Source organism: Marinobacter nauticus ATCC 49840 (assembly GCF_000284615.1).
GTDB lineage: Bacteria > Pseudomonadota > Gammaproteobacteria > Pseudomonadales > Oleiphilaceae > Marinobacter > Marinobacter nauticus.
On sequence record NC_017067.1, the window covers coordinates 461,372 to 688,954 of the forward strand.

The 227,583-nt window shown below is 56.9% G+C and carries 222 protein-coding genes, 8 tRNA genes and 3 rRNA genes (2 of these 233 only partly in view); 158 read left to right on the plus strand and 75 right to left on the minus strand.

All coding sequences use genetic code 11. The features are described 5' to 3' along the window. Together cls and MARHY_RS02035 are read right to left on the minus strand one after the other, a co-directional pair. A protein-coding gene (gene cls, locus MARHY_RS02030; RefSeq protein WP_014420370.1) for a cardiolipin synthase crosses the window boundary here: on the minus strand, positions 1–97 show its beginning. It extends 1,340 nt beyond the left edge of the window; 97 of the gene's 1,437 nt are visible here — the first part of the coding sequence; the start codon lies at positions 95–97; its stop codon lies off the left edge, out of view. Then, positions 94–1,134 carry an AraC family transcriptional regulator gene (locus MARHY_RS02035; RefSeq protein ID WP_041654510.1) on the minus strand — a complete coding sequence of 347 codons (1,041 nt, stop codon included), beginning with the start codon at positions 1,132–1,134 and terminating at the stop codon, positions 94–96. The genes cls and MARHY_RS02035 overlap by 4 nt, the downstream gene beginning before the upstream one ends. A gap of 384 nt (positions 1,135–1,518) precedes the next feature. Here MARHY_RS02035 and MARHY_RS02040 point away from each other — a divergent pair, with 384 nt between their 5' ends. From MARHY_RS02040 to MARHY_RS02055, 4 genes are all read left to right on the plus strand, one after another. Continuing rightward, complete coding sequence (locus MARHY_RS02040; protein ID WP_014420373.1) at positions 1,519–2,313, plus strand: alpha/beta fold hydrolase; 795 nt, start codon at positions 1,519–1,521, stop codon at positions 2,311–2,313. A gap of 101 nt (positions 2,314–2,414) precedes the next feature. Next, on the plus strand, positions 2,415–3,503 hold the full coding sequence (locus MARHY_RS02045) for an SMP-30/gluconolactonase/LRE family protein (RefSeq protein WP_041655364.1): 1,089 nt from the start codon (positions 2,415–2,417) through the stop codon (positions 3,501–3,503). Continuing rightward, entirely contained in the window at positions 3,500–3,970 is a 471-nt protein-coding gene (locus MARHY_RS02050) for an acyl-CoA thioesterase (RefSeq protein ID WP_041654511.1), read from the plus strand. The genes MARHY_RS02045 and MARHY_RS02050 overlap by 4 nt, the downstream gene beginning before the upstream one ends. A gap of 81 nt (positions 3,971–4,051) precedes the next feature. Beyond that, positions 4,052–5,032, plus strand: coding sequence for an NADP-dependent oxidoreductase (locus MARHY_RS02055; protein ID WP_041654512.1), 981 nt, complete (start codon positions 4,052–4,054; stop codon positions 5,030–5,032). Between the two features lie 15 nt (positions 5,033–5,047). On the opposite strand, the gene MARHY_RS02060 is transcribed toward MARHY_RS02055, so the two are convergent. The 3 genes from MARHY_RS02060 to MARHY_RS02070 form a co-directional block, all read right to left on the minus strand. Beyond that, on the minus strand, positions 5,048–6,916 hold the full coding sequence (locus MARHY_RS02060) for a cation:proton antiporter (protein WP_011784056.1): 1,869 nt from the start codon (positions 6,914–6,916) through the stop codon (positions 5,048–5,050). A 21-nt stretch (positions 6,917–6,937) separates the two neighbouring features. Then, on the minus strand, positions 6,938–7,744 hold the full coding sequence (gene tcdA, locus MARHY_RS02065; protein WP_014420377.1) for a tRNA cyclic N6-threonylcarbamoyladenosine(37) synthase TcdA: 807 nt from the start codon (positions 7,742–7,744) through the stop codon (positions 6,938–6,940). Positions 7,745–7,892: 148 nt separating this feature from the next. Beyond that, entirely contained in the window at positions 7,893–9,914 is a 2,022-nt protein-coding gene (locus MARHY_RS02070) for a hypothetical protein (RefSeq protein WP_014420378.1), read from the minus strand. A gap of 233 nt (positions 9,915–10,147) precedes the next feature. On the opposite strand from MARHY_RS02070, the gene MARHY_RS02075 reads away from it, so the two are divergent. After that, positions 10,148–11,305 carry a helix-turn-helix transcriptional regulator gene (locus MARHY_RS02075; RefSeq protein WP_014420379.1) on the plus strand — a complete coding sequence of 386 codons (1,158 nt, stop codon included), beginning with the start codon at positions 10,148–10,150 and terminating at the stop codon, positions 11,303–11,305. 185 nt (positions 11,306–11,490) lie between these two features. Here MARHY_RS02075 and MARHY_RS02080 read toward each other — a convergent pair whose 3' ends face one another. Continuing rightward, positions 11,491–13,266 (minus strand): acyl-CoA dehydrogenase C-terminal domain-containing protein, encoded by a 1,776-nt coding sequence (locus MARHY_RS02080; protein ID WP_011784060.1) that lies wholly within the window; start codon positions 13,264–13,266, stop codon positions 11,491–11,493. Positions 13,267–13,442: 176 nt separating this feature from the next. On the opposite strand from MARHY_RS02080, the gene MARHY_RS02085 reads away from it, so the two are divergent. Continuing rightward, positions 13,443–14,177: an SDR family NAD(P)-dependent oxidoreductase gene (locus MARHY_RS02085; protein WP_041654514.1), complete on the plus strand. Its 735-nt coding sequence runs from the start codon at positions 13,443–13,445 to the stop codon at positions 14,175–14,177. Positions 14,178–14,211: 34 nt separating this feature from the next. On the opposite strand, the gene MARHY_RS02090 is transcribed toward MARHY_RS02085, so the two are convergent. Together MARHY_RS02090 and MARHY_RS02095 are read right to left on the minus strand one after the other, a co-directional pair. Next, positions 14,212–14,850 carry a ChrR family anti-sigma-E factor gene (locus MARHY_RS02090; RefSeq protein WP_011784062.1) on the minus strand — a complete coding sequence of 213 codons (639 nt, stop codon included), beginning with the start codon at positions 14,848–14,850 and terminating at the stop codon, positions 14,212–14,214. Continuing rightward, positions 14,847–15,446 carry a sigma-70 family RNA polymerase sigma factor gene (locus tag MARHY_RS02095; RefSeq protein ID WP_014420382.1) on the minus strand — a complete coding sequence of 200 codons (600 nt, stop codon included), beginning with the start codon at positions 15,444–15,446 and terminating at the stop codon, positions 14,847–14,849. Before MARHY_RS02095 ends, MARHY_RS02090 begins: the two co-directional genes overlap by 4 nt. A 235-nt stretch (positions 15,447–15,681) precedes the next feature. Between MARHY_RS02095 and MARHY_RS02100 the strand changes: the two genes are divergently transcribed. Next, the gene (locus MARHY_RS02100) at positions 15,682–16,719 is read left to right on the plus strand and encodes an AraC family transcriptional regulator (protein ID WP_011784064.1); all 1,038 of its coding nucleotides are present in this window, start codon (positions 15,682–15,684) and stop codon (positions 16,717–16,719) included. Between the two features lie 27 nt (positions 16,720–16,746). Here MARHY_RS02100 and speA read toward each other — a convergent pair whose 3' ends face one another. Beyond that, complete coding sequence (speA, locus tag MARHY_RS02105; RefSeq protein WP_041654515.1) at positions 16,747–18,660, minus strand: biosynthetic arginine decarboxylase; 1,914 nt, start codon at positions 18,658–18,660, stop codon at positions 16,747–16,749. A gap of 138 nt (positions 18,661–18,798) precedes the next feature. Here speA and speE point away from each other — a divergent pair, with 138 nt between their 5' ends. Further along, the gene (gene speE, locus MARHY_RS02110; RefSeq protein ID WP_011784066.1) at positions 18,799–19,680 is read left to right on the plus strand and encodes a polyamine aminopropyltransferase; all 882 of its coding nucleotides are present in this window, start codon (positions 18,799–18,801) and stop codon (positions 19,678–19,680) included. 63 nt (positions 19,681–19,743) lie between these two features. Here speE and MARHY_RS02115 read toward each other — a convergent pair whose 3' ends face one another. Both MARHY_RS02115 and glnK read right to left on the minus strand, forming a co-directional pair. Continuing rightward, positions 19,744–21,015 (minus strand): ammonium transporter AmtB, encoded by a 1,272-nt coding sequence (locus MARHY_RS02115; RefSeq protein WP_011784067.1) that lies wholly within the window; start codon positions 21,013–21,015, stop codon positions 19,744–19,746. Between the two features lie 67 nt (positions 21,016–21,082). After that, positions 21,083–21,421: a P-II family nitrogen regulator gene (glnK, locus tag MARHY_RS02120; RefSeq protein ID WP_011784068.1), complete on the minus strand. Its 339-nt coding sequence runs from the start codon at positions 21,419–21,421 to the stop codon at positions 21,083–21,085. A 378-nt stretch (positions 21,422–21,799) separates the two neighbouring features. Here glnK and MARHY_RS02125 point away from each other — a divergent pair, with 378 nt between their 5' ends. The 3 genes from MARHY_RS02125 (at position 21,800) to trmB (ending at position 24,438) form a co-directional block, all read left to right on the plus strand. Next, positions 21,800–22,051: an accessory factor UbiK family protein gene (locus MARHY_RS02125; protein WP_011784069.1), complete on the plus strand. Its 252-nt coding sequence runs from the start codon at positions 21,800–21,802 to the stop codon at positions 22,049–22,051. A gap of 66 nt (positions 22,052–22,117) precedes the next feature. Beyond that, positions 22,118–23,650, plus strand: coding sequence for a YifB family Mg chelatase-like AAA ATPase (locus MARHY_RS02130; protein ID WP_041654516.1), 1,533 nt, complete (start codon positions 22,118–22,120; stop codon positions 23,648–23,650). Positions 23,651–23,721: 71 nt separating this feature from the next. Further along, the gene (gene trmB / locus MARHY_RS02135) at positions 23,722–24,438 is read left to right on the plus strand and encodes a tRNA (guanosine(46)-N7)-methyltransferase TrmB (protein WP_014420388.1); all 717 of its coding nucleotides are present in this window, start codon (positions 23,722–23,724) and stop codon (positions 24,436–24,438) included. Positions 24,439–24,440: 2 nt separating this feature from the next. Here trmB and MARHY_RS02140 read toward each other — a convergent pair whose 3' ends face one another. The 10 genes from MARHY_RS02140 to MARHY_RS02185 all read right to left on the minus strand — a co-directional run bounded on the left by MARHY_RS02140 (position 24,441) and on the right by MARHY_RS02185 (position 33,563). After that, positions 24,441–24,992 carry a hypothetical protein gene (locus MARHY_RS02140; RefSeq protein ID WP_014420389.1) on the minus strand — a complete coding sequence of 184 codons (552 nt, stop codon included), beginning with the start codon at positions 24,990–24,992 and terminating at the stop codon, positions 24,441–24,443. Continuing rightward, positions 24,992–26,140: a radical SAM family heme chaperone HemW gene (hemW, locus tag MARHY_RS02145; RefSeq protein WP_014420390.1), complete on the minus strand. Its 1,149-nt coding sequence runs from the start codon at positions 26,138–26,140 to the stop codon at positions 24,992–24,994. Before hemW ends, MARHY_RS02140 begins: the two co-directional genes overlap by 1 nt. A gap of 4 nt (positions 26,141–26,144) precedes the next feature. Continuing rightward, complete coding sequence (rdgB, locus tag MARHY_RS02150) at positions 26,145–26,744, minus strand: RdgB/HAM1 family non-canonical purine NTP pyrophosphatase (protein WP_014420391.1); 600 nt, start codon at positions 26,742–26,744, stop codon at positions 26,145–26,147. Between the two features lie 4 nt (positions 26,745–26,748). Further along, entirely contained in the window at positions 26,749–27,201 is a 453-nt protein-coding gene (locus MARHY_RS02155; protein WP_011784075.1) for a DUF4426 domain-containing protein, read from the minus strand. Next, positions 27,198–27,800 (minus strand): methionine biosynthesis protein MetW, encoded by a 603-nt coding sequence (gene metW / locus MARHY_RS02160; protein WP_011784076.1) that lies wholly within the window; start codon positions 27,798–27,800, stop codon positions 27,198–27,200. Before metW ends, MARHY_RS02155 begins: the two co-directional genes overlap by 4 nt. Further along, positions 27,797–28,945: a homoserine O-succinyltransferase MetX gene (metX, locus tag MARHY_RS02165; protein ID WP_011784077.1), complete on the minus strand. Its 1,149-nt coding sequence runs from the start codon at positions 28,943–28,945 to the stop codon at positions 27,797–27,799. Before metX ends, metW begins: the two co-directional genes overlap by 4 nt. Before the next feature lie 171 nt (positions 28,946–29,116). Continuing rightward, complete coding sequence (locus tag MARHY_RS02170) at positions 29,117–31,081, minus strand: dynamin family protein (RefSeq protein WP_014420393.1); 1,965 nt, start codon at positions 31,079–31,081, stop codon at positions 29,117–29,119. A gap of 265 nt (positions 31,082–31,346) precedes the next feature. After that, the gene (locus tag MARHY_RS02175) at positions 31,347–31,931 is read right to left on the minus strand and encodes a YggT family protein (RefSeq protein WP_011784079.1); all 585 of its coding nucleotides are present in this window, start codon (positions 31,929–31,931) and stop codon (positions 31,347–31,349) included. Positions 31,932–31,953: 22 nt separating this feature from the next. After that, positions 31,954–32,787 carry a pyrroline-5-carboxylate reductase gene (gene proC / locus MARHY_RS02180; protein WP_041654517.1) on the minus strand — a complete coding sequence of 278 codons (834 nt, stop codon included), beginning with the start codon at positions 32,785–32,787 and terminating at the stop codon, positions 31,954–31,956. A 62-nt stretch (positions 32,788–32,849) separates the two neighbouring features. Then, positions 32,850–33,563, minus strand: a complete 714-nt coding sequence (locus MARHY_RS02185; RefSeq protein WP_014420395.1) for a YggS family pyridoxal phosphate-dependent enzyme — start codon at positions 33,561–33,563, stop codon at positions 32,850–32,852. A 52-nt stretch (positions 33,564–33,615) separates the two neighbouring features. Here MARHY_RS02185 and MARHY_RS02190 point away from each other — a divergent pair, with 52 nt between their 5' ends. The 3 genes from MARHY_RS02190 (at position 33,616) to MARHY_RS02200 (ending at position 37,406) form a co-directional block, all read left to right on the plus strand. After that, positions 33,616–34,650, plus strand: a complete 1,035-nt coding sequence (locus tag MARHY_RS02190) for a type IV pilus twitching motility protein PilT (RefSeq protein ID WP_011784082.1) — start codon at positions 33,616–33,618, stop codon at positions 34,648–34,650. 21 nt (positions 34,651–34,671) lie between these two features. Further along, complete coding sequence (locus MARHY_RS02195) at positions 34,672–35,793, plus strand: PilT/PilU family type 4a pilus ATPase (protein WP_011784083.1); 1,122 nt, start codon at positions 34,672–34,674, stop codon at positions 35,791–35,793. A gap of 146 nt (positions 35,794–35,939) precedes the next feature. Beyond that, positions 35,940–37,406 (plus strand): OmpP1/FadL family transporter, encoded by a 1,467-nt coding sequence (locus tag MARHY_RS02200; RefSeq protein WP_181861288.1) that lies wholly within the window; start codon positions 35,940–35,942, stop codon positions 37,404–37,406. Positions 37,407–37,443: 37 nt separating this feature from the next. Here the strand turns inward: MARHY_RS02200 and MARHY_RS02205 are convergent, their stop codons facing one another. Together MARHY_RS02205 and polA are read right to left on the minus strand one after the other, a co-directional pair. Then, positions 37,444–37,812: a hypothetical protein gene (locus MARHY_RS02205; RefSeq protein WP_014420398.1), complete on the minus strand. Its 369-nt coding sequence runs from the start codon at positions 37,810–37,812 to the stop codon at positions 37,444–37,446. 198 nt (positions 37,813–38,010) lie between these two features. Next, the gene (gene polA / locus MARHY_RS02210; protein WP_041654518.1) at positions 38,011–40,737 is read right to left on the minus strand and encodes a DNA polymerase I; all 2,727 of its coding nucleotides are present in this window, start codon (positions 40,735–40,737) and stop codon (positions 38,011–38,013) included. A gap of 85 nt (positions 40,738–40,822) precedes the next feature. Between polA and MARHY_RS02215 the strand changes: the two genes are divergently transcribed. Beyond that, the gene (locus tag MARHY_RS02215; protein ID WP_041654519.1) at positions 40,823–41,161 is read left to right on the plus strand and encodes a DUF2782 domain-containing protein; all 339 of its coding nucleotides are present in this window, start codon (positions 40,823–40,825) and stop codon (positions 41,159–41,161) included. Positions 41,162–41,174: 13 nt separating this feature from the next. On the opposite strand, the gene MARHY_RS02220 is transcribed toward MARHY_RS02215, so the two are convergent. Then, entirely contained in the window at positions 41,175–41,672 is a 498-nt protein-coding gene (locus MARHY_RS02220) for a fibronectin type III domain-containing protein (RefSeq protein WP_226374384.1), read from the minus strand. A gap of 263 nt (positions 41,673–41,935) precedes the next feature. On the opposite strand from MARHY_RS02220, the gene MARHY_RS02225 reads away from it, so the two are divergent. Beyond that, positions 41,936–42,355 carry a hypothetical protein gene (locus MARHY_RS02225; protein ID WP_011784089.1) on the plus strand — a complete coding sequence of 140 codons (420 nt, stop codon included), beginning with the start codon at positions 41,936–41,938 and terminating at the stop codon, positions 42,353–42,355. A gap of 65 nt (positions 42,356–42,420) precedes the next feature. On the opposite strand, the gene MARHY_RS02230 is transcribed toward MARHY_RS02225, so the two are convergent. Together MARHY_RS02230 and pyrE are read right to left on the minus strand one after the other, a co-directional pair. After that, positions 42,421–43,068, minus strand: a complete 648-nt coding sequence (locus tag MARHY_RS02230) for a DUF4124 domain-containing protein (RefSeq protein ID WP_011784090.1) — start codon at positions 43,066–43,068, stop codon at positions 42,421–42,423. Between the two features lie 3 nt (positions 43,069–43,071). Beyond that, positions 43,072–43,710 carry an orotate phosphoribosyltransferase gene (gene pyrE / locus MARHY_RS02235; RefSeq protein ID WP_011784091.1) on the minus strand — a complete coding sequence of 213 codons (639 nt, stop codon included), beginning with the start codon at positions 43,708–43,710 and terminating at the stop codon, positions 43,072–43,074. Positions 43,711–43,791: 81 nt separating this feature from the next. Here pyrE and MARHY_RS02240 point away from each other — a divergent pair, with 81 nt between their 5' ends. Next, the gene (locus MARHY_RS02240) at positions 43,792–44,598 is read left to right on the plus strand and encodes an exodeoxyribonuclease III (RefSeq protein ID WP_011784092.1); all 807 of its coding nucleotides are present in this window, start codon (positions 43,792–43,794) and stop codon (positions 44,596–44,598) included. A gap of 157 nt (positions 44,599–44,755) precedes the next feature. Here MARHY_RS02240 and rph read toward each other — a convergent pair whose 3' ends face one another. After that, positions 44,756–45,472, minus strand: a complete 717-nt coding sequence (rph, locus tag MARHY_RS02245; RefSeq protein WP_011784093.1) for a ribonuclease PH — start codon at positions 45,470–45,472, stop codon at positions 44,756–44,758. A 182-nt stretch (positions 45,473–45,654) separates the two neighbouring features. Between rph and MARHY_RS02250 the strand changes: the two genes are divergently transcribed. Continuing rightward, on the plus strand, positions 45,655–46,524 hold the full coding sequence (locus MARHY_RS02250) for a YicC/YloC family endoribonuclease (protein ID WP_014420402.1): 870 nt from the start codon (positions 45,655–45,657) through the stop codon (positions 46,522–46,524). Positions 46,525–46,568: 44 nt separating this feature from the next. Here MARHY_RS02250 and MARHY_RS02255 read toward each other — a convergent pair whose 3' ends face one another. After that, positions 46,569–47,447: a universal stress protein gene (locus tag MARHY_RS02255; RefSeq protein ID WP_014420403.1), complete on the minus strand. Its 879-nt coding sequence runs from the start codon at positions 47,445–47,447 to the stop codon at positions 46,569–46,571. Positions 47,448–47,593: 146 nt separating this feature from the next. Between MARHY_RS02255 and gmk the strand changes: the two genes are divergently transcribed. The 4 genes from gmk (at position 47,594) to ridA (ending at position 51,308) form a co-directional block, all read left to right on the plus strand. Beyond that, entirely contained in the window at positions 47,594–48,226 is a 633-nt protein-coding gene (gene gmk, locus MARHY_RS02260) for a guanylate kinase (RefSeq protein ID WP_041654520.1), read from the plus strand. Between the two features lie 88 nt (positions 48,227–48,314). Then, positions 48,315–48,527 carry a DNA-directed RNA polymerase subunit omega gene (gene rpoZ / locus MARHY_RS02265; RefSeq protein ID WP_011784168.1) on the plus strand — a complete coding sequence of 71 codons (213 nt, stop codon included), beginning with the start codon at positions 48,315–48,317 and terminating at the stop codon, positions 48,525–48,527. Positions 48,528–48,648: 121 nt separating this feature from the next. After that, positions 48,649–50,847 carry a RelA/SpoT family protein gene (locus MARHY_RS02270; RefSeq protein WP_014420405.1) on the plus strand — a complete coding sequence of 733 codons (2,199 nt, stop codon included), beginning with the start codon at positions 48,649–48,651 and terminating at the stop codon, positions 50,845–50,847. Positions 50,848–50,921: 74 nt separating this feature from the next. After that, the gene (gene ridA / locus MARHY_RS02275) at positions 50,922–51,308 is read left to right on the plus strand and encodes a deaminase RidA (protein WP_011784170.1); all 387 of its coding nucleotides are present in this window, start codon (positions 50,922–50,924) and stop codon (positions 51,306–51,308) included. Positions 51,309–51,311: 3 nt separating this feature from the next. Here ridA and MARHY_RS02280 read toward each other — a convergent pair whose 3' ends face one another. Continuing rightward, positions 51,312–52,178, minus strand: a complete 867-nt coding sequence (locus tag MARHY_RS02280) for an NAD-dependent epimerase/dehydratase family protein (RefSeq protein ID WP_023008015.1) — start codon at positions 52,176–52,178, stop codon at positions 51,312–51,314. 76 nt (positions 52,179–52,254) lie between these two features. Between MARHY_RS02280 and MARHY_RS02285 the strand changes: the two genes are divergently transcribed. The 3 genes from MARHY_RS02285 to MARHY_RS02295 all read left to right on the plus strand — a co-directional run bounded on the left by MARHY_RS02285 (position 52,255) and on the right by MARHY_RS02295 (position 56,784). After that, entirely contained in the window at positions 52,255–53,214 is a 960-nt protein-coding gene (locus MARHY_RS02285) for a hydrogen peroxide-inducible genes activator (protein ID WP_011784172.1), read from the plus strand. Positions 53,215–53,221: 7 nt separating this feature from the next. Further along, positions 53,222–55,297: an ATP-dependent DNA helicase RecG gene (gene recG / locus MARHY_RS02290; RefSeq protein WP_041654521.1), complete on the plus strand. Its 2,076-nt coding sequence runs from the start codon at positions 53,222–53,224 to the stop codon at positions 55,295–55,297. 116 nt (positions 55,298–55,413) lie between these two features. Then, a complete protein-coding gene (locus tag MARHY_RS02295) occupies positions 55,414–56,784 on the plus strand; it encodes an aminoacyl-tRNA deacylase and HDOD domain-containing protein (protein WP_014420408.1) in 1,371 nt (456 codons plus the stop codon). 277 nt (positions 56,785–57,061) lie between these two features. Here MARHY_RS02295 and MARHY_RS02300 read toward each other — a convergent pair whose 3' ends face one another. The 5 genes from MARHY_RS02300 to MARHY_RS02320 form a co-directional block, all read right to left on the minus strand. Beyond that, positions 57,062–57,520: a DUF2489 domain-containing protein gene (locus MARHY_RS02300; RefSeq protein ID WP_014420409.1), complete on the minus strand. Its 459-nt coding sequence runs from the start codon at positions 57,518–57,520 to the stop codon at positions 57,062–57,064. Positions 57,521–57,554: 34 nt separating this feature from the next. Further along, positions 57,555–59,849, minus strand: a complete 2,295-nt coding sequence (locus MARHY_RS02305; RefSeq protein ID WP_041654522.1) for a molybdopterin-dependent oxidoreductase — start codon at positions 59,847–59,849, stop codon at positions 57,555–57,557. Positions 59,850–60,013: 164 nt separating this feature from the next. Continuing rightward, on the minus strand, positions 60,014–63,205 hold the full coding sequence (aupB, locus tag MARHY_RS02310) for an alkane uptake protein AupB (RefSeq protein WP_014420411.1): 3,192 nt from the start codon (positions 63,203–63,205) through the stop codon (positions 60,014–60,016). An 11-nt stretch (positions 63,206–63,216) separates the two neighbouring features. Continuing rightward, positions 63,217–64,554: an alkane uptake protein AupA gene (aupA, locus tag MARHY_RS02315; RefSeq protein WP_041654523.1), complete on the minus strand. Its 1,338-nt coding sequence runs from the start codon at positions 64,552–64,554 to the stop codon at positions 63,217–63,219. A gap of 299 nt (positions 64,555–64,853) precedes the next feature. Further along, the gene (locus MARHY_RS02320) at positions 64,854–65,408 is read right to left on the minus strand and encodes a PEP-CTERM sorting domain-containing protein (protein ID WP_014420413.1); all 555 of its coding nucleotides are present in this window, start codon (positions 65,406–65,408) and stop codon (positions 64,854–64,856) included. 436 nt (positions 65,409–65,844) lie between these two features. Between MARHY_RS02320 and MARHY_RS02325 the strand changes: the two genes are divergently transcribed. Further along, positions 65,845–66,783 (plus strand): hypothetical protein, encoded by a 939-nt coding sequence (locus tag MARHY_RS02325; protein ID WP_158011862.1) that lies wholly within the window; start codon positions 65,845–65,847, stop codon positions 66,781–66,783. Positions 66,784–66,907: 124 nt separating this feature from the next. On the opposite strand, the gene MARHY_RS02330 is transcribed toward MARHY_RS02325, so the two are convergent. Further along, positions 66,908–67,669, minus strand: a complete 762-nt coding sequence (locus MARHY_RS02330) for a PmeII family type II restriction endonuclease (protein ID WP_014420416.1) — start codon at positions 67,667–67,669, stop codon at positions 66,908–66,910. Further along, positions 67,666–68,832: a DNA cytosine methyltransferase gene (locus MARHY_RS02335; RefSeq protein WP_041654525.1), complete on the minus strand. Its 1,167-nt coding sequence runs from the start codon at positions 68,830–68,832 to the stop codon at positions 67,666–67,668. The genes MARHY_RS02330 and MARHY_RS02335 overlap by 4 nt, the downstream gene beginning before the upstream one ends. A gap of 852 nt (positions 68,833–69,684) precedes the next feature. Here MARHY_RS02335 and MARHY_RS02345 point away from each other — a divergent pair. The 3 genes from MARHY_RS02345 to MARHY_RS18350 all read left to right on the plus strand — a co-directional run bounded on the left by MARHY_RS02345 (position 69,685) and on the right by MARHY_RS18350 (position 73,296). Then, the gene (locus MARHY_RS02345; protein ID WP_014420421.1) at positions 69,685–70,359 is read left to right on the plus strand and encodes an SOS response-associated peptidase; all 675 of its coding nucleotides are present in this window, start codon (positions 69,685–69,687) and stop codon (positions 70,357–70,359) included. A 412-nt stretch (positions 70,360–70,771) separates the two neighbouring features. Beyond that, positions 70,772–71,887, plus strand: a complete 1,116-nt coding sequence (locus MARHY_RS18345) for a DUF262 domain-containing protein (RefSeq protein WP_050998994.1) — start codon at positions 70,772–70,774, stop codon at positions 71,885–71,887. Then, positions 71,884–73,296, plus strand: coding sequence for an ATP-dependent nuclease (locus tag MARHY_RS18350; RefSeq protein ID WP_050998995.1), 1,413 nt, complete (start codon positions 71,884–71,886; stop codon positions 73,294–73,296). The genes MARHY_RS18345 and MARHY_RS18350 overlap by 4 nt, the downstream gene beginning before the upstream one ends. An 11-nt stretch (positions 73,297–73,307) precedes the next feature. On the opposite strand, the gene MARHY_RS02360 is transcribed toward MARHY_RS18350, so the two are convergent. Then, on the minus strand, positions 73,308–74,003 hold the full coding sequence (locus MARHY_RS02360) for an XRE family transcriptional regulator (RefSeq protein WP_014420424.1): 696 nt from the start codon (positions 74,001–74,003) through the stop codon (positions 73,308–73,310). 130 nt (positions 74,004–74,133) lie between these two features. On the opposite strand from MARHY_RS02360, the gene MARHY_RS02365 reads away from it, so the two are divergent. The 16 genes from MARHY_RS02365 to MARHY_RS02435 all read left to right on the plus strand — a co-directional run bounded on the left by MARHY_RS02365 (position 74,134) and on the right by MARHY_RS02435 (position 83,221). After that, entirely contained in the window at positions 74,134–74,337 is a 204-nt protein-coding gene (locus MARHY_RS02365; protein WP_014420425.1) for a hypothetical protein, read from the plus strand. Beyond that, positions 74,334–74,612 (plus strand): hypothetical protein, encoded by a 279-nt coding sequence (locus MARHY_RS02370; protein ID WP_014420426.1) that lies wholly within the window; start codon positions 74,334–74,336, stop codon positions 74,610–74,612. Before MARHY_RS02365 ends, MARHY_RS02370 begins: the two co-directional genes overlap by 4 nt. Then, positions 74,609–74,941 (plus strand): hypothetical protein, encoded by a 333-nt coding sequence (locus MARHY_RS02375; protein ID WP_041654527.1) that lies wholly within the window; start codon positions 74,609–74,611, stop codon positions 74,939–74,941. The genes MARHY_RS02370 and MARHY_RS02375 overlap by 4 nt, the downstream gene beginning before the upstream one ends. Next, positions 74,938–75,201, plus strand: a complete 264-nt coding sequence (locus MARHY_RS02380; RefSeq protein WP_014420429.1) for a hypothetical protein — start codon at positions 74,938–74,940, stop codon at positions 75,199–75,201. The genes MARHY_RS02375 and MARHY_RS02380 overlap by 4 nt, the downstream gene beginning before the upstream one ends. Next, positions 75,198–75,752: a hypothetical protein gene (locus MARHY_RS02385; RefSeq protein ID WP_041654529.1), complete on the plus strand. Its 555-nt coding sequence runs from the start codon at positions 75,198–75,200 to the stop codon at positions 75,750–75,752. The genes MARHY_RS02380 and MARHY_RS02385 overlap by 4 nt, the downstream gene beginning before the upstream one ends. After that, positions 75,749–76,015: a hypothetical protein gene (locus MARHY_RS02390; protein WP_014420431.1), complete on the plus strand. Its 267-nt coding sequence runs from the start codon at positions 75,749–75,751 to the stop codon at positions 76,013–76,015. Before MARHY_RS02385 ends, MARHY_RS02390 begins: the two co-directional genes overlap by 4 nt. Positions 76,016–76,379: 364 nt before the next feature. Continuing rightward, entirely contained in the window at positions 76,380–76,679 is a 300-nt protein-coding gene (locus MARHY_RS02395) for a hypothetical protein (RefSeq protein ID WP_014420433.1), read from the plus strand. Positions 76,680–76,690: 11 nt separating this feature from the next. Beyond that, a complete protein-coding gene (locus MARHY_RS18685) occupies positions 76,691–76,864 on the plus strand; it encodes a hypothetical protein (RefSeq protein ID WP_158011863.1) in 174 nt (57 codons plus the stop codon). Further along, entirely contained in the window at positions 76,861–77,082 is a 222-nt protein-coding gene (locus tag MARHY_RS02400; protein ID WP_014420435.1) for a hypothetical protein, read from the plus strand. Before MARHY_RS18685 ends, MARHY_RS02400 begins: the two co-directional genes overlap by 4 nt. 9 nt (positions 77,083–77,091) lie before the next feature. Next, positions 77,092–77,361, plus strand: coding sequence for a hypothetical protein (locus MARHY_RS02405; protein WP_014420436.1), 270 nt, complete (start codon positions 77,092–77,094; stop codon positions 77,359–77,361). Between the two features lie 104 nt (positions 77,362–77,465). After that, entirely contained in the window at positions 77,466–78,938 is a 1,473-nt protein-coding gene (locus MARHY_RS02410) for a hypothetical protein (protein ID WP_041654530.1), read from the plus strand. Further along, the gene (locus MARHY_RS02415) at positions 78,938–79,258 is read left to right on the plus strand and encodes a DUF2523 family protein (protein ID WP_014420438.1); all 321 of its coding nucleotides are present in this window, start codon (positions 78,938–78,940) and stop codon (positions 79,256–79,258) included. The genes MARHY_RS02410 and MARHY_RS02415 overlap by 1 nt, the downstream gene beginning before the upstream one ends. After that, positions 79,255–80,550, plus strand: coding sequence for a zonular occludens toxin domain-containing protein (locus tag MARHY_RS18355; protein WP_014420439.1), 1,296 nt, complete (start codon positions 79,255–79,257; stop codon positions 80,548–80,550). The genes MARHY_RS02415 and MARHY_RS18355 overlap by 4 nt, the downstream gene beginning before the upstream one ends. 127 nt (positions 80,551–80,677) lie before the next feature. Next, positions 80,678–81,943 (plus strand): phage replication initiation factor, encoded by a 1,266-nt coding sequence (locus MARHY_RS02425; protein WP_014420441.1) that lies wholly within the window; start codon positions 80,678–80,680, stop codon positions 81,941–81,943. Next, entirely contained in the window at positions 81,940–82,914 is a 975-nt protein-coding gene (locus tag MARHY_RS02430) for a phage integrase (RefSeq protein ID WP_014420442.1), read from the plus strand. Before MARHY_RS02425 ends, MARHY_RS02430 begins: the two co-directional genes overlap by 4 nt. A 13-nt stretch (positions 82,915–82,927) precedes the next feature. Beyond that, a complete protein-coding gene (locus MARHY_RS02435) occupies positions 82,928–83,221 on the plus strand; it encodes a hypothetical protein (RefSeq protein WP_158011864.1) in 294 nt (97 codons plus the stop codon). Positions 83,222–83,280: 59 nt separating this feature from the next. On the opposite strand, the gene MARHY_RS02440 is transcribed toward MARHY_RS02435, so the two are convergent. The 4 genes from MARHY_RS02440 to rpsU all read right to left on the minus strand — a co-directional run bounded on the left by MARHY_RS02440 (position 83,281) and on the right by rpsU (position 87,514). Beyond that, positions 83,281–83,357 (minus strand) — tRNA-Ile (locus MARHY_RS02440). 60 nt (positions 83,358–83,417) lie between these two features. Next, on the minus strand, positions 83,418–85,274 hold the full coding sequence (gene rpoD / locus MARHY_RS02445; protein WP_041654532.1) for an RNA polymerase sigma factor RpoD: 1,857 nt from the start codon (positions 85,272–85,274) through the stop codon (positions 83,418–83,420). A 118-nt stretch (positions 85,275–85,392) separates the two neighbouring features. Further along, positions 85,393–87,144 carry a DNA primase gene (dnaG, locus tag MARHY_RS02450; RefSeq protein ID WP_014420445.1) on the minus strand — a complete coding sequence of 584 codons (1,752 nt, stop codon included), beginning with the start codon at positions 87,142–87,144 and terminating at the stop codon, positions 85,393–85,395. A gap of 154 nt (positions 87,145–87,298) precedes the next feature. Continuing rightward, positions 87,299–87,514, minus strand: a complete 216-nt coding sequence (gene rpsU, locus MARHY_RS02455; protein WP_007153483.1) for a 30S ribosomal protein S21 — start codon at positions 87,512–87,514, stop codon at positions 87,299–87,301. A gap of 233 nt (positions 87,515–87,747) precedes the next feature. Here rpsU and tsaD point away from each other — a divergent pair, with 233 nt between their 5' ends. Further along, complete coding sequence (gene tsaD / locus MARHY_RS02460; protein ID WP_041654533.1) at positions 87,748–88,803, plus strand: tRNA (adenosine(37)-N6)-threonylcarbamoyltransferase complex transferase subunit TsaD; 1,056 nt, start codon at positions 87,748–87,750, stop codon at positions 88,801–88,803. 12 nt (positions 88,804–88,815) lie between these two features. Here tsaD and plsY read toward each other — a convergent pair whose 3' ends face one another. Beyond that, complete coding sequence (gene plsY / locus MARHY_RS02465; RefSeq protein WP_014420447.1) at positions 88,816–89,409, minus strand: glycerol-3-phosphate 1-O-acyltransferase PlsY; 594 nt, start codon at positions 89,407–89,409, stop codon at positions 88,816–88,818. A gap of 141 nt (positions 89,410–89,550) precedes the next feature. Here plsY and folB point away from each other — a divergent pair, with 141 nt between their 5' ends. Both folB and folK (MARHY_RS02475) read left to right on the plus strand, forming a co-directional pair. Further along, positions 89,551–89,922, plus strand: a complete 372-nt coding sequence (gene folB, locus MARHY_RS02470; RefSeq protein ID WP_014420448.1) for a dihydroneopterin aldolase — start codon at positions 89,551–89,553, stop codon at positions 89,920–89,922. Then, positions 89,919–90,443 carry a 2-amino-4-hydroxy-6-hydroxymethyldihydropteridine diphosphokinase gene (gene folK / locus MARHY_RS02475; protein ID WP_011784194.1) on the plus strand — a complete coding sequence of 175 codons (525 nt, stop codon included), beginning with the start codon at positions 89,919–89,921 and terminating at the stop codon, positions 90,441–90,443. The genes folB and folK (MARHY_RS02475) overlap by 4 nt, the downstream gene beginning before the upstream one ends. On the opposite strand, the gene pgi is transcribed toward folK (MARHY_RS02475), so the two are convergent. From pgi to dksA, 11 genes are all read right to left on the minus strand, one after another. Continuing rightward, positions 90,417–92,078 carry a glucose-6-phosphate isomerase gene (pgi, locus tag MARHY_RS02480; RefSeq protein ID WP_014420449.1) on the minus strand — a complete coding sequence of 554 codons (1,662 nt, stop codon included), beginning with the start codon at positions 92,076–92,078 and terminating at the stop codon, positions 90,417–90,419. The genes folK (MARHY_RS02475) and pgi overlap by 27 nt on opposite strands. A gap of 47 nt (positions 92,079–92,125) precedes the next feature. Then, entirely contained in the window at positions 92,126–92,974 is an 849-nt protein-coding gene (gene panC, locus MARHY_RS02485; RefSeq protein WP_014420450.1) for a pantoate--beta-alanine ligase, read from the minus strand. Further along, a complete protein-coding gene (gene panB / locus MARHY_RS02490; protein ID WP_011784197.1) occupies positions 92,971–93,765 on the minus strand; it encodes a 3-methyl-2-oxobutanoate hydroxymethyltransferase in 795 nt (264 codons plus the stop codon). Before panB ends, panC begins: the two co-directional genes overlap by 4 nt. A 137-nt stretch (positions 93,766–93,902) precedes the next feature. Continuing rightward, positions 93,903–94,400 (minus strand): 2-amino-4-hydroxy-6-hydroxymethyldihydropteridine diphosphokinase, encoded by a 498-nt coding sequence (folK, locus tag MARHY_RS02495; RefSeq protein WP_011784198.1) that lies wholly within the window; start codon positions 94,398–94,400, stop codon positions 93,903–93,905. After that, positions 94,397–95,764, minus strand: coding sequence for a polynucleotide adenylyltransferase PcnB (pcnB, locus tag MARHY_RS02500; protein WP_014420451.1), 1,368 nt, complete (start codon positions 95,762–95,764; stop codon positions 94,397–94,399). Before pcnB ends, folK (MARHY_RS02495) begins: the two co-directional genes overlap by 4 nt. 93 nt (positions 95,765–95,857) lie before the next feature. Next, on the minus strand, positions 95,858–96,145 hold the full coding sequence (locus MARHY_RS18445) for a hypothetical protein (RefSeq protein WP_141068050.1): 288 nt from the start codon (positions 96,143–96,145) through the stop codon (positions 95,858–95,860). Positions 96,146–96,472: 327 nt separating this feature from the next. Further along, on the minus strand, positions 96,473–97,867 hold the full coding sequence (locus tag MARHY_RS02505; RefSeq protein WP_014420452.1) for a sigma-54-dependent transcriptional regulator: 1,395 nt from the start codon (positions 97,865–97,867) through the stop codon (positions 96,473–96,475). Between the two features lie 7 nt (positions 97,868–97,874). Beyond that, complete coding sequence (locus tag MARHY_RS02510) at positions 97,875–100,838, minus strand: ATP-binding protein (RefSeq protein WP_041654534.1); 2,964 nt, start codon at positions 100,836–100,838, stop codon at positions 97,875–97,877. Continuing rightward, a complete protein-coding gene (locus tag MARHY_RS18820) occupies positions 100,828–101,004 on the minus strand; it encodes a hypothetical protein (protein WP_011784202.1) in 177 nt (58 codons plus the stop codon). The genes MARHY_RS02510 and MARHY_RS18820 overlap by 11 nt, the downstream gene beginning before the upstream one ends. A gap of 4 nt (positions 101,005–101,008) precedes the next feature. Beyond that, positions 101,009–101,926 (minus strand): tRNA glutamyl-Q(34) synthetase GluQRS, encoded by a 918-nt coding sequence (gene gluQRS, locus MARHY_RS02520; protein WP_041654535.1) that lies wholly within the window; start codon positions 101,924–101,926, stop codon positions 101,009–101,011. Between the two features lie 47 nt (positions 101,927–101,973). Next, positions 101,974–102,414, minus strand: coding sequence for an RNA polymerase-binding protein DksA (dksA, locus tag MARHY_RS02525; RefSeq protein ID WP_008940629.1), 441 nt, complete (start codon positions 102,412–102,414; stop codon positions 101,974–101,976). A 172-nt stretch (positions 102,415–102,586) separates the two neighbouring features. Here dksA and sfsA point away from each other — a divergent pair, with 172 nt between their 5' ends. Beyond that, complete coding sequence (gene sfsA, locus MARHY_RS02530; protein ID WP_041654536.1) at positions 102,587–103,318, plus strand: DNA/RNA nuclease SfsA; 732 nt, start codon at positions 102,587–102,589, stop codon at positions 103,316–103,318. Here the strand turns inward: sfsA and MARHY_RS02535 are convergent. The 3 genes from MARHY_RS02535 to MARHY_RS02545 form a co-directional block, all read right to left on the minus strand. After that, on the minus strand, positions 103,302–103,673 hold the full coding sequence (locus tag MARHY_RS02535) for a Rieske (2Fe-2S) protein (protein ID WP_014420456.1): 372 nt from the start codon (positions 103,671–103,673) through the stop codon (positions 103,302–103,304). The two genes, sfsA and MARHY_RS02535, sit on opposite strands and share 17 nt — an antisense overlap. Next, complete coding sequence (locus MARHY_RS02540) at positions 103,670–104,038, minus strand: pentapeptide repeat-containing protein (protein WP_011784207.1); 369 nt, start codon at positions 104,036–104,038, stop codon at positions 103,670–103,672. Before MARHY_RS02540 ends, MARHY_RS02535 begins: the two co-directional genes overlap by 4 nt. Positions 104,039–104,117: 79 nt before the next feature. After that, a complete protein-coding gene (locus MARHY_RS02545) occupies positions 104,118–105,698 on the minus strand; it encodes a bifunctional aminoglycoside phosphotransferase/ATP-binding protein (protein WP_014420457.1) in 1,581 nt (526 codons plus the stop codon). A gap of 130 nt (positions 105,699–105,828) precedes the next feature. On the opposite strand from MARHY_RS02545, the gene mrcB reads away from it, so the two are divergent. Then, positions 105,829–108,147, plus strand: a complete 2,319-nt coding sequence (gene mrcB / locus MARHY_RS02550) for a penicillin-binding protein 1B (RefSeq protein WP_014420458.1) — start codon at positions 105,829–105,831, stop codon at positions 108,145–108,147. Further along, a complete protein-coding gene (locus MARHY_RS02555) occupies positions 108,144–108,725 on the plus strand; it encodes a tetratricopeptide repeat protein (protein WP_014420459.1) in 582 nt (193 codons plus the stop codon). The genes mrcB and MARHY_RS02555 overlap by 4 nt, the downstream gene beginning before the upstream one ends. A gap of 60 nt (positions 108,726–108,785) precedes the next feature. Here the strand turns inward: MARHY_RS02555 and MARHY_RS02560 are convergent, their stop codons facing one another. Beyond that, positions 108,786–109,724, minus strand: a complete 939-nt coding sequence (locus MARHY_RS02560) for a DUF4382 domain-containing protein (RefSeq protein WP_014420460.1) — start codon at positions 109,722–109,724, stop codon at positions 108,786–108,788. Between the two features lie 197 nt (positions 109,725–109,921). Here MARHY_RS02560 and MARHY_RS02565 point away from each other — a divergent pair, with 197 nt between their 5' ends. The 4 genes from MARHY_RS02565 (at position 109,922) to MARHY_RS02580 (ending at position 112,984) form a co-directional block, all read left to right on the plus strand. Continuing rightward, entirely contained in the window at positions 109,922–110,509 is a 588-nt protein-coding gene (locus MARHY_RS02565) for an RNA polymerase sigma factor (protein ID WP_081432057.1), read from the plus strand. A 4-nt stretch (positions 110,510–110,513) separates the two neighbouring features. Continuing rightward, the gene (locus MARHY_RS02570) at positions 110,514–111,206 is read left to right on the plus strand and encodes an anti-sigma factor family protein (RefSeq protein ID WP_193364631.1); all 693 of its coding nucleotides are present in this window, start codon (positions 110,514–110,516) and stop codon (positions 111,204–111,206) included. After that, positions 111,203–111,598 carry a hypothetical protein gene (locus MARHY_RS02575; protein ID WP_014420462.1) on the plus strand — a complete coding sequence of 132 codons (396 nt, stop codon included), beginning with the start codon at positions 111,203–111,205 and terminating at the stop codon, positions 111,596–111,598. The genes MARHY_RS02570 and MARHY_RS02575 overlap by 4 nt, the downstream gene beginning before the upstream one ends. Positions 111,599–111,712: 114 nt before the next feature. Further along, on the plus strand, positions 111,713–112,984 hold the full coding sequence (locus MARHY_RS02580) for a tetratricopeptide repeat protein (protein ID WP_226374385.1): 1,272 nt from the start codon (positions 111,713–111,715) through the stop codon (positions 112,982–112,984). A gap of 46 nt (positions 112,985–113,030) precedes the next feature. On the opposite strand, the gene hemL is transcribed toward MARHY_RS02580, so the two are convergent. The 5 genes from hemL to MARHY_RS02605 are packed head-to-tail and all read right to left on the minus strand — an operon-like array spanning position 113,031 to position 117,984. After that, the gene (hemL, locus tag MARHY_RS02585) at positions 113,031–114,311 is read right to left on the minus strand and encodes a glutamate-1-semialdehyde 2,1-aminomutase (RefSeq protein ID WP_014420464.1); all 1,281 of its coding nucleotides are present in this window, start codon (positions 114,309–114,311) and stop codon (positions 113,031–113,033) included. 12 nt (positions 114,312–114,323) lie between these two features. Continuing rightward, positions 114,324–114,992 (minus strand): thiamine phosphate synthase, encoded by a 669-nt coding sequence (gene thiE, locus MARHY_RS02590; RefSeq protein WP_014420465.1) that lies wholly within the window; start codon positions 114,990–114,992, stop codon positions 114,324–114,326. Further along, the gene (gene thiD, locus MARHY_RS02595; protein ID WP_041654539.1) at positions 114,980–115,744 is read right to left on the minus strand and encodes a bifunctional hydroxymethylpyrimidine kinase/phosphomethylpyrimidine kinase; all 765 of its coding nucleotides are present in this window, start codon (positions 115,742–115,744) and stop codon (positions 114,980–114,982) included. Before thiD ends, thiE begins: the two co-directional genes overlap by 13 nt. A 38-nt stretch (positions 115,745–115,782) precedes the next feature. Continuing rightward, a complete protein-coding gene (gene hemJ / locus MARHY_RS02600; protein ID WP_014420467.1) occupies positions 115,783–116,205 on the minus strand; it encodes a protoporphyrinogen oxidase HemJ in 423 nt (140 codons plus the stop codon). 3 nt (positions 116,206–116,208) lie between these two features. Then, positions 116,209–117,984: a chloride channel protein gene (locus MARHY_RS02605; protein ID WP_014420468.1), complete on the minus strand. Its 1,776-nt coding sequence runs from the start codon at positions 117,982–117,984 to the stop codon at positions 116,209–116,211. Between the two features lie 154 nt (positions 117,985–118,138). On the opposite strand from MARHY_RS02605, the gene argC reads away from it, so the two are divergent. From argC to erpA, 4 genes are all read left to right on the plus strand, one after another. After that, on the plus strand, positions 118,139–119,176 hold the full coding sequence (argC, locus tag MARHY_RS02610) for an N-acetyl-gamma-glutamyl-phosphate reductase (protein WP_041654540.1): 1,038 nt from the start codon (positions 118,139–118,141) through the stop codon (positions 119,174–119,176). 10 nt (positions 119,177–119,186) lie between these two features. Further along, positions 119,187–119,927 (plus strand): DUF6776 family protein, encoded by a 741-nt coding sequence (locus tag MARHY_RS02615; RefSeq protein ID WP_022991911.1) that lies wholly within the window; start codon positions 119,187–119,189, stop codon positions 119,925–119,927. Position 119,928: 1 nt separating this feature from the next. After that, on the plus strand, positions 119,929–120,375 hold the full coding sequence (locus MARHY_RS02620) for a bactofilin family protein (RefSeq protein WP_014420471.1): 447 nt from the start codon (positions 119,929–119,931) through the stop codon (positions 120,373–120,375). 83 nt (positions 120,376–120,458) lie between these two features. Continuing rightward, a complete protein-coding gene (erpA, locus tag MARHY_RS02625; protein WP_011784224.1) occupies positions 120,459–120,791 on the plus strand; it encodes an iron-sulfur cluster insertion protein ErpA in 333 nt (110 codons plus the stop codon). Position 120,792: 1 nt separating this feature from the next. Here the strand turns inward: erpA and MARHY_RS02630 are convergent, their stop codons facing one another. Next, positions 120,793–121,893, minus strand: a complete 1,101-nt coding sequence (locus MARHY_RS02630; protein WP_011784225.1) for an anhydro-N-acetylmuramic acid kinase — start codon at positions 121,891–121,893, stop codon at positions 120,793–120,795. Between the two features lie 2 nt (positions 121,894–121,895). Continuing rightward, complete coding sequence (locus MARHY_RS02635) at positions 121,896–123,275, minus strand: OapA family protein (protein ID WP_041654541.1); 1,380 nt, start codon at positions 123,273–123,275, stop codon at positions 121,896–121,898. 304 nt (positions 123,276–123,579) lie between these two features. On the opposite strand from MARHY_RS02635, the gene tyrS reads away from it, so the two are divergent. The 59 genes from tyrS (at position 123,580) to rplQ (ending at position 170,460) form a co-directional block, all read left to right on the plus strand. After that, positions 123,580–124,782 (plus strand): tyrosine--tRNA ligase, encoded by a 1,203-nt coding sequence (gene tyrS, locus MARHY_RS02640; protein ID WP_011784227.1) that lies wholly within the window; start codon positions 123,580–123,582, stop codon positions 124,780–124,782. Between the two features lie 477 nt (positions 124,783–125,259). Then, positions 125,260–126,800 (plus strand): 16S ribosomal RNA (locus MARHY_RS02645). A gap of 89 nt (positions 126,801–126,889) precedes the next feature. After that, a tRNA-Ile gene (locus MARHY_RS02650) sits at positions 126,890–126,966 on the plus strand. 96 nt (positions 126,967–127,062) lie between these two features. Beyond that, positions 127,063–127,138, plus strand: a tRNA-Ala gene (locus MARHY_RS02655). 303 nt (positions 127,139–127,441) lie between these two features. Beyond that, positions 127,442–130,333 (plus strand): 23S ribosomal RNA (locus MARHY_RS02660). An 83-nt stretch (positions 130,334–130,416) separates the two neighbouring features. After that, positions 130,417–130,531 (plus strand): 5S ribosomal RNA (rrf, locus tag MARHY_RS02665). The 16S, 23S and 5S rRNA genes sit together here with 2 tRNA genes alongside, the layout of an rRNA operon. 227 nt (positions 130,532–130,758) lie before the next feature. Beyond that, positions 130,759–131,961, plus strand: coding sequence for a DUF6160 family protein (locus tag MARHY_RS02670; RefSeq protein ID WP_158011865.1), 1,203 nt, complete (start codon positions 130,759–130,761; stop codon positions 131,959–131,961). 107 nt (positions 131,962–132,068) lie between these two features. After that, a complete protein-coding gene (locus MARHY_RS02675) occupies positions 132,069–133,028 on the plus strand; it encodes a hypothetical protein (protein ID WP_014420475.1) in 960 nt (319 codons plus the stop codon). Continuing rightward, the gene (locus tag MARHY_RS02680; protein ID WP_023009396.1) at positions 133,025–133,582 is read left to right on the plus strand and encodes a hypothetical protein; all 558 of its coding nucleotides are present in this window, start codon (positions 133,025–133,027) and stop codon (positions 133,580–133,582) included. Before MARHY_RS02675 ends, MARHY_RS02680 begins: the two co-directional genes overlap by 4 nt. Positions 133,583–133,594: 12 nt before the next feature. After that, the gene (locus MARHY_RS02685; RefSeq protein WP_014420477.1) at positions 133,595–135,988 is read left to right on the plus strand and encodes a DUF6160 family protein; all 2,394 of its coding nucleotides are present in this window, start codon (positions 133,595–133,597) and stop codon (positions 135,986–135,988) included. A gap of 104 nt (positions 135,989–136,092) precedes the next feature. Beyond that, positions 136,093–137,052, plus strand: a complete 960-nt coding sequence (locus MARHY_RS02690; RefSeq protein WP_041654544.1) for a biotin--[acetyl-CoA-carboxylase] ligase — start codon at positions 136,093–136,095, stop codon at positions 137,050–137,052. Next, entirely contained in the window at positions 137,049–137,777 is a 729-nt protein-coding gene (locus tag MARHY_RS02695) for a type III pantothenate kinase (protein WP_014420479.1), read from the plus strand. Before MARHY_RS02690 ends, MARHY_RS02695 begins: the two co-directional genes overlap by 4 nt. Then, the gene (locus tag MARHY_RS02700; protein ID WP_041654546.1) at positions 137,777–138,421 is read left to right on the plus strand and encodes a hypothetical protein; all 645 of its coding nucleotides are present in this window, start codon (positions 137,777–137,779) and stop codon (positions 138,419–138,421) included. Before MARHY_RS02695 ends, MARHY_RS02700 begins: the two co-directional genes overlap by 1 nt. Before the next feature lie 31 nt (positions 138,422–138,452). Continuing rightward, positions 138,453–138,528 (plus strand) — tRNA-Thr (locus MARHY_RS02705). Between the two features lie 40 nt (positions 138,529–138,568). After that, positions 138,569–138,652 (plus strand) — tRNA-Tyr (locus MARHY_RS02710). Positions 138,653–138,662: 10 nt separating this feature from the next. Next, positions 138,663–138,737 (plus strand) — tRNA-Gly (locus tag MARHY_RS02715). 13 nt (positions 138,738–138,750) lie between these two features. Beyond that, positions 138,751–138,826 (plus strand) — tRNA-Thr (locus tag MARHY_RS02720). Between the two features lie 52 nt (positions 138,827–138,878). Then, positions 138,879–140,075, plus strand: a complete 1,197-nt coding sequence (tuf, locus tag MARHY_RS02725) for an elongation factor Tu (protein ID WP_011784245.1) — start codon at positions 138,879–138,881, stop codon at positions 140,073–140,075. A 44-nt stretch (positions 140,076–140,119) separates the two neighbouring features. Further along, positions 140,120–140,195: transfer RNA gene (locus MARHY_RS02730), tRNA-Trp, on the plus strand. 33 nt (positions 140,196–140,228) lie between these two features. Then, positions 140,229–140,597: a preprotein translocase subunit SecE gene (gene secE / locus MARHY_RS02735; RefSeq protein WP_011784235.1), complete on the plus strand. Its 369-nt coding sequence runs from the start codon at positions 140,229–140,231 to the stop codon at positions 140,595–140,597. A 12-nt stretch (positions 140,598–140,609) separates the two neighbouring features. Further along, positions 140,610–141,143, plus strand: coding sequence for a transcription termination/antitermination protein NusG (gene nusG / locus MARHY_RS02740; RefSeq protein WP_011784236.1), 534 nt, complete (start codon positions 140,610–140,612; stop codon positions 141,141–141,143). Between the two features lie 117 nt (positions 141,144–141,260). Then, positions 141,261–141,692, plus strand: coding sequence for a 50S ribosomal protein L11 (gene rplK, locus MARHY_RS02745; protein WP_014420481.1), 432 nt, complete (start codon positions 141,261–141,263; stop codon positions 141,690–141,692). A 1-nt stretch (position 141,693) separates the two neighbouring features. Further along, on the plus strand, positions 141,694–142,392 hold the full coding sequence (gene rplA / locus MARHY_RS02750; RefSeq protein WP_014420482.1) for a 50S ribosomal protein L1: 699 nt from the start codon (positions 141,694–141,696) through the stop codon (positions 142,390–142,392). A gap of 219 nt (positions 142,393–142,611) precedes the next feature. Beyond that, on the plus strand, positions 142,612–143,142 hold the full coding sequence (rplJ, locus tag MARHY_RS02755) for a 50S ribosomal protein L10 (RefSeq protein ID WP_014420483.1): 531 nt from the start codon (positions 142,612–142,614) through the stop codon (positions 143,140–143,142). 40 nt (positions 143,143–143,182) lie between these two features. Further along, the gene (gene rplL / locus MARHY_RS02760; RefSeq protein ID WP_011784240.1) at positions 143,183–143,557 is read left to right on the plus strand and encodes a 50S ribosomal protein L7/L12; all 375 of its coding nucleotides are present in this window, start codon (positions 143,183–143,185) and stop codon (positions 143,555–143,557) included. A gap of 242 nt (positions 143,558–143,799) precedes the next feature. Then, positions 143,800–147,876, plus strand: coding sequence for a DNA-directed RNA polymerase subunit beta (gene rpoB / locus MARHY_RS02765; protein WP_011784241.1), 4,077 nt, complete (start codon positions 143,800–143,802; stop codon positions 147,874–147,876). A 76-nt stretch (positions 147,877–147,952) separates the two neighbouring features. Continuing rightward, positions 147,953–152,167, plus strand: a complete 4,215-nt coding sequence (rpoC, locus tag MARHY_RS02770; RefSeq protein ID WP_011784242.1) for a DNA-directed RNA polymerase subunit beta' — start codon at positions 147,953–147,955, stop codon at positions 152,165–152,167. 166 nt (positions 152,168–152,333) lie between these two features. Further along, entirely contained in the window at positions 152,334–152,708 is a 375-nt protein-coding gene (gene rpsL, locus MARHY_RS02775; RefSeq protein ID WP_008174844.1) for a 30S ribosomal protein S12, read from the plus strand. A gap of 115 nt (positions 152,709–152,823) precedes the next feature. Continuing rightward, positions 152,824–153,294, plus strand: a complete 471-nt coding sequence (gene rpsG / locus MARHY_RS02780; protein WP_011784243.1) for a 30S ribosomal protein S7 — start codon at positions 152,824–152,826, stop codon at positions 153,292–153,294. A gap of 18 nt (positions 153,295–153,312) precedes the next feature. Then, positions 153,313–155,418 carry an elongation factor G gene (gene fusA / locus MARHY_RS02785; RefSeq protein ID WP_014420485.1) on the plus strand — a complete coding sequence of 702 codons (2,106 nt, stop codon included), beginning with the start codon at positions 153,313–153,315 and terminating at the stop codon, positions 155,416–155,418. Between the two features lie 34 nt (positions 155,419–155,452). Continuing rightward, positions 155,453–156,649 carry an elongation factor Tu gene (gene tuf, locus MARHY_RS02790; RefSeq protein WP_011784245.1) on the plus strand — a complete coding sequence of 399 codons (1,197 nt, stop codon included), beginning with the start codon at positions 155,453–155,455 and terminating at the stop codon, positions 156,647–156,649. Positions 156,650–156,833: 184 nt separating this feature from the next. Continuing rightward, the gene (rpsJ, locus tag MARHY_RS02795; RefSeq protein ID WP_004580743.1) at positions 156,834–157,145 is read left to right on the plus strand and encodes a 30S ribosomal protein S10; all 312 of its coding nucleotides are present in this window, start codon (positions 156,834–156,836) and stop codon (positions 157,143–157,145) included. A gap of 75 nt (positions 157,146–157,220) precedes the next feature. Next, positions 157,221–157,859: a 50S ribosomal protein L3 gene (gene rplC, locus MARHY_RS02800; protein WP_011784246.1), complete on the plus strand. Its 639-nt coding sequence runs from the start codon at positions 157,221–157,223 to the stop codon at positions 157,857–157,859. Positions 157,860–157,870: 11 nt separating this feature from the next. After that, complete coding sequence (gene rplD, locus MARHY_RS02805) at positions 157,871–158,476, plus strand: 50S ribosomal protein L4 (RefSeq protein WP_011784247.1); 606 nt, start codon at positions 157,871–157,873, stop codon at positions 158,474–158,476. After that, entirely contained in the window at positions 158,473–158,766 is a 294-nt protein-coding gene (gene rplW, locus MARHY_RS02810; protein ID WP_008174862.1) for a 50S ribosomal protein L23, read from the plus strand. The genes rplD and rplW overlap by 4 nt, the downstream gene beginning before the upstream one ends. Positions 158,767–158,783: 17 nt before the next feature. Then, positions 158,784–159,611, plus strand: coding sequence for a 50S ribosomal protein L2 (gene rplB, locus MARHY_RS02815; protein ID WP_011784248.1), 828 nt, complete (start codon positions 158,784–158,786; stop codon positions 159,609–159,611). Positions 159,612–159,634: 23 nt separating this feature from the next. Beyond that, positions 159,635–159,910, plus strand: coding sequence for a 30S ribosomal protein S19 (rpsS, locus tag MARHY_RS02820; protein WP_007154011.1), 276 nt, complete (start codon positions 159,635–159,637; stop codon positions 159,908–159,910). 16 nt (positions 159,911–159,926) lie between these two features. Continuing rightward, positions 159,927–160,259, plus strand: coding sequence for a 50S ribosomal protein L22 (gene rplV, locus MARHY_RS02825; RefSeq protein ID WP_008940674.1), 333 nt, complete (start codon positions 159,927–159,929; stop codon positions 160,257–160,259). Between the two features lie 11 nt (positions 160,260–160,270). Then, the gene (rpsC, locus tag MARHY_RS02830) at positions 160,271–160,954 is read left to right on the plus strand and encodes a 30S ribosomal protein S3 (protein WP_011784249.1); all 684 of its coding nucleotides are present in this window, start codon (positions 160,271–160,273) and stop codon (positions 160,952–160,954) included. A 12-nt stretch (positions 160,955–160,966) separates the two neighbouring features. Beyond that, a complete protein-coding gene (rplP, locus tag MARHY_RS02835; RefSeq protein ID WP_011784250.1) occupies positions 160,967–161,380 on the plus strand; it encodes a 50S ribosomal protein L16 in 414 nt (137 codons plus the stop codon). After that, positions 161,380–161,571, plus strand: a complete 192-nt coding sequence (rpmC, locus tag MARHY_RS02840; RefSeq protein ID WP_008174877.1) for a 50S ribosomal protein L29 — start codon at positions 161,380–161,382, stop codon at positions 161,569–161,571. Before rplP ends, rpmC begins: the two co-directional genes overlap by 1 nt. A gap of 1 nt (position 161,572) precedes the next feature. Next, complete coding sequence (gene rpsQ / locus MARHY_RS02845; protein ID WP_014420489.1) at positions 161,573–161,839, plus strand: 30S ribosomal protein S17; 267 nt, start codon at positions 161,573–161,575, stop codon at positions 161,837–161,839. Between the two features lie 18 nt (positions 161,840–161,857). Continuing rightward, positions 161,858–162,226, plus strand: a complete 369-nt coding sequence (gene rplN, locus MARHY_RS02850; protein ID WP_011784252.1) for a 50S ribosomal protein L14 — start codon at positions 161,858–161,860, stop codon at positions 162,224–162,226. Positions 162,227–162,243: 17 nt separating this feature from the next. Further along, positions 162,244–162,564, plus strand: a complete 321-nt coding sequence (rplX, locus tag MARHY_RS02855) for a 50S ribosomal protein L24 (RefSeq protein WP_011784253.1) — start codon at positions 162,244–162,246, stop codon at positions 162,562–162,564. A 15-nt stretch (positions 162,565–162,579) separates the two neighbouring features. Next, on the plus strand, positions 162,580–163,119 hold the full coding sequence (rplE, locus tag MARHY_RS02860; RefSeq protein WP_011784254.1) for a 50S ribosomal protein L5: 540 nt from the start codon (positions 162,580–162,582) through the stop codon (positions 163,117–163,119). Between the two features lie 12 nt (positions 163,120–163,131). Further along, the gene (rpsN, locus tag MARHY_RS02865; RefSeq protein ID WP_011784255.1) at positions 163,132–163,437 is read left to right on the plus strand and encodes a 30S ribosomal protein S14; all 306 of its coding nucleotides are present in this window, start codon (positions 163,132–163,134) and stop codon (positions 163,435–163,437) included. 88 nt (positions 163,438–163,525) lie between these two features. Continuing rightward, on the plus strand, positions 163,526–163,918 hold the full coding sequence (rpsH, locus tag MARHY_RS02870) for a 30S ribosomal protein S8 (protein ID WP_011784256.1): 393 nt from the start codon (positions 163,526–163,528) through the stop codon (positions 163,916–163,918). A 9-nt stretch (positions 163,919–163,927) separates the two neighbouring features. Continuing rightward, entirely contained in the window at positions 163,928–164,461 is a 534-nt protein-coding gene (rplF, locus tag MARHY_RS02875) for a 50S ribosomal protein L6 (protein ID WP_011784257.1), read from the plus strand. Positions 164,462–164,470: 9 nt separating this feature from the next. Further along, positions 164,471–164,818 carry a 50S ribosomal protein L18 gene (gene rplR / locus MARHY_RS02880; protein ID WP_011784258.1) on the plus strand — a complete coding sequence of 116 codons (348 nt, stop codon included), beginning with the start codon at positions 164,471–164,473 and terminating at the stop codon, positions 164,816–164,818. A 12-nt stretch (positions 164,819–164,830) separates the two neighbouring features. Next, positions 164,831–165,331: a 30S ribosomal protein S5 gene (gene rpsE, locus MARHY_RS02885; RefSeq protein WP_011784259.1), complete on the plus strand. Its 501-nt coding sequence runs from the start codon at positions 164,831–164,833 to the stop codon at positions 165,329–165,331. A gap of 4 nt (positions 165,332–165,335) precedes the next feature. Then, positions 165,336–165,524 carry a 50S ribosomal protein L30 gene (gene rpmD / locus MARHY_RS02890; protein WP_008174894.1) on the plus strand — a complete coding sequence of 63 codons (189 nt, stop codon included), beginning with the start codon at positions 165,336–165,338 and terminating at the stop codon, positions 165,522–165,524. A 1-nt stretch (position 165,525) separates the two neighbouring features. Next, positions 165,526–165,960 carry a 50S ribosomal protein L15 gene (rplO, locus tag MARHY_RS02895; RefSeq protein ID WP_011784260.1) on the plus strand — a complete coding sequence of 145 codons (435 nt, stop codon included), beginning with the start codon at positions 165,526–165,528 and terminating at the stop codon, positions 165,958–165,960. Between the two features lie 17 nt (positions 165,961–165,977). Next, positions 165,978–167,300 carry a preprotein translocase subunit SecY gene (secY, locus tag MARHY_RS02900; protein WP_011784261.1) on the plus strand — a complete coding sequence of 441 codons (1,323 nt, stop codon included), beginning with the start codon at positions 165,978–165,980 and terminating at the stop codon, positions 167,298–167,300. 33 nt (positions 167,301–167,333) lie between these two features. Beyond that, the gene (gene rpmJ / locus MARHY_RS18455) at positions 167,334–167,447 is read left to right on the plus strand and encodes a 50S ribosomal protein L36 (RefSeq protein WP_008174902.1); all 114 of its coding nucleotides are present in this window, start codon (positions 167,334–167,336) and stop codon (positions 167,445–167,447) included. Between the two features lie 142 nt (positions 167,448–167,589). Then, positions 167,590–167,946 carry a 30S ribosomal protein S13 gene (gene rpsM, locus MARHY_RS02905; protein ID WP_011784262.1) on the plus strand — a complete coding sequence of 119 codons (357 nt, stop codon included), beginning with the start codon at positions 167,590–167,592 and terminating at the stop codon, positions 167,944–167,946. Between the two features lie 13 nt (positions 167,947–167,959). Continuing rightward, positions 167,960–168,349, plus strand: a complete 390-nt coding sequence (rpsK, locus tag MARHY_RS02910) for a 30S ribosomal protein S11 (RefSeq protein WP_007153992.1) — start codon at positions 167,960–167,962, stop codon at positions 168,347–168,349. An 18-nt stretch (positions 168,350–168,367) separates the two neighbouring features. Further along, positions 168,368–168,988, plus strand: coding sequence for a 30S ribosomal protein S4 (rpsD, locus tag MARHY_RS02915; protein ID WP_014420494.1), 621 nt, complete (start codon positions 168,368–168,370; stop codon positions 168,986–168,988). 35 nt (positions 168,989–169,023) lie between these two features. Further along, complete coding sequence (locus tag MARHY_RS02920) at positions 169,024–170,028, plus strand: DNA-directed RNA polymerase subunit alpha (protein ID WP_008174911.1); 1,005 nt, start codon at positions 169,024–169,026, stop codon at positions 170,026–170,028. A gap of 33 nt (positions 170,029–170,061) precedes the next feature. Continuing rightward, a complete protein-coding gene (gene rplQ, locus MARHY_RS02925) occupies positions 170,062–170,460 on the plus strand; it encodes a 50S ribosomal protein L17 (protein ID WP_041654547.1) in 399 nt (132 codons plus the stop codon). A gap of 72 nt (positions 170,461–170,532) precedes the next feature. On the opposite strand, the gene uvrA is transcribed toward rplQ, so the two are convergent. Beyond that, positions 170,533–173,355 (minus strand): excinuclease ABC subunit UvrA, encoded by a 2,823-nt coding sequence (gene uvrA, locus MARHY_RS02930; protein WP_014420496.1) that lies wholly within the window; start codon positions 173,353–173,355, stop codon positions 170,533–170,535. Between the two features lie 164 nt (positions 173,356–173,519). On the opposite strand from uvrA, the gene MARHY_RS02935 reads away from it, so the two are divergent. The 19 genes from MARHY_RS02935 to MARHY_RS03025 all read left to right on the plus strand — a co-directional run bounded on the left by MARHY_RS02935 (position 173,520) and on the right by MARHY_RS03025 (position 192,057). Beyond that, on the plus strand, positions 173,520–174,890 hold the full coding sequence (locus tag MARHY_RS02935; RefSeq protein ID WP_014420497.1) for an MFS transporter: 1,371 nt from the start codon (positions 173,520–173,522) through the stop codon (positions 174,888–174,890). Between the two features lie 57 nt (positions 174,891–174,947). Next, positions 174,948–175,472 (plus strand): single-stranded DNA-binding protein, encoded by a 525-nt coding sequence (ssb, locus tag MARHY_RS02940; RefSeq protein WP_014420498.1) that lies wholly within the window; start codon positions 174,948–174,950, stop codon positions 175,470–175,472. A gap of 209 nt (positions 175,473–175,681) precedes the next feature. After that, positions 175,682–176,608, plus strand: coding sequence for a type IV pilus biogenesis protein PilM (locus MARHY_RS02945; RefSeq protein WP_158011866.1), 927 nt, complete (start codon positions 175,682–175,684; stop codon positions 176,606–176,608). Then, positions 176,608–177,225 (plus strand): PilN domain-containing protein, encoded by a 618-nt coding sequence (locus MARHY_RS02950; protein WP_011784269.1) that lies wholly within the window; start codon positions 176,608–176,610, stop codon positions 177,223–177,225. The genes MARHY_RS02945 and MARHY_RS02950 overlap by 1 nt, the downstream gene beginning before the upstream one ends. Next, positions 177,222–177,911: a type II secretion system protein GspM gene (locus MARHY_RS02955; protein WP_011784270.1), complete on the plus strand. Its 690-nt coding sequence runs from the start codon at positions 177,222–177,224 to the stop codon at positions 177,909–177,911. The genes MARHY_RS02950 and MARHY_RS02955 overlap by 4 nt, the downstream gene beginning before the upstream one ends. A 1-nt stretch (position 177,912) precedes the next feature. Next, positions 177,913–178,242: a hypothetical protein gene (locus MARHY_RS02960; RefSeq protein WP_011784271.1), complete on the plus strand. Its 330-nt coding sequence runs from the start codon at positions 177,913–177,915 to the stop codon at positions 178,240–178,242. Further along, complete coding sequence (mshL, locus tag MARHY_RS02965) at positions 178,239–179,957, plus strand: pilus (MSHA type) biogenesis protein MshL (protein ID WP_011784272.1); 1,719 nt, start codon at positions 178,239–178,241, stop codon at positions 179,955–179,957. The genes MARHY_RS02960 and mshL overlap by 4 nt, the downstream gene beginning before the upstream one ends. Beyond that, positions 179,957–180,796 (plus strand): ExeA family protein, encoded by an 840-nt coding sequence (locus MARHY_RS02970; protein ID WP_014420504.1) that lies wholly within the window; start codon positions 179,957–179,959, stop codon positions 180,794–180,796. The genes mshL and MARHY_RS02970 overlap by 1 nt, the downstream gene beginning before the upstream one ends. Then, positions 180,793–181,944 (plus strand): tetratricopeptide repeat protein, encoded by a 1,152-nt coding sequence (locus tag MARHY_RS02975; protein WP_041654548.1) that lies wholly within the window; start codon positions 180,793–180,795, stop codon positions 181,942–181,944. Before MARHY_RS02970 ends, MARHY_RS02975 begins: the two co-directional genes overlap by 4 nt. After that, positions 181,941–183,710: a GspE/PulE family protein gene (locus MARHY_RS02980; protein WP_014420506.1), complete on the plus strand. Its 1,770-nt coding sequence runs from the start codon at positions 181,941–181,943 to the stop codon at positions 183,708–183,710. The genes MARHY_RS02975 and MARHY_RS02980 overlap by 4 nt, the downstream gene beginning before the upstream one ends. After that, positions 183,710–184,939 (plus strand): type II secretion system F family protein, encoded by a 1,230-nt coding sequence (locus tag MARHY_RS02985; RefSeq protein ID WP_014420507.1) that lies wholly within the window; start codon positions 183,710–183,712, stop codon positions 184,937–184,939. The genes MARHY_RS02980 and MARHY_RS02985 overlap by 1 nt, the downstream gene beginning before the upstream one ends. Continuing rightward, positions 184,940–185,521 (plus strand): hypothetical protein, encoded by a 582-nt coding sequence (locus tag MARHY_RS02990; protein WP_041654549.1) that lies wholly within the window; start codon positions 184,940–184,942, stop codon positions 185,519–185,521. A 36-nt stretch (positions 185,522–185,557) separates the two neighbouring features. Next, positions 185,558–186,055, plus strand: coding sequence for a prepilin-type N-terminal cleavage/methylation domain-containing protein (locus MARHY_RS02995; RefSeq protein ID WP_011784278.1), 498 nt, complete (start codon positions 185,558–185,560; stop codon positions 186,053–186,055). Positions 186,056–186,091: 36 nt separating this feature from the next. Beyond that, the gene (locus tag MARHY_RS03000; protein WP_011784279.1) at positions 186,092–186,562 is read left to right on the plus strand and encodes a type II secretion system protein; all 471 of its coding nucleotides are present in this window, start codon (positions 186,092–186,094) and stop codon (positions 186,560–186,562) included. A gap of 70 nt (positions 186,563–186,632) precedes the next feature. Beyond that, complete coding sequence (locus tag MARHY_RS03005) at positions 186,633–187,112, plus strand: GspH/FimT family pseudopilin (RefSeq protein WP_226374387.1); 480 nt, start codon at positions 186,633–186,635, stop codon at positions 187,110–187,112. Then, positions 187,109–187,615, plus strand: a complete 507-nt coding sequence (locus MARHY_RS03010; RefSeq protein ID WP_041654550.1) for a type II secretion system protein — start codon at positions 187,109–187,111, stop codon at positions 187,613–187,615. The genes MARHY_RS03005 and MARHY_RS03010 overlap by 4 nt, the downstream gene beginning before the upstream one ends. After that, positions 187,615–188,400, plus strand: a complete 786-nt coding sequence (locus tag MARHY_RS03015) for a PulJ/GspJ family protein (protein WP_011784282.1) — start codon at positions 187,615–187,617, stop codon at positions 188,398–188,400. Before MARHY_RS03010 ends, MARHY_RS03015 begins: the two co-directional genes overlap by 1 nt. Then, a complete protein-coding gene (locus tag MARHY_RS03020; protein ID WP_011784283.1) occupies positions 188,390–188,803 on the plus strand; it encodes a hypothetical protein in 414 nt (137 codons plus the stop codon). Before MARHY_RS03015 ends, MARHY_RS03020 begins: the two co-directional genes overlap by 11 nt. Next, positions 188,800–192,057, plus strand: coding sequence for a DUF6701 domain-containing protein (locus MARHY_RS03025; RefSeq protein ID WP_014420512.1), 3,258 nt, complete (start codon positions 188,800–188,802; stop codon positions 192,055–192,057). The genes MARHY_RS03020 and MARHY_RS03025 overlap by 4 nt, the downstream gene beginning before the upstream one ends. Positions 192,058–192,076: 19 nt before the next feature. On the opposite strand, the gene ntrC is transcribed toward MARHY_RS03025, so the two are convergent. From ntrC to glnA, 4 genes are all read right to left on the minus strand, one after another. Beyond that, complete coding sequence (ntrC, locus tag MARHY_RS03030) at positions 192,077–193,510, minus strand: nitrogen regulation protein NR(I) (RefSeq protein WP_011784285.1); 1,434 nt, start codon at positions 193,508–193,510, stop codon at positions 192,077–192,079. Beyond that, complete coding sequence (glnL, locus tag MARHY_RS03035; RefSeq protein WP_011784286.1) at positions 193,507–194,631, minus strand: nitrogen regulation protein NR(II); 1,125 nt, start codon at positions 194,629–194,631, stop codon at positions 193,507–193,509. The genes ntrC and glnL overlap by 4 nt, the downstream gene beginning before the upstream one ends. A gap of 219 nt (positions 194,632–194,850) precedes the next feature. Next, positions 194,851–195,375: a DUF4124 domain-containing protein gene (locus MARHY_RS03040; protein WP_011784287.1), complete on the minus strand. Its 525-nt coding sequence runs from the start codon at positions 195,373–195,375 to the stop codon at positions 194,851–194,853. Positions 195,376–195,572: 197 nt separating this feature from the next. Beyond that, positions 195,573–196,976, minus strand: a complete 1,404-nt coding sequence (gene glnA / locus MARHY_RS03045; protein WP_011784288.1) for a glutamate--ammonia ligase — start codon at positions 196,974–196,976, stop codon at positions 195,573–195,575. Positions 196,977–197,369: 393 nt separating this feature from the next. On the opposite strand from glnA, the gene typA reads away from it, so the two are divergent. The 5 genes from typA to MARHY_RS03070 all read left to right on the plus strand — a co-directional run bounded on the left by typA (position 197,370) and on the right by MARHY_RS03070 (position 203,271). Continuing rightward, positions 197,370–199,181, plus strand: coding sequence for a translational GTPase TypA (typA, locus tag MARHY_RS03050; RefSeq protein WP_011784289.1), 1,812 nt, complete (start codon positions 197,370–197,372; stop codon positions 199,179–199,181). Positions 199,182–199,300: 119 nt separating this feature from the next. Next, positions 199,301–200,263: a prolyl aminopeptidase gene (pip, locus tag MARHY_RS03055; protein WP_014420515.1), complete on the plus strand. Its 963-nt coding sequence runs from the start codon at positions 199,301–199,303 to the stop codon at positions 200,261–200,263. A 107-nt stretch (positions 200,264–200,370) separates the two neighbouring features. Beyond that, positions 200,371–200,841, plus strand: coding sequence for a D-aminoacyl-tRNA deacylase (gene dtd, locus MARHY_RS03060; protein WP_014420516.1), 471 nt, complete (start codon positions 200,371–200,373; stop codon positions 200,839–200,841). Between the two features lie 463 nt (positions 200,842–201,304). Further along, on the plus strand, positions 201,305–202,315 hold the full coding sequence (locus MARHY_RS03065) for a porin (protein ID WP_014420518.1): 1,011 nt from the start codon (positions 201,305–201,307) through the stop codon (positions 202,313–202,315). 95 nt (positions 202,316–202,410) lie between these two features. Further along, complete coding sequence (locus MARHY_RS03070; protein WP_041654551.1) at positions 202,411–203,271, plus strand: CYTH domain-containing protein; 861 nt, start codon at positions 202,411–202,413, stop codon at positions 203,269–203,271. Here MARHY_RS03070 and MARHY_RS03075 read toward each other — a convergent pair. Then, positions 203,248–204,441 (minus strand): potassium channel family protein, encoded by a 1,194-nt coding sequence (locus MARHY_RS03075; RefSeq protein ID WP_014420520.1) that lies wholly within the window; start codon positions 204,439–204,441, stop codon positions 203,248–203,250. The genes MARHY_RS03070 and MARHY_RS03075 overlap by 24 nt on opposite strands. A gap of 80 nt (positions 204,442–204,521) precedes the next feature. On the opposite strand from MARHY_RS03075, the gene glnE reads away from it, so the two are divergent. From glnE to MARHY_RS03090, 3 genes are all read left to right on the plus strand, one after another. Next, complete coding sequence (glnE, locus tag MARHY_RS03080; RefSeq protein ID WP_014420521.1) at positions 204,522–207,422, plus strand: bifunctional [glutamate--ammonia ligase]-adenylyl-L-tyrosine phosphorylase/[glutamate--ammonia-ligase] adenylyltransferase; 2,901 nt, start codon at positions 204,522–204,524, stop codon at positions 207,420–207,422. Between the two features lie 79 nt (positions 207,423–207,501). Next, complete coding sequence (locus tag MARHY_RS03085; RefSeq protein ID WP_041654552.1) at positions 207,502–208,428, plus strand: branched-chain amino acid transaminase; 927 nt, start codon at positions 207,502–207,504, stop codon at positions 208,426–208,428. Positions 208,429–208,519: 91 nt separating this feature from the next. Beyond that, positions 208,520–208,927, plus strand: coding sequence for a DUF6165 family protein (locus MARHY_RS03090; protein ID WP_014420523.1), 408 nt, complete (start codon positions 208,520–208,522; stop codon positions 208,925–208,927). A 41-nt stretch (positions 208,928–208,968) separates the two neighbouring features. On the opposite strand, the gene MARHY_RS03095 is transcribed toward MARHY_RS03090, so the two are convergent. Next, positions 208,969–210,030 carry a glycosyltransferase family 9 protein gene (locus tag MARHY_RS03095; protein ID WP_014420524.1) on the minus strand — a complete coding sequence of 354 codons (1,062 nt, stop codon included), beginning with the start codon at positions 210,028–210,030 and terminating at the stop codon, positions 208,969–208,971. Positions 210,031–210,169: 139 nt separating this feature from the next. On the opposite strand from MARHY_RS03095, the gene MARHY_RS03100 reads away from it, so the two are divergent. From MARHY_RS03100 to MARHY_RS03160, 13 genes are all read left to right on the plus strand, one after another. Beyond that, positions 210,170–210,892, plus strand: a complete 723-nt coding sequence (locus tag MARHY_RS03100) for a 3-deoxy-D-manno-octulosonic acid kinase (protein WP_014420525.1) — start codon at positions 210,170–210,172, stop codon at positions 210,890–210,892. A 61-nt stretch (positions 210,893–210,953) separates the two neighbouring features. Continuing rightward, positions 210,954–212,240, plus strand: coding sequence for an O-antigen ligase family protein (locus tag MARHY_RS03105; RefSeq protein WP_014420526.1), 1,287 nt, complete (start codon positions 210,954–210,956; stop codon positions 212,238–212,240). Beyond that, complete coding sequence (locus tag MARHY_RS03110; RefSeq protein WP_014420527.1) at positions 212,237–213,850, plus strand: aldolase catalytic domain-containing protein; 1,614 nt, start codon at positions 212,237–212,239, stop codon at positions 213,848–213,850. The genes MARHY_RS03105 and MARHY_RS03110 overlap by 4 nt, the downstream gene beginning before the upstream one ends. A 21-nt stretch (positions 213,851–213,871) precedes the next feature. Further along, on the plus strand, positions 213,872–214,624 hold the full coding sequence (locus tag MARHY_RS03115) for an HpcH/HpaI aldolase family protein (protein ID WP_014420528.1): 753 nt from the start codon (positions 213,872–213,874) through the stop codon (positions 214,622–214,624). Continuing rightward, entirely contained in the window at positions 214,617–215,306 is a 690-nt protein-coding gene (locus MARHY_RS03120) for an acylneuraminate cytidylyltransferase family protein (RefSeq protein WP_014420529.1), read from the plus strand. The genes MARHY_RS03115 and MARHY_RS03120 overlap by 8 nt, the downstream gene beginning before the upstream one ends. 56 nt (positions 215,307–215,362) lie before the next feature. After that, positions 215,363–216,625: a hypothetical protein gene (locus tag MARHY_RS03125; RefSeq protein ID WP_158011867.1), complete on the plus strand. Its 1,263-nt coding sequence runs from the start codon at positions 215,363–215,365 to the stop codon at positions 216,623–216,625. After that, entirely contained in the window at positions 216,625–217,392 is a 768-nt protein-coding gene (locus MARHY_RS03130) for a lipopolysaccharide core heptose(II) kinase RfaY (RefSeq protein WP_014420531.1), read from the plus strand. Before MARHY_RS03125 ends, MARHY_RS03130 begins: the two co-directional genes overlap by 1 nt. A gap of 48 nt (positions 217,393–217,440) precedes the next feature. Further along, positions 217,441–218,514 (plus strand): glycosyltransferase, encoded by a 1,074-nt coding sequence (locus MARHY_RS03135; RefSeq protein ID WP_014420532.1) that lies wholly within the window; start codon positions 217,441–217,443, stop codon positions 218,512–218,514. Positions 218,515–218,545: 31 nt separating this feature from the next. Then, on the plus strand, positions 218,546–219,142 hold the full coding sequence (locus MARHY_RS03140) for a hypothetical protein (RefSeq protein ID WP_226374389.1): 597 nt from the start codon (positions 218,546–218,548) through the stop codon (positions 219,140–219,142). Positions 219,143–219,183: 41 nt separating this feature from the next. Next, complete coding sequence (locus tag MARHY_RS03145) at positions 219,184–219,834, plus strand: HAD family hydrolase (protein WP_041654555.1); 651 nt, start codon at positions 219,184–219,186, stop codon at positions 219,832–219,834. Positions 219,835–219,874: 40 nt separating this feature from the next. After that, positions 219,875–222,955: a PEP/pyruvate-binding domain-containing protein gene (locus MARHY_RS03150; protein WP_041654556.1), complete on the plus strand. Its 3,081-nt coding sequence runs from the start codon at positions 219,875–219,877 to the stop codon at positions 222,953–222,955. A gap of 1 nt (position 222,956) precedes the next feature. After that, positions 222,957–223,604, plus strand: coding sequence for a gamma-glutamyl-gamma-aminobutyrate hydrolase family protein (locus tag MARHY_RS03155; RefSeq protein ID WP_014420536.1), 648 nt, complete (start codon positions 222,957–222,959; stop codon positions 223,602–223,604). Beyond that, positions 223,592–224,374 (plus strand): phosphocholine cytidylyltransferase family protein, encoded by a 783-nt coding sequence (locus MARHY_RS03160; RefSeq protein ID WP_041654557.1) that lies wholly within the window; start codon positions 223,592–223,594, stop codon positions 224,372–224,374. Before MARHY_RS03155 ends, MARHY_RS03160 begins: the two co-directional genes overlap by 13 nt. On the opposite strand, the gene MARHY_RS03165 is transcribed toward MARHY_RS03160, so the two are convergent. The 4 genes from MARHY_RS03165 to MARHY_RS03180 form a co-directional block, all read right to left on the minus strand. Continuing rightward, on the minus strand, positions 224,353–225,285 hold the full coding sequence (locus MARHY_RS03165) for a sulfotransferase (protein WP_014420538.1): 933 nt from the start codon (positions 225,283–225,285) through the stop codon (positions 224,353–224,355). The two genes, MARHY_RS03160 and MARHY_RS03165, sit on opposite strands and share 22 nt — an antisense overlap. Positions 225,286–225,294: 9 nt before the next feature. Next, positions 225,295–226,449, minus strand: a complete 1,155-nt coding sequence (locus tag MARHY_RS03170; RefSeq protein WP_014420539.1) for a glycosyltransferase — start codon at positions 226,447–226,449, stop codon at positions 225,295–225,297. Next, positions 226,446–227,276 (minus strand): glycosyltransferase family 2 protein, encoded by an 831-nt coding sequence (locus MARHY_RS03175; RefSeq protein ID WP_014420540.1) that lies wholly within the window; start codon positions 227,274–227,276, stop codon positions 226,446–226,448. Before MARHY_RS03175 ends, MARHY_RS03170 begins: the two co-directional genes overlap by 4 nt. Before the next feature lie 81 nt (positions 227,277–227,357). Beyond that, a protein-coding gene (locus MARHY_RS03180) for a glycosyl transferase family 90 (protein WP_014420541.1) crosses the window boundary here: on the minus strand, positions 227,358–227,583 show its 3' portion. 749 nt of this gene lie beyond the right edge of the window; 226 of the gene's 975 nt are visible here — the last part of the coding sequence; its start codon lies beyond the right edge, outside the window — the gene reads right to left on this strand; it ends in the stop codon at positions 227,358–227,360.

The following is a 227,583-nucleotide window of genomic DNA, read 5'->3' on the forward strand; positions in this document are numbered from 1 at the left end:
TTCGATAGGTGAGCAGGATGCGGTAAATACAGGCCAGCGCCGCCAGGTACAGCGCAGCCAGCGGAATGGCCAGTAGCGAAAGGTTCTCTGTGATCATGACTCGTGTCCCTGATGACTGGCCCGGAACTGGGCCGGGGCGACACCGGTCCAGCGCTTGAACGCACGGCTGAAGGCACTCAGCTCGGAGAACCCCAGGAGAAAGGCGATTTCGCCAAGTGCGTACTGGTCGTCGGCGACATAGCGCAGGGCTTTGTCCTTGCGGACCTGCTCCACCAGGTCGTGGAAACTCATGCCTTCTTTCTTGAGTTTTCGGTACAGGGTCTGGCGGCTCATATGACACTGCCGGGCCAGGGTGTCGGCGTCAATCCGGTCGGTGGCCATCTGCCGGGAAATCAGGCGACGCACCTTTCGGCTGAACGAGCGGCGGGTCTGTAGCCGGGCCATGACCGCATTTACCTGTTTCAGCACCGCTGAGTAAACATAGGGATTCCGGTGCGGGATGGGGTGGCCCAGGTGCTTGCTGTTAAACGCCATGCGGGTAACGCCACAGCCGAAATGGACAGTGCCACCGAACAGTTTGCGGTATTCACCGGCATATACGGGCTCCGGATGGGCAATTTCCAGCCAGTCAGCCTCGATACTGCGATGGATAAAGTGCCGGGTCCGGCACAGGGCGGCGGCCAGGGTGCGGTCCATGTCCTGGCGACAGTAATGATCCGGACGATCCGGCTGCCAGGTCAGGATGGCCTGGTCCGGGGTTTGCTCAAAACTCAGGGTGACTGATTCGTTGATCAGTCGGTGCAGCCGGACATACTGCACCACGGCTTCGCCCAGAGTGTCGCAGTTGAAGAACACATGGCCGACCAGCCCCATGCGCTCGGGGTCGATGACCTGGCCGGCATGCAGGCCGACGCCCGGATCGGCGGTCAACTGCTCGGCCAGTTCCCACAAACGGTAATGGGCAGAAGCGGGTACCCGTAGGTCCGGATCTTTCAGAGTCGCCAGTGTCAGCCCGGTAGCCTGTTCCACCCGGACACGATCCAGAAGACCCCGTGTTTCCAGATAATGCACCAGCGCCAGTGTGCTGGATGCCGCCACCTGGGGCGATTCCGGATATTCGGTCTGGGGCTGCATGCCTGGGTTCTGCTCCCGTTTGTTATCTGGTGGACTGATACAAAATGTCAAATGATTGGGACAGCAAGTCAACGGGTTGCCACTGCTTCAACGATAGCATGTTGGCTATCAGGTTGAAGTAATGCGTTGCAAAGTGGAGGTGTTGTATGGAACAGGAAATCTTTGTACCCCATAGCGAAATGGAGCGCAAAAACGTTCTGGCACTCGCTGAATACCTGGACAGCATTTTCTATTGCTGATCTTTCAGGCGTATGTCTGTGACCTTCCAGCCGGGCCATGCCCGGCTTTTTTCTGCCCGTGGGGTTGTCACCAATTTCCCCTTGCCCCGTAAACTGGCAGTGGTAGTGTATCCGGTTTGATCCGACAACCGGAGGCTGCCAGACCATGAGTGTTGCACTGAACCACCGAATTTCCGGTCAGGGAGATCCCTTGATCCTGCTGCACGGACTATTTGGTTCCCTGGAAAACCTGGGTGGTATTGCCCGCCGGCTTGAGGACGGCTGGCAGATCCATGCTCTGGATGAACGCAATCACGGCAGCTCTCCCCATACTGACGACATGGACTATCCGGCTATGGCCGAGGATGTCATTGCCTATCTGGATGCCCAGGGTATTGAAAAAGCCAGTCTGCTGGGCCACTCCATGGGCGGCAAAGTCGCCATGCAGGTTGCCCTGAAGCATCCTGAGCGGGTGCGGTCATTGATTGTGGCGGATATCTCGCCGGTTACCTACAAGGCCCACCACGACGCCATTCTTGAAGGCATGCAGCAGATGGATCTTCGTGGCGTGAAATCCCGCAGCGAGGCGGATGCCCGCCTGGCCAAGTTTGTCGAAGTGGCGGGTGTGCGCCAGTTCCTGCTGAAAAACCTGGAGCGTATTCCGGCCCAGGAACAGGCCGACGACGAGGTGGCCTTCCGCTGGCGGCTGAACCTGTCTGTCATTGATGCATGTTATGACAAGCTGGCGGCAGCGCCGGAAGGGCAGGGACCTTTTGAGGGACAGGTGCTTTTTATCAAGGGTGCGGATTCCGCCTACATCCAGGAGAAACACCGGGACACCATTCGTACCCTGTTTCCGGGCGCCGAGTTGAAAATCATTGAAGGCACCGGGCACTGGTTGCACGCGGAAAAGCCGGACGCTTTTGCCATGCTGTGCCGGCGTTTTCTGGAACAGGCCTGATCTTGTCAGAAACCCTGTGATGTCTGCTAAGGTTAGGCACACGGAGTTATCCGCCGGGTCGCCTGCGGACAAAGAATCATAAAAGGGAACGGGCGCGCATGATGAAATGGTTGCTGGTTGGCTTGCTGGTTGTCTTTTTGTTGCTTGGCAGCTTTCTGCTGACCCCGTCTCCGATTGACAGTAAAGCCTGGGATGCGCCCTCTCCACCGGCCATGACCGGTGTGCTGGCGCCCAATGAACGGTTGCGGCTGGCGGATCTGCTTGCTCGTGGTGAGGTGTACGGCCCGGAAGACACCACCATCGGCCCTGATGGTGTGCTCTACACCGGTACCCAGGATGGGTGGATTGTTCGTGTTCACCCTGATGGTACGGTGGAACACTGGCTGGAAACCGGTGGCAGGCCGCTTGGACTTGTGTTTGACAGCAACGGCAATCTGATTGTCGCCGACGCCTGGAAAGGCCTGTTATCCATTACCCCTCAGGGTGACATCACGGTGCTTACCCGAGAGGCCGAGGGCACCCCCTTCCGGTTCACGGATGATGTGGTGATCGCCCCCGATGGCCGGATCTATTTCACCGACGCCAGTTCCCGCTTCCAGCAGCCTGATTACGTACTCGACTTGCTGGAGATGCGTCCTCACGGCCGGCTGCTGAGATACAATCCGAAGACCCGGAAAACCGAGGTGCTGCTGGGCAACCTGCACTTTGCCAACGGTGTGGCGGTAGCCCCTCAGGGCGATTATGTGCTGGTGAACGAGACCTGGAAATACCGCATTCTCCGGTACTGGATCAGTGGCCCCAAGGCTGGCAGGGCTGAGGTATTTGCCGACAACCTGCCGGGTTTTCCGGATAACCTGGCGGTGGATGGTGAGGGCCGTTACTGGGTCGCCTTCCCGACCCTGCGTAATCCCCGGGTCGATGCCATGCACAAGTCCCCCTGGCTGAAGGATCTGGTTGCCAAGTTGCCGGAGAGCCTGAAGCCCAAGCCCCAGAACTACGGTCTGGTAGTCGCCTTCGATAGCAAGGGCCAGATGCTGACCAGCCTGCACGACACTCGCGGTACTCATCTGCAGGAGATTACCTCAGTTAACCCCCACGACGGTGTTCTATACTTTGGTTCACTTCACAACGACCGTATTGGCCGGCTACCGTTGCAGGCCATCCCCGGCCTTGGAGAAGCCACCCCATGACTGATGCCCCCGCCCTGAACTGGGATTTGCCCGGCCCGTTCACTCTGGAAATCTCGGTTCAGGCCGAAGATACCGATCGACTTGGCCATGCCAATAACGTGGTGTACATCCGTTGGCTGGAGGAAGTGAGCTGGGCCCACATCGAGAGCCTGGGCATGACCTGGGCCCTGCACGAGGAAACCGGCAAGGCCATGGCCATTACCCACACCGACGTTGACTACCTGATGTCGGCTAATGCCGGCGACCAGCTGGTGCTGGGCACCTGGCTGACGGACTGGGATGGTCGTTTTCGCTCGGCCCGACAATTCCAGTTGATTCGCAGGGCCGATGGCAAAACCCTGTTGCGGGGCCTGTCTACTCACGCCTGCGTTGATATGAAATCTCAGCGCCCGGCTCGGGCGCCGAAAGCATTTGTCGATATTCTGTCCGGCGCTCTGGTGCCCGGCGGCCGGGGCCTGCCGCGCTAGGGCCGTCGACGGAAATATCTGCTAGTCTCATCCTTGATGCCCTTCGAGGGACATCTGACCCCATGCACTCCGGAGGCAACCATGGAACCTACCGACGTTAGTGAATCAATCCTCATGCAGCACGTCATCTACGGCGAGTTTGGTGAGCGGGAGGTGCTTCAGGTGGCGCAGGCTCCGGTGCCTGAGCCCCGGGAAGGTGAAGTGGTCGTCCGAGTGCATGGCGCCGGTTTAAACCCGATTGACTGGAAGACCCGGAAGGGGCTGGGGTTCGCCGCCCGACAGATCGAAAACCGGCTGCCCTGGACGCCGGGGTACGACGTTGCCGGTGAGGTCGTCGCCGTTGCTGAGGGCGTAACCACCCTGGCCCCGGGGGACCGGGTAATGGGTATGGTGGGCTTTCCGGCCGGCGGTGGTGCTTATGCGGAGTACACACTGGCTCGTGCTGACGAGTTGGCCATCGTCCCTGATGAGCTTGATCTGGTGACTGCCGGCGCGGTGCCCCTGGCGGCATTAACGGCCTGGCAGGCTCTGTTTGAGGTGGCCAGGCTGGAATCCGGTCAGAAGATACTGATTCACGCCGGGGCTGGCGGTGTCGGCCATTTTGCGGTTCAGTTTGCGCTGGAGCGTGGCGCCCATGTGGTGGCGACAGCCTCACCGGCCAATCGGGATTTTCTGGCAGAGCTCGGCGTGCACGAAGTGATTGATTACCACACTACCGACGTGGGTGAGGAGTGCTATGGCCTGGATGTGGTGCTGGACTTGGTGGGAGGGGAAGCCGGCAAACGCTCCCTGCATACCCTGTCAGAAACCGGCGTGCTGGTGACCGTTCCCACCGTGACCGCCGATGACATTGTCAGCGCCGCCGAGGCCATGGGGCTTCGGGCCCATGGTATGACCGTGAGGCCGGATGTGTTTCACCTGGACGAGATCGCCGAGCTGATTGAGGACGGCGATGTGCGGGTTCACATTGAACAGGCTTTCCCGCTGGATCAGGTGCAGGCCGCCCACGCATTGCTGGAGGGCGGCCACGTCCGTGGCAAGCTGGTGCTTGACTGCCGCTGACGGAGGCGAATAGCGTCAGGCTGGAGCGGCACCGCTTGCCGTTTTGTCGCCCTTCTCACCGGCAGGTTCTTCCCGGTCCCGACGTTCCTTCTGGGGTTGTGGGGGAACCAGGCTGATCAGTACCCAGTCGTCACCGGGCTCGAGGGTTTCCATGTCCTTGACCGGGTGAATATGGTCCCGACTGTCGCGTACGAACAACACCAGGGCCTGGTTCTGATACTGGTTCAGAAACTGCTGGTAGCTGAACTCTTCGCTTAGCTGCGTGGTTTTCACGGTGTAGCCCTGGCTGACCAGGCTCGCCAGCTTGGCATAGCTGACACCATCGAACAGACCCCGGGTTCGCTGCACCTTGCCTGCGGTCTGAAGCCGCGCCCGCTGATCCTGGTCGCCTTCCACCAGACCAAATACCGAATCATCTCCGAACCAGTCCAGAAAATGGTAGGTGGCCAGACTGTTCATCTGCTTGTATGGCGACAGTATCAGGAGGTTGCCGATTCCGGTCAGGTCCATATGTGTGGCGGCATGTTCCGACACCGGATTGCCGAAATACACCGGCAGGTTTTCCATGCGCGCCTGGCGCACATTCTCCCAGTTGGTGTCGGTCAGCATGGTGGGAATGTCATGCTTTTTCAGGGCCTGGGCCACCAGCCGGGCCACCGGGTTGGCGCCCAGAATCAGGAAGCCGTGCGCGGGCGGTTCCTGAACCCCCAGCAGTTTTGCCACGGGTCGGGCAGTGAGGCTTTGCAGGGTAACGGTGGTGATGATGAGCATAAACACCAGTGGTACCAGTACGCCGGCACTCTCATAGCCGATTCGCTCAAGCTGGAATGCGAACAGCGCTGAGACCGCCGCAGCGACAATGCCACGTGGAGCAATCCAGCTCAGGTACAGCTTTTCGCGCCAGTTCAGTGTGGTGCCAATGGCCGAGAGGAAAATGCTCGCGGGGCGTGCAATCAGCATGAGGATGGCCAGCACAGCAACCAGGCCCCAGCCCAGTTCGGCGATGGCTGCAAACTCTACACGGGCGGCCAGAATGATAAACAGGGCCGAAATGAGCAACACACTGAGGGATTCCTTGAATTCCAGAATGCTGTCGACCGGAACCTGCTTCATGTTGGCCATCCAGATGCCCATCACGGTCACGGTGAGCAGCCCCGATTCGTGGGCCAGTTCATTGGAAATGGCAAAGACACCGAGCATGAAGGTGAGTGTGCCGGCGTTATGCAGGTACTGGGGAATCCAGTGCTTTCTGAGGACCAGGCCGTTCAGGTAGCCGGCGGCGGCACCGATGGCAAAGCCAACCAGCAGAGTCTTGCCGAAAATGTAGAGGGAGTGGCTGAAAACATTGCCCTGGCCCCAGGAAACGATGCCCTCGAACACCAGAACGGCCAGCAGCGCGCCTACCGGGTCAATGATGATGCCTTCCCAGGTGAGGATGTTCGCCAGCTTGGAGGTGGGGCGCACTGCCCGGAGCAGGGGCGCAATCACGGTAGGCCCGGTGACGACGGAGATAGCACCGAACAACAGGGCGACTTCCCAGGATACCTGGAGAATCCAGCGGGCGGCCAGGGTGCCGATAATGCAGGTGACGATGGTGCCCACAGGAATAAGATTGCGCACCATCTTGCCGTGGCCTTTGATTTCCTCGTAGCGCAGGGTAAGGCTGCCCTCGAACAGGATGATGGCCACTGCCAGGGAGATAACAGGAAACAGCAGGTCGTCAAAAATGGCTTCCGGTTGCAGGAACCCGGTCACCGGGCCTGCGAGGATGCCACCGGCGAGCAGGAACAGAATAGCCGGCATGCGTACCCGCCATGCCAGCCACTGGCAAACCAGGGAAGAAACGCCGATGCCGGCCAGAATTAACGTGGTGCTTACGGCCATAAAAGGGCCCCGATGGTTGAATTAGGCGTTGGCCTTGCGGGCGATGCGATTCAGCAGCCGGGACGCTGCGAAAAAGCCGAAACTCGCGGTCACCGGACTGGCAGCACCAAAACCGGTGGCGCAGTCGAGCCGCACCGGGCCGTCGCTTGTCGGTTTCTGTTGACATACCTCGCCGTCCGGGGCGGGATAGGTCAGTTGTTCCAGAGAGTATACAGCTTCTACGCCGAAGCGCCGTTTCGGGTTTCGGGAAAAACCGTATTCCCGGCGCAACATATTACGGACCTTGGCCAATAATGGATCCTGTGTGGTTTTCGCCAGGTCTGCAATCTGGATCTGGGCCGGATCCATCTGGCCCCCGGCACCACCGGCACAGATGATCGGAATCTTGCGTCGCTGACAATGCGCAATCAACGCGGCTTTTGCCTTCACGCTGTCGATGGCATCCACCACGCCGGTCATGTCTTCTGTGATCAGCTCCCCGACGTTCTTCACCGTGAGAAAGCCGAAGTGCACCCGAATATCCGCCTGGGGATTGATGGCCCGCAACCGCTCCGCCATGGCATCGGTTTTGGTTCGACCATACTGGCCCTGCAGAGCGTGTAGCTGCCGGTTGGTGTTGGAGACACAGATGTCGTCCATATCAATCAGTGTGATGGCGCCGATACCGCTGCGCGCCAGAGCTTCTGCCGCCCAGGAACCGACGCCGCCGAGACCGACAATGGCGATGTGAGCATGGCGGAAAGCATGCAGGGCCTTGCGGCCGTACAGACGCTCTATGCCGCCGAAGCGGAGGGAGTAATCGGTGTTCCTGAGGTGTTCGCTACTCATAGTTGCCCGTGCGATCGGTGTCGACTGGAAATCCAGGGCAGATAGTAACTGACAGACCGTAGAGGCGCGAAGGAGTGAGGCAAAAAAAGTGGGCCCGGAGGGCCCACGGATTGATTGCACAAGGAGTGTTGGGTAGGACGCTGAGCCTTTATTGGCTTACATCAATCAGTACGGCCAGTCCCAGTTCGTCGCGATCACCTCCAGCCTCGACATAGCCTGTGGTGAAGACCCCCAACGAGCCGTCTGAATTGAAGAAACCCTCCAGTACGGTATGGTCAGAGTTGGGATCACCAACGGTGATCGTTGTCGCCCCATTGGCTGCCAGTGACATGGTAAAAGCTTCTGCGTTTACGACATCCGCCATTGAAGTGAGGTCCGATCCTAAGCCCGCCGGCATTTCCAGCTCAGAGAAGGTGCCGGTAACGGTGCCTGCCGTATTACTGCTGGCAGTCAGGTAGGTATTGAACTGCGACGCTGACAGGTTGATGGTGTTGCTACCCCCCCCTTGCAGGTGCATGGCCATGAACATCAGGCGATACTTTTTGCCGGACAGATCCAGGGTCTGGGTGGGAAGTTTGACCAGCATTGTCTTTTCAAACGACGCAAACTCCCCCTGTAGGCATTGCTGGGCCTGACTGTTGCAACCATCGGTCTCGGTGAAGTCGATATAGTCACCGGTTTCGTTGACCTGGCCAACAGCCCCCCCTCCAAAGTCGATGCTGCCATTGGCAGAAATGGGCAGGGTTACAGCTGCCTCCGCAGCAAAGTTGTTACTGCCATAGATGGCTGCACCGTTGGCGTTAACCACCAGTTCGTGAGAGGTGCCGGCCTGGGCCGTAGCCTCAAAATCACCAGAAAACGCAACAACATTGTTTTCGGTGACCAGTTCCAGATAGCCGTTTTCAAGGTAGGCGCTCAGATAGATGCGTCCGTAATCACCCTGGACCTCGGCACTGGTCAGGTTGTCGGGTTGACGAATGAAGACTTCCAGTGTTCGCGCTACTTCGTCCCCGGAGCGGGCATTCGGGTCGAGAGCATCGTACTGGCCGTCGTTGTCGGTGTCGGTCAGCTCGTAGCGAACCCCGGCCTCGTGGTTCAGGCCGATAAACATACCTTGTCCGGAGACCTGCTGAAAAATGTAGCTCTGACCGGGCCAGCGCCAGCCAAAACCGGAATCGGTGTCGAGATCCTCTTCAAACTCCCCTTCAACGGAGAGCACTCCTGCGGTGGTGTAGCTGCCTTCGAAGCTTTCTGAAAGCTGCTCGCTGTCTACTTCGTAGTAGACCATGGCCTGATCCAGCGCGGTACCGTGAAGGTTGGCGTAGGCGGAATCGCTGGCGGTGAAGTCTACATTTACCGTTCCGGTGTCACCGGCTGTGAAGGTGAAGCGGTCAATCCAGGTGTCATGGGCATAGGTGCCGTAGCCATTGCCATCGGTATCGTGAAGGGCGAAGGCGAAGGCGGTGTTGATGTAGCTACCGGCAATCGAAGCCGTCGCTGCGCCTTGTGCGCTGATCGCCACGACATCGTTTTCAATGAAGGTCCCAACCTCGTTCTCAAGCGATGTAAACATGGCATCGAGATTTTGGCCGCTTATCTTGGTCAGGTCGTATTCTTCGACCTTGCCGCTGAGTTTGACCACATCGGTAACGACCAACTGGTCAAGATTGGCGCCGGTCTCAATAAATTTTCGCAGCACGAATTCAGACACCGGGCTGATGTCGACGTCTTTTTCAACAACCTGAGCCCGTAACTGCTGGTTGTTCTGCCCGGTGATACGAACGACAAGGTTGCCTGCCAGGTTTACGCCCTCGGGCAGGGTAAGGGTGTAATCACCCGAAATAGAGGTGCTGGTGGTGGCAAGTACATTGCCGATCTGATTGCCGTCGTCGTCCACACGAATGAGCTCGACGTTTGCTCCCTGAACCGGTTGAAGGCCCGTTATGGCCGCTGCGGCCGGGGAGACCAGGAAGTTCACTGCAACTTCCATGAGACCGGGCTCCTGCCAATGTGCCACGGTTCCGGCGGGGGCGGTCGCTGTGCCGGAAATGGTCTCTCCGGAGGCTGTGTTGCTATCGCTGCTGCTGCCACCACTGCTTCCCCCGCACCCTGCGATGCCCACAACAGAAGAAACGGCGGTCGCCAGTGCGAGTTTCTTGAAACAATTCATATAAAGCTCCTTGATTCAGTTAAATCACCGGATTCGGCGGGTGAATCCGGCTCGGCCCTGAGGCTCCCTGTGAGAGGGTTATTCAGATATAGCAAGGAGGATCTGGCAGCGCCCCACCCATTTGGGGAGTGGGCGAGAATCTTTTGTAGGCAATGTGTAACGGTCTGCGGGTGGAATATTTCAGCAGTTTGCACTAATTTACGTCGTAAACAGCGATACAAGAGCTCTCTGCCGTGACCTCCCCGCACCGTGAAGGTTTTTTTCAGCACGACTATCACGAATTGATTGGACTCATCTACGACGCCGTGACGGCAGAGCAGGGATTCTTTCCGTTTCTAAGGCGATTCATCGACATTTTTCATGGGCACAGCGCTTCGTTTGCCATATACAACACCGCAGAAAATGCCTTGCTGGGCGCCTGGACCGTTAATATCCCTGAGCAAGCGTTGGAGTTTTATTCGGAGCACGTCTCCCACCGGGATGTTCTGGTCGAGCGGGCGATGTCGTTCTATCAACAGGGAAAATGCCGGTTTGTCGCCAGCAACCTTGACCTCGGGCCAGATGTTCAGCGGTTACGCGATGAGACCCGGGCAGAGGAATGGCTGGAGAGTTACGGGGCCAGCGAGGCGGCTGGTGCAGTGGCCTACATGGAGGGGCATTACCTGAACTTCTTCGGAATACAACGGTCCGCAGATCAGCCTGCATTCAGTTATGAAGAACTTCGGGTATTTGATGGTTTTCTGCCTCACCTGCATCGTGCGGTAGATCTCTACACCCGGCTGATGCAGAAGCGCTGTGAGCCAGCGGTTGAACGCCTGGTGCTGGAACGTGTTAATCGAGGCATCATCATTTGTGACGCATCCTTCCGTGTCGTCTTCCAGAATGCCAAGGCGGACGAGATCCTGGGCAGGAATGTCGGCTTGTGGATTAATGACGAGGGTATGCTGGCAGCAAACGGTAGCGAAAGTGCACGCCGTTTTGCCATTCTCCTGTCATTGGCCGTTGAGGCCTCTATCGCACGCCAGGATCTGGATGACCAGGTGCTCAGCCTGGCTCACGGCCGCCAAAGGATTACACTGGTAGTTTCTCCCTTGCTATCCGGCGCTGGTTCCGGGAGCTCTGCCCAGGGGGCGCTGGTTACCTTACATGATTTAAGCTGGAGCCCTGAAATCAAGGAGGACCTGCTGCAGAATCTATTCGAGTTGACCGATGCCGAGGTTGCCGTGGCCAGTGATCTTCTTCACGGCCAGAGTCTGTCAGATATTGCCCATACGTCTGGACGATCCAGAGAGACCGTTAAATACCACCTCAACAGCATCTTCCGGAAAACCCGGACCCGTCGCCAGGGTGAACTCGTGTCGCTGCTGTCGCGGGCCTGCCTGTCGCCATAAAAAAAGCCGCGCATAGCGCGGCTTCAAGAAGGTACCAGCCTCGCAAGGAGGCGGGTTGGACTAGTTCAGAGACACTAATCAACGTGACCATTATCAATTTCTGATCTGTCTTGATGAAGGTCACAAATTGCCATTTGTCGGTCATTTCCGGCCAGGATTTTTGGCCTGACCGGAAGCTCTGCCGCTTAGGCCATCCACTGCTCATCTTCCAGGGCCATCAGGCTGTCTTTGCCGGACTGGATATCCCGTAGCAGCCAGTCCGCCTCAGGCATCAGTTTCTCGAAATAGAAACGGGCGGATACCTGCTTGCTTTCCAGTAGTGGCTTGTTACCTGCGCCGGCTTCGAGCTGCTGGCCAGCCACGGCAGCCATGCGGGACCACAGATAGCCGATGACGGTCAGGGCTGTCAGACGCAGATATGGTGTTGCCGCAGCGCCAGCCTGCTCCGGATCTTTCGGGGCATTCTGGGCCAGCCACAGAGTGGCCTGCTCAAGACCCTTGACGGCGCCTTTCAGTTCTTCCCGGTAGGGCGCATCAGGATTGTCTTTCAGGTAACCCGTCAGCTCGGCAAACAGGGCGCGTACCAGTTGCCCGCCCTTCAGCGACAGTTTGCGGCCCACCAGATCCATCGCCTGGATGCCGTTGGTGCCCTCGTAGATACGGGCGATACGGCCGTCGCGTACCAGTTGTTCCAGCGGCCAGTCCTGGGTGAAGCCGGAGCCACCCAGCACCTGCTGGCCCCAGTTGGCGTTGTTGTAGCCCTCATCGGTAAGGAAGGCTTTGACCACCGGCGTCAGCAGCTGTACCAGGTCGTCGGCGTTTTCACGAACCTCTTCGTCCGGGTGTGCCACCGAGAGATCCAGTTGGTGGCCGGTAAACAGTGCCAGGGCACGCATGCCCTCGTTCAGCACTTTCTGGCGCATCAGCATGCGGCGTACATCCGGGTGCACAATGATCGGGTCGGCCGGGCCGTCAGGGTTTTTCGGGCCACTCAGGGAGCGGCTTTGCAGACGCTCTCTGGCGAAGGCCAGGCTCTCCTGGTAGGCCATTTCCGCCAGGCCCAGGCCCTGCATGCCCACCATCAGACGGGCTTCGTTCATCATGGTGAACATGGCGCTCATGCCTTTGTTGGGCTCGCCCACCAGCCAGCCCTTGGCGCCTTCAAAGTTCATGACGCAGGTGGCGGAACCCTTGATACCCATCTTGTGTTCCAGGCCACCACAGAAGGCCGGGTTGCGCTCACCGGAGTCTGGCAGGAACTTGGGTACCACAAACAGGGAAATCCCTTTGGTGGTGTCTGGCGCGCCCGGCAACTTGGCCAGCACCAGATGGACAATGTTGTCCACCAGATCGTGCTCACCGCCGGTGATCCAGATTTTGGTGCCCTCAATCGCGTAGCTGCCATCATCATTCGGCGTGGCTTTGGTACGAATCAGGCCCAGATCGGTGCCACAATGGGGCTCGGTCAGGCACATGGTGCCGGTCCATTCGCCGGAAATCAGTTTTTCCAGATACGTCTGCTTAAGCTCTTCCGAGCCGTGGGCATAGAGAGCGCTGATGGCACCATGCGTCAGGCCGGGGTACATGCCCAGCGACAGGTTGGTGGAGCACACCATCTCGTCCACCACGAATTTCAGCGTGTGAGGCAGGCCCTGGCCGCCAAACTCCAGTGGCGCGTCCAGCGCGGTCCAGCCACCTTCGACAAACTTCTGATAGGCCTCTTTGAAGCCGTCTGGAGTCTTGACCAGTTTGGTTTCGGGGTCGTAGCTGCAGCCCTGACGGTCGCCAACCTGGTTGGTGGGCTGAATGACCTCTGCCGCCAGCTTGCCGGCCTCATCAATGACTGCGGAGATCAGGTCGGGTGTGGCATCGGCATACTTTTCCAGCTCGTGCAGCTTGTCTGCACCCAACACATCAAACAACAGAAAGCGAAGATCGTTCGCTGGTGCCTGGTATTGCATGGATACTCTCCTGTTTTGATTTGACGGTCTCAACGACCGCCGGATGTCGTCGTTCTGATCTGGAAGCCTTACTTCATACGGGCGTTTGAATTATTTGGTTTGCTTCAGGATGGCCCGAACGCATTGATTTTTCGTATCAACGGCATGGTGTTGATTGATAATCGGGAGATCGGTGAATGACGACCGTTATTGCGGGGGTGTCCGGTGCCATCGGCGCGGCATTGGCCCGACGTTATCTGAGCAGTTATCCGGACCGGAGCCTGGTTGGGCTGTGCCGGAGGCCGGAGACGGCGCCGGATGATCTGAAAAATCACTCTGGCGTGAGATTGATGGCCTGGGATGCAGAAGACGAGCAGCGGCTTGATGTCGCCGAGTTCAAGGCTGCGCTGGAAGCTTCTGGTCCGGTTCACACCGTTATTTATGCCGCAGGCCTGCTGCACGATGACCAGTTGTTTCCGGAGAAACGGTTGGAGGATATTGATGGCCGAAGCATGATGCGAAGCTACCAGGTGAACTGCGTCGGGTTTGCCCTGCTGATTCAGAGGCTCGCTCCGGCGCTTAGGGGAATGCACTTCAAGCGTATTGCCGCGGTGTCTGCGAAGGTGGGGTCTATTTCGGACAACCAGTTAGGGGGCTGGTACGCCTATCGCGCCTCCAAGGCGGCCATGAATATGGTGGTAAAGAACCTTTCTGTTGAATTGTCGAGGCGTTACGCGCCACTGGCCTGCGTTTCCCTGCACCCGGGCACCACCTTGTCGCCGCTGAGCCAACCGTTTCAGCAGTCGCTGGAGCGGTTAACGGTACACGAGCCAGAGCAGACGGCAAGCAATCTGTTTTCGGTTCTGGAAAGCCTAGATGCCAGGGATAATGGACGTTTTATCAGTTGGGATGGCAGTGATCTGCCATGGTAGCGCAGTCATGCTGCGGCGGCGCCGCAGCATACTGTTAACGCAGGAACGGGTTGAGCAGGCGGGTGAAGGTCCCGGTCAGCTTCAGGGGGGCGCTCAGCACTGACAGCGTAATGCAGTCTTCGCAACCGACGGCCACCGGACGATGTTCGTCCTGTTCGTTCAGAACCACAAAGTCCCACTGATTGAATACGCCCTTCTGGTCGGCAAATGCCCCTTGCAGCACAATCGTGGTTTCATCGCCACGGTGGGTGTGGGCCGGCGCCTTGCCGCCCGCTACCAGTTTTTGCAAGACGACCCTCTCGTTCTGGCCGGGAAACTTGTCGGTAATGTCGAGCACACTCACGTCCGCAAGCTGACGTTTCCAGGGCAGCGCATTGATGTCATCCCCGAGCAGTTTCTGCAGAGGGCTCACCTTTGGCTGGGGGACCACCGGAGATGATGCTTGCGGGGAGCTATCGATACGCGCCATCAGTTGCTCAAAGCTCGAATCAGCCACCGTCACCTTTGGCTGGTGATCCATCATGACAGCGCCCAGGCTGTTCAGAGTATCTACCCGGCTACGGCAGTGGGGGCACTGCTCCAGATGCAGGCGGATGCACAGTGCATGGGGCTCGCTCAGGTTGCCCGCACTGTACTCCATCAGACTCAGGCTGTCGGGATGGTGCCGTGTCATACGTTTTGATCCTGCAAAATCACTTTCAGTTTGTTCAGTGCCAGGCGAACCCGGCTTTTCACGGTGCCGAGAGGAATGTTGAGCTCATCTGCCACCATCTGGTGGGATTTGTGCTCCATATATACCTTCGCGATTACGGTAATCTGCTCTTCCGGGAGCTGGCTCAGCGACTCCCGGATGCGCCGCTCGGACATCAGGCGGTGCAGGGAGGTGACTGGTTCGTCTTCGTTATCACCCGGAATCTGCCAGAGATCCTCGGTTTCCACCGCCATTTCAGCACTGGTCCGCTGCATTTTACGCAGCATATCAATGCGCTGATTCCGGGCAATGGTGAAAATCCAGGTGGAAGCGGCCGCTTTGCGCCAGTCGTAAAGACAGGATCGGCGCCAGATAGAGACGAAGACTTCCTGCACCAGCTCTTCCGCGTGGCTGGCCAGCCCGTTCGAGATTGCGTAGTACTTGATCTGCGGGGCAAAGTGCTCGAACAAAGCATGATAAGCCGCCCGATCCTGATGCTTGCCGACTTTTTCCAACAAAACACCCCAGGGGTCTTTGCGCCCTTCGGTTTTCGTTGGTTGCTGCTCCAGTGTTGTCACCGGGCGCTCCTTGACAGTTATCGTATTTGAGCTGGCTATGGTCATCATTCTATGCACTCGTCACAGATTTGTCAGTGAGAGTGTTTACGCAATGGATTCCCGGGCGGATTCATGGATTCCGAAAAAATTGTCGGGATGGCCAGAAGGCCGGAAGAACTGCGTCACCGGGGTAATTGCCGGTTGCCCCGGCAGGGGCTAGTCTGATCGTTAAAACAACGATCAAAAATTCCAGACCATGAACGCAACGCTCTCCAGTGGCTCTTTGCCCGTTATGCGGGTGCATTACGCTGAAATTCTCTGCCAGTTGGCAGAGGAGCGTGGGGTGCGTCGTTCGGATCTCGTGTCAGTGGCTGGTATTCGAAACAGCCAGCTCAGTCATCCCGACAATTTCATTACGCTCGATCAGTTCACGGCGTTATGCCAGCAGGCACTGACCCGCTGTGGTGATGAATGCCTGGGGCTGGAATACGGCAAACGTCTGAAATTCACCGCGCACGGAGCCCTGTCCCAGGCTGCCATCAGTTGCGACACCCTGGAGCAGGCGCTGGCGGTGTTGATCAAATACTTCCGGATCCGGTTTGCCTACATGTCGCTGGCGTTCTTTGTCGAGGATGAGGATGCAGTGATTCAACTGGAGATTCACCACGACACCGAGAAACTTCATCGGTTTAATATTGAAGTGGTGATGGCCACCCTGATGGACGTGAATTACCTGTTATTCGGCACTCAGTTACTGGATGGCGGGCGGTGCCTGGTGGATTACCCTCGCCCCGAGGATGTTGAGCGCTACCAGTATCTGTTTGGCGGCAAGGTCACGTTCTCGGCGGGAGTAAACCAGTTGCGCTTTCGCAAGTCGTTTCTGGGGTTACCGATGTCACTGTCCAATCCGGTTGCCCGCCGGGTGGCAGAAGCCCAGTGCGAGGAAGAAATGCGCCAGATGGAAGCATCTGCCTCGGTGAGCGATCGGGTCTTGCGTTTGCTGGAGTCTGCCCGGGATGGGCGTTTGCCCGGCCTCGAGGATGTGGCGCAGCAAATGGGGGTGTCGCCACGAACGCTTCGGCGGCAGCTCTCCGCCGAGGGTGGCGGGTTTCATGGTCTTCAGGAGAGTGTGCGACATCAGCGGGCCCGGGAGCTGCTGTTGCGCCATTCGGCGATGAGCATTGACGAGATCGCCGAGCATCTGGGTTACAGCGACCCGTCCAATTTTGGCCGGGCCTTTCGCAAGTGGGAAGGAATGTCGCCCTCGGCCTGGCGCCGGGACAATCAGACCTGATCACGCCTTTTCGTCCGTCCTGACGATTTATCCTTCCTCCAGGTAGGTATAGCCCTCAAGCCCGGAGGACAGCTCGGCCAGCAGCGTTTGCTGCAGCTCTGCAGCCAGGCCGCTGTGCCGGAACTTCTGCCGGTAGGCCTCAAGCAGGTTGGCGGGCTCGAAATTCACATAACGCAGTACTTTCGCCACGGTGTCCCCGGTAATGGGTTCCCCCACCTGATATTGCCCCTGTTGGTCCAGTTTCACGTCCACCGAGTGGGTATCCCCGAACAGGTTGTGCATATCGCCAAGGATTTCCTGATAGGCGCCGGTCATGAAGAAGCCCATCAGCAAAGGGGACTCCGGGTCGTGTTCGGGCAGTGGCAAGGTGGTTTCGATGCCCTGGCCGTCCACGTACTGATCAATCCGGCCGTCCGAATCGCAGGTGATATCCTGAATCACGGCCCGCCGGTTCAGTGACCGGTTAAGCCCGTTGATCGGCATCACCGGAAAGATCTGATCGATGCCCCAGACATCGGGCAGGGACTGGAACAGGGAAAAGTTCACGAACAGTTTCTCAGCAAGCTTCTCGTTCAGCTCGTCGATGATTTCCCGGTGCGCCCGGTTGGCGCTGTCCAGCTCGGCCCGGAGCATCCGGCAGCAGCGCACGTACAGGGTTTCGGCCTGGGCCCGCTCCTGCAGGGACAGCAAACCGTGGGCAAACTGGGCGTGGACATCGGCCATGGCGTGCAGGATGTCGTGATAGATTTCCGCCAGTGAGCGGGGCGAGTCCTCATCCTGAAGACTTTCCAGGTCTCGCCAGAGATCCTGCAGCGGCGCGGGGGCCTCAGCAGCGGGTTCCGTAGGCTCGCGGTTGTCCGGGTATTCGCGGTCAATCACATTGGTGACCAGTACCGAATGATGGGCGGTGAGCGCCCGGCCGGATTCACTGATCAGGTCCGGGTGCGGGATACCCTGGCGGTCACACTCGGACTGCAGCACGTGCACCACGTTGTAGGCGTATTCGAATACGCTGTAGTTCATGGAGCAGCTACTGCGGGAACGGGTTCCTTCGTAGTCGACACCCAGGCCGCCGCCGATATCGACGGTACCGATGGGGGCGCCCATAGCGTGCAGTTCCGTGTAGAAGCGAGCGCACTCACGCAAGCCGGTCTGGATGTCCCGGATATTGGCAATCTGTGAGCCGAGATGGAAATGCAGCAGTTGCAGGGTGCCCAGGGCTCCGGCCTTTTTCAGGGTATCCACCACATCCAGTACCTGGCTGGCAGACAGACCGAACTTGGATTTCTCGCCCCCGGTATTTTGCCAGTTGCCTTTGCCAATAGTCGCCAGCCGGGCTCGCACGCCAATCAGCGGGGAAATGCCCAGCTTTTTTGCTTCTTCCAGAATCAGTGGCAGTTCCGACTGCTTTTCCACCACGATAAACACCCGGTGACCCAGTTTCTGGCCGATCAGTGCCAGGCGGATGTACTCCCGGTCCTTGTAGCCGTTGCAGACAATCACCGAACCGGCCTGCTTTGCCAGCGCCAGTACGGCCATCAACTCCGGTTTGCTGCCGGCTTCAAGGCCCACCTGGTTGGCCGAGGCGGCCGGTTCGGCTGACAGCAGTTCTTCCACCACCCGGCGCTGCTGGTTTACCTTGATGGGGTAAACCGCGGTATAGCGGCCCCGGTAGCCCTGCTCCTGAGTGACTTTGTTGAAGGCATTGCAGAGCTTGTTGACCCGATCGTGCAGGATATTGGTAAAGCGAATCAGAACCGGCAGGGGCACACCGGCTTCGGCCAGCGAGCGAGTCAGCGCCGGCAGGTTGATGCGGGCGTCGCTTCTGCCCCGGTCCGGGCAGATTTCAACCTCGCCCTGACCGTTGACTGAAATGTATCCGTCACTCCAGTGAGCGATGTTGTAGACCTTGTGGGCTGGTGATGCAGCGGTTTCAGCCATTGTTGCTATCCTGTCAGGAAACCCGGGGCGGCCGGCGGGCCGGTAACAGGCTGCATTGTAGGAGCTGACCACTGCACCTACAATACGCCCCTTTCAGATGCCCCGGCACATTGCAGCGGCACACAGTGGGAGACAGACATGACCGCATTGAACGAAGGCTGGTTCACCGAGGTATTTCAGGACCAGGGCACCGCTTTTTCCCTGCAGGTAAAGCGCAAGCTCCATGAAGAGCAGACGCCATTTCAGAAACTCGAAATCTATGAAACCGAAACCTTCGGCAACCTGATGGTACTGGACGGCTGTGTGATGCTGACCACCAGGGACAATTTCCTGTACCACGAAATGATGACCCATCCTGCGCTGTTCACCCACAAGGACCCGAAAAAAGTGGTCATCGTCGGTGGTGGCGACTGCGGCACTCTGAAAGAAGTGCTGAAGCACCCTGGAGTGCAGGAAGCCTGGCAGGTGGAGATCGATGAGCGGGTAACCCGCATGTCTGAGAAGTATTTTCCAGAACTGTGCGAAGCTAATGGCGACCCCCGTGCCAACTTCTTTTTCGGTGATGGCATCCAGTGGATGCGTGATATCGAGCCGAACAGCATTGATGTGCTGATTATCGACAGTACCGACCCGGTGGGTCCTGCGGAAGGCCTGTTCGCGCTGGATTTCTATCGCGATGCCATGTTGGCCCTGAGGGAGGGCGGTATCATCGTTCAGCAGAGCGAATCCCCCCTGCTGCACACCAATACCATCATCAAGGACATTCACGATGATATGCATAAAGCCGGTTTTGGCCATGTGCAGACATTGCCATTCCCCCAGCCGGTATATCCCACGGGCTGGTGGAGCTGCACCATGGGCAGTAAGGAAAACCCGCTGAAGTATTTCCGCGAGGAAGATGCCAACAACCGCCCCTTTGTCACCCGTTACTACAATGCCGGGGTGCACCACGGTGCCTTGGCCATGCCGCAGTTTATGGTGGATGCGCTGGAAGATGAGGTTCGCCCGGAAGAGGGTTGAATCAGAGCTTAAAGAAAAAGGGCGCCACAAGGGCGCCCTTTTTTATTCCGGTAGGTAGCGGTGTTACTGCTTGCCGCTGACAAACTCCGGATAGGCTTCCATACCGCATTCGGAGAGGTCGACACCTTCGTACTCTTCCTCTTCGGTCACACGGATGCCCATGACAGCCTTCAGGATACCCCAGACGACCAGGCTGGCTACGAATACCCAGATGAAGATGGTCAGGGCGCCGATGATCTGGCCGCTGAAGCTGACATCGCCGTTGGTAACCGGTACCAGCAGCAGGCCCAGCAGACCACAGACACCGTGGGCAGAGATGGCGCCGACCGGGTCGTCGATGCGCAGCTTGTCCAGAGTGACGATGCTCAGTACCACCAGGATGCCGCCCAGGGCGCCCCAGATAGTGGCTGTCAGCGCGCTCGGGGTGGATGGCTCGGCGGTGATTACCACCAGACCGGCGATCGCACCGTTCAGCAGCATGGTCAGGTCAGCCTTGCCAAACATCAGGCGAGCGGTGATCAGGGCGGCAATAGCGCCACCGGCAGCGGCTGCGTTGGTGTTCAGGAACACCATGGCCACGGAGTTGGCACTGGCTACGTCGCCGAGTTTCAGTACAGAACCACCGTTGAAACCGAACCAGCCCATCCACAGGATGAAGGTACCCAGAGCGGCCAGCGGCATGTTGGCGCCCGGGAAGGCACGGATTTCACCGTTGGGGCCGTATTTGCCTTTACGCGGGCCAAGCAGCAGTACACCAGCCAGGGCCGCAGCGGCACCTGCCATGTGTACGATGCCGGAGCCGGCGAAGTCACTGAAGCCAAGATCACCGAGGTTGTACATACCGAACACATCGGCGCCACCCCAGGTCCACGCGCCTTCCAGCGGGTAGATAAAGCCAGTCATGAAGACCGCGAATACCAGGAACGCCCACAGCTTCATGCGCTCGGCAACCGCACCGGACACGATGGACATGGCGGTGGCCACGAACACGACCTGGAAGAAGAAGTCAGAGGCCGCCGAGTAGATGGAGCCGCCGGTGAAGCCGTCTTCACGGGTGGCGAAGTCACCCAGTACGCCGTCCACGTCCACATCGGCGATGCCGGAGAGGAAGACGTTACCGCCGTACATGATGGCGTAACCGCACACCAGGTACATGGTGCAGGCCACGGCAAAGAGCGCGACGTTCTTGGTCAGGATTTCGGTGGTGTTTTTAGCACGCACCAGGCCGGACTCGAGCATGGCAAAGCCTGCGGCCATCCACATGACTAATGCGCCACACACGAGAAAATAAAAGGTATCTATTGCATACTGCAGGTGAAAGAGATTGCTTTCCATAGGAAGCCCTCCGCACAAGGCTCTTCAGGTTATAAGTTTTTTGCGTTGGCTGGGTGTCAGTTCTGGATCAGACCGCTTCTTCGCCGGTTTCGCCTGTCCGGATCCGGATAGCCTGTTCCAGTTCAGTCACGAATATTTTGCCGTCGCCGATCTTGCCGGTGTTGGCTGCCTTGGTGATGGCTTCGATGACCTGGTCCAGCAGGTTGTCGCCAATGGCGATCTCCACTTTGACCTTGGGCAGGAAATCCACCACGTATTCCGCGCCACGATAGAGCTCTGTGTGGCCTTTCTGCCGACCGAAGCCTTTGACTTCAGTGACGGTTACGCCTTGTACGCCAATCTCGGATAGTGCCTCACGGACATCATCCAATTTGAAAGGCTTGATGATCGCTGTCACAAGTTTCATTGCTTTCTCCTTGGTAAAGCCGTCCCAACAGTGAGGGCCCGTCGGCCGGTTGTTGAGTTCGGGATGCTGCCACCTCGCACATCAATTGTGCGGATTGCGTACGAGGGCTTTAGCATCGGGTATGCCAACGCAAAAAATATGTTTTAAAACAAACTCTTAATTATTGTCTGTGCCGAAATGGCGCAGCTTGATGCACCGTTGTGGTGCATTGTGCCTGAGATTGTCTCAAAACAGCGCAGTCGGGCCATCGGCCGCGGCCATTATAATGCCGACCGGGTACAGTATGGCAGGGGGTAGGGTGTGATACACTCCCGCAAACACCCCGGCGACACGGAAAATAGTCTGATATCGCCGAAAAACCGATTCGAGAGGTGATTGATGAAAGGGCCCCAGGAAATTTTTTCTCAGTTGCAGGGTCAGTTTGGCCAGTTTGTTCCCGATATGGCGCGGGCAGCACGGGAAGATTTTGAAACCCAGGCCCGGGCCACGGTGATGTCGGTTCTGTCCCGGCTGGAGCTGGTGACCCGGGAAGAATTTGATGCCCAGCAGGCGGTCCTGATGAAAACCCGTGAAAAGGTTGAGGCCCTGGAAAAACGTGTTGCCGAACTGGAGCAACGCCAGAGTTCCTGATGGTTTGCCCGGGCGGCAGGGTCGCTGCCCGCAACGACTGATTGTTCTGTGCCATGGAAGGTTGTCATGCTCGCTATTGTCCATTCGCGCGCCAGCATTGGCGTGTCTGCTCCCCCGGTTACCGTTGAGGTGCACCTGTCTGGTGGCCTGCCGGCATTATCCATCGTCGGGCTGCCGGAAACCGGAGTGAGGGAAAGCAAGGATCGGGTTCGCAGTGCACTGCTGAATGCCGGTTTCGAATTCCCCGCCCGTAGAATCACCATCAACCTCGCGCCTGCTGACCTGCCCAAAGAAGGTGGCCGTTTTGATTTGCCCATTGCCCTGGGCATCCTGGCCGCCTCCGGCCAGATTCCCCCCGAAAGCCTCGAAAGCCACGAGTTTCTCGGAGAACTGTCCCTGGATGGTGCGCTTCGGCCCCTCAAGGGGATATTGCCCGCGCTACTGGCGGCTCGCGAAGCAGGCCGTTCGCTATTGCTACCTCAGGACAACGCCGAGGAAGCTGCCCTTGCCAGCCGTGATGATGTGCTTGCCGCCAGTCACCTGCTGACAGTATGTGAGCATCTGACGGGTCGTGCCCGGCTGGCTCCTGTCCCTCGATCTGAAACGCCGGGAGACAGTGCCGCCGCGGTGTCTGTCGCCGACCTCTCAGAGGTGCGAGGCCAGCAGGTGCCCCGCCGGGCGCTGGAGGTGGCCGCAGCTGGCGGTCACAATCTGTTGTTCTTTGGCCCACCGGGAACCGGTAAAAGTATGCTGGCGAGTCGGTTACCGGGCATTCTGCCAGGTTTGCCAGATGAGGCAGCCATGGAGGTGGCCAGCGTGCATTCCGTTGCTGGCCAGCCGCTAAAGCCAGGTGGCTGGCGTCAGCCACCATTCAGGGCGCCTCATCACACGGCGTCTGCAGTGGCGCTGGTGGGCGGTGGCAGCAGTCCTCGCCCAGGTGAGATCTCTCTGGCGCACCGGGGGGTGTTGTTTCTGGATGAACTGCCGGAGTTTGAACGGCGGGTCCTGGAAGTGCTGCGGGAACCTATGGAAACTGGCGAAATCTCCATCAGCCGGGCGGCGCGGCAGGTCACTTTCCCAGCGCGATTTCAGGTCGTGGCCGCCATGAACCCATGCCCATGTGGTTACAGTGGTCACCCCAATATCGAGTGCCAGTGCACGCCGGCACAGGTGATGCGTTATCGGGCAAAGATCTCGGGGCCGTTGCTGGATCGGTTCGATCTGCATGTGGAGGTTCCAGTGCAGTCCGGAGAGGTCTTGCTCGGTTCCGGGGCGTCCGGTGAGAGTAGCGCCAGTGTCAGGGCCAGGGTTCTGGCTGCCAGGGCCCGGCAGGAGGCTCGTGGGATGCTCAACTCGGCCCTCTCGGGAGCGTTGCTGGATCAGGCTTGCCGGCTGGATGCCGCCAGTGAGCGGTTGTTGACCCGGGCCATGGAGCGGCTGGGGTTGTCGGCCCGGGCGCTCCATCGAATATTACGACTGGCCCGCACCCTGGCGGATCTGGAGGGTGCTGAACACCTGAGCCAGTCGCACCTGATGGAGGCGCTGGGTTACCGCCAACTCGACCGTCAGACTGGCCAGGGGTCGGTTGTCTCCGCCTGAAGCTACTGACTCTGGTAAACTGTGTGTCAGATTTATTCCACGAGATCCGCTTTGAAGCTTGAGGACACAGAATGACTGACCAGAACGAGACTCAGGATACGAATCCGGTCACCACACGCCGCGGTGTTCGCAGCTTTGTACTGCGCCAGGGGCGGATGACCGAAGGTCAGAAGAAGGCCTTCGATCGCAACTGGGCCAAGTACGGACTGAGCCGTGACAATGGCATGATCGACCCCCGTGAGGTGTTTGGCCGCGATAACATGCTCAACCTGGAGATCGGTTTCGGGATGGGCAAATCCCTTGCCGATATGGCCGAAGCGGCACCCGAGCAGGATTTTATCGGGGTGGAAGTACACCTGCCGGGCGTCGGCGCTTTGTTGAAAGAAGTGGAATCGCGTGGTCTCGAGAACGTGCGGGTTTACAGCATTGATGCCAATGATGTGATTGACCTGTGTCTGCCAGATGCCTGCCTGGATCGGGTGATGGTGTTCTTCCCGGACCCGTGGCACAAGAAAAAGCATCACAAGCGCCGCTTGATCCAGCCGGAATTTGTACAGCGCATCCGCCATAAGCTGCGGGTGGGCGGTATTCTGCACCTGGCCACAGACTGGGAGAACTACGCTGAGCACATGCTGGAAGTGATGAGTGCGTCAGAGGGCTTTGCCAATACCCAGGAGCAGGGTGGTTATTCGCCCAAGCCTGATGACCGCCCGATCACCAAGTTCGAGAAGCGTGGCGAAAATCTTGGCCACGGAGTATGGGATTTGTTGTTTTATCGCACCAACTGAGTTCAGTGGGAGTGAGTCAGGGGCCTGCGGCGGGAAGCACGGATGACCACCAGGCCCGCCATGCCAAGTATCAGGCCGGTGAATTTCACCAGCGCCAGAATGGTGGCGGTCAGGCTCAGGGAGTCTGAAGGCGGATTGAAGTTATTGAGCAGAACAATGTTTTCCGCTACATCGCTGATGCCTGCGATGACAAACAGGGCGCGCACCCAGCGGGCGACCATCCGTTCCCGGATACCCGGTCTGTCCCGCGTGAAGTGGCGGGTTAATTGAAGCAGCGCGGCCAGATAGACCACGATGAACACAAAGTCGAGCCACAGTGATAGCCGTGCCATGGCGAGATTGCCGTCCCGCCAGCTGCGCAGAATGGCGTGAGTCTGCTCGGCGGTACCGGCCAGTTGTAAACTGACGATACCCTGAGGTGCGGCGGCCGTATGCAGTGGCTGGTTCAGCGCCACCAGAACCAGCCACAGTGCCAGTGCAGCCACCAGGGAAACTTTCATGGGCAGCTTCATCGGTCGCATGGGAATAAGCGGTGGGCGCTGGGCTGAGTCCATCAGAGAAAGTGCTCCAGCAGGCTGTTCAGGTATCTTTGCCCCTTTGCCGTCGCCTGCAGACGGTCGGGGACGATCAGGTTTTCATTTCGTAACTGTTCAAGTTTTACCGCAATGGACGACAGCGGTAAACCTGTACGCTCACCGTACAGTCTTTCGTCGGTGCCGCTTTTTAGTCTCAACGCATTCATCATGAATTCCAGGGGCCGGTCTTCCGGCTCTATGGCTTCACTGCCAGCGGTGCGGGAGCCGATCCGGTTGAGATACGCGTCGGGTTGCCGGGTCTTCCAGTAGCGCAGGATGCGCCCGTCGGCAAGGCTCACCTTGCCATGGCCGCCTGCCCCAAGGGCCAGATAATCCCCGAAGGTCCAGTAATTCAGGTTATGCCGGCTCTGGGCGTCCGGCAGGCTCCAGGCGGAGACTTCATAATCGTCCATCCCCGCCTGGCGCAGCAGATCTCCCCCGCGCTGGTAAATCTCCCAGAGCCGGTCATCGTCCGGCAGGGCGGGTGGTCGGGAGAAAAACTCGGTGTTGGGCTCGATGGTGAGCTGATACCAGGACAGGTGCCGGGGCTGGTAGCTCAACGCTGCCTGTAAATCATCCAGAGCCTGACTCGGTGTCTGGCCGGGCAGGCCATGCATCAAGTCGACATTGAAGTTATCAAAACCGGCCTTGCGGGCGGCTTCAATGGCGCTGTGGGCCGACGCGCTGTCGTGAATCCGGCCCAGGGTTTTCAGTTGCGCCGGATCAAAGCTTTGAACACCGATGGACAGCCGTTTGATGCCAGCCTCCCGGAAGCTCTCGAATCGACCAGTCTCCAGCGTGCCGGGATTGGCCTCCAGGGTGATTTCGGCCTCGGGGCTGAATGTTAGCCGTTCCCGGAGCCGCTCGAACAGGCGGTGGTAGAACGCGCCGCTCATCAGGGACGGGGTTCCGCCACCGATGAACACGGTTTCAATGGGGCGTTCCCGTACCAGGCTCAGATCCTGATCGAGGTCTTCCAGAAGGGCGTTCAGGTAGGCGTGTTCGGGAATCTCTCCCTTGACAGCGTGGGAGTTGAAGTCGCAGTACGGGCATTTGCGCACGCACCAGGGCACGTGAATGTACAGACTCAAGGGCGGGCAGACCGCCACGGGCAGGGTGGCGGTCACAGTATTAAAGCTCCGCCCTGAGGTGATCCAGAAGGCTGGCCAGAGCCCGTCCCCGATGGCTGATCCTGCCTTTCTGCTCCCGTGTCAGCTCGGCAGCGCTGCATCCATGCTTCGGTACCAGAAAGACCGGGTCGTAACCGAAGCCGCCTTGCCCGCGCGGCTCGGCAAGAATGCGGCCTGGCCAGCGACCATGGCAGATGATCGGCGTGGGATCGTCAGCATGGCGGAGATAAACCAGAACGCAGTGAAACTGAGCGCTGCGCTCTGCTTCCGGCGTGTCTTTCAACGCTGCCAGCAACGCCTCGACATTATCATTGTCGGTTGCCTCTTCGCCGGCAAAGCGGGCGGAGCGAACGCCCGGGCGGCCGTCCAGGGCATCCACGGCCAGGCCACTGTCGTCGGCCAGCGCAGGCAGGCCAGTGACTCTCGCTGCATGGCGGGCTTTGATAATGGCATTCTCAACGAAGGTAACGGCCGGTTCTTCGGCCTCTGATACCCCAAGCTCACCCTGGGCGACCGGCTGCAAGCCAAGTGGCGCGAGCAGATCAGTCAGTTCGGCGATCTTGCCTTTGTTGTTGCTGGCGATGACGAGTTTGCGGGCCATGGTGTCAGTCGTTGAACAGGGTATGGGAAAAACGGATCGGAAGGTCTTCCTGGTGGCCGCTGGGGCGCGCCGTGACGTTGAACGTCATCAGATCTCCGGATTGATACTGGTACTGGGCAATGAAGTACACGGCATCACCTTCCTGAATGCGGCGGAACGCCAGAAAGTTCACCTGCTGGATATCGTTGGAGACCTGGCCTTCCACCTGCCCACTGACGGGCTGGATCTGGCCGTGCTCGTCTTCGGTCATGATCGAGATGTTAACGATGCCGATGCCCCGGCTGCGTTGCAGATTGTTGGCCTGTGCCACTTCCGGCGCCAGGAAGGTGCTGGGGAGCACGCTCCAGTGCACCTGATATTCTCCGAAATCCTTTTGCCCGGCCTGGCTGGTGATCGATACCAACATGAGCCCGAACGCCAGAAACAGTGTCTTGCTTGCAGTCAGAAGGTTCATCATGTGCTCTCCCGTGTGATGCGGTATATGGCGATTTCCCCCAACAGATTGGGCCAGAGCCGCGCCAGCCAGCTGTTCTGATGCTGCCCGTCCACTACCCGGCGGCTTTTGATCTTGATGCCTTTCTGCCGGCACAGCGCTTCAAAATCCTTGAAAGTGCAAAGGCGGATATTGGGGGTGTTATACCATTTATACGGCAGTGCATCGGATTCGGGCATTCGGCCGCTCAGCGCCAGGCCCCAGCGCAGTCGCCAGTGGGCAAAGTTGGGGAAGGTGACGATTCCTTCGCGACCCACCCTCAGCATTTCATCAATGACCTTGTCCGGGCGGCGTACCGCCTGCAGGGCCTGGGTCATCAGGACAATATCGAACATGCCATCATCGAAGTTGTCGAGGCCCTGGGTATCCAGGTTCTGCTCGATCACCCGTACGCCGCGGCCCATACAGGTGGTGATGTGGTCCGGGTTGATCTCAAGGCCAAATCCGGTGGCATTGCGCTCCCGTTGCAGGAAATCCAGCAGGGTGCCGTCGCCGCAACCCAGGTCCAGAATGTGGTGGCCCGGGCGCACCCACTGTTGAATAATCTCAAGATCTGCTCTCATGCGCCGACCTCCCGTGCTACCCGGTCCATATACGCAGTAAAGATATCGGTGTATCTGGGGGTCGGGATCAGGAAGGCATCATGGCCCCAGGGTGCATCAATTTCGGCATAGCTTACGCGCTTTCTGGCGGAAATCATGGCATTGACCATTTCCTCGGAGCGCGCTGGCGAGAATCGCCAGTCGGTGCTGAAGGACAGTACCAGGTATTCACATTGTGCCGGTGCCAGGGCCTTGGACAGATCGCCGCCGAAGTCGTAGGCGGGGTCAAAGTAGTCCAGTGCCCGGGTCATCAACAGATAGGTGTTGGCGTCGAAGGTTTCGGAAAAGCGCTCGCCCTGGTAACGCAGGTAGCTTTCCACCTGGAACTCGGCGTCGAAACCGAACTTGTAGGCTTCCTCACGCAGTTCACGGCCGAATTTTTCGCCCATGGAGGCGTCTGAAAGATAGGTGATGTGGCCAACCATCCGGGCCAGCATCAGGCCGCGCTTCGGCACCAGATTCTCGTCGTAATAGCGGCCTTCGAAAAATTCCCGGTCCGAAGTGATGGCTTGCCGTGCGACTTCGTTGAAGGCGATGTTCTGTGCGGTCAGGCGTGGAGTCGAGGCGATGACCACGGAATGCCTTAGCCGGTCCGGGTAGTCCAGGCTCCACTGCAGGGCCTGCATGCCTCCGAGGGAGCCGCCAACCACAGCGGCCCATTGCTGAATGCCCAGATGATCCGCCAGTCGGGCCTGGCTGGCGACCCAGTCAGCCACGGTAACGACCGGGAAGTCCGGCCCATAGGGTTTCCCGGTTTCCGGGTTGTTGGAGTTGGGGCCGGTGCTGCCGTGGCAGCCACCGAGATTGTTCAGGCTGACCACGAAAAACCGGTTGGTATCAATGGGCTTGCCGGGGCCGATACAGCTGTCCCACCAGCCCGGCTTGCGGTCATCCAGCGAGTGGTAGCCAGCGGCATGGTGATGGCCGCTGAGTGCGTGGCAGATCAGTACCGCATTGCTGGCATCGGCGTTGAGTTTGCCATAGGTTTCCACCACCAGATCGTAGCTTTCCAGCGACTGGCCGCAGGCCAGCTCCAACGGCTTGTCGAAGTGGATGGTCTTCGGGCTTACAAGGCCCACGGAATCCGAGGGCAGGGAATCAGGCATGGGTGTGATGAGTTCCTGGTTCGGTCCACTGGTGTCTGGCCACAGGCCTTGGTTGGCACCGGAACTGGCGCCAGCACTGCAGTTTAAAGGCGGGGGGAGGTTGCTGCAACCGGCGTTTAGGGTGCCTGTCTGGCGAGTCGCACCAAAGTAGTGCGGCTCGCCAGTGCCTGGTTACATGGCGCCGGAAATATTGACGACTTTTTGCTGGATCATCGTGGGCGCCGGCTTGCGAATCTGGCGCATCATGGCGTCGGCCAGTTCCAGCTGCTTGCGAAGGTCTGCCGTGGCATGATCCAGACGCTGGCGTTCGGCCCGGCTGTCCCGATCGGTGCGAACCATGTCGCGCAGGCGGCGGATCTGGTGCTCAAGCAGCTGTTTCTGTTCCATGGAGAACTGCATGATTGGCAGCAGGGCTTCGTGTGGCCAGCGCTCTACATCTTTGCGCACCCGGCCATGCAGCGTACGGGCCTCGCTCACCATCACATTGAAGAAGCGGCGGACCACCGTTGACTGTTCCGACAGCAGATTCTTCGGGTTATTGCGGAACCGTCGGGCTTTCTTGCGCAATTCACGAATGGCAATCACATGCCGGCCGGCCCGTAGCGGAATGGGCTCCAGGTGCCGGGCGCGGGTGTCTTCGTTGTATCTGCGATAGATGGCGCCTACCATTTTCTCCGCGAGCCGCCCTTCGCTCAGCAGGTTAGTGAGGTCGCTCTCCAGGAGTTCGAAAAAGTGTTCCATGGCCCGGTTCATGCCGGCCGTGGTCCAGCTTTTCGACATCATTTTCCGTACCTGGCTGGCGTGCTGCTCAAAGCGATCTTCGCTGACCAGCTTGGTGAGCATGTCACCCTGGGATTCCATCAGCCGACGCGATGAACGCAGAGTGATCAGCTTCTTGTAGTAGAAGTCATAATCCTTCTGGGCCCGTTCCGCGAGCCGGGACAGCGCGGCCTTGTCGAGGGTGGCGCCGGCGCAGGCCTGGCGTTCTTCTTCCAGGGCATCCAGGCGGTACTGCATGGCCGCCTGGCTGTTCTGTAGCATTCCCAGCAAGTCGTTGATCAGGTTCTGGGTAATCAGCTGCTCCTTATGCATCAGGATGCGCTGAATGATCAGCTGCTCCAGCTTACCGATGTTGGAGCGGTCGAACAGGTTGTTGTCTTTGCGAACCCGTGCCAGCAATCCCTGTTTTGCAGAGAGAGGAATAACGTCCTGCTGGCGGATGCCCAGATGGTCCGCGGTGTAGTTGCGAACACGGTCAATGGATTCCTGGGTGTGCTTCTCGCCCTGAAGGTCGTCCCATAGAACGTCGATCTTGTTGAGAACTGCAAACCGGCCGGCCCGGTGGTCGGCGTGCTCGGTATCGATATGCTCTTTCCAGATAGTCATGTCACTGGCTGTGACGCCAGTATCCGCGCTGAGCACAAAGATAACGGCATGGGCCCGGGGCAGCATGCTGATGGTCAGTTCGGGTTCCGAGCCAAGGGCGTTCAGGCCCGGAGTATCAAGAATGCGCAGGCCGCGCTCGAACAGGGGGTGGCGAATGCTGATCTGGGCATTACGCCAGGCCGGTACCAGCACATTGCCGGGATTATTGCGATCGTGTTCCAGCATGGCCTCGTCGAAGCCCAGCTGCCGGGCCTCTTCCGGGCTCACGCTCTTGATCCGGGCAACTTCTGCCAGCACTTCGCGCATGACGTCCGGATTGCGCTCGTCGAGCTCATGCCGAATCCACTGTTCCGGCTTCTTGCGCAGCTGCTGCAGAGACAGATCACCCGTGCGGGTTTCGATCGGGAGCAGAAGCAGATAGTTCTGGTTGGCGCTGCGATCAAAAAACAGCTCGGTCGGACACATGGTGGTGCGTCCGGCCTGGGATGGCAGCATGCGCTGGCCGTATTCCGAGAAAAACAGGGCGTTGATCAGCTCCGTCTTGCCACGGGAGTATTCACCAACAAAAGCGATGGTCAGCTCATCCTCAATGAGCAGCTCAAGTCCGTGACGAATACGGGTGCTGACGTCTTCTGAAAACAGGTTGTTATCCTGCAGCCACAGCCGATAGCGGCCAATCTGCCGGATCAGTTCCTTTTTCCAGTTGTGATACGCCTCAACCTGCTGCGACAGAGTTCCCTGCGGGTTCATCGGATAATCCTTCTGCGCGACTTCCGGGTATGTCCTGGGTGAGAAGGTCAGTGATGGTGAACACGTGTCGCCAATCGCTCGCCCAGATTAAATGCGTTTAATAATAACCTGTTTTGTTAATATTTGAGGGTGCGCGAGTCGGCATTTCCGGGAAAGGATCTGAGTTTGCTATCAAAAAGGCCAGCAATTCAGTGGGTTGAATTGCTGGCCATCGATAGTAACAAATCAGTGTATTGTGTAACGAAATGTATATTCGAGACGCGTGTTACATTCCGAGCCCGATTGAGCCCAGCCCGGCCGCCACTTTCATGTGATCAATGACCACGGTAATCACGTTCAGAATCAGGAACACGATGATTGGCGAAAGATCCAGACCGCCCATGGAGGGCATGATATTGCGCACGGGGCGCATCACCGGTTCGGTGATCTGAGCCACCAGTTGAATGGCCGGGTGGCCACTCTGGGGGGCAATCCAGCTGACCACCACCACGGCAATGACCGACCAGAAGTAGATCTTCACGATCAGACTGAGCACGTTCAGTACGGCCCAAACCAGCAGAGTAACCGGATTGATGGCGGGAATGCCGCCGTTCAGTGCGACCAGAATGAGGAAGAAGGTAATGGCCTGGATTAAAACCGCCAATACCAGGGATGCGCCGTCAATGCCGCCCCAGCCCGGAATGAAACGCCGCAGGGGACGCAGCGGCGGGTTGGTGGCCTTGACTACAAATTGTGAAATGGGATTGTAGAAATCCGCCCGCGCCAGCTGCAACAGAAACCGCAGCAAAACGATGGTCATATAGAAAGTGGACGCAATCAGCAGGATCGTAATAACAATATCTGCCAGCATGAAGCTGAGTCTCCGTTATCGGTTACTGTTTATCGGCCAGTTCTCTGGACATCTCGCGTGAGCGCTCGAAGGCAGCGCTGTAGGCTTTTTTTACCAGATCGCGCAGGCCGCCTTCCTCGAAGGTGTTGATGGCGCGTTCAGTTGTGCCGCCAGGGGACATCACGTTGCGTTTGAGCTGGCCGGGGTCATCCTCGCTGCGCGCGGCCATCTCGGCGGCCCCGGCCATGGTCTGAATGGCGAGGGCGCGAGCCGTTTCGGACTCAATGCCGGCTTCGGTTGCGGCGGACTCAAGTGCTTCCAGCATCAGGAAGAAATAAGCGGGGCCGCTGCCGGAAAGGGCGGTGACACTGTGCAGAAGGTTTTCGTCGTCAACCCACAGTGCCGAGCCGATGCTCTCGAACACTTTCTGTACCGCCTTTCTCTGATCGTCTTTCACCTGGCTGTTGGCGAACAGACCGGCGGCCCCTTTGCCCACCAGAGACGGAGTGTTGGGCATCACCCGAACCAGCGGCAGCCCGCCACCAAGCCAGGTATCCAGTGTGTCGGCCGTCAGCCCGGCCGCAATGGAAACCATCAGCGGGCGGGTGTTCTGAACTACCGGGGCAATGTCCCGGCAGACGTCGCCCATCACCTGGGGTTTGACCGCGAGCACCACAATGTCCGCCTGTTGGGCGCAATAGCGGTTGTCGGTTGTGACGCTGACGCCGAAACGTTTGCGAATTGACTGAAGATGGCCGTCATCCGGGGCGCTCACCCAGATGTCGCCGGCCTGAAATCCGCTATCCAGCATACCGCCGATGATGGCGCTGGCCATGTTGCCGGCGCCGATGAAAGAGATGGTGGGTGATCTGCTCAAGGTTCACTCCCGGTCTTGATCGTTTGAATCGTTGGTTCGGATGATAGCAGGAACCGCAGCGTTCAGCTCTGGCTGTGTTTGGCCGGGCGGGCGCCGAACAGGGCCGTACCGACACGAACCCAGGTGGCACCTTCGGCAATAGCCATTTCCAGATCATCTGACATGCCCATGGAGAGGGTGTCCAGTGGGCCGGCTTCAGGATGGTCCTGCCGCAGTTTTGTCAGGGTGGAGGCCAGCTTCCGGAAGCTCAGCCGCAGCTCGGCCTCGGGTTGGTCCGGGTCCGGAATCGCCATTAATCCCCTCAGGCGCAGATTGGGCAGTTCGCCAATGGCCTCGAGCAGTTCATCAAGCTCGTCCAGCGAGCAGCCGGACTTGCTCTCCTCATCGTTGATGTTCACCTGCAGACAGATGTTGAGCGGCGGCAGGGTCTCTGGTCGTTGTTCGCTGAGCCTGCGGGCGATCTTCAATCGGTCCACACTGTGAACCCAGGCAAAGGCTTCGGCAATCTGACGGGTTTTGTTGGACTGGATCGGCCCAATGAAATGCCACTCTATACCCTCTATGTCGGAGAGCGCCTGCATTTTGTCCAGGGCTTCCTGCAGGTAGTTCTCGCCAAAGGCGATCTGGCCGGCCTCAAAAGCGGCCTTCAGATCCTCCGCCGGTCGGGTCTTGCTCACCGCGAGAAGGCGCACGCTGCCGGGCTCCCGTCCTGCCTGCAATGTTGCTTTTTGTATGCGTCGGGTTACGCTCCCGATGTTGTCTGCTATGCTGCTCATAATGTGAGTTTGCCGCTTCTGGACTAAAAGAAAAAGCCCTCCGAGGAATCCTATGGATATTACTGAACTGCTTGCCTTTTCGGCCAAACAGGGTGCGTCGGATTTGCACCTGTCTGCCGGTTTGCCCCCAATGATTCGTGTCGACGGCGATGTGCGCCGGATCAACCTGCCCCCCATGGAGCACAAAGAAGTGCACGGGTTGATCTACGACATCATGAACGACAAGCAGCGTAAGGACTACGAAGAGTTCCTGGAAACCGACTTCTCGTTCGAAGTCCCCGGCGTGGCCCGCTTCCGGGTTAACGCCTTTAACCAGAACCGCGGTGCTGGCGCGGTATTCCGTACGATCCCCTCGAAGGTTCTGACCATGGAAGATCTGGGCATGGGCCAGGTTTTCAAGGATATTTCTTCCGTGCCTCGTGGTCTGGTACTGGTAACCGGGCCTACCGGTTCCGGTAAGTCCACCACCCTGGCGGCGATGATGGATTACATCAACGATACTCGCTACGAGCACATCCTCACCATTGAGGATCCGATCGAATTCGTGCACGAATCCAAAAAGTGTCTGGTGAACCAGCGGGAAGTGCATCGGGATACCCTGGGTTTTAACGAAGCCTTGCGTTCGGCCCTGCGGGAAGACCCGGACATCATTCTGGTAGGTGAGCTCCGGGACCTGGAAACCATTCGTCTGGCACTGACCGCTGCTGAAACCGGCCACCTGGTATTCGGCACCCTGCACACCACCTCCGCCGCGAAAACCATCGACCGGGTAGTGGATGTATTTCCTGCGGAAGAAAAGTCCATGGTTCGCTCCATGCTGTCGGAATCACTGCAAGCGGTTATCTCCCAGACTCTGATGAAGAAAATGGGCGGTGGCCGTATTGCCGCCCATGAAATCATGATCGGCACCGCCGCCATCCGGAACCTGATCCGGGAAGACAAGATCGCCCAGATGTACTCGGCCATTCAGACCGGTGGTTCCCTGGGTATGCAGACGCTGGACCAGTGCCTGGAGCGCCTGTTGCAGAAAGGTCTGATCTCCCGCGAGGCTGCGCGGGCCAAGGCGAAGATGCCGGATAACTTCTGATACTGAAAACTGGGTAGAAAAATGGAATTCGAGAAACTGTTACGGCTCATGGTAGAAAAGGGTGGTTCAGACCTGTTTATTACAGCAGGGGTGCCTCCCAGCATGAAGGTGAACGGTAAGGTGTTGCCCGTTACCAAGAATGCCCTGACGCCAGAACAGACGCGGGAGTTTGTCTACGGCGCCATGAATGACAAACAGCGCGCCGAGTTTGAAGAAACCCACGAATGCAACTTTGCCATCAGTGCCCGGGGCATTGGCCGCTTCCGGGTGTCGGCCTTCTTCCAGCGCAACCTGTGCGGCATGGTGCTTCGCCGGATTGAGGTGAAAATCCCCCAGATTGACGATCTGTCGCTGCCGGAGATCATCAAGGATCTGGCCATGACCAAGCGTGGCCTGATCATGTTTGTGGGTGCAACCGGTACCGGTAAGTCCACCTCGCTGGCGGCCATGCTTGGCCATCGCAACCGTAACAGTCGCGGCCATATCATCTCCATCGAAGACCCGATCGAATTCGTGCATCAACACCAGGGCTGTATCGTGACCCAGCGGGAAGTGGGTATTGATACCGAAAGCTTTGAGGTGGCTCTGAAGAACACTCTGCGGCAGGCGCCGGATGTCATTCTGATTGGTGAGGTGCGGACACGCCAGACCATGGAATACTCGGTTCAGTTCGCCGAAACCGGCCACCTGTGTCTGGCCACCCTGCACGCCAACAACGCCAACCAGGCGCTGGACCGGATTATCCAGTTCTTTCCGCCGGAGCAGCACAACCAGATCTGGATGGATCTGTCTCTGAACCTGAAGGCCATCGTCGCCCAGCAACTGGTCCCGACGCCGGACGGCAAGGGGCGTAAGGCGGTTATCGAGGTATTGATCAATACCCCGCTGGTGGCAGACCTGATCCGCAAGGGCGAAGTGCACAAACTCAAAGAGCTGATGGCAAAATCGAACGAGTCTGGCATGCAGACCTTCGATCAGGCTCTGTACAAGCTGTATGCCGAGGGCTCCATCACCTACGAAGATGCCCTCGCGCACGCAGATTCCGCCAACGATCTGCGCCTGATGATCAAGCTGGGTGCTGACGCCCAGGGTGCAGACAAGCTGTCTTCCTCCGTCGACAAACTCACCATTCAGGACGACTGACGTCCTCGTCTTCCGCCCCCGTTCACCGGGGGCGGCATCTAATACCAAAGTTGTAATTGGTTAGCGGCGCGAACCAGTAGCTTTGGCATTTGAGGCAGTTGCCATGTGCTGCGTATACTCCGCGCGATTCTAAAAAAGGAGACACCATGCACAAAAATACCAACGCACTCGTAAAAGCGATCCGTTTGGCGACGCTGGCAGCCGTAGCAGCACCAGCCAGCGTTCTGGCCGGCGGTTTTTCCCTGAACGAGCAGAGCGCCAGCCAGATGGGCGTGGCCAATGCCGGCGCTGCCGCCAACCCCGAGAACGCCACCACGGTTCTGTTCAACCCGGCCGGTATGAGCCAGCTTTCCGGCACCAATATTTCGTTTGGTGCGGCGGTGTTGGATATTGATGCTGAGGCAAAGCGCGCTGAAGCGCGTCGCAATGTCCCCGGTGTTGAGGTTATGGCCGACGGCGAGCTCGGCGGCGATATTGCGGATCCTGCTGTTCTTCCAAACTTTTACATGACCCATGAGGTTAACGACAGCATCGACGTGGGCTTTGGTATTCATGCTCCTTATGGCCTGGCGGCAGACTATGAGGATGATTTCGTCGGACGGTTTTTTGCTGACAAGACCGAGCTGACCGCGATTGCTTTCACTCCGTCGCTCTCGGTGAACAACGGCAAAGGCCTTTCAATGGGCATTGGCCTCAACGTTATTTATGCCGAAGGACGTCTGACCCGTTCTCAGGACCTCGCCGGGCAAGTGTATCCACAAGCTCTGCAAGCCGCGCTGGGTCAGGGCCTACCGATGGCTCAGGCTGACCAGTTCGCCCGCCAGACCGTGGCAGGGATGGACGATCCATACGCGGACATTGAAGGGGACGATATTGGTGTTACCTTCCGTGTGGGTTTTCTCTACGAACTCGATGACAGAACACAGTTTGGTCTGAGTGCCCAGACAGGCACAGAGCTCGAACTCAAAGGCGACGCGGAAATCAGCGGTGTGCCGGTCCCCGGGCAGCCCGGTGTGACGACAACGCTGAGCGAAAAGGTAGAGGTACCGCTGGCGATTCCGGAGGCCATTACGGTTGGTGCTCGCCATCGTCTGACCGATGACATTACGTTGCTGGCTGGTGCCACTTATGCACGTTGGAGTCGCTTCGAGGAGCTTGACATCGTCAGCCGTGAATCCGGTGGTGCGGTAACCAATGCACCCCAGGAAGGAGCTATCCTCAGCCACATCACCGAAGAGTGGAAGAACACCTGGCAGTTCAATGTGGGTGGCATCTGGCAGGCAACCCCGGAATGGGCGCTGAAAGCTGGCTATGCCTGGGATGAGTCTCCGGTGGATGATTACCTGACTGCCAGGATTCCATCCAGTGATCGTCACTGGTTGACCCTGGGTGCGCAGTGGAAGGATGTCCAGAGCGGGTGGACTGTGGATGTTGCAGTAGGTACCTTGCTGTTCACGGACGATCCTTCGTTCACCGAGCGCAACTACCAGCACGCAAACCCGGATCAGGTCGCGAATCTGCCGGGAACCAATATCGAAGACCCGAGCTATTACAAGGCCAAGTATGAACTCAGTGCCTGGAGCGCCGCATTCGAAGTCAGCAAAGCCTTCTGATTCTCGAATAGCCCTCTGAGGCTGATTCCTTCCGGAATCAGCCCACCACCTGGCCCCGGTAGATCACCTTTTTCTGCCGGGGGCAGTCAGTTCCCGACATTTCCTCCGTAGCTTTTTTGGCACCTTCTTCCGCTATGGGTTGTCCGCGGTACATCCGTGGCGCAATTTCCTCTTCGATATTGGCGGTATTCAGCTCCGGTACTCTCTGTTTAAGCGCTTCCCAGGTATGAACCAGATGCTTTGAACGGGTTTTACGGGCGTACTCGGCCAGGTGTTGCTCCAGGCCATCTTCGTTAAGGTGCAGTTTTACGCCGAATTCAGACTGGATAAGCCGGCGGCACTGATGCACGAGTTTCAGAAGACTGGGGTCGAACAGCCAGTTGCGTTCGCTGGTTGCGGAATTCATCGCTTGGACCTCGCATTGGTGTCACTGCATGGGGCGAAGGGCCCCGAGACAGCGAAGGACAATGCAGAATTCGTGCCTCTGTGCCGATAGCCGTCTTTGCTGGTGTCTGCGAGAGTGTGAGCGGAGAGTCTGCCCTGTTTCTGTGCCCGAAAGCGGGATGTTGTTCAGAAACAGGGCGTTATCCGAAGTTGCGGGTTTTTAGTGAGCCTGGTCCCAGTTGTCACCCACACCGGCTTCCACCAGCAGTGGCACATCCAGGCTGGCGGCGGCGGACATGCGCTTGACCAGGCCTTCTTTGACTTTGTCTACGGCTTCTTCGCGAACTTCGATGATCAGTTCGTCGTGGACCTGCATGGTCATGCAGGCATCGTTGGCGTGTTCGCTGCGTAGCCAGTTGTCTACCTCGATCATGGCCCGCTTGATGATGTCGGCGGCCGTGCCCTGCATGGGCGCATTGATGGCGGTGCGCTCGGCGGCCTGCTGCAGCTGCTTGTTGCGTGCGTTGATCTCTGGCAGGTACAGGCGGCGGCCGTAGAGCGTTTCCACGTAGCCGTCGTCATGGGCCTGTTTGCGGATGTTGTCCATGTATTTGAGTACGCCGGGGTAACGCTCGAAATACCGGTCGATGTATTCCTGGGCGGTTTTCCGGTCCACTTCCAGCTGGCGCGAAAGGCCGAACGCCGACATGCCGTAGATCAGCCCGAAGTTGATCGCCTTGGCGCTCCGACGCTGGTCGCCGGTTACCTCATCCACTGTCACGCCGAAGACTTCGGCTGCAGTGGCCTTGTGAATGTCTTCGCCGTGTTCAAACGCGGTCAGTAGACCTCTATCGCCAGACAGGTGCGCCATGATGCGAAGCTCAATCTGGGAGTAGTCAGCGGCCAGCAACTTGTAGCCTTTCGGGGCAATAAATGCCTGGCGTATGCGTCGGCCTTCCTGGGTCCGAATCGGAATGTTCTGCAGGTTGGGTTCCGATGAAGACAAACGTCCTGTCGCTGTCACCGCCTGATGATAGGAAGTGTGCACTCGCCCGGTGCGGTGGTGGATAAGCTCGGGCAGGGTGTCAGTGTAAGTGGACTTCAGCTTGCTTAAACTGCGGTGCTCGACAATCAGCCGGGGCAGTTCGTGCTCGTGGGCCAGCTCCTGCAGAACCGGCTCGGCCGTCGATGGCGCGCCCTTTGGTGTCTTCTTGATGACCCGCAGGCCAAGTTTGTCATAAAGGATGGCCTGCAATTGTTTGGTGGAGCCCAGATTGAAAGCTTCGCCGGCAACTTCGTGGGCTTCCTTCTCCAGTTCCGCCATGCGCTCTGCAAGTTCCTGGCTGTGCTGGCGCAGCGTGCTGGCACTGATCAGAGTGCCCCGCTGTTCCATCCGGGACAGCACCGGTACCAGCGGCAGGTCGATTTCCCGGTAGACAGACTCCAGTTTGCCGGTGCCTTTCAGCCTCGGGGCGAGAGTCTGGTGCAGGCGCAGGGTGATGTCAGCGTCTTCGGCGGCGTAGGGGCCCGCTCTTTCCAGATCGATCTGGTTGAACGTCAGTTGCTTGGCACCTTTGCCAGCAATCGATTCGTAGGTGATGGTTTCTTCATCAAGATAGGTACGGGCCAGGCTGTCCATGTCGTGGCGGGTGCCGACCGAATTCAGCACGTAGGACTCCACCATGGTGTCCTCGGCGATGCCCTCCAGCTGTATGTCATGGTTGGCCAGCACGTTTTTGTCGTACTTGAGGTTCTGCCCGACCTTTTTGTGTTTCGGGTCTTCAAGCAACGGCTTCAGCTGTTCCAGCACAGAGTCCCGGTCCAGTTGCTCCGGCGCCCCCATATAATCATGGCCCAGTGGCACGTAAGCGGCCTTTCCTGGCTCGACGGCAAACGACACGCCGACAATTTCGGCATCCATGTAGCGGAGGCTGGTGGTTTCGGTGTCGAAGGCGAACAGATCGGAATCTTTGAGTTTCTTCAGCCACTGGTCCAGGTCCGCCTGCTCCGTAATGACCTGATACTGCTTTTCCACCGATGGTTTCGGCTGTGGCTGGCTGCTCTGGGAGCCGTCGTCTGATGAGGAGCCGTTTTCCAGTTCCGCGATCCAGGTGCGGAATTCGTACTCTTTGAAGAGCTCCAACAGACTGGCGTCGTCCTGCTGGCGTTCCTGAAGGTCTTCCAGCCCGAATTCGAGTTCCACATCGGTCCGGATGGTGGCTAGCTCCCGGCTCAGGGGCAAGGTGTCGGTCGCTTCCCTCAGGTATTCGCCGATTTTGCCTTTGATCTCGTCGGCATGCTCAATGAGGTTGTCGAGGTTGTCGTAGCTCTGCAGCCATTTGACGGCGGTTTTCGGGCCGCATTTGTTTACACCGGGAATGTTATCGACTTTGTCACCCACCAGGGCCAGGTAATCGATGATCTGCTCCGGGGTAACACCAAACTTTTCAACGACCCCGTCCCGGTCCATGGCGGTTTCGGTCATGGTGTTGATGAGGGTCACGTGGTCGCTGACCAGTTGGGCCATGTCCTTGTCGCCGGTAGACACGACCACATCGATGCCCTTGCTGGTGGCTTCATGGGCCAGGGTGCCGATGACATCGTCGGCCTCGACGCCGGGCACGATCAACAGCGGTAGGCCCATCGCCCTGACAATCTCGTGAATGGGCTCAATCTGTACCGCCAGATCATCTGGCATGGGGGGGCGATTGGCTTTGTATTCCTCATACATGTCGTGCCGGAAGGTCTTGCCCTTGGCATCAAACACCACCACGGTTTTCGAACCCGGAAAGTCCTGTTCAATGCGCCGCAACATGCTGATTACGCCTTTGATGGCGCCAGTCGGGTGATTCTTGCTGGTGGTTAGTGGCGGCAGGGCATGGTAGGCACGGAACAGGTAAGACGATCCGTCCACCAGAACCACGGGAGGGTTGGTTTGTTCAGTCATATCAAAACAGGTCCGGATTCTGATTGAAGCGTGGATTGGCTTGTGCAACTCTAGCCAGAAAGATGAACCAAAGGGTACCACGAAAATGAAACGAATCGCCTGTTCCGCCCTGCTATGGGGCTGCTTCTCTGCGCCGTTGCTGGCCCAGGATGAAGGGGCTCTGGATGCCACTCCGGTGGTTACCCCTCAGGAACCTGTGGTTATTTCCGATTACCAGCCGCCGGAGGGTGGTGCGGAGATTGTTATTCGCCCCGGCGAGAAAGAAGTGTTTTATGAGTATCGGGTGAATGGCCAGCTAATGGAGATTAAAGTGGTGCCTGAAATTGGCCCGGAATACTACCTGGTGCCGGCCGACGGCGGTGGCTGGGTTCAGGATACCGAGTCCGACCTGCTCGTGCCCAGTTGGGTGATCTTCCGCTGGTAATCCGTCCTTCCGGTCAGATCAGGTTGACCTCAACCGGATCTGATCGCCTGCTTTCCAGGCCATCCACATCAATGGTTGTGATCGAGAACTCGTAGGCGCCGGGCTGCATCTCCGACAGGGTGTATCGGGTTTTGCTGCCATCGTTCAACGGAATGACGCTGAAGCTGTCCTGATGTTTCAGTCGGTAGTAGATGCGGTAACCGGCAATCTGGCCAGGCGTCAGTGCTGAGCCGTCTTCACGGGTGAGCGGTGGGTTCCAGACCAGGGTTTTCGGGATGTCGGCGCCAGGTGGCTGTGGCGTTTCCTGGTCGCCCGGCTGGCTTTGGCCGAGCGTGGCAAGCAGGTCGCCCTGCGCCTGTTTCAGGCGGTTGTCTGCCACCTCCGAAGCGCGTTTCGAATCCAGTTTACTGGCGCGCGTGTCTTCCTGGCAGCCGGCCAGAAGTATGGCGAACAGGCAAAGGAGTGTGGCCGCGGTTCGTGACAGCGGACTGGGATAAAGCGTTCTCTTCATAACTACTCGCATACGGGGCGCTGCAGGCGCGCCCTCTGGTATTCGTTCGTATGGAGCCTGAATACAACCGGGAGACGGGCTTCGTTAAAACAGTGTGCGATTATGCCAGCGAGTATTCTGTGATCAAGTGAATAATCGGTAAAAACCCCTATCTGTGTTTAGTATGAACATTCTAATTTTTGGCCGTACTTTGGTAGGTGAAAGTTACCAAAGGCTCTGCAAAACGCGGTGCCGAAACGACTCGGAAAACAGGGAGAACCACCATGGGTAAACTGAAATCCTATCAGGAACAGCTGCAAGACATCGTTGAGAAAGGCATCAACGCGGCTGAAGAGCAGCAGAAGAAGCTGGCGTCCAAGCCGTTTGATTATGCAGAAAAGCTGGAAGCGGAAGCGCGTGAGTACAGCGTAAAGACCCTGCGCAAGCGTTACAACGGCTACTCCGAGAACCTGTTCGAGCAGCTGCGTTCGCTGAACTCCCGCTTTGGCAATTTTGCCGCTGAGCTGGTTGCGAAGCTGGAAAAAGAAGCTGCCGAAGGTGCGGACGCCGTTTCTGAAGCAGCCGACGATGTTTCAGAAGCCGCTCAGGATGCCAAGAAGTCCGTAACGGCCAAGAAGCCGGCTGCGCGCAAGACCACTGCCCGCAAGCCTGCAGCCAAGAAAACCACTGCCGCCACGGCTTGATTCGGCGAGTTGGTGAGTCATACGCAAAGGGCGCTCGGTTGAGCGCCCTTTGTCATTAGTGGAGCTTAGTTTTCTTCCGGCTCCAGGGGGAGTGTTCGTGTCTCCCCGGTGATTTCTTCCAGGCGCTTGATGTCTGATTCGTAGGCCTTTTTCATTTCGCCGATATCCTGCCGCTGAGCGGAAATCTCCCGCTCGATATCTCGAATCTGGGCTTCGAGCCTGCGGATTTTCTCCAGCGTCGTTTCCGGGATGTCCCGGCCGGCGCGCTCCATATCCGCCGCGCGGCTCTGCTCGCTGTCGAGCTGGCTGGAAATTACTGAAATGTTCCCGCGCTTCAGCTGGATAATGCCTTCCAGTTCGCGGATCTTGCGATGCATGGCGCGCACAGCCTGATCCGGATGGCTGAAGCGTTTCAGGAGCAGACGATCCTGCTCCTGCTGGATTTCCAGTTGCTTCTGGCGCTCTTTCTCCGCTTCCCTGGCGGCGATTTCTTCGGCGGTAGGGGCGGGGGCAACGGTTTCGACCACCCGGCCGTTGTTGCTCAGGATATCGTAACCACGTTTGGTCGCTTCCTGGGGAATGGTGTTGCTGATAACCAGCCGTCCGTTTTCATCCGTGTAACGGTACATGGTTGCCTGGGCGACGGCCGCAAACAGCAGTCCGAAGGCCGCAACGCCGGCAACAACAGGAGAAACGGTCAGATGGTGACGCATTCATCAGACTCCGTAGCGGTCCCGGTAGCTGGCCACGTTCTCCGCATGGCCGGCAAATTCCGGATTGGACTTCAGGTAGTCCAGTACCTGTTCAAGACGAATGATGCTGACAACGGGGATGCCGAACTCTTTCTCGACTTCCTGGATGGCGGACAGTTCACCGTTGCCCTTTTCCTGTCGGTCCAGGGCAATCAGCACCCCGGCCGGTTCGGCTCCGGCGGCCCGGATGATGTCGATAGATTCCCGGATGGCCGTGCCTGCGGTAATCACGTCGTCAACAATCAGTACTTTACCTTGTAGTGGGGCGCCAACAATATTGCCACCCTCACCATGATCTTTCTTTTCTTTGCGGTTAAAGGCAAAAGGTTTGCTGTTACCGTCTGTTGCAAGTGCCATGGCGGTTACCGTGGCCAACGGAATGCCCTTATAGGCAGGCCCGAAAATGATGTCATAATCCAGCCCGCTGCGTGCTATCGCAGCGGCATAGGCCTTGCTTAACTCAAGCAGGTCGTTTCCGGTGTTGAACAGTCCGGCATTGAAGAAGTAGGGGCTGGTGCGCCCGGATTTGAGTGTGAATTCTCCAAAACGCAGCACATTCCGCTGGATGGCAAACTCAATGAATTTTTGCTGATAGTCATGCATGGCAAGGCTTCTGGCGGGGTTTGATCTTTAATTAAAGCGTAAAAACGGTATCATACACACAAACCGAATCAGGGAACACGTATGCGGGTAGTATCAATCAGCGTCAATGGTCTTGAGCAGGCTGTTGAAAAGGGTTTTTTTGACTGGCTTGCCGAACAGGACGCTGATGTGGTCTGTGTGCAGGACCACCGCATGCGCGCCTACGAAATTGAAGACAGGAACCTGATTCCGGAAGGCTACGAGGCCTACTTCATTGATGGTGAACTGAACGAACACGGTGGTGTCGGCATCTACACCCGTCATTTCCCGAAGGCCATCATGTATGGCTTTGCCAATGAGCAGGCAGACCGGGAAGGCCGCTTTATCCAGGCCGACTTCGACAAGGTTTCCGTTGCCTGCGTGCTCGCGCCCTGTGCCCTCGGCCGCGAGGAAGAACTGATCGGTGAAGACGACCTGACAGTGCTCGATCACAAAGACGAGTTCATGGAAGCCTTTGGCATTCATATGCAGAAAACCCTGCGCAAACGTCGTCAGTTTATTCTATGCGCGAATCTTCAGACCGCTCATCATGTAACCGACGCAAGCCCGCTTTATCACAAGACCGATTTCTCCGGTTTCCTGCCCCATGAGCGGGCATGGCTGGATCGTTTGTTTGATGAAATGGGCTGTATTGATGCGTTCCGCGAGATCAACAAGCAGAGCAATCAGTTCACCTGGTGGCCGGAGCAGACTGAGGGTTCCCGTAAGAAAGCGGGTATCCGGGTGGATTATCACCTGCTGACGCCGGGTATTCGAAAGACCATTCGCGATGGCTGGATTGATGACGAGACCCGGTTCTCTGATCATGCCCCTGTGATCATGGATTACGATATCGAAATCGGCTTCTGAGCTTTGAGATAGTCGGTCGCGTGTCCGGAGGGGGAAGCCTTTCCGGAACACGCTACAAGCACATCCCTGTGCGCTCGACTCCGGCCATCCCTGGCCGGAGACGGTCCCGGAAAGGCTTCCCCCTCCGAACCCGCTAGCTTTCAGTAGGCCGTCAGGCCTATGCGCTCAAAGCTTCTTTCTGCAGTTCAAACAACTGATCAATCGCTTTTCTTGCCAGCGCCAGCATGGCGTCCAGTTCTGCCTGCTCGAACGGCGCACCTTCCGCAGTTCCCTGGATTTCAATGAAGCCGCCCTGATCGGTCATGATCACGTTCATGTCAGTTTCAGCTTCGGAGTCTTCCGGGTAGTCCAGATCGGCTACCGGGGTGCCCCTGTAGACACCGACAGATACCGCCGCCACCATCTGTTTGAGAGGTGATTTCTTCAGGCGTTTCTCTTTTACCAGGTGATTCAGCGCGTCTACCAGGGCCACGCAGCCACCGGTGATCGCAGCAGTGCGGGTGCCGCCGTCGGCCTGGATCACGTCACAGTCGATGGTGATGGTGTGTTCGCCCAGCGCTTCGAGGTCCACTGCGGCGCGCAGGCTGCGGCCGATCAGGCGCTGGATTTCCACGGTGCGGCCACCCTGTTTTCCACGGGCAGCTTCCCGGCCCATGCGGCTGCCGGTGGAGCGGGGCAGCATGCCGTACTCGGCGGTGATCCAGCCTTTGCCTTCGCCGCGCAGGAACGGTGGTACTTTGTTCTCGACAGAGGCAGTACAGATCACCTTGGTATCGCCGAATTCCACCAATACCGAGCCTTCGGCGTGGCGCGTGTAGTTCCGGGTGATGCGGACGTCTCTGGGTTGCTCAGGCGTTCTGCCGCTTGGTCGCATAGTGTGTCCTGTTTCTGAATATGAATGTCCGGCTGGTGCCGGTCGGGCGTTTTGAAAGGGCAACGAGTATAGCACGTAGCAAGCGACCGGCGGGGGAGGCTGCGTGCCCCTTTGGTCGGGTTCGCCGCTCCGGGTGTTTGCCTGTTAAACTCGATGTTCCTTTGACGAACACTGGAGTCACTATGATCCGCAGCATGACTGCTTTTGCCCGCAAGGACGCCCAGGGTGACTGGGGTACTCTTACTTGTGAGATTCGTACGGTGAATCACCGCTATCTGGAACCTTCGTTCCGATTGCCGGAGGCTTTTCGTGAGCTTGAGAACCGGTTTCGGGAGGAATTGCGCAAGCAGGGCTTGAAGCGGGGCAAGGTCGATATCTCCATGCGCCTGCAGTCGGCCGAGAGTGATGTCCAGGGCTTTGAAATCAGTGATGAGATGGCCCGGGCTGTGAATGAGGCGGCCAATCATATCAACCGTATGCTGGATAACCCGGCCCACATCAATGCGCTCGATATTCTGCGCTGGCCGGGGGTGATGTCTTTGCCCGAAAAGGACTACAGCGCGGCGAAGGAGGCAGCGGCAGATCTGTTTGCCGATACAGTGGCTGAGTTGACGAGTGTGCGCGAACGGGAAGGCGAGCGTCTGAGGCCGTTGTTCGAGGATCGTCTGGCCACCATGGGTAAGCTGGTGGCAGAGGTGCGTGAGAAAATGCCGCAACTGCTGGCCGCCCAGGAGCGGAATCTGAAAGACCGGTTCGAGAAGGCGAAAGTGGAGCTGGATCCGGAGCGTGTGGCCCAGGAAATGGTCATGCTGGCCCAGAAAAGTGATGTGGCGGAGGAGCTGGACCGGCTGGATGCCCACATCAGTGAGGTTACCGACACCCTGAAGAACGACGATGCTATCGGCCGGCGCCTGGATTTTCTGATGCAGGAGCTGAACCGCGAAGCCAACACCCTCAGCAGCAAAAGCATCGATGCGGCGGTTACCCGTATTGCGGTGGATCTCAAGGTGTTGATCGAGCAGATGCGGGAACAGGTGCAGAATCTGGAGTGAGGTATAAGCCGGGGCGATTGGTGCCTCCCCGGCGTTCGTGCGGTTTACTCCGCCGGCTTGATGGCGAGCAGGTCGGTCCGCAAATGCGTCAGCACCTTTTCGGCCGTGTTGCCGATGACACGGGCGGCCAGGCCGGTTTTACCGGTGGTGCCGATGACGACCATGTCGGCCTTGATCCGGTTGGCAACACTGGGAATGATCTTTTGAGCAGGGCCAGATTCGATGTGGACCTGTTCCGGCATCAGGTGCCAGGTGTTGCACAGGTGTTCAATCTGCGGTTTCAGGGCCGCTTCCCGTTTTCTGGCGTGGGCCAGAGGGTCGATGATGTCCAGGTCGGCCAGAACCACCGAGGTATGAAGTGCGTGCACCAGGTGCAGCTCTGTTTCCAGAGCCTTCGCCAGATGCCAGGCGCGATCAATGATGCGATTGTTCAGGGCTTTCTTCACGGGTTTGTCGGAGCTCAGGTCCACCGCCGCCAGGATTGGCCGAGCCTTGTTCCATTTGTTCTCCGCCACCAGCATCACCGGTGACGGGCACTCGCGAATCAGGTGCCAGTCGGTTGGGGTATACAGGAAGGTTTCTGAGCGATGGCCCGTCTTTACCACGACACCAACGTTCTCTTTCTGGCACTGGGCAATTACCCACAGGTGAATGTGCTTTTCCCAGACCGTTCGGGCATGGATCTTCAGATCATTGCAATCGGCCAGCGCCAGCATCTGTTCCAGCCATTTCTGGCGATGTTCCATGAGTGCCTGTCGGGCCCGTTGTTGTACCTCCGGATCGCCCGGCAGTGCATCCAGATATTCATGCACAAACGCCACGACCTCCACCGCTGCGCCCGTTGCCCGGGCCAGTGCCACGCCACGGGCGAGGGCGGTTTGGTCTTTATGGTGGTGATCCATGATGATCAGGAGTTTTTCCATGGCGGTATCCGTTTACTGTGGGTGTTTGCGTTCATACTAACAGCTGAACCCGGGCCGGGATGCGGAGATAAGTCAAACCCCGTATAATTTGCCGCTTTCTGGCCATGCGTGTTGGCCGCAAACTGTTGTTCAGGAGTCTTCAAGCCATGAAGCAGGCCGGTGGGCAGGGTACCCTGTTTGTGATTTCCGCTCCTTCCGGCGCGGGCAAGACCAGCCTCGTGTCGGAAATGCTCCGTCAGGATTCCCGGCTGGGGGTGTCGGTATCCCACACCACTCGCCCGATGCGCGATGGAGAGCAGGATGGCGTGAACTATCACTTCATCAGCCGGGATGAGTTCGAGGCCATGATTGCCCGGGGTGATTTCCTGGAGCATGCGGATGTTTTCGGCAACTACTATGGCACCTCCCAGGTGTGGGTGCGGGAAACCCTCGCTACCGGGCAGGATGTGATCCTGGAGATTGACTGGCAGGGGGCGGAACAGGTGCGCCGGCTGATTCCGGAATGTGTGAGCATTTTCATTGTGCCGCCTTCGGCTGAAATCCTGCGCCAGCGGCTTGTTGGCCGTGGTACTGACGCACCGGAAGTCATTGAACGGCGGCTGTCGGAGGCGGAGGAAGAGTGCCGGCACGCGGTCGAGTTTGATTACCTGGTGGTCAACGATGACTTTGCGGTGGCTTTAGCTGATCTGCTGGCCATTGTCCGCAGTCAGCGGCTGAAAATGGCCACCCAGCAGGTTCGCCACGGTGAGTTGCTGCGGGACTTGTCCGCTCGCGGGTGATGGTGGTTTTCACTGTATACAAATTGAGCCGGGGCCAGTAAACTACGCGGTCTGCTAAATCAGTGATTCTTTTTGTTCGGGGAAGATAATGGCACGAGTTACCGTTGAAGATTGTCTGGAAAACGTAGATAACCGATTCCAGCTGGTCATGCTGGCCACCAAACGCGCCCGCCAGATCGCCACCAAGGGTGCCGAGCCGATGGTTGCGGAAGAGAATGATAAGCCGACCGTTATTGCCCTGCGTGAGATTGCAGAAGGCAAGGTGACCCGCGATCTTCTGCTGGAAGAAGACGACGACTGAGTTCGTCCGGTCGCCGGCGATGCGTAAAAATACGTGCCGGTAACTGAGAAGCATTGAAATCTGCCTCCGCAGTTTTATAGTGTAACTATAGAGCCTGCCAAGAAGGACAACGGAAGCCCGGATGCACGCATTCGGGCTTTTTTGTCCCCGGTACACTGAGAACGATGGAGGCGCGGTGGTCGCAGCAGAGGCAACGGTAGAAGAACTGGCCAGAGAGCTCAGTTCCTACCTCGATACCAATCGCATCAATCAGGTGCGACGGGCTTACTATTACGCCGAGCAGGCCCACGAAGGCCAGATGCGTAAAAGCGGCGACCGTTATATTACCCACCCCCTGGCTGTGGCCGGAATTCTTGCCGACCTCCGGCTCGACCATCAGAGCCTGATGGCAGCCATGCTTCACGATGTCATTGAAGATACCGGCATTCCAAAAGATGCGCTGGCGGAACAGTTTGGAGAGGATGTGGCCGAGCTGGTAGATGGTGTCTCCAAGCTGACCCAGATTGAGTTCCGCTCCCGGGCGGAGGCCCAGGCGGAAAACTTCCAGAAGATGACCCTGGCCATGGCCAAGGATATCCGGGTGATTCTGGTGAAGCTGGCGGATCGTCTGCACAACATGCGCACCCTTGGCCCAATGCCGTACGAGAAGCGCCTGCGTATCGCCACTGAAACCCTTGATATCTATGCGCCCATTGCCAATCGCCTGGGCATGCATTCCATCTGTACCGAGCTTGAAGATCTGGGCTTTTCCTCGCTCTATCCCATGCGCGCCAAGTACATTTCCAAGGCGGTGGAGAAGCTTCGTGGCAGTCACCGGGAGATCATTGAAGACATCCGGGGAAAGCTGCAGGAAAAGCTGGAGGAGCGTGGGCTTCCGGGCCGCATTCTGGGGCGGGAGAAACACCTGAACTCCATTTATAACAAGATGAAGTTCAAGCAGAAATCCTTCCATGAAATCATGGATGTGTATGCGTTCAGGATTATTACGGATACCGAGGACAACTGTTATCGCATACTTGGCGCCGTACACAGTCTTTACAAACCCCTGCCCGGGCGTTTCAAGGACTACATTGCCATGCCCAAGTCGAATGGCTATCAGTCCATCCATACCACCCTGTTCGGCATGCACGTGAACATCGAGATCCAGATCCGGACCGAGGAAATGGAGCACATTGCCAACAATGGTATTGCTGCCCACTGGATGTACAAAAACGAAGCCTCCGGCGTGACCACCATCAATCAATCCCGGGTAGATCGGTGGGTGAAGGGGCTCATGGAAATGCGCGAACGCGCGGATGATTCCATGGAGTTCATTGAACACGTCAAGGTTGACCTGTTCCCGGACGAGATCTATGTGTTTACGCCCAAGGGCCGGATCATGGAGCTGCCAAGCGGGGCCACCCCGGTGGACTTCGCCTATGCAATCCATACCGATATCGGCAATGCCTCTGTGGCGTGTCGGATCAATCGCAATCTGGCATCTCTGAGTCAACCGCTGCAAAGCGGGCAGACGGTGGAAATCATCACCGCGCCTGGCGCCCGCCCGAATCCTGCCTGGCTCAGCTTCGTGGTGACCGGCAAAGCCCGAAGCAGTATTCGGCATGTGCTGAAAACCCGTAAGCGGACCGAGTCCATGGAGCTGGGTCGCACCCTGCTCAAACGTTCGCTCAAGGGTTTTGGTGCCAAACTGTCGGATATCAGCGATGCCCAGAAACAGGCGGTGGTTAATCACAACCAGGTCAACAGCTTTGATGATCTGATCAGCGATATTGGTCTGGGTAACCGTATGGCCTATCTGGTGGCCCGTCAGTTGGTGTCCGGCAATGACGTGATGGACGCGCCGGCCAACCTGGAAAATGCCCCGGACAGCAAGCAGGGCGCCGTCACCATACGCGGCACCGAAGGGCTCTTGGTACGCTTTGCCAATTGTTGCAAACCCATTCCCGGGGACCCGGTGGTTGGTGTGATGGACTCTGGCAACGGCATGGTAATTCATTCAGATACCTGTTCCCGCCTGCCGGAGGACGATGAAGGCCGTGCCCGGCTGACCCATCTGAAGTGGGCCAAGGACATTACCGATGAATTCTCGGTGGAGCTTCGGGTTGAACTGGAGCGCCAGCGCGGGGTGATTGCCGAAGTAGCGAACGCCGTTGCCATGGCAGACGGAAACATCGAGCGCATCAGTGTGGAAGACCAGAACGCGCGCTTCGGCATCGTCAGCCTCGTGGTGCATGTGAATGGCCGCAAGCATCTGGCGCGGGTGATGCGCAGGGTCCGGAACATTCGTGCAGTGACCCATATCGGCCGGGTTCGGCACTGAGACCTTTGCGTGGTTGACAGTGGCTACGCCCAAAGGTGACGATTGGCGTTTTGGAAAAGAGGAAATTGCAGGTCATGACCAACAAATCTGTTATCCAGACCGAAAACGCCCCTCAGGCGATTGGTACCTACTCTCAGGCTGTTAAAGCCGGGGACACCGTGTATCTGTCTGGCCAGATTCCGCTGGACCCGGAAACCATGGAAGTGGTGGCGGGCGACTTTGCCGCCAAGACCCGTCAGGTGTTCGAGAACCTGAAAGCCGTGTGTGAAGCGGCCGGTGGCGAGCTGAAGGACATCGTCAAACTGAATATCTACATGACGGACCTGGCCAACTTCGCCACTGTCAACGAGATCATGGCCACCTATTTCCAGGAGCCGTATCCGGCACGCGCCGCCGTCGGTGTAGCCGCGCTGCCGAAAGGCGTTCCGGTGGAAATGGAAGCCGTTATGGTGCTCAGCTAAGCGTCAGAGCTTGCTGATCATCTCCCGGTACCCCGCCCGATAGTCGGGGTACCGGAATTCAAAGCCACTCTGAAGCAGTTTTCGATTACTGCAGCGCTTGCTACCGGCCCGCCCGCCTTTACGGGCGCCTTCCACCGGGGCTTTGCACGGCACCTGAGTCCGCACCCAATCAACCACCTCATCCAGCCGAACCGGCTCGCAATCACTGGCGACGTAAAGTGGCTCCAGGTCCTCACCGTTCAGGGCTTTTTGCGCAAGCCATGCCACAGCGTTGGCGGCATCCACTTCGTGTATGCGATTGCTGAAAGGCGCGGGTGGTTGGGGATTCATGCGGCCTTCCAGGACTTCCTCAAGAAAACGCTGACGGCTGGGGCCATAAATGCCACTGAAGCGAACAACGGTGGCTGGATGCCCGCTGTTCAGGGCGGTACGTTCGCCCTGGAGGATTTGTTGACCAGTGAACCGGTCCGGATCGGCAGGGCTGTTCTCATCGACCCAGCTGTCATCATTCTGCGCAAAGACGCTGGTGCTGCTGATGAAGATCAGCCGTTTGAGGGATTGCTCACCGATGACGTTGAGCAGGTTCTTGAGGCCAGTGACATAGGCTTGATGATAACCCTCTTCGTCATAGCTGGATGGCGTCAGGCAATAGACGACGATGTCCAGGTGTTCCGGAAGCTTGCCAGCCATGGATTCCGGGTGGGTCAGATCTGCCCCGATCCCGGTCACTCCCTGGGGAACCCGATCCGGGTTGCGGCGCAGCCCGTATACATCTCCGGCGCCCAGCAGAACCGTGGCAATGTCACCTCCGAGCTTGCCGCAGCCCGCCACCAGAATTTGTGCCTTTTGCTTGTCATCAGTCATTGCCATAGACAATTTCAATCCTTATCCTTTGGCTGATAAAGTAAGTGAAACTTCGACCTGAGTACGTCAACCGGAGCTCACCATGACCCTCACCGAGTTACGATACGTTGTTACGCTTGCCCGGGAAAGGCATTTTGGCCGTGCCGCAGAGCGCTGTCATGTCAGCCAGCCGACCCTTAGCGTTGCGGTTAAAAAGCTGGAGGATGAGCTCGGTATCCCATTGTTCGAGCGCAGCAAAAGCAGTATTCGGGTGACCGAAGTTGGCCAGCGTATCATTGAGCAGGCCCAGCGGGTTCTGGACCAGGTGGGCGTGATCAAGGATATGGCGCAGGACGGCAAGAATCAGCTCAATTCGCCATTGAAGGTCGGCGCGATTTACACCATCGGACCCTACCTGTTCCCGCATTTATTACCGGAGCTGCGCAGAGCGGCGCCAGACATGCCCCTGTACATAGAAGAGAACTACACCGCCAGCCTGCGCCAGAAGCTGCGGCACTCAGAGTTGGATGCCATCATCATTGCCCTGCCGTTTGAAGAGCCGGAAGTAGTAACCCTGCCGCTTTACGATGAGCCGTTTGTGGTGCTGCTGCCAGCAGATCATCCGCTGACAGAGAAAGAGCAGGTGACGGCCGAAGAGATGGCGAAAGAGCAATTGTTGCTGCTCGGGCCCGGCCACTGTTTCCGGGATCAGGTGCTGGAGTCATGTCCGCCCCTGGTGGATGCCATCACCAAACGGGCGGATAACGGCAGACCGGAGCTGGTGACCGAGGGCAGTTCGCTGGAAACCATCCGGCACATGGTGGCCTCCGGTCTGGGAATCACGGTACTGCCGCTGTCGGCCGCCACTGCCATCAAATACCAGGAAGATATCCTTGCGGTGCGGCCTTTTGCGGCGCCGGTGCCTTTCCGAACCGTGGCGCTGGCCTGGCGTGTAACCTTCCCGCGGCCCAAAGCCATCGATGTACTGTCACTGGCGGCTAGCCAGTGCCGGGTGATTGAAAAAGCCAAAACCGACACACCGGCGGTTGCTGAAAGCGCCTGAGGGCCGTATGACGTCACTGGAGGACATCCCGGTAACCCAGCTCAAGGGCGTAGGAAGCGCCCTGGCGGAAATACTTGCCAGGCTGGGCATCCACTCCATTCAGGATCTCCTGTTCCATCTTCCCTACCGTTATGAAGACCGCACCCGTGTAGTGCCCATGGGCAGCCTGCGTATCGGCGATATTGCCGTTGTGGAAGGTGAGGTCATGAAGGCCGACCTGGTGATGGGGCGTCGGCGCAGCCTGCAGGTGACGTTGCGGGATGACACCGGGTTTCTGGTGATGCGGTTTTTTCACTTCAATGCCGCCCAGAAAAACCAGCTTGCTGAAGGCACGCGAGTACGCTGTTTCGGCGAAGTGCGACCGGGCCGGGCCGGTTACGAATTCTACCATCCGGAGTACCAGACCAATCCACCTCCCATGCCGTCGGCCGAACAGGCGACGCTCACGCCGGTGTATCCGCTGACCGAGGGCATTCAACAGCCCCGGGTCAGGGGGCTGTGTCAGCAGGCCCTGAGCTATCTGGATCGCTACCCCATCAAGGACTGGCTGCCCCCGGCACTGCTGGCGGACTATCAGTTGCCCGGCATAACCGAGGCTGTTCGCCTGGTGCATTTGCCTCCGGCCGGCGCCCCGGTGCATCTGCTGGTAGAGGGAAAGCACCCGGCTCAGCAGCGGCTGGTGATGGAGGAGTTGCTGGCGCATCAGCTTAGCCTGTTGCAGGTCCGGGAGCAGATACAGGCCCGGGAGGCCTTGCCGCTGCTACCAGCGGGAGACCGGGCAGAGCGATTTCTGGAGCAACTGCCGTTTAGTCTGACCGGTGCCCAGCGCCATGTGATGGCCGATATCCGGCAGGATCTGAGCCAGCCGGTGCCGATGCTTCGCCTGGTTCAGGGTGATGTCGGCTCGGGAAAAACCGTGGTCGCCGCTCTGTCGGCCCTGCAAGCCATCGAAGCCGGCGCCCAGGTAGCCTTGATGGCACCTACCGAAATTCTGGCGGAGCAGCACTATCAGAACTTCCGTAATTGGCTGGAGCCATTGGGTGTGGAGCTGGTCTGGTTGTCGGGGAAGGTGAAAGGCAAGGCCCGGCAGTCAGCATTGAATGCGGTCGCCGAGGGCCGTGCTCAGATTGCCATTGGTACCCATGCCCTGTTTCAGGATGACGTGGTATTCCAGCGCCTGGCGCTGGTAATTGTCGACGAACAGCACCGGTTTGGCGTGCACCAGCGGCTGGCCCTGAGAGAGAAAGGGGTTGGCGGAACGCTGGCGCCGCACCAGTTGATCATGACGGCGACGCCCATACCGCGAACCCTGGCCATGAGCGCTTACGCCGACCTAGATACCTCCGTGATTGATGAGCTGCCACCAGGGCGTAAGCCCATTGAAACGATTGTGCTGCCGGAGAGTCGCCGGGACGACATCATTGAGCGGGTACGCAAGGCCTGCAGGGAAGGGCGGCAGGCCTACTGGGTATGCACTCTGCTTGAGGAATCCGAGGCGCTTCAGTGCCAGGCGGCGGAAGTGACCGCCCAGGAGTTGGTTGAGAGGTTGCCGGACCTGTCCATTGGCCTTGTTCATGGCCGCCTGAAAGCCCAGGAAAAAGCCGCGGTAATGGAGCGTTTCAAAAACGGTGAACTGGACTTGCTGGTAGCTACCACGGTGATCGAGGTCGGCGTGGATGTGCCCAATGCCTCTCTGATTATTATCGAGAACCCGGAGCGGCTCGGGCTGGCGCAGTTACATCAGCTGCGGGGCCGGGTTGGCCGCGGTGAGCAAGCCAGTTTCTGCGTGCTGATGTATCACCCGCCCCTGTCCAATAATGGCAAGGCCAGGTTACAGGCGCTGCGGGACAGTCAGGATGGTTTCTTTATCGCCGAAAAGGATCTTGAGATTCGGGGGCCTGGAGAAGTGCTGGGTACTCGCCAGACTGGCTTGATGCAGTTTCGCCTGGCCGATTTTGAACGCGACAAGGGTTGGATTGAACCCATTCGTGACATGGCTCCGAGCCTGATGAGGGAGCCTCGGGTAGTCTCAGCACTTATCAGACGGTGGCTGGGTGAGAAAATTCGTTATGGCGACGTATAGTGTTGATCATGAATTTCATAACGCCTGTGCTCGTGGCCGATATTGGCCTGTTAATGTCGCGTTAATGACTGCAAAATGCATGAAAACTGATTGATAACCTTTGTCCGGAGAATGCTATGGAACTTCCTGTTGTGGTACAGCAGGCACTTGGTGATAACGCCCCCGGTGTATCGTTCCGGAGCGTAAGCCAGATTGATACCGGCCATTTGCTCCGAATGGTACTGCTCAGCGACGATCAAGGTAATCTGCAGGCCATCTGTCGTCGCAACGATATGCTCGATCTGGAAGCCCTGAACAAGCGTCTGGGGCGGGATCTGAGAATGATGCAGCGGCGCGAGCAGGTTCGGGTCCGCCAGAAAGCCGGGCTTCAGGAGTTGCCGGCGCTGCCATCACTCACCGGTTGGCCGACCGTAGTTGACCGGCGTGTGGATGAACTCGAGGCGGTCGCGCTGGAGTTGGGGGAACAGGACCTGGGCCTGATGATGCCGGGGGAAGATTTCCGCCAGTTGACGGCAAAGGCCGCCCGACACGATTTTGCGGTGGATACCGCGAAAATATCCGTCAATCTTGACAATCACGCCGCCGACCGTGACCAGCTGCATTCCGCCATCAAAAAGTTCACCGGCTTGCGTATTCAGCAGCGACTGGAGGATACGCTGGAGCTGCCGCCGTTGCCTGAGACCGCTCAGCGCATCATTCATCTGCGGGTAAACCCCAATGCGGTAATGGGGGATCTGGTCGATGTGGTGGAGAGCGACCCAAGCCTGGCAGCCCAGGTCGTGAGTTGGGCATCATCATCGTTCTACGCCGCTGCAGGGCAGGTGCGTTCCGTCCACGATGCGGTGTCCCGGGTACTGGGTTTTGATCTTGTGATGAACCTGGCCATGGGCCTGGCGCTGGGGCGTGCCCTGAAGCACCCGAAGGATCATCCGGACGGTTATGTGGATTACTGGCAGCAGGCCATCTGGCAGGCTCAGTCTGCGGGTATTCTCGCGAGCATGATGCCTCGAGGGCAGCGACCTCTGTTTGGCCTCGCCTACCTGGCGGGTTTGCTCCATAACTTCGGGCATCTGGTACTGGCTCAGGTGTTCCCGCCGCATTTCAAGCTGGTCTGCCGGTCGCTGGAGGTGAACCCGCACATTGATTCCAGTGTCATTGAGCATTACCTGCTGGGGATCACCCGGGAGCAGATTGCGGCGCAGTTGATGGAAAACTGGGGTATGCCGGACGAGGTGACACTGGCTATTCGCTACCAGAAGAATCCTGCCTATGACGGGCCTCACAATGTATATGCCCGTCTTTTGTGGCTGGGGCGGCAGTTGCTGACCGAGCGTGGTGTTGCCTTGGGCGCAGGTGAGCCGGCAACTCAGGCCGTTTATGATGAGCTGGGTCTGGACAGAGAGCTGGTTCAGGAACAGTTTGATGAGCTGGTGCGCCGAAAAGACAGCATTATGGCCATGGCCGGGATGATGAGCCAGGGCGGATAAAAAAGGGCCGGCCTTTGAGGCCGGCAAGTTCACCCGCTTGTTGCAGAGTCGTCCAAACTTGTCAGGAGAAAACAACGGGGAGGCTGTTCCAGTGTGGTGGGAGCGGCCTCCTGTTTTTAAATTTAGACAAGCTCCGGGAAAAGGAAAGGTGACCGCATGCAGATTACATAAATGAGCATGGTGTCAGCTTTCCTTGAGGCTTAAAGCTATTGATTTGCTTTGACATATTTTTGAGGCGGGCGTCCGGCCAGTAACAAAAAGTTACAAAACCCTGGCGTCAGTCAAAACGATGATGCCGGATTGCGGTAGCGGCCCGACGGATTTCATCGGAATACTCCCTTTCCACCGCAAACCGTTCTTTGTCCATTTCCCGGATGGTCGCGGAGTCGGTATTCTTCCTCGCCCGATGGGTGGGCATATGCTGAATCTTGTCGTGCACCGTCTGGAACACCTGAAAGGGTGGTTTTTCCAGCAGTTCCGGGGCCAGGTAATCCAGCAGACCCTTGAATCTCAGACAGGCCTCGGAATACTCAACTTGGTCTTCCTCTACCGCCATGGCGATAATCCGGATGCTTTCAATCATTTCGTCCCGACGCCGGGCCTGAAACTCCTCGGTTTTCTTCTGGCGCAGCCGCTGTTCGGACAGCAGCCGGGATTGGCGCCAGATATACACCAGTAACACACCGATAATAACCAGCCCGATGGCAATAAAGACCAATTGCAGCCCTCTGGGCATGGTTACACTCCTGTTTGTTCAAGAGGCCACATTATCAGGCCGGTTTCTGTTGAGGTTCGGGTTGCCAGACTCTGACATCAACTGCCTGGCCGTTCAAGACCGAGGTTCCCGACACCGGATCCACCAGGGCATCATCCAACAGATCGTTGATGCTGACCCCGGCGTGGGACGATGCCACTGATTGGCCGGTGCCTGATCGATGGTGACCCCAACCGTGGGGGATGGACACCACACCCGGCATAATGTCCTCGGTGATTTCCACCGGGATCACCACGTCTCGCCCCTGAACCGAAACCTCGGCATGATCTCCGGGGTTCAACGCTCGTTTGCTGGCATCGTCCGGGTGAATAAGCAGGGTGCAGCGGCCTTTGCCTTTGACCAGGCGCTGGCTGTTGTGCATCCACGAGTTGTTGCTGCGGACATGGCGACGGCCAATCAACAGCAGGCCGTCAGCGGTGGCAGATTCAAGGGTAGCCTGCATGCGCTCCACATCCGCGAGATAGCGGCGAGGTGCCATCTGAATCAGACCATCGCGGGTGAACAGCCGCTCCGGTAACGCCGGTTGCAGGGGGCCGAGGTCGATGCCATGCGGTGCGGCTTTCAGAGCAGAAAGTGATAGGCCTTTAGGTAATTCATCCCAACGTCGATTGAGTGGACTCAGCCGGGCCAGACCTTTGAGGGGGTTACGTTCCGGAAGAATGTCCATCACCAGTTCGATGGCGGTTTGGGCCAATGGGCGCACCGGGCCGGCGTCGGCACCATAGGGGCCTGTTCGCAAGAGCAGATCCAGAATCGGATCTGGTCCCAGTTTTTTGAACGCCCTCCAGCCCATTTCCGAGCGTATGGGCAGGCGCCCGCCTTTGCGCTGTTTTTCCAGTCGGTGCGCCAACTCCAGCAGAATCTGCCAGTCGTGGCGGGCGTTGGCCGCCGGCGGAAACAGTGCTTCGCTGTATTTGGCCACGTTGCGTACGGCAAACTGACTGAAGATCAGATCATAGTGACTGCGCTCCAGGGCCGCCGTTGGCGGCAGAATGACATCAGCATGGCGGGTGGTCTCGTTCAGGTAGTAATCCACGGACACCATGAAATCCAGCCCCTCCAGGGCCGACTCCAGTCGCTGGCCGTTAGGGCTCGATAGCACAGGGTTGCCGGCGACGGTCACAAAGGCACGGACCTGACCTTCGCCCGGTGTAAGCATTTCATCGGCCATGGTGCTGGCCGGGTACTCTCCCGCAAATTCCGGTAGGCCGCGAACCCGGCTGTGGCGCTTACCGAAATGCCCGCGCTGACCGGACATGGCGCCAAGCGCCACCAGATCCACCGCCGGTTGGGTAAACAGTACGCCACCGGGTATATCCAGCTTGCCGGTCAGGATATTCAGGCAGTAAGCCAGCCACGTGGTGGTACCGCCAAACGCCTGAGTGCTGGTGCCCATTCGGGTATACAGAGCTGCCCGTGGCGTTTTCGCCAGTTGTCGCGCCAGCTGTCGGATGGCCTCAGCCTCAATGCCGGTGTGCCTGGTTACCGCTTCCGGTGAGAACGGCAAGGCGGCCAGGCGAAGAAGATCGACGTCTTTCACCAGCCGCTCGGCCGCGCCGGGGTCCACCAGGTTCTCTTCGAACAGAGTGTGTACCATGGCCATCAGCAGGAAGGCATCGGTGCCGGGTCGGATAAAATGGAAGCTGTCGGCCAGGCGGGCGGTTTCGGTGCGTCGGGGGTCAATAACGATGAGTTGCCCACCGCGTTGCCGCAGTGCTTTGAGGCGGCCCCGGATGTCCGGTACGGTCATCAGGCTGCCGTTCGAGGCCATCGGGTTGCCGCCAATACAGATGAACAGGTCGGTATTGTCGATGTCCGGAATCGGAAATAGAATCTGGTGACCAAACATCTCCAGGCTGGCCAACATGTGGGGTAGCTGGTCGTTGGACGTGGCAGAGAAGCGATTCTGGGTGCCGATGGCCCGCAAAAACGGCATGGTGGTCATCAGGGCGCCGTGATTGTGAACATTGGGGTTGCCGAGGTAGACCCCGATACTGTTCCGGCCGTAGGTTCTGCGAATTCCATGAAGCTTCTCGGCAACCAGGTCAAAGGCGTCCTCCCAGGATAGCTCTTCCCAGCCCTGGGCAGTTTTGCGTATCGGCTTCTTCAGGCGCTCCGGGTCTTCATGCAGATCCTGAAGTGCGACGGCTTTGGGGCAGATGTGGCCCAGGCTCAGAGGATCCTGATCGTCGCCCTTGATACTGGTGATTTTGCCGTTGTTGACCTCAATGGCAACGCCACACATGGCTTCGCAGAGGTGACAGGTGCGGTAGTGGACGCCGTTTTCCATGCAGGCTCTCCCGGAATTCTTGTTGTTGGGTTTCATATTGCAACCAGATTATCAGGAAAACGACCCGGAATGAAAAACCGATTGTGATTGTGGCCCCAAAAGGCCCATAAAAAAGGCCAGTCCGGAGACTGGCCTGAGGAGGGTAGACCTGAGTAACCCGTGTTCTATTCGTACTGAGCCGGAATTTCCTTCACCGGGTTGGATATAAAATTCAGGTAGACGCCTTGCTCGGGGATGATCAATGGGATTTCCGTATTGATGATTCCGAGGGCGACAGCCTCTACGTCGATGTGGGGGACATTGAAGTTCCGTTGTTCGATCTGCATCCGGCCGTCATCAAAGAACACCACACGCCCTTCCAGTTCCAGAGTGAAAGGATAGCCAAAGAGGTTGTGAGTCAGTGGCAAGTCTGTGGGAATTCCGAGGATGGACGCGGTTGCCTTCAACCCGGGGGCATCAAGAAATAGCTCGGCTTTGGTTTTGAAAATCGTCTCACCCTGATCATTCTCGGTGATGTAACCCGGAATCAGGCTGTTTCTGGCGCAGGATGCTCCCGTACATTCAGGATCGTCCTTGGCGTAGCGCATTCTTAATACCTGGGGCCCGGTGCTGGAAACCGTGCTCAGCAACGACAGGTGAACGTCGAGAGACGTGGTCGCCAGTTGGGTTGGGTAAAGCAGCACTTTGACGGCGTCTCGCCCGGTGTCGGGATCCACGGTAGGTCCAATAACCTCCGTATTCAGAGCGTAGGTCTGATAGATGAATTTTTTGCGGGGGCAATCGGCACCGTCAACCGCACAACCAACCCGGGCATCCTCGGCATGGTCCTGGGTTACGAGCAGTTTTGCGGCGTTTGCCGAGGGCAAAAAGCCTTCACTATCGCTCCCTTGGTGATTAAATGGCTCAAGACACGATTCGCTGCCGAGGTCATCGCAGTCAATCGCAAGATTCGAATTGGTGTCCCGAATCGGCAGATTCCGCAGCGGTGTGAAGACTGTGGAGCGCGCTTCTGAACCGGTAAATACGATCTCAAGATTATCAGGGCCATTGTTCCCGTCACCGTCATTGAGGCCTTCCAGCAGATCCGTTTTCAGTGGTATGCCGTCCTCGTCGCAAATCGACGTGTACTGTCCAGGAGTGCAAGTGCCGCTCTGCTCTGAGGAGGCCAGAATGTAGCGGTAATGCGCACCGACCTGCCACGGCTGCTCTGGGTAGAACCGGATGCGCTGGTTGTTTTTCTCTAATCGGCCTGCCACCTGTTGGTTCAGGACGGTAACGGTACCGTTTGCTTCCTGTGCAATTTCCTGAACGGTAAAGGTCTCACCGACGATGACTGAATCCAGATCGAGAGACTTGGAAAACACGACCGTGATTGGCCGGTCCGCCGGCATTTTGCTGACGGGTAACACGTCACCGGCGTTGTTGGCGTCGGCGGTCCAGCATTTCCCGAATACGCCGTTTTCCAGATCCAGGGTGTTTTCGTAGTCGGTTTCACATGGGTAGCCAGGGTAGGTCGTCAACGCCAGGGGGAATCCTTTATTTCCCGGGCTACCGTTTTCTTCAATGCTATCGAGCTCAAAGCTTAACGGAGAAACCATCGCGCGGTTGCCCGCCAGGTCTGTAAGTCCGTCGACAGACACGGAATACGGTACGCCATGCTTCAAGCCACCCTGCGGATTAAGCACAAGCGCTGTTCCATCCAACCGAGCCTGAAGGTTAGTTACCGGTGCACCGTTTTCAATGAGTTCGACACCATTCTCGACAGATGCCGGATCAAGCGGCTCATCAAAGAACAGAATGATCGGGTCACCCGGGCGCTGCATGGACTGTCGGGTTGCCGGAACGGCGTTCGCAGGGCCGGGCATCCAGCTCACCAGGCTGGGTGGTGTGGCATCCAGTTCCCGCAGGTTCTCGGCATCCAGAACCGAGTCGGCATCGGTTGCGGCCTGCAGATGGAAGGCAATGGTGGAATCGGTGAATTCCTGACCCAGCAGGTTTGGTTCCACCATGCCGATGGCGTCGATGGTCAGAACGCCGTCCCGAACCAGAGCAATGCCGCGCAGTTCAACCCCCATCAGATCCTGGGACAGCGCGGCATTCGGCTGTGCTGCCTCCGTGTTCATGGATACGTCCATAAACAGGGTGATATGCCGCGGGGCATTGATGTCATCGGTGTACTGGTTCGGGCTCATGTAGCCGGATGCATCCGAGAGCATGGTCACTTTGATGGTGCCGGTTTGCTGGTCTTCGCCGGTCGCGGCATCCAGAACCTGTACCTTGCCACCCACGAGTACGTTCAGGCTGGTGCTTTTCAGCACACTGCCCTTGGGAATACGCAGCGGCAGTGCTTCGTCAGCATCAAACGCCGGGGCGTAGGCGAGCTCTGCAAACAGGTCCCCGGTTTGTTGAGAGGGGCCGGCTTCGCCCTGGAGTACCGAGTTGAGCGTTACGGCATTGAGGGCCTGGCCGTTAAGCACAGAGGTAAGTTCGCCATTACCGGAATCTACGGCGGTTTGTTGCAGGACAACCGTCGGCCCGGTGTCTCTCGGGGTGAAGGTGAATTCCCCAGTAAAGCGGTTCTCTTCACTGCTGTCCGTCAGGCTGGCGAGGTTGGTCAACTGCAGGGTGTAGGTCTCACCGGTATTGAGAATATCCTGCTTGCTGCCGCACTGCGACGGTTCGGGGGTTACGCAGGGGTCCACCGTAATGCGGTTGCCTTTGACCAGTACCGTCGCCGGAACCTCTTGACCACTGGCGTCCCGCAGCTGAATACTGCCGCCGAGTGATTGCCACTCAGGATGCACCGGTTGTGTCATGGCAAACCGGAAGGTCGAAAAGTTCATGGCCTGGAACGGGCTGTCGCTGGCGGGCACTTGCCAGGCAATATCGAAGGTATCTGCGGTGTTGGCCAGTTCGGCGAGACCCGCATAGGCGCCGCGGGTTGCGAACTGGATGCCGTCATCACCTGTCGCGTTCGGAGTAGTGATTTGCCGGCCGCCCTCGGCTGCCAGTGGCTCCTGGAAGGTCACGGTGAATTCTTCGCCGGTCGCAAGCGGGTTAGCCGGCTCGAGCTTCAGACTTTTGCCACTATCAATCAATGTCACCGTAAAAGGCTGGGATTGGCCGCTACTCTGCAGGATGATCTTGTTCTGCAGGGTTGCTTCATCATCAGTAATGGCGTGTGAGAAGCGCAGTACGATGTCGGCTTTTGGGCTGACATCGGCTTGCCCATCCATCGGGAAGGAATAGACCATCGAACCGGGTCTGGGTTTTTCGTCAATGGACTGTTTGTCGCCACCACCGCAGGCGGCCAGCAAAATGGCCGGAATCAGTGCCAGGGTCTTGTTGTACTTCATGGCAAGCCTCCTCAGAACTTCAGGGTGATGGATCCGCTGAATACGTGGATATCACCATCGGCAGTGACACTGGTTTCGTCACCGTCGTAGTCCACCACGGTGAAGTCGCGCTCCTGCAGTTGCTGGTACTGATAGCCCAGGTCGAGGCGCACCGGGTAGGCGAGCAGGCGGGTGCGGTCGTAAGTGGCACTGATACCAAGGCCAACCACCAGTTTGTCGGTATCCAGGTAGTTGAGCTCCGGATTACGGGTGGTTTTAAGGGGAGACTCTTCGTAGGCAACACCGCCACGAACGGCAAAGTTCTTGTTCAACTGATATTCGGCGCCGAGGCGAGGAATCAGGATGTCGTCGAAACCGATGCGGTTTCCGGAGGCCACGGAACCCTGATCCTTGATGGAGTCGCCGCTGAATTCGTCTTCCAGTTCCGACCAGTTCTGTTGTTCGATACTGCCGCCAATGCGCCAGCCGTCCCCCGAGTATTGGGTACCGATGGCGATTGTTTCAGGCTGGAATGAGTCGATGGTCGTCACAGCCAGGCTGAGCCCGGGATCAGGGATGGTCTGGGTCACGATGATGTTGGAGTCGACCGTGGTTGAGGCCGAGGACTTCGTCCGGTAGGTCAGCGCCGTTTCCCATCCGTTCAGGAAACAGTCAGATTCAGGACAAAATGTGCTGCCCAGATCGATGTTCGTGCCCAAAATGGTCTTCAGAGAAGGCTCGGCATTGACCGCAAGGCGCTCACGGCTGGTTTCGCCGCCCAGCGTGGAGACGGCATCAAGATTAGCGGTCGCTTCAAGCGTTACCCGAACCGAAGCACCGGCGGAAATACCGCGCCAGATCGGGGTTGCACCACCGATGTTAAGGAACAAAGGTTCTTTCCCGTATTGAAGGAACTGTCCGCTCTCGCTGGTTTCAGAGCTGAAAGCCAGCATCTCCTTACCGTACTTTTCCACGCCCGCAATAAACCCGAGATAGATGGGGTGCCCGAACCGGGTGAGTGACCCAAGGTTGGTCTTCATGCCGATCAAAACGTGTTGGCTAGGGGAGTCGGAGACAATGTCACCGCTGGCGTTGGGATTATCGGAGCGCAGCTCCTGTTCAGAATGGAGGATACCCGCCGTAAGCTCGCCACGAGGATCTTTCGTCAGTGCTGCCGGATTGTAGTAGGTGGCAGAAACCTGCTCATTGAACATCGAAAGGGACTGGGCGGTGGCCACATCGACCGGCATTACACCATAACTGGTGCCCAGGTTGCCCATACTGGCACTGGTGGGCATGGACAGGGAGGCGGAAACTGCTGCAACGGCAAGGGATACCGCCCGTACTGAGAATCGGGGGGAAAGAACCATGTATACACTCCGTTCACTCATTGTTTTTGTGCTCAGTCCCGAGGGATTCCTTTCAGGACTGGTACGCTTGTTCAGGTTTTAGTGTATGAGGCTTGTCTGATCGGGACGTTGGCATTTTTGACACGACAAGGTGTCGGTAGAACCACGTACCTAAAGAATTGTCTAAAACGGCTGAAAACTCATGAGCTTAAAGGGTGGGCTTCTGTGTATTTCTGTTACTTAATGTTTGCGGTTTTGTGAACGGGCACAAAAAAAGCTCCCCGAGGGGAGCTTTAACAGCATGTAAAAAATGTCGACACTCAGGCAGATTTCTGTAACTTTCTTCTGATTGTGACCATGCCCAGAATGCCAAGTCCCAGCAGGCCCAGTGTTCCTGGCTCAGGAACCTGTACAGGAACGGACTTGCCAAAGATCGCTACATGAGAAATGGCGCCTCTGTTTGGATAAAAGCCCTGAAGATCCAGTACGTCCTGGCCATTCCAGCTGCCGATGTTGAACAGGTATTGTGGCTCGTTGCCGTCTTTGACAACCAGGTAACACTCAGGGCACACAATGTAGTCCGGGCCATCCCAGCTGATCACCGCGTTGTTAGGGTCTCCGGTGAAACTGGTGGAGTAGAAGGATTGGTAGGAGCCTTCTTCCGGGCCTTCGTAGTTGGACTTGTAAAGCAAAGTGAGATCGGACGTTCCAAAAAGGGCTGCAACGTCACCGGCGTCAAGCGCTGGATTTGGGGGGCCTACGTCGACAGTTTTGTCGGCGTCTGCGGGGCCAAGGATCAGGGCCATAGCCCCAGCAGACCAGGTTAATGCCAGAGCCGCAATAACGTGTGTTATCTGCTTTGTAATCTGTTTCATTTTTCACCTTCTCTCAGGGCAAGCCCTGAACGCAGTGCGGCGAAGCCGCGATCTGTACTTACGTCTGACTTTCAGCACAGTGTGTGCCAATAGGATTATTTGACGTTAAAACAGAGGCTTGGGCAGTGCTTAAGAGAAGGTTGGAGGCGTATGTGTAAATAAGTTGGACAGGAGTGAGTTGGGTGCGGGTTGGGGGAGGAGTTTGGGAGATGGTGGGCCCAGCTGGACTCGAACCAGCGACCAAGGGATTATGAGAGCCTTGAGTAGTATGATACTACCACCACATAAAACCACTATTCTCAGTAAAACAAAGACTTGTGAAAACGTGGAGCCACAGCCTTCCACATAAAACCGTAGAGCCGTTGTCACTTCGTTGACACCAACGCCATGATTCGATTAGCTATCTAAACGTGGTCGGTCGAAATGGAGATTGGGCGTGACGGAGACCAAAATCCCGTTTGGGTATCACATCGAGTCTGGACGTTATGTTGATGTGAGAGACGTCCCCAGCGGAATGGAGTGCGGCTGTAAATGTCCAGGTTGTGACCTTCCACTTGTGGCACGACATTGCCAGGAAGGTCGTGTCGATCACTTTGCCCATAACACTAGAGGCCAGGATAAAAAGGTCTTGGAGGAGTGCACCTTCTCCTATTGGGTCTCCATTTCGGCAATGACTCGTCAAATCTTCAGTGAATCGTCCAGTTTTGACATTGCTATGCCTGCCTATACCTATCCACGATTTCCTCCATGGGAAGGCTACAAGCCAGATTTTGTTTGTACTAAAGCTTCTACTCTTCACCTTGAGAACATTACAGTTGATCGTAGCTTTTCCGGTGAACATTTTGATGTTGTTGGTGAGCACCTGGGTTTTCCGGTCGGAATAAAGCTCATCCACCCCGAGAAAAAGGATGTAGGTGATTTTTCCGGTTGGCACTATAACGATAAAAAAGGCGTAGTAATTTCTATAGATCTTTCACATGCGAGAAGGGGGTTCCAGCACGCCAAGATACCGTTGAAGGATATACTCAGAGAGTCCATTTCCAAAGATACTGAGGGCAAAGGGTGGGTATACCATCCGAGGATGGACCACTACCTGAAGAAGCGAAAAGCACAGGGTAGTTTTGTTGAGTCCCAAAAGCCTGGAAAGAAGAGTCGGAACGGATTGAATGATACCGAGAAGTCGATGTTTCGCTCTCCTGGTCGCGACACTTCAACCGTTACTGGAATGTATCGCAATGAAAACGGTGAATACCTTTTTTATTGTAGAAAATGCGATCATCAGGTTCTGAAGAATGCCATGCAGTGTTTTTGTGATAAGTGCTTTGGCGTTATGTATCGAATACATAAGATTCAGACAAATGATAAGAAGTTATGACTAGTTTTGCAGGACAGATTCGGCGGACTAAGCCGCGTAATGGGCCTGACCTTGGTGGGCAAGCTCTACAAGTCAAAGGGGTTACTTGTCTCCTTGATTTGAGAAAGTAACCCTCGCGATTCTTTTAACCTTTAAGTTTTTCCGGCCGTTCGATACCACTGTTATATTTGAATATCTTCTGCCAGTTCAGAGTGCCATCTTCATCTACAAAGTTTAAGGCAAGCTGCCTCAAAAGCCTGCTTTTTGTTTTGATATACTCTGCATCGTATACCTCTTTGTGTTCTGACGCGTATTTACCAATCGTGTCAGATATACGCAAGTAAAAATCGTCCTCACCAGAGATGAGTTGCCAGAACGCTTGGCCTGCATGCTTTTCGGTTGAACTGGTCTTTTTAGCTGTATGTCGTCCGTAACCATATCCCAAGATTGGGCGGATTTCCTTTCCCATCTTACGCAATCTGGCTTGCAACTCCTTAAACTCGGCACTCTGTCCTTTTGTGCTTTGAGCGTTAAAGATGTTCGTGCCGGACTTTACAGCTATGGCTAAGAATGCGTTTGCAGTCTCGATGGCAATATCCATTCCAGATGCGCTGCCGATTGAGACGGTAGTGTTCTTTTTGTCTTTGTTGGCTGCAGTAGCTGTCCAGTATGCGAGAGGCTCAAAGAAATCATTGCCGAAAATGGTTTCATCAGAACTGGATAGAAAGGCATCTAGCATCGCCTCTATCAACTCGTTTGGATCTTGAATACCGACAGATCTAAAAAGGAAGGGATTCTTTTTCAGGAGACGCTGTAAGTCGATTTCTGCAAGCTTTTCAAAACGTTTTTTATACAGGATGTCCAACAATCTCTGTATTTCGGCGTCTAATTGAGCTTGATCAATCATTGCGTTTTCCTTTTCTCAATCTCTTCAAACATTTTCTTGTGTACTGATGTTCCGCGCATCCTTTTGGAGCGGATTTGGCTATTGCCGAGCGCCACTGACTTTAGCATCTCTCCTATGGCCTCACCCAAAGGAATCGGAACGGCGTTTCCGATTTGTTTGTAACAGTTGGCCATTGATCCTTTAAATACCCAATTGTCTGGGAACCCCTGGATCCTCGCATACTCTCGAACTGAAAGTGGTCTCAGTTCCCTCGGGTGGCACAACAAGGTTGCCTTTTGAGATGGGCTCGTAACCAAAGTGGGTGAGGGCTCACTAAAACTCAGTCTTCTGTAAAACCCAACTTTCCCCCCTCCTGATTCGTAGGCGCCACCCATGGCTTCTTTCACAACGTTCTGAGGAAGAGATTTCCAGTTCCCGCCTTCGGGTATCATTTTTAGATAGGGGATTAGTTTGCTAGAGATTTTTCCGCTCGGACCAGGATCATCGAGGTCAAGAATCGCGTCTCCGAGGGTTCTCCATCGCATTTTGGGGTTCTGATGAAAGTGGAAGTGCGTAGGCATTGGGATGTAGATGCCTTCGTTGTCTCTACTTCCGATGATTACTAAGCGTTCCCGAAACTGAGGTGTGCCGTAGTGAACCGCGTCCAGTACGCCATGAACTGTGTGGTATCCAAGCGCTTTGAATTTTTCCAGGATGACCTGTAAGAGAGCGCGTTGGTGTTCTGTGCCTTTGTCTACGAACATTGAAGCGAGGCCTTTAACGTTTTCCATCACGAAAAACCTCGGCCTTATAGTGTCCACGACATGAACGAACTGTTGGTAAAGCTGACCTCTCTCGTCTTCTTCGCCTTTTCGTCTGCCCGCAGTTGAGTAGGCTTGGCATGGTGGCCCGCCCACAACAGCGAAGACATCCTGTTTCCTTACACCACCAGCCTTCAACAGGAAGCCGCACTCTGGATCTTCCTCTATCAGCTTTCGAATATCGCCTTCAACAGCCGTGTGCCCATTGGCTCGGATGGTTTCAACGCACCATTTGTCGAAATCTTGAGAAACAGCTACGTGGAGTCCAGCCTTTTCTAAGCCAATATCGAGACCCATGCCGCCGGAAAACAGGGAGACGACGGGGAACGCAGGGGTGTTGGATAAAGAAACAGTCTTAGTCATAGATTCTTGGCTATAGTTCAAGGGGTTATATTCGGGTGAGCCGACTATCTAGCCTGCTTTTTGCTTGCCTACTATCGCCGTTTTTCAGGTTCGGCGAACAAGCTTCGCTATATTGCAGTTCGAATTCGCAAGCTGATAAGGTTATACGATAGGAGGTGTCTAAGTAAATTAATTGTTAGATTATTGATTTTAAAGGAAAATGAAACTCATCTTGACGTTGGGGCTATCTGGTTCGGAAAGGTCGTAGTTCGACAAAGCTCTATGATTAGTTGTATTCAAATTTGTTGACCTTTAGTTGTCATCATCCCCAGGCCCACGCCAATTAGGCATGTTCCGATACCGGTCAGCAAAAGACGGCCCGACATTTGAGCCCCCAGGAAACGGCTGCTTTATCTGTTTCAAGCTCTGCATCCACCCCCGCTCGTATGCATTGAATTCTGCAGACCCTGATCGGTAGGGATTCTTGTAGACACCCTTCTGGGTGAAATAATCGTACTTGCCTTGCCTGATGATTGAGTCGATTTTCTTTTCGTCTGGCACGGTCTCCCTCCTTGGCACTTTTTCTGCCACTGCTTGAAAGATAGCCAACTATGAACTTACCTGTAAAGTGAAGCTACCTACTTAGGAGGAACCATGCCTTTCTACGTTATTAACCTAAATGCGCAGTCAGGATCGCGAGATAACGAGGTGCATGAAAGAACCTGCTCCTACATTCGGCAATCGCGTGATCTGAAGGACTTGGGTTTTCACTTTTCCTGTCACGAGGCCATTGCAGACGCTAAGCGGCAGGGACACCAAAATGCCGACGGTTGTTATCACTGCTGCAGGCCATGCCACACTGGTTAAAGCGCTATGTGCGGCCGATTCAACGTATCCGACGACCCCTTAGTCCAGGGCCTCCTGGATGAACTCGGCATCCCGCTCCGGATTGAGCCCCGGGTTAACATCGCCCCCGGAGCCAAAGCCCAGGTCGTCTACGAAACCCACCAGGGCCGCACCCTGCAGGACGCCATCTGGTCACTGCTCATAGAACGCAAACCAGACGGCACCGGCTACCGCCCCTCACCAAAGTACAGCACTTTCAACGCCCGATCGGGCAGCCTGGGCACCAGCCCACTCTGGAAGAAACGCTTTCACAGCCAACGGGCCATCATACCGGCCAGCGGCTTCCATGAATGGACAGGTGAGAAAGGCCACAAACAGTGCTACAACATCCACCCGGCTGACAGCGCCATAGCCTTTGCCGGCCTGTATGAGCTGTGGGACTTCCAGGAGGAAGTGGTACCGTCGTTCACCATCATCACCCTGCCACCACACCCCAGGTTCAGCCACATCCACCCGAAAAGCATCCCGCTCATGCTCAACCGGGAAGACTTCGACATGTGGCTGGACCCAAGCCTGACCAATACAGACCCATTCCAGGACTTACTCAAAACCCGAATCCGGCAACCCTTGCTGGTAGAGCCCATAAGATCACCCGCCACCTTGGAACAAACCGGCCAGGCAGAACGAATCGAACCGGATTAACCGGCATCACAGAAAGGGCAGTGTAGGTAAAGTCTCACGTCGGATTAAGACAAAACGCCTAAACGTAACAGCGTGTAACTGTAAACTGGCAGTGAGCCGTTTGGTCAGGAAGACCGGGGCTCACCGCCGGCAGGGATGCCAGGCAAGCGCGACACCTGCAGAGTGGTGTGACCTCAGGGAGAGTCCTGATCGATCAGTTACTGGTTTTCGCAAACTCTTACTCCTAAGAGCTTCCTCCCGATATTGCTCCCTGCAATCTTCCTAGTTGGATGGGTTGTTCATCGCAGTGGAGTTTGCCGATATTTTTTTTTATCTTCTTAGCTGCTATCTTCGGTGAATCGGTATAGCTGGTCACTGGTTTAAGTTCGTTTAAGTGATTGCTTTATTCTCTTTTCTGAAATTAAGGTTGAACATGAAACTTTCATCGGCTGACCCCGATCTTCAAACGATATGCTCCCGTATTCATGACGGTGAGATCGACTTGCAACCTGACTTTCAACGAGATTTAGTCTGGTCAAAGCAGAAAAAACAAAACCTCATTGATACTATACTCCGCGGCTGGAAGTTTCCTCCGGTGTATTTTGTTGTACCGAGCGAGGGCTTTGTACTAGATGTTTTAGATGGTCAGCAGCGACTCAACGCAATTTACGAGTTTTATCAAAATGGATTTCCTATTGATGGTAGTGTTCTTCCGTATGATCCTATGATCAAGAGTTTGGACAAAAAATATTTTAGTGAACTCCCATATGATATAAAAAAAACTTTTCTTAGATATACTATTCGTGTATATGAGCTTGATGACTATAAAAATGACGAGCCACACGAACTGTTCTTTAGACTGAACCAAGGTAGTAGCCTCACACCGGCAGAGAAGAGAAATACTTTATATGGCCCCGTCCGGGAGGAAGTGCGCCGATTGGTTAGTTTAATGCTTGATTTGGGCTATGGTGTCGAAACGATAGGTTTCGCAAATAATCGTTATTCTTACCATGATGTAGTTTCTCGACTCATATTTATTTTGCAAAATCCTAGGCACCAGAAAAAAATCACTGACTCAGATTTGGTTGAGTTCTTTCGGGAGTCACCGGGTCCTGATAGTCATACTGTTCACCAGGCGGAGACTGCATTATATCGCCTGGCTTCTGCGTTTAGTCATAAAGTTAAGTTAAACAAAGCCACTCTTTTAACTTGGCTCTTGTTTTTCTCTAAAGCTGATATCGATCAAAGTATAATCTGGGAATTTGACAAAGCTAGAGAAAGAGCGAAAGAGATCTTGTCAGTGTCAACTGGCTTGGATTATCTTATCTACTTATATAATGAAAAATCATCGACTAGTGTGAATGATGCGCAGCCAGTTAAGATTCGTCTTTTCTGTGTCTATGCATTTGCCGCTATTCATAATTATCCGTTGCCCGATGAATATTCAACGAAAGTTCGTTATGTTCTTGATCATATTTCTAATAACAACGACTTTTCCGAAGATTATTTGGCATCATTGCTTTCTCATGTTCAGTGGGGGCAAGTATGAGATCGGCCGCGATAACACGGTGTTGGGAAAAAACCAAGGAAATTGATGCTTACCCAGTGTTTTTGAAAGAAATAAAACAGATAAATGCCGGTTTTGTTGCAAATCGCCGGAGTAATCTCGTATTTAGGCCTGATGGTGTTTGTGCACTTGTTGGGAACGTTGGTGCTGGTAAGACTAGTTTTTTTGAGTTTCTGTGCGATAAAAATTATTCAAGAAGGCAGTTTTTAGATCAGATTGTAACGTTCAAGGACGGCTCTGTCGTAAGGGTTCCAGACAAAAATATAAACGCGATTATAATTGACCCATCGAGAGAGCTTAGAGAATTAAATTCTATTATTTTCCAGTATGCGAGCACTTTTGATCAAAATGATACTTATCAATGGTCTGGCGACGAACTTTCATTATTAAAATATGTTTTAGGTGAGGACTATCAAGCTATAGGGTTCGAAGAAATTGAAACGGCGAACGGTTATGTTCCTAGATTTGTAATAAATGACGGTTTTAGGGATCTAGACAATGCTGTTCTTTCTCAAGGTGAGCAGTTGGTTCTTTTTCTATATTGGTGTTTGACCAAAAAACATAGCCGCCCGGGGCTTTTTCTGATTGAGGAACCTGAAATTGGTTTATCTCCAGCTACTCAGACAAGGCTCCTTGACATGCTTGCTGTTGTGTCATCAGAGCGAAAGAAGCAATTTATAATTTCAACGCATTCCCCTTCAATTGTTTCTGCGCTAGGTTCAAAAAATGTTTTCTTAATGAAAAAAGATAGAGTTTGTTACTGGTTACCCTCCAATGAGGATAACTCACTTGAGGAGCTTGGTTTAAAACTCGGGAAGAAACGAATTGTCTTCGTTGAGGATCGAAAAGCTGGCTTGATGTTGGAGTATCTTCTATCGATCTATGGTAGCCGCTTTATGCGCAGGGCTGAGATTATTTTTTTGGGTGGCGAATCCCATGTATATGAGGTAGTTAACAGAATTCAATCGGTGCCCTCAGAGATCAGTTTCATAGGGGTTCTTGATGCTGATGAGAAAGGCAACAAGAAATACGAAGCTTCAAAGGCTGATTTTTTGTTTCTTCCCGGCAGTTTTCCTCCTGAGATCGAGGTTTCTCGTGTTATCAAACGATACCCCGATCGGTACGCGGGGCAGCTCATGATACCAACTGGTAGGGTTCTTGAGTCTTTGGAAAGAGTGCGTGGCTTGGACGGGCATGACTTTTTCGAAGAGCTAGGAAAGCAAATTTTTGGACAGTATCGGAATGAAGTTTTTACAGCAGGTGTTGCTGTTTGGTTTCTTGTTTACGACGGCAGAACTGAAGTTGAGCGTCTATTAGTGGAGCTTGACCCGGCTATTTCTGGCTCTACCATCGTTTCGGTAAACCAAGAATACCCGGTCTCGCGAGGCTAAAAAATACCGATTCATAGGTCTTTTCCCACCCAGACCACTCTTCCTATTACCTCAAGAGTTTCCAGGTCTGAGCTTGGAATTTCTTGGGGCGGGTATTCTTTGTTGTCGCTAAGTAGCTGAACCCCATCGTTCCAAAGAGTCTGAATTCTCTTAACGAGTAGATGGTCCCCATTCCGAATTACATAGATGTGCCCGTCCCGTAGCTGCCTTTCACTCGTATCCACCATCACGGTTTCGTTGTCGGAGATTGTCGGTTCCATGGAATCGCCTTTAGCAAACACTAATGCTAGGTCCTGCTCATGAAAACCTCTGAACCTTAGCCATTTTCGGCGAAAAGCCAGCTCCCTGGTCGGTGATTCGTCACCGGCAATGGCCCCGTGCCCTGCAGCAACCTGAACGTTGTAACCAGGTATCAGGGCAAACTCTTCCTCAAACTGTGAATCCGATTTTGTAGGTAGCTTGCCTGTTGCCAGCCACTCTACTGAAACATTCGCCGCTTCCGCGATGCGCAATAAATTGTCTAATCGAGGCATAGCACCGTTTAGGATCGCTCTTAGAGTGCTGTCTCCCATTCCCGCTTTCTGCGCAAAGCTGCGTGCTGACTGAGCCCCTATCAGCGATTTAAGTCTTTCGGAGAAACCTGTCTCATCAACGTTTTCTTGTGAACTCATCATCGGCTCGCTGCAAAATTTCACGGTAATTAACAAAAAAATGCTCTATGTAAGCAAATAAACGTTGACCGCGCCTCAAGCGCAAGCTATATTTTGCTCATCAAGCAATTAAACGCGCACTGGTGAGCGTATAAATGTGTAAAACAGTGTAGCAGAGTGCAAAACAGTGGACGAGCAAAAACAGATCATTCTGATAGCCACGCCGGTGATGAGCCAGGAGCGCTACGCCCAGCTCACCGGGCTCACGGAAGGGCAGGTAAGGGGCCAGATCGAAAAGGGCCACCTGCCGTCACTCAAGATTGGCCGCGTCCGGATGGTGAACATCGCCGCCCTGTCGCAGCGCGCACTGGACCAGGAGGACTGGCAATGACTCCGGACGTTCGCAACCAGAAGAAAACCAACATGCGTCTGCGTTTCCAGCAAGCCTGCGAAGCCTGGGGCACTGGCGACTACGAACTGGCCGCCTACCGCGCCAGCCAGGTCTCTGATATGGCCGCCTCTTATATGGGCATGGATTCTGACCTCTACTGGTACGGCATCCGCCTGAGCATCGCCTGGGGTGAATTCATGCTCCAGGACGACACCCGCGACTTTAATGCCTGGGCAGTAGGGCAGGCCTGCACCGCACTGAGGGCTGCCGCATGAACATTGCTGCCCAAACCCTCGACCTATTCGCCAGCGTTGCCGCCCCTGGTGCCTTTGCCCGGATACACAACCGCGTGTACCTGCAATTCCACCACACCGGCTGCCGCGACTTCCGTAATCAGGAAATTGAGTACTTCGTGTCGGTGCCCCGTGGCTGGCGTTACGGACTCCCGATGGTTGTGCCGATGGATGCCACCGAAGAAGAAGTGTTCCAGTACTTCCTGGACAACAGCCTCCAGTACTTCAACCCGATCTGGCTGGAACTCGGCAACATTGATCACCCCGATTTTCCCAGGGAATACCTGGAAGACATGGAGGTCGACTTATGACACCCGCCATCCGCGAACTCAAAAAGCACCAGATCCGCACCCTGTTCAACGTCGCCATCCAGCTGCTGGACAACGGCGACCGGGAAACCTCTTTCGAATGCCTGATCAAGATCCAGGGCATGATGGCCGCCTTCGAACAGCTGGATAACGTGCTCTGTGCCTACGCCAAGCTGGCCGAATCCGCCTTCATCACCTACGCGCAGTCGCGGTCGATCAGCCCGTTCATGCACACCGTCCGCATGGAGGCCAGCATCCAATGATCAAGACCCGATACCAGAAACCAGGGCAGGGCATGAAACTTTCACCGGCCCTCAAAGCCGCCACTTTCGCGTTTCAACGCCCGAACTCCGAACCGGTCAACGTCTTCAAAACCGGCCTGACCGCGTTGCAGAACGACGACATAGACGCCGCCATCCAGTCGGCTGCCCGCCTGTTCATCCTCGGCAGTCTTCACAACCACGCCTTGGCGCACAAACTCAATGGCCACCTCAGTTCCGCCATTCTGACCAGACAACTGCGCCAGAATCGTTTTGCCTTCCAGGGCCCGCGCCCGTCCTCTGCACTCACCCCAGCCACCCTGGAAGGTCTTTTATCCAACCTCCTGCAGAGGCTGAGCCATCTGCAGGAGGTGCGCACCGACTACCCGTGCGACTACATGGCCCGCTGCAAAGCCGGCTTCACCGACGCCCTGATCCAGGAACTGGAAGCCAGCGGCTACCACAGCCCGGCGTTTGATCGCCTCATTCAACTGAGGGACGCCTGGGACTGCGGCCAACTGGACTTACCCAACGTCACGGAGACCCAACCATGACCCACATACCGCCGAGAAAAGACCAGGTAGAAGACAAAGAGCGCCGTTTCTACGTGTGCGCCCCGTCCTCCATCTACTTGCAACTGCAGCAGGAAGCCATCCAGCGCGGCACCGACCTCTGGACCCTCGGAGGTTCCGTCCTGCGCGCCTGGTTAGAGGCCGGCTGCCCGAACTTTGGCAAACAGGCCAAACACCCTGAAAAGCCCTCGAGTCCGCCCCCGTCATCGTCACCACTCGCGCACGAAAAGGGGGGTGCTCAGTGAGCGCTGCAAGGCTGGCGCGCAGCGCCAGGGCCAAAGGCCCCCTGGCCTTGTGGCGGTCAGTGAGTGGCCCACAGTGCGCAGAAGGAGTGGTGAGGATGCCGGGGGAGGACGCCCGCCCCTTGATTCCGAACCATGAGCAAAGGCAGCAAGCGGAGCGCGCAGGGCACACCCGTGACCGAAGGCGACAGGGATCGTTACCCGTAAGGGTGGTCACCTTAGTGACCAGGAGCAACGCGAGTAGAGCCCGCCCCGAAGGGGTCGCAAAACCGAATCAACACCCTTCCTGATTCCTCAAAGGAAAACGGAAGACAAACAGCAAACCCAGAAACAGCAACACCCAAACGAAACCAAGAGGACAAACACCATGGAAAACCACCTGAACCTGATGGTCATCGGCGCCACCCGCTACGACATCGACGGCAACAAAGGCGGCTCCCTGTGGGCCTACGCTCCTGCAGAAGCCAACGACGAAAACCGCGTCGGTAATGAAGTGATGAAAATCGCCTGCGACTACAAGCACATCGACCAGCTGCGCAACCACGCAGACCGCCTGCCAGCGATGTTCACCGTCAAAGCCCAGATGAAAGCCGGGCAGGGCGGCAAAGTCACCTTCAAGGCCCTGGAGCTGAAGCCCCAGGACGTCACCAAAAAGCCAGCGGCCTGAGACCGTAACCCATGAAAAGAACGTTCACCTTTCTTCGCCAACACTGGGAATCGCTGCTCTTCCTGGCCGGGCTGATGATCTTCGCCTTCCTGGGCGGAATAGCCTACGCCACGTCCGAGATCGACAGCACCATTGCTGAGTACATCGAAGCCAATGGCTGCCCGGTGAAAGGGGAAGACTGGTGAACGTCATCACCTGCAACGGTGAATGGATCCAAGGCGCCCAGGGCATCCAATGCACGGGCACCTTACACAGCATTCCTTATCAGGACGTCGACGTCCTGTTTCAGGAATACCTGGCACCAGACCCCGCCATCATCGGAGTCGTGTCAGGAGTAGCCCTGACCTTATTCGTCATTGGAGTCAGTGCCGGAAGGGTCGTTCAAATCATGCGTAAATCGTGAGGTAACAACATGAACCAGGTAATCGAAATGGAAAAGCAAGACAACGGCAAGCAATGGGCGATGGCTCGTTCCCGCTTCGGTAAGAACGTGGCGAAAGTGGGCGTTGCGCTCTCTGCCGCCACCTCCTCCGTCGTAGCGTTCGCCGCCGACCACAGCGCCGCCATCGACGCTGCGAAAACCGACGGCCTGACCAACGCCGGCGCCGCGGTTGCCGCCGTGATCGCACTGGCCGCCGTGGTCATGGGTGTGGGCATCGTCCTGCGCCTGATGAGCCGGTAAATGCTCACCAGCGTCCTGATAGCCTGCCTCTGGGTAGGCTGTCTTGTGTCCGGTTACCGGACTGTTTAAGGGCCGGATTCCGGCCCTTACTCATTTGGTGCCCCATGAAACAAAACATCCACATCTGGTTCGCCTTACTTTTATTCGGCCTGCTCATCATCGGCCTGGTCGACAAAGCCCACGCTGGCTTTCCGCCGCTCCAGGAAGGCCAGATCGTCCACTGGTCAAAGACAGGCAGTAAAAACTGCACCTCTCAAAGCGGTTGTGGAGATTCCCCCGGTTCGCAGGTCGCCGAACAGGCCCAGGAGCGTATTCCTCAGTGCGAAATGCGCTATCCCGAAATGAACTGCACCGTTCAACAATTCAGCGACCCCAAAGAAGTCCGCTTTGTTGAACAGGGCATCACCTATTGGGTCTGGCGCGGCGGTGCCCGTGTCATTGCCAGCCCGTTGGAGCCCTGCGCGCATCAAACCCACGAAGGCGGCGTCCCTGATGGCGCTGAATGTGGCGTCTGTTCCGAAGGCTTTATTCCTGCCACCGGCGCCTACGACCCGGAAAGCGGTTCAGGCACACCCGCCCCCGCCCAATGCATGAGAAACCGCGAACCAGGCGAGTGCCAGTTAGAAGGCCTGTACGAAGTACAAACCGAACAGGGCGCCTATTGCGTCCCCGAATGCCAGGGCATCGGCGCCGACGGCTACTGCATCGATCAGGTGGAAGAAGACCCCGACCAGCCGGAGTGCGGCCCCGACCACCCCGACTTCAAAGGCGTCGCCGGCTACGGGGGTGAAGCCGTCCTCATCTGCGGTGATCCACAAAACAACTGCAAAGCCCTCGGTGATGGCTACACCTGGGGCGTCGTCGAGAAAAACGGCACCACCGTAGAGTCCTGCTTCCCCAACGCCTACAACCCGCCGCAATGCTCCGGAACCGATGTTCTCAAACGAGATCAATGGGGCGGCTTCGCCTGCCTGCCGCTCAGAAAACCCGGCGACAACGACCAACCCGGCGGCCCCAACGACCCCAACAACGGCGACAGTAACGGCGACGGCCAGGGTGACATCACCGGCATCACCGGCCAGCTCCAGGACATCAAAAAACTACTCGGCAGGGGCAACACCAACACCGACAACATCAACGAAACCCTCAAAGGCCTGGGCAACCAGATCAAAGACGGCACCAAAGCCATCACCGACGCCATCGGCAACATCCCCGGCGGCGGTGGTGGTGGAGGAAATGGAAGCGGCAGCGGTGACGGGGATGGAGATGGCGAAGACCCCGCCATCAACTGGAGCGGTGACCCCATCGACCTCAAGATCGGCGACGGCCTGGAAGAACTCAACGCCATCCAGGGCGAATACGAAAACCTCATCGCCAACATTCGCAGTGAAATGGCCTCGTCCTTCGGCTCCTTCACCGGAGGCGGGGGCCTGGAAGACAACAACGTCACCCTCTACGGCGAAACCTTCAACGCCGGATTATCCAAGTTCGGAGCCCACCTCTCCATCGTCGGCTCCATCATCCTCTTCGCCGCCGCCTTCATCGGGCTCGGCATCGTCATGGGAGCCAAAGACTGATGGAATTCATCGCCACCTTCTTCGACTCAATCTGGGCCTTCCTGGAAAGCATCCCCGCCTTCCTGGACGACGCCCTGGTCAAACTCTCCGCCTGGTACGTCATCTGGGTGACCAAAGCCAAAATCTACTTCGTCGGCTTTGCCTGGCAGGTTGCCCAGGAAGTCCTTAACCAGCTCAACATCTCCGGCACCATCAACCAGTACTGGGGCGGCATCGACTCCACCGTCATGGGGGCGCTGACCTACTTCCGCATCCCTGACGCGCTCAACATCATCCTCAACTCCTACCTCACCCGCTACGTCATGGGAGTGCTGAAATGACCATCAACATTCACCACGGCCCGCCCGGCTCGTACAAATCCGCCGGCGTCGTCCAGCGCTATGTCATCCCCGCCTTAACCGGCGAAGACAGCGACTACCCCGATGGCCGCTGCGTCGTCACCAACATCCGGGGCCTGGACTCCATCGAACGGGTGGAAGAAGCCTTTGGCGTCACCTGCGGCCCGGAATCGAGAATCATCAACCTCGAAACCGAAACCCGGGACGCCCTCGAATACGCCGCAAGGTGGTTCCACTGGGCCCCGATCGGCGCGTTGATCGTCCTTGATGAAGCCCAGGCGGTGTACCCCGCCGCCCGACGGGACTTCAAGATCGAACACCTGGACTACCCCGGCGGCAAAGAAGCCGCCCAACGCGACAACCGCCCGGCGGACGTCCTCCTGGCCTTCGACATGCACCGGCACTACAACTGGGATTTGTTCCTGTGCACCCCGAACATCGCCAAGATCCACAAAGAAATCCGCCAGAGTGCCCAGCAGGCATTCCGGCACTGGCAAATGGGGCACATCGTGCCCTGGAAGAAAAACAAATGGAGGGAACTGGAACATGACCCTGAAAACAGCGGAAAAGCTGCCTCCCATAGCATCGGTGTCCCAAAAGAGTACAAGGTCGACCTCCGCGTCTTCGAATGCTACCAGTCGACCAAAACCGGCAAGGCCAAAGGGGTGGTCGGGGGCCATTCAATGCTTGCGGATCGAAAGCTACAGATGGTCGCTCTTATTATCGTCTGCAGCCTTGGTTGGCTTGGCTACTCTGCGAAAAACATCATCGAGCGTGAAAAAGCGCGTTTTGCCGATGATCCGGTGGCTGTGCCGCAAGCTCCTGAAACTGACCGTGGCACTCACCCTGATGGTCCTGATGGGAGCCGCGTTCCGACTGATCGCCCGCCTGAGCGTGCTCTGAACCCAAACCAGAACAACAATCAGCAGAACAACCGACAACTCAACGCCCCGAAATCACGCCGCCACCAGGAACACCCATTCCAGGACGTCGAACTACGCATCGCCGGCAGCGTTAACCGCCTCTACCTGTTCCATGGCCACGACACCCAGGGCGAGTTTGCGCTTACCCAGCGTGACCTGGCGGGCTTCGGCTACAGAGTCCTCTACATCCGCACCTGTCACGGCCAGCTGTGGTGGGAAGGGGAGCCCGTCCAGGACCTGTACTGCCAACGCATCCGAAGTGAACAACCCGACCCGCGACCGACGTTTGAACCGACCGTGTTCCCGCCCCTGATCACCAAGGCCGAAAACCCGGCAGCGGCGGAGCGCTAGCGACGATGCGCGAGGAGCAAGCGCGAAGGCGCTGCCGGGGCGAAGCCCCAGAGACGTCCCTGTAACACGTCTCATAGAAAACAACGCCAGTTGATTTTCCACCACAGACAACCACAGAAGGCCACAGATGAAAATCAAAGACTTTGAACGCATGGACATCCGAACCGGCGAAATCGGAAAAGGGGATCTGTTCGTTGGCCCGGAAGGTCAGCAAGTGAACCTGCAGAACGTCAACGTCCTCTGGACCGGAGTCGATACCGTCCGCCAACTGTTCGAAGGCCGACTGAAACCCGAACCCCTGGCCCAGATCGTGGATGCCTACAACGAAAGCTATGACGCCACCATCCAATTCAACGGTGTAGACTTCAAAGTCCAGTCCGGTAGACGCGGAGGCTTCAAGTACATCCTGCAGAATCGGGAATACGGCCTCACCATCCTGATACAGAACTTCTACGCCGAAGCCGACTCCCAGGGCACACACGTCAAAATCGAAACCTCCCCCCGATGGCTGTACGAACGTTCCAGCCAGGAAATCCACGACGAACTCGCCGAGTGGGGCATGTTCTTCCTGAAAGGCATCCGGCCTGTCGGTATCGCATTACACCTGGCGGTCGACTTCCAGGGCTGGGAACCGCCCCAGGACTTCGCCCAACACTTCGTGACAAGGGCTAAAACCATCACCGTCCACAACGGCCTGAGTGACCTGGTATTCAAAGGCCTGGACGGCGCTACCATCAACGGACGAGGCGAAACCTACACCTTTGGCAAAGCCAATAGCCTGCAGGTGTGCCTGTACGACAAATCCAAGGAAATCGACGTCAGCGACAAACGCGCCTTCATGGAAAGCATCTGGGAATGCGCGGTCAACGAAGAGACCTTCCCCGACACCTGCTACGACCCTGACAAACCCGTGTGGCGTCTCGAAATCCGCTTCCATCACCGCATCGTCAACGAGATCTCCCAGGGCACCAGCGGCATGAAACCCATTTACACCTTCATGGACGCCGTACCGCACCTGACCGGCCTCTGGCAGTACGCACTGAAATCCAACCGCTACGAGGTCAAGCGCGAGTGGTGCCATCCCATCTGGACAAAGCTCCGCGATGATATTGGCTTCGGCTACAGCGCCCCGGATCTGCTCTACAAACGCGCAAAAAAGGAACCCGGTTGCGGCAACGAAAAGAACGTATCTCTCGCCTTCGGCAATCTCCTGAGCATCTATGCACGCAACCGATTCAACGCCAGACAAGCCTGGGATTGCCTCAAGAAATCCGGACTCTGGGAAGACTTGTGTAACTACTACCGAAGGCGGGAGATCTACGAAAACGAGCTGTTCCAGCTCGTCCAGGACGGACTCACCAAGCGACGACTGTTAACCAAGGTGGCGGCATGATCAAAAAGTTACCATCGGGACGATGGCAGGTAGACATCCAGCCAGGTGGAAGAGGGCAGAAGCGTGTCCGGAAATCCTTTGATACCAAGGGTGAAGCCCTTCGCTTTGAACGATGGGTAATTGCCAGGCAAGAGGCCGGCGAAGACTGGAACCCGAAACAGGACAAGCGAACACTCACAGACCTGGTAAAGCTCTGGTACGTGCACCACGGCCACGCGCTAAAAGACGGAGAATCCAGAAAGAGAAAGCTCAACGCCTTGGCTGAACGCCTGGGTAATCCCAGAGCATCACACTTCACCTCTGGAGACTTTGCGGCATATCGCCTGGTGAGATTGGAAGAGGGGTTATCCGCGAACACGCTCAACCATGAACAGGCGTACCTCACAGCGGTATTCAACGAACTCAATCGCCAGGGCCACTGGAAAGGTGAAAACCCACTGGGCAAGCTGCGAAAGCTCAAGATCGACGAGACTGAACTGGCATTCCTGGACCAGGAACAAATAAACCGGCTCCTGGAAGAATGCAAAGCATCCAGCAACCCATCCCTGTATCACGTGACCAGGTTAGCACTGGCGACCGGCGCCAGGTGGTCAGAAGCGGAAAAGATAAAGCCGTCTGCCTTCACCCCGTACCGCGTAACCTACACGGCCACGAAAAGCGGGAAGAATCGTTCAGTACCGATGGAAAAGAAGTTGTACGAGGAAATCACCGAAAACCTGCCATTCCAGTCCTGCTACAGCGCATTCCGGGAAGCCATCGAAAGGGCAGGCATCAAACTGCCGAAAGGGCAGCTAACCCACATCTGCCGCCACACCTTCGCCAGTCACTTCATCATGAACGGTGGACACATACTGACACTGCAGAAAGTCCTGGGGCATTCAGATCTAAAGCTAACAATGAGGTATGCTCATCTAGCTCCAGATTTTCTATCTGAGGTTAGGATTAAGGGGCCGATCATTTCATTTTGCTGATATGAAGATTGAGATGGATGCTATAACAGGTTTTATTCTTGGCTTATTTTTTTGGGGATTTTTCGAGGGATCTTTTCTCATCTTTTGGGCATTGATTTACGAGCTGGGGAAGTATCGTTCTGAAGGAAAAAACGTCCTATCTGTCTTCCTTGATAGATTGGATATCGTCGTAGGTCTCGTATTTTTTCCTATGTTGTCGGTGTTTGTTTTGGGCGTGGTTTTAGAACGATCAGATAACTTTTTATTGTCTGCTGTTGGCTTGGTTGTGGCAGCCTTGGTTTACAGACCATTTTCAAGGTCGCGTTGACGTTTGGTAGACACGTAAGGAATAGGAGAAGGGAGAGAGTGCGGTAAGTGCTTGAAATATGGTGGGCCCAGCTGGACTCGAACCAGCGACCAAGGGATTATGAGTCCCCTGCTCTAACCAACTGAGCTATAGGCCCGGAAAAGAAAACGGGCGCCATTATACCCACGAGGGGTGGCGCCCGCTACTGTCTTGGGGATTAACCGTTGCCCTGGTCGTCAATGAAGCCGCGCAGGTGATCGGAGCGGGAAGGGTGCCGCAGTTTGCGCAGGGCCTTGGCTTCGATCTGACGGATACGCTCCCGCGTAACGTCGAACTGCTTGCCGACTTCTTCCAGAGTGTGGTCGGTGTTCATCTCGATACCAAAGCGCATGCGCAGTACTTTGGATTCCCGAGCGGTCAGGCCGGCCAGCACGGAGCGGGTGGCTTCGCGCAGGCCTTCAGCGGTGGCAGAATCCACTGGCGACAGAGCCTGGATATCTTCGATGAAATCGCCCAGATGGCTGTCTTCGTCGTCACCAATGGGTGTTTCCATGGAGATCGGCTCCTTGGCGATCTTCAGCACCTTGCGGATCTTGTCTTCCGGCATATCCATGCGCTCGCCCAGCTCCTCGGGTGTGGGCTCGCGGCCCATCTCCTGCAGCATCTGGCGGGAGATGCGGTTGAGCTTGTTGATCGTCTCGATCATGTGCACCGGAATCCGGATCGTGCGGGCCTGATCCGCGATGGAGCGGGTGATGGCCTGGCGAATCCACCAGGTAGCGTAGGTGGAGAACTTGTAGCCACGACGGTACTCGAACTTGTCCACCGCCTTCATCAGGCCAATGTTGCCTTCCTGGATCAGATCGAGGAACTGCAGGCCGCGGTTGGTGTATTTCTTGGCGATGGAAATAACCAGACGCAGGTTGGCCTCAACCATTTCCTTTTTGGCGCGGCGGGCTTTCGCCTCACCGATAGACACCCGGCGGTTGATTTCCTTGATGTCGGCCACGTCCAGGTCTACTTCGGTCTGAACGTTCTGGATGCGCTTCTGCAGGCGAACGATTTCGTCCACACGCTCACCGATCGCGGCCGCATAGGGCTTTTTGGTGGCGGCAATTTCGCCGGCCCACTCAAGATCAGTTTCGTTGCCCGGGAACCATTTGATGAAGTCTTTGCGCGGCATTTTGCAGTCGCGTACACAGATCTGCATGATGGCGCGCTCATTCTCGCGGACCAGGTCGTTGGTTGAACGAACGACGTTCACCAGTTCGTCAAACGCCTTGTTGGCCAGCTTGAACGGGGCGAAAACCTGGCCCAGTTCGTTCAGGGCTTCCTGGGTTTTCTTGTGCCCGCGGCCGTGTTTGGCCAAGGCCTTCTCGGCAGCGTCCAGCTTCTCTTTCAGCAGCTCGAAGCGCAGCCGGGTTTCTTCCGGATCTGGCCCGTTGTCGTTGTCGTCTTCGCTGGAGGTGTCGTCATCGTCGTCATCGCTGCTGGCATCGCTGTCATCAGCAGAGGTGTCTTCGGTGCTGGTGTCTTCACCCATGAACGGCTCGGCGTCGTCCGGGTCGAGGAAGCCGGTCACGATGTCGCTGATGCGACCTTCATTCTCGATGATGCGGTCGTAGGCCTGAATCACGGTGCCGGCGGTGCCCGGGAAATGTGCTACAGCGGCCATGACATCGCGAATGCCTTCCTCGATGCGCTTGGCGATGACAATTTCGCCTTCGCGGGTCAGCAGCTCAACAGTGCCCATCTCGCGCATGTACATGCGCACCGGATCTGTGGTGCGGCCAGCGTCGGTCTCAACGGCAGCAAGAGCAGCAGCGGCTTCGGCGGCAGCAGCTTCGTCGGCAGTGGAGTCACCTTCGGTCATCAGCAGGGTATCCGCGTCTGGTGTCTCTTCGCACACCTGGATACCCATGTCGTTGATCATCCGGATAATGTCTTCAACCTGATCCGGATCTGCGATATCTTCCGGGAGGTGATCGTTTACCTCGGCGTAAGTCAGGTAACCTTGTTCCTTGCCTCGTGCGATGAGGTCTTTCAAACGTGATTTCTGCGAATTGCCTGACATAGACACCCTGTGAACTCGCTTTTAAAAAGGAAAAAAGTTAAACAGCCATTATAGCTGTCGCTCGGTTGCGCTGCCACCGAATGGTTAGATGGTGATCAGGGCAACAGGTTTCAAGTGCTCAGCTTTCAGCCTTCGGATTTAACGTACCGGCGCTGAGCGTTCGCAGCTCCTCCCGTTCTTCCGGGGAAAGCTGTGCCAGGTTCCGGAGCAGGGTTGCCAGCCTCTGCTGACGCGCGGCCTCTTCATTCGGGCTTAACAGCTCTCTGGCAGCCGCCAGTGTGCTTTCCCGGGCCGGTATGTGCTCCAGTTCGTCAAACAGGTTGTAAAACCTGTCCCTGGCCTGTTTGTTCGTGGCTAGCCCCGCGACCAGTGTCTTGCGGGTCTGAATTTTTTCTTCCAGTAACCAGCGGGCAAAACGCCCCGCGCGTTCAAGCTGCCGGGTGCTGTCTGCCAGAGCTTTCACTTCGGTTGCCAGTTCCGGTGCTTCCAGCAAGGCCAGGCACAAGGTGCTGTCTTTGCTGAGTTTTACGTCAATCCGCTCTTCCGTGGGCCGGCTCTGGCCTTCACCGCGCCAGCCCCGTGCCTTGGTATTCTGGCCCTGCTGGCGGTTCTGCCACTGGTTGCGGCCGCCGCAAAGGCGCAGCATTTCGTGCCACATGGCGTCCCGCAACGTGCTGCGGGGCATCTTGTTCAGCAAGGGCTCAACTCGTGCCCGAAGTTCGCCTCGGTGTTCGGGCAACTGCAGATCAAGGCCCTCGCTCTGGCGATCAAACAGATAGCGTGAGAAGGGTGTGGCGCCCTCAATACGCTTCTGAAATGCGTCCGGCCCTTCTTTGCGCACCAGTGTGTCCGGATCTTCGCCTTCTGGCAGCATGAGGAACTGCAGGTGCAGCCCGTCTGCCATCAGTTCCAGGGCGTTCTCCATGGCCCTGTCTGCTGCCCGAAAACCTGCCTGGTCGCCGTCAAAACAGAACACGATATGCCGAACGTGCCGAAGCAGTGCGGTCAGGCTGTCCTGGTTGGTGGCCGTCCCCAGAGTCGCCACCGCGTAATGGATGCCGTGCTGGGCCAGCGCAATCACATCCATATAGCCTTCGACCACCAGCAACTTGTCCAGTTGTCGAATGGCTTGCCGGGCCTCGAACAGGCCGTAGATTTCCCGGCTCTTGTGGAAAACGTCCGATTCCGGCGAGTTAATGTACTTGGCCTTGTCGTCGCCCAGCGTGCGCCCGCCGAAGGCGATGGTTTTGCCTCGGGTGTTCCGGATGGGAAACATAACCCGGTTGCGGAACAGATCCCTGGGGCGGCCGTACTGGTCCGACACCGTGCGGGTCTCAATCAGTGGTGCTTTAAGATCCTTCGGGGCGGCGTCGTAAAGTGCCGTGCCGGTGCCCGGTGCAAAACCAATCTGATACTGCTGGATAATGCTTTCATCCAGTCCCCGCTGCTTCAGGTAGTCCCGGGCATAACCGCCTTGCTGACTGGTCAGTGCTGAGTGATAGAACCGGTTGGCAAACTCCAGGGCGTCGGTCAGTGTCCGCGCCTGTTGCATTTCCTGTTTGGCTGCTCGGTCGTACGGCACTTCCAGCCCGGCACGCTTGGCCAGTTCTTCTACCGCTTCGGTAAAACCCAGGCCCTCAAATTCGCGAACAAAGCTGATGGCGTCGCCATGGGCTCCACAGCCAAAGCAGTGATAGAAGCCTTTGTCCGGTCGAACGTTAAATGATGGCGTCTTCTCGTCGTGAAACGGGCAGCAGGCCTTGTAGTTGGCTCCGGCTTTTTTCAGCGTGATGCGCGAACCGATCAGCTCCGCCAGATCAATGCGATCCAGCAGGTCTTCAACAAAGCGTTGAGGGATCAATCCGCTCATGGTGGCTCCACTTCAGCCGGGGTGCCCGGTGCGAAGGCATTTTCGCCATAGCCAAAAATGCCGCCGAAGCCAGGCCTCGGCGGCATTTTCAGCTTGCCGGGTGGGGCGAAACGCCGTTCCGGCAATCAGTTGTGCAGTCGATGCGCGCCTGAACTCAGTACAGACGCTCGAACTTGCGCTGTTCCCGCTGAAGCTTCTTGAGATGACGCTTAACGGCAGCAGCTGCTTTACGCTTACGAACAGCGGTCGGCTTCTCGTAGTGCTCACGACGACGTACTTCAGACAGTACACCGGCCTTCTCGCAGGAACGCTTGAAGCGACGCAGTGCTACGTCAAACGGCTCATTCTCTTTCACTTTAACAGCTGGCATTCGAAAATCACCTACCTGATAGATTCGGTTTCAATTTGTTCCGTCGGCCAGTGCCGTACGGGCTCGATCCCTGGTCAGATTGGCTAAAACTCGACCAGTGCTAATTTAGGGCGGCAATGATAGCCGCTGGGCTGGCCAAGGTCAATCACTGTTCAACGAAACTGCCGGAAGCTTTCGGGTTTCTGCTAAAATGCCGCCCACGTACCCGACACCCCTTGGATGTAGTGCCCATTATGCTGATTCTTGGTATTGAAACCTCCTGCGATGAGACCGGTGTAGCCCTGTTTGACGCTCAGCGGGGACTGCTGGCCCATGCCCTTTACAGTCAAATCGGTATGCACGCCGATTATGGCGGCGTGGTGCCTGAGCTGGCCTCCCGGGATCATGTCCGCAAGCTGCTTCCTTTATGCGATGAGGTACTGGCTCAAGCCGGTAAAGCCCGTTCCGATATCGAAGGTATCGCCTATACCGCCGGGCCGGGGTTAGTGGGTGCCCTGATGGTGGGCGGCTCGGTGGCGCATGCCTTGGGCTTTGCACTGGGGATTCCGGTGTTGGGAGTGCATCACATGGAAGGTCACCTGCTGGCGCCCATGCTGGAGGACAATCCGCCGGCGTTCCCGTTTGTCGCGCTGCTGGTGTCCGGTGGCCATACCCAGTTAGTGCGGGTGGATGGCATTGGTGAGTACCAGATGCTGGGTGAATCGGTGGATGATGCCGCCGGCGAGGCGTTCGATAAAACTGCGAAAATGCTGGGGCTGGATTATCCGGGTGGCCCCCGGGTAGCTGCCCTTGCGGAAAAGGGTCGAGAGGGGCAGTACCGTTTTCCCCGCCCGATGACCGATCGTCCCGGCCTGGATTTTTCCTTCAGCGGCCTGAAAACCTTCACCCTGAACACCGTGAACGACGCAAAAGATAAAGGTACGCTGGATGAGCAGGTAAAAGCAGACATTGCTCTGGCGTTCGAAGCTGCAGTAGTTGATACCCTGGTCATCAAATGTCGCAGAGCCCTGGAGCAAACCGAATGTAAGCGGCTGGTCATTGCCGGCGGGGTCAGCGCCAACAAGCGATTGCGGGCGGCACTGGAGGCCATGGCAGAAAAGCTGCGTGGTTCCGTGTTCTACGCTCGTCCGGAGTTCTGCACCGACAACGGTGCCATGATTGCCTATGCCGGTGCGCAGCGGCTAAAGGCCGGTCAGCAGGATGGCGAGCGGATTGTGGCGGTACCCCGGTGGCCGATGAATACCCTGCCGCCGGTGGCGGAACCTCGTCACAACGGCCTTGTGGACTAGCCGGGCGGGAACTTAGAGCCCGGTTTCCCGCCCCTGGGCCAGGCGAATCAGGTTGTTGCGGTGACGCACCACAATCAGCAGGGTCAGCAGTCCGAACAGGGGCAGGGTTTCCGGTTCCAGCAGGGCGCTGATGAGCGGGCCGCTGGTGATTGCCACCAGAGAGGCCACGGCTGAAATGCGCCAGCGCCACATTACGCCCAGCCACAAGCCTGCCATGATGGCGGTGGTGAGCGGCGCCAGTGCCAACCCTGCCCCGAGGGCCGTGGCAACACCTTTGCCCCCTTTGAACCGATAGAATGCCGGGATCATGTGTCCGGTCACCGCGCACAGGGCAATCATGGCCTGCACCAGAATGGACATGCCAAGGCTTTGACCGAGCCAGACGGGCAACCAGCCCTTGAACGCATCCAGCACCAGGGTTGCCAGCGCGGGTTGCCAGCCACCTGCCCGGTACACATTGGTGGCTCCGGGGTTGCCGGAACCCAGGGCGCGAGGATCTGGCAGTTTCCAGAGGCGGCACACTGGTATCGCGAACAGCACGGAACCCGCCAGATAAGCGCTGGCGCAAAGCAAGACAATCGCAACGGGTTGGCTAAAGACGTCCATGGCGTAACCGCTGTACAGAGACTGGGCCCTGTGTTCTGTGAGAAAATGCCGCCCGCATCAAGGCAGGCTGGTTGTCCGTCACAGTATCGTCTGCCTGTGTAATATTCAATCAGCCATCAGTGGAAGGCTCGGGAGACCGGTTTGGCAAATGGCAAATGGGACACAGTCCTGATCGAAGGACTGGCGGTGGAAACCGTGATCGGGGTGTACGATTGGGAACGTGAAGTCACACAGCGGCTACTGGTGGATCTGGAACTGGCGTGGGATAACTCGGTGCCCGGCGCCAGTGACGATGTTGCCGATGCACTTGATTACGCCGCCGTTAGCGAGCGGGTCAGTCAGTGCCTGCAAACGCTGCAGCCGGAGTTGCTGGAGCGGGCCGCAGAGGAAGTTGCCCGTTTGCTGCAGAGCGAGTTTGGCGTGCGTTGGCTGAGGCTGACGTTGAGCAAGCCCGGTGCTGTGCCGGCCGCACGCTCGGTGGGCGTGAGAATTGAGCGGGGGGCACGGGCATGAAACGTGTATACATCAGTATCGGCAGTAATATTGAACGCTATCGCCATGTCAGCGCGGCGCTGGATGCTCTGGCCGGTTGGTTTGGAGAATTGGCCATTTCTCCGGTTTACGAGAGCGAATCGGTCGGCTTCGATGGCTCGGATTTTCTGAACCTGGTGGTGGGTGTGGATACCGATATGTCGGTAGGAGAGCTTTCCCGGCGCTTCAAAAAACTCGAGGCAGACAACGGCCGCAAAGCTTCGGCGCCCAAGTTCAGTCCAAGGACTCTGGATCTGGATATTCTCACCTGGGGCGATGCGACCGGCACCCTTGATGGGGTTGAACTGCCCCGGGCTGAAATCCTAAAAAACGCATTTGTCCTGAGGCCGCTGGCCGATATTGCTCCGGACGAATTGCACCCCGTGTGCGGAGAGAGCTATCGCAGCCTCTGGCAGTCTTACCAGAAGGACCAGAAGCTCTGGCCCGTCGATTTCACCTGGCAGGGGCGTCAGATCTCAAGTTCCGGAGCGGTCGCGGAATAACCGGATCAGGTTGTCGGTGGCGCTGTCTCCAGCGCTGCCATCTTCACTCTCGCCCAGCAGTTTCGGAAGAATTTCGTTGCCAATCTGTTTGCCCAGCTCCACGCCCCATTGATCAAAGCAATCAATATCCCAGATCACGCTCTGCACGAAGGTGCGGTGTTCATAAAGTGCAATCAGTGCCCCCAGGGTGTGCGGAGTCAGGCGTTCCATCAGCAGGATGTTGCAGGGCCGGTTACCGGGAATGGCCTTGTGTGGGGCCAGCTGGCGGGCGGCATCACCATCAAGACCGCCGGCCAGCAGTTCCTGTTCGGCCTCTGCTTCCGTCTTTCCGGCCATCATGGCCCGTGCCTGAGACAGACAATTGGCAAACAGAGCAGCATGGTGGCTGGCCACCGGATTGTGGGACCTCAGGGGAATGATGAAGTCGGCAGGAATCAGCCGGGTACCCTGATGAATCAGTTGGTGATATGCGTGCTGGCCGTTAGCTCCCACGCCGCCCCAGAGCACGGGCCCGGTAGGGTAATCCACGCTGATGCCATTCTGGGTTACGCGCTTGCCGTTACTCTCCATATCCAGCTGCTGAAGGTGCTCCGGCAGGTATTTCAGGTATTCGTCATAAGGCAGTACCGCATGGCTCTCGGCGCCCCAGAAATTGTTGTACCACACGCTGAGCATGGCCATGATGACCGGCAGGTTCTCCCGCTCGGGCGCTTCCCTGAAATGGGAGTCCATGGCATGTGCACCGGCGAGTAGCTCCCGGAATGCCGCCATGCCAAGCGTTAACGCAATCGGCAGGCCGATGGCGGACCAGAGGGAATAACGACCACCTACCCAATCCCACATGGGAAAGGTGTTGGCGGGTTCGATGCCGAACCGGGCCGCTTCTTCGACGTTGGCCGTGACTGCCATGAAATGCTGGGAGACCGAGGCTGCGTTGCCACCATTATCGAGAAACCATTGCCGGGCGAGCAGGCTGTTCTCCAGGGTTTCCTGGGTACGGAAGGATTTTGACTGCACCAGAAACAGCGTGGTGTCCGGATTCAGGCATGCCAGGGTTTCGGTAATGTCGGTGCCATCGATGTTGGCGACAAAGTGACAGTTAATGGAGCCCTGCCAGTACGGGCGTAGCGCCTCGACGGCCAGCTTCGGCCCGAGAAACGAGCCTCCGATGCCAATACTGACAACGTCGGTAAAACGGGCGCCGGAGTGGCCGGTGCGTTCACCACTGTGAATGCTTTCAACCAGCGCTTCCATCTTCCCCAGTGTGCGATGGATTTCGGGAATGACGTTGTCGCCGTTCACCCGAACCTCGCCCTGTTCACCCTCACGAAGGGCGGTGTGCAGGGCGGGGCGTTGTTCCGTGAGGTTCACCAGACCGCCCCGGAACAAGGCCGTACGACGTTCCTCCAGACCACAGGCCCGGGCCAGGTTGAGCAGAGCCTCCAGCACGTCGTCCGTCAGCCGGTTGCGGGAGAAATCCAGCGACAGGCCTGCACCCTCTACCAGGTAACGCTGGGCACGGCCCGGATCCTGCTGAAACAGCTCCCGCATGGGTAGGTGTTCGAGCCGGGCTTTGGCGTCGTTGAGAGCTTGCCATTCTGCTCGGCTGGTGAGCGCAGGGTGTTTCTCAGGCATCAGGGGGTCCCTTCCGTTGTCTGGGGGTGAGGCTCCATAGTGAGGTTTCAGCGCGTGATCGAGAGGTTATCAATCAAACGGGTGGTACCCAGGAACGCTGCGACCAGTAGTGTGAGCTCGCGGTCATCCTTGCTGGCGGGCTTCAGGGTCAGGCTGTTGACGATGTTGAAGTAGTCCGGCCTGAGCCCTGCCTCAGACAGTGCATCGCGTGCCTCCTGCTCGAGGATGCTGTAGTCGGTGCGTCCCTGTGCCAACTGGTCAGCGGTATGACGGAGTGTTCGGAACACCACCGGAGCGATGTCCCGCTCCTGCTCGGACAGATAGCCGTTACGGGAGCTCTTCGCCAGGCCATCGTCTTCCCGCACCGTCGGCGCGCCAATCACTTCCACCGGAATCATCAGATCCCGGGCAAGTTTGCGTATCACCGCCAACTGCTGAAAATCCTTTTCGCCAAACACGGCAATGTCGGGCTGGACCATGTTGAACAACATGGTAACCACGGTGGCCACGCCTTCAAAGTGGCCCGGCCGGCTGGCGCCACAGTGGCCCTCGCTGACTTCGGGAACCACCACCTTGGTCTGATTGGCGAGCCCTTCCGGGTAGATCTCTTCAACGCCCGGGGCAAAGACCAGAGTATTGCCCGCTGCCGCCAGCTTTTCCTGGTCTTCAACCAGGGTTCGCGGGTAGGTGTCCAGGTCTTCATTGGCGCCGAACTGCATCGGGTTCACGAAAATACTGGTGACGACGATATCGGAGGCCTCGGCCGCCTTGCGCACCAGCGAGATATGGCCCTCGTGCAGGTTGCCCATGGTGGGTACCAGGCCGATGGTCTTGCCCTGCTGGCGATAGCCCCGCAGAATCGTGCGCAGTTCTTTGAGTGAGTGTACGGTTCTCATGCCTTGAACGTATGCTCCTCGGCTGGGAAAGTGCGTGCTTTGACGGCTTGGGCATAAGCCGCAATGGCTTCCGGGATGGAGTCGGTCTCGGCGAGGAAGTTCTTCACGAAACGGGGTTTGCGGCCGGTGGTGACGCCCAGCATGTCGTGCAGTACCAGTACCTGGCCATCGGTATCCGAGCCTGCTCCGATGCCGATGACCGGCGCCTTCACGGCCTGGGTGATACGAGCGGCGAGCGGGGCCGGTACACACTCCAGAAGGATGAGATCGGCGCCGGCGGCTTCCAGTTCGCAAGCATGCTCAATCATGGCCTCGGCGGCCTTCTCATCACGTCCCTGTACCTTGTAGCCGCCGAACTTGTTGACGAACTGTGGCGTCAGGCCCAGGTGGGCACAAACAGGCACACCACGTTCACTCAGGGCTTCGATGGTGTCCTTCATCCAGTCGGTGCCTTCCAGCTTGACCATGTGGGCGCCGGCGCGCATCAGCTCCGCAGCATTGTCCAGTGCATCGGCAACGGTACCGTAGGACATGAACGGCATATCGGCCATGATCAGGGCGCCTTTGTTACCGCGGGCGACACAGCTGGTGTGATACACCATCTGATCCATGGTGACCGGGAGCGTACTGTCGTGGCCTTGCAGCACCATACCAAGAGAGTCGCCAATCAGGATGACATCAACGCCAGCCTCGCTGACAACCTGAGCAAAGGTTGCATCATAGGAGGTCAGTGCAGAGAAGGCTTCGCCTTTTTGCTTGTATTCCCGCAGGGTATTGATGGTAACTGCCATAGAATCCTTGCCTTTTGGGTGGATGGGCCAGTTTTGGACCGGGGTCGACCGGTGCTCAGAGCGTTAATGTAAATCCCGGGTATATCAGACACAAGAGTAGCATGGTCTTCCTCACCTGGATGCCATAAGGAACCTGGTCAGGGGTGCGCCTGGGCTGGCAGCTTGCGCAGCTGGTTGTCCGGGCAATCTCGGCGCAGTTCCGCAACGGTGGTGCCGTCCGGCAGTGCCAGTTCCGGGGCCAGGTCCAGCAGGGGTTGCAGGACGAAATCACGGTTGGCCAGTTCCGCGTGGGGAACGGTCAGGCGCGCGTCGTTGAGGGTTGTCTGACCAAACAGCAGCAGATCCAGATCCAGGGTGCGTGGTCCCCAGTGCCTCAGCCGCTCACGGCCGTGGGCCTGTTCAATAGCTTGCAGGCAATCCAGCAGTTCGTGGGCAGAAAGATCGGTACGCAGATGAACGGCACCGTTCACGAAATCTGGTTGATCCTGCGGGCCGACGGGGCGGCTGGCATAGAACGGAGATTGCGCGACCAGTGTGGATTTGGGTAAGCCCGCGAGTTCCGACACGGCTCTTGCCAGTTGGGCTGCAGGCTGTTCCAGATTGCTGCCCAGCCCAATATAGGCATCGACTGTCATGGCTGGGGCGGTTTTCTTGCAGGTTTGCGCTTGCGACGGCGCTTTTTCGGACCACCGGAGCCCAGCTCGGAAAGCATTTTTTCCTGCGCACGCTCATCCGCCTGCTGGAATTCCGTCCACCATTGCCCGAGGCCCGGCTCAATTTCGCCCGCGGCTTCCCGCACCAGCAGAAAATCGTAGGCCGCCCGGAAGCGCGGATGGGTCATGGTACCGAACGCACGTTTGCCCTGGCGACGGGGTAGCCGCATCTGCAGTTCCCAGATTTCTTTCATGGGGCCCGAGAAACGTTTCGGTATTGCGGTTGCCTGCACCTGGCGCCCGATTACCTTGCCGATGGCGCCGTGCAGCGCGGGCTGAACCGGATCGCCATTGTCCTGGCGCCTGCGCCATTCCACCTGCAGAGCCGGCCAGAGCATGGCCGCAAACAGGAAATACGGGGTCACTGATTTGCCCTGGGCAATCCGGGCATCGGTGTTGCGAAGGGCTTGCAGTATCAGTTCATCGGGTTCGCCGGCATCCAGTGCCCGGGCGGTCTCCGGGAACAGTGGGGCCAGCAGCCCATAATCCTGAAGCAGGCGATAGGTTGCCTCGCCGTGGCCGGCGGAGAACAGTTTGAGGACTTCATCGAACAGCCGGGCCGGAGGGATGTGCGCCAAGAGCGGGGCCAGCTCCCGAATGGGGGCCTCTGTTTCCGGTTCAATCTCGAAATCGAGTTTGGCCGCAAAACGAATGGCGCGCAGCATTCTCACGGGATCTTCCCGATAGCGGGTTTCCGGGTCGCCAATCAGGCGGATCTGACGGTTTTTCAGATCCTGCACGCCGTTGGCAAAGTCGATAATGGAGAAATCCCGGATGCAGTAATACAACGCATTGATGGTGAAGTCGCGCCGCAGTGCGTCTTCTTCCTGATTGCCATAGACATTATCCCGCAGTAACAGACCATGTTCACTGGTCTTGTGCTCGTCGTCGGCCAGGTCGTCATCGGTATCCCGGGCATTACCACGAAAGGTGGTTACTTCGATGATTTCCCGCCCAAACACCACGTGCACAATGCGAAAGCGGCGACCAATCAGGCGGGAGTTCCGGAACAGGTCGTGAACTTCTTCGGGTGTTGCGTTGGTGGCTATGTCGAAGTCTTTGGGTTGTCCGCCAAGGAGAATGTCGCGAACGCCACCGCCCACCAGATAGGCCTCGTAGCCGGACTTGTTCAGACGGTGCAGTACTTTCTTGGCCGGTTCACTGATCATGGAGCGGGAGACGTTGTGCTGATCCCGCGGGATCTCCTGCCGCTGGTAGTGGCGGGCTTTCTTCTTCCCGTTGCCGGGAATGAAGGAGCGTAGTTTTTCAACAAGTCGTTTAGGCATGGAATTCCGTGTTTGCGAAGCGCAAAAACGGGGATTTTAACGGTTTGCGCAGGAATTGCACATGTTTGACGGAAATGCCAGTGAATAAAGTGGTCATGGAGGCCTGTTGAGGGAAGGCTGTTTTTGGCAGTCCGGAAAATCAAAAGGCGGATCCGTTTTCACGAATCCGCCCTGAAAGCGTTGACGATCTGCATTGTTTTTGTTGTTGCCGGGATTCTTTTTGATTCTTTTACCCCACTGTGTTGTCCCCAAGATAAGGACCTTAAGCAATGCAAACGGAAAGCTTTGAATACATAGAGCGGCCAGGAACACGGTGCGGGTTATGGGAGTATCTGCAGTGTCGCCTGGAAGACGATTCTTCTCTACATCTACAACTCGCACGTGTCGTGGGACCCCTAAAAAGCATAGTACCCAAAACACTCAGTTCGCTTGCACCCTGTTCTTGTTTTTGTTGCCGGGCGCTCGTGCAGCTATTTGTTTTTGTTTTGGCGCTGCGTTGTCACTTTTGTTTTTGTTGCTGTGCGCTTATTAGAGTGCAGTGGTCGTGCCAGTTTTTGAAAAGTCTTTTTAAACAAGGGGTTGTGAAAATGAGGTGTGTAAGTGTTACCCCGTATCTCCTGAAAGTGTTACTTGGGTCTCATGATCTGGACAGGAAGTGTTACCGAGAGGAACAGGTGGTAACAACTGATTCTAGGTTCATTCTTTGGGTCAGGCTTTTTTGCGGGGAATGCCCAGGCGTTGCCGACGCTCCCAAAGTGACTTCCGGCTGATGCCCAGCTTCTGTGCCAGCTCGGTCTCGCTCATCCGGTCCTGATTTTCAAGCACAAAGTGTTGGAAGTAATCCTCCAGCGACAGATCGTTGGACGAATCGACATCCCTTGCAGGGGTTTGTTCATTATTGCCCTCAACCAGTGTTTCCGGGATGTATTCGTCGGCGGAGTCGCTGTCCAGGTCCAGTACCGCCGGGGTAATGACATCGCCATCGGTCAGGATTGAGGCCCGTTCGATGGCGTTTTCCAGTTCCCGGACGTTACCGGGCCAGCGGTAGCGTTCCAGGGCCTGCATGGCCTCCGGGCTCAGAGACAGCTCCGGACGGCCAAGCTTGCTGGCCTGGCGTTTCAGGAACCGGCGGGCCAGGCCCAGAATGTCGGCACGACGTTCCCGCAGGGGGGGGATGCGGATCTGCATCACGTTCAGCCGGTAGTAAAGGTCTTCCCGGAACTCGCCGGTTCTGGTCATGGCTTTCAGGTTTCGGTGGGTTGCGGCGATCATCCGCACGTCCACGGTCCGGCTCTGGGTGGAGCCCACTTTGCGAATCTCGCTTTCCTGCAACACCCGCAGCAATCGGGCCTGGGCTTCGGCAGGTAGTTCGCCGATTTCATCCAGGAACAGACTGCCGCCGTCTGCCGCTTCAATCAGCCCGGTGCGGGCCGAGACGGCGCCGGTAAAAGCGCCTTTCTCGTGGCCAAACAGTTCCGATTCGATCAGGCTTTCGGGAATGGCAGCGCAGTTTACGGAGATGAGCGGTTTGCGGGCTCGCGGGCTGAGCAGGTGCAGAGCCCGTGCCGCCAGTTCCTTACCGGTACCGGATTCGCCCTGGATAAGCACTGTGGTCTCGGTGGGGGCGACTTTGCGAATCAGGGTGAACACCTTCTGCATGGGCTCACACTGGCCAAACATGATCTCGGATGGGTCCGAGTCGGGCCCGCTCGTGCTGGCGGCATCACCAGAACCGGTTGTTTCATCGGAAGCCGAAGACTTGCGTGCCAGAATATTCTCTACAGCCGCGAGCATTTCGTCATGGTCGAAGGGTTTGGCAATGTAGTCCACGGCGCCCATCTTCATGGAGTCAACCGCGGACCGCAAACTGGCATAACTGGTCATGATCAGTACCGGCGTGTTGGGGGCGCGGTTGATCATTTCCGTACCGGCGGCGCCTGGCAGGCGCAGATCGGTGATGACCAGGTCGAAGCTGTCCGGGTCGAGGCCCTCGGCTTCTTCCACCGAGACAGCATCTGCCACCTCATAGCCGGCGTGCTGGAGAAGTTTGCGAACCGCCGAGCGGATAATGTCTTCGTCTTCAACAATCAGAATACGGGGCATAGGGTGTTCACGACCTTTCGTTCGGGCTGCTGTAACCGCTGTCGGTATCAGGCTCGTAGGCAGGCAGGCGGAGTCTCACGCAGGTGCCCAGGCCGGTTTCCGGATTGGCCGGGCTTTCCACCTGAATGTTGCCATAGTGCTCTTCAATGATGCTGTACACCAGTGACAGGCCAAGTCCGGTTCCTTTGTTGGGGGCCTTGGTGGTGTAAAACGGTTCGAAAATATGATCCAGCTGGTCTGCCGGTATGCCGGAGCCTTCGTCAATGACCTCGATGATAGCGGAGTAGCCGTCGGCCTTTCCAGCAACCCGGATGGTGCCGCCGTCCGGGGAAGCGTCCCGGGCATTGGCCAGCAGGTTGATGAATACTTGTACCAGCCGTTGTTCATCTCCCAGCACCTGCAGGCTGGCGGGGCACTCGTTCAGAAAACTGATGCCGAGCCCCTTTTCGCTGAGTGACAGCAGGTTGATGGATTCATCAATGCAGCGGTGCAGGCTGACCGGCTCATAACGGTTGGCATGGGCGTGGTTGCCGGTACGTGCGAAGTTCATCAGCGACTGCAGGATGGTGGAAATGCGTCGGGTCTGCTGCTGGATCTGGTCTGCAGTTTCCAGAATGGACGGATCATCGGTTTCCAGTTTCAGGTTCTGGGCCAGAGACGAGATGCCGGTGACGGGATTACCGATTTCGTGAGCGACGCCGGCCGCGAGGCGCCCCACGGAGGCCAGTCGCTCGCTGTGCATCAATTCATCTTCCAGCAAGCGGGTTTCGGTCTGGTCCTCCACCAGGATGATCGAGCCGCCTTCGGTGTGATCCGGGCCGCTCAGTGTCGCCTTGTGCAGGTTCAGCCAATGTGGCTTGCCGCGAAGATCCAGCCTGTGCTTGTAGCGGTGCAGGTCGTCGCCTCGATTGAAATCGTCCAGCAGGGCGTGCCAGTGCTCCGGCAGGGCCAGCAGCTTGGCCCCGACCACTTCCTCGGCGGAAATGTTGGTGAGGCTTTCCATGGCATGATTCCACATCAGAATCTCGCCGTCTTCACCCACTGAACAGGCGGGGATGGGCAGGTTCTGCAGGGTCTGCCGGTAGTGGCGGCGAAGGTTGTCCAGTTCGCCGGCCAGGCCGGTGAGCTGATTCTGGTAATCGCCCAGCGCTCGCTCCACATAGCGAATATCCTGCCCGGTACCTCCATGGGTGAGCGGTTTGAAGCCCAGGTGGCGCTTGACGATGTCCCGGGCGACCGAAGGCCCCAACAGGCCAGACAGGTTGATTTCCACTTGATCCCGCAACCGCCGCAACTGGTAAGGCCGGAACTCGACATTGGGGAGCTTGAGCTGGTTCAGGGCCCGCTCCACTTCCCGACGGGCGACCCGGATGCCCAGTGGCTCGGCCAGTTGCTGCACGAATTCGTTGGAGGATGCTGCCAGCAGTTCCCGCCGCTGCGGCCGGGACAGGGCGCCGAGCGAGCACGCCTGAGCGGCACTGGTTTCCTCCGGTGATGCCGGGCTGAGAATTGAGATCAGCGCGAACACACTGATGTTGGCGGTCAGGCTGACGAAGGTGAACAGGTGCCAGTTGTCGTAGCCGGGCGTAACCGGCAGCTCAAGCCAGGACAGGATGTCTGCCGCCACCGAGAACGGCAACACCAAGGTGATCAACCAGATGAACAGGCCGGTAAACAGGCCGGCAATCAGGCCACGGCGGTTGCCTTCGGGCCAGTAGATGACGCCAAGCGCGCCCGGCAGCAGCTGCAGTGTGCCGGAGAGCGAGATGGCGCCCAGAATAGACAGGTCCAGGTGCTGGCCAATGGTTTCATGGAACAGCAGGGCCAGAAACAGGATGACGGCAATCAGTAGGCGTTTGACCCACTGCAGCCAGCGATAGATGTCACCTTGATCCCGGGGCGTCTTGAGCGGCAGAACAACGTGGTTAAGCACCATGCCGGACAGGGCCAGGGTACTGACGATCATCAGTCCGCTGGCGGCGGAAAGCCCGGCAATGTACATGGCCATGGTCAGGACGGGGCTCTCCAGGGCCTGGGCTACGCCGATACTGAAAAAGGCCGGCGGAGCGTCAACCGACAGCGCCTGGCCACCCCAGACAATCAGCGGCACCGGCAGGCCGACCAGCAGCAGGTACAGTGGCAATCCCCAGCTGGCCTTCGCGAGGGCACGGGGGGACGGGTTCTCACTGAAAGTCATGTGGTACATGTGGGGGAGCACCAGGGCCGCGGCGAACGACATCAGCAGCAGTGCCCGCCAGCTTCCGTCATTAATTGCCATGGTCATGGTGGCTTCCGGATGTGAAGTTTCCGCCAACCAAGCCTCAAGCCCGTTGGTACCACCGAAAACCGAGAACAGGATAACGCCGCCTAAAACCAGGAGGACAACCACTTTCACCAGGGAGTCGAAGGCGATGGCCAGTACCAGCCCCTGATGGTTGCCGGAGGCCTGATGGCGACGGGCACCAAACAGCATGGTGAACAGCACCACGATCAAGCTGAACATGACGCTGATAACTTTCGGCGGCGCATCCGGGGCGAGCAGGCTGGCGGAAACCGAGACTGCCTGAATCTGCATGCTCAGCAAGGCCAGAATGGCCGCAGCCGAACACAGGGTGACCAGGGTGCCCGCCCACTGACTGCGGTAACGATAGGCAAAAAGATCGGCCAGCGACGTCAGCTGGTAGGCGCGGCCTATGCGGAGAATCGGGTTGAGCAGAACCGGTGCCAGCAGGAAGGCGCCGCTGATGCCCAGGTAATAGGCCAGGAAGCCGTAGCCGGAGTCCGCCGCCATACCAATGGCGCCGTAGACGGCCCAGATGCCGGCATAAACCCCAAGGCTAAGGGTATAGATCAGTGGGTGGCGAACCCAGCGGCGCAATAACGTGCCCCGTTCGGTGCCCCAGGCAATGCCGAACAGAACGATCAGGTAAAACAGGCTGGCCAGCAGCAGGCCGGTGGCGCTAAAACTCATTGGGATCCCGCCGCCATTCCAGCCAGAAACCGATAGCAATCAGCCCACCCCAGATCACGAAGGGGCTGTACCAGGCATTCTCCGGCGATGTCCACCAATCCAGGATATTGGGCGAAAAAATATAGATAGCCAGTACCAGCAGAAATACCAGGCGGTAGATATACATCGGGTTATCGGTCCGAAGGCGAAAGTGTCCCGCCGGTTATACCACGGGCCTGCCCGGATGTCAGGGGAATGGCGCTCCGTTGCCAGTGGGCCTCGGCCCAATTGAGAACTTCTTCAACCGTGGCACGAGCGAGTGTCGGCTCCGGTTGCTGCCCCAGGGCCTGAAGTGCCAGAAAGAGATTGCGGGCAGGGTGATCGTCATCCAGGGCCGGAGCGTGGGTCTGCTTGCTGAGTTTCTGGCCTTGTTCGTTGACGATTACCGGAATGTGCAGCCAGTGGGGTGGCTCGGCACCCAGGGCCCGGAAGACCTGTTGTTGCTGCGCGGTCATGTCGAGCAGGTCAGAGCCGCGAACCACATGAGTGATGCCCTGGTCGATATCGTCGACAACGACTGCCAGCTGATAGGCGTAGAAACCTTCCTTGCGCAGAATGACCGGATCGTCCAGTTCGGCGTGCACCATCTGTACCTGGGGGCCAAGCAGATCGTCCTGCCAGTGACTTGCTTCCTCTTCGAGGGCAAAGCGAACGGCGTGTGGGCCATCCCCGGGGCTGGTGTCACCTCGCCGGCACCGATTGGGATGGTAGCCGTGGTTGTCTTTGAGTTGTTTGCGTGAGCACCGGCAGCGATAGGCTTTGTTCTGCGCCAGCAGGGTTTCGATGGCACTCTGGTAGGCGTCGTGTCGCCGGGACTGGAAGCGGACGGATTCGTCGGGGAAAAGGCCGTGGCATTCCAGTGAATGCAGTATCTGGCCGGTGGCTTCCGGGGGCTCCCTTAGTGGGTCAAGGTCTTCGATGCGAACCAGCCAGTCACCGCGGGCAAGCTTTGCTTCCAGCCAACTGGCCAGAGCCGTGACCAGGGAACCAAAGTGCAGTGGGCCGGTGGGGGAAGGGGCAAACCGCCCGCGATAACGTGAAGTCGCCATAGGCGTAGAAGGGCCGGCGGAGGACACGCCGCCGGCCCGGGGCAGCGTCAGATGCCGGTCTGGCGTTCGCGAATCTCAGCCAGGGTCTTGCAATCGATGCACAGAGTGGCCGTCGGACGGGCCTCCAGACGACGAATGCCAATTTCCACACCACACTGGTCGCAGAAACCGTAGTCATCCTTGTCGATACGATCGATAGTCTGGTCGATTTTCTTGATCAGCTTCCGCTCGCGGTCGCGAGTGCGCAGTTCCAGGCTGAACTCTTCTTCCTGGGTTGCGCGATCGCTGGGATCCGCGTAGTTTGCTGCGTCTTCCTGCATGTGGTGCATGGTGCGGTCGACTTCTTCCATCAGCTCCTGCTTCCATTGCAGCAGCAGATCTTTGAAGTGCTGGAGCATTTCCGCACTCATGTATTCTTCACCCTTCTTCATTTCATAAGGGGTGAAGTTGGTAAAACGTTCGCGTGGTTGTTCTGCAGTGTTTGCCATTGAACCCGGCCTCTTGTTTGTACTTCACAAGAACGCTTTGCTTCCCTCCGCGCCAGTGTGGCTGCGCGGTTTTACCCTGGATAGCATTCGTCCTGAAACGGGAATTTGCGGAAAATAGCAGATAAGTCACAGGGGTGCCAGCCTTGTGACACGTACTTTTTGCGGAGAGCACATGAAGTTTCCTGAACCTTTGGTAGAAGGGCGGCTGATTCGCCGCTACAAACGCTTCCTGGCGGACGTGCAATTGCCGGATGGCACTGAGGTAACAGCCCACTGTCCCAACACCGGTTCCATGCTGGGGTGCCAGCCGGAAAATGCCCGGGTGTGGTTGAGCCGGAGTGATAATCCCAAGCGTAAGCTCCAGTACACCTGGGAGCTGGTGGAGACGGAGCAGGGCGTGCTTGCCTGCGTCAATACGGCCCGCCCCAACCCTCAGGCCCGCGCCGCTATCGAAGCCGGTGTGGTTCAGAGCCTGGCCGGCTACGCTCAGTGCCGGGCGGAGGTGCGTTACGGTTCGGAGAAAAGCCGGATCGATCTGTTGTTGTCGGGCCATGATCACGATCCCGATGCCTGGGTGGAGGTAAAAAACGTTACCCTGGCCGAGGGCGGGGAAGGCTATTTCCCGGACGCTGTCACCGAGCGTGGCCAGAAACATCTGAGGGAGCTAATGGCTCAGGTTCAGAACGGAGACCGGGCAGTGCTGTTTTTTGTGGTGAACCACACCGGAATCGAGCAGGTCCGGCCTGCGGATCATATTGATGCCCGCTATGGTCAGCTGCTTCGAGAAGCCTGCGAAGCCGGGGTAGAGGTGATTGCCTATCGGGCCGCACTGGCCGGTGAAGATGGCAACCCCTCGGGGCGCCTGGAGCTGGTTGAGGAAGTGCAGGTCAGTCTGGAACCCTGACCTGCACCTCGCCATCTTCAAGGCGAATGTCCAGGGTGGAGAGCGCATCGCCCTGGCAAGGGCCCGCAATGCACTCACCGGTACCGGGTTTGAACAGGGCACCGTGGGTGGAGCACTGGATAAACAGATTGTCGCTGTCCATGAATCGGCCCGGCATCCAGTTCAGTTCAATACCCAGATGAGGGCAAACGTTAAGGTAGGCCCGGGGTGTGGTGCCATCCAGAAAGGCGAAACCGGTGAGTGGCATGCCGGCCGGTTCTTTCGCTTTCTCTTTCAGGCGAAATTCCAGGAACTGGCCGGGAACAAGCTCGCTCGCCGGCGCAACGGTTTGCCAGTTGGCTGAGTGAGCACTCATTTTGGCAGGATGGCGTAACGCATGCGGGTGCCGTGGTTGAGTGACATCACGATTTCATCGGCTTCCAGGCGGTGCGGGAAATAGCAGCCGGAAATCTTGGCGCTGGCTATGCTGGCACCTTCCATTCTCGATTTCGAGAAATCGATGCCGCGGAGATCGGCGCCGCGGAAGTAGCCATGGCGGAAATCCAGGCCCTTTGCGTCCATGCCGCGCAGGTCCAGCCCGCGGAAATCGCCATGGGCGAAGCTCGGAAGCTCGCTCAGTTTGGCTTTCTCGGCATTAAAGGCGTCCATATCCTCGCTACGGAGCAGGTCATACAGGGGGTGGTCTATATGCTGGAGATCGCTTTCCTGAATATCGTCCATCTTGCACCTCGCACGGACAGCAGGGTTAGTTTTTAGTGTCAGTATAGTGCGCCCTGCCAAAATGGCAGGGCGGCTCGGATCAGACCGGCCCGGTCATGCCCAGATGCTGGCGGATACGATCAGCAACCGCCTCGGCAACGTGCTCATCCTCGGTGTGCAGGTGTACCGTGTGGGTTTTCTCCTCAGTGGTCAGCGGCTCAAACCAGCTTTGCTGAGCATCCAGCAACTCTTCCGTTGCCTCCGAAGCATCGCCTTTGCGTTTGCGCACCCACTCCCGGCGCAAAGCTTCCGGCGCCTCGCAATGCAGCAGAGCGAAGGGGACCCCCTGATTTTCGGCCACGCTGGCAAACTGAGCCCGCTCCTTTTCTTTCAGGCAGGCCGCATCGACAATGACGGACAACCCTGAAGCCAGCAGCTCTCCGGCCAGCTCCGCCAGATGTGCGTAGGTTTTTTCGGTTGCTTCCGGGCTGTAAAGATCGGTGCCCAGGCCCGATTTGCTGTCGTCCAGGGGCCCCAGACCGTGCAGGCGTTTGCGCTCTACGTCAGAGCGCAGGCGAATCAGCCCGAGTTCCTCCGCCATGGCGGCACTCACGCAGGTCTTGCCGCTGGCGGAAAGGCCGGTGGTGGCCAGCAGGTAATGATTCGGTATGGCGCCGTAATCCTCCGCCAGTTGGGCGTAGCTCCGGTAACGCTGCATCAGGTCGGTTTTCTCGGTCTCGCTCAGGTTCGGGTTGCCCAGGGTGAACAGGGCGATTTTGGCCCGCACCATGGCGCGGTACGCCTTGTACAGGGGGAGCAAGGCCAGGCCTTCAAAATCACCGCGGTATTCCAGGTAGGTGTTCAGCACCCGGTTCGCCAGCGCCGGTTCCTGGCGGGATTCCAGGTCCATAAGCAGGAAAGCCAGATCATTCATCACGTCGATCCAGCGGAACGGCTCGTTGAACTCGATGCAGTCAAACACCGTCACCTGATCATTGAACACGGTAATGTTGGCCAGGTGCAGGTCGCCATGACATTCGCGCACCAGCCCGTTTTCCCGTCTGTGGGCGATTAAGTCCCGGCAGCGTTCGAAGGTGGTGCGGGTCCAGTCTTCCAGGTTGTCCAGCTGCGCCAGTAACCCGGCATCATCCAGCATGGGGCGGATCTGGTCGAAGTTTTCCTGCATGGCGGCATACACCGCCTCCGGGGTGCCCAGGGGCTTTTCATCGGCGACCGGTGGCAGGCTTTTGTGAAAGTCTGCAACCTGGCGGGCAAGATTGGTGAGCAGTTCTGCAGGCAGGTCGTCGCGTTCCTGGCGCACATCAAACAGCTGGCTCTGATCGAACTGGCGCATGCGAATGGCGTACTCGAAAGGGGTGCCGTCACCGCCCAGGCGAGGTTGCTCCGGGGTACCGGTAATAGGCACCACCTCCAGATACAGTTCGGCCGCCAGACGGCTGTTCAGGCGCAGCTCGTCCTCGCAGAAGCGTTTGCGGCGTTCCAGGGTGGAGAAATCCAGGAACCCGAAATCCATGGGTTTCTTGATCTTGTAGGCAAAGTCACCGGTGAGCAGAACCTGTGAGATATGGGTCTCAATCACGCGGAAATCCTTAACCGGATGATCGTAGAGTTCCGGGTTCTGCAGTGCCTTGATCAGTGTATCCGGGCCGTTGGCGCTCACGTTGTGCTCCTGGAATCCTTGAAGTTGTTGATTTTTCGTTTTTTGGAGGGCTCCACTATAACGGGCAGATTACAGAAATAACACACACCAGACCTGCCGATAGCGGTGCCCCCTTCGATATAATCCTGCCATGAGTAAAAAAACGCCTCCCCGCAAGAAAAAAACCGAATCCAGTCCTCGCCGCAAACGCTCCGGTCTCTGGCGCTTGCTGTTTCGCGCAGCTGCCCTGTGCCTTGTGCTGCTGGCGGGATGGATGGTCTATCTCGATGCCGTAGTGACCTCTCGCTTCGAAGGACGTCGCTTTGAAGTGCCCTCCCGGGTGTACGCCCGGCCCCTGGAACTCTACGACGGTGCCGGTATCAGCGCCGCCGCGCTGGTCCGTGAACTGGAGCTTGCAGGCTATCGCTCGGGCGACGGTCGTCGGCCCGGAACCTGGCAGCGAAATGGCGACCGTTTTGTCATCAGCACCCGGGGTTTTTCTTTCCCGGATGGCAAGGAGCCCAGACGGCGTCTGTCACTGGTGGTTCGTGGTGATCGGGTAGATTCGTTTTCCGTGATGGAGGGTGACAGCTCTCCGATTGTTCGGCTGGAGCCGGCTCAGATTGGCGGAATATACCCGTCCCATCGGGAGGATCGGATTCTGGTGGAGCTGGATGAGGTGCCCGAGTCCATGATTGCCGGTCTGATGGCTGTGGAGGACCGGCAGTTCTACGAGCATTTCGGCATCGCGCCACTCTCCATTGCGCGGGCGATGGTGGCGAACATCAAGGCCGGTCGAATAGTTCAGGGCGGCAGTACACTGACCCAGCAACTGGTGAAGAACTTTTTCCTGACCCGGGAGCAAACCCTTCTGCGCAAGGGCAACGAAGCCCTGATGTCGGTATTGCTGGAGTTGCATTATGACAAGGACGACATCCTCGAAACCTACCTGAATGAAGTTTATCTGGGCCAGGCAGGCACTCGCAGCATTCATGGTGTTGGCCTGGCCAGCCAGTTTTTCTTCGGCGAGTCGCTGAAGGATATTGATGTCCACCAGATTGCCCTGCTGATTGGCATGGTCAAAGGCCCCAGTTATTACAATCCGCGCCGGCACCCGGAACGGGCCAGGGCGCGGCGTAACCTGGTGCTGGACGAGATGGCTGAGGCCGGGGTTATTTCCGGGCAAGAGGCCAGGGAGGCGAGTGCAAGGCCTCTCGGCCTCAGCGCAAAACCGTCCTATACCGATAATCGCTACCCGGCCTATATCGACCTGGTACGCCGACACCTGGCGCGGGACTACCGGGAGGAAGACCTGCAGAGCGAGGGCCTGAGAATATTCACCACCCTGAATCCGGAAGTTCAGCAGGCCGCTGAGAAGGCGGCAACCGATACCTTGCCTCGCCTGGCGTCGGGTGAGGTGGCCGAGGCGCTGGAAGCGGCGGTGGTTGTCACCGCTAAGGATACCGGCGAGGTGTTGGCGCTGGTGGGGGGCAAAGACCCCCGCTTTGCCGGTTTTAACCGGGCAGTTGACGCCCGGAGGCCTATCGGTTCGCTGGTGAAGCCGTTTATCTACCTGACGGCGCTGTCTCAGCCGGAGCGCTACACCTTGATTTCGCCGGTTCAGGATAAGGCCTTCACCCTCGAGTTTGACGATGGTCGGCGCTGGCAGCCGCAGAACTATGATGGCAAGGAGCGTGGCCTGGTGCCCTTGCATGAAGCTCTGTCCCGTTCGTACAACCTGCCGGCCGTGCGTGTAGGGCTGGATGTGGGCATACCGGCGGTGCAGGAGACGCTGAGGGCCTTTGGGGTGACCACGCCTATTTCGGATTATCCGTCGATGCTTCTGGGTTCCATTTCCCTGTCGCCGGTGGATGTCGCGCAGCTGTATCAGGGTCTGGCAACCTCCGGTTTCAATACGCCCCTGCGTACCATTCGGGAAGTCACCGATGCCGCGAATGAGCCTTTGTCCCGGTATAGCCTGAAAGTGGATCAGGTGGCCGATCCTGCCGCGGTGCATCTGGTGCAGTATGTTATGCAGGAAACCATGCAGGAAGGCACTGGCCGGTCAGCCTACTACCGGTTACCGGATTCCCTGACACTGGCGGGCAAGACCGGTACTACTGACGATGGCCGTGATTCCTGGTTCGCCGGTTTCAGCGGCGACCTGCTGGCGGTCGCCTGGGTCGGCCGTGATGATAACGGCCCGACCGCGTTGAGTGGGGCTTCCGGCGCCTTGCCGGTCTGGTCTGCCACCATGGCGCAGATTCCCCAGCACGGTTTCTCACCGGTGATGCCCGATGGCGTTCAGTATCACTGGGTGAACCCTGGCGAACAGGCGCTGACCGGCGAAAACTGCGACAATGCCCGGCTGATTCCGTTTATCGCCGGCAGCGAGCCGGAACAGCACACAGGCTGCAACGGCAGTCTTGGCCGGCAAATTCGAGGTTGGTTTGAAGGATTGTTTCAATGAATAAACAAGTGATTATACGGTCAGCCTGTCTGGCCCTGTTTGTCGGCCTGGCCGGTGGTTGCGCCACCGGGCCGGGTGGCGGCTCCATCTATGTGCCCGTGGGGGGCGATGACCGCCGTTCGGCGCCGGAACCACCACGCACAAATATTCCTGATGAACAGGACGAACAGGTATGGCGCAAGAGTGAGCAACCGACGGTCACTGAGCCGGACTCGCCGAGCACCCGGGCGCCCAGCTACAGCGAATCCGGTGACCAGTTGCCGGCCGCCGCGCTCACGTTGGTGCGTGATGCTGATCAGCGCCTTCGGCAGGGTGATTCCGCCGGCGCCATCGCCCGACTGGAACGTGCCCAGCGCATTGCGCCAAGATCTTCCGAAGTCTATTTCAAGTTGGCCGAGGCTTACGTTGCCGGGGACAATCTGGGGGCTGCGGAGCAGTTTACTCTGAAGGGACTCTCGTTGGCGGGCAACGATGAACGTATGCAGCGTTCTGGCTGGTTGCTGCTGGCGGATATCCGCCGGGCTCGCGGTAACGTGGCGGGGGCCGATCAGGCTGAGGCCAGGGCTGCGGCGTTGTAACCCGGGTTGACGGAATGAATGTTCAGAGACCGTCCCTGGTCTCTGAACGCCACAGCAAAATCAGGGCTGTGGTATGGGGTCTGCCACGGTTGTTTCACCGGCAACAACGGAGACGTTCTGTTGCCCATCAAACTCCAGAGCTTCATCGGTCTCGTTGTTGTCCAGCTGGCAGCTGTAGGCGATGGTGTACTGGCCTTCGGTCAGGAATGCTGCGGTCCACTCATAGAGAGATCCGGATTCCTGAGCGGTGACCGGAATCACCATCAACGGGTTGGTGCCATCGCGAGTGACGTTCAGGTCAATCGGTTCGACATCAGCGCCTTCGTAAACGTAGACCGCACCGTCGTACTCGCAATCCGCCAAAGTGTCTTCTACGTCGTCAGTGCCTCTTGTTTGGGCAATCGTTGCGTAATCAACGGTCCCCTCAATGGCGCCAACCTCCAGGTTGTCCACGAGTCGAAGCACGGGTTTGAGCATGTAGTCGGCCAGGGCCTGCCCCTGTGGGTCGACAATGGATTTGCGCACATCAAAATCGATGGTGAAGTTGTTGCTGGAATCAGCCGCCACCACGAAGTCGCCTTTCAGCTTCAGTCCACTCTGCTCACCTGAGGGAACGGCAAGGGTGAACTGGCTGTCGCCATTGCTTTCTTTGGTCACGTAGGAGTTGTCGGTGTCGATAATCAGCCGGATTTCGTTATAGACCCCGGCCGGCACTTCCTCGTTGGTGATCAGTGGCTCGGTTACGCCGCCTTGCAGCGTGAGCAGGTCAACCACACCGGTTTCATCAAGGTTGAACTCCAGCCAGTCACCGTCGGCCGGCTTGAGCCGGATGGCATTGAACGCGATGTTGACGCTGGACAGCTCCATGGTCGGGGCGTCGGTCAGTCCAACGGAGACCGAGCCGGTCTCACCCGATGATGAGGAGCCGCCGCTACCACCGCATGCCACCAGTGCGCTGGCCAGCGCAGAAACGACAAATACTCTGCTCATTTGCTTCATAAAACCCTCCGGTTTTTTTGGTCCAGTTCTGGCCTGGTCGTTGGGTGCCAGTCAGAACCCAACGCAGAGGGTTTGAAAAAGGTTCCGGTTGCTGCATTAACATTCGGCCATAAATCCGTCATTATCGCCTGAAGTGCACACAGGGCGGGCGTAAGATAGACTGCCCTCTTCCAGAATTTCGATCAGGCAGTTGGTCTTTGGCAATTTTCCCTTTCCGCCCGTCCGCACAGAAACGTTTCCATCGGTTGGTTCAGCCCCACCTCGAGGGGATGTATGCGTTTGCCTACCGTTTGACCGGAACCCGTCAGGACGCTGAGGATCTGGTGCAGGATGTGGTCGTCAAACTGTATCCCCGATTATCCGAACTGGAGACGGTGGAACAGCTTCGACCCTGGCTGAACCGTGTGCTTTATCGTCAGTTTGTGGATTCGATTCGCCGCAGGGGGCGCCGTGCCGACCGGGCAGCCAGTGAACTCATGGAGGCGGACCACCAGGCGGATTGGTTCGATGCGCTGGAATCTGATGATGCCACGCCAGAACTTGTCTTCGATCAGTCGCGCCTCGGCTTCATGCTGGACGAGGCTATGGACCGGCTTTCGCCAGATCAGAGAACCTTGCTGCTTCTGCATGATGTTGACGGCTGGCGACAGGAGGATGTGGCCGAGGTACTGGGTGTTGCGGTTGGTACCGTGAAGTCGCGATTACATCGCAGCCGCGCCACGTTGAGAAAATACCTGCAGCAGCGCATGGAACCGGGAAGCGACGTCCGGCGTGTTGAGGAGTGAGGTGATGACCATGTCCTGTCCAAGCATTCGATCACAATTACCTGATTATGTCAGGGCGACACTCTCCGAGAATGAGGCGGCAGTGGTGCGTGAGCATTTGCAACGTTGCCCGCGGTGCCGGCGTCGTTGTGATATGGAAGAAGTGTTGATGTCCCGGATGGCGGCGCAGTTTGATGTGCCTCCGCCGGCCCCGGATTTTGAATCGCGGGTGTTTGGGGAGTTGTCTTCCGGTTCGGGCCGGCGTGTACACATGGCGTGGGGTGGTGCGGTGGCGGTAGCACTGGCATTGGGGTTGTTCATCGGGCAGTTCGGATTGTGGCTGCCTGATGAGGCTGGTCATGAGGCTGTCGCTGTGGCGGAGGTGGTGGACACCCCCGTTGTCGCGCCGTTGGAGAGAACCGTACGCCTTGCATTCACGTCGGGAGAGCCCCTGGATGACGTTACCCTTACCTTGAATCTGCCGCCTCATGTGGAAATCGCAGGCTTGCCCGGGCAGCATCAGGTGCGCTGGCAGGTGAGCCTGGAACAGGGTGACAATGTGCTGGCATTACCCCTGCGGATTATGTTCCCCGGGGACGGCGAGCTTGTTGCCGAGCTGGATGCTGAAGGCCGGCAGAAAGTTTTTCGGGCCACCATACCCGATTACCCGGGGGCGAGCCGGCATGCCCCTGTGGATGTTAAGGAGCCTGCAACATGAGTGGTTATAACGGATCCCTTGGCTTCGCAACCGCTGGCCTTATACTTGCCCTGATGTCCGCGCCGGCGTTTGGCCGGGACGATCTTGACGTCACCATGCGGCTGGTTGGTGAGAATGAGGACGTAACGGAATCGGTTGCCCGTGAAATTCGGTTACCGGAGCTACCGGCACTGGAGCGTCGTTCCTCCGGGCTTGGACGTGGCGATGGTGAGCCGCCGGGCCAGCAAATTCGCGAGCAGGCCCGTGAAAAAGGGCGGGATTTTGGTCAGTCCATGTCAGAGCGTGCCCGCGACGTTCGTGAAAACCGGCCGGAGCGGCCTGGTTCCGACAAGCGCCCCGATATTGATCCTGGCAAAAAGCCGGAACTCCCGCCTCAATCCTCGAAGCCGTAACTCAAAGCTTGTGGTAACCTCGGTTTCCGTCAACGGTTTTCTATTTATTGACTGAACCCGGGGTTGTTCTTGCGTCTCCTCTTCATCTTTTTGTTTCTTCTCGGTCAGCCCCTGTTGGCCCAATCCGCATTCTCTGATGGGGCAAGCGAAGCTCTGGCCCAGGGCGTGGTCCAGTTTCAGCAAGGCAACCTTGGTCAGGCCCGGGAAAGTTTCCAGTTGGCTGCAGAGCTGGGCGTTCAGTCTCCGTCACTGCATTATAATCTGGGCGTGGTCTGTTATCGGCTGGAGGATTATCCGGCGGCCCGGCAGTGGTTTTCCCGTTTACTGGACAGCGACGATCGCGCCTTGGCCACGTACAACCTGGGCCTGGTCGCCCTTGCTGATGATCGGCCAGGCGAAGCCCGTAAATGGTTTGAGGAGAGCCTTGCGGCATCACCACCGGAATCTGTCCAGCGTCTTGCCGAGCAGCAGTTGGCAAAACTCGACGGCCTGGCACTTCTTCAGGGCGAGCGCCGAGTGGATGCCTACGGCTATTTGTCCCTCGGCGCAGGTTACGACAGCAATCTCTCGGCAACTCCTGAAGACTCCGCCAGTAATCAGGGAAGTGCGCTTGGCGAAGTGATAGCCGCCGGTTCGGTTGACTATGCATTGGATGCCCACCGTTGGCTCTCGCTGGATCTGATCGCGTTTGCCCGACACTATGCCGAGGACGGCGATTACGATCAGCAGTTGTTACAGGCGCGCTTCGGTGTCATGCGTGCCTGGGGGCTTTGGGCGGTTGGTATTCGGCCCGTGGTGTCGCGTTCGTGGCTTGACGGAGATAGTCTGGAAACCCGCTGGGGTGCTGAGTTTCTGGCCCGGTCTGCCGAGTGTTCACCTGCCGAAGATCTGAGGTGTGACGTGGCGTTTGCCGTGGAGCAGGTGAATGGTGGTGACGGCTACCAGGCCTACGATGGCCAGTGGTACCAGCTGAAGGCAGGGCTGGGTTATCCGTTTGGTGATCTGGACCTGGCAGGCGAGTACCGCCTGGAACTGAACAACCGGCAAGATCTGGACGTGCCCGAACGGTTTGTCAGCGTATCGCCCACAAGGCACGAGCTTATACTGGAAGCGAATTACCAGCTGTCGTCGGATTTGGCCCTGGCGGGTGAGCTATCGGTTCGCCACAGTCGCTATGGCAAGCCGCATCGCTGGGTTGAGTCGGGGATGTTGGTGGAGCGCAGGCGGGAAGACGTCCTGACCGGAGTAGGGCTGATGGCTGAGTATGATCTCACTGCGCGCTGGTTATTAAGGCCGCAATGGTTTTTCCGTCATCAGCATAGTGAGCTCAACGAATACGATTTTCGTCGGCATACGCTGTTGCTCTCCCTCGAGGGCGTATTCTAGCCCAGCCGAGGTTTGCCCCCGGATTGATCCCGGGGGCAATGGTGCCTCACAACGTTTTCATGACCTTGCGCGCAGCTGCCAGAGTGAATTCAATATCCTCATCTGACAACGCTGCGGTAGTAAAGCCTGCCTCGAATGCTGAGGGCGCAAGGTAAACGCCTTCCTTCAGCATGCCCTGGAAGAATGCCTTGAAGCGTTCCACGTCACAGGCCATCACCTGGTCAAAGCGCGTGATGGATGGTTCGGTAGTAAAGAAGAAGCCGAACATGGCACCCGCGGACTGAACCGCCAGTGGGATGCCGGCTTCATCCGCTGCCGCCTTGAAGCCATCCTTCACCCGATTGGTTTTTTCCGTCAGCCGATCGTGGAACCCGGGCTCGGAAATGGCATTCAGCGTGGTCAGCCCGGCGGTCATTGCCAGCGGGTTACCGCTCAGGGTGCCGGCCTGATAAACCGGGCCCAGCGGCGAGATATGCTCCATGATTTCGCGTTTGCCGCCGAATGCACCGACGGGCAGGCCGCCGCCAATCACCTTGCCCAGAGCCGTCAGGTCCGGTTTCACCCCGTAGAATCCCTGGGCGCCGCCGAGCGATACCCGGAAACCGGTCATCACCTCATCGAAGATCAGCACGGTGCCGTGCTCATCACACACTTCCCGCAGCGCTTCCAGGAAGCCGGGCACGGGCGGGATGCAGTTCATATTGCCGGCTACGGGCTCAACGATAATGGCCGCGATCTGGTCGCCCATCTGGCGGAAGGTATCACGAACCTCGTCAATATCGTTGTAGGTCAGGGTCAGGGTATGCTCCGCCAGGCTGGCCGGAATTCCCGGTGAGTTGGGTACACCCAGGGTCAGGGCGCCGGAACCGGCTTTGACCAGCAGGGAATCTACGTGACCGTGGTAGCAACCTTCGAATTTCACGATCTTGTCGCGGCCGGTGTAGCCACGGGCCAGGCGGATGGCACTCATGGTGGCCTCGGTGCCGGAGTTGACCATGCGCACCAGTTCGATGGAAGGCACCAGCTCGCATACCTTTTTCGCCATCTCGGTTTCAATGGCGGTCGGGGCCCCGTAACCCACACCCAGATCCACCTGAGCGTGCAGCGCCGCTTTGATGCGGGGATCGGAATGGCCCAGGATCATCGGGCCCCAGGAACCAATAAAATCGATGTACCGCCGGTCATCCTCGTCATAGAGATAGGCGCCCTCGGCGTGTTTGAAAAAGACCGGAGTACCGCCAACACCACGGAATGCCCGAACCGGGGAGTTTACGCCGCCGGGAATATATTTCTGGGCCTGTTCAAAGAGGGTTTCGGAATGATTCACGGTTGTCTCCTGTTATTCGGAAAGTGAAAAAAGTGGATGATGCCGGGCGAACAGGCGGTGAAATGCCCTGGCCCGGGCTTCTATGTCTGAGGGTTGGCCGCCGAACAGGCCGCCGACTACGGCAACCAGGTCTGCACCGGCACGGATCAGGGCCTCAGCGTTGTTACCGGTGATTCCGCCTATGGCTGTAATGGGTAACCCGAGGCCTTTTGCCTCGGTTAAAACGTCCGGCGAAGCCGGCGGCGCACCGGGCTTGGTAGTCGAATCGTAAAAGCGGCCGAAGGCCAGGTAATCCGCACCGCCGTCAGCGGCTGTCTGGGCCAGATTCAGGCTGTGATGGCAGGTGATGCCGATAATGGCATGCTCCCCGAGCAAGCGCCTGGCGTCGACCAGTGAGCAATCATCCTGACCCAGATGAACCCCAGCGGCGCCGACTCTGACGGCAAGTTCCGGGTCGTCATTAATCAGTAACGGAACGTCGAACCCCTGGCACAGGCTGTTGAGGTTCCTGGCCTGAACCAGCCGTTCAGAGGCTGTCGATCCCTTGTCCCGATACTGAACCAGACGCGCGCCTCCGGCCAGAGCCGCCTCTACCGAAGCAATCAGGATGTCGGCAGGCGTCAGCCGGTTATCGGTGATGGCGTAAAGACCGGGTCGAAGCTGAGACTTTACCGTTCCCACAGAATACCCCGGTCGGGAACCCGCTGGCCCTGGCCAACCGTCAGTGCATGCAACAGCGCCCGATGCACGTAATTCTGCGCCTGGGAAATCGCGGCTCTTGGTGACAGTCCCATGGCCCGGCCGGCGGCAATGGCCGCTGCCAGCGTGCAGCCGGTGCCGTGATATTCATTGCTGCCAACCCGTTCCACCTCCCATTCCATGGGCTCCGGGGCGTGGTTATACAGTGTGTTGATGATGTGGATGCCGGTGCCGTGGCCGCCGGTGGCAAGCACGGATTCGCAGCCTGTCTGCAAAAGGTTGCGGGCCGCCTCTGCCGGATTGTCGCTGCCGCCGAGCTGAGCCAGTTCAATGCCGTTCGGCGTAATCATTTCGGCCCTGGCAAACAGCCTGTCTTTCATGGCCGCTACAAGCGCATCATCAGCCAGATCGCCACCGCCAGCCGCCTTGATCACCGGGTCGACAATCAAAGGCACGCCCGAATGCTTCTGCACAAACTCCACCAGTACCTCTACCACTTCGGCATTTCCGAGCGCCCCGGTTTTGATGGCGTGGATGGGCGTATCCTGGGCAAGGCACTCCAGTTGCTGTTTGATCAGGCCCGGGCTGACGGGCTCGGCACCATATACGTTGCGGGTGTCCTGCACAGTCAGGCAGGTGAGCACGGGCAGCGGATGGGCGCCGATGGATGTGATGGCCTGTATGTCTGCCTGTATGCCGGCACCACCAGACGGATCCAGCCCGGAGAGTACCAGTACGTGGGGGCGGGTGAAGCTTTTGATGGCCGATCTCCTCAGAATGGTTTAACAACAGCAAGAATCACGACAGCGAGCAGGACAAACACCGGCAGCTCATTAAACCAGCGGTAGAACACGTGGCTACGGGTGTTCTGATCATCCCGGAACACTTTGACAAGGTGACCACAGTAGAAGTGGTAGATGATCAGCAAAACCACCAGCGTCAGCTTGGCATGCAGCCACCCCTGGCTGAAATACCCGGACCAGTTGTAGCTGAGCAGCCAGACACCAAAGACAACTGTGGCGACCATGGAAGGCGTCGTGATGCCACGGTAAAGCTTGCGTTCCATCACCTTGAACCGCTCTTTGCCTGGTTCATCCTCGCAGGCGGCATGATACACGAACAGTCTGGGCAGATAGAAAATGCCGGCGAACCAGCACACCAGGGAAATAATGTGGAAGGCTTTCACCCAAAGCATTCGTTAACTCCGTCGATATTGGTAGTAGCTTTCGATATCCGTTTGCAGCACAACACCATAAACTCGTTGAATCATGGGGGCCACATGGCGTTGTACGTATAGCGCCTCAGCCTGGGTGCTGTCGAATTGTTGCAGGGCTTCTTCCAGCGTTGCCTGGTACTGAACCGGTGCCACATCCCGCCGGTTGGCGGGGATTTCCATCAAATCAATGGACTCCGGTAATTCGGTGCCTTCCTCGGCGGCCTGTTTCTCGGTGTCCTCAAGAAAGCGGGCCAGATCGACCGCCGGTAGCAGGGCGGTGGGGCCATTGCTGCCTTCCACCAGAAGCCACTTCGGTTCCGATTTCAGGGCTTTCTTGGCTTCCTCCAGCGTGAGCGCGCGTTCGGTTCGAAGAATATTCCGTTCCATGATGGCGCCAACCGAAACCCGCCTCAGTGCCTGGATAACGGGGGAGTTCTGGTAGCTCAGGCCCTGGCTCTTGAGGATGGTCAGGAACAGGGATTTCTTGCCGAAGGCTTCGCTGGTCACCAGGCTGGCGGTAGTAATCATCAGCATGCCTGGCAGTATGATGTTCGGATTCCGGGTGAGCTCCATCAGCGCCATCAATGCCGCCAGTGGCGCCTGCAGCACGGCGCCCATCATCGCCCCCATACCCAGCATGGCGTAAAACCCCACCGATGAGGCAATGTCCGGGAACATCTGGGCACCGATCAGTCCCATGGCGCCGCCCAGGGTGGCGCCCATGAAGATGGTGGGGCCGATAACACCGCTGGGCATGCCCAGTCCGATGGACAATCCGGTGATGATCAGCTTGGCGCTGCCCGCGCCGAGCAGTAACCAGAATCCCAGTTCACCATGAATGGTTTCGCTCACGGTATCGTAGCCGATGCCCATGGTTTCCGGGATCACCAGGGCGAAGGGCACCATCAACAGGCCGGCCACGGCAATTCGTAGCAAGACCGGGCGGTGATGGTAACGGCCCATACTGTCTACCAGCTGGATAAATCCGGCCGCCGCGATGCCGATAATAACGGCAATGGCGAGAATCCAGGGAATCTCCAGCAGCGAATTCATGGTCAGAGCCGGGACACTGAACGCCGGTTCGGTGCCGTAAACCGCCTGGGTGACGATAGCAGCGCTGACCGCCGCCAGGATAATCGGGGTGAAGCCGGCGATGGTGTATTCCATCATCACCACTTCCATCGCGAAAATCACGCCGGAGATGGGGGTGTTGAAGGAGGCGGAAATGGCAGCGGCACAACCGCAGGCGACCAACGTACGAATGCTGTTGTTGGGCAGCCGCATCCATTGCCCGAGCAGGCTGGAGAAGGCCGCGCCCAGATGTACGGCGGGTCCCTCCCGGCCGGCGGATTGCCCGGTGATCACCGTGGTGACGCCGGAAACAAACTGAACCATGGCACTGCGGAAGGAGATGTAGCCCTGATGGTAGTTCAGCCGCTCCATGATATGAACGATGCCGACTTTGCGATCGTGCAGGGCGAGTTTGTGCAACAGCAGCCCCAGCCCCAGAGCCCCGGCCAGTGGCAGAAGACCCCGGGTGAGCAGATCCAGCTCTTCGAAACTCTCTGAACCCTGGCCCGGCAGGAAATGCTCCAGTGGCCATTCAATAGCGAGTCGGAAAAGCAGGATTACGCCGCCGGTCACAATGCCGGACAGCAGGCCAAGAACCGCCAATTGCGGTAAAGCATCAACGCCGGAGAGCTTCCGCCGGAATACGGGGATCAGATTCTCGGTAATCTGTTGCCTGATGCTACGCATTGGCGGGGTGTTCCGGTTGGAGTGTCGGGATCATCAGCAGATTTCTGACAACATTGTAACGGCGGGCCCGCAGGCTGCAATAAGTCCTTGGTTTATCATGTTAGACTACGTGCCCTGACTTCCCAATTCTGTCCAGACCACGTTGGAGATAAGAGTGATTAAAGTAGGCATCGTCGGCGGAACCGGATACACGGGTGTAGAGCTGTTGAGAATTCTGGCTACCCACCCGGAAGCAGAGGTTATCTGCATCACCTCGCGATCGGAAGCGGGTATGCCCGTGGCCGATATGTATCCCAACCTGCGAGGCCATTATGAGCTTGAATTCTCCGAGCCCGACGCATCGGTGCTGGCGAGCTGTGATCTGGTGTTTTTTGCCACGCCGCATGGCGTTGCCATGCGCATGGTTCCGGAATTGATGGCCTCAGGTGTTCGCGTGGTTGACCTGTCGGCGGATTTCCGCCTGAAAGATCTTGATACCTGGGCAAACTGGTATGGCATGCCCCACGAGAGTGCCGACTGGGCCGAAAAAGCGGTGTACGGCTTGCCCGAGGTGGCCCGCGATGCCATTCGTGACGCTCAGCTGGTTGCGAATCCAGGGTGTTATCCGACAGCCGTGCAGCTGGGATTCCTGCCGTTGCTGGAACAGGGCCTGGTCAATCCGGCAAGGCTGATAGCCGATGCCAAGTCTGGCGCCAGCGGTGCCGGCCGGCAGGGCAAGATTGGCATGCTTCACGGTGAGATAGGCGAGAGTTTCAAGGCCTACGGCGCTTCCGGGCATCGGCACTTGCCGGAGATTCGCCAGGGTCTCATGGCCGCTGCAGGGAAAGGCGTTGGTGTTACCTTTGTGCCGCACCTGATACCGATGATTCGCGGTATTGAAGCCACGCTGTATGCCGAGCTCGATAACCCTCAGGATTTTGATCGCCTTCAGGCACTGTATGAGGCGCGTTACAAAGATGAGCCGTTCGTCGATGTCATGCCGTTCGGCAGTCATCCGGAGACCCGCAGTGTCCGTGGCGCCAATCACTGTCGGATGGCATTACACCGCCAGGAAGACAGCAACATCGTGATTGTGTCATCGGTGATCGACAATTTGGTGAAGGGCGCCGCCGGCCAGGCGGTTCAGAATATGAATATCATGTTCGGCCTGGATGAAGCCATGGGCCTGAATGCTCCGGCTTTGCTGCCGTGAGGTCGGGCACGTGAGTGATCCTCGAAAACCGGCGGATGAATACGTTGTTATCCGCCACCGGCCAGGTTACCGGTTACGTCGCAGCCTGATTCTGCTGGCATTTACCGTCATCGCCGCCGTGGCAGGATATGCCGCTGGGCTTGCCCAGGGTGGCTTCCGTTTCAGCTCGGCGGAGGCGTCTGCCGAGCAGTTGGTGGAGGAGGTGGAGAACCTTCGGGAGCAATACCGGGAGGCACGTCAGGGGTTGGTGAATCTCGAACGTGGGCGCGCGATCGATGAGCAGGCACTGCGGGAGGCACGAAACACGATTGTCGGCCTGGAAACCCGCATCCTGGAGCTGGAGGCGGATCTTACCTTCTACCGCAATATCATGGCGCCCTCGGAAACCAGCAAGGGCCTGCAGGTAGACAGTTTTACGCTGAGCCCGGCCAGGGAGTCTGGTGTTTTCGATTTCAAAATGGTGCTGACTCAGGTTGGCAATAACAAGAGCTATATTTCGGGTCTGGTGGCCGTGAATGTCATCGGTCGTCTGGATGGCGAGAAAGAGGTGATTGCGCTGAGGGATCTGTCGGATGAAATTGATGATCTGGGCGTGAAATTCCGGTTCCGCTACTTCCAGGATGTGGAGGGCAGCCTGCGCCTGCCTGAGAGCTTTGAGCCCTATGAGATTCAGGTCGTTGCCCAGGCGGAGGGCCGCAAGGCATCCCAGGCTGAACGAACCTTTGATTGGAAAGATTTAACGGAGAACTGAGATGCTTGGCAAGAAAAAGCAGAAACCCCGCCGTTCCCCCGGCCATTTTGACACCCTGATTTCCGGCAAGACCACGGTTGAGGGCGATGTTCATTTCTCCGGTGGTCTTCACGTGGATGGCACCATCAAGGGCCGGGTTGTGGCCGAAGAAGGCTCCGATGCGGTGGTACGTTTGTCAGAGGTGGGGGAAATCGTTGGCGACGTCGTGGCTCCCCATATCATCATCAATGGCAAGGTAAAGGGTGACGTGCATGCCTCTGCCCACCTCGAGCTGGCAGAGAAAGCGGTAGTTACCGGCAATGTCTATTACCAGTTGATTGAGATGGCCATGGGCGCCTCGGTCAACGGCAACCTGGTGCGCAAGGATGAAACCAGTGGTTTGCTGACGCATGAGCAAAAGCAGCCAGAGAGTTCAATCTCAGGTGAAGATGAGGACAAGTCCGAATAGTTGATTGTTTTAGTCAGGAATACCATAATTTCCTGACAGCAATATCATGCCGGAGGCAGACTTTGAGTGTAGTTCAGCAACAAATGGCCACGCCGTTGTTTTTCACCGACAACGCCGTCGCAAAGGTGCGTGAGTTGATCGAGGAGGAGGAAAATCCCGATCTCAAGTTGCGTGTCTTTGTCACAGGCGGCGGCTGCTCCGGTTTCCAGTACGGCTTCTCGTTTGATGAAAGTCAGGAAGAAGATGACACCGTCATAGAGCGGGATGGGGTCAAGCTGCTGGTGGATTCAATGAGCTATCAGTATCTGGTGGGCGCGACTATCGACTATCAGGAAGGGCTGCAGGGTTCACAGTTTGTCGTTCAGAACCCCAATGCGAGTTCGACCTGCGGTTGCGGCAGCTCATTTTCCATCTGAATCAGGGTGGATAAATTGCGCCCAGTATTCTCTCGCCCGAAGCGCCGGTGACTTCGGGCACGTTGCCCGGTAACTGAAGGATGGTTTGTCGGGCCAGCCAGGCGAACGCCACCGGCTCTACCCACTGAGGGTCAAGACCAAGATCCGCCGTGGTGTGTAGTGCGGCGGACCCAAGGCCTACCTTGAGCTCTCTCATCAGTAATCGATTGAAGGTGCCACCACCACAGACATACACGGCCATGTCCGCATTTTCCTGTGGTAACTGCTGGAGAATGGTTGTCACGGTCAGTTGCAGCAGGGTTCTCTGCACGTCCTCGGCGGGTATCTCTTCGAAACGTTGAAGATGTGTGCGCACCCAGTCGATGTTGAAACGCTCTTTGCCCGTACTTTTCGGAGCTGGTTTGCTGAAGTAGGCGTCTGACAGCATGCTGGCAAGCAGTTCGGAATGGGTCGCACCCTCGCTGGCCATGTGGCCGTCTTCATCAAAATGCCGCCCGGTCTGGTCCAGGCACCAGGCGTCCAGCAGGGCATTGGCCGGGCCGGTATCGAAGCCGACGGCCGGCTTTCTCGATCCGGCCGGCAGCCAGGTGATATTGGCAATGCCACCGAGATTCAGAATGCATCTATCCTGAGTGGGTGAGGCAAAGAGCCAGCGATGAAAAGCGGGTACCAGGGGAGCGCCCTGTCCGCCGGAGGCAATATCCCGGCTGCGGAAATCGGCAACTGTAATGATCCCCAGGCGTTCGGATAGCCACGCGGCATTGCCGATCTGAAGGGAAAAGGGCGCATTGCCGGCTGGTTGGTGGCGAATGGTCTGGCCGTGGCTGCCGGCGGCCCGTATCTGTTTTGGGTTAATTCCCGACTGTTTAATCAGTTGGGCACCGGCTTCCGCAAAATGCTGGCCAACCAGGGTATCCAGTTCGCCCAGCTCATCCGGGTCAGCCTGGTTGCGTGTTGCCAGCAGTAACCGCTGGCGTAACGCGTCGGCATAGGGTAGAGAGACGGTTTCGTGGACGGCCAGGCTGTTCGTGTCGAAAGACACCAGCACCGCATCAACTGCGTCCATGCTGGTGCCAGACATCAGGCCTAGCCAGTAGTCCATGCTCAGTTATCCGAGGCCAGAGCCAGCTGCTGATTGCTTTCGCGGAACACGTTGAACTGTGCCAGGCGCTGCTCGGTGAACTTCTGGAATCTTGCCATCTCGCTGTCCGGCACCGGCTTGGCGTCAGGGAGTTTGACCGTTCTTGAGTTTCTCGGCGCACCGTTGATCCGGAATTCGTAATGCAGGTGGGGTCCAGTCACCATGCCGGATGAGCCGACGTAGCCAATGGTTTCGCCCTGCTTGACCCGGGTACCGTTCTTGATGCCTTTGCCCAGTCGGCTCATATGTGCGTAAAGCGTTGTGATATTGTCGCCATGCTGCAGTACCACCGTCCGGCCGTAGCCGCCTTTCCAGCCAGCGAACTTCACCCGGCCACTACCGGCTGCCTTGATTGGGGTCCCCGGAGGTGCTGCATAGTCGGTACCTTCGTGTGGGCGAACCACATCGAGAACCGGGTGGCGACGTTGCAGGTTAAAAGGCGAGGAAACGCGGGCGTTGATGGGCACTCTCAGGAAGGCCTTCCGCATGCTCTTGCCGTCGGGTGAATAGTAGTCACTTTCTCCGTTCGCATCGGTATACAGCAGGGCAAGGTTATCTTCTCCCCGGTTGATAAAGCGGGCGGAGAGAATCCGGCCGGTATCAAACTTTTCGCCATCAATATAAAGCTCTTCGTAAACCACTTCGAAGCTGTCGCCTTTTCTGACATCGTATACAAAGTCGATGTCCCAGCCGAAAATGCCGGCCAGTTCCATCGTCAGGCGATCATTTAGGCCGGCGTCTCTGGCTGAGAGGTATAAAGATCCGTCGATAACGCCTGCGGCAAATGCCGGTCTGGCCTCAGGTTCGCGAACGACGGTCTCACCAAGAAAGCCATCTTCCGTGCGCGCGATTTTGAGGGACTCCAACAAAGAGCGTTGGAGTTCAATCGCAACCAGTTCGCCCTCGGAGTTCACGCCGAACCGGATATCCTCGCCGGCATAAAGGCGTTGGAGCTTGTCGGCCTCGCCGTCACCGTGAATCACCGAAAGCATCAGGCCGTCGTTAAATCCGGCTTTCCGGAACAACGTGGAGAGTGTATCGCCAGATTTAATGGTGAATTCCTGCCACTGAATATCAGGCTCGGGTGCAACGTCTGCCTGAGCTGCCATTGGTTGGCTCTGGCTTTCAGTTGTTTCGCTTGTTGTCTCAGCCTCCGGAGCGGCGGCCTGGGTGTTGGCTTCCTGTGAGGATGCCCCGGAAATCAGGCCCTGTTCCAGGTCGACGGTGTAGCTCATCCGCTTGGCTTCAACGTCTGCGCTTGGGCTCATCAGGACAGTAGCAGAGACGATCACCGTGGCGGCTGCCGCCAGGGTAATGTGTGTTTTGGGGAATGTTTTCAGCACGTGGCTCACCCGTTTTAATCGGTAATCCAGTAATTTGTACCGGCTTATTAAAGCGCCAGGTCAAGTATAGACCAACAGAGTACCGCATATAACAGAATTGCGACAGTGTCCAACATTACAGTCGAGCGGCTGTGCTGGTCGTACAAACTACGCCGCCGCTGCTATAATCCCGGGCTTTTCATGCTCTGATTGGTCGTTTTCTGAGCATTTCTACTGTACCAAGGGTGCCGGTAACTCACAGATTTCTTTTGTAGACCTCTGTAACCGGCTCCCGCTTTATTGTCACAGACGGGGTGAGGGGTTCATGGCATCAATAGATGAAGCGCTGGCGATTATCAAACGAGGTATTGATGAGCTGATTCCAGAGGAAGACCTGGTTGAAAAGCTTAAAGAAGGTCGGCCGCTGCGAGTGAAGGCCGGCTTCGACCCAACCGCGCCAGACTTACACCTCGGCCACACAGTGCTTATAAACAAGCTGCGCCAGTTTCAGGACCTTGGGCACGAAGTTATTTTCCTGATTGGTGACTTTACCGGCATGATTGGTGACCCCACAGGAAAGAGTGCTACCCGGCCTCCGCTTACTGAAGATCAGGTGCGCGACAACGCGATTACCTATAAAGAGCAGGTGTTCAAGATTCTGGATCGGGAAAAAACCCGGGTTGTCTTCAACTCCGAGTGGATGAGCAAGATGACAGCGGCGGATATGATTCGCCTGGCCGGGCAATATACGGTTGCCCGTATGCTTGAGCGCGATGACTTTACCAAGCGCTATCGTTCCGAGCAGCCAATCGCCATTCATGAATTCCTCTATCCTCTGGTACAGGGCTACGACTCGGTGGCGCTGGAAGCTGATATTGAGTTGGGTGGCACTGATCAGAAGTTCAATCTTCTGATGGGCCGGATTCTGCAAAAGCATTACGGCCAGAAACCGCAGGCCATCCTGACGGTCCCTATCCTTGAGGGGCTGGACGGTGTCCAGAAGATGTCCAAGTCTCTCGGTAACTATGTGGGGGTTAGCGACTCCCCGGGGGAAATGTATACCAAGCTGCTTTCCATGCCAGATGAACTGCTGTGGCGCTACTTCGAGTTGCTCAGCTTCCGGCCAATGGCTGAGATCGAGCACTTCAAGGCCGCGGTTGCCGGCGGCGAAAATCCTCAGGACTATAAGAGGGTGCTCGCTGAAGAGTTGATTACCCGCTTCCATGATGAGGAGGCCGCAAAGACGGCTCATAAATCGGCGGGTAATCGGGTTGCTCTCGGTGCGATTCCGGACAACGTGCCGGTCGTGGAGGTTTCGCTGGAAGGTCAGGGCGAGATTCCAATGCCTGCGGTTCTGCGTCTTGCCGGTCTGGTAAAGAACGGCGCTGCGGCGCGTGACGTACTTGGGCGTGGAGCGGTTTATGTGGATGGCCAGCAGTTTGAGGGCCAGCGCATGTTCGTAGCAGGGGATGAGTGTGTCATCCAGGCGGGTAAAAAGAAGATTGCTCGGGTGATCATTGTCGAGTGATTATCGTGGCGTTTTGGCCAATCTGAAATTTTTTCAGATTGGCCGTTGACTCCTCGGCTGAGGTCTGTAGAATGCGCATCTCGCTTGAGGGGCAGGTCACTGAAAAGAGCCGAAACCCGAGCGATAACTGCTTGAAAGCGCTGAAGAAAATGTTTCAGAAAAACTTCAAAAAGCGGTTGACAGGAAGGCGGTTCAGTGTAGAATGCGCACCTCGAAACAGGCAGTAAGCCGGAGAGTTTTTCGGCGGTTTTCGGAAGCGAAAACAGCGAAAAATAAACGGTTGACAGGGCAGCGGAACGATGTAGAATACGCGGCCTTGATTGAGCAACAGCTCAAACGCTCTTTAAAAAGTTAACCAAGTAATTCGTGTGGGCGCTGGCCGAGGTATTTCGGACACGAAATATCAGGACAGTGACTCGTCGAAATTGAGTTTTGTCTTGAGCAAGAATTAAGAACTTTCGGGTTCTTGTATGATTTAAACTGAAGAGTTTGATCATGGCTCAGATTGAACGCTGGCGGCAGGCTTAACACATGCAAGTCGAGCGGTAACAGGGGAAGCTTGCTTCCCGCTGACGAGCGGCGGACGGGTGAGTAATGCTTAGGAATCTGCCCAGTAGTGGGGGATAGCCCGGGGAAACCCGGATTAATACCGCATACGTCCTACGGGAGAAAGCAGGGGATCTTCGGACCTTGCGCTATTGGATGAGCCTAAGTCGGATTAGCTAGTTGGTGGGGTAAAGGCCTACCAAGGCGACGATCCGTAGCTGGTCTGAGAGGATGATCAGCCACATCGGGACTGAGACACGGCCCGAACTCCTACGGGAGGCAGCAGTGGGGAATATTGGACAATGGGGGCAACCCTGATCCAGCCATGCCGCGTGTGTGAAGAAGGCTTTCGGGTTGTAAAGCACTTTCAGTAGGGAGGAAAACCTTATGGCTAATACCCATGAGGCTTGACGTTACCTACAGAAGAAGCACCGGCTAACTCCGTGCCAGCAGCCGCGGTAATACGGAGGGTGCAAGCGTTAATCGGAATTACTGGGCGTAAAGCGCGCGTAGGTGGTTTGGTAAGCGAGATGTGAAAGCCCCGGGCTTAACCTGGGAACGGCATTTCGAACTGTCAGACTAGAGTGTGGTAGAGGGTAGTGGAATTTCCTGTGTAGCGGTGAAATGCGTAGATATAGGAAGGAACACCAGTGGCGAAGGCGGCTACCTGGACCAACACTGACACTGAGGTGCGAAAGCGTGGGGAGCAAACAGGATTAGATACCCTGGTAGTCCACGCCGTAAACGATGTCAACTAGCCGTTGGGACTCTTGAAGTCTTAGTGGCGCAGCTAACGCACTAAGTTGACCGCCTGGGGAGTACGGCCGCAAGGTTAAAACTCAAATGAATTGACGGGGGCCCGCACAAGCGGTGGAGCATGTGGTTTAATTCGACGCAACGCGAAGAACCTTACCTGGCCTTGACATCCAGAGAACTTTCCAGAGATGGATTGGTGCCTTCGGGAACTCTGAGACAGGTGCTGCATGGCCGTCGTCAGCTCGTGTCGTGAGATGTTGGGTTAAGTCCCGTAACGAGCGCAACCCCTATCCCTGGTTGCTAGCAGGTAATGCTGAGAACTCCAGGGAGACTGCCGGTGACAAACCGGAGGAAGGTGGGGATGACGTCAGGTCATCATGGCCCTTACGGCCAGGGCTACACACGTGCTACAATGGCGCGTACAGAGGGCTGCCAACTCGCGAGAGTGAGCCAATCCCTTAAAACGCGTCGTAGTCCGGATCGGAGTCTGCAACTCGACTCCGTGAAGTCGGAATCGCTAGTAATCGCGAATCAGAATGTCGCGGTGAATACGTTCCCGGGCCTTGTACACACCGCCCGTCACACCATGGGAGTGGATTGCACCAGAAGTAGTTAGTCTAACCTTCGGGAGGACGATTACCACGGTGTGGTTCATGACTGGGGTGAAGTCGTAACAAGGTAGCCGTAGGGGAACCTGCGGCTGGATCACCTCCTTAAACGAAGCCGAATGCTTCGGTCAGAGTCCACACGAATTACTTGGTTGGCTAATAAAGAGAGCAGATGGGTCGTTGCAGGCCCGTGTTTTGGGTCTGTAGCTCAGGTGGTTAGAGCGCACCCCTGATAAGGGTGAGGTCGGTGGTTCAAGTCCACCCAGACCCACCAGAATTGTTCAGCTCGTCGTTGTCGAAGTACTTGCATAGCAGGCTATGCGGCGCACTTCGACGCCTAGATCTGATCAATTCTTGTAGATAGCTTCTTGGGGCTATAGCTCAGCTGGGAGAGCGCCTGCCTTGCACGCAGGAGGTCGGCAGTTCGATCCTGCCTAGCTCCACCAAACTTTACTGACTAACTTCGGTTAGCAGTGTACAGAAACGAATGTTTCATATCGATGAAGCCTTCCTTTCTGATCACTGGGTCAGATTTGCTCTTTAACAAATTGGACGAGATAGAACACGAATATTTTTCTCTCATTATCTCCGAGAGAAAATGTTCAAAGTGATAGCGATTTCAAGCGTTATCCGGTGTTGTCGTTGAAGTGGTTGTTCTATTGCTTCAAGTGACTGTCTCGAAGATACCTCGGAATCAGGCTTGCCTGGTGATGAGTGTGACTTCGTGATCAGTTGTCTTGGGGTTATATAGTCAAGCAACTAAGCGCATACGGTGGATGCCTTGGCAGTCAGAGGCGATGAAAGACGTGGAAGCCTGCGATAAGGTTCGGGGAGCTGGCAAACGAGCTGTGATCCGGACATCTCTGAATGGGGAAACCCACCAACCTTCGGGTTGGTATCTTACACTGAATCCATAGGTGTAAGAGGCGAACCAGGGGAACTGAAACATCTAAGTACCCTGAGGAAAAGAAATCAACCGAGATTCCCTAAGTAGCGGCGAGCGAACGGGGACCAGCCCTTAAGCTGAACAACTGGTAGGAGAAGGCTCTGGAAAGTGCCGCCATAGTGGGTGATAGCCCCGTATCCGAAACCTGAGTTCAGTGAAATCGAGTAGGTCGGCGCACGAGAAACGTTGACTGAACATGGGGGGACCATCCTCCAAGGCTAAATACTCCTGACTGACCGATAGTGAACCAGTACCGTGAGGGAAAGGCGAAAAGAACCCCTGTGAGGGGAGTGAAATAGACCCTGAAACCGTATGCGTACAAGCAGTCGGAGCAGACTTGTTCTGTGACGGCGTACCTTTTGTATAATGGGTCAGCGACTTATGTTCAGTGGCGAGGTTAACCGTTTAGGGGAGCCGTAGGGAAACCGAGTCTGAATAGGGCGAATTAGTCGCTGGGCATAGACCCGAAACCGGGCGATCTATCCATGAGCAGGTTGAAGGTGCCGTAACAGGCACTGGAGGACCGAACCCACTGTCGTTGAAAAGCCAGGGGATGACTTGTGGATCGGAGTGAAAGGCTAATCAAGCCCGGAGATAGCTGGTTCTCCCCGAAAGCTATTTAGGTAGCGCCTCGGACGAATACCACAGGGGGTAGAGCACTGTTTGGGCTAGGGGGTCATCTCGACTTACCAACCCCATGCAAACTCCGAATACCTGTGAGTACTATCCGGGAGACACACGGCGGGTGCTAACGTCCGTCGTGAAGAGGGAAACAACCCAGACCGCCAGCTAAGGTCCCAAAGTACCAGTTAAGTGGGAAACGATGTGGGAAGGCTCAGACAGCTAGGAGGTTGGCTTAGAAGCAGCCACCCTTTAAAGAAAGCGTAATAGCTCACTAGTCGAGTCGGCCTGCGCGGAAGATGTAACGGGGCTCAAACTGGTCACCGAAGCTGCGGCTGCATACTTTGTATGCGGGGTAGGGGAGCGTTCTGTAAGCCTGCGAAGGTGTGTTGAGAAGCATGCTGGAGGTATCAGAAGTGCGAATGCTGACATGAGTAACGACAATGCGGGTGAAAAACCCGCACGCCGGAAGACCAAGGGTTCCTGCGCAACGCTAATCGGCGCAGGGTGAGTCGGCCCCTAAGGCGAGACCGAAAGGTGTAGTCGATGGGAAACGGGTTAATATTCCCGTACCTTGGATAGCTGCGATGGAGAGACGGAGAAGGCTAGGTGAGCCGGGCGACGGTTGCCCCGGTTTAAGCATGTAGGGAGTGGACTTAGGCAAATCCGGGTCCACAATCCCGAGACGCGACGACGAGTGCCCAAGGGCGCGAAGTCATTGATGCCCTGCTTCCAGGAAAATCTTCTAAGCTTCAGGCTATTCGAGACCGTACCCCAAACCGACACAGGTGGTCAGGTAGAGAATACCAAGGCGCTTGAGAGAACTCGGGTAAAGGAACTAGGCAAAATGGTGCCGTAACTTCGGGAGAAGGCACGCCGGTGTGTACGTGAAGCCCCTGCGGGTGGAGCGGAAGCCGGTCGAAGATACCAGGCCCCTGCGACTGTTTATTAAAAACACAGCACTCTGCAAACACGAAAGTGGACGTATAGGGTGTGACGCCTGCCCGGTGCCGGAAGGTTAATTGATGGGGTTAGCATTCGTGCGAAGCTCTTGATCGAAGCCCCGGTAAACGGCGGCCGTAACTATAACGGTCCTAAGGTAGCGAAATTCCTTGTCGGGTAAGTTCCGACCTGCACGAATGGCGTAACGATGGGGGCGCTGTCTCTACCCGAGACTCAGTGAAATTGAAATCGCCGTGAAGATGCGGTGTATCCGCGGCTAGACGGAAAGACCCCGTGAACCTTTACTATAGCTTCACAGTGAACTTTGAGCATGCTTGTGTAGGATAGCTGGGAGGCTTTGAAACCGGGACGCCAGTTCCGGTGGAGCCAACCTTGAAATACCAGCCTGGCATGTTTGAGGTTCTAACTCTGGCCCCTTATCGGGGTTGAGGACACTGTGTGGTGGGTAGTTTGACTGGGGCGGTCTCCTCCCAAAGCGTAACGGAGGAGCACAAAGGTGGGCTAAGCACGGTCGGACATCGTGCGGTTAGTGTAATGGCACAAGCCCGCTTGACTGCGAGACAGACACGTCGAGCAGGTACGAAAGTAGGTCATAGTGATCCGGTGGTTCTGTATGGAAGGGCCATCGCTCAACGGATAAAAGGTACTCCGGGGATAACAGGCTGATACCGCCCAAGAGTTCACATCGACGGCGGTGTTTGGCACCTCGATGTCGGCTCATCACATCCTGGGGCTGAAGCCGGTCCCAAGGGTATGGCTGTTCGCCATTTAAAGTGGTACGCGAGCTGGGTTTAGAACGTCGTGAGACAGTTCGGTCCCTATCTGCCGTGGACGTTGGAGATTTGAGGAAAGCTGCTCCTAGTACGAGAGGACCGGAGTGGACGAACCTCTGGTGTTCGGGTTGTCACGCCAGTGGCATTGCCCGGTAGCTATGTTCGGACAGGATAACCGCTGAAAGCATCTAAGCGGGAAGCCCCTTCCAAGATGAGATCTCCCCGAGGCCTCGAGCCTCCTGAAGAGCCGTTCAAGACCAGGACGTTGATAGGCCGGGTGTGTAAGCGCTGCGAGGCGTTGAGCTAACCGGTACTAATTGCTCGTGCGGCTTGACTATATAACACCCAAGACAATTGCGGATGACGCAACGAAATCAGCATCACTCAGTTCCATCTCGTCCCCCAGTGATCAACCGTTTTGCCTGACGACCATAGCGGTCTGGAACCACCTGATCCCATCCCGAACTCAGAAGTGAAACAGACCTGCGCCGATGGTAGTGTGGCGTTGCCCATGTGAGAGTAGGTCATCGTCAGGCTCCTAATACCTAAAACCCCCGACAGCTTTGCTGCCGGGGGTTTTTTATTGCCTGCAGGAAAGCGAGCAGATATGACCCTGTGATCAGGCGCACAGTTACGCTCGGTAAATAGCGTTAGCATTCCCTCAAGACTGGCAGAAAAAAAGACTAAAAAGCCAGCTTCAGAGACACTCATCAGTCATTCGATCATTGCCGTCAATAACAACAAACGGCGGGCAGGTATGGCTATGAGTACACGTAAAAGACTATTCCTCGCGCTGTCCATGGTGCTGTCTTCGGCTGCCCATGCAGATTTGCAGCCCATTTCTGATACCGAGCTGTCCGAGGTGACAGGTCAGGCCTTTGTCTCCATAGACCGCCAGTACCATCCCGATCCCAACGAAAATACCTCCTATACCCGTGTCAATCTCGGTATGGATATCGAAATTCAGACCAATGTTGATGTTCTCGAGATGGGGCGATATGAGCGAGCGGGTGAGAAGCAGGGTTCTTCCGATGTACTGATCCGCGATTTTGCGCTCGGGTACATCAATAACCAGGCCTACTACAGCAAGAACCCTGATGCTCCGCGACAATATCGCCCCGATGGCTCAGCCTATGGCGAGAATGAGATTGTTCCGTTCATGATCGATAGCCCGTTCTTCGAGTTTGCCTTTGATGAAACCACCAATGAGGTGGTAGGTGTTCGCCTTGGCTTTGGCGAGTCCATGGGCATTCTCTCCGGCAAGATCGAAACGCTGACGGGTAACGTCAATGTCGACATCATCGATCGAGGTGAAGGATTGCGGGAGGCTAACTCCACCGGCAATTTCTTCGATCAGTTGATTGTTCTGCTCACCCCTTTGCTCGAATCCGGCAGTCCACTCGCCACCAAGGCGCAGCTGGTCTATGGCGAGGAAGGTGATCCGCGCATTGGCGAGCTTGATCCCATTCGTGCGGAGTATATCGGTATTCCGAACGGGGAAAAGTTCGTTCTTGAAGGTGCCGCCGGATTCACCCGCTGGTCGCTGAAGAACCTGATTGGCTGGGGATCCAGTTCGGAGATTGAGGTGCCGGATTGTTCCTTCTTCAGCTGTGGTGCTGGTGACATCTATGTCTATGCCCAGGATTGCATGGTGCTGGGCATAGACTCCTGCTTTGATCTGGATATTTACAACAGTTTCCCGATTGGCCAGGTTGAGGAGGTCAATGGTGAGCGGCGAATTACCGGTCCCGCCGATGGTGCGTTTATTTCGTTTCAGACCAAAGATCTGGATTGGCTCAAGGACGTCAAGAAAACCGACATCACGGTAGAGGACTTTATTCGGGCGACGTCCGGCGCATTCTTCAATATCCCCAATGGCGCCACCGAGGTAAACCTGAATGAGGCGTTGTACGGCACGGACCGTTATCGGACTGAGTACATAGACCGTGGTCGGGGGCTGTTCTGATGAGAGGATTCGGGTTCTGCAACTTCCCCTGCACTTCAATGTTGTCGTTAGCGCTCTTGTGGTCTTTGCCCCTCCAGGCTGAGATGGTGACTCTTAATGAGTCCGAGATGTCCGAGATCGATGGCGCCGGCATAGGCCTGGTTCTCGATAACTTTACCTTCTCCCATGGAACCGACGCGCCGGATGCCAATGGCAACCAGGCCCGTATATTCCGAATCACGGGCATCAAAAGCACGGACGGGCAGGACGTGGATATCACCGTGAATCACTTGTACATCGCGGGCGCTGATTCCGCCTATGGTCAGAATCTGACCCCGGTCAACCTGGGGCGTTTGCTGCATCCCTGGCGAATTGACGTGGTGGACGGCAACACGATCGGGGTCAGAGATAAATCGGTGTTGGAAATCGCCGCGCCCGCGATGCTCAGTGCGGCCGAGGGTTACGATTGCCTGGGTGGCTCAGCGGCTGCCGGAAGCGGTACCTGTTCAAGCCGCCCCGCAACTGAATCCTGGATCGGCGAGCGAGCCGATATGGGAATGCAGATGAATGTCGCGGTGGGCAACGACCGCTCTGCCAACCTGAATATACATGCGAAAAGTGCCGTGATTGACGGCAGCTACCTGCGTCTCTGGGGTGATGACGCGCGCCAGCAAATGGCCGGCCAGTTCAAGCTGAACTTCTACTCTCCGGAGCTAACCATCAACGCCTGTACTCAGGATGGCAGCGAGTGTGGCTCCCGCATCACCATGTCCGATTTTGTCCTTCAACTGGCGATCGGTAACGAGCTCCAGCCAGTGTTTTTTGATGTCGACGGTACGGGCAATTTCGTGCTGGAGGTAGATGCTATCGCTGCGCCGGCACCCGGGCAGATTGCCGCAAACGGGCTTCGGGATGGCAGCGATACCGCAACCTGGGACTTCTATGAAGCCTATTACACCAATCCGGAATACCGGAGCAATCTCCGGATTGGCAACTTTGGTGTTGGTGACCGGGATTTTGGCTCCGCCCGCATCGAAGGAATGCTCATTCAGCACCTGGAAATCAGAACCAAGGACTTGGCGCCATGATCCGTCTGACTTGTTGTTCAGCTACCCGGTTTTGCCTGCTCTTTGCGGCCCTGCTTCCCGCCTTGGCGTATTCCGAGATGTCGCCGCTCGGGGACGACGCCCTGGCTGATGTCTCCGGCCAGGGGGGAATCTATCTGTCTGGCGACATCAGCATCAACGAAATGGGAGGTCCGGTTCAGAACAATTACTTTGGCCGGTGTGATGAGGCAGATAAGAAATGCGGTGCTCGCTTTGCCTATCGGCTGAAGCAGGATGGCGGATGGATGGTACTGGATGAAATTCGAGGGATGTTCGCCTTTGAGGGTCTGACCCTGAGGGTGCGTTCGATCGATTCCGGCTTTGGGGGGGATGGTGCACTCTTTGACCGTGATGTGATTGAGCTGGGCTTGCCAAATGTTGTCCGGTTTTCTGACGTACAGTTCAAAATCGCTTCCAGTAGCACGCCACGACCAACTGACCCCGGCTTTCAGCAAACCGACATCTTTGCGGTGGAAATGCAGGGGGACGTGATCATGCAGGGTAACCTTCTGGTTTTTCCGGATGGAACCCCTTAGCCAGGAGGCATCATGACTCGTAAGCTTTCCGGAATCCTGCCCCTGAGTACGGTCGTCCTGGGCCTGGGCAGCTATTCGATGATAACCGCTGCAGATCTCCAGAGCCTTGATGACCGGGCGCTGTCTGAGATACGAGGCCAGAGCGGGATTACCATCGAAACTGACCTGACCATGACCGCAGACAAGCTTTCCTATTACGACGATAACAAAGGCGTCCATCTGGAAGGCATGCGGGTGGGTTCCTCGGAAGTGCCGGGCCAGGGCGCATTTCATCGGACCAGGATCGATATCGGCAGTGATTCTGCGCTGAATCTCGAATACCTGGTAGAAGACCGGCGGGTCGAATTCTCGGACATCCGGCTGGCCGGCGCGCCCGGTGTCAGTATGGGCGGGATTTTCTTTGATCATAGCCTTCAAGGCACCTTGAGCCTGCGCCAGCAGACCGCAGGTGGAACCGGCTATGAATTTGATTCCGCGTACACCATGACGGGAGGCCGTCTGGGCTATAGAACCAACGGTAATTCGGTGTTTCTGGACGATATTACGATGTCCGTTGAGGCCTTGGGAGTAACTCTGGAGCGGGTGGGCCAGACCCTGGAACTGACGGCTCCAAGAGTAACTGGTAGTTGGCAGGTCGGTGCTATTCGATATTCCAGCGATCCTGCGATTTATGGCCGTAGCACCAATGGTAACGGTGACCTGCTGCCCAGCTATGGCGGTCTCTCTGGCCAGTACGAACTGTCCTCAACGACCGGTATATCCGCAGGAGGCCGCGCAGGGGAGGGATTGCGGTTTGATAACGAGACAACCATACATAGCGCGTCTTTCCTCTATCACGATGATGGCCATGCACTCGCCCTGAGAGACATCACTGGTTCCTACCGAATTCAGGACCTTCGTCTGGATGTGGGTGAGGATTGGCGCGGCCGACCGGCAGTGGGTTTAACGCTTGGGCGAATGGAAGGCGAGTTTGAGGTCGGAGCCATTGAGATTGGCGGTGCTGGTAAGAGCTTTGGGGCCTTCAACCTGAGCTTTCTGTTGGAAGACCAGGTATTTGGTGGTCGCAACTACACCAATGCGCTCTACCTGCAGGGCGGAGGCCATGTCGATGCCGGTGCCCAGGGCCTGAGGCTGGCTGCCCAGTGGAGCCTAAGGCTTTCTGATCTGAGCTATACCGAGGACGGCAACAGGGTGATTATCAGCGGCCTTCAGTCCTGGGGGCAGGGCGATATCACCGTGAACGTTACCCGTGACGGTGTTCAGGGTGGAACCCGATTCTATGACGGTTTGAGAATTGGCTTTGAGGGGCTTGAGGCCGGTTACCGTATTAATGGGATGCGCGTTGGCAGTGATGATGCGCCATTGCAGGGTGGTACCGAATTGTTGTTGGCGCTCGGCATCTATCCCGCCTACGACTTTACGCTGGACGGTCACATGACGCTCGGAGCCGGTGGCGCGTCCGGTGAGGGCCTGACAATTAATTCGGATATTCACATTCGTGACGGTCGTGCTGCAGTGATTGCCGCTCCTTATGACGAAGGTAACGGTGAGCAGCCCCAGAAAGGTCTCTGGCTGACCGATATGACCTATGATGGTCATGTTCGTAACATGACTCTGGATGTTACCGATGAAGGATTGGCGCTGGCAACGGAAGAGTCCTGGAGCACCATGGATATCGGCAATGTCCGGATCGGTAATGGTGTCGATGGAGAGAGCCTTGGGCGTTTGAAGATCCAGCGTTTTGAACAGGGGAGCACGACGTTGATCAAGCCTGGTGGTGCCGGCAACGTCTGTGTGGGTGGCGCTGGTGCTTCGGCCTCGGCCTGTTCGGCATCGGGCGGTGAGTGGGAAATGCGGGGAGAGGAAGGTGTCACGATCGAGATGAAGAACATCCTCGCCCGTGCTCAGAGCAGCGAGAAGCGGAATTCGCTGTTGTGGGAAACCAATCGGACCGTCGATGGCCAGGGGCGGGCCGTGAATGGTTCCGGAACCCGCCTGGTTCTGGACAATATTTACACGAGTGACGGTGGTGATTTCGATGGTGATGGCGTCGACGACAATACCTACGGTATTCAAACCGATCTATCCGTTGACGTTTACCAGACCCGAGTCGTGAAGAAAGAAAATGGAGCGGACTCGCTGGGGGTGAATGGCGCCCGTGGAGATGAAAAGATTATGGATGCCTCGGCCCCCCAGGGTTATCGGTATGTGTCCTCTCCTTCGGAGGCTGATCGCCTGAACCGTCCACTGGGATTCGCGGTCAAGGCGGAAACCCGTTTCAAGGAACTGACCATAAATAATATCGATCTGGTTCATCCTGTGGGTGGCGCCCAGACCGCCGTGTTCGGCGCCGTGCTGCAGAACGTGAATATTCGCGCAAACCTGACCGCGACACCTATCCCCTGACGTCGCGACCGGTAAAGGGGTAAGGCCAGTGCTGCCCCTTTGCTTTTCAATCCCCTCCTGTTGTTTAATCCGGGCTTGTTTATTCCCCGTCTGGAAGCTCATTGATGAAATCCAATGCATTGCTGTCCCTGCTCAGTGATCGTGAAATCCATTCCGGTGAATCGCTGGCCCAGAAGCTGGGCGTTTCCCGGACGGCGGTGTGGAAGCATATCCGCAAGGCTATCGCCGACGGAACTGACATACGGACCATTCGCGGGCAGGGTTACCAGCTGGTGTCCGCACTGGACCTGCTTGACCGTGACATCATTCTTGGTCAGCTCAATGCTTCGGTTCGAGAGCGGATACAGCTCACTGTTCTGGATGAAGTGGATTCCACAAACGCCGAGGTTGCGCGCCTACTGACGTCGGCGCCACTCCCGGTGGTGTTATCTGACTGTCAGACGTCCGGCCGTGGTCGAAGAGGTCGGAGCTGGGCCAGCCCCAAGGGCCAGAACCTCTACCTGAGCCTTGGGTTGTCGATAAAAGGTGGCTTCTCGGCCCTGGATGGCCTCAGTCTGGCCCTGGGCGTTGCCGTCGCCAATGCCATTGAGCAGGTAGGGGGCGGTGAGGTAGGGCTCAAGTGGCCCAATGACCTGTTTGCCCAGGGCCAGAAATTTGGTGGGATCCTGGTAGAAATCCAGGGCGAACTCCAGGAAGGTTGTGTTCAGGTGATCGCAGGAATCGGTATCAACGTGCATATGACTCAAGCTGAAGACGTTGATCAGCCCTGGACGAGCCTGGACAAGCGTTGGCCAGACCAGGCCTGGGTCCGCAACCAACTCGCTGCCGGGATGATTACTCACATTCTGGCAGCAGTGACAGAATTTGAGGCTGGCGGCTTCCGGAAATTCCGGGAGCGCTGGCAGCGCCGTGATATCTTTAACGGCCTGCCCCTCGTCACCCGTGACGGTGAATTAAAGGGCGTGGGAGGCGGTATCGACGAAACCGGGAACTACCTCCTGAAAACAGCAGAGGGCGAAATACCGGTGCGGGCGGGCGATATCAGTTTGCGGGTGTCTGAATGATTTTGTTGATTGACGCTGGTAATACCCGCCTGAAATGGCGACTGACTGGAACAGGCGGCCCTCTTGAAGGGGCAGCGGTCATGGCAGATGCTGAGCCCCTGATCGGACTTTCAGGCTACTGGTCTGACATTGACAGAATTCTGGTGTCGACGGTGGCCTCGGAAAGCGCCCGCGCGCAACTTCATGAACTGTTGCTTGCCCGGGCCAAGGTGCCTGTTGAATATTGCTGGGCTGAGTCGACGCGCGATGGCCTGTCCAATTCCTATGGGGATGTGTCGCGCATGGGGGCTGATCGATGGCATGCCATGCTGGCTGGTTGGGTCAGGTGTAAGGCTTCTTTCGCCGTTGTCGATGCCGGTAGCGCCGTCACCGTGGACTATGTCAATGCGGGCGGGCGACACCTCGGTGGCTACATTCTTCCTGGGCTCCAGATGATGCGCCGTAGTCTGAAAGTGGATGCGGCACGAATTGGATTTGAGCAGAGTGAGCAACTCGACACCCGCCCGGGACAATCGACCGGCGAGTGCGTCAACCACGGTCTGGCCTGGCTCACTGAGGCCCTTGTCCAGAGGATTCATCACGATGCAAAAGCCTTTGGACTCTCTGCGATCTACCTGACCGGTGGCGATGCCCGGCGTTTGCAGGCCCTTGGTCTTGAGGCAAACGTAATTGAGGGTATGGTGCTTGACGGTCTTGAGCGAATCGCCAGCGCGGGCGTTCTGTGATGAAGTGGCTGGCGTTTCTGTTGGCAGCTCTCAATCTGGCCGTTTGGTTTGTGCCGGCCTGGATCGAGCCATCCCGTTATGTCGGCGTTTCATCTGGAACCCTGCCACGTGTCTCCAGTCTGAAAGTGGCTTCCGAGACCATGGAGAGCCTCTCCCGGGAAGAGAGTTGTCTACGGATAACGCTCGGAATGTTTGAGGCGAGGGATGACGCCGAGAATGTGGCGGCCGGTCTCAAGCATAGAGTCGGCATTGTTGAGGTTGAGAAGGAGTTGCCGCCCCTGCATTGGGTATTGATTCCTCCGCAGCCGCCGGAAGCAGCGCGAGCCCAGTTCCGTGAGCTCTATCTTCAGGGCGTGGAATCGTACATTGTTTCCCGTGGAGAGTACCGTAACGCCATTTCCCTGGGGCTGTTCGAATCCCTTGAGGCTGCGCAATCGGTAATGGCAGAAAAAAAACAGGCAAATCTGAATGTAGTGCTGGCCAAGTTCCCTCGAAATCGTTTAGGATACGCGCTCGTTTTTGAGGTTGAATCCATGGCAGAAAGTGAATGGGTTCAAGCGGTTGAAGCGGAAACCGGTTACGAGTTCGATTTCGTTGAAAGCAATGCTTGTGAAGGTGTTGCAAGGCCGGGAAAAAATCCGTAGTATACCGCCCTCGCTGAACAGGCGAATGTGAGCTGGCGTAGCTCAGTTGGTAGAGCAGCTGACTTGTAATCAGCAGGTCGGGGGTTCGATTCCGTCCGCCAGCTCCACTTTAAGTTTTAAGCAGGTTCGCTTTTGCGGATTTGTTCGGGAGGGGTTCCCGAGTGGCCAAAGGGATCAGACTGTAAATCTGACGCGAAAGCTTCGCAGGTTCGAATCCTGCCCCCTCCACCACTAATTGCTCGCGGGCATCGTATAGTGGCTATTACCTCAGCCTTCCAAGCTGATGACGCGGGTTCGATTCCCGCTGCCCGCTCCAATTTGGTTTCAATGCTCATGTAGCTCAGTCGGTAGAGCACATCCTTGGTAAGGATGAGGTCACCGGTTCAATTCCGGTCATGAGCTCCATTTTTTATCCGGTCAACGTTGCGATCCTGGTTGATTAGGGAGATTGGTCGAAATGTCTAAAGCAAAGTTTGAGCGTAACAAGCCGCACGTAAACGTGGGCACCATCGGTCACGTTGACCATGGTAAGACCACTCTGACAGCCGCCCTGACTCGTGTATGTCACGAAGTTTGGGGCACTGGCGAGAGCCGTGCTTTCGATCAGATCGATAACGCACCGGAAGAGCGTGCGCGTGGTATTACCATCGCGACCTCTCACGTAGAGTACGATTCTCCGACCCGTCACTACGCCCACGTAGACTGCCCGGGCCACGCTGACTATGTGAAGAACATGATCACTGGTGCGGCACAGATGGACGGCGCGATCCTGGTTTGCTCCGCAGCTGATGGCCCCATGCCGCAGACTCGTGAGCACATCCTGCTGTCCCGTCAGGTTGGCGTTCCTTTCATTGTCGTGTTCCTGAACAAGGCCGACATGGTCGACGACGAGGAGCTGCTGGAGCTGGTTGAGATGGAAGTTCGTGACCTGCTGAGCCAGTACGACTTCCCGGGTGACGACACTCCGATCATTACCGGTTCTGCCCTGATGGCGCTGGAAGGCAAAGACGACAACGAAATGGGTACTACTGCTGTCAAGAAGCTGGTAGAAGCCCTGGACGACTATATCCCTGAGCCGGAGCGTGCGATCGATCAGCCGTTCCTGATGCCGATCGAGGACGTATTCTCCATCTCCGGTCGTGGTACCGTAGTAACTGGCCGTGTTGAGCGTGGCATCATCAAGGTTGGTGACGAAGTGGAAATCGTGGGTATCCGCGACACCACCAAGACCACCTGTACCGGTGTTGAGATGTTCCGCAAGCTGCTGGACGAAGGTCGTGCCGGCGAGAACGTTGGTGTTCTGCTGCGTGGTACCAAGCGTGACGACGTTGAGCGTGGTCAGGTTCTGTGTGTACCGGGCTCCATCAAGCCGCACACCAAGTTCGAGTGTGAAGTGTACGTACTGTCCAAAGAAGAAGGTGGTCGTCATACTCCGTTCTTCAAGGGCTACCGTCCGCAGTTCTACTTCCGGACCACTGACGTGACCGGTTCTTGCGAACTGCCGGAAGGCGTAGAAATGGTAATGCCGGGTGACAACGTGAAAATGACCGTCACCCTGATCGCTCCGATCGCCATGGAAGATGGCCTGCGCTTCGCGATTCGCGAAGGTGGTCGTACCGTTGGTGCCGGCGTGGTCGCCAAGATCATCGAGTAACCTTCGGGTTACTCGTTTGTTGTTGCGCTGAGTTGTTTCGGTGCAGGCCAGTAGCTCAATTGGCAGAGCAGCGGTCTCCAAAACCGCAGGTTGGGGGTTCGATTCCCTCCTGGCCTGCCATTTTTCAACATCCGGATACATAAGCTGATTCCTATGGAGTCAAAAGCCGTTCAGTCGACCAGCCGTTTCGATGCTCTGAAATGGCTGGTTGTTTTTGTTCTGATTGCCGTTGGTGTGGTTGGTAATCAGTATTTCAGTGCCGAGTCTGTGCTGTATCGGGTTCTGGCTCTTGTTGGGCTGGGTCTTGTTGCTGCATTTGTTGCGCTGCAGACCGAGCGTGGCCGTCGTTTTGCCACCCTGTTGAAGGAAGCACGCGTAGAGATCCGGAAAGTCGTCTGGCCCACCAGGCCTGAGCTGGTTCAGACCACGATTATTGTTGTGGTGTTTGTTCTGGTTGTGGCTCTGATCTTGTGGGGTATGGATTCGCTGATCAGCTGGCTGGTCGCCGGCTTCATCGGCTAACGGGAGTGGGCAATGGCTAAACGCTGGTACGTCGTTCATGCGTATTCTGGCTTTGAAAAGCACGTAATGCGCACTCTGAAGGAGCGTGTGGCGCTCGAAGGCATGGAAGACAAGTTTGGCGAGATCCTGGTTCCGACCGAGGAAGTCGTCGAAATGCGCGATGGCAAGAAGCGCAAGAGCGAGCGCAAGTTCTATCCCGGGTACGTATTGGTCCAGATGGAAATGGATGATGCCTCATGGCATCTTGTGAAGAATACTCCTCGGGTACTCGGTTTCATTGGTGGTACCAAGGACAAGCCGGCACCCATTACCGAACGCGAGGCTGAGGCAATCCTGCGTCGTGTAGAAAGCGGTGCTGACAAGCCCAAGCCGAAGACCTTGTTCGAGCCGGGTGAGATTGTACGCGTTGTTGAAGGTCCGTTTGCAGACTTCAATGGCGTTGTTGAGGAAGTCGACTACGAGAAGAGTCGAGTTAAGGTTGCGGTCCTGATCTTTGGCCGTTCAACTCCGGTAGAGCTGGAGTTTGGTCAGGTCGAGAAAGACTGAGCGTAGCCTGAAAACCTGAGAGCTCGCGCGCCACGGCGACGCGGGCTTTTTGTGTCTGCTGAAGGCAGTTATATAAACGGGGAGCCGAGAGGCGTCAGAACCCACAGGAGAACTATCATGGCAAAGAAAATTGAAGCCTATATCAAGCTTCAGGTTGCTGCCGGTCAGGCCAACCCGAGTCCCCCCGTTGGTCCGGCCCTGGGTCAGCGCGGCGTAAACATCATGGAATTCTGTAAGGCCTTCAATGCCAAGACTCAAGGCATGGAACCGGGCTTGCCGATTCCGACTGTCATCACCGTATACAGTGATCGCAGCTTTACCTTTGTTACCAAGACCCCGCCGGCGCCGGTGCTGCTGAAAAAAGCGGCTGGCATCAAGAGCGGTTCCGGTCGTCCGAACACGGACAAAGTGGGTACGGTAACCCGTGCTCAGCTGGAAGAAATTGCCAAGACCAAAGAGCCGGATCTGACTGCTGCCGACATGGAAGCAGCGGTTCGTACCATTGCCGGAACTGCCCGCAGCATGGGCCTGAACGTGGAGGGTCTGTAAGATGGCAAAGCTGAGCAAGCGTCAGAAGCTGATTCGTGAAAAAGTAGACTCTACCCGTGCCTACACCGTTGATGAGGCGGTAGCACTGTTGGCCGAGCTGGGCCAGAACGTCAAGTTCAAAGAGTCTGTAGACGTGGCCGTTAACCTTGGTGTTGATGCGCGTAAATCTGACCAGGTCGTACGTAGCAGCACTGTTCTGCCGCACGGTACTGGCAAGACTGTTCGTGTAGCTGTGTTCACTCAGGGTGCCAATGCCGAGAAAGCCACTGCTGCCGGTGCAGACGTGGTAGGTATGGACGATCTGGCTGACGAAGTGAAAAAAGGCAATATGGACTTCGACGTGGTTATTGCCACTCCGGATGCCATGCGTGTGGTTGGTCAGCTGGGCCAGATCCTTGGTCCGCGCGGCCTGATGCCGAACCCGAAGGTTGGTACTGTAACTGCAGACGTTGAGACTGCGGTCAAGAACGCCAAAGCCGGCCAGGTTCGCTACCGTACTGATAAAAACGGCATTATCCACGCTCCGCTGGGTAACGTTGAATTCTCTGCGCAGAACATCAAGGAAAACCTTGAAGCTCTGGTGGCAGATCTGAAAAAGGCCAAGCCTGCATCGTCGAAGGGTGTGTATCTGAAGAAGATCACCATCTCTTCCACGATGGGGCCTGGCCTGACTATCGATCAGGGTACTCTGAGCATCTGAGGCTCTGAGCGGTAGTTACTTTGTAGTCTGGGCGGAAGCCAAGGCTGTCAAAGACCGCAGGCCCCCGCAGCGCCCTCTTGAAGGGCGCCTCAAGGGTTAAAGCAACGCCTGCGCAGACGGTGTGACGACGTTCTCTCTGAACCCAAACACCGTTAGGCGTCCCGCGAGGGACATAGATGGGTTTGCTGGCATAAGCCGGCGAAATCGAGGAGAAAACCAGTGGCAATTAGACTCGAAGACAAGAAAGCGATCGTCGCTGAAGTCAACGAGACTGCTGGTACTGCTCTGTCTGTGGTTTTGGCTGACTACCGTGGTGTCACCTCCGGTGACATGACGGCGCTGCGTGCCAAGGCTCGTGCCGAAAACGTGCGTCTGAAGGTTGTTCGTAACAACCTGGCAAAGATCGCGATTCGTGGTACCGAGTTCGAGTGCATTGATCCGGCGCTGGTTGGTCCGACCATTCTGGCTTTCTCAATGGAAGATCCGGGTGCCGCTGCGCGCCTGCTGAAGGATTTTGCCAAAGAGAAAGAGGCGTTCGAAATCAAGGGTCTGGCTGTCGGCGGTGAGCTGATGGGTGCAGAACAGATTGATCGCCTGGCTACGCTGCCGACGCTGCACGAAGCGTTGACCAAGCTGGCCATTGTTACACAGGCACCAGTTACCAAGCTTGCACGTACCCTGAACGATATTCCGGGCAGGATCACACGTGTTGTAGCTGCAGTCCGGGACCAGAAGCAAGACGCTGCTTGATTCTGTTGAACACCATTTTTTACATTTTTGGGAGAAAGTCATGGCTCTGTCTAAAGACGATATTTTGAATGCAATTGCTGAAATGAGCGTAATGGAAGTTGTTGAGCTCGTAGAAGCAATGGAAGAGAAGTTTAACGTTTCTGCTGCTGCCGCTGTTGCTGCCGCTCCGGCTGCTGCCGCTGCTGGCGAAGCCGCCGAAGAGAAGACCGAGTTCGACGTAGTTCTGACCGGCGCTGGCGAGAAGAAAGTAAACGTTATCAAGGCCGTTCGTGAACTGACTGGCCTGGGCCTGAAAGAAGCCAAGGAAATGGTTGACGGCGCACCTTCTACTGTTAAGGAAGGCGCAAGCAAGGACGAGGCTGAAGAAGCCAAGAAGAAGCTTGAGGAAGCAGGCGCTTCTGTTGAGCTCAAGTAAGAGTCGGCTGTTGATCGACACCGTGCGTTAAGCATGGACGGGCTGGTGGCTTCGTGCCACCGGCCTTTTTCTGTTGTATATGCTATAGAGTCTGGTGTGCAATTGCAGGTTGATGTCAGATCTATAACCTACAGCCAGAGTCTTGTTCAAGACGGCGCGATAAGCCGAGCAACTCGGCCCCGAAGCAGAACATTTGATTGCTTCTTGATACCAGGTATCAGGTCTAAAGCTGGGGAATGCAGATGACTTACTCCTACACTGAGAAAAAGCGGATTCGCAAAGACTTTAGTAAATTGCCTTCCGTGATGGAAGTCCCCTATTTGCTGTCTATTCAGCTGGATTCGTTCCGGGACTACCTCCAAATGGAAACTGCGCCTGAAGACCGCCGGGAAACTGGTCTTCATGCAGCATTCAAATCCGTATTCCCGATCGTCAGTTATTCTGGCAACGCCGCGCTCGAGTATGTGAGCTACCGAATCGGCGAGCCAGTCTTTGACGTCAAGGAATGTCAGCTCAGGGGCGTAACTTACGCCGCGCCGCTACGGGTGAAGGTCCGCCTGATCATTTATGATAAGGAATCGTCCAACAAGGCGATCAAGGACATCAAAGAGCAAGAAGTCTACATGGGCGAAATGCCCCTGATGACCGAGAACGGTACCTTTGTTGTTAACGGTACCGAGCGCGTTATTGTTTCCCAGCTCCACCGTTCACCTGGTGTGTTCTTCGATCACGACAAGGGTAAGACCCATTCCTCCGGCAAGCTGTTGTACTCAGCCCGGGTGATTCCTTACCGTGGCTCCTGGCTGGACTTCGAGTTCGATCCGAAGGACGCCGTGTTCGTTCGTATCGACCGCCGTCGTAAGCTGCCGGCCTCCATTCTGTTGCGTGGCCTGGGCTACACCTCCGAGCAAATGCTCGAGATGTTCTTCGAAACCAGTAAGTTCAGCCTGGGCGCGGAAGTGTGCAAGCTGGAGCTGGTACCAAGCCGTCTGCGTGGCGATATCGCAACCTTCGACATCAAAGACAATGACGGCAACGTGATTGTTGAAGAAGGCCGCCGGATCACTGCCCGTCACATCAAGCAGCTGGAAAAAGCCGGTATCACCGAGCTGGAAGTACCGACCGAGTATCTCTACGGCCGTGTCCTGGCCAAGGACATGATCGATCAGTCTACCGGCGAAGTGCTGGTAGAATGCAACACCGAACTGACCGAGGAAGTGGTTACCAAGATCCTCGATGCCGGTGTTAAAGACATCGAAACCCTGTACACCAACGACCTGGATTGCGGTCCGTTCATGTCGGATACCCTGCGTATCGACCCGACCCGCACCCCGCTCGAAGCGTTGGTGGAAATCTACCGCATGATGCGCCCGGGCGAGCCGCCTACCAAGGAATCTGCGGAGAATCTGTTTAATAACCTGTTCTTCTCCGAAGAGCGTTACGATCTGTCCGCCGTTGGCCGGATGAAGTTGAATCGTCGCCTGGGCCGGGAAGAAAGCACCGGCGAAGGCACGCTGACGCACGACGATATCATCGACGTACTGAAGACTCTGATTGCCATTCGTAACGGCCAGGGCCAGGTGGATGACATTGATAACCTGGGCAACCGTCGTGTGCGTTGCGTGGGTGAAATGGCCGAAAACCAGTTCCGTGTTGGTCTGGTGCGTGTTGAGCGTGCAGTGCGTGAGCGTCTGAGTCTCGCCGAAAGCGAAGGCCTGATGCCGCAGGACCTGATCAACGCCAAGCCGGTTGCGGCCGCTGTGAAAGAGTTCTTTGGCTCCAGCCAGCTGTCCCAGTTCATGGATCAGAACAACCCGCTGTCCGAGGTTACCCACAAGCGTCGTATTTCCGCGTTGGGCCCCGGTGGTCTGACCCGTGAACGCGCCGGCTTCGAAGTCCGTGACGTACATCCGACCCACTACGGCCGTGTGTGCCCGATCGAGACTCCGGAAGGCCCGAACATCGGTCTGATCAACTCGCTGGCAACCTACGCCCGGTCCAACTCCTACGGCTTCCTTGAGAGTCCGTACCGGAAGGTGGTCGATGGTGTGGTGACCGACGAGGTGGTTTACCTCTCTGCGATTGAAGAGAGCAACTACGTGATCGCTCAGGCCAGCGCCGCTACCGATGAAGGCAAGCGTCTGACTGACGAGCTGGTTACGGTGCGTCACCAGAACGAATTTACTGTAGCGCCTCCGGAAGCGGTTAACTTCATGGACGTATCTCCGCGCCAGGTTGTATCGGTCGCGGCGTCTCTGATCCCGTTCCTGGAGCACGACGATGCCAACCGGGCCCTGATGGGTGCGAACATGCAGCGTCAGGCGGTCCCGACCCTGAAGTCGCAGGTGCCTTTGGTGGGTACCGGTGTTGAGCGCACGGTGGCTCAGGACTCTGGCGTGTGTGTAACCGCGCGTCGCGGTGGTGTGATCGAAAGCGTGGATGCGGCCCGTATCGTGGTTCGCGTCAACAACGAAGAAACCGAAGCCGGTGATGCAGGTGTGGATATCTATAACCTCACCAAGTACACCCGCTCCAACCAGAACACCTGTATCAACCAGCGTTCTATCGTGCGTCAGGGTGACGTGATTGCCCGTGGCGATGTGTTGGCGGATGGTCCTTCTGTGGATCTGGGTGAGCTGGCTCTGGGTCAGAACATGCGCATCGCGTTCATGCCCTGGAACGGTTACAACTTTGAGGACTCCATTCTCATCTCCGAGAAAGTGGTTCAGGAAGATCGTCTGACCACCATCCACATTCAGGAACTGACCTGTGTGGCTCGTGATACCAAGCTGGGCAGCGAAGAAATCACCGCAGATATTCCGAACGTGGGTGAAAGCGCACTGTCCAAGCTGGATGAGTCCGGCATTGTCTACATCGGCGCTGAAGTGGGCCCCGGCGACATTCTGGTTGGTAAGGTAACGCCGAAAGGCGAAACCCAGCTGACCCCGGAAGAAAAGCTGCTGCGTGCCATCTTTGGTGAAAAAGCGTCTGACGTTAAGGACACGTCTCAGCGTGTGCCGACCGGTACCCGTGGTACGGTCATTGACGTTCAGGTCTTCACCCGTGACGGTATCGAGAAAGATGCCCGTGCGCTTTCGATCGAGAAAGAGCAGCTGGACAAGTACCGTAAGGACCTGAAAGACGAGTACCGCATTGTTGAAGGTGCGACGTTCGAGCGTCTGATGGCCGCTCTGAAAGGTCAGGAAGTGATCAGTGGTCCGGGCCTGAAAAAGGGTGCGAAGCTGGAAGAAGCCTACCTGGCGGAACTGCCGCGAGCCGACTGGTTCAAGCTGCGCATGAAAGACGAAGCTTTGAACGAGTTGCTGGAGAAATCCGAGCAGGGCCTCGAGGATCGCAAGAAAGAGCACGAAGCTCGCTTTGACGACAAGAAGGGCAAGCTTCAGCAGGGCGACGATCTGGCTCCTGGCGTACTCAAGATTGTTAAGGTTTACCTGGCAATCAAGCGTCGTATTCAGCCGGGCGACAAGATGGCTGGCCGTCACGGTAACAAGGGTGTTATCTCTGCGGTTATGCCGATTGAAGACATGCCCTACGACGAGTTTGGCAATACCGTCGATATCGTTCTGAACCCGCTCGGTGTACCGTCGCGGATGAACGTTGGTCAGGTGCTTGAAACTCATCTTGGTGCTGCGGCGAAAGGTCTGGGTGAGCGGATCAGCCGCATGCTGGATGAGCAGCGTAAGGTGGCTGAGCTTCGCAAGTTGCTGGACGAGATCTACAATCACTCGGACGAAGTGTTCAAGGTTGACCTTGACAGTCTGACTGATAAAGAGATTTTCGAGCTGTGCAACAACCTGCGTGGTGGCGTTCCCATGGCAACACCGGTCTTCGATGGTGCCAAGGAAGCTGAGGTGAAGAGAATGCTTGAGTTGGCTGGCCTGGATACCACCGGTCAGACCAAGCTCTATGACGGCCGTACCGGCGATGCGTTTGATCGTCCGGTGACTGTTGGCTATATGTACATTCTCAAGCTGAACCACCTGATCGACGACAAGATGCACGCTCGTTCTACCGGCTCTTACAGCCTGGTTACCCAGCAGCCGCTGGGTGGTAAGGCTCAGTTCGGTGGTCAGCGCTTCGGTGAGATGGAAGTCTGGGCTCTGGAGGCATACGGTGCCGCCTATACCCTGCAGGAAATGCTCACCGTCAAGTCTGACGACGTAAACGGTCGGACCAAGATGTACAAGAACATTGTTGATGGCGATCATCGCATGGAGCCGGGCATGCCCGAATCCTTCAACGTTCTTGTCAAGGAAATCCGCTCGTTGGGTATCGACATCGAGCTGGAATCCGAGTGAGCCGAATTGTTTTTGGCAGCGTGAGCGGGCACTCCGTGTGCCCGCCCGAGATTAACGCCATCCGGAGCTTTAACTGATGAAAGATTTGCTGAATCTTCTCAAGAGCCAGAATCAGAGCAAGGAATTCGACGCCATCCGCATTGGCCTGGCGTCGCCTGACATGATTCGTTCCTGGTCTTTTGGCGAAGTAAAAAAGCCTGAGACCATTAACTACCGTACCTTCAAGCCGGAGCGTGACGGTCTTTTCTGTGCCAAGATCTTCGGCCCGATCAAGGACTACGAGTGTCTGTGCGGAAAATACAAGCGCCTCAAGCACCGCGGTGTCATTTGTGAAAAGTGTGGTGTCGAGGTTGCCCTGGCGAGCGTTCGTCGTGAGCGCATGGGCCATATTGAGCTGGCCAGCCCGGTCGCCCATATCTGGTTCCTGAAGTCGCTGCCGTCCCGCATCGGCCTGATGCTGGACATGACCCTGCGTGATATCGAGCGGGTTCTGTACTTCGAGAGCTTTATTGTTATCGATCCGGGCATGACCACTCTGGAGAAGGGCCAGCTGCTGAACGATGAGCAGTATTACGAAGCCCTGGAAGAGTTTGGTGACGAGTTCGACGCCCGCATGGGTGCGGAAGCCGTCAAGCAATTGCTGGAAGACATCGATCTGCAGGCCGAAGTTGACGCGCTGCGCGAAGAAATTCCGCAGACCAACTCCGAGACCAAGATCAAGAAATTCAGCAAGCGCCTGAAAATTCTGGAAGCGTTCCTGTATTCCGGTAACAAGCCGGGCGACATGGTCATGACCGTGCTGCCGGTTCTTCCGCCGGACCTGCGCCCCCTGGTTCCCCTGGATGGTGGCCGTTTTGCCACTTCCGACCTGAACGACCTGTACCGTCGGGTGATCAACCGGAACAACCGTCTCAAGCGCCTTTTGGAGCTGAATGCTCCGGACATCATCGTGCGTAACGAGAAGCGGATGCTGCAGGAAGCTGTGGATGCCCTGCTGGACAATGGCCGTCGTGGCCGTGCCATCACCGGCACCAACAAGCGCCCCCTGAAGTCCCTGGCTGACATGATCAAGGGTAAGCAGGGTCGTTTCCGTCAGAACCTGCTGGGTAAGCGTGTTGACTACTCCGGCCGTTCGGTGATCGTGGTAGGTCCGTACCTGCGCCTGCATCAGTGCGGTCTGCCGAAGAAAATGGCTCTGGAGCTGTTCAAACCGTTCATTTTCTCAAAGCTTGAGCACCGCGGACTGGCGACCACGATCAAGGCCGCCAAGAAGATGGTCGAGCGTGAGGAAGGTGTGGTCTGGGATATCCTGGATGAGGTCATCCGTGAGCATCCGATCCTGCTGAACCGTGCGCCGACCCTGCACCGTCTGGGCATCCAGGCGTTCGAGCCGGTTCTGATCGAAGGTAAGGCCATTCAGCTGCACCCGCTGGTGTGTGCGGCCTACAACGCTGACTTCGATGGTGACCAGATGGCGGTACACGTACCGCTGACTCTGGAAGCCCAGCTTGAAGCCCGCGCGTTGATGATGTCTACCAACAACGTGTTGTCGCCCGCCAACGGCGAACCCATCATCGTACCGTCTCAGGACGTGGTACTGGGGCTGTACTACATGACCCGTGAGCGTCACGCCGCTCTGGGTGAAGGTATGGTCTTTGCTGACGTCAAGGAAGCCCATCGCGCTTACGGTGCCGGTCAGGTTGACCTGCAGGCGAAGGTTAAGGTTCGGGTCAAGGAAGTTGCGGTTGACGAAGACGGTAATCGTACCGAGAGCTTCCGCATTGTCGATACCACCGTTGGTCGCGCTCTGCTTTACGATATCGTGCCGGACGGCCTGCCGTTCGAGATCGTCAACAAGCCGATGGTGAAGAAGGCGATTTCCAACCTGATCAACACCTGTTACCGGGATGCTGGTCTTAAAGACACGGTCATCTTCGCTGACCAGTTGATGTACATGGGTTACCACTACGCAACCCGTTCCGGTATCTCGATCGGCTTTAACGATTTCGAGATTCCGCCGGAGAAGTACGAGCTGGTGGATGCGGCCTCCGACGAAGTAAAAGACATCGAAAACCAGTATGCATCCGGTCTTCTGACCCAGGGTGAGAAGTACAACAAGGTGATCGACATCTGGTCCCGTGCCAACGACAAAGTGTCCAAGGCAATGATGGAGCGTCTGTCCAAAGAGCAGGTTATTGGCCCTGATGGCCAGCCAGTGAAGGGCGAAGACGGTGAAGACCTGATGCAGGAGTCCTTCAACTCCGTCTACATGATGGCCGATTCCGGTGCGCGGGGTTCCGCCGCCCAGATCCGTCAGCTGTCCGGTATGCGTGGTCTGATGGCCAAGCCGGATGGTTCCATCATCGAAACGCCGATTACGGCTAACTTCCGTGAAGGTCTGAACGTACTCCAGTACTTCATCTCGACTCACGGTGCTCGTAAAGGTCTGGCGGATACTGCACTGAAGACCGCGAACTCCGGTTACCTGACCCGCCGTCTGGTTGACGTGTCTCAGGATCTGGTGGTGACCGAGGAAGACTGTGGTACCGATGAAGGTCTGCTGATGACGCCGCACATCGAAGGCGGCGACGTGGTTGTGCCGCTGGGCGACCGGGTTCTGGGTCGTGTGACGGCTCGCGATGTGTTCACGCCGACTGACAAGGACAACGCCGTTGTTCCTGCGGGCACACTGCTCGACGAGAAGACCGTCGAAATGGTTGAGCGCGCGGGTGTAGACGAAATCTGGGTACGCTCTGCGATTACCTGTGAGACCCGTCACGGCATCTGTTCCAAGTGTTACGGCCGTGATCTGGCCCGTGGCCACCAGGTGAACGTGGGCGAAGCGGTAGGTGTTATCGCTGCCCAGTCCATCGGTGAGCCTGGTACCCAGCTGACCATGCGTACCTTCCACATTGGTGGTGCCGCGAGCCGGGCGTCTGCGGTAGACAATATCCAGGTGAAGCATGGTGGTACGGTACGCCTGCACAACCTGAAGTCGATCGAGAAAACCGACGGTTCGCTGGTGGTGGTATCCCGTTCCTCCGCGCTGGCCATTGCCGATGAGCAGGGGCGTGAGCGCGAGTGGTACAAACTGCCGTATGGTGCCGTGCTGTCTGTGAAGAACGGTGATCAGGTAGAAGCTGGTGTTGTGGTTGCCAAGTGGGATCCGCACACGCACCCGATCATCGCGGAAGCGAAGGGCACCGCCAAGTTCGTCAACATGGAAGAGGGCATTACTGTCCGTACCCAGGCTGACGAGCTGACCGGTCTGTCCACGATGGAAGTGATTGACCCGAAAGAGCGTCCGGCTGCGGGTAAGGACATTCGTCCGGCCATTCAGTTGGTCGACGACTCGGGAGAGGAAGTGGAGCTGCCCGGGGGCGGTACCGCGATCTTCTTCCTGCCGGCCAACGCTCTGGTAACCATGGCGAATGGTGCCAAGATCGAGCTGGGCGATGTGGTCGCCCGTATTCCGCAGGAAAGCTCGAAGACCCGGGACATCACCGGTGGTCTGCCTCGGGTTGCCGACCTGTTCGAGGCCCGTCGTCCGAAAGAGTCCGCGATCCTCGCGGAGATCAGCGGGGTGGTTTCCTTCGGTAAAGAGACCAAAGGCAAGAAGCGCCTGGTGATCACGCCGAAGGATGATGATGCCTATGAGGTTCTGATTCCGAAGCATCGCCAGCTCAACGTGTTCGAAGGTGAAACCGTTGAAAAGGGTGAGGTGATCTCGGATGGTCCGTCGAACCCGCACGACATCCTGCGTCTGCTGGGTGTGGTCGAGCTGGCCAAGTACATCACCAACGAAATCCAGGACGTGTACCGTCTGCAGGGCGTTGTCATCAACGATAAACATATCGAGGTTATCGTTCGCCAGATGCTGCGCAAGGTGGAAATCACCGATCCGGGTGATACCACTCTGCTGTCGGGCGACCAGGTAGAAATTACCCAGGTGATGGAAGAGAACGAGAAGGCGAATGCGGCAGACAAAGAGCCTGCACGCTTCGAGCGTCTGCTGCTTGGTATCACCAAGGCATCGTTGGCGACCGAGTCCTTCATCTCTGCGGCCTCGTTCCAGGAAACCACCCGGGTTCTGACCGAGGGTGCGGTGACTGGCAAGCGGGACTACCTGCGCGGTCTGAAGGAAAACGTGGTGGTAGGGCGTCTGATTCCGGCCGGTACAGGTCTTGCCTATCACAACGAGCGCCGTCGCAAGCGTGACCTGGAAGAGCAGGGCGTGACTGCGGCCGATGTTGAAGAAGCTCTGAGCGCCGAACTTAACCGCGAAAGCTGAGTTCGCGCGCGCCACCCTCGGGGTAGATACCTACCTCCAGGGTGGTTAAAAAGAGATCAGTCATCTTGACTGACTCGGGACGCAAGCTTAAACTTGCGTCCCTTAAATTTTACCCCCTGCATTGGGGGTAAGTTTCATTGGTATGGTTTTTTTGGAGTTTGCTTACATGGCAACGATTAATCAGTTGGTGCGTAAGCCTCGTAAGCGCAAGGTAGCCAAGAGCGACGTTCCCGCGCTCCAGGCTTGCCCTCAGCGCCGTGGTGTGTGCACTCGTGTATACACCACTACGCCGAAGAAGCCGAACTCAGCACTGCGTAAAGTGTGCCGTGTTCGTCTGACTAACGGCTACGAGGTTTCCTCATACATTGGTGGTGAAGGTCACAACCTTCAGGAGCACAGTGTTGTGCTGATCCGGGGCGGTCGAGTAAAAGACCTTCCGGGTGTGCGCTATCACACTGTTCGCGGTACTTTGGACACCCAGGGTGTACAGAACCGTAAGCAGGGCCGCTCCAAGTACGGTGCAAAACGACCCAAGTCCTGATGTCCCGAGCGGGTGTCTTTTATCGTTGCTTGTCAGAACGGTAAGAGTAAGGCTGAGTAGCAGGTGGCTATCTCAGGGGTTCCTGAAGACCTTTTAGATATATAAGGGCTTATCGATGCCTAGAAGAAGAGTTGCAGCTAAGCGGGAAATTATTCCCGATCCGAAATTCGGCAGTGCACGTCTTGCCAAGTTCATCAACCACGTGATGGAAAGCGGTAAGAAGTCTGTTGCAGAGCGCATTGTTTATGGCGCGCTCGATATTGTTGCCGAGAAATCCAAGGAAGAGCCGATCGAAATGTTCGAGAAGGCCCTGGAGAACATCCAACCGATGGTGGAAGTAAAATCCCGTCGCGTGGGTGGTGCTACTTACCAGGTGCCTGTAGAAGTACGGCCTTCCCGTCAGAACGCGCTGGCTATGCGCTGGCTCGTCGAATACTCACGGAAGCGTGGTGAGAAGTCCATGGCGCAACGTCTGGCCGGCGAAATTCTTGACGCGGCAGACAGCAAAGGTGCCGCGGTGAAGAAGCGCGAAGACGTGCATCGTATGGCAGAAGCCAACAAAGCATTCTCTCACTTCCGTTTCTAACAAGCCGAGGTTTATATCGTGGCACGCAAGACTCCTATCAAACGTTACAGAAACATTGGTATCTGTGCGCACGTGGATGCGGGCAAGACCACTACAACCGAGCGTATTCTTTACTACACCGGTCGTAGTCACAAAATGGGTGAAACCCATGACGGCGCTTCCACTACAGACTGGATGGAGCAGGAGCAGGAGCGTGGTATCACCATCACGTCTGCCGCTGTTACAACCTTCTGGCAGGGTATGGACAAGCAATACCCCGAGCACCGCATCAACATCATCGACACACCGGGGCACGTTGACTTCACTATCGAAGTAGAGCGTTCTCTGCGGGTTCTCGACGGTGCGGTCGTTGTATTCTGTGGTTCTTCCGGTGTTGAGCCGCAGTCCGAGACTGTATGGCGTCAGGCCAACAAGTATGAAGTTCCGCGCATGGTGTTCGTCAACAAGATGGACCGTGCCGGCGCTAACTTTATGCGCGTTGTTGAGCAGATCCGTAACCGTCTGGGCGCGACCACTGTGCCCATCCAGCTGCCGATCGGCGCGGAAGACGATTTCGAAGGCATCGTTGACCTGCTGCGCATGAAGGCTATCTACTGGAACGAAGCTGACCAGGGCATGACCTACGAGCTTCGCGACATTCCGGAATCCATGAAGGCTGAAGCCGAGAAGGCTCGCGAGCAGATGATTGAAGCTGCTGCCGAAGCCAACGAAGAGTACATGGACAAGTACCTGGAAGGCGAAGAGCTGACCTACGAAGAGATCAAGAAAGGTCTGCGCGATCGTACCATCGCCAACGAAATCGTTCTGGCGACCTGTGGTTCCGCGTTCAAGAACAAGGGTGTGCAGGCGGTACTTGATGCCGTTATCGAATTCCTGCCGGCTCCGGATGAGGTTAAAGCCATCCGCGGTGAGGTTGACGACGAAGGTACAGAAGAGACTCGTCCGGTTGACGACGATGCGCCGTTCGCTGCTCTGGCGTTCAAGATCGCCACCGATCCGTTCGTGGGCACGCTGACCTTCTTCCGTGTTTACTCCGGTAAGCTGGAATCTGGTAATGCCGTGTTCAACTCGGTTAAAGGCAAGAAAGAGCGTGTGGGCCGTATGGTTCAGATGCACGCCAACGACCGTGAAGAGATCAAGGAAGTTCTGGCGGGCGACATCGCCGCTGCCATTGGCCTGAAGAACGTGACCACCGGTGACACCCTGTGTGACGAGAACAACAAGATTGTTCTGGAGCGCATGGAGTTCCCTGAGCCGGTTATCTCTGTGGCGGTTGAGCCGAAGTCCAAGGCTGACCAGGAGAAGATGGGTGTGGCGCTGGGCAAGCTGGCCCAGGAAGATCCTTCGTTCCGTGTTCGCACCGACGAAGAGTCCGGTCAGACCATCATCTCTGGTATGGGTGAGCTTCACCTGGACATCATCGTTGACCGTATGCGTCGCGAGTTCAAGGTTGAGGCCAACATCGGTAAGCCTCAGGTGGCTTATCGTGAGTGCATCCGTAAGCCGGTTGATGTTGAAGGTAAATTCGTTCGTCAGTCTGGTGGTCGCGGTCAGTACGGTCACGTAAAAGTGAAGTTGGAGCCGCTGCCTCTGGATGATGAAGATGCTGAAAACTTCATCTTCGTGAACGAGATCGTTGGTGGTGTGGTTCCCAAGGAATACATTCCGGCGGTTCAGCAGGGTATCGAGGAGCAGATGCAGAACGGCTGTCTGGCCGGCTATCCGCTGCTGGGTATCAAGGCGACGCTGTACGATGGTTCCTATCACGACGTCGACTCCAACGAAATGGCGTTCAAGATCGCTGGTTCCATGGCGATGAAGAAAGGCGCCCTCGAAGCAAATCCTGCCCTTCTTGAGCCGATCATGAAGGTTGAGGTTGTTACCCCTGAAGATTACATGGGTGACGTTGTTGGCGACCTGAACCGTCGTCGCGGCCTTGTGCAGGGTATGGATGAAGGCCCGGCGGGCAAGGTCATCCGTGCTGAAGTTCCGTTGTCGGAGATGTTCGGTTACGCCACCGACCTGCGTTCTGCAACACAGGGTCGGGCGTCTTATGCGATGGAGTTCTCCCGCTATATGGAAGCTCCTTCGAACATTGCCGAAGCGATCATTAAAAAGGGTTGATCCCAGGACTTAAGAAACAGGAAGAGGTGTAACCGTGTCCAAAGCAAAGTTTGAGCGTAACAAGCCGCACGTAAACGTGGGCACCATCGGTCACGTTGACCATGGTAAGACCACTCTGACAGCTGCCCTGACTCGTGTATGTCACGAAGTTTGGGGCACTGGCGAGAGCCGTGCTTTCGATCAGATCGATAACGCACCGGAAGAGCGTGCGCGTGGTATTACCATCGCGACCTCTCACGTAGAGTACGATTCTCCGACCCGTCACTACGCCCACGTAGACTGCCCGGGCCACGCTGACTATGTGAAGAACATGATCACTGGTGCGGCACAGATGGACGGCGCGATCCTGGTTTGCTCCGCAGCTGACGGCCCCATGCCGCAGACTCGTGAGCACATCCTGCTGTCCCGTCAGGTTGGCGTTCCTTTCATTGTCGTGTTCCTGAACAAGGCCGACATGGTAGACGACGAGGAGCTGCTGGAGCTGGTTGAGATGGAAGTTCGTGACCTGCTGAGCCAGTACGACTTCCCGGGTGACGACACCCCGATCATCACCGGTTCTGCCCTGATGGCGCTGGAAGGCAAAGACGACAACGAAATGGGTACTACCGCTGTCAAGAAGCTGGTAGAAGCCCTGGACGACTACATTCCTGAGCCGGAGCGTGCGATCGATCAGCCGTTCCTGATGCCGATCGAGGACGTATTCTCCATCTCTGGTCGTGGTACCGTAGTAACTGGTCGTGTTGAGCGTGGCATCATCAAGGTTGGTGACGAAGTGGAAATCGTGGGTATCCGCGACACCACCAAGACCACCTGTACCGGTGTTGAGATGTTCCGCAAGCTGCTGGACGAAGGTCGTGCCGGCGAGAACGTTGGTGTTCTGCTGCGTGGTACCAAGCGTGACGACGTTGAGCGTGGTCAGGTTCTGTGTGTACCGGGCTCCATCAAGCCGCACACCAAGTTCGAGTGTGAAGTGTACGTACTGTCCAAAGAAGAAGGTGGTCGTCATACTCCGTTCTTCAAGGGCTACCGTCCGCAGTTCTACTTCCGGACCACTGACGTGACCGGTTCTTGCGAACTGCCGGAAGGCGTAGAAATGGTAATGCCGGGTGACAACGTGAAAATGACCGTCACCCTGATCGCTCCGATCGCCATGGAAGATGGCCTGCGCTTCGCGATTCGCGAAGGTGGTCGTACCGTTGGTGCCGGCGTGGTCGCCAAGATCATCGAGTAATCTGCTCGATTGATCAGGAAAAAGGGGCTGAGCGTTCAGCCCCTTTTTCTGTTTAGGTCGCAAATGTCGCTCAACCCTGTCAATGGCAATGCTGTTGACAGGGTTGGGTATTATGCATACAATGCGGCTCCTTTTTTTGAAGGTCGGCTAACTAGTAGCTGCTACGAGTGGAGTTTGGTGCATCATGCAAAGCCAAAAAATTCGAATCCGGTTGAAGGCGTTTGATTATCGCCTGATCGACCAGTCCACGCAGGAGATTGTCGATACCGCCAAGCGGACCGGCGCTCAGGTGCGTGGTCCCATTCCTCTGCCGACGCGGAAGGAAAAGTACACGGTATTGATCTCTCCGCACGTCAACAAAGACGCGCGTGATCAATATGAAATTCGTACGCATAAGCGTCTGCTCGACATTGTTGAGCCGACGGAAAAGACAGTAGATGCTCTGATGAAACTGGACCTGGCAGCAGGTGTAGACGTTCAGATCAGCCTCGGCTAATACCGCCCGGTATTAGTCTGTGTAACTGTCATAGGCCATAGAGGGTGCAAGCCCCGTACACTTAAGAGGTGAAACATGGCAATTGGTGTTGTCGGTCGTAAGGCCGGTATGACCCGTATTTTTACGGATGAAGGGCAGGCGCTGCCTGTCACGGTAATTGAGGTTGAGCCCAACCGCATTACCCAACTCAAGACCCTCGAAAGCGACGGCTACCGTGCAGTGCAGGTAACCGTAGGTTCTCGTCGTTCCTCCCGTGTAAACAAGGCGGCTGCCGGGCACTTTGCAAAAGCAGGTGTTGAAGCTGGTCGTGGCGTTTGGGAATTCCGTCTGGCTGATGGCGAAGGTGAAGACCTGGCCGCCGGTGGCGAGCTGACCGTTTCCGTGTTTGAAGACGGTCAGGTGGTTGACGCAGTAGGTCAGTCCAAGGGTAAGGGCTTCCAGGGCGGTGTTAAGCGCTGGAACTTCTCCATGCAGGACGCTACTCACGGTAACTCCCTGTCTCATCGTGCTCCGGGTTCCATTGGTCAGAACCAGACTCCGGGTAAGGTGTTCAAGGGCAAGAAGATGGCCGGTCAGATGGGTAATGCGCAGGTTACTGTGCAGAACCTGAAAATCGTCCGTGTCGATGCCGAGCGCAACCTGCTGCTGGTAAGTGGTGCCGTACCTGGCGCAACTGGCGGCGACGTTGTCATCAAGCCTGCAGTTAAAGCCTGAGGAGCGGTGCGATGGAATTGACAATTACTGGTAGCGGCAAGGGGATTTCTGTTTCCGACGCTGCGTTTGCCAAAGATTTTAACGAAGCTCTGGTGCATCAGGTGGTTACTGCTTACATGGCAGCTGGCCGTCAGGGTACCAAGGCCCAGAAGACACGTTCCGAAGTCAGTGGTGGTGGCAAGAAGCCATGGCGCCAGAAGGGTACTGGTCGTGCCCGTGCTGGTACCATTCGTAGCCCGATCTGGCGTTCAGGCGGCGTAACCTTTGCTGCCAAGCCCCGTGACTTCGAGCAAAAGGTTAACCGCAAGATGTACCGTGCGGCGATGCGTTCCATTTTCTCCGAGCTGGTACGCCAGGAGCGTCTGGTTGTGGTTGACGACATGAATGTCGATACGCCCAAGACCAAGGCCTTCACTGCCAAGCTGAGCGATCTGGGTGTGTCCAACGCCCTGATCCTGTCTGAGAATGTTGAGCAGAATCTGCACCTGGCTTCCCGCAACGTTCCCCATGTGGATGTTCGCGATGTGGCAGGTCTGGATCCGGTCAGCCTGGTTGCCTTCGAGAAAGTCGTGGTGACTGTTCCCGCTCTGAAGAAGATCGAGGAGATGCTGGGATGAATCAGGAACGTATTTACAAGGTCCTGTTGGGGCCGCACGTATCAGAAAAAGCGTCTCTGGCGGCAGAGCGTGGTCAGGTGGTGTTTCGCGTAGCGCCTGATGCGACCAAGCCCGAGATCAAGAAAGCCGTTGAGCAACTGTTCAACGTCACCGTCGAAGGTGTTCAGGTTCTGAACCGTAAGGGTAAGCTCAAGCGCACTATCCGCGGGTTCGGCAAGCGTAATGACATTCGTAAGGCTTACGTCAAGCTGGCAGAAGGTCAGGACATCGATTTTCTGGATGTGGAATAAGGTAAAGGGGTCGTAATATGCCGATCGTCAAAACCAAGCCAACATCTGCCGGACGCCGTCACGTTGTAAAACTTTACAACCCGGATCTGCACAAAGGACGTCCTTACGAGCCGTTGGTAGAAACAAAGAGTAAGTCTGGTGGCCGTAACAATGTTGGCCGCATTACTACTCGTCACATTGGTGGTGGTCATAAGCAGCACTACCGTGTTATCGACTTCAAGCGGACCAAAGATGGTATCCCGGCGGTCATTGAGCGCCTGGAATACGATCCTAACCGCTCTGCGCACATTGCGCTGGTCAAATATGCCGATGGCGAGCGTCGTTACATTATCGCTCCCAAAGGTATGAAGGCTGGTGATCCTGTGCGCTCCGGCGTCGACGCGCCGATCAAGGTGGGCTCCACGCTGCCGCTCCGGAACATTCCGGTCGGTTCCGTAATCCACTGCGTCGAACTCAAGCCTGGCAAAGGTGCACAGCTGGCTCGCTCTGCGGGCGCATCCGTACAGCTGGTTGCTCGGGAAGGGGCGTATGCCACCATCCGCCTGCGTTCAGGTGAAATGCGTAAGGTGCTTGTAGATTGCCGTGCCACTCTGGGCGAAGTGTCCAACAGTGAGCATAGCCTCAAGCAGCTTGGTAAAGCGGGTGCATCACGTTGGCGCGGCAAACGGCCAACAGTACGTGGTGTTGCTATGAACCCAGTTGACCACCCGCATGGTGGTGGTGAAGGGCGTACCTCTGGCGGACGTCACCCGGTTACTCCGTGGGGTGTTCCGACCAAAGGGCATAAGACTCGTAAGAACAAGCGTACTGACAAGATGATAGTACGTCGTCGTTCGGCCAAGTAAACGACTACATAGAGGTAATTGCTGTGCCACGTTCTTTGAAGAAAGGTCCTTTTATAGACCTGCATCTGTTGAAGAAGGTCGAGGCAGCTCTGGAAGCAAATGACAAGCGGCCCATTAAAACCTGGTCCCGCCGGTCAACAGTTTTCCCGGAGATGGTAGGCCTGACCATTGCAGTCCACAACGGCAAGCAGCACGTGCCGGTTTATGTCACCGAAGATATGGTTGGACATAAGCTGGGTGAGTTCGCGGCAACGCGTACTTATCGTGGTCATGCGGCCGACAAGAAAGCTAAACGCTGATTCTGAGGTAATAGAAATGGAAGTAGCAGCCAAGTACAAGGGCGCTCGCCTCTCAGCTCAGAAAGCACGTCTTGTCGCTGACCAAGTACGCGGCAAGGCTGTTGAGGACGCCCTGAACATTCTGACTTTCAGCCCTAAGAAGGCAGCGGTTGTGATCAAGAAAGCTCTTGAATCCGCCATTGCCAACGCTGAGCACAACGAAGGTCTGGACGTAGATGATCTGCGGGTTTCCACCGTGATGGTGGATGAGGGCCCAACGCTCAAGCGAATCAAAGCTCGAGCCAAGGGGCGCGCTGACCGTATTTTCAAGCGCACCTGTCATATCACCGTCAAGGTCGCCGACAAGTAGGAGATGCTCAGATGGGTCATAAAGTAAATCCAACCGGCATTCGCCTGGGTGTGATCAAAGAGCACAACTCAGTGTGGTACGCCGACAAAAAGGACTACGCGAAGAATCTTCTGAATGATATTCAGGTTCGCGAATTCCTGGACAAGCGTCTGGTTAAGGCGTCTGTCAGCAAGATCGTGATCGAGCGCCCTGCTCAGAACGCCCGGATCACGATCCATACCGCCCGCCCCGGTATTGTTATCGGTAAGAAGGGTGAAGATGTTGACCGTCTGCGTCGCGAAGTCAGCGACATGATGGGTGTGCCTGTGCACATCAACATCGAAGAAGTCCGCAAGCCGGACCTGGATGCCCGCCTGGTAGCGCAAAACGTTGCCGGCCAGCTGGAGCGTCGTGTGATGTTCCGTCGCGCTATGAAGCGTGCGGTTCAAAACGCCATGCGTCAGGGAGCCAAGGGTATCAAGATTCAGGTTGGTGGTCGTCTTGGGGGTGCTGAAATCGCACGTTCCGAGTGGTATCGCGAAGGTCGTGTACCTCTGCACACACTGCGTGCAGATATTGATTATGCAACCTATGAAGCGCACACCACTTACGGCGTTATCGGCGTAAAGGTATGGATCTTCAAAGGTGAGATTCTTGGTGGTATGGAGCAGGTCCGTGCTGACAAGAAAGCCTCTGGGAAGAAAGGTTCTAAGTAAAGGGGCACTCTTATGCTGCAACCAAAACGCACCAAATTCCGCAAGGTAATGAAAGGCCGTAACACCGGTCTTGCTCAGCGCGCAAACAAGGTGAGCTTCGGTGAATACGGATTGAAGGCGACCAGCCGTGGGCGTATAACTGCGCGCCAGATTGAGGCAGCGCGTCGTACCATGACTCGCCGCATCAAGCGGGGCGGTAAGATCTGGATCCGGGTGTTCCCGGACAAGCCGATCACCGGTAAGCCGCTGGAAGTACGTATGGGTAAAGGTAAAGGTTCTGTCGAGTATTGGGTGGCTGAGATTCAGCCAGGCCGCATGTTGTACGAGATGGAAGGTGTCGCGGAAGAAATCGCACGCGAAGCTTTCACTCTGGCTGCCGCCAAACTGCCGGTACAGACCACCTTTGTTAAGAGGACGGTGATGTGATGAAAGCAACAGAGCTGCGTGAAAAGTCAGTCGAGGAGCTGAACAAAGAGCTGATCGACCTCCTGAAGGAGCAGTTCAACCTGCGCATGCGCAAGGCGACAGGTCAGCTGAATCAGTCTCACCTTCTCGGCAAGGTGAAGCGCGATATCGCTCGCGTGAAAACAGTATTGAACGAAAAGGCAGGACAGTGACATGACCGAAGCTACCCAAACTGCCAGAACTCTGAGCGGCAAGGTCGTGAGCAACAAGATGGACAAGTCCATCGTGGTCCTGGTTGAGCGTCAGGTTAAACACCCGCTGTACGGTAAGTACATGAAGCGTTCAACCAAGATTCATGCGCACGATGAAAGCAATCAGTGCAACACTGGTGACACCGTAACCATCCAGGAAACCCGTCCGGTCTCCAAGACCAAGAGCTGGGCCCTGGTGGAAGTTACCGAACGCGCTGCCAAGGTGTAATTCGCCCGGAGAACAACCATGATTCAGACTCAAACAATGCTTGAAGTCGCGGATAACAGTGGTGCACGTCAGGTTATGTGCATCAAGGTCCTGGGCGGATCTCACCGGCGTTATGCAACCGTTGGGGATATCATCAAGGTAACCGTCAAGGAAGCCATCCCCCGCGGCAAGGTGAAAAAAGGCCAGGTCCTGAAGGCTGTTGTAGTACGTACCCGTAAGGGTGTGCGTCGTCCGGACGGTTCTCTGATCCGTTTTGACGGTAACGCGGCGGTACTTCTGAACAATCAGGACGCTCCCATTGGTACCCGTATCTTCGGACCGGTTACCCGTGAACTGCGTAACGAGAAGTTCATGAAGATTATCTCACTGGCACCCGAAGTACTTTAAAGGACCAGAGGCCGGTTATGAAAAAGATCAAACGAGATGACGAAGTAATCGTCACCACGGGGAAAGACAAAGACAAACGTGGTAAAGTCCTGAAAGTTCTGGACGACGGTCGCGTGCTTGTTTCTGGCATCAATATGATGAAGAAGCACACAAAGCCGAACCCGATGCTTGGCACCCCGGGCGGTATCGTCGAAAAAGAAGCGCCTATCCAGGCTTCCAACGTGGCTATTTTTAATCCGCAGACCGGCAAAGCCGATCGTGTTGGCTTCCAGATCAAGGAAGACGGCACCAAAGTGCGGATCTTCAAGTCCACGAACGAAGCTGTCGATAACCAGTAAGCGGTGGTGGTTACGATGCTTAACATGAAAGAGCAGTACACTAAGGAAGTGGTACCCGCCCTGCAGAAAGAGTTCGGTTACAAGAACGTGATGCAGGTGCCGCGTATCGAGAAAATCACCCTGAACATGGGTGTTGGCGAAGCGGTTGGTGACAAAAAGCTGATTGAAAATGCCGTGGCGGATCTCGAGCGCCTGGCAGGTCAAAAAGTGGTTGTTACCAAAGCGCGTAAATCCGTCGCGGGCTTCAAAATCCGTGAAGGTTGGCCGATTGGCTGTAAAGTGACCCTGCGCGGTGAGCGCATGTGGGATTTCTTTGATCGTCTGGTGCACATTGCGGTTCCCCGCATTCGTGACTTCCGCGGTCTGAACCCGAAATCCTTCGACGGTCGCGGTAACTACAGCATGGGTGTGCGTGAGCAGATCATCTTCCCGGAGATCGAGTACGACAAAGTCGACAAGATCCGCGGGCTGGATATCACCATCACCACCACTGCCGGTACCGACGACGAAGGTCGCGAACTGTTGAAAGCCTTTGGCTTTCCGTTCAAGAAATAAGGAACGAGTGACATGGCGAAGGTTTCAATGAAAAACCGTGAGCAAAAGCGCGAGAAACTGGTAGCAAAGTATGCTGCCAAGCGCGCCGAGCTCAAGGCGATTATCAAAAACCCGAATACCAGCGATGATGACCGTTGGGATGCACAGATGAAGCTCCAGCAGCTTCCGCGTGATTCATCTCCTTCGCGTCTTCGGAATCGTTGCCAGGTGACTGGTCGTCCCCACGGCGTTCTGCGCAAGTTCGAGCTGTCACGGATCAAACTCCGTGAATACGGCATGCGCGGTGACGTTCCGGGCCTGACCAAGGCAAGCTGGTAAGATAGGCCGCCTGACTTCGGTCAGGTGCCTGTTGGTAAGCGGTGCGGCAAGCCGCTGCACAACTAAAAAGATCAGGAGCCTCATACCAATGAGTATGCAAGACACGCTTGCGGATATGTTTACCCGTATCCGTAATGCCCAGATGGCGTCAAAAGCTGACGTAACGATGCCATCTTCAAAAATGAAGGTCTCAGTAGCCCAGGTCCTCAAGGACGAAGGCTACGTAGCAGATTTTTCTGTTTCAGCTGACGCGAAGCCCGAACTGACCATCACTCTGAAATACTTCGGTGGCAAGCCGGTTATTGAAGAGATTCAGCGGGTCAGCCGTCCGAGTCTGCGCCAGTACAAAGGCGCCGGGGAACTGCCGAAAGTAGCCGGTGGTCTGGGAGTCGCGATTGTCTCAACGTCCAGGGGCGTTATGACAGACCGCGCCGCACGAGCTGCAGGCGTGGGTGGCGAAGTCATCTGCACCGTATTCTAGGAGATACACATGTCCAGGGTTGCCAATAATCCTGTCGTGCTGCCTTCCGGTGTTGAGGTTAAGCTGAACGGACAGGAAATCAATGTGAAGGGTTCCAAAGGAGCGCTTCAGTTCACCATTCACCAGGCGGTTGAAGTAAAGCAGGAAGAAAATGTCCTGCGTTTTGCGGCCCGCGATGGTGCAAAACAGTCCCGCGCTCTTGCTGGTACTACTCGTGCGCTGGTTAACAATATGGTTACCGGCGTATCCACAGGCTGGGAGCGTAAGCTGCAGCTGACGGGCGTAGGTTACCGTGCGCAGGCGCAAGGTAAGAAGCTCAACCTGACACTGGGTTTTTCCCACCCGGTCGAGTATGAGCTGCCCGAGGGTGTTACCGCTGAAACTCCGTCCAATACGGAAGTTGTGATTCGCGGTATCGACAAGCAACAGGTTGGCCAGGTCGCTGCGGAAATCCGCGCGTTCCGTCCGCCCGAGCCGTATAAAGGCAAGGGTGTGCGTTATGCGGATGAGCAGGTCAGACGCAAAGAAGCCAAGAAGAAATAAGGCGGGACTATGAGCGCAAATAACGAAAGACTGCGTCGCGCGCGCAAAGTGCGCATGAAGATCCGTGAGCTGGGTACTGACCGTCTGTGCGTGCACCGTACACCGCGTCATATGTACGCCCAGGTTACGACTGCAGATGGCAGCAAAGTGCTTGCCACTGCCTCCACGTTGGATAAGGAACTGCGCCAGGGTGCAACCGGTAACGTGGACGCTGCCAAGAAGGTCGGTCAGCTGATTGCTGAGCGCGCCAAGGCAGCAGGCATTGAGAAGGTCGCTTTTGACCGCTCAGGTTACCGTTATCACGGTCGTGTTCAGGCTCTTGCCGACGCTGCCCGTGAAGCTGGCTTGCAATTCTAAGAGGTGGAGAAGATGAGCGTTAACGAACAGAAGGCGCCTGAGCTCCAGGAAAAGCTGGTTCAGGTCAATCGTGTCGCCAAGGTAGTTAAAGGCGGCCGTATCTTTGCCTTCACTGCACTGACTGTAGTGGGTGATGGTAAAGGTCGCGTTGGTTTCGGTCGTGGCAAGGCCCGGGAAGTTCCGGTTGCCATCCAGAAGGCCATGGAAGCTGCACGCAAAAACATGGTAGACGTAGCGTTGGACGGCACTACCCTGCAGTACCCGGTTCGGGCGCAGCACGGTGGTTCCAAGGTCTTCATGCAGCCTGCTTCTGAGGGTACCGGTATCATTGCCGGCGGTGCGATGCGCGCCGTACTCGAGGTGGCCGGTGTGCAGAACGTACTGTCCAAGTGTTACGGGTCCACCAACCCGGTGAACGTAGTACGTTCCACCATCAAGGGTCTGCAGGCCATGAAGGCGCCTGAAGACGTTGCAGCCAAGCGCGGTAAATCCGTGGAAGATATTCTGGGTTGAAGTCATGGCGAACGCAAAAACGATCAAAGTAACTCTGACCCGCAGCCCGATCGGCTGTCAGCCCAAGCACAAGCTGTGCGTCAAGGGCCTGGGTCTTCGTAAAATCGGTCACACCGTGGAAGTGGAAGACACTCCTTCCATTCGCGGCATGATCAACCGGGTAAATTACCTGGTTCGGGTTGAGGAGAACTAAGATGCGTCTGAACGAACTTGCTCCGGAACCCGGTTCACGTCCGTCCGCCAAGCGTGTCGGCCGTGGTATCGGTAGCGGTCTCGGCAAAACCGGCGGTCGTGGTCATAAAGGTCTGAAATCCCGTTCCGGTGGCTCCGTTGCTCCTGGTTTCGAGGGTGGTCAGCAGCCTTTGGCCCGTCGTCTGCCTAAGTTCGGTTTCACCTCGCGTCAGCAGCGTTACGTGGCGGAAATCCGCCTGAACGAGCTGGCCAAGGTTGAAGGCGACGTGGTGGATCTGGCGGCCCTGAAAAAGGCTGACATCATTCGCGAAGAAATTCGCGAGGCCAAGGTTATCCTGTCCGGAGAGCTGGACCGTGCGGTAACCGTGAAAGGCCTTCGAGTCACCAAGGGCGCACGCGAAGCGATTACCGCCGCGGGTGGTAAAGTCGAAGACTAAGACGAGTCGAGGACTAAATGGCCAAGACAGCATCATTGCCTGCGGGCGCCGGAAAAGGATTTGCAGAGCTGCGCTCGCGGCTCTGGTTCGTGTTTCTGGCGCTGCTGGTGTACCGGATCGGTGCCCACATTCCGGTTCCCGGTATCAACCCGGATCGGCTGGCGGCACTGTTTGATCAGAACCAGGGAACTATCCTGAGTCTGTTCAACATGTTCTCCGGTGGTGCGCTTGAGCGCATGAGTATCTTCGCACTCGGTATCATGCCGTACATTTCGGCTTCTATTATCATGCAGCTCATGACTGCGGTTAGTCCGCAGCTTGAGCAGCTGAAAAAAGAAGGCGAAGCTGGTCGTCGCAAGATCAGCCAGTATACGCGGTATGGTACGGTTATCCTGGCCCTGGTTCAGGGCTTTGGTATTTCTGTGGGTCTGGCATCACAGGGCGTTACCTTTAATGACAGCTTCAGCTTCCACTTTGTGGCGGTTGTTTCATTTGTCTGCGGTGCGGTCTTCATGATGTGGCTCGGTGAGCAGATCACCGAAAGAGGTATTGGTAACGGTATTTCGCTGCTGATCTTCGCGGGTATTGTTGCCGGTCTTCCTGGCGCCATTGGCCAGACTCTGGAGCAGGCTCGTAACGGTGAAATGAGCTTGCTGGTTGTTCTCGGGATTGGTGTTCTGGCGATTGCTGTTGTCGGTTTCGTGGTCTTCATGGAGCGTGGGCAGCGGCGTTTGACCATCAACTATGCCAAGCGGCAGCAGGGGCGTCGGGTATTTGCCCAGCAGTCCAGCCACCTGCCGCTGAAGGTGAATATGGCCGGCGTGATTCCGCCGATCTTCGCCTCTTCGATTCTACTGTTCCCGGCCTCTCTGGGGCAGTGGTTCGGTCAGGGCGAGGGCATGGAGTGGCTGAGTGATATCTCCCAGGCATTGGCACCGAGCCAGCCGTTGTATATTATCCTGTTCGCAGCAGCAGTTATCTTCTTCTGCTACTTCTACACAGCGCTGATGTACAACCCCAAGGAAGTTGCGGATAACCTCAAGCGTTCCGGCGCGTTTATCCCCGGTATTCGCCCCGGCGAACAGACGGCCAAGTACATCGATGGTGTGCTGACCCGTTTGACTCTGTTCGGTGCTATGTATATTGCAGCAGTATCCCTGTTCCCTCAGTTCCTGATGGTGGCCGGGAATGTGCCTTTCTATCTCGGGGGCACCTCTCTGCTGATTGTTGTAGTCGTGGTGATGGATTTCATGGCTCAGGTTCAGTCGCACCTGATGTCTCACCAGTATGAATCGCTGATGAAGAAATCCAATCTCAAGGGCTATGGACGGAACGGCTGAAAAAGCCGTTCCCCTTGAAAACTGGAGTCGACAATGAAAGTACGCGCTTCGGTAAAGAAAATTTGCCGTAACTGCAAAGTAATTCGACGCAATGGCTCAGTTCGAGTCATCTGCTCGGAGCCTCGTCACAAGCAGCGCCAGGGCTGATCCGTTTCGGATAAGCGCTGACATTGTAAAAGGGGTTCGGAATAGTGGCGCTTGACTCACAGGTGGGTCAGGCGCTATTATTTCGCGCCCTTTTTGTGGCGGAAAATTCACACAGCAAAGCTTTGAACGCGGAGTAATTTGGATGGCACGTATAGCCGGTGTCAATATACCCGATAACAAACATGCTGTTATCTCGCTGACCTACATCTTCGGTGTTGGCAAGACAACAGCCCAGAAGCTTTGCGATGCAACCGGCGTTAAGCCGGACGCCAAGGTCAAAGACCTGAGCGACGAGCAACTTGAAGCACTTCGTACTGAAGTGGGCAAGTTTACCGTCGAAGGCGATCTGCGTCGTGAAGTACAGATGAACATCAAGCGTTTGAAGGATCTCGGTTGCTTCCGTGGTCTGCGTCATCGTCATGGCCTTCCGGTCCGTGGCCAGCGCACCAAGACCAACGCCCGCACCCGTAAAGGTCCTCGCAAACCTATTCGTAAGTAACAGGTAGGCAAACATGGCAAAGCCAGGTACACGTACCCGTAAAAAGGTGAAAAAGACGGTTGTTGATGGCGTCGCGCACATTCACGCGTCCTTCAACAACACCATCGTGACCATTTCGGACCGTCAGGGCAACGTCCTGTCCTGGGCCACTTCTGGTGGTTCCGGTTTCCGCGGCTCACGTAAGAGTACACCTTTTGCTGCGCAGGTAGCAGCTGAAAGAGCCGGTAATGCGGCTGCTGAATACGGCCTTAAAAACCTGGACGTAGAGGTTAAGGGTCCTGGGCCCGGACGTGAATCTGCAGTTCGCGCGCTGAATGCGTGTGGCTACAAGATCACCAACATCACTGATGTGACGCCGATTCCCCACAACGGCTGTCGTCCGCCCAAGAAGCGCCGCGTCTAACACAGGAGACAGTGAAATATGGCTCGTTATATAGGCCCGAAGTGCAAGCTGTCTCGTCGTGAAGGGACAGATCTTTTTCTGAAGAGCGGCGTTCGCGCGCTCGATTCCAAGTGCAACATCGAGACTCCGCCGGGTATGCACGGCGCGCGTCGCGGTCGTCTGTCCGAGTACGGCGTTCAGCTTCGTGAAAAACAGAAAGTCCGTCGTATCTACGGCGTTCTTGAGAAGCAGTTCCGCAACTATTACAAAGAGGCCGCCCGAGGCAAAGGTGCAACTGGTGAAAACCTGCTGCAGCTGCTGGAAGGCCGTCTCGATAACGTTGTATATCGCATGGGTTTTGGTTCTACCCGTGCAGAAGCCCGTCAGCTCGTCTCTCACAAGGCGATCCTGGTCAATGATAAGCCGGTTAACATCCCGTCCTATCAGGTCAAGCCGGGCGACGTTGTGAGCGTGCGCGAAAAGGCCAAGAATCAGCTGCGTGTTAAAGGCGCGCTGGATTTGGCTTCAAGCCGTGCACCGGTAAGCTGGGTAGAGGTTGACGCCAACAAGATGTCCGGCGTTTACAAGTCAGTACCTGAGCGTACTGAACTGCCGGCCGACATCAACGAGAACCTCATCGTCGAGCTTTACTCCAAGTAAAGCCCAGTTAGCAACGATAGCAGATAGGGGCGTCTATGCAGCGTTCAGTACATGAGTTATTGACACCTCGTACCATTGACGTGAAAGAATCCAGCGCTACGCGCGCCAAGGTGACCCTGGAACCGCTCGAACGCGGTTTCGGGCACACCCTGGGCAGCGCGCTGCGTCGTATTCTTCTGTCTTCGATGCCGGGCTGCGCCGTGACTGAAGCACAGATCGACGGTGTCCTGCACGAGTACAGTGCCATTGAAGGTGTCCAGGAAGACGTCATCGAGATTCTGCTGAATCTCAAGGGCGTTGCCGTAAAGATGAACGGCCGTGACGATGCTGAGCTGACCCTCAGCAAGAAAGGTCCGGGCGTGGTGACTGCCGGCGATATCAAGCTGGACCACGATGTGGAAATCGCTAACCCGGAGCACGTGATCTGTCACTTGAGCGAAAACGGCGAAGTGAACATGCGCTTGCGCGTAGCACGGGGCCGTGGCTACGAGCCGGCTGATCAGCGTGGTCTGGACGAGGACGAAACTCGTGCCATCGGACGCTTGCAGCTGGATGCAACGTTCAGCCCGGTTCGTCGTGTGGCCTATGCCGTCGAGAGCGCTCGGGTTGAGCAGCGTACAGACCTGGACAAGCTGGTTATTGATCTGGAGACCAACGGTACCATCGATCCGGAAGAAGCGATTCGCCGGGCCGCTACCATTCTCCAGCAGCAGCTGGCTGTGTTCGTCGATTTCGATCATGAGAAAGAGCCTGAGCGTGTAGAGGAAGAGGAAGAAATCGATCCGATTCTGCTGCGCCCGGTTGATGATCTGGAGTTGACTGTGCGTTCAGCTAACTGCTTGAAGGCTGAAAACATTTACTATATCGGCGATCTGATCCAGCGCACGGAAGTGGAGCTGCTGAAGACGCCTAATCTAGGCAAAAAGTCGCTGACCGAGATCAAGGACGTTCTTGCGTCCCGTGGTCTGTCTTTGGGTATGCGTCTTGATAACTGGCCGCCGGCAAGCCTTCGTGGTGATGACCGGGTTCTGGGCGGTTGATCGCCGATTAGTTTAAGGTAAGGAATCAGAGCAATGCGTCATCGTAAGAGTGGTCGTAAGTTCAACAGGACCAGTGCGCATCGCAAGGCCATGTTCCGTAACATGACTGCGTCACTGGTTGAGCACGAGCTGATCAAAACGACGCTCCCGAAAGCCAAAGAGCTGCGTCGGGTAGCTGAGCCGTTGATCACGCTCGCAAAGAATGATTCGGTAGCAAATCGTCGTCTGGCGTTCTCTCGCCTGCGTAGCGATGCTGCGGTAGCCAAGCTGTTTGATGAGCTGGGCCCCCGTTACAGCGAGCGTCCGGGTGGTTATCTTCGTATTCTGAAGTGCGGTTTCCGTGCTGGCGACAATGCCCCGATGGCATTCGTTGAGCTGGTCGGCCGTCCTCTGGACATCGAAGCTGAAGAGATAGACGACGACGAAGAGTAAGTTCTTCTGAGTCCATAAAAAAACCGGGTTCCGCAAGGTTCCCGGTTTTTTTGTGCCCGTCGTTCGGGCGGGCTATTTGGTAAGCATCGGTTTGAGGTACCGTCCGGTGTGCGACGCCGGATTGGCGGCGACTCCCTCGGGCGTTCCTTCGGCAATAATCTGTCCGCCACCGGACCCACCTTCCGGACCGAGGTCGACAATCCAGTCTGCGGTCTTGATGACGTCCAGGTTGTGCTCGATGACAACGATAGTGTTGCCGTGATCGCGCAAACGCTCCAGCACGTTCAAAAGTTGCTGGATATCGTAGAAGTGCAGGCCGGTCGTGGGCTCGTCCAGAATGTACAGGGTTTTGCCTGTGTCCCGTTTGGACAATTCCTTAGCCAGCTTGACCCGCTGTGCTTCGCCCCCCGAGAGGGTCACTGCGCTCTGGCCCAAACGAATGTAAGACAGGCCCACGTCGATCAGCGTTTGCAGTTTTCTGGCAATGAAGGGGACTGCGTGGAAAAACTCCCGGCCCTCCTCAACGGTCATTTCCAGAACTTCGTGAATGTTTTTGCCTTTATACCGAACCTCGAGGGTCTCCCGGTTGTAACGTTTGCCCTTACAGATGTCGCAGGGCACATAGACGTCTGGCAGGAAGTGCATTTCGACTTTGATGACGCCATCGCCCTGGCAGGCCTCGCACCGGCCGCCCTTCACGTTGAAGGAGAAGCGGCCAGGTTTGTAGCCGCGTGAGCGAGCCTCCTGAGTGCCGGCGAAGAGTTCCCTGATGGGGGTAAACAGGCCGGTGTAAGTGGCGGGGTTAGACCTGGGTGTCCGTCCGATAGGGCTCTGGTCAATGTCGATCACCTTGTCGAGCTGATCAAGTCCTTTCAGGCTCTTGTAGGGTGCATGATTGAGGCTGGTCGCTTTGTTCAGTTTGGCGGCCGCGACCGGATAGAGGGTGCTGTTAATCAGAGTGGATTTGCCTGAGCCCGATACCCCGGTAACGCAGGTCATCACGCCTAGCGGCAGCGTGAGCGTTACGTCCCGGAGATTGTTGCCAGAGGCGCCGGTCAGTACCAGCTTCTTGCCATTGCCCTTGTTTCGCTCAGAAGGTACAGAGATCTCCTTCTCGCCACTGAGGTACTGGCCAGTCATTGAAGCCGGGTTGGCGATAATCTCTTTCGGGGTTCCCCGCGCGACAATCTCTCCGCCGTGGACGCCAGCGCCGGGGCCAATGTCAATAACGTAGTCGGCAGCCCGGATAGCATCTTCGTCGTGTTCCACCACAATCACCGTATTGCCGAGGTCCCGGAGGTGGGTGAGGGTGGCAAGCAGTCGGTCGTTGTCCCGCTGATGCAGTCCAATGGACGGCTCGTCCAGAATGTACATCACGCCCACCAGGCCTGCGCCTATCTGGCTGGCCAGCCTGATGCGCTGGGCCTCGCCGCCTGAGAGGGTGTCTGCGCTGCGTTCCAGGGTGAGGTACTCGAGGCCCACGTTGACCAGAAATTGCAGGCGCTCCCGCACCTCTTTCAGGATTTTTTCGGCGATCTCACCTTTACGCCCGGGCAATGCCAGAGTGCTGAAGTAGCGATGGGCATCACCCACGGGGAGGTGGGTTATTTCCGGGAGGTTTCGCTCTTCGATAAAGACGTGACGGGCACTGCGACGCAGGCGCGAACCGCCGCAGTCTTTACAGGGCTGTGTGCTCAGGTTGCGAGCCAGTTCCTCGCGCATGCTCTGAGATTCCGTCTCGCGGTAACGGCGTTCCAGATTCGGCAGTATGCCCTCGAACGGGTGGGCCTTTTCCATGATATGACCGCGAGAGTTCACATAGCGAAAGGGAATGTCCTCGTCGCCGGAGCCATACAGGAGCACCTCCTGGAAGTTTTCGGGCAGCTCTTCCCAAGGCGTTTCCAGGTCAATGCCGTAGTGTTCGGCAACACTGGTCAGCATCTGGAAGTAGTACACGGCACGACGGTCCCAGCCTTTGATGGCTCCTGATGCCAGGGTTGCTTCCGGGCTCTGGATCACCTTTTCGGCATCAAAGAACTGGCGCACCCCCAGACCGTCGCAGGTGGGGCATGCGCCGGCCGGGTTGTTGAACGAAAACAGGCGAGGTTCCAGTTCGCTCAGGGAGTAGCCGCACTGGGTGCAGGCATAGCGCGCCGAGAAGGTGTGTTCCTCGCCTTCTCCACTCATGGGCGCCACCAGAGCAATGCCGTCGGCCAGCTCCAGGGCGGTTTCGAAGCTCTCGGCCAGTCGTTGCTCCAGCCCCTCCTTGACTTTGAATCGATCGACCACAACGTCAATCTGGTGCTTGCGCTTCTTGTCCAGGGCAGGAACGTCGTCTATGTCGTATACCGCTCCGTCCACTCTCAGGCGGATGAAGCCCTGGCTGCGCATGGTGTCGATCACCTGCAGATGCTCACCTTTGCGATCCCGGATCACCGGCGCCAATATCATCAGCTTGCTGCCTTCCGGCATGGCGAGAACCTGGTCAACCATCTGGCTCACGGTCTGGGCTTCCAGCGGCTGGCCGTGATCAGGACAGCGGGGTTCACCAGCACGAGCGAAAAGCAGTCTCAGATAGTCATAGATCTCGGTGATGGTCCCCACGGTAGAGCGGGGGTTGTGCGACGTGGATTTCTGCTCGATGGAGATGGCTGGCGACAAGCCTTCAATGTGATCCACATCGGGCTTTTCCATCATCGAGAGGAATTGCCGTGCGTAGGTGGACAGCGACTCGACATACCGGCGCTGGCCCTCGGCATAGAGCGTATCGAACGCCAATGAGGACTTGCCGGAGCCGGACAGACCGGTAATGACGATCAGTTTGTCCCTTGGCATATCCAGGTCGATGTTTTTCAGGTTGTGGGTGCGCGCGCCCTTGATCTGGATATGGTCCATAACACCTCGCTTGGTAAAAACTGCCAGTATATCGGTTTCGGGTCGTTCCGGCTAAGTGCGGAACGACCCGCTCTGCGGGTGTCCCGTCGCCGGGGTGGTTCTGGTACAATGCGCCGCCTGCGGTTACCGGCCGCTCACCATTCATTCAAACCGCACGGGTAGGCATGAACGCGCTCGAAAAACGCTCAGTTGTGGCTCTGGCTTCGGTATACGCCATGCGTATGCTGGGCCTGTTTATGGTCATGCCCGTGTTTGTGCTGCTGGGTACGGACCTGCAGGGTGCGACGCCGGCGCTATTGGGCCTGGCGATTGGTGCTTACGGCCTGAGTCAGGCGCTGCTTCAGATCCCCTTCGGCCTGTTGTCGGATCGGGTTGGCCGCAAGAAGATGATCTACCTGGGGCTTATTCTGTTTGCCAGCGGGAGCCTGCTGGCCGCGTCGACCGACTCAATATACGTTGTGATCGCCGGTCGGATTCTTCAAGGTGCCGGTGCCATCGCCAGTGTATTGATGGCACTGCTGTCAGACCTCACCCGAGAGGAAGAGCGCACCAAGGCCATGGCCACGGTGGGCATTTCCATTGGCCTGTCGTTTTCCGTGTCGCTGGTGCTGGGCCCGTTGCTGGGCGCGGCCTGGGGCTTGTCTGGCATCTTCTACGTGACGGCAGTGATGGCCCTGTTGGCCCTTGTTGTGGTCGCCAGGGTGGTGCCTACGCCACATACCCATAAAGTCAGCGCCGATACCCATCCTGCCCGCGAAATGGTCGGGCGCGTTTTGGCCGATGGCCGCCTGCTGCGGCTCGACTTCGGAATCTTTGTGCTGCACCTGGTTCTGACGGCCCTGTTCCTGGTCTTTCCGACCATGCTTCAGGATCAGTTGGGATTGGCCAGCAGCTCCCACTGGTGGTTCTATTTGAGTGTGATGGTGCTTTCTTTCTTTGCCATGGTGCCCTTTATCATCATTGGCGAAAAGAAACGCAAAATGAAGCCGATACTGTGCATGGCCATTGCCTTGCTGACAGCGGCAACAGCAACGCTGACTCAGGTGAATGCCAGCCTCTGGGCAGCCTGGGGTGTGCTATTTTTCTTCTTTATGGCGTTCAATCTTCTGGAAGCCAGTCTGCCTTCGTTAATCAGTAAAGAGGCTCCGGCTGCCAGTAAGGGAACGGCCATGGGGGTTTATTCCACCTCCCAGTTTTTTGGTGCTTTTCTGGGTGGAGCTCTGGGAGGTTATCTGCTGCAGAGCGCTGGCGTGGAGGGAGTGCTCTGGTTGATGGCCGGGTGCCTCCTGGTGTGGCTGCTGGCAGCCTTGACCATGCCGGCCCCGAGCTACACGACCAGCCTGGTTCTGGAGCTGAGGGATGCGCTGGAAAATACCCTTGACGACGTGGACCGTCAGCTACGAAGGCTGCCGGGCGTGAAGGACGTTGTGATTGTTGAAAATGCATCGACAGCCTACCTGAAGGTGGACCGTCAGCATTTTCGGGAAGATCAGCTTGCGGACTTTGACTTTGTCCGGCAGGGTAAGAGTACTTAAACACAGGATGCTGGCATGGATGGCTGGCACTCCGCAAAACATGATCAGGAGCATACGATGGCACGAGGCGTAAACAAGGTAATTCTCATTGGTAACCTGGGGCAGGACCCGGACACTCGCTATACCCCCAACGGCAACGCTGTGGTTAACCTGAACCTCGCCACAGACGAGAGTTACAAGGATCGCCAGACCGGACAGATGGTGCCGAAGACCGAGTGGCATCGGGTTGTGCTGTTCGGCAAGGTGGCTGAAGTGGCTGGGCAATACCTGCGCAAAGGCTCCAAGGTCTACATTGAGGGCAAGCTGCAGACCCGGAAATGGCAGAACAAGGAAGGGCAGGATGTGTACACCACCGAAGTGGTTGTGGATATCAATGGCCAGATGCAGATGCTGGACAGCCGCGGTTCCGAGGGTGGCATGAATCAAGGGGCGCCCCAGGGTCGGCCGCAGCAACAGCCGCAATACAATGCACCACCCCAGCAGGGTGGGCAGGCCGGTGGCTACAACAACCCACCGCCACAGCAGCAGGGTGGCGGCATGCCCGAGCCGATTGATGACTTTGACGACGACATTCCCTTCTGACAAATATCAAGTTTGTCCTGAATCAAAAGCCCGCGATTTTTGCGGGCTTTTTTGTTACTGACTTGCAAAATCTCCGTGAAATCAATCAAAAATCCGTGGAGTTACGTTCGGTTTCTCAACTATTATGTAAGCCAGTGTAAAAGTCGGCGATATTTTGAGCATATCGATGCCTGGTTATCGCGGCAAATACCGTTCACCAAAAGGAAGTCATGACCCTGAGCTCCGTTGTAAACCGAGTCTCCCGCTTGTTTGGGCGGGCAGATAGCAGAACCCCGGTCTGTCTTGAGGTTCGACCTGACGGTATCGCCTGGGCCAAAGGCTCCGAAGCGGTGGGCCCCGGCACGGGGTTTGTGGATTGTTTGCCGGCGAAGCGTCGGGAAACCCTGGAATCTCTTGTCAACGAACAAGGCTGGGCGGGAGCTCCAGCGGTCGTGGTGTTGCCCATCGATCAATATCAGGTGTTCCAGGTGGAGCGCCCCGAGGGTATTGAAGACAGCGAGCTGGCAGATGCCCTGAAGTGGAAGTTGAAGGACTTCCTCGATTTCAGCCCTTCCGATGCGGTTTCCGATGTTTTTTCCTTTCCGGAAGATGCTTCCCGTGGGCGAGGGCCCCTGGTGAATGTGGTTGCTGCTCGCAAGTCACTGGTTCAGGAATTGGTTGCACTGGCAGACGGCGCCGGCCTTGAGCTGGTGAGAGTGGATATTGCCGAACTTGCGCTGCGAAACCTGGCGTCCCGTATGGACACCGCGAACCGTGGTGTGGCACTGGTCCACCTGCGCGAACGATACGGCCAGATGGTTGTCTGCCGCGGCGATACGCTGTATTTGTCCCGTCGACTGGACGTGTCCTACGACGATCTGCGCGATGCTGGCCGCCAGGAAAACGCTGTGCAGTCCCTCGCCCTGGAGATTCAGCGCTCCATGGATTATTTCGAGAGTCAGTTAGGCCAGGTGCCGCCCGCCACGATCCGCCTGGTGGCGAGAGACTCGGTGCTGCCGCTTACCTCCATGTTGTCATCCTACGTGGCCGCCTCTATTGAAACCGTCGCCTGGTCGGAGTTTGGGTTGGAGCAGGATCTGGATAGCCGGTGTCTTCCTGCCTGGAGTGCGGGCCTGGCCGTAGGGGAGACTCATTAATGCAGCAGCAGGTCAATCTTTATACCGCCGAGCTGCGGCCAAGCAAACAAAAGCTGAATGCCACGTCGGCACTGATGGCGCTGGCACTGGTGATTGTGGTTGTTGCCGGGCTGGCCGGCCTGGTTCGCTACCAGAACCAGCAACTGGAGGCTCAGGCTCTGGCAGTAGAGCGGCAAAACAGCCAGTTGGAGCAGGTGGTCGCCCGGCTGCAGGATGAGGTTCAGGCACGCCAGCCGGACCCGGAACTGGAAGCCGCGTTGGCTCGGGTCACGGAAACGATCAGCCGCCGGCAACGACTGCTGGGTCGAATCGAAACCCTGGCCACCAGTGGTCATTCCGGTTTTTCCGGACGGTTGTCGGCGTTGGCCCGGCAAGTGCCGGATAATCTCTGGCTGACGGGCATTCGGCTGGAGTCGCTCCCCGCTACCCTTACGCTTCAGGGCCAGACCCGGTCTGCCGACTTGGTGCCCCGCTATCTCGAACGCCTGGGCGAAGAGCCGGCGTTTATTGGTGAAACCTTCTCTGATTTCCGGATCTCCCGCCCGAACGATGAGGCTGAACGCCAGTGGGTGAACTTTCAGATTGCCACCGAAAAGAACGGGGACACAGGCCTATGAGCGTGCTGAAATCCCGATGGGCTGACGGCAGCCAATGGTATAACGACCGGCCGATTCGCGAGCGGGTTCTGGTACTGCTAACGGTGTGCGTGCTGGTGTTTGTTGTTGGCTGGGAACTGCTGGTTGCGCCGGCTGAAGCCCGGAAAAGTCAGCTGGCCAGCCAGTTGCAAGTAGCGTCAAACACCCGGGATGCTTTGCTGAGCCAGCAGGAAAGTCTTGATGGACAGCTTGCCAGTGATCCTTCCACCGAGTTGCGGGAAAGGCTGGCAGCGCGGGAGAACCGGCTGAGCCGCCTGAATGAGCAGATTGCTGAAACCACTGGCCAGTTGATCGCGCCCCGGGACATGGTGGTGCTGTTAAGAGAAATGCTTGCTGCGCAGCAGGGCCTGGAACTGGACTCCATGGAATTGTTGGCTCCGGAGCCGGTGTATGACGAACCGGCCACGGCGGATGCCGCCAGCGGTAACGACAAGCCAAAACCAGAGCCCTTGTTGTACGCGCACGATGTGGAAATGACCGTGCGCGGCGGCTATCTGGACGTGTTGAATTACCTTGAGCGCCTGGAATCCATGGATGAACGACTGGGCTGGTCGCGGCTTGAGTATGATGCGGGCACCTGGCCAGACGGCCAGGCCACCATTCGGGTGCGCACGCTGAGCCTGGAGCCTGCGTGGTTGGGGGTGTGATGTGAGGTGGCAAGCCGTTGGTAATGCCATGATCGTGATGGCCGCCGTTGTAGCGCTTCCGGCGCAGGCGTTGCAGGATCCCACCAGGCCCCCGGGTGTTCAAAGCCGGGCGGTGGAAGCAACGCCGCCGCGAACCCTGGAGCTTGGCTCCATTGTGCATGGCACGGATCGAAGAGTGGCGGTGATTGAAGGCGTTGCCCTGACCGAGGGAGAGAGCCACGACGGGATTCGCGTGCGCCGAATATACCGCGACCGGGTTGAAATCCTGGATAACGGACAACATCGGGTGCTCTACCCGGAAACCCTTCCGCAGGTGCGGAGAACCCAATGAAAGACAAGCGGACACCAATGAATGCATTCAGACCGAAGGCCCAGACGGCGCTCGTAGTTGCGCTCTCCCTATTCATGGCGGCCTGTAGCAACAATCCGTTAATGCGCACCTCGGCGGCGACCTCTTCCGACGTGGCCGACGAAATCGACCGAACCCTGGAACAAGCGGAACAGAGTCAGCGGGCAGCCAGTAACGTGAGTGCGGTGCCTGCGCCATCGGCTGCCGATATCAGCAGCCAGCTTTTGCCGCCTCTGAGTAGCAGCCCGCAACAGGATGAGCGCTTCGATGTGAACGCCTCGGAAGTTCCGGCCAGTAGTTTTTTTGAGGCACTGGTTGCCGGCACCCGCTATAACGTGGTGGTTCGCCCGGATGTGGCCACGACGGTCAGTCTTCGCCTGAGCGATGTGACCGTTCCAGAAGTCATGGACATAGCGGCAGATCTGTATGGCCTTGATATCACCCGTAGCGGTCGGCTATATCGGGTGGCGGCCGATCAGGTTCAGACCCGCCTGTTCCCCATCGATTATCTGCACTTCAAACGCCGTGGCGGCTCGGAAACCCGTGTTAGTTCCGGGCAGGTCAGCAGCTCCCGAAGCAATAGAGAGGGGGCTGGCAGCAACGATAACAATGAAGACAATGAAACGCGCAATCTGGTCGGTACCACGATATCGACTCAGACCGAATCGGATTTCTGGCGTGATATCCGCGACGCCCTGAACATGATTGTGGGCGGTGATAACGGGCAGGTTGTGGTAAACCCCGGGGCCGGGCTGGTTATGGTCCGGGCTGGTGCCGATGATCTGAGGCTGGTGGAAAACTATTTGCGCAAGACTGAGCTGATTATGCAGCGCCAGGTTGTGCTGGAAGCCAAGATTCTGGAAGTGGGGCTAAACGAGGGGTACCAGCAGGGTATCGACTGGAATGATGTACAGAGCTCTGCGGGGCGGGCTGACTACTTCACCAGCCAGTCACTTGGTGGTCAGCAAATTCGGACTCCGGACATCGGCGGGCTTTTCTCGGCAACGGTCAGTGCCGGGGATTTCACCGGGTTGATTGAACTGCTTGGCCAGCAGGGCAATGTGCAGATCCTGTCGAGCCCGAGAATTTCCACGGTTAACAATCAAAAGGCCGTGATCAAAGTCGGCACCGATGAGTTCTTCGTCACCGACATTGATTTTGATGACAACAATTCTGCTGTTACCGCCACCGACAGCACATCAACCTCCGTCGAGCTGACGCCGTTCTTTTCCGGCATCTCTCTGGATGTGACACCTCAGATCGCTGAGGACGGCGCCATCACCCTGCATGTGCATCCATCCGTGAGCGAAGTGGCGGATCAGGAAAAGGTGATTACCATCGGGGAACGGGATGTCACCCTGCCATTGGCCCGCAGCACCGTTCGCGAAACCGATAGCGTCATCCGGGCCGAAAGTGGCCAGATTGTGGTGATTGGCGGTCTGATCCAGAACAGCAGCGAAGACAACAATTCAGCGGTGCCTTTCTTCAGTGAGATTCCACTGCTGGGTGAACTGTTCAAGCAACGCAATTTTGAATCCCGGAAGAGCGAACTGGTTATTCTGTTGCGTCCGGTCGTCGCCAATGCCGGCCAGATGCAGGCTGACGTCAGTGCCTCCCGTGAGCGCATGAATGTATTACGGGAGCTGCTGAACTCGTCTGAATCCGTCAAGCCACAACCCGAGACTGCACCGCGCTGATGTATCAGAGCCACTTCGGACTGCAGGAAGCACCGTTTGCATTGACGCCCAACACCCGCTACTTCCTGCGGGCGCCCAGCCATTCCGATGCCCTGGAGCTTTTGCTGGTGGCGCTGCGGCAGCGGGAAGGCTTTATCAAGGTGACCGGGGAAGTCGGCACCGGTAAAACTCTGCTATGTCGCCTGTTACTGAATGAGCTTGATAGAGACGCCTGCACGGCCTACGTGCCCAACCCGAATCTGCCACCGGATACGCTCTACGAAGCGGTCGCGGAGGAGCTGGGGGTGGATGTGGCTGTGTGCGCCAACGTCCATCAGATCCTCAAGGCCCTGAACGAGAGACTGATTGCCCTGGCGATGGACCAGAAGCCGGTGGTGCTGGTGATTGACGAAGCCCAGGCCATGCCGGAAGAAACCATTGAAGCCCTGCGCCTGCTCACCAATCTGGAAACCGAAAGCACCCGGCTGCTGCAGATCGTGTTGTTCGGTCAGCCCGAGCTGGACACGACCCTGAGCAAGGACAGTCTGCGCCAGTTGCGCCAGCGCATTACCTTCCAGACTCGCCTGCAACCGCTGAATCGGGATTCGGTAAGCCAGTATCTTCGGCACCGACTCTCCCAGGCGGGGTATAACGGCTCCGACCTGTTCGCGCCAGCTGCTCTCAGAGTGATCTGGCGGGCGTCGGGAGGTATTCCAAGGCTGGTGAACGTGCTGGCCCACAAGGCCATGCTGGCGGCCTGGGGGCAGGGGGATCGATTAGTCAATCGCAGGCACGCGCTGCTCGCGGTCAGGGATACCGAAAGCGCCCGTTCCCTCGGACTGTTCGGGAGGTGGTTATGAGCCTGTTGAACGATGCCCTGAGGGCGGCCGAACAGCGGCAGCAACAGCCACAAGTGTCGGCGGTGTATACCGGTAATAGCACAACAGCTGGTACGGGACCCGGTGGAAAAACCGCTCTACTGCTTGTTCTTGTGAGCTGCCTGGTGCTCGGCGCTGGCGTAGCGTGGTGGTCTATTTCGAAAGGCGAGACGGTTGCCCCAGCGCTTGCTGAAGCCGATGTGGCGCCAGCCTCCGTCCCTGAAGATCTTCTCGAAACTCAGACTGAGGCGCCGTTGCGGCCGAATACGGAGGCGGCGAATTCTTCCGCGGCTACACCGCCTGAATCAGTAGCCAGACCTGTTCTTGAACCGGTGGTGACAGCTGAGCCTGCTGTAGCCCCAGAGCCGGCCACCATCGAAACGGTTGAGGAGCCGGTCCGGCACCTGGCAGAACCGACTGAACAGCAGGAGCCAGCCACACCCGAGGTGGCCGTAGCAGAAAAAGCCAGCGCGGCGGAGCCTGAGCCGGCTGTCGCCATTGCTGAGCCTGAACCTGCGGCAACGCCGGCCCGGACATCCGTGAAACAACCCCGCGAAACACCGGAAGCGATCGACCTGCGCACCAGCCGTGAGCTGGCCAGTCTGTTGGCGTCAGGGCGCAATGCTGAGGCCGAGCAGTTGCTGGCCACGCTGATTGAAAGCCAACCGGCACCGAACAGCCGGGAAGTGGTTGCCCGTGACCTGCTGGTGCAGGGAGAAGCGGAGCGGGCCCTTGGCTGGCTCCCGGCTGAGGTGACTGACGATTACGCCGGCCTGCGCTTGCTCCGGGCTAGAGCTTTACTGGCGCAGGGGCAGCTTGAGCAGGCAGTGGCCACGTTGTCGGCCCGGGTGCCGGCTGTGGCTGATCAGCCAGAGTACCGCATCACGCTGGCTACCTTGCTGCAACAGGTCGGGCAGACGGAGGCCTCTGCCGGCCACTGGGCGGAACTCATTGCCTACGACGACAGTCGCCCAGCCTGGTGGCTCGGCCTGGCCATTGCCCTGGAAACCGGAGGGCGCGGCCGCAGCGCGGTGCAGGCTTATGCCCAGGCTGCAGCCTTGCCGGGATTGTCTCCGGCGCTGGCGGACTACGCCCGAGAACGCTTGAATGCATTGCAGGCAGGATCATGACCACAGAACCGAAGAAAAAAATTCGCATAGGTGACCTGCTGGTCCAGAACGACGTCATCACCGAACAGCAGCTGATGACGGCGCTGCGTGAGCAGAAGAACACCGGCCGGAAACTGGGCCGGACCCTGATTGATCTGGGCTATGTGGATGAGGATAACCTGCTTAATATCCTCTCCCGCCAGTTGGAGGTGCCGTTCGTACAACTGCGCCACTACCAGTTCAACAACGAACTGGTAAAGAAGTTGCCTGAGGCCCTCGCGCGCCGGTTCCGGGCGATTGTGCTGGCGGAACAGGGGGGCGAGTTGCTGGTGGGCATGGCCGACCCGCTCGATATTTTTGCCTACGATGAACTGGTGCGGGTGCTCAAGCAGCCCATCAAACAGGCAGTTGTCCGGGAGAGCGAACTGCTCAACACGTTGGACCTGGTCTACCGCCGTACCGACGAGATTGCCTCGCTGGCCGAGGAGCTGGAAGACGAGCTGGGCGATGATGCCTTCGACCTGGCGGACCTGTCTGCCGAATCCGAAAGCGCTGATGCTCCGGTGGTCAAACTATTGCAGACTCTGTTTGAGGACGCCGTGCAGGCCCGGAGTTCGGATATTCATATCGAGCCGGATGAGTCGGTGGTGCGTATCCGCCAGCGGGTGGACGGGGTGCTTCAGGAACAGGTGATGAAGGAAAAGCGCGTGAACGCGGCGCTGGTCCTGCGCCTGAAACTGATGGCGGGCCTGAATATTTCCGAGAAGCGGTTGCCGCAGGATGGCCGTTTCAACGTGCGGGTAAAAGGCCGCAGTATCGATGTGCGGGTATCCACCATGCCTGTGCAATATGGTGAATCGGTGGTGATGCGTTTGCTGGACCAGAGCCAGGGTATGCTGGATCTTCAGGGTACCGGCATGCCACCGCACTTGCTGGAACGTTTCCGTAAGCTGATCAAAAAGCCGCACGGCATGATTCTGGTAACCGGCCCCACCGGCAGCGGTAAAACCACGACCCTGTATGGCGCGTTAACCGAGCTGAACAAACCCGAGGTCAAGATCATTACCGCTGAAGACCCGGTGGAATACCGGTTGCCACGGATTACCCAGGTTCAGGTGAATCCAAAAATCGGACTGGAATTTGCCAACGTGTTGCGCGCCTCCCTGCGCCAGGACCCGGATATCATTCTGGTGGGTGAAATGCGCGACCACGAAACCGTCGAGATTGGCTTGCGTGCTGCCATGACCGGTCACCTGGTGCTGTCCACCCTGCACACCAACGATTCCATCAGCAGCGCCATGCGTCTGATTGATATGGGGGCGGAGCCCTTCCTGGTGGCCAGTTCACTGTTGGGCGTGGTGGCTCAGCGCCTGGTTCGGCGGGTATGCGACAACTGCAAAGAGCCGTACCAGCCCACCGAACAGGAGCTGATCTGGCTGCAGTCCTTTGACCTGGATCCACTCGATATTGAAGCCGGCTTTATTCACGGCAAGGGCTGCTATCAGTGCAGCAACACTGGTTACAAGGGCCGCCTGGGCGTCTACGAAATGCTGGAAATGGACGAGTGCATGCTGGATGCGCTGCGCCGCAAGGATGTCTCTGACTTTACCCGGGCCGCCCGCCGAAGCCCCATCTATAGGCCTTTGGGGCAGTGCGCCATGGACTATGCTCTGCAGGGGGTGACCTCGTTGCAGGAAGTGGCACGAGTAGCGGCCACCTCGGAAGCCGACATGTCGGTGGATGCCGATGATCTGGGCGGCGATACCGCCATAGGAGTGGATAGCTGATGCAGTTCAGTTACCGGGGCAAGGACAACCGGGGCGTTGTCCAGCAAGGTTCTCTGACCGCCGCCAATCCGGACGCGGCAGCCAGCGAACTGATGCGCCGTGGTATTACGCCGCTGACCATTCGCGAACAGGAAGATACCTCGTCGGCACTGGACAAACTGAACCAGCTGCCGCTGTTCCGCAAAGCCGTCACGCTGGATGAACTGATTGTGTTCTGCCGCCAGATGCACGCGCTGACCAAAGCCGGTATCCCGCTGATTCGCACCATGCGTGGACTGGCAGAAACCACGCGGTCGCCGGTGCTGGCGGAGGTGCTGGAGGACATTACCAACCGCCTGGAAGGTGGCACCACCATGGCCACAGCCATGCAGGCGCACCCGAAAGTGTTCTCCGAACTGTTCATCGCCATGATCCACGTGGGGGAGAACACCGGGATGCTGGACGACTCGTTCAAGCGTCTGTCGGAGATTCTGGAGCTGGAACGGGATACCAAACGACGGGTAAAACAGGCACTGCGCTACCCGACATTCGTGGTCATCGCACTGCTGGCGGCGCTGATGGTGGTGAACTTCCTGGTCATTCCGCGCTTTGCCTCGGTGTTTGCCAAGCTGGGTGCAGACCTGCCGTTCCTGACACAGGTACTGGTCGGAACCTCGAATTTTCTGCTGGGATACTGGCCCTTAATGCTGTTTGCGGTGGCTGCCGGTGCTGTGCTGATTCGCCAGTGGAAGCGGACCGAGCAGGGACGGCTGATGTGGGATCGCTACAAGCTAAAGCTGCCCATCATCGGCCCCCTGTTGGAGTTGATTACCCTCAGCCGTTTTGCTCGTAACTTTGCCACCATGCTCAAGGCGGGCATGCCGGTTACCCATGCTTTGACGGTAGTGGCCGATGCCACCGACAACGCCTGGATCGGCAGCCACATCAAAGACATGCGGCTTGGTATTGAGCGGGGTGAGAGCCTGCTGCGAACCGCGCGGCACAGCGAGATGTTCACGCCTCTGATCCTGCAGATGATCGCTGTAGGGGAAGAAACCGGTTCGGTGGATGACATGCTCAATAACGTCGCCGATTTCTACGACGAAGATGTGGACTATGGCCTGAAGCGGCTGGCGGAATCCATCGAGCCGATCCTGATTGTGGCCATGGGGATTCTGGTGCTGATACTGGCGCTGGGGGTTTTCCTGCCTATCTGGGATCTGGGAGCGGCCGCCATGGGGCGGGGCTAGGTGCAGGCGCCACGCTGGTCTTCGGCTGATGGCCTGGCCAATGCCAGGCGGATGCGGATGCTGACGGCCCTGGTGGTGTTATTTGTGCTCTGGTGGGTGCTGCTGGGCAGGCTGGAAAGAGAGCTGCAGCAGGTGGAACAGCAAAGCGTGGCCATGGTGCTGACGCAGCTTCGCTCTGCGCTGGTGATTAAAGGTGCGGAAGCCATGTTGAGCCGGGATCAGAACCTGGCCCGCCTGGAAGGGCGTAATCCCTTCAACTGGCTCGACCACCAATGGGCCAGCTACAAGGGCGATTGTGGCGAGAACGAGCCGGACTCCGGCAGCTGGTGTTTTGCAAACCAGCAACAAAAAGAAACAGGCGAAACGGCCAGGGGTTGGTTAATTTATAAACCGAAGCAGCCGATAACCATAGAAGGCAAGCGCGTGCATCCCGAACAGCCGATCGCCTGGCGAGTGACAACCGAATTTGCTGACCGCAACAGGAATAACCTGCGGGAGCAAGACGAACGGCTCACCGGCCTGACACTGAGGCCGGTACCGTTCCAGCAAACCACAGTGAACCGGCAGGACGCCAGGCGCTGAATGGCCAACACGATAGAACAGGCAAGAGGCTGACGAATGACGCAGTACAACAGCAAACAGAAGCAAAAAGGTTTCACCCTGATCGAGCTGGTGGTGGTAATCGCCATCCTGGCCATATTGGCAGCATTTGCGCTGCCGCGGTTTGCGCAGCTTTCGGAACAGGCGCATCAGTCGAGTATTAAGGGTACCGCTGGGGCGTTGAGTGCGGGGGTTGCGCTGGCGAAGGCTCAGTGGGTAACGAATGGTTCCACTACCGCTGTGGCTGCTATCGAGGGCTTTGGCAATGAGGACGTTGCCGCAAACGAAGACGGCTGGCCGGATCCAGCAAACAGTGGTGGTTGTGCAGAGTTGTGGAGAAGGCTTCTGCAGTCCAACGCACCGGAAGTCGCTGCGGCAGGCGCTGGTACTCCGACGACCGAATACCAGGCGAGCCTGAGCGGAGGCGCCTGTGTTTATGAATATTTGCCTGATAGCGAAGGCAGCACCATTGAATATGCGCCAATCACTGGCGAAGTTGTGACTAATTTGAACTGATGCTTGAAAGCATTGCGATAAAACCGAGGAGTACTAATGATGATGACTGTGAATAACATGTCCGTGCGTAAGGAAAAAGGTTTCACCCTGATCGAACTGGTTATGGTGATCGTGATTCTGGGGATTCTGGCTGCGTTTGCGTTGCCGCGGTTTGCGGACCTGGGTGGAGACGCACGACGTGCCACGCTTGAAGGTGCCGAGGGTGCCGTTAAGTCGGCGGCGGCTATCGCCCATTCTAAGTGGCTGGCGCAGGGGAGTACAGGTGATGTTGAGATGGAGGGTGCCGCGGCCGACATTACCATGAGTCCTGATGGTTATCCGACTTCTGATGATGCGGGGATCGCCGAGGCGGCCCAGTTGGATTCAAACGATTACACGGTAACCCCGGGTACGGATTCGGATACCGATACTGCAACGATTGAGGTGGCCGGCGCGTCCGGTACCTGTGAGTTCACATACAATCCAACCACGGGGGCAACGGCTGGTTTTGATGCTTCCGGTTGCTGATTGTTGAATCAGTAAGTTGGATATCGGGTTTATTAAAGATGACTGTAGGGATCGAGCGAGGGTAACTTCGGTGATCGGAACCCGATTCCATGACGTTCACGTTGTGAGGGTAGTGCCGGGTATGTCGTCCGGCTTTACCCTGGTTGAGCTGGTCATGGTCATCATCCTGATTGGTGTCCTGTCCGTTCTGGGTGTGGGCCTCTTTGCCAATCGTTCCGCTTTCTCTCCCCTGCTGGCAGCGCAGCAACTTAATTCCGCTGCGCTGCTGGCCCGCCAGGCCGCCATGGCCGGCAATGAAAACGATACTGTCACTGTCTCTGATGGTGGCAGTTCGTTTACCTACTCAGTTGGGAGTATCGGCTCCTGGTCTATTCCAAAAGAAGGTACTGAACTTACGGTACCGGGCGGGTTGCCACTGGATATCCAGTTCAACAAGAACGGAGCGCCAGTCAGCGGCAAAAACCTGGAACTTTCTTTTATCGGCGACAGTCGTTACGACATCTGTGTAAGTTCCCTCGGGGCGGTATACAGCGGAGCGTGCCAGCCATGATGCCGCGGCTGCCGGTACACCATAATGGTGCAACGCTGATTGAACTGGTGATGACCATTATCATTATCAGTGTAGCGATTGCCGGCGTGGTGGGGGCCTTTGCCCTGATTACCGGCCGCAGTGCCGACCCTCTGAACCAGACCCGGGCGGTGGAGCTGGCACAGTTGTATATGGATGAGATCATCACCCGAAAATACGATCACAATGCGCCCCAGGGCGGGGTGCCTCGATACAGTGGCGGATGCAGTATCGCGACAGAAGAAGGGGCCGGCAACCGGCGCGAGTTCAACGATGTGGATGACTACGATGGGCTGGCGGATTCACCTCCGGAGGATGCCGAGGGGCCACTGGATGGGTATAACGGCTTCACTGTGGCGGTGGATGTCAGTTGCGATGCCGGTGGGCTGGATCTGCCGGCGGGGCAGGCGAAGCGTATCGATCTGACGATCACCGCTCCCGGCGACCAGAACTTCAGTTTCACTGCCTACAAGGCCAACTTCTGATGCGTAGGGTAACAGGCTTCACACTGGTGGAACTGGTGATGGTGATTGTGCTGCTGGGCATTGTCGCCACCATCTCCGTGCAGTTTGTTGCGCTCTCAACCCAGGGTGCGATTGACGTGGGTTCAAGGCAACAGAGGGCATTGTCCAGCGTGGTTATCAGTGAGCAGATCAGCCGCTCCTTGCGGGCGGCACTGCCTACGTCCATTCGTACCAACTCTGATCAGAGTTGTATCGAGTGGATACCGATTATCGCCGCTTCCAACTACCTGAGCCTGCCGGTTGGCAATACGCCGAATTCGTTTACAGCAGTACCGTTGCCGGACGAGCGCTCGGCGAGCGGTCGTGTGGTGGTCTACGGCTATGGCAGTAATGTGTACAACTTAACCAATCCGGGGCCGATGTCTCCCCCTGCCACAATGCCATCGGGTACTGGCCCGGTTACCGTCACGTTTGATGGCGGAGCAACCCACCGGTTCTCCAGCCAGTCGCCCGAGAAACGTTTCTATATCGTGGACAGTCCCCGGGCCTTCTGCCAGCAGGAGCGTTTTCTGTATCGATACAAAAATTACGGGGTCCATACGGCTACGGCAAGCAACTTACCAGTGACTATGCCTGACCGCGAGGTACTGGCGACCAACTTGCAGGAGAACTCCCTGCAATTCGAAGTGACACCGCCGTCATTGCTAAGGGGCGCTGTCGTGTCTTTTTCCATGGTACTGGAAGATGCCAGTACACAAGAAACTACTAACTTGAGTCAGGAGGTACAGATCCGAAATGTGCCCTGACAAAGTTATCACTCCGCAGCGAGGCGCGGGCCTGCCCATAGCGCTGTTTATTGTCACTGTACTTTCACTGCTGGTTTTGGGCATGTCCCAGTTGCAGGAGGGAAGCGGCCAGTCTGTGAGCCTGCAGATTCAGTCCCAGCGAGCTTTTTTCGCGGCGGAAAGCGGCGCCCAGTCTGCAGTTCGCAAAGCATTGGATGGCGGCTGTCCGGCAGTCCTTTCTGCCAGCCCCCTGAACTTCAGTGCCGACGGATTGGCGGGCTGTAGTGCCAGTCTGGCGTGTGATGCTGTGACCGCCGATATCGGTGGGCCGGGGGGCGACACGGTCTACAGCATCGTCAGCACCGGAATCTGTGGCAATGCTCCCTACCGGACGATGCGAGAAATTGAAGTGAGGGTGCGATGATCAGGCAGGGTGTGTTTTTGAAGTTCTGCCAGGCTTTATGTCTGGTGTTGGTTGCAATCCCAGGAATCGTCGTAGCGCAGACGGTACAGACTTTTACCGAGCCGGGAGAGGGCACGTTTTCGGTGCCGGAGAATGTCAGTCGTATCACCGTTGAGGTTTGGGGGGCTGGAGGGGGTGGAGGCTCAATTTCGAGGGGAATTTTTGGCTCAGGCCAAAGCGCTGGCGGCGGCGGTGGTGGAGCTTATGCTTCCTCTACATTTACGGTTACCTCTGGAGATTCGTTTCCATACAGTGTTGGCCGAGGTGGACAAAGTAATCAGTCAGGAGGCGATTCTTCGTTTGGCGGGGGGGCTGTCCTTGTCCTGGCGCGGGGAGGTGCCGGGGGCAGTAATAACGTAGGAACTGGTGCTGCTGGTGGTGCTGTCCCAAATAGTATTGGAGATTTAAAGTATGCCGGCGGTCGGGGGGCGGACGCTCCCAATAATTCAGGGGGCGGCGGCGGTGGTTCGGCTGGCGAAGACTCTTCCGGAAACCCGGGGTCTGGTAGTTCTGGTGGCTCAGTTGTGAGCGGTGGTGGTGCCGGCGGGGCGGGTGGTTACGGCGGCGGGGGGATCGCTGGGGGAAGTCCCGGAGGCGGTGGTGGAGGGGCACAGTGCGGCTTTTTGTCTTTCTGCTTTTCAGCGCTTGGTGGTCCAGGAGGGGATGGCCAAATACGCATTACCTACCAAGTCACCGCCCAGTGCTCAGCCATTTTCGATGCCAGCGACGGCATTAACGAAAATGTACCGCCAAATAAGCGACTGGATTTGAGCGTGTTTGAACCCCGCAATCCTCAACCCTGGCCTGGCAACAACGTTATTCCTGCTGGCAACAGCGTGTATCAGGCAAGAACTTTTAACAGCAACAACATCAGTTTTTCGGTTGATGGACAGGCCCGAGTGCTGGTCGACGGCGATCTGACCATTGGTGGTAATAACTTCACGATGAATGCCGATGGCAATGCCCGGGATCTTTTGTTGATTGTTGACGGAAACTTAACCTTCAGAAATAACGCCGAAATCAACGCGGTTATCTATGCCACCGGGAATATTGATTTCGGTAACAATGCTGTGATTTTCGGAGCATTGGCTGCGGAAGGTCAGATTGATATTGGTGGAGGACAGAGCAATGTAATTTACGATCCGAATGCCATTAACCAAGTGGATTTTGGCGGTGCCTGCATACCTGAAGAACCAACCATAGTTCTCGATCATATTCGCATCATCCATCCGGGCGTAGGGTTGACCTGTCAGGCCTCGGATTTGGAATTACTGGCCTGCGCAAATGCCGATTGCAGCAGCTTGTACTCGGACCCGGTGGATCTCACCCTGCAGCCTGCCGGTTGGTTGCCTGCTCAGAATGTAACGCTTACGGGCGCTGCCAATCTGCAATTCCAGCGTTCTGCTGAAGAAACCGTCACTCTCAGTGTCAGCAGCGCATCTCCGGCACCGGACAACGGTGTGGTGTGCCTGGCACCTGATGGTTCGGGCAGTTGTGATATCACATTCCGGGATGTGGGGTTTGTATTTGAAATGCCCCAGGATCTCGTAGCCGGTGAGCAAGGGCGGGCTTTCTCCATGTCCGCGCAGGAAACGGATGAGCAAAGCGGACAGTGTAAAGCCTTGTTTGCCGGACAAACCAAAACGATCGAATTTGGTACTGGCTACCTTAATCCGGGCGTTGCAGATCGGGTGGTGACTTGGCCCACTAGAATCGGTGGCATTGAGGTGGCAACGAATGGCAGTCCCCAGACGGCAGTTCCCATTACTTTTGACGATGACGGCATGGCGAGAAATATCTCTATCCTTTACAACGATGCTGGCCGCAACAGTTTGCTTGCCCGTTATACAGAGGCAAACCAGCCCGATGGAGGCACGTTGGTCATCGAAGGGGCCACGAATTATGTCATGGCGCCGCGGGGTCTATGCCTGATTCCCGAGCGACAGTGCACAAGCTCTGATCTCGGGTGCTCCAACACTCTGTCGGCCGGTGTGCCGTTCAGTGTGACGCCTCGGGCCTATAGGGACGCGCCGGGTGTGGCGAGCCTCAGTTGCGCTGATAAGCCGCCTGCGCCGTCCTTTATCCTTGGTAGTGTACCCGTCTCTCACCAACTGGAGTTCCCGGCAGCAGGTGTTGAAGGTAACTTGCTGGAAGCCACACTTGACTACGGTGATGGCGCTCAATCACTGACGCTGACGGAAGTAGGCATTTTTTCCGTTGGTACTCAGGCCGTATCAGGAGGTTACCTGGGCCGTGATGTGCCTGCATCCGATCAGGCGATGACTGCTCGAATGATACCGGATCAGCTCTCGCTAACGGTGATAGGCGAGGGGGAGTTGAGCCCAGAGTGTGGGGGCTTTGCATACACGGGCCAGACGTTTGGCTGGGACGCTTCCGGTATTCCCGAACTTCGTATTGAAGCGCTGAATGGACAGGTGCCGCGGCAACTTACCCGGAATTACACCCATCCGGATGTTATCGTGCAGTTACCGGCAAATCGTTTCGAAGTCTTGGTTCCGAATACGGATAACGTGCAAACCTTAGACGACGGTGCAGGTACGCCTGTGCCTTTTCGACGAGAGTCTGGCGCTTCAGAACTCAGCGCAGGTAATCGGGACAGTGAGACGGATGGCATTGTGCGTTATCGGTTTAACGATGCTGACCAGTTTGTCTACCCCAAATCCGCAGGCAGCCGGATTGCGCCGTTTTCTCCAGAGCTGACTTTCCTGCTGCAGCCGATGACCGACGCGGATAATGTACCTGTCACCGGCATTGCTGCTGGCGGTGAGCCGATTAACCCTATTGCCGCTTTTCCTATCCGCTATGGTCGCTTGTCGCCCCAGAATGTCTACGGGCCAGAGAATATCGAAAAGCTGCATATGCCTCTGCAGATGGAATACTGGAACGGTACCCGCTTTGTTCTCAGCGATGACAGTCCAGGATGTACGCCTTGGAATACAGACAACATTACCAGCAACTCCGCCAATCACCATGACCTTGTGACGGCCAACGGCACCTTTACGGATGGCCTCGGTGGGCCCCTGGTGTTGGAGGCTAGTGGCTCAGAGGGAACCGATACTCTTATCTGGGGTGGCGTCGAGGACTGGAAAAAGGATGATCTGGACGGCGACGGCAACCTCGATGACCCGACTGCGACTGCAACTTTCGGTGTCTACCGGGGCCACGATCGAGTGATCTATTGGAGAGAGCGCTGAGCTAACCCAAGGGGAGGACTTAATCCTCCTCCCCCTCCGGCTGATCCATCCCCAACTCATTAATCTTCCGGGTCAGCGTATTCCGCCCCCAGCCCAGCAGGATGGAGGCATCCCGGCGGCGGCCACCGGTGTGCTTCAATGCCGTTTCGATCATGATTTTCTCGAACTCGGGCACCGCGGTATCTAGAATGCCTTTCTTGCCGCGCTTCAGTTCCTGTTCCGCCCAGTTTCTCAGGCCTTCCTGCCAGGTGAGGCCGGTGGCGGCGTGCTCGGTGTCGGCCTGGTGTAGCAGTTCCGGGGGCAGGTCATCAATGTGGATCTCCCGGCCACTGGCCATGACGGTCAGCCAGCGGCAGGTGTTTTCCAGCTGGCGGACGTTACCGGGCCAGGGCAGGGTGGTGAGGTATTCCTCTGCGTCCGGGCGCAGGATCTTGGGTTCTACTGCCAGCTCTTTGGCTGCTCGCTTGAGGAAGTGCTGCATCAGGCGTGGAATGTCTTCGCGGCGTTCGGCCAGCTTGGGCAGGTGCACGCGAATGACATTCAGGCGGTGGAACAGATCTTCCCGGAAGTTGCCGGCCTGTACCAGTTTTTCCAGGTCTTGATGGGTTGCGGCGATGATGCGCACATCCACTTTTATGGGGGTGGTGCCGCCTACCCGGTAAAACTCGCCATCGGCCAGCACCCGCAGCAGTCGAGTCTGAGTGTCGGCGGGCATGTCGCCGATTTCATCGAGAAACAGGGTGCCGCCGTTGGCCTGTTCAAAGCGGCCCTGGCGGGCAGCGCCGGCGCCAGTGAAGGCGCCTTTTTCGTGGCCGAATAATTCGGATTCAATCAGGTCTTTCGGAATTGCCGCCATGTTCAGGGCGATGAACGGGTTTCGTGCTCTGGGGCTGTGATTGTGCAGGGCCTGGGCTACCAGCTCTTTACCGGTGCCGCTTTCCCCATTGATCAATACGGTGATGTTGGAGTGAGACAGCCGGCCAATGGCCCGGAAAACCTCCTGCATGGCCGGGGCTTCACCGATAATTTCGGTATTGCGTGGTGTAGCATCGGCCTGTGGTTCGCTGGCGGCGCGTTTCTCATGGCTGTGGGCTACGGCCCGCTTTACCAGTGCGACGGCGTCATCCACATCAAAGGGCTTGGGGAGGTATTCGAAGGCGCCGGTCTGGTAGCTGGTCACCGCGCTTTCAAGATCCGAGTGCGCGGTCATGATGATAACCGGCACATCCTGATGCAGTTCTACGATCTGGGAGAGCAGGGTGATTCCATCCACGCCAGGCATCCGGATATCGCTGATGATGGCGTCCGGTTGCTCGTGTTCCAGCCGCATCATGATGCTGTCGCCGCTGTCGAATACACGCGGTTGCATGCCAGCCTGGCTCAGGGCGCGTTCCAGCACCCATCGAATACTTCTGTCATCGTCGATAATCCAGACGTTTGCCGGTTGGCTCATTTGCTGTCCTCCAGAGGCAGGAAGATGATGAAATCGGTTCTTCCGGGCTCACTCTCGCACTCCACCAGCCCCCGATGCTGGCCGATAATGCTTTGGGTAATGGAAAGGCCGAGTCCGGTGCCCGAGGCCCGACCACTGATCATGGGGTAGAAGATGTTCTGCAACAGCTCGGGCGGGATGCCCGGGCCGTTGTCTATAATGTCGACCCGGCACACCAGTCGGTGACGCCGATGGCCGATGGTGAACTGTCGCAAGGCCCGGCTGCGAAAGGTAATGGTGGGCGTTGCGGAACGCCCGCTTGCGGCTTCGTTTTCGAACGCCGCCTCCATGGCGTTGCGGGCGATGTTCAGGAAGGCCTGGATCAGTTGCTCTTTGTCGCCGGGAAACTCCGGGATACTGGGATCGTAGTCGCGTCTCAGGCGCACTCGGCCTTTGCTTTCGGCCTCAATCAGAGTACGGACCCGCTCCAGAATTTCGTGGATATTGGTGGGCGCAATCTTCAGGGCTTTGTTCGGGCCGAGCATGCGATCCACCAGGCTGCGCAGACGGTCCGCCTCGTCGATAATCACACGGGTATATTCTCGCTGGTCGTCGTCTGAAAGCTCGCGGTCCAGCAGTTGCGCCGCGCCACGGATGCCGCCCAGCGGGTTCTTGATCTCGTGGGCCATACCCCGCACCAGGATACGCGTGGTCTCCTGTTGCGAGATGATGTCTTCTTCCCGGCTGATACGCATGAGTCTGTCTCGGGGCTGGATCTCGATCAGCAGTTCGGTCGGGTCCAGGCTGATGGGAGTCACCGAGTAATCCACCGTCAGTCTGGCACCGCTGATCAAGGCAAATTCAGCTTCCCGGCGGGTGTAGGACTGGCCGTTCTCCACTGCGGCATGCAGAGTGGTCAGGGCATCCTCGGAATCCACCAGAACCTCCTGTAAGGGGAGGCCATGGCTTCGGGTCATACTGGTTTCAAACAGGCTTTCGGCGGCGGGGTTGAGGTAACGGATAGCCAGATCATCGCCAAGTACCAGTACTGCGGTTGTCAGACTGTCCAGAATACTCTTGTAACTGCTTCCGGATATGGTGACTGGATGGAATGGCATGCGTTGCTTCCGTTCTCGACTCATAGGATGTACCCCTGCGGCTGCAAAAAGCGAACCAGTTTTTTGGCATTGGGTAGCCAATGGGCAAGGATCGGGCAGAACGGGCGCGGTAGCCGGTACGCGGTGCTGTAGCTTGGTGCAGTAGTGAACGGTCTGGCGACAGGCAGCCCGGATTTTGCCCCTTGGCTGCCCAAAGTATGGTCACAACATGGTGCAATTGCACCATGGTGGTGCGAATAAGATTTAGTTGAGAACGGATGGGCGGTGAATCGTGAAGGTAATTGAATTGCCGGATTTCACGCGTACTCCGTTTTCATCGACAATATGAACACTCGCATTGTGAGTGCCCCGGTCGATATTGCTAACGGCTACTGAGCCTGAGCTGCTTTGCCCGACCGGTTGTCCATCCAGGGTCACTTCAAATTTATGGCCCCGCTTCAGCGGTGGCGTACTTTGAACTTCGAAGGTGACGTTGCCGTTGCCGCTGTGAAAAGCCTGTTCATTGGCCGGATACTGGAATGAGACAGCCTGGTAGGCTGCGCCCTCACGTTCCACCCGCTCGCGGAGTTGTTCGGGTTCCTGAACCGCTTCCGGCTTGGGCAGGGTAATGGTGGTCACGGGCTTCACCTGGACCTCTTCACCGCCTTCCATGGGTTCGTCGGAAAAGGTGACGTTGCCATAGGCGTCAACGTGGCGGTAGACCTCGCTGTGTGCTGTGGTCGAAGCCAGCATCAGCAGGCCAGCGGCGAGTACGAACGGTGCTTTCATGACGATAACCTGTGGTAATGAACTGCTTTGATTATCGATTGCGGACAAGGTCATTTCAATGTTGTGGCCTGCTTCCTTGGTTACATATCGTTAAGGGCGTGGGTCTTGGTTAAGAACTGGGATTGAGGCCACAAAAAAAGCCCCGCACGGGGCGGGGCTTCTGGCCTGCATGGTCTGCACCGAATTGGTGCAGGGCTTTAGCAGGAGTAGTACAGATCGAACTCGACCGGGTGAGTGGTCATGTTCAGACGCTCGACTTCGCCACGCTTCAGGTCGATGTAGCCTTTGATCATGTCTTCGGTGAACACGCCGCCACGGGTCAGGAACTCGTGGTCTGCTTGCAGGCAGTCCAGAGCCTCGGACAGAGTCTCGGCAACCTTCGGAATGTTCAGGGCTTCTTCCTTCGGCAGGTCATACAGATCCTTGTCCATGGCATCGCCAGGGTGAATCTTGTTCTGGATACCGTCCAGGCCGGCCATCATCAGGGCAGCAAAGGCCAGGTACGGGTTAGCTGCCGGATCCGGGAAGCGCACTTCAATACGACGAGCTTTCGGGCTGTTCACGTACGGAATACGGATGGAGGCAGAACGATTACGGGCAGAGTAGGCCAGCATAACCGGTGCTTCATAGCCCGGAACCAGGCGTTTGTAGCTGTTGGTGGCCGGGTTGGTGAAGGCGTTGATGGCCTTGGCATGCTTGATCACACCGCCGATGTAGTACAGGGCTGCTTCGCTCAGGCCTGCGTAGCTGTCGCCGGCAAACAGGTTCTTGCCGTCTTTGCTCAGGGACATATGAACGTGCATACCGGAGCCGTTGTCACCCACAACTGGCTTGGGCATGAAGGTGGCGGTCTTGCCGTAGGCGTGAGCTACGTTGTGCACGCAGTACTTCAGGATCTGAACTTCGTCTGCCTTGCGGGTCAGGGTGTTGGCGCCAACACCGATTTCACACTGGCCAGCGGTGCCCACTTCGTGGTGGTGAACCTCAATTTCCAGGCCCATGGATTCCATGGCGGCACACATGGCGCCACGCAGGTCGTGCAGGCTGTCGACCGGCGGAACCGGGAAGTAGCCGCCTTTTACGCCCGGGCGGTGGCCAATGTTGTTGCGGTCGAAATCTTCACCGGAAACCCACGCGGCCTCTTCAGAATGGATGTGGTAAGAGGCGCCTTGCATGTCCACGTTCCATTTGACGGAATCGAACACGAAGAACTCAGGCTCCGGGCCGAACAGAGCGCCATCAGCGATGCCGGTGGACTTCAGGTATTCTTCGGCGCGACGGGCAACAGAGCGGGGGTCGCGCTCATAACCTTGCATGGTAGAAGGCTCTACAATGTTGCAGGTGATGTTGACGGTGGTTTCTTCGGTGAACGGGTCCAGAACGGCGGTTTCGTCGTCCGGCATCAGGATCATGTCGGATTCGTTGATGCCTTTCCAGCCGGCAATGGAGGAGCCGTCGAACATCTTGCCGTCAGCGAAAAAGTCTTCGTCCGCCTCGGTGGCGGGCAGGGTCACGTGCTGCTCTTTACCACGGCTGTCGGTGAAACGCAGGTCAATCCACTTGACTTCGTGTTCTTTGATCAAATCAATCGTCTTGGACATTGTGCATGCTCCGTAAGGTTTTACATGTTCGTTGTGCCGGATCGTTCAGTGTTCTGAGGCCCGATCTTTTTTCAGGTCAGGGAAGCTTACCAGAAGCTTGTGGTCCTTACCTTCACTATGCGGCTGCTTTGGCATAAGCAATCGGCTTGCCAGTTTTTGTCGGCTGCGCCAGAACAGCGCAGCGACAAGGCTTTCGGGCTAATGTGGCGCAGCTTCCTGGCCGAAGACCATGCTTATTGCACCACTGGGATGCACCATTGCGGTGCAAGTTCTCTGATAACGCATAATTATGGTGCAAGCCCCGATTGGTTACATATTAGGCACTAATCTTCATATTATCGCCATGGACTTTTCGATATACTGCGCGCCGCTAATTTCTTCAGGATACCCGTTGTGATTGATAAGCTTAGAAACGTTGCCATTATTGCCCACGTTGACCATGGCAAGACTACCCTGGTTGACCAGCTGCTGCGCCAGTCTGGCACGCTGGACCGGAAAGAGCTCGAAAACGAGCGTGTAATGGACTCCAACGACCAGGAAAAAGAGCGTGGTATTACCATTCTGGCAAAAAACACTGCTCTAAAATGGAAAGACTACGACATCAATATCGTAGACACCCCGGGCCACGCTGACTTTGGTGGTGAAGTAGAGCGTGTAATGAGTATGGTGGACAGTGTGCTGCTGGTGGTGGATTCCATCGACGGCCCCATGCCGCAAACCCGTTTCGTGACTCAGAAAGCTTTCGCAGCGGGCCTGAACCCGATTGTGGTAGTGAACAAAATTGACCGTCCGGGTGCCCGCCCGGATTGGGTGGTGGATCAGGTGTTTGACCTGTTCGACAACCTTGGTGCCACCGATGAACAGCTCGACTTCCCGATAGTCTATGCCAGTGCGCTGAACGGCATCGCCGGCATGGATCATGAGAATCTGGACGACAACATGGACGCTGTGTTCCAGGCCATTGTTGATCATGTGCCAGCGCCTTCGGTTGATCTGGATGGCCCGTTCCAGATGCAGATCTCCCAGTTGGACTACAACAGTTTCCTGGGTGTCATCGGTATCGGTCGCATTATGCGCGGTAAAGTGAAGACCAACACCCCGGTGGTGGCTATCGGTGCCGACGGCAAGAAGCGTAACGGTCGTATCCTGAAGATTATGGGCCACTCTGGCCTGCAGCGTGTGGAAGTTGAGGAAGCCCAGGCTGGCGACATTGTGTGCGTGAGTGGTCTGGACCAGCTGTTCATATCTGACACTCTGTGTGATCCCTCCAACGTAGAAGCCCTTCCGGCGCTGACCGTTGATGAGCCCACCGTATCCATGACGTTCCAGGTAAATGATTCACCGTTTGCCGGTAAAGAAGGCAAGTATGTGACCAGCCGGAACATCAAGGAGCGCCTGGAAAAAGAGCTACTGCACAACGTAGCGCTGCGGGTTGAAGAAGGCGACTCGGCCGACAAGTTCAAGGTATCCGGTCGTGGTGAGCTGCACCTGTCGGTTCTGATCGAGAACATGCGCCGCGAAAACTTCGAGCTGGCCGTGGGCCGGCCGGTGGTGGTCATCAAGGAAGTCGACGGCCAGAAGCAAGAGCCGTACGAAAACGTGATCATCGACATCGAAGAGCAGCACCAGGGCCCGATTATGGAGCAGATGGGGCTGCGCAAAGGTGACATGACTAACATGATCCCGGACGGCAAGGGCCGTATCCGCCTGGAATACACCATTCCGGCCCGTGGCCTGATCGGTTTCCGTAACACCTTCCTGACCATGACTTCCGGTACCGGCATCCTGACTTCCACCTTCAGCCACTACGGCCCGGTGAAGATGGGTGACGTAACCAGCCGTCAGAACGGTGTCATCGTTTCCATGGCCACCGGTACTGCGCTGACCTACTCCCTCGAAACTCTGCAGAGCCGAGGCAAGCTGTTCCTGGACCCTGGCCAGGAAATCTATGAAGGCCAGCTCTGCGGTATCCATAGCCGTGACAACGACCTGGTGGTGAACCCCACCAAGGGCAAGAAGCTGGACAACATGCGTGCCTCTGGAAAGGACGAAGTGATCGGCCTGGTGCCGCCGATCAAGTTCACTCTGGAGCAGGCGCTGGAGTTTATCGACGACGACGAACTGGTTGAGGTAACGCCCAAGTCGATTCGTCTGCGCAAGAAGCTCCTGACTGAAAACGAGCGTAAGCGCGCTAACAAGAAGTAATCCCTCAGGGGCCGGGAAATCGTTGTGAGGCGGTAAACGCTTCCGCCTGTTTTCCTGGCCCCTGTATTTTTCTCGCCTGTCTCAGCTAGACTGCCGTTATCCCCTAAACGGAGTTTTTCATGCTGACCCTCTATCCTGAAATCGAGCCTTACGCCCGCCACCGACTGGCGGTGGGTCATCCCCATGAGCTGTACCTCGAGGAATCCGGCAATCCGGACGGAATTCCGGTGATTGTCGTTCATGGCGGGCCGGGTGGCGGTTGTGAGGATTACCACCGGCGCTTTTTCGATGCTGAGCGTTTCCGGATTATTTTGCTGGATCAGAGAGGTGCCGGAAGATCGACCCCGTTGGCCGAGCTGGAGGGTAACAGCACAGACAAACTGGTTGAGGATCTTGAGGCGGTTCGGCATTTTCTCGGCATCGATCGCTGGTTGCTGTTCGGGGGAAGCTGGGGATCGACGCTAAGTCTGGTTTATGCCGAGACCCACCCTGACCGGGTTCTGGGGTTGGTGTTGCGGGGTATCTTTCTGTGTCGGCCCAGGGATATTCACTGGTTTTATCAGGACGGCGCCAGCCGGGTATTCCCGGATTACTGGCAGGATTACCTTGCCCAGATTCCGGAGGTGGAGCGCGACGATATGGTGGCGGCCTACTACCGGCGCCTGACCAGTGCCAATGAGCTGGAACAGATTCAGGCCGCGAAAGCCTGGTCCGTCTGGGAAGGGCGGTGCGCCACTCTGCATCCCAATCCCAAGGTGGTGGAGCATTTTGGGCATCCTCATGTGGCCATAGCGCTGGCCCGGATTGAATGCCACTATTTCATGAATAATTCGTTCCTTGAGCCCGACCAGATCGTGCGTGATGCCTCGCGGCTAAAGAACATTCCGGGCGTGATTGTGCACGGCCGCTATGACATGGTTTGCCCGCTGGATAATGCCCTGGCTCTGAGCAAGGCCTGGCCGGAGGCGGAGCTTCAGATCATTCGTGATGCCGGCCACTCGGCATCCGAGCCAGCGATTGTAGATGCCCTGATGCGGGGTGTTGAGAGTGTGGTTGCCAGAAGTCTTCCCTCAGTTGGCTGAGAATGCGACTTTTTATTGATCTGACAGGGTTGCGGTGGTCCTGCGGGCTCTATACACTTTTCGCGTTTCAGAAATTTAACCTTCGGTGTTACCGCTCAAGGGACTGAATGAAAGGACTGATCCAGCGCGTTTCGGAAGCCAGTGTAGCCGTAGATGGTGAAACGATTGCCCGTATTGGTCCCGGGCTGCTCTTGCTCCTTGGCGTAGAAAGGAACGATACACTGAATGAGGCAAAGGAACTGTGCCGAAAAATCCTCTCCTACCGGGTTTTCCCCGATGAGCAGGGCCGGATGAACGTGAATGTTCAGGATGCCGGTGGCTCATTGCTTGTTGTCCCCCAGTTTACGCTTGCTGCTGACACGTCATCTGGCACGCGCCCGGGTTTTTCCCTGGCGGCTGCACCGGAGCTGGCGAATCGGCTTTATGGTGATTTTGTGGCTGAAGCGAGTGGGCTGCTGGGTGCTGGACGTGTGGGTACGGGGGAGTTTGGTGCTGATATGAAAGTGGCACTGATCAACGATGGTCCGGTTACCTTTATGTTGGAATCTGGCCAGAGAGGCTCGTGCACAAAAATGTGACGCAGTTGCCAGCAGTGCCTCACGAAAGTGCGTGATTTGAGGTATTGTTTTGTGGCCCTCGGCTGAGGAAGCGTTGAGCGTAAGATAACCGCTTGTTTTTCAGATTTTTTTGGTTATCTGGCCCTGAATTTGTTGAGGAAATGGGAGAGGTTGTTAGTCCAGGCTGATCTAACGACAAAGGTTACGAATGCAAATGGGGCTAAAAAATAGCCATTAAAAATTTGCAAAAAATGGCACATTGTATTAAAACAGGTTCATCACGCAGAGCTTTAATAAAGCTGTGTAAGTGGTTGAGATCTAAGGCAAGCGTGCTTGTCTTATAAAAAGAAGAAAAGCTGTTCCCGCAGGAACGACAGGGGCCAGTCAGATACCCGGCAGGCAGAGCCAAGCGTTGTGCCGGCCAATAAAAATCGGGATTTAGACCCGTCGAAAACCTGAGTTAACTCAAAAAGGAAGACGCAACATGAAAAAAACGATTCTTGCTTCTGCTATCGCAGCTGCAACCTTCTCTGGCGCTGCCATGGCACAGCCTACTCTGTCTGCCTCTGAGCTGGCGGCAAAGATGGATTCCATGCCGACCGTTTACGGTAACATCCAGTATGCGATCACCCACACCAACGTTGATGGCGGTGGTTCAGCGGTAGAACATTTTGACAACGGTTCTACTCTGGGCATCAAGCACGACCACGAAATCGCCCCGGGCATTACTGGCTTCTTCAAGTTGGAGCTGGAAGGTATCAATGCTGATGACAAGGGAGAGAGCTCCGGTATTGATGGTCTGGATGAAGCTTACATCGGTGTGAAAGGCGATAGCTTCGGTCAGGTTTGGGTAGGTTCCGACGACTCCGTGTACGAAAGTGCCATCGTTAAGATCGGCAACTTCCACGAAGTTGGTTCCGACATCTTCGGTAACTACTCCACTGGTGAAGGCGATCTGGTTCAGTACATGTCTCCGTCTTTCGGTGGCCTGACCCTGGCAGCTGCTGTTCAGGTGAACGGTGACAACGACACCAAAGGCGGTAATGACAAGTCCTATCCGTACCAGCTGGTTGCAACCTATGCTGTTGACGCCCTCGAAATCTCCGCTGGTGTTGACTCTAACGACGGTGGTGACGCTGCTGCAAACAACGAAAACAGCTACGGCTTGACCGCTACCTACACTGCTGGCGATTTCAGCCTGATTGGTGAATACCAGACCCGTAAGGATGTGAACGACATCATCGGCGTTATGGGTATTTACACCATGGGCAAAAACCAGTTCGCCCTGTCTTACCAGATGCTTGATGACGATGATTCCGGTGACAAGAACGACACCATCATCCTGCAGGCCCTGCACAACGTGTCTGACCATATGTACGTTTACTTCGAAGGCTACCTGAGCAACGCCGACGAAGAAATCTACAGCGTTGACAACGAGCCGGGCACTGGTGACGAGCAGTCCATCGCCGCTATCGGCGCTGTTTACTACTTCTGATCAGCTAATAAGCTAGTCAAGTAGTATTGAAAGCCGGTGACTCTGTCACCGGCTTTTCTGTTTTTACAGGAAGAGAAATCATCAGGAGCATTTCAGTGGCCACGGAACTTGAAGTAAAGCTGACCCTGTCAGAATCCGCGCAGTCCCGGGCCTTCGAGTGGCTCAAAGGTCGACCGGGTGCAAGCGAAGGTCCGGTCAAAATATTGGTCAATCGCTACTACGACACCCCGAATGCCGGGTTAAACCAGGCCCGTGCTGCGTTGCGAGTCCGTCAGGCCGGTGATCGCTATATCCAGACCTTGAAAACCCAGGGCGAGTTCGTAAACGGAGCCCATCGCCGCCAGGAGTGGGAGTGGGATCTGCCGGGGCCGGATCTGGATCTTGGGCTTTTGGAGCAGACTCCGTTGAGGTCTCAGGTCAACCTTGACGAATTGGAGTTGGTATTCGAGACCAACTTCCGGCGGCGTATTATCATGCTGGAGCAAGCGGAGTCTGTAATTGAGGTCGCTCTGGACTCAGGCGAAGTGGTGGGTGGAAAGCGGGCAAGGCCTCTTCATGAGGTGGAATTTGAGCTGAAAGCGGGAGAGCCTGCAGCGCTGCTTGAAAACGCCCGTGCTCTTGCGCAAGCGGTCCCGGTTTTTCTTAACCTGGTAAGCAAAGCCGAGCAAGGTTACTACCTTGCCGGAATCTACTGCCCGTCGCTGGTGCTGCCCGCTTCCGGATTCAGCTCGGTATCTTTTCTGCATTATCTGAGTCAGGCCTGGTTAACCGGTGACACGATGCGTCTGCCCGCAAGCGCGCTTGCGAAGATTGAGCCGCAGGTGGAAGCGGCCGGACTATTGCCCGTTTGGAGGCCGGTAGCCAAGGCGCTGCAAGCCGGAATTACGGTGCCGACCCTGGTTGAGCAGTTTCCTGAATTCGGTCAGTTGCAACTAGCGCTCGCTGCCGCCGGCTGACGGGGGCTCTTCAGAGCTCTCGGTGGCGGCTTTCTGGTTTTGCTCATGCATGGTGCGCCACTGCTTGAGAAACTCCCGGTACCGGTCCAGCGCTTCCTCTACCACGGAAACTTCCGGCGTCTCGCTGGAACGCACCAGAACAATCAGCCCCTTGCCCTCAACCTCGGCGTTGGTATCCGGGTGGCAGATGACTTCATTGTCGTGATCGATGTAGGCCAGAGCCGTTCCGATGCCGTGGCGGATCAGAGCACTGACAATATCCGCCCAGGTAAGGTCGTCGAGCTTGAGATCATAACGATGCGGATGATCTCGCTCGTAGTTGAACATGTCTTCCAGAACTTTTTCGGAACCAGGGGCAACCACGGAGCGAACCATGATTTCAGGGTAGGTGCGCACGGGGCGAATGGTGGTGCGAACGCCCAGTGCTTTGAATCTTGTACGGTTGTGGTCGCCGACACATTCAACCGTGGTTCTGCCGCCCAGATTGGATTCGGCCAGTCGATGGGCGATATCGAAGGTCAGGCTGTCTGACATCGGGTCTGATTCGTCGGCTGCCAGCACGATGATGTGCTTGGCGCTGCCAGCGTGCACGGATTTCAGGGCTTCCGGGTCATTTCCTGCACCGTGAAAGTGAACGACGCCGCAGTCGGACAGTTCTGCAGGCAGACCTCCCGGAAATTGCCGCGTAAGCAGCATTATCGGCACCGTGTGGTACTCAGGGACCGAGCGAATCTGCGAGGCGAATCGCATGAAGTACTGTTCGCCGCCGCTTCGAGGGGTGTTGATGATGACAATGTGGTCTTTCATTTTGTAAATCCAGCGTCCGGTCAGTATGCGTTCTCTGCGGTAGAAACGGTATTCGATGTAATCACTTACGATCAGGGTTAACAGGGTAATGGCGGAGACGAACATCAGTACAATGGTGCTGATCCGGCCGACGGGCGTGACCGGGGAGTAGTCGCCATAGCCCACGGTAACCAGCGTCGTCATGGTGAGCCATACGGCTTCAAAGAACGAGAGTGGCTCTGCTGCCCACAGGATAAGAATCTGTGCCGATACCAGTCCCCCGAGGATGGCAAAGAGCCGGTTGATCCGACTTCTTATAAGTCCGCCCATCGGGAGGTGAGATTGGGTATGTTCCGGATTCAGAGGGCGTTTATTTCGCATCATGGAGAGCGGGTGCCTGTTCAGTCCTTGGCGAGTTCGTTATACAGTACCTGAAATATATCAGAGAGACAGAGGGTTGCGTTATGTCTGAGCCATGGGCTTCACTGCCGGGAGTGCTCAAGGAGGAGATTTCCGGATGCTGGCCATCGGTATTCCCGGAGGGGCTGCCAGGCTGGCTGGCCGGTGACCCTGTCTCCGAGGCCGATGCGGCAGAGGCTATTTCCCGTAGCCTGTTTCTCCGGCAAACCCTTGAACGACATCCTGAGCAGATTCAGCCCGCCGTTGCTGCCCGGCCTTTAGCCGAACCAACCACCGAGGCGTGGCTCGCTGATCGCTGGCGGGATTACCTCCAGAACGTTGACTCTGAACCGGCGTTGCATGCAGCACTTCGCCAGTACCGGCGGGAAGTGCAGTTCCGGATTATCTGGCGCGATCTCATGAAGTGGGCCGATCTGCATGAAACCATGACGGCCACAAGTGCCTTTGCGGATACCGCCATTGATGGTGCCTTGAATTGGCTATACGAGCGAGCCTGTGAAGAGTTCGGTACTCCCATGGGCGATGATCCGGTAACCGGGCAAGAGGCACCCCAGAAAATGGTGGTGCTTGGAATGGGCAAGCTCGGCGGCCGGGAGCTGAACGTTTCCTCGGATATCGATCTGATTTTTGCGTTTCCCTCGAAAGGCGAAACCCATGGCGGCCGGCGTGCTCTGGATAATCAGCAGTTCTTTATCCGGCTTGGCCAAAGGCTGATTCAGGCGCTGGACCAGATTACCGCCGATGGTTTCGTGTTTCGGGTGGATATGCGCTTGAGGCCATATGGCCAGAGTGGTGCGCTCGCCCTGAGCTTCGCCGCCCTGGAAACCTATTACCAGGATCAGGGGCGCGACTGGGAGCGTTATGCCATGGTCAAGGCCCGCGTCGTGGCGGGCGACCAGCGCGCCGGTGAGGTGCTGATGGCTAGCCTCAAACCCTTCGTTTACCGCAAATACATTGATTTCAGCGCCTTTGAATCGCTTCGCAGCATGAAAGAAATGATCAGCCGGGAAGTTCGCCGGAAGGGGCTGGAGAACAATATCAAGCTCGGCAGTGGCGGCATTCGGGAAATTGAGTTTGTGGTGCAGGCGTTCCAGTTAATCCGCGGCGGGCGTGACCGGGAGCTGCAACAGCGTGAGTTGTTGCAGATCTTGAAGGAGCTGGAGGAACTGGAGTTGCTTCCGTCCCGGGTGGTCGGTGAGCTGAGGGGCGCCTATGTGTTCCTTCGCAATCTAGAGCATGCCCTTCAGGGTATGGAAGACAAGCAGACCCAGGTTCTGCCTGAGGATGCGCTTTCCTGCGCTCGGGTTGCGAGGATTATGGGCTTCGATAGCTGGGACGAGTGCCTGTCTGCGCTGGATGAACATCGAAGCCGGGTGGCTCGTCATTTTGCGGATATCATCGCCACGGAAGATCAGGATGACGCCGATGAGGGTGGTGTCGACGATGGCTGCTACGAGCTGTGGCTGGCGGAAATGGATGAAGCCAGTGCCCTGGGCTGGCTGGAGCAAAGCGGGTTTGAGGACCCGGATGGCAGTTATAAGCGCCTGACCAGCCTGCGCGACAGTCGCACCGTGCAGACTCTGCAGACCCAGGGGCGTAAGCGGCTCAATCAGTTTGTGCCGCTCCTGATTAACGCCCTGATGGATGTAGAGAATCCTTCGGAAACGCTGGACCGTGTGCTGCAACTGGTTGAAGCCATTCTGCGCAGAACCGCCTATATGGTTCTGTTGATGGAAAATCCCGGAGCCATGACGCAGTTGGTGCGGCTGTGTAGTGAAAGCCCCTGGATTGCGCGCCTGCTGGCGGATACGCCCTTGCTCCTGGACGAACTTTTGAATGCGGAGAGCCTATACAGTCCGCCGGCCAAGGAAGAGTTGCAGGATGATTTGCGTCAGCAAATGCTGCGGATTCCGTATGAAGATCTGGAAGAGCAGATGGAGGCTCTGCGTTACTTCAAGAAGGCCCATGTGTTGAGGGTGGCGGCCTCAGAGTTAAAGGGCACGCTGCCGCTGATGAAAGTGAGTGATTACCTGACCTGGATTGCCGAGGTGGTGCTGGATCATGTGGTGGATGTGGCGTTCTCGAATCTGGTCAGCCGGCACGGTTACCCGCGGCGCGCCGATGGCTCCGCCTGTGATACCGATTTCGCCATCATCGGTTACGGCAAGCTCGGCGGTATCGAGCTGGGCTACACCTCAGATCTGGATCTGGTGTTTGTGCACCAGGCTGATCCTCAACTGGCCACCGATGGCGACAAGCCTATTGATAACGCCGTGTTCTATACCCGGCTCGGCCAGCGAATCGTGCACATTCTCAGTACCCAGACACCCTCCGGGCAGCTCTACGAAGTGGATATGCGATTGCGCCCCTCGGGTAACTCCGGCTTGCTGGTGAGTACCTTGCAGGCGTTCGAGAAATACCAGCAGGAGGATGCCTGGACCTGGGAGCATCAGGCGCTGGCCCGCGCCAGGGGAGTGGCAGGCTGCGACGATACGCTCAAAGCGTTCGAGGATATTCGCCACCAGATACTGTGCCGACAACGGGACAAGGCGTCGCTTCGGCAGGAGGTGGTCGATATGCGTGAGAAAATGCGCAGCAACCTCGGGACACCCGCAGCCCGGCAGAATGACGTTTTCCACATCAAGCATGACAACGGTGGCATCGTAGATGTCGAGTTCATGGTGCAGTACCTGATGCTGGCTTGGTGCCCGGAACACCCGGAGCTGACCCAGTGGAGTGATAACATCCGCCAACTGGAAGAATTAGGCCGCGCAGGCGTTTTGCCAGTAGAAGACACTGAGCGGCTGCGGGAGGTGTTCATCACACTGCGCTCCACCATCCACCGCAGAGCTTTGCAGAATCTCAACAGCCAGGTCGAGGGCGGAGCCTTCACAGAAGAGCGTGACTACATCCAAAGTATGTGGAAAAAAGTCATGGTTGAGTAGCAAGCTAAATTTATTTCAGGCGGCGTTTGCTGCTAGAATGCCAGTTCCCCGAAAACCGCTTACTCAGGAGCAGAATAGAATGTCGATGGCTGATCGCGATGGCCTTATCTGGCTGGATGGTGAAATGGTTCCCTGGCGGGAAGCCAAAACCCACGTCCTCACCCACACCCTGCACTATGGCCTGGGTTGCTTTGAAGGTGTGCGTGCCTACAACACCGCGAATGGCCCGGCGATTTTCCGCCTGAAAGAACATACCGATCGGCTGTTCCGTTCAGCGCACATCCTGAACATGAAGATGCCGTTCTCAAAGGACGAGATCAACGAGGCCCAACGAGCAGCGGTGCGGGAAAACAATCTCGATGAGGCTTATCTGCGCCCGATGGCATTTCTGGGCTCTGAGGGCATGGGTCTGCGTGCTGACAACCTGAAGGTGCATGTGATGGTTGCGGCCTGGAGCTGGCCGTCTTACATGTCTCCGGAAGCGAAGGAGCTGGGCATCAAGGTGCGCACCTCGTCCTACACTCGCCACCATGTAAACATCACCATGTGCAAGGCGAAGGCCAACGGTAACTACATCAATTCCATGCTGGCCCTGAATGAAGCCATCTCCGGTGGTGCCGAGGAAGCTCTGCTGCTGGATAACGAGGGCTACGTGGCGGAAGGTTCCGGTGAGAACATCTTTATCGTGCGTGATGGTGTATTGCACACCCCCGAGCTGACTTCCTGCCTGGAAGGTATCACCCGTGCCACTATCATTGACTTTGCCCGAGACCTTGGTCTGCAGGTCAAAGAGCGCCGCATTACCCGCGATGAGGTGTACGTTGCTGAGGAAGCGTTCTTTACTGGCACGGCTGCCGAAGTGCTGCCTATCCGCGAACTGGATGGTCGCCAGATCGGTGAAGGTAAGCGCGGTCCCGTTACCGAAAAGCTGCAGAGCATGTATTTTGACGCGGTGAAGGGGAAGCTGGACAAGCACTCAGAGTGGTTGAGCCACGTAAAAGGCTGATCCAGCCAGTATCTGTATGAAGTGGCCGCCGGCGCTGAACAGGCCCCGGCGGCCTTGTTATTTGGAATCCACGAGCAAGCAGGACGAGACAATGGCAGACGTAATCAAGGTTCCCGTTTCCTTTGGTGAGGTGCTGGACAAGATCACCATCCTCGAAATCAAATCCGAGCGCATCAAGGACGAAGAAAAGGTCAGAAATGTTCGCCTTGAACTGGAAGAGCTCAGCAAGACCTGGGATGAAGCCGTGGCCGACAAAGCCGATGATATCGCCGATCTGCGTAAGCAGCTCAAAGCGGTTAACGAGGAGCTTTGGGTGATTGAGGACGACATCCGTGACCAGGAAGCGGAGCAGGACTTTGGTCCCCGCTTTATTGAGCTGGCACGCGCTGTTTATGTCACGAATGACAAGCGTGCGGCCATTAAAAAAGAAGTGAACCTGGCTCTGGGGTCACGTTTTGTGGAAGAGAAGTCTTATCAGGACTATACCGCACGGAAATAATCCCATTTCCGAATGCATCCGCCCCTGAGGGGCGGGTGCGGCTACCCTGAATGCTCCGCGACCCATCGGTCGAGCATGGTCGTTACATCGTCCACCGATACCAGTTCCATCGCCCCTTCAAATTCTGCCTTGGCGCCCCAGCGGGCCTCTTCAACGGTTTTTCCCGTGAATTGCTTCAGGGCTTCCGGATAGCGGTTTACACACCATTTCAGCGAACTGTATGGCCCTGAGCGGTTAGGATTGCTGGCAGCGAACAGTCCGAGTACATCAGTTCCGACGGCGCTGGCAATGTGCGCTGGGCCCGTGTCGGGGGCCACAACCAGGTCGGCATGGCTCATCAGAGCAGTCAGCTGTTTCAGGGTGTCCTGGCCACAGATATTGTGAACCGGGTGTTTCATGGCGCTTTCGATAGCCTCGCAATATTCTTTCTCGAACGGTGCGGGGCTGCCCACCAGAATGACCTTCATGCCATGAGTTTCAATGGCGTAATCGGCCAGTTGAGCATAGCGTTCAGCGGGCCAGTTGCGCAGTGTATGGCTGGCGCAGGGGCTGATGACCAGGTTCTTCCTGTCCTTGGCCAGATGGCCATGAGCAAATTCGTGATCAGTGTCAGAGAGCGGAATATCCCAGCGGGGAGGCGCGGCCTTGAGCCCCAGTGGTTCCAGAAAGCTTGCCAGGCAGTCCCTGACATGCTGATGCGGTGCGGGCGCGATGCGCCGATTGATAAACAGGCTGTGGAGGTCTTTGCTCCGGACCTTGTCGTAGCCGATTTTGAGTTTCGCCGGGATGCAGGCCGCCGCCAGGTTTGCTCGGAAAGCGACCTGCATGTGTAGCAGAGCGTCAAATTTGCGGTCTTTCATTTTCCGGCGAAGCTCCGCGTAGCCTGCTCGGCCGGCCTTTTTGTCAAAAATGATGAACTCGACACCGGGCAGGTCGCCAATCAGTTTTGCCTCGATTTTGCCTATGACCCAGGTGACTTTTACGTTGGGGAGTTGTTCCTGAAGGCTCAACACCACGGGGATGACATGGGTAACATCGCCAATGGCCGACAGGCGCAGGATGCAGATGGAGGCTGGGCTTGATAGCTGTGTTTGGCGCGTCACGTTACGGTCCGTTGCGATTCTTTAACCAGGGTATGTAGAGGTGTTCGGGGCTGATTGGTAAACTGTCGGCCATTCTAGCGTACTAGTATCCTGGCGTCTCGAGCCAGGCGCTGACCCGTTCATATGAGGAAGTCTGCACTTGCACCTTTCCGAGGGAAAACTATCTGTCGCCAAAGAGGCGAGTCTGTTGATCTCTCCCGGGTATGAGGGGGTGACTGCAGACTGGTTTCAGCCCTGCTTTTGGGGGGCTGATGCCGCGGTGGTAGACGAAGGCGGCCGAGGCGGCGCCTGGTTCCTGGATGCGGGTGGCGACGAGTTTGTGCTTCGGCATTATCGACGTGGTGGTCTGATCGGCAAGTTTGTGGAGAGAACCTACATCTACACCGGTCTGCTGCACGCGCGCTCATTTCGTGAGTTCTGCTTGACCCGGGAGCTTATACTGGCCGGGCTTCCCGTGCCGAACGTGATTGCTGCAGCGGTCTGGCGTCGTTCGCTGTGCTTCTATCGCGCGGCGATTATTGTTGAGCGTATTCCAGAGGCTGTGAACCTGCCAATCAGCACTCGGGTGAATAGTGAAAAGCTCTGGGTTCAGACGGGGCAGATGATTCGCCGCTTCCATGACTGGGGGCTGGATCACGTCGATCTGAATTGCGACAACATTCTGGTCGCCAACGATAGGACCTATCTGATCGATTTCGATCGCTGCAGGCGGCGGGATCCCTCAACTTCCCTGCAGTGGCAGGCTAATAACCTTCAGCGCCTGAAGCGATCGGTCGACAAAAGACTCGGCCTCCGCGCTGATCTTGACGTAGAGCGCCTATGGAAGCAATTACTCTCGGGTTATCATAGCGACATATCGTGACAAGGCCGTTACGTTTTTCGATCTTAAGGCCCACTCTCTCTTTTATTCCCGGATAACGAAATTGTTCATAGCCTCAAACCACTCCATTCTTTCCTCCTCCATTGCGGTTGCCATTTTTTTCTATCTGGCGACTCTGGCGATTGTTCCTGCCGTCTACGGCTACGCACCGGCGTTTCTGCTTCTGGCTGCTCTCGGTTGCTGGCGAACTCGCGAGATTGCTATGGTCATGAACGGCCGGGATCGGGTTTTCGCGTTAGCTTTTTTGCTCTATGGCATGGTGTACGTGGTGCTGACTCTCTGGCATCAGGACAACATGTCCAGCTTTGATCGTCCCAGCCGCTTTGTTGCTGCCGCAATCATTCTGACGATGCTGCTCCGTGTTCCTGTTACAGCGCGTGCAGTATTTGCGGGGGCTGCAATCGGGGCCATTGCCTCCGGTGTTTTTGCTGTTTATGAGGTGTTCGTGTCTGGTGTGGCCAGAGTGTCCAGTTTTGACAACGCGATTTACTTCGGAAATGGAGCGCTGATCCTCGCCCTGGTGTCTCTCACTGGACTGTTCGCGGAGTTGCCAAAGCCCGGTCGCCGCCGGTCGCTGCTGTTGTTTTATGGCCTTGGCTCGGTGGGAGGTGTCGCCGCATTGCTGTTGTCGGGCACCCGTGGTGGCTGGTTGGCCTTGCCCGTTATTGCGCTTGTGGGCCTCTGGGCCTATCGAGGTGTATTGATCCGTCGACCCAGGCTGCTGGCATTGGCGCTTGTGATCATCGCAACGCTTGGGGTTGTGGCAGGAAACATGAAGATCGTGAGCGACCGTGTCGATGTGGCCGTGTCCGAAGCGCGCTCGTACTTCACGGAACACCGAGTGGGTACCTCCGTCGGGCTGAGGCTGGAAATGTGGAAAGCCGGAGCCTTGATGTTCTCTGCCCATCCTGTGACGGGTGTCGGTGAAAGTCAGTTTCATTCGGAGCTTCAGTCCCTGGTTGCAGACGGGAAAATCGATGGTGGGTTGCTCACCTTCCGGCACCTGCATAACCAGTTCGTAGATCATGCTGCCAAAGGCGGGCTGTTGGCGTTGGCGGCACTGCTTCTGGTGTTTGTTGTTCCCGTGATGCTGTTCTGGCGCTACCTGTCGTCAACAGAACCGACGATCAAGGCCTGTGCCTTCGCCGGCGTCGCTTTTACCTTATCCTTCGTGGTTTTCTGCCTGACGCAGGGTATGTTCAGCCGGAATCTCGGGGTTATGATGTACGTTATCCTGCCCCTGTTTTTGTGGGCCATCATTCGTCAGTCGGAGGCTGAAGATGCTGATGGACAGTCATCAGCCCTTGTTTCCTCCAGGAGGCTAGTTTGAGTACCCCGATCCTATTGGACTGCACACTCCGGGATGGAGGCTATTACAACAGCTGGGACTTTCCGGTTGATCTCATCAACGACTATCTGGAAGCCATGGCTGCACTTCCTGTCGGATACGTTGAACTCGGGTTGCGCTCCCTGAAAAATGAGGGCTTCAAGGGCGGCTGTGCCTATACCACGGATCAGTTTATCCGCACGCTTAGCGTTCCGGAGAGTCTCAAGCTTGGTGTTATGGTGAATGCATCCGAGTTAGTCAGTGGTGAAGGTTCTCTGTCGAGCCGGCTCGAGAATCTTTTTGTCCCGGCTGACGGTTCTCCGGTGTCCCTCGTACGGATTGCCTGCCATGTCCATGAGTTTGAGCCCGCGCTTGAGGCGTCCGTATGGCTTAAAGATCGTGGTTATCAGGTCGGCTTCAATCTGATGCAAGTGGCGGACCGTGAGGCCGATGAGATCCGCCGGCTTAGCAGACTGGCCTCAAGTTATCCTCTGGACGTTCTGTACTTCGCCGATTCCATGGGGAGCATGAACCCGGCTGATACACGTCGTCTGGTGGCGCTCTTTCGGGAAAACTGGACCGGTGCCATGGGAATCCACACCCACGACAATATGGGTAACGCTCTGGCCAACACCATGGCAGCACTGGAGGAGGGCGTGACCTGGCTGGACGCGACCGTGACCGGCATGGGGCGGGGGCCGGGTAACACCAGAACAGAGTATCTCGCTCTGGCGCTGTCTGGCGACGGTAGTCGTGAATTAAATATCACGCCACTGCTTTCAGTTATCCGAAATTACTTTGATCCTCTCAAGAGTGAACACCAGTGGGGGAGTAACCCCTACTATTTTCTGGCAGGCCAGTACGGTATACACCCAACCTACATTCAGGAAATGCTGAGCGACCAGCGATACAGTGAAGAGGATATCCTGGCGGCCATTGAGCATCTGAAGGTTGAAGGGGGCAAGCGGTTCAGCTTTACCAACCTCGAGGCCGCGAGGCACTTCTTCCGTGGTGAGCTGACTGGACGCTGGCGTCCTGAGGCCAGCCTCAAGGGGCGAGAGGTCCTGGTTCTGGGCTCAGGGCCCGGGGTTGAGCGGCACAAAGATATCATTGAACTCTATATCAAGACGTTCAAGCCGTTTGTGCTTGCTCTGAACGCGCAGCGTGGGGTAAGTGACGCTTTGATCGATGCGCGGGCAGCGTGCCATCCTGTCAGGTTGTTGGCAGACTGCGATGCTCATCGTAGCCTTCCGCAGCCGTTAATTACCCCTTATTCAATGCTGCCCGAGGATGTAAGGCTGTCTTTGGAGGGAAAGGAGATCCTCGACTTCGGGCTCAAGGTGTCCAGCGATACTTTTGAGTTCAACGCAAGCAGCGCCCAACTGCCTAACTCACTGGTTGTCGCTTACGTGTTGGCGATTGCCACCAGCGGTGGCGCGTGCCGCATTTCTCTTGCGGGTTTTGACGGGTTTTCGGCAGATGATCCAAGAAATGCTGAGATGGAGAAGCTTCTTGAGCTCTATCTGCAGCACCCGGAGCATCTCCCGCTACGGAGCGTAACACCGACCCGATACCGCGTACCGACCATCAGTATTTATGGTCTTGTGAGTTGAAGTTCCAGGAGAAAAGCAACGATGTCAGACTTTAACAGTAAGCTGAACAATGGCCCGTGCCTGGGCTTATTCAGCAAGACCACGGACAGTGCCTTCGTTGAGGCCGCGGGCCTTGGCGGAATGGATTTTATCATTCTGGATCAGGAACACGGGCCCTGCGGCCTGGAGACACTGCACCATCACGTGCGGGCTGCCCGGCTCGGGCGAATTGCCTCCATTGTTCGGGTTCGGGGCGTGGATAGTCATGCCATCGGCAGTGCTTTGGACAGCGGGGCCGATGGTGTCCAGGTGCCCAATATCAATACCGCGGAGCAGGCTCGGCAAGCAGTTGCAGCTGCAAGATTCCACCCAATGGGGCAGCGGGGAGTGTGCCGGTTTGTCCGGGCAGCAAACTACGGAACGATGGAGAAAGACCGCTATTTCTCCGACTCGAATACTCAGACACTGGTGCTTCAGGTTGAGGGCACTGAAGGCGTCCGGAATATGGATGCCATTCTCGACGTCGGCGGTTTTGATGTCCTGTTTGTGGGCCCTTATGATCTGTCACAGTCTGTCGGCTTGCCGGGCCAGGTGGACGCGCCGGAGGTACTGGCTCTGATTGAGGAAATTGCGGCGAAAGCTTCGGCCAAAGGTGTTTTGCTTGGGGCTTTCAGCGATCAGGTTTCCCGCTCAAAAGATCTTATGGCTGCGGGCTTCAACTACATTGCTCACTCGGTGGACGTTAATGTGTTTGCGGAAGCGTGCCAGCGTATGAAAGGAGATATTTGTGGCTGATTTTTCTGATATCTCAGTGGTTATCCCTGTCCGCGAGGGCAGTAGCCGGGTTCGGGAAAAGATCTTCCTTCCCTTCGGTGACAACACGACGCTGCTCGACTGGAAGATCAGCCAGCTGAAAAAAGTGCAACGGCCGGATCGTATCTTCCTGAGTTCGAACTCTGAACGAGTGAAAGAAGCGGCCCGGGCTCATGGTGTCGAGTTTCTGCCCCGCAACGATTACCTCAGCGTCGGACACCAGGCGTCATTCAGCGAAGTCATTACCGGGGTTGTTCAGGACATACCCACCGATCACTTTGCCTGGGTCACTGTTGTTGTGCCATTGATGTCGCCTGCCGAATATCGTTCGGGATTCGAGCTTTACCTTGAGCACGTTGTCGACAAGCAGAGCCACGACAGTCTGGTCTCGGTCAATCTTTTGAAGGAGTATTTCTGGGACAAGAACGGCCCACTGAATTATCAGGCTGACAAGAATCATACGATCAGTCAGGAATTGCCGGATATCTATCGTGTGACCAATGGCCTGTACATGAGAAGCCGGGAACAGACCCTGGCAGAGGGGTATTTCCTGGGTCCGAACCCTTACATGCATCAGGTTGGTAAGATGGCAGGGGTGGATATTGATGAGTTTGAGGACTACGAGATGGCCCTTGCCATGAAGGCCTTCTATCGTGATGAGTAACACGATTACCCGGGCTTGCTCTGGTTTCCCTTCTGATATTGAGTGTCATGGGTGTGATGGCTTTTTTTTCTGATTTCAGACGTCGTAAAGATCGTTGGTGGCGCTATGGCATTCTGAAGCAAGCGTACCAGCAGGCTCAGCACGCTGAAGAGGCCAACGACCAATCGTTATCCCATGCCTTCAAACGCTTCGGCTATAAGGCGCCTCCTGGAGAACTCCTCGCTGTGTGGCAACGGCTGACGGAGGTTGGAGCGTTACGCTGCACCGCACTTTCGGAGCAAGCGATCACTGGTGTCGAGCGCGCAATAGCCGACTTGCCCGCCACCACGATCAATGCCATGGCCTGGCTCGACCTGTATCGCCTCGGGCTGGGTATCGGTCTTTTTTTGCCAGCGAACCGGTTTCGGGATAAAGCGATTGCGGCAATGCTGGTTCGGTCCCAGCAGGCCAGAGCCTCACTAAACGAGCTCACCGCGGGATGCTATGCAGCGATCGAAACGGGAGATTACCAGCGCGCAAACGACTTGCTTGAGCGAATGAAGTCAAGAGGACTGGATCAGTCGCGCTACGATCAGGGCCGTTGGCTGCTGCAGTTGTTCAGTGCACAACCGACGCCAGGGGGGCATCATCGCAAGTTGGATGACACGACGGTGGATGCGGAGTTCCGAAAGGAGCTCCAAGGCAGAAAACTGGCCCTGGTAGGGCCGGTGGCAACCAAGGCCATGAATGGCTCAGAGATTGATGCCAACGACCTGGTCATCAAGTTTGGTTATCGGGGGGGCGATACCGGGAGAGATCCTGCCACTCAGGGTGAGAGGGTCGATATCAGCTACTACAACAACAAACAGGCTCAGCAGCTGTCCCAGATGCCATACACCGGGGTTCTCGCCTCTTTGCGTTGGGCCGTGTTTAACAATCACAAGGGCCGCTCGTTTTTTCCAAAAGAGCTGAATAGCGTTCGCCAACTGGCGTCGTTGCAGTGGCTGATGCCGGATACACATCTGAACGCCGGGCCCAATGCGGTTCTTGACCTTCTGCGTTTCGGACCGGGGTCGCTCAAGGTATTCAATACCGACATGATGTTGTCATCGGGGCGATTCGCAGGCTACAAAGCGCCGGATGAGAAACCGATCGACTACACGCGGTCCTTTATCAAGACGCACGACCCTGTGGTCCAGTTCCTGATCCTGAACCGTTTGTGGGCGGTAGGGCACATATCCGGAGATGAACGGTTTGAGGCCGTAATGGCTATGGGGCTGGAACAGTACCTGTTGCAGTTGCAGGAGGCTTATGGTGCACGTAAGCAGGCGCTGATCTGATGGCCTCTGAAAGCGCAGGCAAGGTCGTGCCGGAGAATACTGTAGCTCCGGCAAACCATTTTCGTCAGGGGGCGTGGCGACTGGTGTCTTACCTCGGGGAGGCCGAGAGTCTTGCTCTGCTGTCAGTCATTGAACAGGGTGAAATGACTTTCACCCGGGTGTTTCGTGACAATCGCCGGACCTTGAGTGCCCGGATTGAGACGGATACCGACGGGGCGCTTATGCTCAAGGTTCCTCGCGCCCGGAATGGTCGACGTTGGGAGCGGATGCTTACCTTTTTTCGCGGCAGTGATGCGGTCCGATCGTTCCATCAGCTCGAGAAGATGAAAGCCATGGGCTTTGCAGCGCCCGATCCGGTCCTGGCGTGTGAGAAGCGTCAGTCGGGTGTGGTGGTCGATGCTTTCCTCTGTTATCGGTTTGTTGACGGTCGGCCGGCAGAGGCCGGTGACGCCGGTCTGGTTCTTGATGCCCTCAGAAGGCTTCACCGAGCTGGTTACCTGAGAACGGATGCTCAACGTGCCAATTTTCTGATGGATGGTGATCAGGTTGTGTTTATTGATTTCCGTCTCAAGCGACCGCGCTTTTTTGCGAGTCTTCAGAAAGCGAGAGAGCTGGATCGGTTCATCAGGAGCTGTCCGGAGGCCGCCGTGCATCTGACCGACCAGGAGAGGGCGTCCCTCTGGTTACGGCTCGCCCACAGGCTGGAGAACCTCAGTTTTGCAATACGGGAATCCAAGCGCGATATACGCCGGAAGAAGCAGCAATAAGGCCAAGGTCGGCCAGCGACCCCCTGAATCTCAGCCAAGGCAGGATCAATGAAAAAAACCGTTATGTTTTGCCCGTCCAAAGTCTGGGGTGGTATCGAGAAAAATGTTCGCTTGCGGGCCCGGCTCCTGGGGGAGCAGGGAGTGGCCGTTTACGTCGTGTTACTGAGAGGTTTTTTTGCTGACCGTTTTCAGGACCTTGAAAACGTGACGGTGATAGAGGTGGGCTCCAGGGGAGGGGATTTTAACCTTTTTGTAGTTGCCAATTACGTGAGAATTCTGAAGCGAATCAGGCCAGACGCCGTCTTTTCAGCTCTGAAAAAAGACTGGTGGCTGGTTACCCTCTCGTCGAAATTGGCGGGTGTTGAACGCGTCATCCTCTATCTGGGCATTGCCCGTCGCGTCAAAAGTCCGATCAAATTCTTTATGATCTTTCGAATCATGAACGCCATTTTGATGGTGAACAGTAACTCATTGCGGGACGCCATGCTTCGGCACCGGCGGTTATTCAGTCCCGAGCGGGTCTGCCGTGTTTACAATGGCTTTGATCTGCCGCCTATAGAGGGAATGCAGCTTTCGATCAGGCAAACGCTAGGCCTGTCCGAAGACAGCATCATTGTCGGATGCGCCGGTCGATTCAGTCCGCAGAAGGGTTTTGACCTTTTGCCCGAAGTGGTGGCCCGCCTGCCTGACCATGTTCATGTTGTGCACGTTGGCGAGGGAGAGTTTGAGGCCCAGATCAAATCCGCCATCGAGGCACGCCCGGAATCCGGCCGCATTCATTTTCTGGGCTATCAGGCCGATATGCCCGCGTACTTTCGAAGTATTGATCTTTTTCTTCTTTGCTCCCGCAATGAAGGAATGGCAAACGTTCTGAATGAGGCCATGAGTCTAGGCGTACCGGTTGTTTCGACGAGGGTTCCCGGTAGTGAAGAGTTGTTGGATCACGGACGTTATGGTGTTCTGGTGAACATTGATGACGTAGACGCGATGGCGGACGGCATCCGGCGAATCCTTGACGGAGAGCTCAGTTTCGAGAGAGAGGCGTTGCGCACCCACATTGCTGAGGAGTTCGGGATGGATCGCATGCTGAAAGAAACCCGGGAGTTGTTCTTTGGCGCTTAAATATCGAATACGGGCCCTCAGGACCGATACCTTGAATCGTTTGCGTTATGGGCCAGGTGCACCAAGGTATGCGGAACGGGTGTGGATAGACCCCCGCCAGTGCTCGCAGTATATCGAGGCCGCTGATCTTGCCAGGCGAATGGGAACGGGCTCGCGGCAGTTGTCGGGGCGGGTCGTCCGCGATTGGCCCGAGGATCTCCTGCAATCCTTTGATTCTCATCCCAAGCTTACTTATTGCTGGGCACACTGGCGCGATGGAAAAACCTGGGAAGAGGCCGGCGCCATTGACTTCATGATGAGCCGGATTCGGGTTTCACCAACTGGCGTTACCGATAAATGTCGAACCCGTGAGGATGTCATGCAGCGGTTTGATACTCTGGAGCAGATCTGGAACGCGTCTCGGCAGCAAGGCTATCTTGCCTCGCAAGCACAGTTGGAACCCGACAACTTCCGCGAGGTCGGTGGTGTGCTGATGCACCTGGGACCGGGGGGGGAACCGGTCTTTTCGGGGGCTGGTTGTCACCGGTTTGCCATTGCCATGCTGCTCGATAGTCCCTTCCCTGCTCAGTTGGGCTGTGTGCACATTTCAGCCATTCAGGTGTTGCAGAGACTGCGGTCCAACAGCTAACAGAACGGCTTGTTGTAGCTATGAATAGGACGAGTTCAGACATGATGAACATGAAGTGCTACAAAACCTGGGTATTCGACTGCGATGGCGTGGTTCTGGACTCCAATCGCATCAAGACGGATGCGTTTTTTCGAGCGGCCGAACCCTATGGTGCTCATTATGCGCGGCAATTGGTCGACTACCATGTAAAAAACGGGGGGATTTCCCGGTACATCAAGTTCCAGTATTTCATGACCGGGATTCTGGGTCGTGAGTCCGTGGATGAAGCGGAGCTGAGCCACCTGTTGTCGACCTACGCTGAGTATGTGAAGCAGGGATTATTATCCTGCGATGTCGCCCCGGGAATTGATCGGTTGCGACAGCTGACAAAGGACTCAAACTGGCTGATCGTCTCCGGTGGAGATCAGGTGGAATTGCGCTCGGTGTTCAGTCAGCGCGGGCTGGACCATCTGTTCGATGGAGGTATCTATGGCAGTCCGGATACGAAGGACGAGATACTTAGCCGCCTCAAGGTCGAGCGTGTTATTGGCGAGCCGGCCATTTTTGTTGGTGATAGTCAGTACGATATCGAAGCGGCCAGGCGCGCGAGCCTGGATTTCATTTTCGTCAGCGGCTGGAGCGAGTCGAGTTTTGACTTCAGGGACGCCGACATGACGCTTGGATCCATCGCCGCAATTGCGGACCAGTTCTAGCTGGTTCGGTGTATTCCCACTTTTGCTTTGGTCATCGCCTGTGAAACAAACCGACAATCACTCTAATACGCGTCTGATTATTCTCGGAGCGGGGAAGCCGTTCAAAGGCGAACAGCACAGCGTGCTTCGGGGAACCACTGGCCGCCGCCGGGTTCTGGACTGGTTGCTTCACGCGATGCGAGGTCTGAACCCTCAGACGAATTTCGTGGGTGGCTACCAACTGGAGGCGGTGGTTGAGCGTTATCCGGACCTGCACTACTCATTGAATCCCCATTGGGAAACCACGGGCGCAGCGGCCTCGTTACTGGAAGCGCCACTGGATGCGCAGCATACCCATTATGTATCGTACGCGGACATTCTGTTCCGTGATTCAGCCGTCGATGCATTGGCAGCCTTGCAGACAGAGATTGCGATACTGGTGGATTCCAGTTGGCGTAGCCGCTACGAGGGCCGATCCCGGGAGGATATGGCCCGGTGCGAAAAGGTTAATCTTCACGGCGGCATGGTTACAAGACTCGGCCGAGATATCCCGGAAGAGCTGGCCGACGCGGAGTTTGTTGGTCTTGTGCGGTTATCGGGTGGTGTGGCTGATTATCTGGCGGATGCTGCGGCCATACCGACGTCTTTGAAATCCGGTAGTTTGAGTCAGTTGCTTGAGTACCTGCGTATTCGAGGGTTCCCTATTGCCGCTGTGGATGTGGCTGGTGAATGGGCCGAGATGAATGACGCCAATGACCTGAGCCGGTTCGTTTTGGGTACCAAGGCCCAGACGTTGTATCGATTACAGGGCGTTGTCACCCGCAGTCGAATTGAGGATCAGGTCAGTTTCACCGTCGCGGACTGGCTGGAGGGCTCGACGGATGTTCTGGCCGACATCGAAACGGAGTTGGCGGCATATTCCCGTTTGGTGGTACGAAGCAGTGCCCTGTCTGAGGATGGCTTCGGAGTGTCCAACGCCGGCGCGTACACCAGTATTCTGAATGTGGAGCGGGCAAATGAGGAGGCACTGCGTTCTGCGGTTGAGGAGGTGATCGCGTCCTACCCGGATGGTCATCCGGAGAATCAGGTGCTGGTCCAACCGATGCTGGAGCGGGTTATTGCCAGTGGCGTCGCCTTTACCAAAACGCTTTCCTCCGGCGCCCCCTACTATGTTGTGAACTATGACGATACCACCCGCAGCACGGAGTCGATCACCAGTGGCTCGAGTCGGGAGCACAAAACTCTGGTTGTCCGCCGGACTGCGCCCGAAGACGGGCTTTGCATACCCGATAACCTGGCGGGATTGCTCCCGGCGTTGCGGGAAGTGGAAGATCTTCTGGATTTTGACTCTCTTGATATCGAATTTGCGATCACGGAGGGTGGAAGTATTCACATCCTTCAGGTCCGTCCGATTGCTGTCCAGCATGAACTGAATCCGGATGACTTCCAGGATGGTTACCTGAAAGCAGCCGTGGCGCGTTTCCGCGAGCTGCAGTGTCCGGGGCCTTTCGTGCTGGGTCGAAACGGTGTTTTTGGCGTCATGCCCGACTGGAATCCGGCGGAAATCATTGGTACCCGGCCGGGGCGTCTGGCGTCCAGTCTTTACCGATATCTGATTCTTGATGATGTCTGGGCGACTCAAAGGGCGGAATACGGATACCGGGACGTCAGACCGCAACCGTTGTTACAGATGTTTGCAGGCCACCCCTACGTTGACGTGCGTGCCAGCTTCAACTCATTTATCCCCGCTACCGTGCCCGATGGCCTGGCGGAACGGCTCGTCGATTTCTATCTGGGTTGGTTGAGGCAGCATCCGCACCTGCACGACAAGGTGGAATTTGATGTGGTGCCTACCTGTTATGCGCTGGACTTTGAGCGTTGGCGTGAGCGCCTTGCCGTTGAGGGGGAATTCCAGCCGCAGGAGATTGAGCAACTGGCTGAAGGCCTTCGAGCCATAACGGCCGGTGCCGTTGCCCGCACCGATGGAGATTTACGTCTGGTTGCGGAGGCCGAGGCCAGATTCGACCGTTTTGATTGTCAGCCGAAGCCCAGCCTTGATCTTGTGTTTGCACTTCTCGAGGAGTGCCGACGTTATGGAACTTTGGTATTTGCCCATCTTGCGAGGAGTGGCTTTGTGGCGGTGACGTTGCTGAGGTCCGCTGTTCGTAATGGCGTGTTATCCCAGGCCGCCGTAGACGAATTCATGAATTCGATCCGCACGGTGTCGCACCAGTTTACCGACGATGTGGCCAGTGTTGCGCAGAAGCGAATGCCTTTTGCAGAGTTGGTGTCTCGGTACGGGCATCTTCGGCCGGGAACCTATGACATCACTTCTGCCTGTTACGGGGAGAACCCGGAGCAATATCTGGCGCCTGCCGTGGCGCGTGCGGAATTGGCGGAGCTCGGACATGGCGACGAGTCACCTATGGGTGCCTGGAATGAGGAGAGGGCCGCTTTTGCGAGCGCGATGGCATCGGTTGGGCTGCCGTCGGATGTTGATGTTCTTGAGCGTTTTTTGCGGGGTGCCATCGAAGGCCGTGAACGGGCTAAATTTGTGTTTACGCGCCATTTGTCACTGGCGATTGAGTGTCTTGCCCGTGTTGGTGCGGAGTATGGCCTTGGCAGAGAGCAGGTTGCCGGGATTCCGCTGGAGGCGTTCGCAACGCTGCGCGCCGGGCAGGTTGGAGGGGCCGACAGAGGCAGCTGGCTGACTTTGCGAGCGGAAGAAGGCGAGCAAGCAGCCCGAGCTGCGGCAATGATTGAATTGCCGCCGTTGTTGTTCTCGGAGGCTGACTTTTATTCTTTTGTCTATTCTGAGAGCCACGCCAATTTCGTCGGAAAGCAGCGGGTGGTCGCCGAGTGCGTCGATCTCCGTAACGTTTCCAATGAGAAGGGAGCAATCCTGGAAGGCAAGGTAGCGCTGATCCCTCAGGCGGATCCGGGCTATGACTGGTTGTTCGGCCACGGGATTGCAGGACTGATTACGATGTACGGCGGTGCAAACTCCCATATGGCCATTCGTGCGGCGGAGTTTGGTCTGCCAGCTGCCATTGGTGTAGGGGAGGGTAAATACGCGGCACTCGCCAAGGCTGACGTTCTGGAGCTGGACCCTGTCAACAAGCGTATCGAGGTGATTCGATAACATGAGAATCGGCATCACTCAGAGGGTAGAGGTGGTCGCCTCTTATGGCGAGCGCCGGGATTGCCTGGATCAGCAATGGTTCCTGTTTATGGAAGCGCTGGGCTATACGCCCATACCGATTCCCAATCGGCTTGACGATGTCCGGCGTTGGGTCCGGGCTGCAGGAATCGAAGGCTTGATACTGTCTGGAGGGAACGATCTGACGCATCTGCCTGGTGCCGTGAACACCGCGCCAGAACGTGATCAACTGGAGGTGGAGTTGCTGTCATGGGCTCACGAGAATGAAGTGCCGGTTATCGGTGTGTGCCGAGGCTTGCAGATAATGAATGTCTGGCTGGGCGGCGATCTGGTGCCTGTGGAGGGCCATGTGGCCGTTCGGCATCCTCTGGTATCCAGCTCAGAGGCAAAGGTCTGTTTTCAGCAGTGCACGGAAGTGAACAGTTACCATGGCTGGGGGATTGCCAGCAATGGCCTGGCTGGAGCCCTGACGCCTCAGTGTTATAGCCCCGAGGGGCATGTTGAGGCCTTTCTGCATAATCGACTGGCCTGGGCGGGTATCATGTGGCACCCAGAGCGCGAGTCGACATTCAGCGACGCTGACAGCCGTTTGTTTAATCATATTCTCCGAGGTGAAGCATGCGAACACTGATACTGGCTGCAGGCCAGGGAACCCGGCTGCGGCCTTATACGGAAGACCGCCCTAAATGCATGGTTGCTCTTGCTGGTGTTCCGCTGCTGCACCGTCAGATGGCTGCGATGAGGCAATGTGGCATTACGGATGGCATCACGGTCATTGGAGGTTACCGATCCGGCGATCTGGATACGCTCGGGGCTGGTCTCGTGATTAACCCGGAGTATGCCTCAACCAACATGGTTCGCACGTTGTTCTGTGCTCAAGACCAGATGGTACCCGGTGAGGATCTGGTCATCAGTTACGGTGACATTATCTACGAGCCAGGCGTTTTTCAGTCGCTACTGGATTGCGAGGCGCCTGTGTGTCTTGCCGCTGATCGTGAATGGCGCAGACTCTGGCAGTTGAGGATGGATGAGCCACTTGATGACGCTGAGACTTTCCGTATGAACGAGAAGGGACTTGTCATCGAGTTGGGTAAAAAGCCGGAAAGTTACGATCAGGTCGAGGCCCAGTATATGGGGCTGATCAAGGTTCGCGCAGACCACGTCCAGGCTTTCAAGGATGCTTTTCTGGCACTGGACCGGTCCCGTTTATACGACGGTAAAGACTTCGACAACATGTATATGACCAGCTTTATTCAGCACCTTATTGATACAGGCTGGCCAGTCAAAGCCTGTCTTGTTTCCAATGGCTGGCTGGAGGTCGATACAGCAGAGGAGCTGGAAGCCTATTCTGAAATGGCGGCGGATGGCCGCCTTGATTCTTACTGCAAGCTGTCCAGTTGATGTCGTAGTTGATAAAGCTCGTCCACCAGGTTCTGATATGGGGCGAGCATGGTCTGGATAGCCTCGGTCTGACCAATGCCGATGTTCAGGATTGATATGCTTGGGTCAAAGGGTGCTGAGGGCGTTTGTGATTCTGGCAGGCTGAGAAAGTCGCAGAGCCTTTGTGCTTCCGAGCCGTGGTCTTTTACGAAACGTTCAAAACTGATCAGCAATATCTGCTTGCGGCCAAGTTGGTCTGCCAAGGCTCTCAGGCTTTTTATTTTGGCCCGGATACCCGTGAGTACGTAGGCAATATCGTCTTTTTCATCGTCGTTGAACGCGGGATCGGACTTTCGTTTTCCGATTTTTCCTTGCCGAACCACTTCCGCGAACTGGTCCACCGGGTCGCGATGAACAACAATCAGTTTGTAAGGCTGGAAGACGGCTGGCCAGATATGCTCGTGTTTACCTACCCAGATCGGCTGATTCCAGACAATCGCCGGCTTTCCAGCGGCTTGGGCAAGCCCCACGGCTTGCAACCACTGGTTCCAGATCGTGGCATCGGTGTGGCTGCCGTTGTTGCCAAGGTGACGTCGGTATTTGCCAAGATACTCAAGTTTTAACCGGTGATGCCCGACTTGTTCTTTCAAAGGCATGGATGCCTGCGCTTTGCCTTTTGCTGCTTTCAACCGGGCGGCTGGGAGTTTTCCAAGACGGGTTTCCAGCCACATGCCTCTGGCCAACCATTTTGCACGCTGAGCAGTTGCTGCCTCCAGCATCGAGCCAATACGGCCGCTGCGCTTGAAGTCCGTGAATTCTCCACGCGGAACGAAGCAATCCGGGTGGCCCTTGAGATAATCGACTACAGCTCCTGAACCGGACCAGTAAATGCCGGCTACCATAATATTGAGCGGGGTGGTGTGTTCAGCCATGGGTATTCTTCATCGTCGGGAATCGGGGGCGTCAAGAAAGGCAGCCACGACCACCTCACTGCGAAACGGTGCCAGCCATTCAGGCTTTACGGTAACCGGCAACTCCTGCGTAATTGCGGATAGTCCTCCGGCCAGTCCCTCTGCCGTTCTCGGCGTCAGGTAGGCTTCGAGATCTCCCCGGAATACGTCGCGAACGCCACCGCGGCTTTCGACCGCCATAATCGGTGTGCCACAGGCCAGGGCTTCGGTCAGCACAATTCCCAGGCCTTCGTATTCAGACGCGAGCACAAAGAGGTCGGCGTTTTTCATCCAGGGATAGGGATTCTTACGCTTGCCTGCAAATAACACTCGATCATGGATGCCAAGTTCTCTCGCCTTGGCTTCGAGCTCGCTGCGCAGAGGTCCTTCTCCGACAATCACAAGTTTGTGGCTGATTCCTGACCGGGCATAGGCTTCCAATAGCAGCGCATGGCCCTTCTGGGGCACCAGACGGGCCACATTCAAAATGTAGGGCGCGGTGGGAATATCCGGATCGGGCTCGCCAGCCAGTGTCTCGATCTGTCTGATCGGACAGGGGTTGGTGATTACCCGAAGGCTGGTGGGCTGAATGCTGCCCTTTTCGAAGGCCTCGAGGGCCGAGTCCATGACGCCGGAAGACACGCAGGCCAGGTGGCGGCGGTGGAACACCAGCTTCCACTCCAGCTTTTTTTGCCAGAGTGGCCGGTCGTAATGAATGACGTTTTCAAGAACGTAGACACAACGCTCATCCCGAAACGACCAGAAATATTTGAAGGTGCCCAGTCCACGGAAAATGATTCGGTCGAACCGGCCGTGCTGCTTTTCCAGGGAGTGGATGTGGCGTTTGAGCAGCCAGCCACTGAGCCAGCCAACCCACATGAAGTGGGAGCGCGGGAGCAGGACGCCAAGCAACAGCCGGGATAACAGAAATACCGGAATGCCAATAATCGACTTCATCAAGGCTTGAAACTGATCAAAGTAATGCAGTTTCACGCCCGGATTGGCAGGCGCCAGGTCATTGGGGTGATTCCGGCAAGAAAGCAGATGGCTTTCATGGCCTTCCTCAGCAAAGGCATCGGCCAGATTGACCGCGACGCGCTCCATACCGCCCATTTTCAGGCTGTGGATAACAACCAGTGTTCTCATGCGGTTTGCTTCTTCTTGATACCATTTTCGGCCCAGAAGGTCTTGTTATCCTTCACGGCTTTCCGGATGGCCCGGTTCCTGGCCCAGATCTCGGGTTTTGAATAGCCCCGGGCATGATCCAGATGCAGGCACACCGTGCTGTATCGAATCTGCATGGATTTGTGGCCATAGTTCCACAGACGCTCACCCAGCTCGCGGTCCAGGCCACCATACTGCATGTCTTCGTTGAAACCGTTCACCGCAATCAGATCTTTGGTCCAGGTGGAGCTGTTCATGCCATTCCAGCTTGCGGCTGCAGGGGTAATCCGGTTCATAAAACGACGGAACCCGCGTGAAGAGGAAAGCTTCCAGAGTTTGTGGTTTTTCGGTTGGCCGTGGGCAACCAGCCACTGGGGCTTGAAGATTTCACCGGAGCGAATGTCATTGTCGGTGATGGCCTCGGATACCGGCATGGTCAGCTTGATGTAACCGCCGGAAAGAAAGTAACCGGGCCGGGCCAGATCGTGATGGGTCTGAATGAAATCCGGTTCGGGAATGCAGTCGCCGTCGGTAAAGATCAGGTAGTCGCACTCAGTTTCACGGATGGCTTTGTTGAGAATCTGACACTTTCGGAACCCGTCGTCTTCGTGCCATACGTGATCGATCGTGAGAATGCCGCGGGCTTTGAAGGTATCAATCAGTTCTTTTGTCTCATCGGCCGAACCATCGTCCGCAATTATGACACGGAATGACTTGAAGCTCTGGCATTCATAGCCAGTGAGCACTTTGCTAAGCCAGAGGGGGGAGTTGTAGGTGGTAATCACCACACCAATGGAATTTGGAGACATAAGATACCAGTGCCCGAGCCGTCAGATTGAAACGGGCCCTAGTATACACTTGCTCCGGCCTGGATGCCTGTCAGGGGTTTTTCAGATCTGCCCGGACAACCTCAGATAGCGATCGATAACCAGAAGCGAGATCAGTCGCTCATGGTTGTGATTACTGAACCTCGCCGCATGTTGTCGGGCGTTTGTGATAATGCGTTTTGCTTCCGAAGGGTGCTCACGGTAGTAGGTGACCTTCTGCTCAAGATCGGAAAAATCATCCTTGAGCTGGACGTAGTGGATGTCTGGCTGCAGGGTGCCTTCCATAAAC

Bases quoted from the DNA above. Each gene is read 5' to 3' on its own strand.
- rplR (WP_011784258.1), top strand. From the start codon at position 164,471: ATGAGCGCAAATAACGAAAGACTGCGTCGCGCGCGCAAAGTGCGCATG.
- ntrC (WP_011784285.1), bottom strand. From the start codon at position 193,510: ATGAGCCAACCGGCAAACGTCTGGATTATCGACGATGACAGAAGTATT.
- rpsD (WP_014420494.1), top strand. From the start codon at position 168,368: ATGGCTCGTTATATAGGCCCGAAGTGCAAGCTGTCTCGTCGTGAAGGG.
- MARHY_RS02220 (WP_226374384.1), bottom strand. From the start codon at position 41,672: ATGAAGAGAACGCTTTATCCCAGTCCGCTGTCACGAACCGCGGCCACA.
- MARHY_RS02540 (WP_011784207.1), bottom strand. From the start codon at position 104,038: ATGGACGATATTCAGGAAAGCGATCTCCAGCATATAGACCACCCCCTG.
- pip (WP_014420515.1), top strand. From the start codon at position 199,301: ATGCTGACCCTCTATCCTGAAATCGAGCCTTACGCCCGCCACCGACTG.
- MARHY_RS02305 (WP_041654522.1), bottom strand. From the start codon at position 59,849: ATGGAAAACGGCGTCCACTACCGCACCTGTCACCTCTGCGAAGCCATG.
- rplV (WP_008940674.1), top strand. From the start codon at position 159,927: ATGGAAGTAGCAGCCAAGTACAAGGGCGCTCGCCTCTCAGCTCAGAAA.
- rpoZ (WP_011784168.1), top strand. From the start codon at position 48,315: ATGGCACGAGTTACCGTTGAAGATTGTCTGGAAAACGTAGATAACCGA.
- ssb (WP_014420498.1), top strand. From the start codon at position 174,948: ATGGCACGAGGCGTAAACAAGGTAATTCTCATTGGTAACCTGGGGCAG.
- rplB (WP_011784248.1), top strand. From the start codon at position 158,784: ATGCCGATCGTCAAAACCAAGCCAACATCTGCCGGACGCCGTCACGTT.
- rplE (WP_011784254.1), top strand. From the start codon at position 162,580: ATGCTTAACATGAAAGAGCAGTACACTAAGGAAGTGGTACCCGCCCTG.
- MARHY_RS03040 (WP_011784287.1), bottom strand. From the start codon at position 195,375: ATGAAAGCACCGTTCGTACTCGCCGCTGGCCTGCTGATGCTGGCTTCG.
- rplX (WP_011784253.1), top strand. From the start codon at position 162,244: ATGAAAAAGATCAAACGAGATGACGAAGTAATCGTCACCACGGGGAAA.
- MARHY_RS02390 (WP_014420431.1), top strand. From the start codon at position 75,749: ATGACCCACATACCGCCGAGAAAAGACCAGGTAGAAGACAAAGAGCGC.
- MARHY_RS02285 (WP_011784172.1), top strand. From the start codon at position 52,255: ATGACCCTCACCGAGTTACGATACGTTGTTACGCTTGCCCGGGAAAGG.
- folK (WP_011784194.1), top strand. From the start codon at position 89,919: ATGAAACGTGTATACATCAGTATCGGCAGTAATATTGAACGCTATCGC.
- MARHY_RS03075 (WP_014420520.1), bottom strand. From the start codon at position 204,441: ATGATGCGAAATAAACGCCCTCTGAATCCGGAACATACCCAATCTCAC.
- rpsC (WP_011784249.1), top strand. From the start codon at position 160,271: ATGGGTCATAAAGTAAATCCAACCGGCATTCGCCTGGGTGTGATCAAA.
- MARHY_RS02185 (WP_014420395.1), bottom strand. From the start codon at position 33,563: ATGAGCAGCATAGCAGACAACATCGGGAGCGTAACCCGACGCATACAA.
- pgi (WP_014420449.1), bottom strand. From the start codon at position 92,078: ATGCCTGAGAAACACCCTGCGCTCACCAGCCGAGCAGAATGGCAAGCT.
- rplL (WP_011784240.1), top strand. From the start codon at position 143,183: ATGGCTCTGTCTAAAGACGATATTTTGAATGCAATTGCTGAAATGAGC.
- MARHY_RS03135 (WP_014420532.1), top strand. From the start codon at position 217,441: ATGAAAAAAACCGTTATGTTTTGCCCGTCCAAAGTCTGGGGTGGTATC.
- MARHY_RS02250 (WP_014420402.1), top strand. From the start codon at position 45,655: ATGATCCGCAGCATGACTGCTTTTGCCCGCAAGGACGCCCAGGGTGAC.
- folK (WP_011784198.1), bottom strand. From the start codon at position 94,400: ATGACAGTCGATGCCTATATTGGGCTGGGCAGCAATCTGGAACAGCCT.
- MARHY_RS02370 (WP_014420426.1), top strand. From the start codon at position 74,334: ATGACTCCGGACGTTCGCAACCAGAAGAAAACCAACATGCGTCTGCGT.
- panB (WP_011784197.1), bottom strand. From the start codon at position 93,765: ATGGCAGTTACCATCAATACCCTGCGGGAATACAAGCAAAAAGGCGAA.
- MARHY_RS02690 (WP_041654544.1), top strand. From the start codon at position 136,093: ATGAAATCCAATGCATTGCTGTCCCTGCTCAGTGATCGTGAAATCCAT.
- MARHY_RS02215 (WP_041654519.1), top strand. From the start codon at position 40,823: ATGAAACGAATCGCCTGTTCCGCCCTGCTATGGGGCTGCTTCTCTGCG.
- MARHY_RS02380 (WP_014420429.1), top strand. From the start codon at position 74,938: ATGACACCCGCCATCCGCGAACTCAAAAAGCACCAGATCCGCACCCTG.
- MARHY_RS02570 (WP_193364631.1), top strand. From the start codon at position 110,514: ATGACCATGTCCTGTCCAAGCATTCGATCACAATTACCTGATTATGTC.
- MARHY_RS02675 (WP_014420475.1), top strand. From the start codon at position 132,069: ATGTCCGAGATCGATGGCGCCGGCATAGGCCTGGTTCTCGATAACTTT.
- MARHY_RS02280 (WP_023008015.1), bottom strand. From the start codon at position 52,178: ATGGCAATGACTGATGACAAGCAAAAGGCACAAATTCTGGTGGCGGGC.
- MARHY_RS02560 (WP_014420460.1), bottom strand. From the start codon at position 109,724: ATGAAGCAAATGAGCAGAGTATTTGTCGTTTCTGCGCTGGCCAGCGCA.
- MARHY_RS02225 (WP_011784089.1), top strand. From the start codon at position 41,936: ATGGGTAAACTGAAATCCTATCAGGAACAGCTGCAAGACATCGTTGAG.
- MARHY_RS02050 (WP_041654511.1), top strand. From the start codon at position 3,500: ATGACTGATGCCCCCGCCCTGAACTGGGATTTGCCCGGCCCGTTCACT.
- speA (WP_041654515.1), bottom strand. From the start codon at position 18,660: ATGGCTGAAACCGCTGCATCACCAGCCCACAAGGTCTACAACATCGCT.
- MARHY_RS02130 (WP_041654516.1), top strand. From the start codon at position 22,118: ATGCTCGCTATTGTCCATTCGCGCGCCAGCATTGGCGTGTCTGCTCCC.
- rplN (WP_011784252.1), top strand. From the start codon at position 161,858: ATGATTCAGACTCAAACAATGCTTGAAGTCGCGGATAACAGTGGTGCA.
- rpsH (WP_011784256.1), top strand. From the start codon at position 163,526: ATGAGTATGCAAGACACGCTTGCGGATATGTTTACCCGTATCCGTAAT.
- secE (WP_011784235.1), top strand. From the start codon at position 140,229: ATGGAGTCAAAAGCCGTTCAGTCGACCAGCCGTTTCGATGCTCTGAAA.
- erpA (WP_011784224.1), top strand. From the start codon at position 120,459: ATGGCCACGCCGTTGTTTTTCACCGACAACGCCGTCGCAAAGGTGCGT.
- rpmD (WP_008174894.1), top strand. From the start codon at position 165,336: ATGGCGAACGCAAAAACGATCAAAGTAACTCTGACCCGCAGCCCGATC.
- MARHY_RS02055 (WP_041654512.1), top strand. From the start codon at position 4,052: ATGGAACCTACCGACGTTAGTGAATCAATCCTCATGCAGCACGTCATC.
- MARHY_RS02435 (WP_158011864.1), top strand. From the start codon at position 82,928: ATGGATGCTATAACAGGTTTTATTCTTGGCTTATTTTTTTGGGGATTT.
- rplW (WP_008174862.1), top strand. From the start codon at position 158,473: ATGAATCAGGAACGTATTTACAAGGTCCTGTTGGGGCCGCACGTATCA.
- MARHY_RS02255 (WP_014420403.1), bottom strand. From the start codon at position 47,447: ATGGAAAAACTCCTGATCATCATGGATCACCACCATAAAGACCAAACC.
- MARHY_RS03085 (WP_041654552.1), top strand. From the start codon at position 207,502: ATGTCGATGGCTGATCGCGATGGCCTTATCTGGCTGGATGGTGAAATG.
- rpsG (WP_011784243.1), top strand. From the start codon at position 152,824: ATGCCTAGAAGAAGAGTTGCAGCTAAGCGGGAAATTATTCCCGATCCG.
- MARHY_RS03015 (WP_011784282.1), top strand. From the start codon at position 187,615: ATGCGTAGGGTAACAGGCTTCACACTGGTGGAACTGGTGATGGTGATT.
- nusG (WP_011784236.1), top strand. From the start codon at position 140,610: ATGGCTAAACGCTGGTACGTCGTTCATGCGTATTCTGGCTTTGAAAAG.
- MARHY_RS02060 (WP_011784056.1), bottom strand. From the start codon at position 6,916: ATGGCCGTAAGCACCACGTTAATTCTGGCCGGCATCGGCGTTTCTTCC.
- MARHY_RS02415 (WP_014420438.1), top strand. From the start codon at position 78,938: ATGGAATTCATCGCCACCTTCTTCGACTCAATCTGGGCCTTCCTGGAA.
- MARHY_RS02270 (WP_014420405.1), top strand. From the start codon at position 48,649: ATGCACGCATTCGGGCTTTTTTGTCCCCGGTACACTGAGAACGATGGA.
- glnE (WP_014420521.1), top strand. From the start codon at position 204,522: ATGTCTGAGCCATGGGCTTCACTGCCGGGAGTGCTCAAGGAGGAGATT.
- rplK (WP_014420481.1), top strand. From the start codon at position 141,261: ATGGCAAAGAAAATTGAAGCCTATATCAAGCTTCAGGTTGCTGCCGGT.
- MARHY_RS03000 (WP_011784279.1), top strand. From the start codon at position 186,092: ATGATGATGACTGTGAATAACATGTCCGTGCGTAAGGAAAAAGGTTTC.
- MARHY_RS02995 (WP_011784278.1), top strand. From the start codon at position 185,558: ATGACGCAGTACAACAGCAAACAGAAGCAAAAAGGTTTCACCCTGATC.
- tcdA (WP_014420377.1), bottom strand. From the start codon at position 7,744: ATGAGTAGCGAACACCTCAGGAACACCGATTACTCCCTCCGCTTCGGC.
- hemJ (WP_014420467.1), bottom strand. From the start codon at position 116,205: ATGCTTTGGGTGAAAGCCTTCCACATTATTTCCCTGGTGTGCTGGTTC.
- MARHY_RS02505 (WP_014420452.1), bottom strand. From the start codon at position 97,867: ATGCCCCGTATTCTGATTGTTGAAGACGAAGACATTATCCGCTCGGCG.
- MARHY_RS18355 (WP_014420439.1), top strand. From the start codon at position 79,255: ATGACCATCAACATTCACCACGGCCCGCCCGGCTCGTACAAATCCGCC.
- MARHY_RS02080 (WP_011784060.1), bottom strand. From the start codon at position 13,266: ATGCAATACCAGGCACCAGCGAACGATCTTCGCTTTCTGTTGTTTGAT.
- MARHY_RS02170 (WP_014420393.1), bottom strand. From the start codon at position 31,081: ATGAACCCGCAGGGAACTCTGTCGCAGCAGGTTGAGGCGTATCACAAC.
- glnL (WP_011784286.1), bottom strand. From the start codon at position 194,631: ATGAGTCGAGAACGGAAGCAACGCATGCCATTCCATCCAGTCACCATA.
- aupA (WP_041654523.1), bottom strand. From the start codon at position 64,554: ATGGTTCTTTCCCCCCGATTCTCAGTACGGGCGGTATCCCTTGCCGTT.
- MARHY_RS02330 (WP_014420416.1), bottom strand. From the start codon at position 67,669: ATGATTGATCAAGCTCAATTAGACGCCGAAATACAGAGATTGTTGGAC.
- MARHY_RS02410 (WP_041654530.1), top strand. From the start codon at position 77,466: ATGAAACAAAACATCCACATCTGGTTCGCCTTACTTTTATTCGGCCTG.
- polA (WP_041654518.1), bottom strand. From the start codon at position 40,737: ATGACTGAACAAACCAACCCTCCCGTGGTTCTGGTGGACGGATCGTCT.
- MARHY_RS02375 (WP_041654527.1), top strand. From the start codon at position 74,609: ATGAACATTGCTGCCCAAACCCTCGACCTATTCGCCAGCGTTGCCGCC.
- MARHY_RS02680 (WP_023009396.1), top strand. From the start codon at position 133,025: ATGATCCGTCTGACTTGTTGTTCAGCTACCCGGTTTTGCCTGCTCTTT.
- MARHY_RS03025 (WP_014420512.1), top strand. From the start codon at position 188,800: ATGATCAGGCAGGGTGTGTTTTTGAAGTTCTGCCAGGCTTTATGTCTG.
- rpsM (WP_011784262.1), top strand. From the start codon at position 167,590: ATGGCACGTATAGCCGGTGTCAATATACCCGATAACAAACATGCTGTT.
- pcnB (WP_014420451.1), bottom strand. From the start codon at position 95,764: ATGCCTAAACGACTTGTTGAAAAACTACGCTCCTTCATTCCCGGCAAC.
- trmB (WP_014420388.1), top strand. From the start codon at position 23,722: ATGACTGACCAGAACGAGACTCAGGATACGAATCCGGTCACCACACGC.
- panC (WP_014420450.1), bottom strand. From the start codon at position 92,974: ATGAGAACCGTACACTCACTCAAAGAACTGCGCACGATTCTGCGGGGC.
- MARHY_RS03145 (WP_041654555.1), top strand. From the start codon at position 219,184: ATGATGAACATGAAGTGCTACAAAACCTGGGTATTCGACTGCGATGGC.
- MARHY_RS02555 (WP_014420459.1), top strand. From the start codon at position 108,144: ATGAATAAACAAGTGATTATACGGTCAGCCTGTCTGGCCCTGTTTGTC.
- sfsA (WP_041654536.1), top strand. From the start codon at position 102,587: ATGAAGTTTCCTGAACCTTTGGTAGAAGGGCGGCTGATTCGCCGCTAC.
- rpsQ (WP_014420489.1), top strand. From the start codon at position 161,573: ATGACCGAAGCTACCCAAACTGCCAGAACTCTGAGCGGCAAGGTCGTG.
- MARHY_RS03020 (WP_011784283.1), top strand. From the start codon at position 188,390: ATGTGCCCTGACAAAGTTATCACTCCGCAGCGAGGCGCGGGCCTGCCC.
- glnK (WP_011784068.1), bottom strand. From the start codon at position 21,421: ATGAAACTTGTGACAGCGATCATCAAGCCTTTCAAATTGGATGATGTC.
- MARHY_RS02385 (WP_041654529.1), top strand. From the start codon at position 75,198: ATGATCAAGACCCGATACCAGAAACCAGGGCAGGGCATGAAACTTTCA.
- rpsE (WP_011784259.1), top strand. From the start codon at position 164,831: ATGAGCGTTAACGAACAGAAGGCGCCTGAGCTCCAGGAAAAGCTGGTT.
- MARHY_RS02155 (WP_011784075.1), bottom strand. From the start codon at position 27,201: ATGATGAACCTTCTGACTGCAAGCAAGACACTGTTTCTGGCGTTCGGG.
- MARHY_RS02335 (WP_041654525.1), bottom strand. From the start codon at position 68,832: ATGACTAAGACTGTTTCTTTATCCAACACCCCTGCGTTCCCCGTCGTC.
- rpsL (WP_008174844.1), top strand. From the start codon at position 152,334: ATGGCAACGATTAATCAGTTGGTGCGTAAGCCTCGTAAGCGCAAGGTA.
- MARHY_RS02195 (WP_011784083.1), top strand. From the start codon at position 34,672: ATGGAATTCGAGAAACTGTTACGGCTCATGGTAGAAAAGGGTGGTTCA.
- MARHY_RS02955 (WP_011784270.1), top strand. From the start codon at position 177,222: ATGAGCGTGCTGAAATCCCGATGGGCTGACGGCAGCCAATGGTATAAC.
- MARHY_RS02405 (WP_014420436.1), top strand. From the start codon at position 77,092: ATGAACCAGGTAATCGAAATGGAAAAGCAAGACAACGGCAAGCAATGG.
- metW (WP_011784076.1), bottom strand. From the start codon at position 27,800: ATGAGAGCAGATCTTGAGATTATTCAACAGTGGGTGCGCCCGGGCCAC.
- MARHY_RS02175 (WP_011784079.1), bottom strand. From the start codon at position 31,931: ATGCTGGCAGATATTGTTATTACGATCCTGCTGATTGCGTCCACTTTC.
- MARHY_RS02980 (WP_014420506.1), top strand. From the start codon at position 181,941: ATGACCACAGAACCGAAGAAAAAAATTCGCATAGGTGACCTGCTGGTC.
- MARHY_RS03170 (WP_014420539.1), bottom strand. From the start codon at position 226,449: ATGAGAACACTGGTTGTTATCCACAGCCTGAAAATGGGCGGTATGGAG.
- gmk (WP_041654520.1), top strand. From the start codon at position 47,594: ATGAAGCAGGCCGGTGGGCAGGGTACCCTGTTTGTGATTTCCGCTCCT.
- MARHY_RS02035 (WP_041654510.1), bottom strand. From the start codon at position 1,134: ATGCAGCCCCAGACCGAATATCCGGAATCGCCCCAGGTGGCGGCATCC.
- MARHY_RS02045 (WP_041655364.1), top strand. From the start codon at position 2,415: ATGAAATGGTTGCTGGTTGGCTTGCTGGTTGTCTTTTTGTTGCTTGGC.
- MARHY_RS02920 (WP_008174911.1), top strand. From the start codon at position 169,024: ATGCAGCGTTCAGTACATGAGTTATTGACACCTCGTACCATTGACGTG.
- rplP (WP_011784250.1), top strand. From the start codon at position 160,967: ATGCTGCAACCAAAACGCACCAAATTCCGCAAGGTAATGAAAGGCCGT.
- uvrA (WP_014420496.1), bottom strand. From the start codon at position 173,355: ATGGACCATATCCAGATCAAGGGCGCGCGCACCCACAACCTGAAAAAC.
- MARHY_RS02945 (WP_158011866.1), top strand. From the start codon at position 175,682: ATGACCCTGAGCTCCGTTGTAAACCGAGTCTCCCGCTTGTTTGGGCGG.
- dnaG (WP_014420445.1), bottom strand. From the start codon at position 87,144: ATGAGCGGATTGATCCCTCAACGCTTTGTTGAAGACCTGCTGGATCGC.
- mshL (WP_011784272.1), top strand. From the start codon at position 178,239: ATGAAAGACAAGCGGACACCAATGAATGCATTCAGACCGAAGGCCCAG.
- MARHY_RS02510 (WP_041654534.1), bottom strand. From the start codon at position 100,838: ATGAGTTTTAGCGCCACCGGCCTGCTGCTGGCCAGCCTGTTTTACCTG.
- ridA (WP_011784170.1), top strand. From the start codon at position 50,922: ATGACCAACAAATCTGTTATCCAGACCGAAAACGCCCCTCAGGCGATT.
- rpsU (WP_007153483.1), bottom strand. From the start codon at position 87,514: ATGCCAGCTGTTAAAGTGAAAGAGAATGAGCCGTTTGACGTAGCACTG.
- secY (WP_011784261.1), top strand. From the start codon at position 165,978: ATGGCCAAGACAGCATCATTGCCTGCGGGCGCCGGAAAAGGATTTGCA.
- MARHY_RS02300 (WP_014420409.1), bottom strand. From the start codon at position 57,520: ATGCCCAGAGGGCTGCAATTGGTCTTTATTGCCATCGGGCTGGTTATT.
- MARHY_RS02070 (WP_014420378.1), bottom strand. From the start codon at position 9,914: ATGAATTGTTTCAAGAAACTCGCACTGGCGACCGCCGTTTCTTCTGTT.
- MARHY_RS02575 (WP_014420462.1), top strand. From the start codon at position 111,203: ATGAGTGGTTATAACGGATCCCTTGGCTTCGCAACCGCTGGCCTTATA.
- MARHY_RS18820 (WP_011784202.1), bottom strand. From the start codon at position 101,004: ATGTATATCTACCGCCTGGTATTTCTGCTGGTACTGGCTATCTATATT.
- MARHY_RS02950 (WP_011784269.1), top strand. From the start codon at position 176,608: ATGCAGCAGCAGGTCAATCTTTATACCGCCGAGCTGCGGCCAAGCAAA.
- MARHY_RS02100 (WP_011784064.1), top strand. From the start codon at position 15,682: ATGAACGCAACGCTCTCCAGTGGCTCTTTGCCCGTTATGCGGGTGCAT.
- MARHY_RS03010 (WP_041654550.1), top strand. From the start codon at position 187,109: ATGATGCCGCGGCTGCCGGTACACCATAATGGTGCAACGCTGATTGAA.
- rplF (WP_011784257.1), top strand. From the start codon at position 163,928: ATGTCCAGGGTTGCCAATAATCCTGTCGTGCTGCCTTCCGGTGTTGAG.
- dksA (WP_008940629.1), bottom strand. From the start codon at position 102,414: ATGGCAAACACTGCAGAACAACCACGCGAACGTTTTACCAACTTCACC.
- MARHY_RS03130 (WP_014420531.1), top strand. From the start codon at position 216,625: ATGGCCTCTGAAAGCGCAGGCAAGGTCGTGCCGGAGAATACTGTAGCT.
- pyrE (WP_011784091.1), bottom strand. From the start codon at position 43,710: ATGCATGACTATCAGCAAAAATTCATTGAGTTTGCCATCCAGCGGAAT.
- MARHY_RS02700 (WP_041654546.1), top strand. From the start codon at position 137,777: ATGAAGTGGCTGGCGTTTCTGTTGGCAGCTCTCAATCTGGCCGTTTGG.
- MARHY_RS02975 (WP_041654548.1), top strand. From the start codon at position 180,793: ATGAGCCTGTTGAACGATGCCCTGAGGGCGGCCGAACAGCGGCAGCAA.
- MARHY_RS02125 (WP_011784069.1), top strand. From the start codon at position 21,800: ATGAAAGGGCCCCAGGAAATTTTTTCTCAGTTGCAGGGTCAGTTTGGC.
- MARHY_RS18685 (WP_158011863.1), top strand. From the start codon at position 76,691: ATGAAAAGAACGTTCACCTTTCTTCGCCAACACTGGGAATCGCTGCTC.
- MARHY_RS03155 (WP_014420536.1), top strand. From the start codon at position 222,957: ATGAGAATCGGCATCACTCAGAGGGTAGAGGTGGTCGCCTCTTATGGC.
- rpoC (WP_011784242.1), top strand. From the start codon at position 147,953: ATGAAAGATTTGCTGAATCTTCTCAAGAGCCAGAATCAGAGCAAGGAA.
- MARHY_RS02230 (WP_011784090.1), bottom strand. From the start codon at position 43,068: ATGCGTCACCATCTGACCGTTTCTCCTGTTGTTGCCGGCGTTGCGGCC.
- rpmJ (WP_008174902.1), top strand. From the start codon at position 167,334: ATGAAAGTACGCGCTTCGGTAAAGAAAATTTGCCGTAACTGCAAAGTA.
- plsY (WP_014420447.1), bottom strand. From the start codon at position 89,409: ATGGACGTCTTTAGCCAACCCGTTGCGATTGTCTTGCTTTGCGCCAGC.
- MARHY_RS02985 (WP_014420507.1), top strand. From the start codon at position 183,710: ATGCAGTTCAGTTACCGGGGCAAGGACAACCGGGGCGTTGTCCAGCAA.
- rpsJ (WP_004580743.1), top strand. From the start codon at position 156,834: ATGCAAAGCCAAAAAATTCGAATCCGGTTGAAGGCGTTTGATTATCGC.
- MARHY_RS03165 (WP_014420538.1), bottom strand. From the start codon at position 225,285: ATGGCTGAACACACCACCCCGCTCAATATTATGGTAGCCGGCATTTAC.
- MARHY_RS02295 (WP_014420408.1), top strand. From the start codon at position 55,414: ATGGAACTTCCTGTTGTGGTACAGCAGGCACTTGGTGATAACGCCCCC.
- rplD (WP_011784247.1), top strand. From the start codon at position 157,871: ATGGAATTGACAATTACTGGTAGCGGCAAGGGGATTTCTGTTTCCGAC.
- MARHY_RS02395 (WP_014420433.1), top strand. From the start codon at position 76,380: ATGGAAAACCACCTGAACCTGATGGTCATCGGCGCCACCCGCTACGAC.
- MARHY_RS02425 (WP_014420441.1), top strand. From the start codon at position 80,678: ATGAAAATCAAAGACTTTGAACGCATGGACATCCGAACCGGCGAAATC.
- mrcB (WP_014420458.1), top strand. From the start codon at position 105,829: ATGAGTAAAAAAACGCCTCCCCGCAAGAAAAAAACCGAATCCAGTCCT.
- MARHY_RS02535 (WP_014420456.1), bottom strand. From the start codon at position 103,673: ATGAGTGCTCACTCAGCCAACTGGCAAACCGTTGCGCCGGCGAGCGAG.
- dtd (WP_014420516.1), top strand. From the start codon at position 200,371: ATGAAAGGACTGATCCAGCGCGTTTCGGAAGCCAGTGTAGCCGTAGAT.
- rplC (WP_011784246.1), top strand. From the start codon at position 157,221: ATGGCAATTGGTGTTGTCGGTCGTAAGGCCGGTATGACCCGTATTTTT.
- gluQRS (WP_041654535.1), bottom strand. From the start codon at position 101,926: ATGGCGACTTCACGTTATCGCGGGCGGTTTGCCCCTTCCCCCACCGGC.
- MARHY_RS03090 (WP_014420523.1), top strand. From the start codon at position 208,520: ATGGCAGACGTAATCAAGGTTCCCGTTTCCTTTGGTGAGGTGCTGGAC.
- MARHY_RS18350 (WP_050998995.1), top strand. From the start codon at position 71,884: ATGAGATCGGCCGCGATAACACGGTGTTGGGAAAAAACCAAGGAAATT.
- rplQ (WP_041654547.1), top strand. From the start codon at position 170,062: ATGCGTCATCGTAAGAGTGGTCGTAAGTTCAACAGGACCAGTGCGCAT.
- MARHY_RS02970 (WP_014420504.1), top strand. From the start codon at position 179,957: ATGTATCAGAGCCACTTCGGACTGCAGGAAGCACCGTTTGCATTGACG.
- MARHY_RS02040 (WP_014420373.1), top strand. From the start codon at position 1,519: ATGAGTGTTGCACTGAACCACCGAATTTCCGGTCAGGGAGATCCCTTG.
- metX (WP_011784077.1), bottom strand. From the start codon at position 28,945: ATGCCTGATTCCCTGCCCTCGGATTCCGTGGGCCTTGTAAGCCCGAAG.
- MARHY_RS02205 (WP_014420398.1), bottom strand. From the start codon at position 37,812: ATGAATTCCGCAACCAGCGAACGCAACTGGCTGTTCGACCCCAGTCTT.
- MARHY_RS03175 (WP_014420540.1), bottom strand. From the start codon at position 227,276: ATGTCTCCAAATTCCATTGGTGTGGTGATTACCACCTACAACTCCCCC.
- MARHY_RS02240 (WP_011784092.1), top strand. From the start codon at position 43,792: ATGCGGGTAGTATCAATCAGCGTCAATGGTCTTGAGCAGGCTGTTGAA.
- MARHY_RS18345 (WP_050998994.1), top strand. From the start codon at position 70,772: ATGAAACTTTCATCGGCTGACCCCGATCTTCAAACGATATGCTCCCGT.
- rpsK (WP_007153992.1), top strand. From the start codon at position 167,960: ATGGCAAAGCCAGGTACACGTACCCGTAAAAAGGTGAAAAAGACGGTT.
- rpsN (WP_011784255.1), top strand. From the start codon at position 163,132: ATGGCGAAGGTTTCAATGAAAAACCGTGAGCAAAAGCGCGAGAAACTG.
- tyrS (WP_011784227.1), top strand. From the start codon at position 123,580: ATGGCATCAATAGATGAAGCGCTGGCGATTATCAAACGAGGTATTGAT.
- speE (WP_011784066.1), top strand. From the start codon at position 18,799: ATGACCGCATTGAACGAAGGCTGGTTCACCGAGGTATTTCAGGACCAG.
- MARHY_RS03115 (WP_014420528.1), top strand. From the start codon at position 213,872: ATGTCAGACTTTAACAGTAAGCTGAACAATGGCCCGTGCCTGGGCTTA.
- MARHY_RS02140 (WP_014420389.1), bottom strand. From the start codon at position 24,992: ATGGACTCAGCCCAGCGCCCACCGCTTATTCCCATGCGACCGATGAAG.
- rpoD (WP_041654532.1), bottom strand. From the start codon at position 85,274: ATGTCAGGCAATTCGCAGAAATCACGTTTGAAAGACCTCATCGCACGA.
- rplO (WP_011784260.1), top strand. From the start codon at position 165,526: ATGCGTCTGAACGAACTTGCTCCGGAACCCGGTTCACGTCCGTCCGCC.
- MARHY_RS03125 (WP_158011867.1), top strand. From the start codon at position 215,363: ATGGCTTTTTTTTCTGATTTCAGACGTCGTAAAGATCGTTGGTGGCGC.
- MARHY_RS02090 (WP_011784062.1), bottom strand. From the start codon at position 14,850: ATGACACGGCACCATCCCGACAGCCTGAGTCTGATGGAGTACAGTGCG.
- MARHY_RS02620 (WP_014420471.1), top strand. From the start codon at position 119,929: ATGCTTGGCAAGAAAAAGCAGAAACCCCGCCGTTCCCCCGGCCATTTT.
- rpmC (WP_008174877.1), top strand. From the start codon at position 161,380: ATGAAAGCAACAGAGCTGCGTGAAAAGTCAGTCGAGGAGCTGAACAAA.
- MARHY_RS02935 (WP_014420497.1), top strand. From the start codon at position 173,520: ATGAACGCGCTCGAAAAACGCTCAGTTGTGGCTCTGGCTTCGGTATAC.
- MARHY_RS02345 (WP_014420421.1), top strand. From the start codon at position 69,685: ATGTGCGGCCGATTCAACGTATCCGACGACCCCTTAGTCCAGGGCCTC.
- MARHY_RS02685 (WP_014420477.1), top strand. From the start codon at position 133,595: ATGACTCGTAAGCTTTCCGGAATCCTGCCCCTGAGTACGGTCGTCCTG.
- MARHY_RS02630 (WP_011784225.1), bottom strand. From the start codon at position 121,893: ATGGACTACTGGCTAGGCCTGATGTCTGGCACCAGCATGGACGCAGTT.
- rpoB (WP_011784241.1), top strand. From the start codon at position 143,800: ATGACTTACTCCTACACTGAGAAAAAGCGGATTCGCAAAGACTTTAGT.
- MARHY_RS02200 (WP_181861288.1), top strand. From the start codon at position 35,940: ATGCACAAAAATACCAACGCACTCGTAAAAGCGATCCGTTTGGCGACG.
- MARHY_RS02320 (WP_014420413.1), bottom strand. From the start codon at position 65,408: ATGAAACAGATTACAAAGCAGATAACACACGTTATTGCGGCTCTGGCA.
- MARHY_RS02605 (WP_014420468.1), bottom strand. From the start codon at position 117,984: ATGCGTAGCATCAGGCAACAGATTACCGAGAATCTGATCCCCGTATTC.
- MARHY_RS02085 (WP_041654514.1), top strand. From the start codon at position 13,443: ATGACGACCGTTATTGCGGGGGTGTCCGGTGCCATCGGCGCGGCATTG.
- rplA (WP_014420482.1), top strand. From the start codon at position 141,694: ATGGCAAAGCTGAGCAAGCGTCAGAAGCTGATTCGTGAAAAAGTAGAC.
- MARHY_RS02670 (WP_158011865.1), top strand. From the start codon at position 130,759: ATGAGTACACGTAAAAGACTATTCCTCGCGCTGTCCATGGTGCTGTCT.
- MARHY_RS02430 (WP_014420442.1), top strand. From the start codon at position 81,940: ATGATCAAAAAGTTACCATCGGGACGATGGCAGGTAGACATCCAGCCA.
- rph (WP_011784093.1), bottom strand. From the start codon at position 45,472: ATGCGACCAAGCGGCAGAACGCCTGAGCAACCCAGAGACGTCCGCATC.
- MARHY_RS03160 (WP_041654557.1), top strand. From the start codon at position 223,592: ATGCGAACACTGATACTGGCTGCAGGCCAGGGAACCCGGCTGCGGCCT.
- tsaD (WP_041654533.1), top strand. From the start codon at position 87,748: ATGCTGATTCTTGGTATTGAAACCTCCTGCGATGAGACCGGTGTAGCC.
- recG (WP_041654521.1), top strand. From the start codon at position 53,222: ATGACGTCACTGGAGGACATCCCGGTAACCCAGCTCAAGGGCGTAGGA.
- MARHY_RS02115 (WP_011784067.1), bottom strand. From the start codon at position 21,015: ATGGAAAGCAATCTCTTTCACCTGCAGTATGCAATAGATACCTTTTAT.
- MARHY_RS02190 (WP_011784082.1), top strand. From the start codon at position 33,616: ATGGATATTACTGAACTGCTTGCCTTTTCGGCCAAACAGGGTGCGTCG.
- tuf (WP_011784245.1), top strand. From the start codon at position 138,879: ATGTCTAAAGCAAAGTTTGAGCGTAACAAGCCGCACGTAAACGTGGGC.
- aupB (WP_014420411.1), bottom strand. From the start codon at position 63,205: ATGAAGTACAACAAGACCCTGGCACTGATTCCGGCCATTTTGCTGGCC.
- rdgB (WP_014420391.1), bottom strand. From the start codon at position 26,744: ATGGCCCGCAAACTCGTCATCGCCAGCAACAACAAAGGCAAGATCGCC.
- glnA (WP_011784288.1), bottom strand. From the start codon at position 196,976: ATGTCCAAGACGATTGATTTGATCAAAGAACACGAAGTCAAGTGGATT.
- MARHY_RS03065 (WP_014420518.1), top strand. From the start codon at position 201,305: ATGAAAAAAACGATTCTTGCTTCTGCTATCGCAGCTGCAACCTTCTCT.
- MARHY_RS02695 (WP_014420479.1), top strand. From the start codon at position 137,049: ATGATTTTGTTGATTGACGCTGGTAATACCCGCCTGAAATGGCGACTG.